Annotated in this window: 213 protein-coding genes, 1 tRNA gene, 1 other RNA gene and 49 pseudogenes (2 of these 264 only partly in view); 98 read left to right on the top strand and 166 right to left on the bottom strand. The window is 42.5% G+C overall.

All coding sequences use genetic code 11. The annotated features are described in order from the left end of the window. Window positions 1-630, bottom strand: a pseudogene (locus ACSLFW_RS08915) (glycoside hydrolase family 3 protein); its annotated part reaches 1,228 nt to the left of the window's first position; the annotation flags it as partial. Between the two features lie 352 nt (window positions 631-982). On the opposite strand from ACSLFW_RS08915, the gene ACSLFW_RS08910 reads away from it, so the two are divergent. The 3 genes from ACSLFW_RS08910 to ACSLFW_RS08900 are packed head-to-tail and all read left to right on the top strand — an operon-like array spanning window position 983 to window position 1,886. Then, window positions 983-1,258: a hypothetical protein gene (locus ACSLFW_RS08910; RefSeq protein ID WP_436555460.1), complete on the top strand. Its 276-nt coding sequence runs from the start codon at window positions 983-985 to the stop codon at window positions 1,256-1,258. Next, entirely contained in the window at window positions 1,255-1,728 is a 474-nt protein-coding gene (locus ACSLFW_RS08905) for a M28 family peptidase (RefSeq protein ID WP_436555459.1), read from the top strand. The genes ACSLFW_RS08910 and ACSLFW_RS08905 overlap by 4 nt, the downstream gene beginning before the upstream one ends. After that, a complete protein-coding gene (locus ACSLFW_RS08900; RefSeq protein ID WP_436555458.1) occupies window positions 1,725-1,886 on the top strand; it encodes a hypothetical protein in 162 nt (53 codons plus the stop codon). The genes ACSLFW_RS08905 and ACSLFW_RS08900 overlap by 4 nt, the downstream gene beginning before the upstream one ends. Here ACSLFW_RS08900 and ACSLFW_RS08895 read toward each other — a convergent pair whose 3' ends face one another. Continuing rightward, window positions 1,887-2,738, bottom strand: coding sequence for a hypothetical protein (locus ACSLFW_RS08895; protein WP_436555457.1), 852 nt, complete (start codon window positions 2,736-2,738; stop codon window positions 1,887-1,889). Between the two features lie 239 nt (window positions 2,739-2,977). Between ACSLFW_RS08895 and ACSLFW_RS08890 the strand changes: the two genes are divergently transcribed. The 8 genes from ACSLFW_RS08890 (at window position 2,978) to ACSLFW_RS08855 (ending at window position 7,426) form a co-directional block, all read left to right on the top strand. After that, entirely contained in the window at window positions 2,978-3,628 is a 651-nt protein-coding gene (locus ACSLFW_RS08890; RefSeq protein WP_436555456.1) for a class I SAM-dependent methyltransferase, read from the top strand. Then, on the top strand, window positions 3,625-3,831 hold the full coding sequence (locus ACSLFW_RS08885; protein ID WP_436555455.1) for a DUF4287 domain-containing protein: 207 nt from the start codon (window positions 3,625-3,627) through the stop codon (window positions 3,829-3,831). Before ACSLFW_RS08890 ends, ACSLFW_RS08885 begins: the two co-directional genes overlap by 4 nt. Beyond that, complete coding sequence (locus ACSLFW_RS08880; RefSeq protein WP_436555454.1) at window positions 3,821-3,943, top strand: hypothetical protein; 123 nt, start codon at window positions 3,821-3,823, stop codon at window positions 3,941-3,943. Before ACSLFW_RS08885 ends, ACSLFW_RS08880 begins: the two co-directional genes overlap by 11 nt. Before the next feature lie 161 nt (window positions 3,944-4,104). Then, window positions 4,105-4,383 carry a hypothetical protein gene (locus ACSLFW_RS08875; protein ID WP_436555453.1) on the top strand — a complete coding sequence of 93 codons (279 nt, stop codon included), beginning with the start codon at window positions 4,105-4,107 and terminating at the stop codon, window positions 4,381-4,383. Window positions 4,384-4,531: 148 nt separating this feature from the next. Continuing rightward, entirely contained in the window at window positions 4,532-4,762 is a 231-nt protein-coding gene (locus ACSLFW_RS08870) for a hypothetical protein (RefSeq protein ID WP_436555452.1), read from the top strand. 29 nt (window positions 4,763-4,791) lie between these two features. Beyond that, the gene (locus ACSLFW_RS08865) at window positions 4,792-5,583 is read left to right on the top strand and encodes a T9SS type A sorting domain-containing protein (protein ID WP_436555451.1); all 792 of its coding nucleotides are present in this window, start codon (window positions 4,792-4,794) and stop codon (window positions 5,581-5,583) included. Between the two features lie 434 nt (window positions 5,584-6,017). Continuing rightward, window positions 6,018-6,809, top strand: coding sequence for an RCC1 domain-containing protein (locus ACSLFW_RS08860; RefSeq protein ID WP_436555450.1), 792 nt, complete (start codon window positions 6,018-6,020; stop codon window positions 6,807-6,809). After that, window positions 6,773-7,426, top strand: coding sequence for a T9SS type A sorting domain-containing protein (locus ACSLFW_RS08855; protein ID WP_436555449.1), 654 nt, complete (start codon window positions 6,773-6,775; stop codon window positions 7,424-7,426). Before ACSLFW_RS08860 ends, ACSLFW_RS08855 begins: the two co-directional genes overlap by 37 nt. Window positions 7,427-7,516: 90 nt before the next feature. Here the strand turns inward: ACSLFW_RS08855 and carB are convergent. Beyond that, window positions 7,517-10,369 (bottom strand): annotated as a pseudogene (gene carB, locus ACSLFW_RS08850) (carbamoyl-phosphate synthase large subunit). Window positions 10,370-10,580: 211 nt separating this feature from the next. Next, entirely contained in the window at window positions 10,581-10,742 is a 162-nt protein-coding gene (gene rpmH / locus ACSLFW_RS08845; RefSeq protein WP_008464848.1) for a 50S ribosomal protein L34, read from the bottom strand. 318 nt (window positions 10,743-11,060) lie between these two features. Between rpmH and ACSLFW_RS08840 the strand changes: the two genes are divergently transcribed. Together ACSLFW_RS08840 and ACSLFW_RS08835 are read left to right on the top strand one after the other, a co-directional pair. Continuing rightward, window positions 11,061-11,576 (top strand): DUF2892 domain-containing protein, encoded by a 516-nt coding sequence (locus ACSLFW_RS08840; protein ID WP_436555448.1) that lies wholly within the window; start codon window positions 11,061-11,063, stop codon window positions 11,574-11,576. A gap of 156 nt (window positions 11,577-11,732) precedes the next feature. Beyond that, entirely contained in the window at window positions 11,733-12,431 is a 699-nt protein-coding gene (locus tag ACSLFW_RS08835; RefSeq protein WP_436555447.1) for a TlpA family protein disulfide reductase, read from the top strand. Here the strand turns inward: ACSLFW_RS08835 and ACSLFW_RS08830 are convergent. Further along, window positions 12,432-13,327, bottom strand: a pseudogene (locus ACSLFW_RS08830) (lytic transglycosylase domain-containing protein). Between the two features lie 13 nt (window positions 13,328-13,340). Then, window positions 13,341-14,000 carry an alpha/beta hydrolase gene (locus ACSLFW_RS08825; protein WP_436555446.1) on the bottom strand — a complete coding sequence of 220 codons (660 nt, stop codon included), beginning with the start codon at window positions 13,998-14,000 and terminating at the stop codon, window positions 13,341-13,343. A gap of 114 nt (window positions 14,001-14,114) precedes the next feature. Here ACSLFW_RS08825 and ACSLFW_RS08820 point away from each other — a divergent pair, with 114 nt between their 5' ends. The 3 genes from ACSLFW_RS08820 to ACSLFW_RS08810 all read left to right on the top strand — a co-directional run bounded on the left by ACSLFW_RS08820 (window position 14,115) and on the right by ACSLFW_RS08810 (window position 15,577). Then, window positions 14,115-14,837: a pirin family protein gene (locus ACSLFW_RS08820; protein ID WP_436555445.1), complete on the top strand. Its 723-nt coding sequence runs from the start codon at window positions 14,115-14,117 to the stop codon at window positions 14,835-14,837. Between the two features lie 12 nt (window positions 14,838-14,849). After that, complete coding sequence (locus ACSLFW_RS08815) at window positions 14,850-15,134, top strand: GNAT family N-acetyltransferase (protein WP_436555444.1); 285 nt, start codon at window positions 14,850-14,852, stop codon at window positions 15,132-15,134. Window positions 15,135-15,238: 104 nt separating this feature from the next. Then, window positions 15,239-15,577, top strand: a complete 339-nt coding sequence (locus ACSLFW_RS08810; RefSeq protein ID WP_436555443.1) for a hypothetical protein — start codon at window positions 15,239-15,241, stop codon at window positions 15,575-15,577. 112 nt (window positions 15,578-15,689) lie between these two features. On the opposite strand, the gene mtaB is transcribed toward ACSLFW_RS08810, so the two are convergent. The 3 genes and pseudogenes from mtaB to ACSLFW_RS08795 all read right to left on the bottom strand — a co-directional run bounded on the left by mtaB (window position 15,690) and on the right by ACSLFW_RS08795 (window position 18,958). Then, window positions 15,690-17,015 (bottom strand): tRNA (N(6)-L-threonylcarbamoyladenosine(37)-C(2))-methylthiotransferase MtaB, encoded by a 1,326-nt coding sequence (mtaB, locus tag ACSLFW_RS08805; protein ID WP_436555442.1) that lies wholly within the window; start codon window positions 17,013-17,015, stop codon window positions 15,690-15,692. 339 nt (window positions 17,016-17,354) lie between these two features. Further along, window positions 17,355-18,532: pseudogene (locus tag ACSLFW_RS08800) on the bottom strand (GlmU family protein). Between the two features lie 174 nt (window positions 18,533-18,706). Next, window positions 18,707-18,958 (bottom strand): type B 50S ribosomal protein L31, encoded by a 252-nt coding sequence (locus tag ACSLFW_RS08795; protein ID WP_436555441.1) that lies wholly within the window; start codon window positions 18,956-18,958, stop codon window positions 18,707-18,709. A gap of 239 nt (window positions 18,959-19,197) precedes the next feature. On the opposite strand from ACSLFW_RS08795, the gene ACSLFW_RS08790 reads away from it, so the two are divergent. The 7 genes and pseudogenes from ACSLFW_RS08790 (at window position 19,198) to ACSLFW_RS08760 (ending at window position 25,724) form a co-directional block, all read left to right on the top strand. Next, complete coding sequence (locus tag ACSLFW_RS08790; protein WP_436555440.1) at window positions 19,198-19,437, top strand: hypothetical protein; 240 nt, start codon at window positions 19,198-19,200, stop codon at window positions 19,435-19,437. Continuing rightward, the gene (locus ACSLFW_RS08785; RefSeq protein ID WP_436557411.1) at window positions 19,434-19,679 is read left to right on the top strand and encodes a DUF4199 domain-containing protein; all 246 of its coding nucleotides are present in this window, start codon (window positions 19,434-19,436) and stop codon (window positions 19,677-19,679) included. Before ACSLFW_RS08790 ends, ACSLFW_RS08785 begins: the two co-directional genes overlap by 4 nt. Window positions 19,680-19,736: 57 nt before the next feature. Then, a complete protein-coding gene (locus ACSLFW_RS08780; RefSeq protein WP_436555439.1) occupies window positions 19,737-20,702 on the top strand; it encodes a glycosyltransferase family 2 protein in 966 nt (321 codons plus the stop codon). 31 nt (window positions 20,703-20,733) lie between these two features. Beyond that, on the top strand, window positions 20,734-21,231 hold the full coding sequence (locus ACSLFW_RS08775) for an ORF6N domain-containing protein (protein WP_436555438.1): 498 nt from the start codon (window positions 20,734-20,736) through the stop codon (window positions 21,229-21,231). 58 nt (window positions 21,232-21,289) lie between these two features. Then, a pseudogene (locus ACSLFW_RS08770) lies at window positions 21,290-23,016 on the top strand (phospho-sugar mutase). Next, window positions 23,016-24,841 (top strand): annotated as a pseudogene (locus ACSLFW_RS08765) (ABC transporter ATP-binding protein). The pseudogenes ACSLFW_RS08770 and ACSLFW_RS08765 overlap by 1 nt, the downstream one beginning before the upstream one ends. Window positions 24,842-25,022: 181 nt before the next feature. Then, complete coding sequence (locus ACSLFW_RS08760; protein ID WP_436555437.1) at window positions 25,023-25,724, top strand: hypothetical protein; 702 nt, start codon at window positions 25,023-25,025, stop codon at window positions 25,722-25,724. Window positions 25,725-25,792: 68 nt separating this feature from the next. Here ACSLFW_RS08760 and ACSLFW_RS08755 read toward each other — a convergent pair whose 3' ends face one another. The 7 genes and pseudogenes from ACSLFW_RS08755 to ACSLFW_RS08725 form a co-directional block, all read right to left on the bottom strand. Continuing rightward, window positions 25,793-26,644: a TonB-dependent receptor domain-containing protein gene (locus tag ACSLFW_RS08755; RefSeq protein ID WP_436555436.1), complete on the bottom strand. Its 852-nt coding sequence runs from the start codon at window positions 26,642-26,644 to the stop codon at window positions 25,793-25,795. Continuing rightward, on the bottom strand, window positions 26,637-27,281 hold the full coding sequence (locus ACSLFW_RS08750) for a hypothetical protein (RefSeq protein WP_436555435.1): 645 nt from the start codon (window positions 27,279-27,281) through the stop codon (window positions 26,637-26,639). The genes ACSLFW_RS08755 and ACSLFW_RS08750 overlap by 8 nt, the downstream gene beginning before the upstream one ends. 26 nt (window positions 27,282-27,307) lie before the next feature. After that, window positions 27,308-28,000: a TonB-dependent receptor plug domain-containing protein gene (locus ACSLFW_RS08745; RefSeq protein ID WP_436555434.1), complete on the bottom strand. Its 693-nt coding sequence runs from the start codon at window positions 27,998-28,000 to the stop codon at window positions 27,308-27,310. Next, a complete protein-coding gene (locus tag ACSLFW_RS08740; RefSeq protein ID WP_436555433.1) occupies window positions 27,981-28,265 on the bottom strand; it encodes a hypothetical protein in 285 nt (94 codons plus the stop codon). Before ACSLFW_RS08740 ends, ACSLFW_RS08745 begins: the two co-directional genes overlap by 20 nt. Continuing rightward, a pseudogene (locus ACSLFW_RS08735) lies at window positions 28,204-29,570 on the bottom strand (HTTM domain-containing protein). Before ACSLFW_RS08735 ends, ACSLFW_RS08740 begins: the two are co-directional and overlap by 62 nt. Next, window positions 29,570-29,722 (bottom strand): hypothetical protein, encoded by a 153-nt coding sequence (locus ACSLFW_RS08730; protein WP_436555432.1) that lies wholly within the window; start codon window positions 29,720-29,722, stop codon window positions 29,570-29,572. Before ACSLFW_RS08730 ends, ACSLFW_RS08735 begins: the two are co-directional and overlap by 1 nt. Before the next feature lie 98 nt (window positions 29,723-29,820). Continuing rightward, window positions 29,821-30,438, bottom strand: a complete 618-nt coding sequence (locus ACSLFW_RS08725; RefSeq protein WP_436555431.1) for an imelysin family protein — start codon at window positions 30,436-30,438, stop codon at window positions 29,821-29,823. Window positions 30,439-30,839: 401 nt separating this feature from the next. Here ACSLFW_RS08725 and ACSLFW_RS08720 point away from each other — a divergent pair, with 401 nt between their 5' ends. From ACSLFW_RS08720 to ACSLFW_RS08700, 5 genes are all read left to right on the top strand, one after another. After that, complete coding sequence (locus ACSLFW_RS08720) at window positions 30,840-31,169, top strand: imelysin family protein (RefSeq protein ID WP_436555430.1); 330 nt, start codon at window positions 30,840-30,842, stop codon at window positions 31,167-31,169. 22 nt (window positions 31,170-31,191) lie between these two features. After that, on the top strand, window positions 31,192-31,488 hold the full coding sequence (locus ACSLFW_RS08715; RefSeq protein WP_436555429.1) for an imelysin family protein: 297 nt from the start codon (window positions 31,192-31,194) through the stop codon (window positions 31,486-31,488). A gap of 67 nt (window positions 31,489-31,555) precedes the next feature. Then, window positions 31,556-31,777 carry an imelysin family protein gene (locus ACSLFW_RS08710; protein ID WP_436555428.1) on the top strand — a complete coding sequence of 74 codons (222 nt, stop codon included), beginning with the start codon at window positions 31,556-31,558 and terminating at the stop codon, window positions 31,775-31,777. A gap of 5 nt (window positions 31,778-31,782) precedes the next feature. Continuing rightward, on the top strand, window positions 31,783-32,010 hold the full coding sequence (locus ACSLFW_RS08705; RefSeq protein ID WP_436555427.1) for a hypothetical protein: 228 nt from the start codon (window positions 31,783-31,785) through the stop codon (window positions 32,008-32,010). Between the two features lie 281 nt (window positions 32,011-32,291). Further along, on the top strand, window positions 32,292-33,476 hold the full coding sequence (locus ACSLFW_RS08700; RefSeq protein WP_436557410.1) for a di-heme oxidoredictase family protein: 1,185 nt from the start codon (window positions 32,292-32,294) through the stop codon (window positions 33,474-33,476). 102 nt (window positions 33,477-33,578) lie between these two features. On the opposite strand, the gene ACSLFW_RS08695 is transcribed toward ACSLFW_RS08700, so the two are convergent. The 4 genes and pseudogenes from ACSLFW_RS08695 to ACSLFW_RS08680 form a co-directional block, all read right to left on the bottom strand. Further along, window positions 33,579-34,319 carry a hypothetical protein gene (locus ACSLFW_RS08695; RefSeq protein ID WP_436555426.1) on the bottom strand — a complete coding sequence of 247 codons (741 nt, stop codon included), beginning with the start codon at window positions 34,317-34,319 and terminating at the stop codon, window positions 33,579-33,581. 51 nt (window positions 34,320-34,370) lie between these two features. Further along, window positions 34,371-36,837 (bottom strand): annotated as a pseudogene (locus ACSLFW_RS08690) (TonB-dependent receptor). A 15-nt stretch (window positions 36,838-36,852) separates the two neighbouring features. Further along, entirely contained in the window at window positions 36,853-38,088 is a 1,236-nt protein-coding gene (locus tag ACSLFW_RS08685) for a M23 family metallopeptidase (RefSeq protein ID WP_436555425.1), read from the bottom strand. Continuing rightward, a complete protein-coding gene (locus ACSLFW_RS08680) occupies window positions 38,078-38,548 on the bottom strand; it encodes a M23 family metallopeptidase (protein ID WP_436555424.1) in 471 nt (156 codons plus the stop codon). Before ACSLFW_RS08680 ends, ACSLFW_RS08685 begins: the two co-directional genes overlap by 11 nt. A 186-nt stretch (window positions 38,549-38,734) precedes the next feature. Between ACSLFW_RS08680 and ACSLFW_RS08675 the strand changes: the two genes are divergently transcribed. The 4 genes from ACSLFW_RS08675 (at window position 38,735) to rny (ending at window position 41,099) form a co-directional block, all read left to right on the top strand. Continuing rightward, window positions 38,735-39,025: a hypothetical protein gene (locus ACSLFW_RS08675; protein WP_436555423.1), complete on the top strand. Its 291-nt coding sequence runs from the start codon at window positions 38,735-38,737 to the stop codon at window positions 39,023-39,025. Between the two features lie 4 nt (window positions 39,026-39,029). Then, window positions 39,030-39,323 carry a cell division protein ZapA gene (locus tag ACSLFW_RS08670; protein WP_436557409.1) on the top strand — a complete coding sequence of 98 codons (294 nt, stop codon included), beginning with the start codon at window positions 39,030-39,032 and terminating at the stop codon, window positions 39,321-39,323. A 52-nt stretch (window positions 39,324-39,375) separates the two neighbouring features. Next, window positions 39,376-39,482, top strand: a non-coding RNA gene (gene ssrS, locus ACSLFW_RS08665) — 6S RNA. Between the two features lie 51 nt (window positions 39,483-39,533). After that, complete coding sequence (gene rny, locus ACSLFW_RS08660; protein ID WP_436555422.1) at window positions 39,534-41,099, top strand: ribonuclease Y; 1,566 nt, start codon at window positions 39,534-39,536, stop codon at window positions 41,097-41,099. A gap of 167 nt (window positions 41,100-41,266) precedes the next feature. Here rny and ACSLFW_RS08655 read toward each other — a convergent pair whose 3' ends face one another. Both ACSLFW_RS08655 and xerD read right to left on the bottom strand, forming a co-directional pair. After that, complete coding sequence (locus ACSLFW_RS08655) at window positions 41,267-42,784, bottom strand: PAS domain-containing sensor histidine kinase (protein ID WP_436555421.1); 1,518 nt, start codon at window positions 42,782-42,784, stop codon at window positions 41,267-41,269. An 81-nt stretch (window positions 42,785-42,865) separates the two neighbouring features. Beyond that, on the bottom strand, window positions 42,866-43,765 hold the full coding sequence (xerD, locus tag ACSLFW_RS08650; RefSeq protein ID WP_436555420.1) for a site-specific tyrosine recombinase XerD: 900 nt from the start codon (window positions 43,763-43,765) through the stop codon (window positions 42,866-42,868). A 266-nt stretch (window positions 43,766-44,031) separates the two neighbouring features. Between xerD and ACSLFW_RS08645 the strand changes: the two genes are divergently transcribed. The 6 genes and pseudogenes from ACSLFW_RS08645 to ACSLFW_RS08620 all read left to right on the top strand — a co-directional run bounded on the left by ACSLFW_RS08645 (window position 44,032) and on the right by ACSLFW_RS08620 (window position 48,554). After that, on the top strand, window positions 44,032-44,217 hold the full coding sequence (locus tag ACSLFW_RS08645; RefSeq protein ID WP_436555419.1) for a hypothetical protein: 186 nt from the start codon (window positions 44,032-44,034) through the stop codon (window positions 44,215-44,217). Window positions 44,218-44,241: 24 nt separating this feature from the next. Then, window positions 44,242-44,661 (top strand): outer membrane beta-barrel protein, encoded by a 420-nt coding sequence (locus ACSLFW_RS08640; protein ID WP_436557408.1) that lies wholly within the window; start codon window positions 44,242-44,244, stop codon window positions 44,659-44,661. Between the two features lie 231 nt (window positions 44,662-44,892). Then, window positions 44,893-45,015, top strand: a complete 123-nt coding sequence (locus tag ACSLFW_RS08635; RefSeq protein ID WP_436555418.1) for a hypothetical protein — start codon at window positions 44,893-44,895, stop codon at window positions 45,013-45,015. Next, window positions 44,996-45,442, top strand: a complete 447-nt coding sequence (locus tag ACSLFW_RS08630; RefSeq protein ID WP_436555417.1) for a porin family protein — start codon at window positions 44,996-44,998, stop codon at window positions 45,440-45,442. Before ACSLFW_RS08635 ends, ACSLFW_RS08630 begins: the two co-directional genes overlap by 20 nt. 157 nt (window positions 45,443-45,599) lie before the next feature. After that, window positions 45,600-46,022: a type II 3-dehydroquinate dehydratase gene (aroQ, locus tag ACSLFW_RS08625; protein WP_436555416.1), complete on the top strand. Its 423-nt coding sequence runs from the start codon at window positions 45,600-45,602 to the stop codon at window positions 46,020-46,022. Then, a pseudogene (locus ACSLFW_RS08620) lies at window positions 46,022-48,554 on the top strand (DUF5686 and carboxypeptidase regulatory-like domain-containing protein). The gene aroQ and the pseudogene ACSLFW_RS08620 overlap by 1 nt, the downstream one beginning before the upstream one ends. Window positions 48,555-48,689: 135 nt before the next feature. Here the strand turns inward: ACSLFW_RS08620 and murA are convergent. From murA to ACSLFW_RS08605, 3 genes and pseudogenes are all read right to left on the bottom strand, one after another. Next, window positions 48,690-50,004: pseudogene (murA, locus tag ACSLFW_RS08615) on the bottom strand (UDP-N-acetylglucosamine 1-carboxyvinyltransferase). Between the two features lie 56 nt (window positions 50,005-50,060). After that, a pseudogene (locus ACSLFW_RS08610) lies at window positions 50,061-50,776 on the bottom strand (DUF4290 domain-containing protein). A gap of 1 nt (window position 50,777) precedes the next feature. Beyond that, window positions 50,778-51,062 (bottom strand): DUF493 family protein, encoded by a 285-nt coding sequence (locus ACSLFW_RS08605; RefSeq protein WP_436555415.1) that lies wholly within the window; start codon window positions 51,060-51,062, stop codon window positions 50,778-50,780. Between the two features lie 39 nt (window positions 51,063-51,101). On the opposite strand from ACSLFW_RS08605, the gene ACSLFW_RS08600 reads away from it, so the two are divergent. The 6 genes and pseudogenes from ACSLFW_RS08600 (at window position 51,102) to ACSLFW_RS08575 (ending at window position 55,965) form a co-directional block, all read left to right on the top strand. Further along, the gene (locus ACSLFW_RS08600) at window positions 51,102-51,260 is read left to right on the top strand and encodes a hypothetical protein (RefSeq protein WP_436555414.1); all 159 of its coding nucleotides are present in this window, start codon (window positions 51,102-51,104) and stop codon (window positions 51,258-51,260) included. 114 nt (window positions 51,261-51,374) lie between these two features. Then, window positions 51,375-51,915, top strand: a pseudogene (locus ACSLFW_RS08595) (AAA family ATPase). A gap of 79 nt (window positions 51,916-51,994) precedes the next feature. Then, a pseudogene (locus ACSLFW_RS08590) lies at window positions 51,995-53,887 on the top strand (RecQ family ATP-dependent DNA helicase). Continuing rightward, window positions 53,887-54,833, top strand: a pseudogene (gene fmt, locus ACSLFW_RS08585) (methionyl-tRNA formyltransferase). The pseudogenes ACSLFW_RS08590 and fmt overlap by 1 nt, the downstream one beginning before the upstream one ends. Before the next feature lie 177 nt (window positions 54,834-55,010). After that, the gene (locus ACSLFW_RS08580) at window positions 55,011-55,283 is read left to right on the top strand and encodes an HU family DNA-binding protein (RefSeq protein ID WP_436555413.1); all 273 of its coding nucleotides are present in this window, start codon (window positions 55,011-55,013) and stop codon (window positions 55,281-55,283) included. Between the two features lie 120 nt (window positions 55,284-55,403). Continuing rightward, a pseudogene (locus ACSLFW_RS08575) lies at window positions 55,404-55,965 on the top strand (YqgE/AlgH family protein). Here ACSLFW_RS08575 and ACSLFW_RS08570 read toward each other — a convergent pair. Both ACSLFW_RS08570 and ACSLFW_RS08565 read right to left on the bottom strand, forming a co-directional pair. Beyond that, window positions 55,962-56,799, bottom strand: a pseudogene (locus tag ACSLFW_RS08570) (aminotransferase class IV). The pseudogenes ACSLFW_RS08575 and ACSLFW_RS08570 sit on opposite strands and share 4 nt — an antisense overlap. Before the next feature lie 51 nt (window positions 56,800-56,850). Next, window positions 56,851-57,241: pseudogene (locus tag ACSLFW_RS08565) on the bottom strand (START-like domain-containing protein). Between the two features lie 151 nt (window positions 57,242-57,392). Here ACSLFW_RS08565 and ACSLFW_RS08560 point away from each other — a divergent pair. Continuing rightward, window positions 57,393-57,466, top strand: a tRNA-Met gene (locus tag ACSLFW_RS08560). A 91-nt stretch (window positions 57,467-57,557) separates the two neighbouring features. On the opposite strand, the gene ACSLFW_RS08555 is transcribed toward ACSLFW_RS08560, so the two are convergent. The 18 genes from ACSLFW_RS08555 to ACSLFW_RS08470 all read right to left on the bottom strand — a co-directional run bounded on the left by ACSLFW_RS08555 (window position 57,558) and on the right by ACSLFW_RS08470 (window position 71,781). Continuing rightward, window positions 57,558-58,889, bottom strand: a complete 1,332-nt coding sequence (locus ACSLFW_RS08555; protein ID WP_436555412.1) for a hypothetical protein — start codon at window positions 58,887-58,889, stop codon at window positions 57,558-57,560. 113 nt (window positions 58,890-59,002) lie between these two features. Continuing rightward, complete coding sequence (locus ACSLFW_RS08550) at window positions 59,003-59,476, bottom strand: JAB domain-containing protein (RefSeq protein ID WP_436555411.1); 474 nt, start codon at window positions 59,474-59,476, stop codon at window positions 59,003-59,005. 2 nt (window positions 59,477-59,478) lie between these two features. Then, the gene (locus tag ACSLFW_RS08545) at window positions 59,479-60,291 is read right to left on the bottom strand and encodes a DNA adenine methylase (RefSeq protein ID WP_436555410.1); all 813 of its coding nucleotides are present in this window, start codon (window positions 60,289-60,291) and stop codon (window positions 59,479-59,481) included. A gap of 37 nt (window positions 60,292-60,328) precedes the next feature. Then, entirely contained in the window at window positions 60,329-61,240 is a 912-nt protein-coding gene (locus ACSLFW_RS08540) for a toprim domain-containing protein (protein WP_436555409.1), read from the bottom strand. Window positions 61,241-61,277: 37 nt separating this feature from the next. Further along, entirely contained in the window at window positions 61,278-61,508 is a 231-nt protein-coding gene (locus tag ACSLFW_RS08535) for a helix-turn-helix transcriptional regulator (RefSeq protein ID WP_436555408.1), read from the bottom strand. Window positions 61,509-61,779: 271 nt separating this feature from the next. Beyond that, window positions 61,780-62,469 (bottom strand): tyrosine-type recombinase/integrase, encoded by a 690-nt coding sequence (locus ACSLFW_RS08530; RefSeq protein WP_436557407.1) that lies wholly within the window; start codon window positions 62,467-62,469, stop codon window positions 61,780-61,782. A gap of 11 nt (window positions 62,470-62,480) precedes the next feature. Next, window positions 62,481-62,909 (bottom strand): tyrosine-type recombinase/integrase, encoded by a 429-nt coding sequence (locus tag ACSLFW_RS08525; RefSeq protein ID WP_436555407.1) that lies wholly within the window; start codon window positions 62,907-62,909, stop codon window positions 62,481-62,483. A gap of 282 nt (window positions 62,910-63,191) precedes the next feature. Beyond that, window positions 63,192-63,515: a hypothetical protein gene (locus tag ACSLFW_RS08520; RefSeq protein ID WP_436555406.1), complete on the bottom strand. Its 324-nt coding sequence runs from the start codon at window positions 63,513-63,515 to the stop codon at window positions 63,192-63,194. Between the two features lie 18 nt (window positions 63,516-63,533). Further along, window positions 63,534-64,259, bottom strand: a complete 726-nt coding sequence (locus ACSLFW_RS08515; protein WP_436555405.1) for a DUF6602 domain-containing protein — start codon at window positions 64,257-64,259, stop codon at window positions 63,534-63,536. Window positions 64,260-64,261: 2 nt separating this feature from the next. Continuing rightward, window positions 64,262-65,197, bottom strand: a complete 936-nt coding sequence (locus ACSLFW_RS08510; RefSeq protein WP_436555404.1) for an AAA family ATPase — start codon at window positions 65,195-65,197, stop codon at window positions 64,262-64,264. A gap of 3 nt (window positions 65,198-65,200) precedes the next feature. Continuing rightward, window positions 65,201-65,386: a hypothetical protein gene (locus ACSLFW_RS08505; RefSeq protein WP_436557406.1), complete on the bottom strand. Its 186-nt coding sequence runs from the start codon at window positions 65,384-65,386 to the stop codon at window positions 65,201-65,203. After that, a complete protein-coding gene (locus tag ACSLFW_RS08500) occupies window positions 65,370-65,714 on the bottom strand; it encodes a hypothetical protein (RefSeq protein ID WP_436555403.1) in 345 nt (114 codons plus the stop codon). Before ACSLFW_RS08500 ends, ACSLFW_RS08505 begins: the two co-directional genes overlap by 17 nt. 5 nt (window positions 65,715-65,719) lie before the next feature. Continuing rightward, a complete protein-coding gene (locus tag ACSLFW_RS08495; RefSeq protein WP_436555402.1) occupies window positions 65,720-66,685 on the bottom strand; it encodes a CBASS oligonucleotide cyclase in 966 nt (321 codons plus the stop codon). 733 nt (window positions 66,686-67,418) lie between these two features. Next, a complete protein-coding gene (locus ACSLFW_RS08490; RefSeq protein ID WP_436555401.1) occupies window positions 67,419-68,201 on the bottom strand; it encodes a hypothetical protein in 783 nt (260 codons plus the stop codon). 13 nt (window positions 68,202-68,214) lie between these two features. After that, window positions 68,215-68,787 (bottom strand): hypothetical protein, encoded by a 573-nt coding sequence (locus tag ACSLFW_RS08485; RefSeq protein WP_436555400.1) that lies wholly within the window; start codon window positions 68,785-68,787, stop codon window positions 68,215-68,217. A gap of 1 nt (window position 68,788) precedes the next feature. Then, window positions 68,789-69,322, bottom strand: a complete 534-nt coding sequence (locus ACSLFW_RS08480) for a hypothetical protein (protein WP_436555399.1) — start codon at window positions 69,320-69,322, stop codon at window positions 68,789-68,791. Next, a complete protein-coding gene (locus tag ACSLFW_RS08475) occupies window positions 69,319-71,034 on the bottom strand; it encodes a phospholipase D-like domain-containing protein (protein ID WP_436555398.1) in 1,716 nt (571 codons plus the stop codon). Before ACSLFW_RS08475 ends, ACSLFW_RS08480 begins: the two co-directional genes overlap by 4 nt. Window positions 71,035-71,088: 54 nt before the next feature. Beyond that, window positions 71,089-71,781 (bottom strand): S1/P1 nuclease, encoded by a 693-nt coding sequence (locus ACSLFW_RS08470; protein ID WP_436555397.1) that lies wholly within the window; start codon window positions 71,779-71,781, stop codon window positions 71,089-71,091. A 595-nt stretch (window positions 71,782-72,376) separates the two neighbouring features. Here ACSLFW_RS08470 and ACSLFW_RS08465 point away from each other — a divergent pair. From ACSLFW_RS08465 to ACSLFW_RS08455, 3 genes are all read left to right on the top strand, one after another. Continuing rightward, the gene (locus ACSLFW_RS08465) at window positions 72,377-73,672 is read left to right on the top strand and encodes a hypothetical protein (protein ID WP_436555396.1); all 1,296 of its coding nucleotides are present in this window, start codon (window positions 72,377-72,379) and stop codon (window positions 73,670-73,672) included. Next, window positions 73,600-74,046: a T9SS type A sorting domain-containing protein gene (locus tag ACSLFW_RS08460; protein ID WP_436555395.1), complete on the top strand. Its 447-nt coding sequence runs from the start codon at window positions 73,600-73,602 to the stop codon at window positions 74,044-74,046. Before ACSLFW_RS08465 ends, ACSLFW_RS08460 begins: the two co-directional genes overlap by 73 nt. Window positions 74,047-74,387: 341 nt before the next feature. Then, window positions 74,388-74,744 (top strand): DUF7222 domain-containing protein, encoded by a 357-nt coding sequence (locus tag ACSLFW_RS08455; RefSeq protein WP_436555394.1) that lies wholly within the window; start codon window positions 74,388-74,390, stop codon window positions 74,742-74,744. A 61-nt stretch (window positions 74,745-74,805) separates the two neighbouring features. Here ACSLFW_RS08455 and ACSLFW_RS08450 read toward each other — a convergent pair whose 3' ends face one another. The 10 genes from ACSLFW_RS08450 to ACSLFW_RS08405 form a co-directional block, all read right to left on the bottom strand. Then, a complete protein-coding gene (locus ACSLFW_RS08450) occupies window positions 74,806-75,381 on the bottom strand; it encodes a hypothetical protein (protein WP_436555393.1) in 576 nt (191 codons plus the stop codon). Then, complete coding sequence (locus tag ACSLFW_RS08445) at window positions 75,356-77,821, bottom strand: RHS repeat domain-containing protein (protein ID WP_436555392.1); 2,466 nt, start codon at window positions 77,819-77,821, stop codon at window positions 75,356-75,358. The genes ACSLFW_RS08450 and ACSLFW_RS08445 overlap by 26 nt, the downstream gene beginning before the upstream one ends. A 190-nt stretch (window positions 77,822-78,011) precedes the next feature. Next, on the bottom strand, window positions 78,012-78,932 hold the full coding sequence (locus ACSLFW_RS08440) for a DUF6443 domain-containing protein (RefSeq protein WP_436555391.1): 921 nt from the start codon (window positions 78,930-78,932) through the stop codon (window positions 78,012-78,014). Between the two features lie 9 nt (window positions 78,933-78,941). Next, entirely contained in the window at window positions 78,942-82,217 is a 3,276-nt protein-coding gene (locus ACSLFW_RS08435; RefSeq protein WP_436555390.1) for a hypothetical protein, read from the bottom strand. A gap of 155 nt (window positions 82,218-82,372) precedes the next feature. Beyond that, entirely contained in the window at window positions 82,373-82,678 is a 306-nt protein-coding gene (locus tag ACSLFW_RS08430; protein ID WP_436555389.1) for a T9SS type A sorting domain-containing protein, read from the bottom strand. A gap of 64 nt (window positions 82,679-82,742) precedes the next feature. Further along, window positions 82,743-83,534 (bottom strand): hypothetical protein, encoded by a 792-nt coding sequence (locus ACSLFW_RS08425; RefSeq protein ID WP_436555388.1) that lies wholly within the window; start codon window positions 83,532-83,534, stop codon window positions 82,743-82,745. Beyond that, on the bottom strand, window positions 83,531-84,247 hold the full coding sequence (locus ACSLFW_RS08420) for a hypothetical protein (RefSeq protein WP_436555387.1): 717 nt from the start codon (window positions 84,245-84,247) through the stop codon (window positions 83,531-83,533). Before ACSLFW_RS08420 ends, ACSLFW_RS08425 begins: the two co-directional genes overlap by 4 nt. A 359-nt stretch (window positions 84,248-84,606) precedes the next feature. Further along, a complete protein-coding gene (locus tag ACSLFW_RS08415) occupies window positions 84,607-85,110 on the bottom strand; it encodes an RCC1 domain-containing protein (protein WP_436555386.1) in 504 nt (167 codons plus the stop codon). Between the two features lie 53 nt (window positions 85,111-85,163). After that, a complete protein-coding gene (locus ACSLFW_RS08410) occupies window positions 85,164-85,616 on the bottom strand; it encodes a hypothetical protein (protein WP_436555385.1) in 453 nt (150 codons plus the stop codon). Between the two features lie 11 nt (window positions 85,617-85,627). Further along, entirely contained in the window at window positions 85,628-85,930 is a 303-nt protein-coding gene (locus tag ACSLFW_RS08405; protein WP_436555384.1) for a DUF5362 family protein, read from the bottom strand. A 147-nt stretch (window positions 85,931-86,077) separates the two neighbouring features. Between ACSLFW_RS08405 and ACSLFW_RS08400 the strand changes: the two genes are divergently transcribed. After that, on the top strand, window positions 86,078-86,317 hold the full coding sequence (locus ACSLFW_RS08400; RefSeq protein ID WP_436555383.1) for a helix-turn-helix domain-containing protein: 240 nt from the start codon (window positions 86,078-86,080) through the stop codon (window positions 86,315-86,317). A gap of 33 nt (window positions 86,318-86,350) precedes the next feature. Here ACSLFW_RS08400 and ACSLFW_RS08395 read toward each other — a convergent pair whose 3' ends face one another. From ACSLFW_RS08395 to ACSLFW_RS08360, 8 genes are all read right to left on the bottom strand, one after another. Further along, entirely contained in the window at window positions 86,351-87,073 is a 723-nt protein-coding gene (locus ACSLFW_RS08395; RefSeq protein WP_436555382.1) for a hypothetical protein, read from the bottom strand. A gap of 108 nt (window positions 87,074-87,181) precedes the next feature. Beyond that, window positions 87,182-87,598 carry a hypothetical protein gene (locus tag ACSLFW_RS08390; RefSeq protein ID WP_436555381.1) on the bottom strand — a complete coding sequence of 139 codons (417 nt, stop codon included), beginning with the start codon at window positions 87,596-87,598 and terminating at the stop codon, window positions 87,182-87,184. A 410-nt stretch (window positions 87,599-88,008) separates the two neighbouring features. Beyond that, window positions 88,009-88,365: a hypothetical protein gene (locus ACSLFW_RS08385; protein WP_436555380.1), complete on the bottom strand. Its 357-nt coding sequence runs from the start codon at window positions 88,363-88,365 to the stop codon at window positions 88,009-88,011. Continuing rightward, complete coding sequence (mobF, locus tag ACSLFW_RS08380) at window positions 88,362-91,028, bottom strand: MobF family relaxase (protein WP_436555379.1); 2,667 nt, start codon at window positions 91,026-91,028, stop codon at window positions 88,362-88,364. Before mobF ends, ACSLFW_RS08385 begins: the two co-directional genes overlap by 4 nt. A gap of 233 nt (window positions 91,029-91,261) precedes the next feature. After that, window positions 91,262-92,083, bottom strand: coding sequence for a hypothetical protein (locus ACSLFW_RS08375; RefSeq protein WP_436555378.1), 822 nt, complete (start codon window positions 92,081-92,083; stop codon window positions 91,262-91,264). 18 nt (window positions 92,084-92,101) lie between these two features. Beyond that, complete coding sequence (locus tag ACSLFW_RS08370) at window positions 92,102-93,610, bottom strand: type IV secretory system conjugative DNA transfer family protein (RefSeq protein WP_436555377.1); 1,509 nt, start codon at window positions 93,608-93,610, stop codon at window positions 92,102-92,104. A 30-nt stretch (window positions 93,611-93,640) separates the two neighbouring features. Continuing rightward, a complete protein-coding gene (locus tag ACSLFW_RS08365) occupies window positions 93,641-93,886 on the bottom strand; it encodes a hypothetical protein (protein WP_436555376.1) in 246 nt (81 codons plus the stop codon). 2 nt (window positions 93,887-93,888) lie between these two features. Beyond that, a complete protein-coding gene (locus tag ACSLFW_RS08360) occupies window positions 93,889-94,158 on the bottom strand; it encodes a helix-turn-helix domain-containing protein (RefSeq protein ID WP_436555375.1) in 270 nt (89 codons plus the stop codon). Window positions 94,159-94,797: 639 nt separating this feature from the next. On the opposite strand from ACSLFW_RS08360, the gene ACSLFW_RS08355 reads away from it, so the two are divergent. Then, window positions 94,798-95,085, top strand: a complete 288-nt coding sequence (locus ACSLFW_RS08355) for a hypothetical protein (RefSeq protein WP_436555374.1) — start codon at window positions 94,798-94,800, stop codon at window positions 95,083-95,085. A gap of 53 nt (window positions 95,086-95,138) precedes the next feature. Here ACSLFW_RS08355 and ACSLFW_RS08350 read toward each other — a convergent pair whose 3' ends face one another. Next, on the bottom strand, window positions 95,139-96,410 hold the full coding sequence (locus ACSLFW_RS08350) for a tyrosine-type recombinase/integrase (RefSeq protein ID WP_436555373.1): 1,272 nt from the start codon (window positions 96,408-96,410) through the stop codon (window positions 95,139-95,141). A gap of 516 nt (window positions 96,411-96,926) precedes the next feature. Here ACSLFW_RS08350 and ACSLFW_RS08345 point away from each other — a divergent pair. From ACSLFW_RS08345 to ACSLFW_RS08305, 9 genes and pseudogenes are all read left to right on the top strand, one after another. Next, entirely contained in the window at window positions 96,927-97,538 is a 612-nt protein-coding gene (locus tag ACSLFW_RS08345; protein ID WP_436555372.1) for a hypothetical protein, read from the top strand. Beyond that, window positions 97,492-97,945 (top strand): annotated as a pseudogene (locus ACSLFW_RS08340) (zinc-dependent metalloprotease family protein); the annotation flags it as partial. The gene ACSLFW_RS08345 and the pseudogene ACSLFW_RS08340, both read left to right, overlap by 47 nt. Window positions 97,946-97,978: 33 nt before the next feature. Continuing rightward, a complete protein-coding gene (locus tag ACSLFW_RS08335) occupies window positions 97,979-98,725 on the top strand; it encodes a reprolysin-like metallopeptidase (protein ID WP_436557405.1) in 747 nt (248 codons plus the stop codon). Next, the gene (locus ACSLFW_RS08330) at window positions 98,631-101,027 is read left to right on the top strand and encodes a cadherin-like domain-containing protein (RefSeq protein WP_436555371.1); all 2,397 of its coding nucleotides are present in this window, start codon (window positions 98,631-98,633) and stop codon (window positions 101,025-101,027) included. Before ACSLFW_RS08335 ends, ACSLFW_RS08330 begins: the two co-directional genes overlap by 95 nt. Then, window positions 100,994-102,223, top strand: a complete 1,230-nt coding sequence (locus ACSLFW_RS08325; protein ID WP_436555370.1) for a SprB repeat-containing protein — start codon at window positions 100,994-100,996, stop codon at window positions 102,221-102,223. The genes ACSLFW_RS08330 and ACSLFW_RS08325 overlap by 34 nt, the downstream gene beginning before the upstream one ends. Then, the gene (locus ACSLFW_RS08320; protein WP_436557404.1) at window positions 102,135-103,985 is read left to right on the top strand and encodes a beta strand repeat-containing protein; all 1,851 of its coding nucleotides are present in this window, start codon (window positions 102,135-102,137) and stop codon (window positions 103,983-103,985) included. Before ACSLFW_RS08325 ends, ACSLFW_RS08320 begins: the two co-directional genes overlap by 89 nt. Before the next feature lie 76 nt (window positions 103,986-104,061). Next, window positions 104,062-106,071 carry a SprB repeat-containing protein gene (locus ACSLFW_RS08315; protein ID WP_436555369.1) on the top strand — a complete coding sequence of 670 codons (2,010 nt, stop codon included), beginning with the start codon at window positions 104,062-104,064 and terminating at the stop codon, window positions 106,069-106,071. Continuing rightward, the gene (locus ACSLFW_RS08310) at window positions 106,022-106,147 is read left to right on the top strand and encodes a hypothetical protein (protein ID WP_436557403.1); all 126 of its coding nucleotides are present in this window, start codon (window positions 106,022-106,024) and stop codon (window positions 106,145-106,147) included. The genes ACSLFW_RS08315 and ACSLFW_RS08310 overlap by 50 nt, the downstream gene beginning before the upstream one ends. After that, window positions 106,122-106,352: pseudogene (locus tag ACSLFW_RS08305) on the top strand (hypothetical protein); the annotation flags it as partial. The gene ACSLFW_RS08310 and the pseudogene ACSLFW_RS08305, both read left to right, overlap by 26 nt. Window positions 106,353-106,381: 29 nt before the next feature. Here ACSLFW_RS08305 and ACSLFW_RS08300 read toward each other — a convergent pair. Continuing rightward, the gene (locus ACSLFW_RS08300; RefSeq protein ID WP_436557510.1) at window positions 106,382-106,552 is read right to left on the bottom strand and encodes a hypothetical protein; all 171 of its coding nucleotides are present in this window, start codon (window positions 106,550-106,552) and stop codon (window positions 106,382-106,384) included. A 28-nt stretch (window positions 106,553-106,580) separates the two neighbouring features. Between ACSLFW_RS08300 and ACSLFW_RS08295 the strand changes: the two genes are divergently transcribed. The 18 genes and pseudogenes from ACSLFW_RS08295 (at window position 106,581) to ACSLFW_RS08210 (ending at window position 125,278) form a co-directional block, all read left to right on the top strand. Continuing rightward, window positions 106,581-107,285 (top strand): hypothetical protein, encoded by a 705-nt coding sequence (locus ACSLFW_RS08295; RefSeq protein WP_436557509.1) that lies wholly within the window; start codon window positions 106,581-106,583, stop codon window positions 107,283-107,285. A gap of 119 nt (window positions 107,286-107,404) precedes the next feature. Then, window positions 107,405-108,235 carry a hypothetical protein gene (locus tag ACSLFW_RS08290; protein WP_436555368.1) on the top strand — a complete coding sequence of 277 codons (831 nt, stop codon included), beginning with the start codon at window positions 107,405-107,407 and terminating at the stop codon, window positions 108,233-108,235. Window positions 108,236-108,560: 325 nt separating this feature from the next. Beyond that, the gene (locus tag ACSLFW_RS08285; RefSeq protein ID WP_436555367.1) at window positions 108,561-109,484 is read left to right on the top strand and encodes a hypothetical protein; all 924 of its coding nucleotides are present in this window, start codon (window positions 108,561-108,563) and stop codon (window positions 109,482-109,484) included. 1 nt (window position 109,485) lies between these two features. Then, complete coding sequence (locus ACSLFW_RS08280; protein ID WP_436555366.1) at window positions 109,486-109,671, top strand: hypothetical protein; 186 nt, start codon at window positions 109,486-109,488, stop codon at window positions 109,669-109,671. A gap of 612 nt (window positions 109,672-110,283) precedes the next feature. Then, a complete protein-coding gene (locus ACSLFW_RS08275) occupies window positions 110,284-110,427 on the top strand; it encodes a hypothetical protein (RefSeq protein WP_436555365.1) in 144 nt (47 codons plus the stop codon). Beyond that, window positions 110,397-110,897, top strand: coding sequence for a glycine-rich domain-containing protein (locus tag ACSLFW_RS08270; RefSeq protein WP_436557402.1), 501 nt, complete (start codon window positions 110,397-110,399; stop codon window positions 110,895-110,897). Before ACSLFW_RS08275 ends, ACSLFW_RS08270 begins: the two co-directional genes overlap by 31 nt. A 116-nt stretch (window positions 110,898-111,013) precedes the next feature. Next, complete coding sequence (locus tag ACSLFW_RS08265; protein WP_436555364.1) at window positions 111,014-111,487, top strand: hypothetical protein; 474 nt, start codon at window positions 111,014-111,016, stop codon at window positions 111,485-111,487. Beyond that, window positions 111,399-111,878, top strand: coding sequence for a hypothetical protein (locus tag ACSLFW_RS08260; protein ID WP_436555363.1), 480 nt, complete (start codon window positions 111,399-111,401; stop codon window positions 111,876-111,878). The genes ACSLFW_RS08265 and ACSLFW_RS08260 overlap by 89 nt, the downstream gene beginning before the upstream one ends. Then, window positions 111,778-112,215: a hypothetical protein gene (locus tag ACSLFW_RS08255; RefSeq protein ID WP_436555362.1), complete on the top strand. Its 438-nt coding sequence runs from the start codon at window positions 111,778-111,780 to the stop codon at window positions 112,213-112,215. Before ACSLFW_RS08260 ends, ACSLFW_RS08255 begins: the two co-directional genes overlap by 101 nt. Continuing rightward, window positions 112,103-112,414, top strand: a complete 312-nt coding sequence (locus ACSLFW_RS08250) for an immunoglobulin domain-containing protein (protein ID WP_436555361.1) — start codon at window positions 112,103-112,105, stop codon at window positions 112,412-112,414. Before ACSLFW_RS08255 ends, ACSLFW_RS08250 begins: the two co-directional genes overlap by 113 nt. Beyond that, window positions 112,405-112,764: pseudogene (locus tag ACSLFW_RS08245) on the top strand (choice-of-anchor D domain-containing protein); the annotation flags it as partial. The gene ACSLFW_RS08250 and the pseudogene ACSLFW_RS08245, both read left to right, overlap by 10 nt. A gap of 7 nt (window positions 112,765-112,771) precedes the next feature. After that, window positions 112,772-114,964, top strand: coding sequence for a choice-of-anchor D domain-containing protein (locus ACSLFW_RS08240; protein WP_436555360.1), 2,193 nt, complete (start codon window positions 112,772-112,774; stop codon window positions 114,962-114,964). Then, window positions 114,889-117,099, top strand: a complete 2,211-nt coding sequence (locus tag ACSLFW_RS08235; RefSeq protein WP_436555359.1) for a LamG domain-containing protein — start codon at window positions 114,889-114,891, stop codon at window positions 117,097-117,099. Before ACSLFW_RS08240 ends, ACSLFW_RS08235 begins: the two co-directional genes overlap by 76 nt. After that, entirely contained in the window at window positions 117,050-117,343 is a 294-nt protein-coding gene (locus tag ACSLFW_RS08230; RefSeq protein ID WP_436555358.1) for a T9SS type A sorting domain-containing protein, read from the top strand. Before ACSLFW_RS08235 ends, ACSLFW_RS08230 begins: the two co-directional genes overlap by 50 nt. A gap of 382 nt (window positions 117,344-117,725) precedes the next feature. Then, entirely contained in the window at window positions 117,726-118,385 is a 660-nt protein-coding gene (locus ACSLFW_RS08225) for a glycine-rich domain-containing protein (protein WP_436555357.1), read from the top strand. Further along, the gene (locus tag ACSLFW_RS08220) at window positions 118,382-122,716 is read left to right on the top strand and encodes a choice-of-anchor D domain-containing protein (RefSeq protein ID WP_436557401.1); all 4,335 of its coding nucleotides are present in this window, start codon (window positions 118,382-118,384) and stop codon (window positions 122,714-122,716) included. Before ACSLFW_RS08225 ends, ACSLFW_RS08220 begins: the two co-directional genes overlap by 4 nt. Continuing rightward, window positions 122,670-124,253, top strand: a complete 1,584-nt coding sequence (locus ACSLFW_RS08215) for a T9SS type A sorting domain-containing protein (RefSeq protein ID WP_436555356.1) — start codon at window positions 122,670-122,672, stop codon at window positions 124,251-124,253. The genes ACSLFW_RS08220 and ACSLFW_RS08215 overlap by 47 nt, the downstream gene beginning before the upstream one ends. Before the next feature lie 227 nt (window positions 124,254-124,480). Then, window positions 124,481-125,278, top strand: coding sequence for a T9SS type A sorting domain-containing protein (locus ACSLFW_RS08210; RefSeq protein WP_436555355.1), 798 nt, complete (start codon window positions 124,481-124,483; stop codon window positions 125,276-125,278). 73 nt (window positions 125,279-125,351) lie between these two features. Here ACSLFW_RS08210 and hisS read toward each other — a convergent pair whose 3' ends face one another. Next, complete coding sequence (gene hisS / locus ACSLFW_RS08205; protein WP_436555354.1) at window positions 125,352-126,722, bottom strand: histidine--tRNA ligase; 1,371 nt, start codon at window positions 126,720-126,722, stop codon at window positions 125,352-125,354. A 115-nt stretch (window positions 126,723-126,837) separates the two neighbouring features. Here hisS and ACSLFW_RS08200 point away from each other — a divergent pair, with 115 nt between their 5' ends. Beyond that, the gene (locus tag ACSLFW_RS08200) at window positions 126,838-127,125 is read left to right on the top strand and encodes a hypothetical protein (RefSeq protein ID WP_436555353.1); all 288 of its coding nucleotides are present in this window, start codon (window positions 126,838-126,840) and stop codon (window positions 127,123-127,125) included. Here the strand turns inward: ACSLFW_RS08200 and ACSLFW_RS08195 are convergent. Continuing rightward, a complete protein-coding gene (locus ACSLFW_RS08195) occupies window positions 127,095-129,038 on the bottom strand; it encodes an MGH1-like glycoside hydrolase domain-containing protein (RefSeq protein ID WP_436555352.1) in 1,944 nt (647 codons plus the stop codon). The genes ACSLFW_RS08200 and ACSLFW_RS08195 overlap by 31 nt on opposite strands. Beyond that, window positions 128,966-129,805: a hypothetical protein gene (locus ACSLFW_RS08190; RefSeq protein ID WP_436555351.1), complete on the bottom strand. Its 840-nt coding sequence runs from the start codon at window positions 129,803-129,805 to the stop codon at window positions 128,966-128,968. Before ACSLFW_RS08190 ends, ACSLFW_RS08195 begins: the two co-directional genes overlap by 73 nt. Window positions 129,806-130,217: 412 nt before the next feature. On the opposite strand from ACSLFW_RS08190, the pseudogene ACSLFW_RS08185 reads away from it, so the two are divergent. Then, window positions 130,218-131,461: pseudogene (locus tag ACSLFW_RS08185) on the top strand (ABC transporter permease). Here the strand turns inward: ACSLFW_RS08185 and prmC are convergent. Beyond that, window positions 131,462-132,307: a peptide chain release factor N(5)-glutamine methyltransferase gene (gene prmC / locus ACSLFW_RS08180; protein ID WP_436555350.1), complete on the bottom strand. Its 846-nt coding sequence runs from the start codon at window positions 132,305-132,307 to the stop codon at window positions 131,462-131,464. It lies immediately after the preceding pseudogene. After that, entirely contained in the window at window positions 132,307-132,795 is a 489-nt protein-coding gene (locus ACSLFW_RS08175) for a GNAT family N-acetyltransferase (RefSeq protein ID WP_436555349.1), read from the bottom strand. Before ACSLFW_RS08175 ends, prmC begins: the two co-directional genes overlap by 1 nt. A gap of 28 nt (window positions 132,796-132,823) precedes the next feature. On the opposite strand from ACSLFW_RS08175, the pseudogene ribD reads away from it, so the two are divergent. The 4 genes and pseudogenes from ribD to ACSLFW_RS08155 all read left to right on the top strand — a co-directional run bounded on the left by ribD (window position 132,824) and on the right by ACSLFW_RS08155 (window position 135,082). Further along, window positions 132,824-133,863 (top strand): annotated as a pseudogene (gene ribD / locus ACSLFW_RS08170) (bifunctional diaminohydroxyphosphoribosylaminopyrimidine deaminase/5-amino-6-(5-phosphoribosylamino)uracil reductase RibD). Then, window positions 133,860-134,246 (top strand): hypothetical protein, encoded by a 387-nt coding sequence (locus ACSLFW_RS08165; protein ID WP_436555348.1) that lies wholly within the window; start codon window positions 133,860-133,862, stop codon window positions 134,244-134,246. Before ribD ends, ACSLFW_RS08165 begins: the two are co-directional and overlap by 4 nt. Beyond that, a complete protein-coding gene (locus ACSLFW_RS08160) occupies window positions 134,221-134,469 on the top strand; it encodes an HAD-IA family hydrolase (RefSeq protein WP_436555347.1) in 249 nt (82 codons plus the stop codon). Before ACSLFW_RS08165 ends, ACSLFW_RS08160 begins: the two co-directional genes overlap by 26 nt. A 1-nt stretch (window position 134,470) precedes the next feature. Next, window positions 134,471-135,082, top strand: a complete 612-nt coding sequence (locus tag ACSLFW_RS08155; protein WP_436555346.1) for an IMPACT family protein — start codon at window positions 134,471-134,473, stop codon at window positions 135,080-135,082. A gap of 15 nt (window positions 135,083-135,097) precedes the next feature. On the opposite strand, the gene ACSLFW_RS08150 is transcribed toward ACSLFW_RS08155, so the two are convergent. Then, the gene (locus ACSLFW_RS08150; protein WP_436555345.1) at window positions 135,098-135,505 is read right to left on the bottom strand and encodes an acyl-CoA thioesterase; all 408 of its coding nucleotides are present in this window, start codon (window positions 135,503-135,505) and stop codon (window positions 135,098-135,100) included. A 190-nt stretch (window positions 135,506-135,695) separates the two neighbouring features. On the opposite strand from ACSLFW_RS08150, the pseudogene dnaA reads away from it, so the two are divergent. The 3 genes and pseudogenes from dnaA to ACSLFW_RS08135 all read left to right on the top strand — a co-directional run bounded on the left by dnaA (window position 135,696) and on the right by ACSLFW_RS08135 (window position 138,306). Further along, window positions 135,696-137,124, top strand: a pseudogene (gene dnaA, locus ACSLFW_RS08145) (chromosomal replication initiator protein DnaA). A gap of 3 nt (window positions 137,125-137,127) precedes the next feature. Next, the gene (locus tag ACSLFW_RS08140; RefSeq protein ID WP_436555344.1) at window positions 137,128-137,595 is read left to right on the top strand and encodes a low molecular weight protein-tyrosine-phosphatase; all 468 of its coding nucleotides are present in this window, start codon (window positions 137,128-137,130) and stop codon (window positions 137,593-137,595) included. Continuing rightward, window positions 137,592-138,306 (top strand): annotated as a pseudogene (locus tag ACSLFW_RS08135) (SAM-dependent methyltransferase). Before ACSLFW_RS08140 ends, ACSLFW_RS08135 begins: the two are co-directional and overlap by 4 nt. Before the next feature lie 54 nt (window positions 138,307-138,360). Here the strand turns inward: ACSLFW_RS08135 and ACSLFW_RS08130 are convergent. From ACSLFW_RS08130 to dapF, 5 genes and pseudogenes are all read right to left on the bottom strand, one after another. After that, a complete protein-coding gene (locus ACSLFW_RS08130) occupies window positions 138,361-139,029 on the bottom strand; it encodes a peptidoglycan-binding protein LysM (protein WP_436557400.1) in 669 nt (222 codons plus the stop codon). 66 nt (window positions 139,030-139,095) lie between these two features. Beyond that, window positions 139,096-140,004, bottom strand: coding sequence for a DUF2279 domain-containing protein (locus tag ACSLFW_RS08125; protein WP_436555343.1), 909 nt, complete (start codon window positions 140,002-140,004; stop codon window positions 139,096-139,098). Between the two features lies 1 nt (window position 140,005). Continuing rightward, complete coding sequence (mltG, locus tag ACSLFW_RS08120) at window positions 140,006-141,046, bottom strand: endolytic transglycosylase MltG (RefSeq protein ID WP_436555342.1); 1,041 nt, start codon at window positions 141,044-141,046, stop codon at window positions 140,006-140,008. A 13-nt stretch (window positions 141,047-141,059) separates the two neighbouring features. After that, window positions 141,060-141,587 carry a GNAT family N-acetyltransferase gene (locus ACSLFW_RS08115; protein WP_436557399.1) on the bottom strand — a complete coding sequence of 176 codons (528 nt, stop codon included), beginning with the start codon at window positions 141,585-141,587 and terminating at the stop codon, window positions 141,060-141,062. Window positions 141,588-141,609: 22 nt separating this feature from the next. After that, window positions 141,610-142,400, bottom strand: a pseudogene (gene dapF, locus ACSLFW_RS08110) (diaminopimelate epimerase). 134 nt (window positions 142,401-142,534) lie between these two features. Here dapF and ACSLFW_RS08105 point away from each other — a divergent pair. The 5 genes and pseudogenes from ACSLFW_RS08105 to ACSLFW_RS08085 all read left to right on the top strand — a co-directional run bounded on the left by ACSLFW_RS08105 (window position 142,535) and on the right by ACSLFW_RS08085 (window position 147,713). Continuing rightward, window positions 142,535-143,928 (top strand): annotated as a pseudogene (locus ACSLFW_RS08105) (trypsin-like peptidase domain-containing protein). A gap of 255 nt (window positions 143,929-144,183) precedes the next feature. After that, a pseudogene (locus ACSLFW_RS08100) lies at window positions 144,184-145,631 on the top strand (glyceraldehyde-3-phosphate dehydrogenase). Between the two features lie 96 nt (window positions 145,632-145,727). Next, a complete protein-coding gene (locus ACSLFW_RS08095) occupies window positions 145,728-146,186 on the top strand; it encodes a YciI family protein (RefSeq protein WP_436555341.1) in 459 nt (152 codons plus the stop codon). Beyond that, window positions 146,186-146,644 (top strand): DinB family protein, encoded by a 459-nt coding sequence (locus ACSLFW_RS08090; RefSeq protein ID WP_436555340.1) that lies wholly within the window; start codon window positions 146,186-146,188, stop codon window positions 146,642-146,644. Before ACSLFW_RS08095 ends, ACSLFW_RS08090 begins: the two co-directional genes overlap by 1 nt. 106 nt (window positions 146,645-146,750) lie before the next feature. After that, window positions 146,751-147,713: a hypothetical protein gene (locus ACSLFW_RS08085; RefSeq protein ID WP_436555339.1), complete on the top strand. Its 963-nt coding sequence runs from the start codon at window positions 146,751-146,753 to the stop codon at window positions 147,711-147,713. A gap of 75 nt (window positions 147,714-147,788) precedes the next feature. On the opposite strand, the pseudogene ACSLFW_RS08080 reads toward ACSLFW_RS08085, so the two are convergent. Continuing rightward, window positions 147,789-150,055: pseudogene (locus tag ACSLFW_RS08080) on the bottom strand (aconitate hydratase). Between the two features lie 412 nt (window positions 150,056-150,467). Between ACSLFW_RS08080 and ACSLFW_RS08075 the strand changes: the two are divergent. After that, the gene (locus ACSLFW_RS08075) at window positions 150,468-151,577 is read left to right on the top strand and encodes a hypothetical protein (protein ID WP_436555338.1); all 1,110 of its coding nucleotides are present in this window, start codon (window positions 150,468-150,470) and stop codon (window positions 151,575-151,577) included. A gap of 53 nt (window positions 151,578-151,630) precedes the next feature. On the opposite strand, the pseudogene ACSLFW_RS08070 reads toward ACSLFW_RS08075, so the two are convergent. From ACSLFW_RS08070 to ACSLFW_RS07780, 59 genes and pseudogenes are all read right to left on the bottom strand, one after another. Beyond that, a pseudogene (locus ACSLFW_RS08070) lies at window positions 151,631-152,584 on the bottom strand (AAA family ATPase). A gap of 56 nt (window positions 152,585-152,640) precedes the next feature. Beyond that, a pseudogene (locus ACSLFW_RS08065) lies at window positions 152,641-154,067 on the bottom strand (peptidylprolyl isomerase). Then, complete coding sequence (locus tag ACSLFW_RS08060) at window positions 154,030-154,671, bottom strand: hypothetical protein (protein WP_436555337.1); 642 nt, start codon at window positions 154,669-154,671, stop codon at window positions 154,030-154,032. The pseudogene ACSLFW_RS08065 and the gene ACSLFW_RS08060 overlap by 38 nt, the downstream one beginning before the upstream one ends. Then, entirely contained in the window at window positions 154,641-154,880 is a 240-nt protein-coding gene (locus ACSLFW_RS08055) for a hypothetical protein (RefSeq protein ID WP_436555336.1), read from the bottom strand. Before ACSLFW_RS08055 ends, ACSLFW_RS08060 begins: the two co-directional genes overlap by 31 nt. Next, window positions 154,881-156,509, bottom strand: coding sequence for a peptidylprolyl isomerase (locus tag ACSLFW_RS08050; RefSeq protein WP_436555335.1), 1,629 nt, complete (start codon window positions 156,507-156,509; stop codon window positions 154,881-154,883). 122 nt (window positions 156,510-156,631) lie between these two features. Further along, window positions 156,632-156,847, bottom strand: coding sequence for a hypothetical protein (locus tag ACSLFW_RS08045; RefSeq protein WP_436555334.1), 216 nt, complete (start codon window positions 156,845-156,847; stop codon window positions 156,632-156,634). A 220-nt stretch (window positions 156,848-157,067) separates the two neighbouring features. Next, a complete protein-coding gene (locus ACSLFW_RS08040) occupies window positions 157,068-157,730 on the bottom strand; it encodes an OmpA family protein (RefSeq protein ID WP_436555333.1) in 663 nt (220 codons plus the stop codon). Window positions 157,731-157,911: 181 nt separating this feature from the next. Next, window positions 157,912-158,406: a hypothetical protein gene (locus tag ACSLFW_RS08035; protein ID WP_436555332.1), complete on the bottom strand. Its 495-nt coding sequence runs from the start codon at window positions 158,404-158,406 to the stop codon at window positions 157,912-157,914. 196 nt (window positions 158,407-158,602) lie between these two features. After that, the gene (locus tag ACSLFW_RS08030) at window positions 158,603-159,022 is read right to left on the bottom strand and encodes a tetratricopeptide repeat protein (RefSeq protein WP_436555331.1); all 420 of its coding nucleotides are present in this window, start codon (window positions 159,020-159,022) and stop codon (window positions 158,603-158,605) included. Window positions 159,023-159,180: 158 nt separating this feature from the next. Then, entirely contained in the window at window positions 159,181-159,531 is a 351-nt protein-coding gene (locus ACSLFW_RS08025) for an OmpA family protein (RefSeq protein WP_436555330.1), read from the bottom strand. Continuing rightward, on the bottom strand, window positions 159,500-159,784 hold the full coding sequence (locus tag ACSLFW_RS08020; RefSeq protein ID WP_436555329.1) for a carboxypeptidase-like regulatory domain-containing protein: 285 nt from the start codon (window positions 159,782-159,784) through the stop codon (window positions 159,500-159,502). Before ACSLFW_RS08020 ends, ACSLFW_RS08025 begins: the two co-directional genes overlap by 32 nt. Window positions 159,785-159,803: 19 nt before the next feature. Beyond that, window positions 159,804-161,099: a hypothetical protein gene (locus ACSLFW_RS08015; protein ID WP_436555328.1), complete on the bottom strand. Its 1,296-nt coding sequence runs from the start codon at window positions 161,097-161,099 to the stop codon at window positions 159,804-159,806. 12 nt (window positions 161,100-161,111) lie between these two features. After that, window positions 161,112-162,029: a PorP/SprF family type IX secretion system membrane protein gene (locus ACSLFW_RS08010; protein ID WP_436555327.1), complete on the bottom strand. Its 918-nt coding sequence runs from the start codon at window positions 162,027-162,029 to the stop codon at window positions 161,112-161,114. A 44-nt stretch (window positions 162,030-162,073) separates the two neighbouring features. Next, window positions 162,074-163,141 (bottom strand): DUF7507 domain-containing protein, encoded by a 1,068-nt coding sequence (locus ACSLFW_RS08005; protein WP_436557398.1) that lies wholly within the window; start codon window positions 163,139-163,141, stop codon window positions 162,074-162,076. Between the two features lie 76 nt (window positions 163,142-163,217). Beyond that, window positions 163,218-166,274 carry a beta strand repeat-containing protein gene (locus ACSLFW_RS08000; protein ID WP_436555326.1) on the bottom strand — a complete coding sequence of 1,019 codons (3,057 nt, stop codon included), beginning with the start codon at window positions 166,272-166,274 and terminating at the stop codon, window positions 163,218-163,220. After that, window positions 166,222-167,079, bottom strand: a complete 858-nt coding sequence (locus tag ACSLFW_RS07995; RefSeq protein ID WP_436555325.1) for a hypothetical protein — start codon at window positions 167,077-167,079, stop codon at window positions 166,222-166,224. Before ACSLFW_RS07995 ends, ACSLFW_RS08000 begins: the two co-directional genes overlap by 53 nt. 11 nt (window positions 167,080-167,090) lie before the next feature. Next, complete coding sequence (locus ACSLFW_RS07990) at window positions 167,091-169,400, bottom strand: beta strand repeat-containing protein (protein WP_436555324.1); 2,310 nt, start codon at window positions 169,398-169,400, stop codon at window positions 167,091-167,093. Beyond that, window positions 169,366-172,035 (bottom strand): beta strand repeat-containing protein, encoded by a 2,670-nt coding sequence (locus ACSLFW_RS07985; RefSeq protein WP_436555323.1) that lies wholly within the window; start codon window positions 172,033-172,035, stop codon window positions 169,366-169,368. The genes ACSLFW_RS07990 and ACSLFW_RS07985 overlap by 35 nt, the downstream gene beginning before the upstream one ends. Then, window positions 171,941-173,101 carry an Ig-like domain-containing protein gene (locus ACSLFW_RS07980; protein ID WP_436555322.1) on the bottom strand — a complete coding sequence of 387 codons (1,161 nt, stop codon included), beginning with the start codon at window positions 173,099-173,101 and terminating at the stop codon, window positions 171,941-171,943. The genes ACSLFW_RS07985 and ACSLFW_RS07980 overlap by 95 nt, the downstream gene beginning before the upstream one ends. Then, a complete protein-coding gene (locus tag ACSLFW_RS07975) occupies window positions 173,058-173,552 on the bottom strand; it encodes an Ig-like domain-containing protein (protein ID WP_436555321.1) in 495 nt (164 codons plus the stop codon). Before ACSLFW_RS07975 ends, ACSLFW_RS07980 begins: the two co-directional genes overlap by 44 nt. Before the next feature lie 40 nt (window positions 173,553-173,592). After that, window positions 173,593-173,883 (bottom strand): Ig-like domain-containing protein, encoded by a 291-nt coding sequence (locus tag ACSLFW_RS07970; RefSeq protein WP_436555320.1) that lies wholly within the window; start codon window positions 173,881-173,883, stop codon window positions 173,593-173,595. Continuing rightward, window positions 173,880-174,269, bottom strand: a complete 390-nt coding sequence (locus ACSLFW_RS07965) for an Ig-like domain-containing protein (protein WP_436555319.1) — start codon at window positions 174,267-174,269, stop codon at window positions 173,880-173,882. Before ACSLFW_RS07965 ends, ACSLFW_RS07970 begins: the two co-directional genes overlap by 4 nt. A 152-nt stretch (window positions 174,270-174,421) precedes the next feature. After that, window positions 174,422-175,789: an Ig-like domain-containing protein gene (locus ACSLFW_RS07960; protein ID WP_436555318.1), complete on the bottom strand. Its 1,368-nt coding sequence runs from the start codon at window positions 175,787-175,789 to the stop codon at window positions 174,422-174,424. 2 nt (window positions 175,790-175,791) lie between these two features. Continuing rightward, window positions 175,792-177,225 (bottom strand): Ig-like domain-containing protein, encoded by a 1,434-nt coding sequence (locus ACSLFW_RS07955; protein WP_436557397.1) that lies wholly within the window; start codon window positions 177,223-177,225, stop codon window positions 175,792-175,794. Between the two features lie 6 nt (window positions 177,226-177,231). Continuing rightward, window positions 177,232-177,639: pseudogene (locus tag ACSLFW_RS07950) on the bottom strand (Ig-like domain-containing protein); the annotation flags it as partial. Window positions 177,640-177,650: 11 nt separating this feature from the next. Continuing rightward, window positions 177,651-178,160, bottom strand: a complete 510-nt coding sequence (locus ACSLFW_RS07945) for an Ig-like domain-containing protein (protein WP_436555317.1) — start codon at window positions 178,158-178,160, stop codon at window positions 177,651-177,653. Beyond that, entirely contained in the window at window positions 178,157-178,336 is a 180-nt protein-coding gene (locus tag ACSLFW_RS07940) for an Ig-like domain-containing protein (protein ID WP_436555316.1), read from the bottom strand. The genes ACSLFW_RS07945 and ACSLFW_RS07940 overlap by 4 nt, the downstream gene beginning before the upstream one ends. Before the next feature lie 74 nt (window positions 178,337-178,410). After that, a pseudogene (locus ACSLFW_RS07935) lies at window positions 178,411-178,644 on the bottom strand (Ig-like domain-containing protein); the annotation flags it as partial. Window positions 178,645-178,733: 89 nt separating this feature from the next. Next, a pseudogene (locus tag ACSLFW_RS07930) lies at window positions 178,734-179,192 on the bottom strand (Ig-like domain-containing protein); the annotation flags it as partial. Beyond that, entirely contained in the window at window positions 179,081-179,347 is a 267-nt protein-coding gene (locus ACSLFW_RS07925) for a hypothetical protein (protein ID WP_436557396.1), read from the bottom strand. The gene ACSLFW_RS07925 and the pseudogene ACSLFW_RS07930, both read right to left, overlap by 112 nt. Window positions 179,348-179,388: 41 nt before the next feature. Beyond that, the gene (locus ACSLFW_RS07920) at window positions 179,389-179,796 is read right to left on the bottom strand and encodes an Ig-like domain-containing protein (RefSeq protein WP_436557395.1); all 408 of its coding nucleotides are present in this window, start codon (window positions 179,794-179,796) and stop codon (window positions 179,389-179,391) included. A gap of 14 nt (window positions 179,797-179,810) precedes the next feature. After that, a complete protein-coding gene (locus ACSLFW_RS07915; RefSeq protein WP_436555315.1) occupies window positions 179,811-180,107 on the bottom strand; it encodes an Ig-like domain-containing protein in 297 nt (98 codons plus the stop codon). Beyond that, window positions 179,989-180,396: a hypothetical protein gene (locus ACSLFW_RS07910; RefSeq protein WP_436555314.1), complete on the bottom strand. Its 408-nt coding sequence runs from the start codon at window positions 180,394-180,396 to the stop codon at window positions 179,989-179,991. The genes ACSLFW_RS07915 and ACSLFW_RS07910 overlap by 119 nt, the downstream gene beginning before the upstream one ends. Further along, the gene (locus ACSLFW_RS07905; protein WP_436555313.1) at window positions 180,299-180,808 is read right to left on the bottom strand and encodes a cadherin-like domain-containing protein; all 510 of its coding nucleotides are present in this window, start codon (window positions 180,806-180,808) and stop codon (window positions 180,299-180,301) included. The genes ACSLFW_RS07910 and ACSLFW_RS07905 overlap by 98 nt, the downstream gene beginning before the upstream one ends. 32 nt (window positions 180,809-180,840) lie before the next feature. After that, window positions 180,841-181,116 (bottom strand): annotated as a pseudogene (locus ACSLFW_RS07900) (Ig-like domain-containing protein); the annotation flags it as partial. Between the two features lie 74 nt (window positions 181,117-181,190). Further along, window positions 181,191-181,424, bottom strand: a pseudogene (locus ACSLFW_RS07895) (Ig-like domain-containing protein); the annotation flags it as partial. A gap of 89 nt (window positions 181,425-181,513) precedes the next feature. Beyond that, a pseudogene (locus tag ACSLFW_RS07890) lies at window positions 181,514-182,281 on the bottom strand (Ig-like domain-containing protein); the annotation flags it as partial. Continuing rightward, on the bottom strand, window positions 182,170-183,276 hold the full coding sequence (locus tag ACSLFW_RS07885) for an Ig-like domain-containing protein (RefSeq protein ID WP_436555312.1): 1,107 nt from the start codon (window positions 183,274-183,276) through the stop codon (window positions 182,170-182,172). The gene ACSLFW_RS07885 and the pseudogene ACSLFW_RS07890, both read right to left, overlap by 112 nt. 74 nt (window positions 183,277-183,350) lie before the next feature. Continuing rightward, window positions 183,351-183,584: pseudogene (locus ACSLFW_RS07880) on the bottom strand (Ig-like domain-containing protein); the annotation flags it as partial. A gap of 32 nt (window positions 183,585-183,616) precedes the next feature. Then, window positions 183,617-184,201 (bottom strand): annotated as a pseudogene (locus ACSLFW_RS07875) (Ig-like domain-containing protein); the annotation flags it as partial. 125 nt (window positions 184,202-184,326) lie between these two features. Beyond that, a pseudogene (locus ACSLFW_RS07870) lies at window positions 184,327-186,294 on the bottom strand (beta strand repeat-containing protein); the annotation flags it as partial. Beyond that, window positions 186,183-186,674 carry a cadherin-like domain-containing protein gene (locus ACSLFW_RS07865; protein ID WP_436555311.1) on the bottom strand — a complete coding sequence of 164 codons (492 nt, stop codon included), beginning with the start codon at window positions 186,672-186,674 and terminating at the stop codon, window positions 186,183-186,185. The pseudogene ACSLFW_RS07870 and the gene ACSLFW_RS07865, both read right to left, overlap by 112 nt. Then, window positions 186,622-187,221 (bottom strand): annotated as a pseudogene (locus ACSLFW_RS07860) (Ig-like domain-containing protein); the annotation flags it as partial. The pseudogene ACSLFW_RS07860 and the gene ACSLFW_RS07865, both read right to left, overlap by 53 nt. Then, complete coding sequence (locus ACSLFW_RS07855; protein ID WP_436555310.1) at window positions 187,110-188,216, bottom strand: Ig-like domain-containing protein; 1,107 nt, start codon at window positions 188,214-188,216, stop codon at window positions 187,110-187,112. The pseudogene ACSLFW_RS07860 and the gene ACSLFW_RS07855, both read right to left, overlap by 112 nt. A gap of 125 nt (window positions 188,217-188,341) precedes the next feature. Continuing rightward, window positions 188,342-189,073 (bottom strand): annotated as a pseudogene (locus tag ACSLFW_RS07850) (Ig-like domain-containing protein); the annotation flags it as partial. Further along, window positions 188,962-190,068, bottom strand: a complete 1,107-nt coding sequence (locus ACSLFW_RS07845; protein WP_436555309.1) for an Ig-like domain-containing protein — start codon at window positions 190,066-190,068, stop codon at window positions 188,962-188,964. The pseudogene ACSLFW_RS07850 and the gene ACSLFW_RS07845, both read right to left, overlap by 112 nt. A 32-nt stretch (window positions 190,069-190,100) precedes the next feature. Continuing rightward, window positions 190,101-190,589: pseudogene (locus ACSLFW_RS07840) on the bottom strand (Ig-like domain-containing protein); the annotation flags it as partial. Window positions 190,590-190,785: 196 nt separating this feature from the next. Beyond that, complete coding sequence (locus ACSLFW_RS07835) at window positions 190,786-191,187, bottom strand: hypothetical protein (RefSeq protein ID WP_436555308.1); 402 nt, start codon at window positions 191,185-191,187, stop codon at window positions 190,786-190,788. Window positions 191,188-191,277: 90 nt separating this feature from the next. Beyond that, entirely contained in the window at window positions 191,278-191,820 is a 543-nt protein-coding gene (locus ACSLFW_RS07830; protein ID WP_436555307.1) for a hypothetical protein, read from the bottom strand. Beyond that, the gene (locus tag ACSLFW_RS07825; RefSeq protein ID WP_436555306.1) at window positions 191,771-192,067 is read right to left on the bottom strand and encodes a hypothetical protein; all 297 of its coding nucleotides are present in this window, start codon (window positions 192,065-192,067) and stop codon (window positions 191,771-191,773) included. Before ACSLFW_RS07825 ends, ACSLFW_RS07830 begins: the two co-directional genes overlap by 50 nt. Continuing rightward, window positions 192,018-192,806, bottom strand: a complete 789-nt coding sequence (locus tag ACSLFW_RS07820) for a hypothetical protein (protein ID WP_436555305.1) — start codon at window positions 192,804-192,806, stop codon at window positions 192,018-192,020. Before ACSLFW_RS07820 ends, ACSLFW_RS07825 begins: the two co-directional genes overlap by 50 nt. A gap of 43 nt (window positions 192,807-192,849) precedes the next feature. Beyond that, window positions 192,850-193,299 carry a hypothetical protein gene (locus tag ACSLFW_RS07815; protein WP_436555304.1) on the bottom strand — a complete coding sequence of 150 codons (450 nt, stop codon included), beginning with the start codon at window positions 193,297-193,299 and terminating at the stop codon, window positions 192,850-192,852. Continuing rightward, on the bottom strand, window positions 193,250-193,405 hold the full coding sequence (locus tag ACSLFW_RS07810; RefSeq protein ID WP_436555303.1) for a hypothetical protein: 156 nt from the start codon (window positions 193,403-193,405) through the stop codon (window positions 193,250-193,252). Before ACSLFW_RS07810 ends, ACSLFW_RS07815 begins: the two co-directional genes overlap by 50 nt. 189 nt (window positions 193,406-193,594) lie before the next feature. Then, window positions 193,595-194,284, bottom strand: coding sequence for a hypothetical protein (locus ACSLFW_RS07805; protein WP_436555302.1), 690 nt, complete (start codon window positions 194,282-194,284; stop codon window positions 193,595-193,597). Further along, window positions 194,235-197,492 carry an Ig-like domain-containing protein gene (locus tag ACSLFW_RS07800; RefSeq protein ID WP_436555301.1) on the bottom strand — a complete coding sequence of 1,086 codons (3,258 nt, stop codon included), beginning with the start codon at window positions 197,490-197,492 and terminating at the stop codon, window positions 194,235-194,237. Before ACSLFW_RS07800 ends, ACSLFW_RS07805 begins: the two co-directional genes overlap by 50 nt. Next, on the bottom strand, window positions 197,374-198,180 hold the full coding sequence (locus tag ACSLFW_RS07795; protein WP_436555300.1) for an Ig-like domain-containing protein: 807 nt from the start codon (window positions 198,178-198,180) through the stop codon (window positions 197,374-197,376). The genes ACSLFW_RS07800 and ACSLFW_RS07795 overlap by 119 nt, the downstream gene beginning before the upstream one ends. Further along, window positions 198,177-198,632, bottom strand: a complete 456-nt coding sequence (locus ACSLFW_RS07790) for a hypothetical protein (protein WP_436555299.1) — start codon at window positions 198,630-198,632, stop codon at window positions 198,177-198,179. The genes ACSLFW_RS07795 and ACSLFW_RS07790 overlap by 4 nt, the downstream gene beginning before the upstream one ends. Before the next feature lie 229 nt (window positions 198,633-198,861). Continuing rightward, window positions 198,862-199,443 carry a hypothetical protein gene (locus tag ACSLFW_RS07785; RefSeq protein ID WP_436557508.1) on the bottom strand — a complete coding sequence of 194 codons (582 nt, stop codon included), beginning with the start codon at window positions 199,441-199,443 and terminating at the stop codon, window positions 198,862-198,864. Then, window positions 199,359-199,850 (bottom strand): Ig-like domain-containing protein, encoded by a 492-nt coding sequence (locus ACSLFW_RS07780; RefSeq protein WP_436555298.1) that lies wholly within the window; start codon window positions 199,848-199,850, stop codon window positions 199,359-199,361. Before ACSLFW_RS07780 ends, ACSLFW_RS07785 begins: the two co-directional genes overlap by 85 nt. Before the next feature lie 565 nt (window positions 199,851-200,415). On the opposite strand from ACSLFW_RS07780, the gene ACSLFW_RS07775 reads away from it, so the two are divergent. From ACSLFW_RS07775 to ACSLFW_RS07765, 3 genes are read left to right on the top strand one after another with little or no spacing between them, the layout of a single operon-like run. Next, window positions 200,416-201,318, top strand: a complete 903-nt coding sequence (locus ACSLFW_RS07775) for a two-component regulator propeller domain-containing protein (protein ID WP_436555297.1) — start codon at window positions 200,416-200,418, stop codon at window positions 201,316-201,318. A gap of 19 nt (window positions 201,319-201,337) precedes the next feature. Further along, window positions 201,338-201,808: a hypothetical protein gene (locus tag ACSLFW_RS07770; RefSeq protein ID WP_436555296.1), complete on the top strand. Its 471-nt coding sequence runs from the start codon at window positions 201,338-201,340 to the stop codon at window positions 201,806-201,808. Further along, the gene (locus tag ACSLFW_RS07765; protein ID WP_436555295.1) at window positions 201,730-203,421 is read left to right on the top strand and encodes an ATP-binding protein; all 1,692 of its coding nucleotides are present in this window, start codon (window positions 201,730-201,732) and stop codon (window positions 203,419-203,421) included. The genes ACSLFW_RS07770 and ACSLFW_RS07765 overlap by 79 nt, the downstream gene beginning before the upstream one ends. On the opposite strand, the gene ACSLFW_RS07760 is transcribed toward ACSLFW_RS07765, so the two are convergent. Further along, window positions 203,418-204,065, bottom strand: a complete 648-nt coding sequence (locus ACSLFW_RS07760) for a response regulator (RefSeq protein ID WP_436555294.1) — start codon at window positions 204,063-204,065, stop codon at window positions 203,418-203,420. The genes ACSLFW_RS07765 and ACSLFW_RS07760 overlap by 4 nt on opposite strands. A gap of 147 nt (window positions 204,066-204,212) precedes the next feature. Between ACSLFW_RS07760 and ACSLFW_RS07755 the strand changes: the two are divergent. From ACSLFW_RS07755 to ACSLFW_RS07745, 3 genes and pseudogenes are all read left to right on the top strand, one after another. Then, window positions 204,213-205,804, top strand: a pseudogene (locus ACSLFW_RS07755) (peptide chain release factor 3). Window positions 205,805-206,014: 210 nt separating this feature from the next. Continuing rightward, the gene (locus tag ACSLFW_RS07750; protein ID WP_436555293.1) at window positions 206,015-206,218 is read left to right on the top strand and encodes a hypothetical protein; all 204 of its coding nucleotides are present in this window, start codon (window positions 206,015-206,017) and stop codon (window positions 206,216-206,218) included. Window positions 206,219-206,348: 130 nt separating this feature from the next. Further along, window positions 206,349-207,014 carry a tyrosine-protein phosphatase gene (locus ACSLFW_RS07745; protein ID WP_436555292.1) on the top strand — a complete coding sequence of 222 codons (666 nt, stop codon included), beginning with the start codon at window positions 206,349-206,351 and terminating at the stop codon, window positions 207,012-207,014. A gap of 79 nt (window positions 207,015-207,093) precedes the next feature. Here ACSLFW_RS07745 and ACSLFW_RS07740 read toward each other — a convergent pair whose 3' ends face one another. The 29 genes and pseudogenes from ACSLFW_RS07740 to rfbB form a co-directional block, all read right to left on the bottom strand. Continuing rightward, window positions 207,094-207,993, bottom strand: a complete 900-nt coding sequence (locus ACSLFW_RS07740; protein WP_436555291.1) for a CpsD/CapB family tyrosine-protein kinase — start codon at window positions 207,991-207,993, stop codon at window positions 207,094-207,096. 77 nt (window positions 207,994-208,070) lie between these two features. Beyond that, window positions 208,071-209,009 carry a hypothetical protein gene (locus ACSLFW_RS07735; protein ID WP_436555290.1) on the bottom strand — a complete coding sequence of 313 codons (939 nt, stop codon included), beginning with the start codon at window positions 209,007-209,009 and terminating at the stop codon, window positions 208,071-208,073. A 242-nt stretch (window positions 209,010-209,251) separates the two neighbouring features. Beyond that, window positions 209,252-209,512 carry a Wzz/FepE/Etk N-terminal domain-containing protein gene (locus ACSLFW_RS07730; RefSeq protein WP_436555289.1) on the bottom strand — a complete coding sequence of 87 codons (261 nt, stop codon included), beginning with the start codon at window positions 209,510-209,512 and terminating at the stop codon, window positions 209,252-209,254. A 1-nt stretch (window position 209,513) separates the two neighbouring features. Beyond that, entirely contained in the window at window positions 209,514-210,278 is a 765-nt protein-coding gene (locus ACSLFW_RS07725) for a polysaccharide biosynthesis/export family protein (RefSeq protein ID WP_436555288.1), read from the bottom strand. Between the two features lie 102 nt (window positions 210,279-210,380). Next, window positions 210,381-212,300, bottom strand: coding sequence for a polysaccharide biosynthesis protein (locus tag ACSLFW_RS07720; RefSeq protein WP_436555287.1), 1,920 nt, complete (start codon window positions 212,298-212,300; stop codon window positions 210,381-210,383). A 170-nt stretch (window positions 212,301-212,470) separates the two neighbouring features. Further along, window positions 212,471-213,612: pseudogene (locus ACSLFW_RS07715) on the bottom strand (DegT/DnrJ/EryC1/StrS family aminotransferase). Window positions 213,613-213,674: 62 nt separating this feature from the next. Next, window positions 213,675-214,265: pseudogene (locus ACSLFW_RS07710) on the bottom strand (sugar transferase). 30 nt (window positions 214,266-214,295) lie between these two features. Next, the gene (locus tag ACSLFW_RS07705; protein WP_436555286.1) at window positions 214,296-214,946 is read right to left on the bottom strand and encodes a NeuD/PglB/VioB family sugar acetyltransferase; all 651 of its coding nucleotides are present in this window, start codon (window positions 214,944-214,946) and stop codon (window positions 214,296-214,298) included. Then, complete coding sequence (locus ACSLFW_RS07700) at window positions 214,924-215,106, bottom strand: SDR family oxidoreductase (protein WP_436555285.1); 183 nt, start codon at window positions 215,104-215,106, stop codon at window positions 214,924-214,926. Before ACSLFW_RS07700 ends, ACSLFW_RS07705 begins: the two co-directional genes overlap by 23 nt. An 8-nt stretch (window positions 215,107-215,114) precedes the next feature. After that, the gene (locus tag ACSLFW_RS07695) at window positions 215,115-215,654 is read right to left on the bottom strand and encodes an SDR family NAD(P)-dependent oxidoreductase (RefSeq protein WP_436555284.1); all 540 of its coding nucleotides are present in this window, start codon (window positions 215,652-215,654) and stop codon (window positions 215,115-215,117) included. Between the two features lie 24 nt (window positions 215,655-215,678). Continuing rightward, the gene (locus ACSLFW_RS07690; RefSeq protein WP_436555283.1) at window positions 215,679-216,011 is read right to left on the bottom strand and encodes a 3-oxoacyl-[acyl-carrier-protein] synthase III C-terminal domain-containing protein; all 333 of its coding nucleotides are present in this window, start codon (window positions 216,009-216,011) and stop codon (window positions 215,679-215,681) included. Then, window positions 216,008-216,397: a hypothetical protein gene (locus tag ACSLFW_RS07685; protein WP_436555282.1), complete on the bottom strand. Its 390-nt coding sequence runs from the start codon at window positions 216,395-216,397 to the stop codon at window positions 216,008-216,010. The genes ACSLFW_RS07690 and ACSLFW_RS07685 overlap by 4 nt, the downstream gene beginning before the upstream one ends. Next, window positions 216,346-216,723 carry a hypothetical protein gene (locus ACSLFW_RS07680; protein WP_436555281.1) on the bottom strand — a complete coding sequence of 126 codons (378 nt, stop codon included), beginning with the start codon at window positions 216,721-216,723 and terminating at the stop codon, window positions 216,346-216,348. The genes ACSLFW_RS07685 and ACSLFW_RS07680 overlap by 52 nt, the downstream gene beginning before the upstream one ends. A 2-nt stretch (window positions 216,724-216,725) precedes the next feature. Further along, window positions 216,726-216,956 carry an acyl carrier protein gene (locus tag ACSLFW_RS07675; protein ID WP_436555280.1) on the bottom strand — a complete coding sequence of 77 codons (231 nt, stop codon included), beginning with the start codon at window positions 216,954-216,956 and terminating at the stop codon, window positions 216,726-216,728. A gap of 11 nt (window positions 216,957-216,967) precedes the next feature. Further along, window positions 216,968-217,972: a ketoacyl-ACP synthase III gene (locus ACSLFW_RS07670; RefSeq protein WP_436555279.1), complete on the bottom strand. Its 1,005-nt coding sequence runs from the start codon at window positions 217,970-217,972 to the stop codon at window positions 216,968-216,970. Between the two features lies 1 nt (window position 217,973). Further along, entirely contained in the window at window positions 217,974-218,576 is a 603-nt protein-coding gene (locus ACSLFW_RS07665; RefSeq protein WP_436555278.1) for a sugar transferase, read from the bottom strand. After that, window positions 218,569-219,780, bottom strand: a complete 1,212-nt coding sequence (locus ACSLFW_RS07660; RefSeq protein ID WP_436555277.1) for a glycosyltransferase family 4 protein — start codon at window positions 219,778-219,780, stop codon at window positions 218,569-218,571. Before ACSLFW_RS07660 ends, ACSLFW_RS07665 begins: the two co-directional genes overlap by 8 nt. A 10-nt stretch (window positions 219,781-219,790) precedes the next feature. Continuing rightward, window positions 219,791-220,928: pseudogene (wecB, locus tag ACSLFW_RS07655) on the bottom strand (non-hydrolyzing UDP-N-acetylglucosamine 2-epimerase). Window positions 220,929-220,961: 33 nt separating this feature from the next. Then, window positions 220,962-222,081 (bottom strand): annotated as a pseudogene (locus tag ACSLFW_RS07650) (polysaccharide biosynthesis C-terminal domain-containing protein). Between the two features lie 3 nt (window positions 222,082-222,084). Next, complete coding sequence (locus ACSLFW_RS07645; protein WP_436555276.1) at window positions 222,085-222,507, bottom strand: WxcM-like domain-containing protein; 423 nt, start codon at window positions 222,505-222,507, stop codon at window positions 222,085-222,087. Next, entirely contained in the window at window positions 222,507-223,541 is a 1,035-nt protein-coding gene (locus ACSLFW_RS07640; protein ID WP_436555275.1) for a polysaccharide biosynthesis protein, read from the bottom strand. Before ACSLFW_RS07640 ends, ACSLFW_RS07645 begins: the two co-directional genes overlap by 1 nt. Further along, window positions 223,535-224,305 (bottom strand): glycosyltransferase, encoded by a 771-nt coding sequence (locus ACSLFW_RS07635; RefSeq protein ID WP_436555274.1) that lies wholly within the window; start codon window positions 224,303-224,305, stop codon window positions 223,535-223,537. The genes ACSLFW_RS07640 and ACSLFW_RS07635 overlap by 7 nt, the downstream gene beginning before the upstream one ends. Continuing rightward, window positions 224,302-224,559, bottom strand: a complete 258-nt coding sequence (locus tag ACSLFW_RS07630; RefSeq protein WP_436555273.1) for a hypothetical protein — start codon at window positions 224,557-224,559, stop codon at window positions 224,302-224,304. Before ACSLFW_RS07630 ends, ACSLFW_RS07635 begins: the two co-directional genes overlap by 4 nt. Then, window positions 224,556-225,944: a polysaccharide deacetylase family protein gene (locus ACSLFW_RS07625; RefSeq protein ID WP_436555272.1), complete on the bottom strand. Its 1,389-nt coding sequence runs from the start codon at window positions 225,942-225,944 to the stop codon at window positions 224,556-224,558. The genes ACSLFW_RS07630 and ACSLFW_RS07625 overlap by 4 nt, the downstream gene beginning before the upstream one ends. After that, window positions 225,941-226,279, bottom strand: a complete 339-nt coding sequence (locus ACSLFW_RS07620) for a GNAT family N-acetyltransferase (RefSeq protein ID WP_436555271.1) — start codon at window positions 226,277-226,279, stop codon at window positions 225,941-225,943. The genes ACSLFW_RS07625 and ACSLFW_RS07620 overlap by 4 nt, the downstream gene beginning before the upstream one ends. 4 nt (window positions 226,280-226,283) lie before the next feature. Beyond that, a complete protein-coding gene (locus ACSLFW_RS07615) occupies window positions 226,284-227,393 on the bottom strand; it encodes a hypothetical protein (RefSeq protein WP_436555270.1) in 1,110 nt (369 codons plus the stop codon). Between the two features lie 76 nt (window positions 227,394-227,469). Then, complete coding sequence (locus ACSLFW_RS07610) at window positions 227,470-228,801, bottom strand: oligosaccharide flippase family protein (RefSeq protein ID WP_436555269.1); 1,332 nt, start codon at window positions 228,799-228,801, stop codon at window positions 227,470-227,472. A gap of 69 nt (window positions 228,802-228,870) precedes the next feature. After that, a pseudogene (gene wecB / locus ACSLFW_RS07605) lies at window positions 228,871-230,008 on the bottom strand (non-hydrolyzing UDP-N-acetylglucosamine 2-epimerase). A 12-nt stretch (window positions 230,009-230,020) separates the two neighbouring features. Further along, a pseudogene (rfbB, locus tag ACSLFW_RS07600) lies at window positions 230,021-230,686 on the bottom strand (dTDP-glucose 4,6-dehydratase); it runs 378 nt beyond the window's last position.

Here is a 230,686-nt window from a genome sequence, read left to right as displayed (position 1 = left end):
GCAAAAGCGTCTCGCGGTTCATGAATGCACCTGAAGGCATTTCAAGGTCGAGTCCGCCTTTAGCCGCAGCGACGCCGTCGTAAGTTGCAGACCAATCTGACATGAGTATGCCGTCAAACTTCCAGTCGCCTTTGAGAATTTCGCTATTCAGATGGTTATTTTGCGTAGCATGAACGCCGTCAACGAGGTTGTAGCTGTTCATCACTGCGCCCACTTGTCCTTCCTGAACCGCCATTTTGAATGCCGGAAGGTAAATTTCCTGCAATGTCCTTTCGTCCATATCTGAACTCACGTTGTTGCGGTGCCCATTCCCTGGTTGTTTGCTGCGAAATGCTTGACTGTCGCAACCACTCTCTGACTTTGTACACCTTTGATGTAAGCCGACGCCATTTTTCCGGCAAGAAACGGATCTTCACCCAGATATTCAAAATTTCGGCCATTCATTGGAGCGCGGTAAATATTTACGCCAGGCGCTAATAATATGTGCACACCTCTTTCACGGGCATCTTTTCCCAATGCGGTTCCGAGTTGCATCGCCAGGTCATTATCCCAGGTTGCGGCAGTCAGGATTGATGCGGGATAAGCAGTTGTGCTACCGTAATTACGAGTTCCTACATGGCCATCGGTCATTTTGATTTCAGGAAGTCCAAATCGCTCTATTCCACGAATGTAAAAATCCTTGTAACCGCCAATGTAGTCGATTTTTTCTTCGAGCGTCATTTTTGAAAGTAAGTCTTCTGCACGTTCTTCAACCGCGGCTTTGGGGTCTTTGTAAGTTTGTGAGTAAGAAAACGTGCTGACAGAAAGCAGTGTAAGGAATATAAATTTTCGCATCCGGGTATGTTTTGATTGTTTTTCGGATTATAAATGTAAAGTAAAATTCGGCTTCATTAACAGTCCTGAATTAACATTCTGATGTGAATTTGTATTATTTTTAGATTGAAATAATCCGGTAAAATTATCGTTTTACAAAAAAACAAAGATGACAAAATTCCTATTTACTTTGCTGATTGCCTTATTTTCCTGCACAATTCAAGCCCAAAGCGATACGCTGATTATCAAAAATCATCTTACAAAAATTACCCGGCACGAAGGTTTTCGGAATTATAAAAATTTAAAAGTGCTTAATGAAGTGGCCGCCTACATTTACGACGAATTTAAAAAATACGCAGATACCGTCTACTATCAGGAATATCAGGTTGATGGCATTACATACAAAAATGTAGTATGCAATTTTGGCCCAAAAACCAGCCAGTGATTATAATCGGTGCGCATTATGATGTGTGCGGCGATCAGGAAGGCGCTGATGACAATGCAAGCGGCGTTGTTGGATTATTGGAATTGGCGAGGCAATTAAAAGGAAAGACGCTTCAAAACAATATTGAAATTGTAGCTTACACGCTGGAAGAACCTCCGTATTTTGATACTGAAAACATGGGAAGTTTCATTCATGCAAAATCATTAAAAGAAAACAATGTCAATGTTTTCGGAATGGTTTCCCTCGAAATGATCGGTTATTTCAGCGACAAAAAGAAATCACAGGAATATCCGATTGGCATACTTTCATTGATTTATGGCAATAAAGGAAATTATATTACACTTGTCAATAAATTTGGAAAAGGCAAATTCGCCAGGGAATTTTCGCGGAATTACAAAAGGGCATCGAAGGTGAAAACTAAGAAATTCACGGTCCGAAATCAGCCGGAATCGACCTTTCAGATCATATGAATTACTGGAATTTCAACTTCAGTGCCCTTATGCTGACTGATACTTCGTTCTTTCGCAACAACAATTATCACGAAAAAACCGATGTGATGGGAACGTTAGACCTCAACAGGATGGCAAAAGCAATCGATGGGGTTTATGATGCATTGCTTGCTTTTTAATCAATTTCCAAGATAAATAAATACATTCGTAACGATACTTGAAGGTACATTATTTGTGGCTGTACCGCTTCCACCACTATTTATTGTGACATTATGCGAATGCGCGCCAGCGGCAGTTACATTTAAAGTATGCGAATGAGAGCCAGCCGAACCGGTAGTTTTTGAAATTACATTAGGCTGCTGCAGCGTCACACCAAGTAAGTTCAGCAATGATTGGCCTGTCCCGGTATATCCGTCATAACTGTGTGTGTGGGCACCATCGGTTGTTGTGGTTCCGGTATGTGTATGGCTGCCGTCGGAACTTGTCGTAGCAGACATGTTAAAATTGGGCAGATTGGCTTGGGTAATGGTCACCAAATTGCTGCCGACAGTTGCGGCGAGTGTTTCTGAAGATCCTTTGCCTTTCAGGAATTTATCAGTCGCATCAGGCAGATTGGTCGCAAAACCAAGCATTGCGGCACTCGATTGCGCTGAAGCAGGAAGTGTACTGACAGCTCTTCCGTTAAGCAGGTACCAACCACTGTGGTCTGTAAGTTGCAAACCATATTTCAAATCCCCAACTTCGTGGAGACTGTTCATGGCCGTCCAATTGGCGCCGTTCCAGAAATAATAACCGGCAGGTTTGAGTTCGGAAACGCCGTCGTTATAAACAATCGTACTAATTACCAATGCGCCTCCATTCGGATTGACAATAGTTGTGGTGTCTGTAGCCGATGTAAGCGAAGTACGTACAATCAGCACTCCGTTTTGAGAAGTTTTTAATATCGAGTGCACCTTCAGGAGATGCTGGCCCGATTCGACCTGTGAGGTTGCAAAAAATGGCAACAGTAAAAGAATGGCAAGTTGTTTCATAATTCTCATGTTTTGATTAATTAGAAAGGTTATATTCAAAATTACACAATTTGAGAATATAAAATATATTTTTAGTTAATTATTTTCTTAAAAAGAAATATTTTCGTAAAAGATGTCATTTGAAATATTTAATAAACAGAATAATATTCATTTAGGCATAAAAGCGATAATTTTATCGGGAATGATACTGGAAAAATTATTGGTTTTTTTCATTAACTTCGTCTGGAAAAGAAGCAAAAATGACTAAAATACAAACTGCAGACGCTGTATTTAACGATTGCGCCGCCGATTACGAAAGGCAATATATGGATGTGTCTCTGTATGAGCATTCCTTTAATGTGTTTTGCGACCATGCTAAAGAAGATGCCGAAGTACTTGAATTGGGCTGCTGCCCGGGAATATCACTAAATATTTGCTCGAAAGGTGTTCCGGATTTCAAATTATTCGGGACTGATTTGGCGCCTAATATGATAACACTGGCCAAGCGCAATAATCCGAATGCTGATTTCGCAGTGCTTGATGCGCGTGACATCATTTCACTCAACAAAAAATTTGACGCCATTATGTGCGGGTTTTGCCTGCCTTATCTTTCAAAAGAAGCAGCTGTACAATTGATTGCAGATGCGTCGGCGTTATTGACAGAAGGCGGAATTTTGTACATCAGTACAATGGAAGATGATTACGGCAAGTCACGATTGCAGACTTCAAGCAATGGCGATTACACGCTATTTATGTATTTCCATGAAGTCGGTTATCTTTCGGAAGCATTGAAGGAACATGGTTTTGAAATCATCAGCGAAAACCATCAGTATTTTCCGGCAAAAGACGGCTCGAAAGTCACCGATCTTATACTCATTGCAAGAAAAATAACCAACAAAGTCATGAAATGAAAAAAGAATATTGGGACGTTGAAGACGCTCAGGTTATTGAAAAAACCGGAAAACCCATTGCTGATTGGATAAAAATCCTCGACGCTTATGAAGCCGCAGGCAAAAAGACAAACGATGTCGTGGCACACCTGCAATCTCAATACAATGTCCCGCGGTACTGGGCAAGAACGTTGACTACACTTTACCTTAAAAATGACAAATAAAGCATCAAATAAAGGCTTCAAATACGCCATCATCTCGTTGATATTACTGGCATTCACTTTAGTAATACTGGCCAACGCTTATGATATTATTAAAGTCTTTTTCGAAAATTAAAAAGCAATTACAGAAATTTCAAAGCTCCGGAAAAAGCAACTATTTCTTAATTAGCAAAGTAAATTACAATTTTTACCGCCTTTTATAATTTCAAAAAAGTATATTTGCGTCATAAAACCTAAAACAATAATCGTTTCACAATCTATTAATCGTTTCGTTTTATGTCGCCTTCACTTCAGATCATCCTGGCCGTTGTTGTAATAATCCTACTTTTTCTGATTTTTGGAAGAAACAGAGCCCGCGATATCAGGGCAAAACAAGCTGCAAAATCCTATTGCAGGCAGCACGACCTGCTGTTTAAAAAAGTCAAGGTTTTCCCGAAACATTACGGACTCTACTTTCGCAAAGCCGCAAAAAGCTACTATGCCAATTTCAATTTTGATGCGAAAGAAGGTATTGTCTGGAAAAGCGGTACGCCTTTGGATAAAATCAATGCGTGATTTTTCAGGAAGTCACTTTGCTACAAAATTAACGGGTTTAAAAGTCAATAATACCGCATATTCACAACAATAGATTTCCATGAAAAAACATTACGTAATCCTTTTTCTTCTTATCCTGCAACAATCATTTGCTAATACTTTCGCAAAAATGGATCCGCCGACCGTGTCGATAAGCTATCCGGCTTTGGCAACTTGTGCTGATGGCATCCCGATGATTCCAATTGTAACCGGCTCCGGTGACTTTCTAGGCGGTATTTTTTCGTCGGAATTCGGACTACAAATCAATCCGGTTACAGGTGAAATCAATCCCTCGGCAAGCGCTCCGGGAACCTACAATATCACATACACCGTTATGGCAAGTGGCGAAATCCTGCTGTAAGTGCAACAACAACGATCACGGTAGTACCAATGCCTGCCGCCTATATTGTATCAACATCCGGCGATATCTGTTTCGGAGATACCGCAACATTTTGCATATCAGGAACTCCGTTTGCAGATGTGACCTATTCAATTGACGGTGTACTGAGTACAGTGGTACTTGACCCTTCCGGCACAGCTTGTATTGTGGTAATCGCAAATTCCGGTTCAATTGTCATTGAACTTATAAGCATTACATCTTCAGGCACGCCATCATGCACCAGCATATTATCCGGTACAGCAGTGGTTAATGTGAATGCTTTGCCGCAAATACAATTAGCGTCTCAATATACTATCGGAGTTCAAAATGGAACGGTAACCAGCCCAGTCCTTTTAGACACACAGCTTTCAGAATCGACTTACACATTCCAATGGTATCTCGACGGCGAAATTATTGCAGGCGCAACTGGCGCAACTTATTTGGTAAATACTGTTTCCGATTCAGAAAATCCAAGGCAATATACTGTTTCCGTAAATGCTATCGGAACAAGCTGTCAAAGCATCGCAAGTTGTTTGGTCACTCAACCTATGTTAGGTGTCGCAGATATGAATATTTCAGATGTGAAATTCGGCCCAAATCCTTTTTCTCAAAATCTTGTTGTCAAGGCGAAAGAAGCGATACAAAATATCAGCATCAGCAATTTGCGCGGGCAAATCGTATATTCTCAAAAATATAATACTTCCGAAGTCTCAATAAACACTTCAGATTTAAGCGCCGCAACTTATTTTGTTAAAGTAACGTCGATGGGCAAACAGCAGACTTTTAAGGTGGTGAAGCAATAAGCTGAAGAAATTGACAATTATAAAAAATCCCTTCCCGTAGCCGAAAGGGATTTTTTATTTTGAATTATACTAAAGACAGGTTACGGCCTGTTCCTACTGTTCCACCTCAATACTGTAATTGCCCAAAACAGATTTTCCGATGCGCACCACTTGCCGCCTGTTGCAAAATAATTGCCGCGTTGTGTAAGATGTCTTCAATAAGATGTTTGATAGTTGTCGCGCAATGCGAGATGCTTTCTCGCATATGCAAGGTTGTTGCAGCACGATGCGAGGCCTTTGTCGTGCAATGCGAGGTCTTTGCCGTTGGATGCAAAGTGTTTTCCGGGGCGGAAAGGAATTGATGTTCAAATGAAGATCACACCCTTAATATTCTTACTTTTGTAAAGCTAATATTGCGAGAATATTACAACCAATTTTGAACTTAAAATGCATTTATGAAATCACGATTCAACTATATAAAACAAATTTTAATCCTGTTTTTAATATTGGCATCTTCGGCCTTAAAGGCACAATGCTGGAAAGAATTCTCAACTGGTATGTACCACACATTGGCCATTAAGGAAGACGGGACTTTATGGGCGTGGGGATTTAATCAATTTGGCCAGCTTGGAGACGGTACAGAAAATAATTCTGTGGTACCTGTTCAGGTGGGAACTTCAAATGATTGGAAAATGGTAAATGCCGGAGGAGCATTTTCAATGGCGATAAAGAATAATGGTACATTGTGGGGTTGGGGTTACAATTATTCCGGTCAACTCGGATTGGGCACCAGCGGTGAAGGCTCGCTTTATTATACAACCCCGCAACAGGTCGGAACACTCAACACATGGAAAACCGTTTCTGCAGATTCAGGCGGAAGTACGCTCGCTTTAAAGAACGACGGCACGCTATGGGGTTGGGGCACAACAATAGGGATAATGCCCTCTTATGGAGCCGATACCGTCGCAACTCCTACACAAATTGGGACAGATAATGACTGGAAACAAGTAGATCATTTCGGCTCAGTTAGTTTCGGGATAAAGACGAACGGCACATTGTGGGGATGGGGAACCAGCTTTGGCAACGGTGAGCTGGGCGCAGGAATGATTAACTATTATGCTGTCCCTACACAAATTGGCACCTCATCTGACTGGAAACAAATATCTTCAGGACACCGCTACAACATGGCAATACGTAATGACGGCAGTTTATGGTTACCTGGGGCTCGAATTCTGAAGGGCAATTAGGGAATGGTACACAATATAATAGTTACGATTATTTCGTACCTGCACAAGTGGGGAGTTCATTTGATTGGAAAACAGTAGAAGCCTGTTTCGATCATTCTGTTGCATTGAAAAATGACAACACCTTATGGATATGGGGAGACAATTCCTATGGCGAATTAGGCAACCCGAATGTCCCGACTGATCTAAGTATCCCTACGCAATTTGAAACTGCTGCCGATTGGAATAAAATCAGCGGTGGCAGCAGTAAATTCACCATAATTTTAAAAGAAGATGGCACGCTCTGGAGTTTCGGGCGAAATGTTGAAGGCCAACTTGGGAATCATGATATCCAGAATACCAGCGTACCGGGAATGATAAGTTGTCTCGATTTAAACATACCTGCCGCCGATGATGATTTATTTGCAGTCTACCCAAATCCAGCTAAAGAATTTTTATTCGTTCAAAATCAAAAACACGTCGAAATAAAAAGCATTACGATTATCGATATTTATGGAAAAACTATTTTGATGGCTGTTCAAACCGAAAAGATCGATACCAGTCGGTTAGCAACAGGAATTTACATCTTAAAAATTCAGACAAACAATAAAACCAAGAAGATTAAGTTTGTAAAATCGTAACTCAAAACAAAATCCCTTCCGGAAACCGAAAGGGATTTTTTATTTTTATCAGCGTAATCTGCAATCCGATCACTGACCACCGACCACCGATTACTTACTCAAATACATCTTCCTCCTGGAATACAACTCATAAAACTGATCATCCTTCAAATCATCAATAAACAAAATGCTTTCGCCTGTTGATTTCATTTCCTGGGCCAAGCGCTTTATTGACATTCTGGAATTTACTAAAAGAGAAAACCGGCTGCTTGATTGCAAATCCTTTTAACTGTGGATTGAAGGTAAAGTCTGTTACTTTATTGACGCCGAGCATCACTTTCGTCGCGTAATTTACATACGGTTCTCCATAAGCTTTCGCGATGAAAGGCACCGTTCTCGAAGCTCTTGGATTCGCTTCAATAATATAAACCGTATCGTCTTTTATTGCAAACTGGATGTTGATCAGACCAACAGTCTGTAAAGCCAGCGCGATTTTCTTCGTATGGTCTTTGATTTGCTGCATTACGAATGGCCCGAGATTGAACGGAGGCAAAGTCGCATTTGAATCACCTGAATGGATGCCGCAAGGTTCTATATGCTCCATAATGCCGATGATGTAAACGTTTTCACCGTCGCAAATCGCATCAGCTTCTGCTTCGATGGCACCATCTAAATAATGATCCAACAATAATTTATTGCCCGGAATATTCTTTAATAAATCAATAACATGCTCTTCGAGCTCCTGTTTGTTGATGACGATTTTCATGCCTTGCCCGCCCAAAACATACGATGGACGAACGAGTAACGGAAAGTCGAGAATATCCGCCAAAGCAGAAGCTTCGTCAGCGGTTTCTGCAATTCCGAATTGTGGGAATGGAATTTTTAAATCGGTTAAAAGCTCTGAAAATCTTCCGCGGTCTTCGGCTAAATCTAATGCATCGAAGCTTGTCCCGAGGATTTTGATTCCGTATTTGGATAATTTTTCTGCTAATTTTAAGGCCGTTTGCCCGCCCAATTGCACGATTACCCCCTCGGGTTTTTCGTGACGGATGATATCGTAAATATGTTCCCAGAAAACCGGTTCGAAATACAATTTGTCCGCCGTGTCAAAATCTGTAGAAACGGTTTCCGGGTTACAGTTGATCATGATGGTTTCGTAACCGCATTCTTTTGCCGCTAAAACACCGTGGACACAGGAATAATCAAATTCGATTCCTTGACCGATGCGGTTCGGACCTGAACCTAAAACGACGACTTTTTTTCTGTCGGTAACGATGCTTTCATTATCTACGAATTTTTTTCCGTCGGCAGTTTCGATTTCAGCTTCGAAAGTCGAGTAATAATAAGGTGTAAGCGCTTTGAATTCTGCCGCACATGTATCTACCAATTTATAAACGCGGTTGACTTTTTGCTCTTCGCGCAGTTTGTAAACCTGGCTTTCAAGGCATTTCATCATGTGCGCGATTTGCCTGTCGGCGAAACCTTTTTGTTTGGCTTCGAGCAATAATTCTTTTGGTAAAGTATCGATTTTGTAATTGGAAATTTCTTTTTCCAAAGCATATAACTCCTCGTATTGCCTCAAAAACCACATATCTATTTTCGTGATTTCGTGGATGCGGCTAAGCGGAATTCCCATTTGGATGGCGTCGTAAATCACGAATACACGGCCCAGCTCGCATGAGTCAGTTTTTCAATGATTTGCTCGTAATTTTTATAGCCTTTTCCGTCGGCACCCAAACCATTTCTTTTGATCTCGAGCGATTGGGTGGCTTTGTGAAGCGCTTCCTGGAATGAACGCCCTATCCCCATCACCTCGCCTACTGATTTCATCTGAAGTCCTAAAGTACGGTCGGCACCTTCAAATTTATCGAAATTCCAACGCGGGATTTTTACGATGACGTAATCTAAAGTCGGTTCGAACAACGCAGAAGTTGATTTGGTAATCTGGTTTTGTAATTCATCCAGATTATATCCTAAAGCCAGTTTCGATGCGATTTTTGCGATCGGATAACCTGTTGCTTTAGACGCCAAAGCAGAAGAACGCGACACACGCGGATTGATTTCAATGGCAACGATATCTTCTTTTCGTCGGGAGAAACAGCGAATTGCACGTTGCAACCTCCTGCGAAATTCCCGATGCTTCTCATCATCAAAATCGCCATGTCACGCAATTTCTGGAAAGTCGAATCGGATAATGTCATTGCCGGCGCGACTGTAATCGAATCTCCTGTATGAATGCCCATCGGATCCATGTTTTCGATGGAACAGATGATGACTACGTTGTCGTTTTTATCGCGTAAAAGTTCTAATTCGTATTCTTTCCAGCCAATCAAAGCTTTATCGATAAGGACTTCGTGGATTGGGGACATTTCGAGTCCGTAAGTGAGTTTTTCGTCGAATTCTTCTTTTGTATGAACGAAAGCCGCTCCGGTACCGCCCAAAGTAAATGACGGACGAATTACGAGTGGAAATCCGAATTCCTGTGCGATTTCTTTTCCTTTTAAGAAGGAAGTCGCTGTTTTTGCAGGTGCGGTCGGCACATTGATTTTTTCGAGCAATTGCTTGAACTGTTCGCGGTCTTCGGTGATGTTGATGGCGTTGATATCGACGCCAATTAATCTTACGCCGAAATCTTCCCAGATGCCTTTTTCATCAGCTTCCAGGCAAAGATTTAGTGCGGTTTGTCCGCCCATTGTTGGCAAAACGGCATCGATTTGCGGGTGTTCTTTTAAGATTTGGATGATTGACTTTGTCGTCAATGGCAGTAAATAAACGTGATCGGCCATTGAAGGATCGGTCATGATGGTTGCCGGATTCGAGTTGATCAGGATGACTTCGATGCCTTCTTCGCGGATGGAACGCGCCGATTGCGAACCTGCGTAGTCGAATTCGCAGGCCTGACCGATGACGATCTGAACCTGAACCTATAATTAAAACCGATTTGATGGAATTGTCTTTTGGCATTGTAAGTTGTTGTTGTGCAGTTAGTTCGTTGTATATTCTGGACTAGCCCCGATAGAAGTGGAAATCCTTTTTATTTTTTCTTTAAAAATAAAAAGATTGCAACGGATAGCGGGAAATAGCTTCTAAAAATTATCAATATTTATAAACAGGTTTAAAAAAAAGCCGCTACTAGTAAAAGTAACGGCTTGATATTGATTAGCAGTGCTAGTCATTATTTTTTGTGTCTTGGTTCAGAAGATACGGTCAATTTGTGTCTTCCTTTTGCTCTTCTGCGCGCAAGGACTTTTCTTCCATTAGCAGAAGCCATTCTGTCCATAAATCCGTGCTTATTTCTTCTTTTTCTTTTCGATGGTTGAAATGTTCTTTTGCTCATTGCTTCGTATCTTTAAACTTATTATATGTATCTTTCGGGTTTGTTTCGCTTATTCTGAAACCGAGTGCAAATATACAAAGTCTTTTTTTTCTGGCAAGTGGTTTTGTAAAAATATTTTTTATTTAAATCAGGTAGTTTCGATTAAGATAAAAACATATTTAATTTTCTCGCAAAGGCGCTAAGATGCAAAGAATTATAAATTATTAAATGGAAACTTTGCGGCTTTGCGAGAAAAAGCAAAAACTTATCAGACAACTGGCCCGGATAGTTATCTTCAATTGATTTTACTATCTTTGCGCACTTATAAAAACTACCGTTATGTACAATAAAAATATCAAGCTTGCCATTGCCGCACTGATTATCGGAACCGGTATCTGGCAGTTTACCGAAGGTGAAATCGGGAATGGGATTTTCCTGTTGCTGTTGTCGCTGATTTTCATCTTTTTATATTTTAAGAATGAATTTATCCTGCTGGCTTTCCTTAAATTAAGAAAACAGGATTTTCCGGGCGCACAGAAGTGGCTGGCTTACATCAAAAATCCAGAATCGGCGCTTGTAAAAAAACAACAAGGTTATTATGAATATTTGCACGGACTGATGCTTTCGCAGACGAATATCATCCAGGCGGAAAAGCATTTCAAGAAAGCGCTTACGCTGGGATTGTCGATGGATACTGACATTGCGATTGCGAAGCTGAACCTTGCCGGCGTTGCGATGTCGAGAAGAAGAAAGCTCGAGGCAACCAATCTTTTAAACGAAGCCAAGAAGCTCGACAAGCAGGGATTGCTGAAAGACCAGATCAAAATGATGAAAGACCAGCTGAAGAAAATATAAGTTACTGGTTTACAAAATCGTAAAATAAACATCAAGCCATCTTAACCGGATGGCTTTTTTTGTTATCGTAAGAATATTTTTAACAAAAAATGCAAATGTTAAAATTGCTTTTTATATATTTGATGTAGTTAAACGGATTTTATTAACCGATAAGCGATGAAAACAACTTTACTTTTGACTTTATTTCTTGCATTTTCACTTTCTGCTTTCGCGCAACAGGAAGAAAAACTGTTTCCGCAGGCAGTGAAGGAAAATCTCAGGAAATACAATTCCGAAAGCGAAAAGGCTTACCGTCAGGGCGATTTGGAGAAAGGACAGTTCCTTTTTGATACTTTGGTGAACAACCAACTTGTCGGAACAAAATTCCAGGATTACTCATTAAAGAAAATCAGCGGCGGAAGACTCAAGTTGAGTTCCATAAAAAAACCAGTCATGATCCGTACTTATGCTTCCTGGTGCGTTTTGAACAAAGGCGAGATTCCGGCTTTGAATAAATTGGCGAAAAAATACAGCAAAGACCTTAAAATCGTTGTTGTGTTCTGGGATAAAAGGCAGAATGCAAAAAACATAGCTTCTCAATTCAATGGCTACATCGAAGTTTGTTATGCGAATGAAAATAACACGCGTGACGAAGAAGTCGTTTCTACACTAAAATATTCAATCGGCTATCTTACTTCCTATTTCCTTGATGAAAACTTAAAAGTAATCGACATTAAAAAAGACCAGCCGCCGGCAGCGCCAAAGAAATCTCCGATTAAAGAAGCGATTAAAGTTAATTATGACGCTTACAATCAGGGCCTGACCGAATTGCTTTTGAAATCAGACATTAAAAAAGAAACACTCGCGACGCAATAATCAATACCCTTCCGTCGGAATTTCGATAATATATTTCTTCTTGCCGATATTCAATAACTTTTTGTCGCGCAGCCACGGGTTGTGGATTTTCAAAATCTTATAATTGATGCCTTGCGCTTTCGCGAAAGAAGCCAGATCATTGATGGTCGAGTCGATTTCGAGTTTGCGTGTTGGGATATTTTTGTACAATTCGTCAGGCGTTAGCACAAATCCGAATTTATCCGGTGCTTTCATGATTTCTTTTAAAGCCAGAATCCTGAAAACATAGCGTGACGTCTCATCATTGAGTAATAAATCGTAATAACTCGAAACGCCCTGCATGTCGATTTGCTTGTTGACGCCGCTTACACCGCCGTTGTAGGAAGCCGCAGCCAATGTCCATGAACCGAATCTTGCTTTGGCGTCGAGTAGATATTTACAGGCAGCTTCGGTTGATTTCTCCAAATGATATCTTTCATCGACAAAATCATTAACTTCCATGCCGCGTTCTTTTGCGGTTATTGGCATGAATTGCCAAACGCCGCGAGCTCCCGCAGGAGAAACTGCATTTACGAGTCCGCTTTCAATTACCGCCAGGTATTTAAAATTATCCGGAACGCCATTGCGCTGTAGAATTGGTTCAATGATTGGAAAAACGCGGTTGGCCTTTTAATGATCAATAAAGTTGTCGCGTCCAAATTCGCATTTACAAGCAATTCCCTTTCGAAGCGTTCCCTTACATCTGAAATATTTAACGGCGCACTTTCGCCTGCAAAATCAACCACTGTCGGGATATAATACTGTGAAGTGCCATGATTGATGAAATAGCTTTTACTTTCACCTGAAACGGCGTAAATGCCAAGGCTAGCCGCTAAAGCAATTGCAGTAATGATTCCGGCTTTTTTAATCGTATTCATAGATTTTTATATTTTATTGTGTAATAATTTTCGGTAGATTTTCATTCAGCCACCTGAATTTATTGAGGATCATAATATGCGTTCCTCCTTTAACAACGATACAATTGTCAGTATATTTTATCGGAAAAACCTCATCTGCATCGCCGTGAATGTGGATGACTTTTTCATCGGCTTCTGTACGTTCCCACATAATCACTTGTTCGATTGCCCAATCCAGGTAACGCCTGTCGCGAACGGCCAAAAACTTCTCGTAGAGCGCAATCCTTTGGTTGATTTTACTGCCGAATGAAAACTTCGCCAACTTTTCAATATTCAGTACCAAATCCATTGGCAGCAATTTGTATGCCTTTGTTGATTTGGCGAATTTCATGCGTTTGGGGAACTGTTGGTTGCTTCTCACACTTGAAATGATAATGACTTTTCCTGCATCGACAAATTTCGACATTTCCTGAACGAGGATTCCACCAAAAGAGACGCCAACCAAAATCGGGTTTTCATGATGGATTTTCTCCGTAATCCGTTTGGCATAATCTGGCAAAGTCTCATTATCCAAAGGGATTTCCCATTCTAACAGAATCATCTCAAACTGGTCTTCCGGCAATGCAATCCGCTCAAAAATCAACGGGCTCGCCGCCAATCCGGGCATAAAATAAACCGGTATCTTCTGGCTCATAATTGTTTTAACTATATCGTAACAGCAATGCAGGCATTTTATTACGAAATTTGTATAAAATTAATTTTTTTGAGGGAAGAAACAGCCTTTCAACCTTTAAATTATAAATAAATTATGAGGCAGCAACTTTACAAATCATCCGAGCGCGGTAAAGCAGATTTTGGCTGGCTCAAGGCAAATTTTTCTTTTTCGTTCGGGAATTATTTCAATCCCGATAAAGTACAATTCGGGATGTTGCGCGTTTTGAATGACGATACAATTGCAGCCGGAATGGGCTTTGGCACACATCCGCACGATAATATGGAAATCATCACTATTCCGCTCGAAGGCGGACTGAAACACCGCGACAGCATGGGCAATGAAGCCGTTGTAAGGTTTGGCGAAGTACAGGTGATGAGTGCCGGAACCGGAATTTTACATTCTGAAATGAATCCGAGTGGCACCGAACCTGCGAAAACACTTCAACTATGGGTTTTTCCTGAAAAGCAAAATGTCGCGCCGCGTTACGACCAGAAATCATTCGATTTAAAGAATAGCCTGAATTCATTTGTGAATGTTGTGTCGCCTTACGACAAGAACGACGGCAATGCGCTTTGGGTTTACCAACAGACGTTTTTCAATTTAGGTGTTTTCGAAGCTGGAAAAACCATCGAATACAAAATCAATATAGCCGGAAATGGCGTTTATATTTTCCTTATTGAAGGCGAAACTGCTGTTAGCGGAACTACTTTATTGCCAAGAGATGCCATCGGAATTACTGAAACCGAAACCATCGAATTAAAAATCCGGCAACAATCGAAAATATTATTGATCGAAATTCCGATGCAACAAAACTAACAAGAAGAAAAAATGGAAATCAAAGACAATGCTTTTTCAAGACAATTTGAAACTACAGTTGACGGAAAACTGATTACCGTAGAATATTCGTTCCAGGAAAAGAAGATTTTCCTGACGCGCATCAACACTCCTGAAGGCTTTTCTGACGAGGAATTTATCAACGAATTACTGCGCACGATTATGGCGAATGCTTATGAACGTAAATTGAAAGTCGTTCCGATTTTACCGAAAATCGCGGCTTTCTTTCGGAAAAATCCAACTTACAAGGATTTACTGCCGCCGGGCATTAAGATATAATTATTTTGTAAAAAGGCCGTTTTGAAAGAAGCGGCTTTTTGTTTTAAATGCCATTTTGCAATTGCTGGGTAGCATCCAATCTCAAACATTCCTATCTTTATCCAATGACTGACGAAACCAATTCTAAAATCATCGCCTTTTTCCAAGAAATTGATAAATATTACGGCAGTAAAACCGAAATTACCGAAGGTTTGTATTCGCGTACAGAAGATTTCGATGCAACGATGACGACTTGGAATTTATCGGAATTCACCTTAATCCGTTCCGCTTACCGCAAAAAAGGCGACCGTTTTATGATCGAAGGCGAAAAGATGTACTATGAAATTTCAGCCAAAATCATCATCGATTTTAAGCAGCCAGGAAGAAATACTTATGAATTTGTCGAGCAATACGGATTTAATGTTTTCCGGATTACGAAGATTAAATTCCATTATAAATATTAGATGAAAGAGCAAAGACCGCTGCGCTGCAAGAAGAAAGACTCAAACATTATCTGTTGATATTCATATCTTTCAGCGAAGCAGTATTGATTCGTTCAGCGAAGCGGTCTTTCTTCTAAACCAAAATATCAGTAAATTCAAGTCGAACAGAGCCGTCGTCGTCAATTTTCGTCAATGTAATATCGTGCAAAGTATTCACGAGTTCAGGATTCCAGGGCGTTTTTACTTTCACATAATTCTCAGTAAATCCGTGAATGTAACCTTCTTTATTTTCGCCTTCGAACAAGACAGTGCGGTTTGTGCCCAATTGACTTTCATAAAAAGCGCGGCGTTTCTTCACCGACAAACCGCGTAACATCTTACTGCGCTTTGCACGAACATTCGCCGGAACTACGCCATCCATCGCTGCAGCTTCTGTATTATCGCGTTCGGAATAAGTAAAAACGTGCAAATAAGAAATATCCAATTCGTTCAGGAAATTATAAGTTTCCAGAAATAATTCATCTGTCTCGCCAGGAAACCCAACGATCACATCAACGCCAATGCAAGCATGCGGCATCACTTCGCGGATTTTCGCCACGCGCTCCGAATACAATTCACGCATATAACGGCGCTTCATTTTCTTCAGGATCTCATTGCTGCCCGATTGCAGCGGAATGTGGAAATGCGGAACAAAAGTGCGGCTTTTTGAAACAAAATCAATCGTCTCGTTTTTGAGTAAATTAGGTTCGATTGAAGAAATCCGAAGCCTTTCGATGCCTTCAACTTTGTCCAGTTCCTGAACCAATTCTAAGAATGTATGTTCGTGTTTTTTATTGCCTAATTCGCCTTTTCCGTAATCGCCGATATTGACACCGGTCAGTACAATTTCCTTGATATTTTGCTGCGAAATTTCCTTTGCATTTTGAAGCACATTTTCCAAAGCATCGCTTCGTGAAATCCCACGTGCTAGCGGAATCGTACAATAAGTACATTTATAATCACAACCATCCTGTACTTTCAGAAACGCACGCGTGCGGTCGCCAATCGAGTAACTTCCGACATAAAAATCAGCTTCGACAATCTCGCAAGAATGCACTTCGCCCATGTCATTTTTCGACAAATCGTTGATATAATCTGTGATTTTAAATTTTTCTGTAGCACCCAAAACCAGGTCAACGCCGTCAACAGCCGCGAGTTCTTCGGGTTTCAATTGCGCATAACAACCCACCGCAGCAACAAACGCCTTATCGTTGAGTTTCATCGCCTTTTTAACAATTTGCTTGAACTGCTTGTCTGCATTTTCAGTCACCGAACACGTGTTAATGACATACATATCAGCCACTTCCTCAAATTCCACGCGCTCAAAACCCTCGTCCTGAAAACTGCGCGCAATCGTAGAAGTTTCCGAAAAATTCAGTTTGCAACCGAGTGTGTAAAATGCAACTTTTTTCTTTTCCATATATTATTTTGGGCGTTCCCCTGCGGGTCGGGCTCTCGGCTCAATCTTTTTATCGGAACTTTCCGGTCTCACCGGAACTTATATTTCAGATAAAAAGGATACCGCCTCCATCCCTAACGCTCAGTGCTAAAATTGAGGGTGCAAATTTACAAAGAAAATTGGAATAAGATAATTAGATAATTTGAAAATGAGAAAATTAGCGAATGAACGGATTGGGGATTGTGATTAAAGATTTGAATGTGCTGACTATAACCTAAAAATTTCAGTAAAATGTTTTTTACTTCCTAATAGTTTCCGGTTCAATGCATTCGCTAATTCGCTAATTTTCAAATTATTTAATTATTCCTCGCGCCGCCATTTTCTCGTTTCCTCAAATACGTGCTCAAGAATTCTGGCCTCTTTTTCATCAAAATCAATATGACGCCTTGACATCACGATCCTCGCGGTTTCAAAAGCTTTTTTGGTCATGTAAGTCGTAAACCCTGAAGCGCCGCCCCATGAAAAACTCGGCACAAAATTTCTCGGGAATCCACTGCCGAAAATATTCGCGCTTACACCGACAACCGTTCCGGTATTGAACATCGTGTTGATGCCGCATTTACTGTGGTCGCCCATCATCAGGCCGCAGAATTGCAATCCGGTCTTGGCGAAATTACCTTTTTCATAACTCCACAATTTCACTTCCTCATAATTATTTTTGAGGTTGGAATTGTTACTGTCGGCACCGATGTTGCACCATTCGCCAAGCACAGAATTCCCTAAAAATCCGTCATGCCCTTTATTCGAATAACCAAAAAGCACCGAATTGCTGACTTCGCCACCAATCCTGCAATGCCGAACCAACAGTCGTCGCGCCGTAGATTTTTGCAGATAATTTCACCAAACCTTCTTCGCCTAATGAAAACGGTCCGCGAATCACAGAACCTTCCATAATTTCCGCATTTTTGCCAATGTAAATCGGCCGGTAGACGCATTTAAAGTCACAAATTCAAGCTTTGCTCCTTCCTCCAAAAATACATTTTCAGGGGCGATGACATTCACGCTTTTCGGAATCGGCTGCGAAATCCTGTCTTCGGTAATCAATTCGAAATCTTCGCGCAAAGCGGCGTCATTCTTGGCAAAAATATCCCAGGTGTTGGCAATGAAAAGACAATCTTCGTTGTATTCGATGATTTCATATTGATCAAAATCGACTTCTTCCTGACTGTCATTCGTGTAAAATGCGATGACTTCTTCGCCTTTAAAAATGCCTGGTTGGCTTCGAGGCTTTTGACCATTTCAGATAAAACGTCATTCGGCAAAAAAGAAGCGTTGATCATAACGTTTTCTTCCATTTCAACCATCGGGAATTTTTCAGAAAGATATTCTTCCGTTAAAGTCGTCGTCGTTGAGCCAAGGTATTTTTCCCATTTCTCGCGAATGGTAAGGATTCCGATGCGGATATCGGCCACCGGGCGCGTGAAAGTGAAAGGTAATAAAGCATTTCTTACGGTGCCGTCGAAAAGTATATAGTTCATTTGGTAAGGTTCAAAGTTACAAAGTACCAAAGTTACAAAGTTTTATTTCGTTTTCGGAGCTAGTTCAATTACATAATTAACAAATAAAAACTTCGTGCCTTAGCGGCAAAGTGTTATGCATAAAAAAAGCCTCTCATCACTGAAAGGCTTCTAATAATTTGAACACTTGAACTATTATTTAACGTGTTTAGCGTATTTGGTTTTGAATTTATCGATACGTCCTGCAGTATCGATCAATTTAGATTTACCTGTGTAAAAAGGGTGAGAAGTTCTTGAAATCTCCATTTTCACAACTGGATATTCAACGCCTTCGTGAACGATTGTTTCTCTTGTATCAGCAGTAGATTTAGTGATGAACACTTCGTCATTCGACATGTCTTTGAATGCTACTAATCTGTAATTTTCCGGGTGGATACCTTTTTTCATTGTAAATTTATTTTTCTTGTTGATTATAATCCGCTTTGAAGCTTTTCAATACGAAAAGGTATAAACGACTTATAACTTTTTGTTTTTACTTTATTATTTGAGCCTGCAAATTTACATCTTTTTTTCAATAATCAAATCTTTAGCGGCTTTTTTTTCATCGATTTACCGATTGATATTTTGCCTTTGTTAAAACGGGAATTGTTATATTTGTAGATTAATTCAAACAAACCTGAAATTTTATGGAACAAACAGCAAAATCTTCAAAATCCTATCTTCAGTTCGGCGTAATTCTGGGCATTCTTCTTATCCTGTGTTTTGTGGTGATGTATGTGTTGAATATAAATGTGGCAGAAAATCGCATAGCCGGAACAATTTCATCCGGCCTTAGCAATCTCGTTTTACCTATTATTTTTATCGTTTTAGCTTGTAATGCTTACAAAAAGAAAACAACGGCTTTTTATCTTACGGAAAATCCCTGAAAGTTGGCGTTGGGACAGTCTTTTTTGCGGCTTTGATTTTTGCTGTATTTAATGTTGTTTTCAATTTTATATTTCCTGAATATGCGGAACAAATGCTGCAACAAAGTAAGGAAATCATGATCAAACAAAATCCAAACATGACTGCGGAACAATTAGAAATGGGATTGTCGATAACACGCAAATTTTCTTCGCCTTTATTTTCAATTCCTTTAATATTGATTACTTTTTCTTTTTCGGATTGATTTATTCACTGATCATCGGCGCTTTCGTAAAAAAAGACCAACCACAAAGTTTCTAGGATGAATTTATCCATCGTAATACCACTTCTCAACGAAGAAGAATCTTTAACGGAGTTGCACCAATGGATCGTCTCCGTAATGCAAGCCAACCATTATGCCTACGAAATCATTTTTATTGACGACGGTAGCACCGACCGTTCCTGGAATATCATCGAACAGCTTTCATTGGAAAACCAACACATAAAAGGCATTCGTTTCCTGAAAAATTTCGGAAAATCGCAGGCACTTCATGCAGGTTTTGCCAAAGCAGAAGGCGATGTCATCATCACGATGGATGCCGATTTACAAGACAATCCTGACGAAATTCCAGAATTGTACAAAATGATTACCGAAGACAATTTCGATCTGGTTTCAGGCTGGAAGAAGAAACGATATGATTCTGTCGTTTCGAAAAATCTGCCTTCGAAATTATTCAATTGGGCGGCAAGAAGGACTTCGGGCGTTCAGCTCAACGATTTCAACTGCGGACTCAAAGCCTACAAAAATATCGTCGTAAAAAACATTGAAGTTTCGGGCGAAATGCACCGCTATATTCCGGTTCTCGCTAAAAATGCCGGGTTTTCAAAAATCGGTGAAAAAGTCGTAAAACACCAGGCACGAAAATACGGCGAAACCAAATTCGGCATGGAACGTTTCATCAACGGATTTCTCGATTTGATTACGATTTGGTTTTTGTCACGATTTGGAAAAAGGCCGATGCACCTTTTTGGCGCGTTGGGTTCTGTGATGTTCGTGATTGGATTTATTTCGACAGGCGTCATTATTACTGTGAAACTGATTAAACTTTATTCCGGTTTACAGACGATTCTCGTGACGCAAAATCCTTTGTTTTATATCGCTTTAACTACGATGATCATTGGAACACAGTTGTTTTTGGCTGGTTTTCTAGGGGAAATTATCCTTCGGACTAAGAATAATGAGGAGCGTTATAAGATTTCGAAAGAAATTAATCTAGACAATTCCTGAATATAATCCAACCTAAATATTTTTACACGCCATGACAACACCAGAAATTATCAAAGACAAAATTTATGAAATCAGAGGCCAAAAAGTAATGCTTGACTTTGATTTAGCAGTATTGTATCAAACTGAAACGAGAATTTTAAAACAGGCAGTCCGAAGAAATATTAATAGATTTCCTTCTGATTTCATGTTTGCCTTGACTGCTGAAGAAATAGACGCTATGGTATCACAATTTGTGATACCTTCAAAACAAGCTTTAGGCGGCGCCTTTCCGTTTGCTTTCACAGAACAAGGTGTAGCAATGCTTTCGAGTGTTTTGAACAGCGAAACTGCGATAGCGATTAACATATCAATTATTAGGGCATTTGTATTGATAAGACAATTTTCGCTTACATATGAAGATTTAAAATTACGTATAGAAAATATCGAGCAACAGTTTCCTGATATTTATAAAGCATTGAACTTTCTTGTTGATAAAGAAAATAATTCTCACAATAAAACCGAAAGACAAAAAATCGGTTACAAAAAATAATAGTATATTTATGTAACGGGAAAAATCAATCTCCCAAAAGTTACCAAAATACAAGCATATGAATACCAAACAAACATTGCAAGACCGCGTAAATATCTGGCTTACGCCGACTTTCGACAACCAGACGCAGGAAACCATCAGAAAAATGATGGCCAATTCGCCAAAAGAACTCGAAGAAAGCTTTTATAAAAACCTTGAATTCGGAACCGGCGGCATGCGCGGCGTCATGGGCGTTGGCACCAACCGCATCAACAAATATACTTTAGGGAAAAATACGCAGGGACTCTCAGATTACCTGCACCAGTCTTTTCCTGACCAGAAAATAAAAGTTGTTATCGCTTATGATTGCCGCCACAACAGCCATACTTTGGCGAAAGTCGTAGCCGATGTTTTCTCTGCAAATGACATTCACGTCTATCTTTTTCAGATTTGCGCCCGACGCCGGAATTGTCTTTCGCATTAAAACACCTCGGTTGCCAGGCCGGAATCGTACTCACCGCTTCACACAATCCGCCGGAATATAACGGTTACAAAGTATATTGGGAAGATGGCGGGCAGCTTGTTCCGCCACAGGATGGTGAAATCATTAAAGTAATTGAAAGCCTTTCTTACGAACAGATAAAATTTGAAGCCAACGATGATTTAATCGAATATATCGACAAGGAAATTGATGATGCATTTGTGAAATCTTCCATAGAGAACGCCAGTTTCAATACGCCTCAGGAAGCTAAAGACAATCTTGAAATTGTTTTCACTTCATTACACGGCACTTCGATTCGCGCCGTGCCGCAAACTTTAGAAAAAGCCGGCTACAAAAACGTGCATATTGTTCCGGAACAGGCAGAGCCTAATGGCGATTTTCCGACCGTAAAATCCCCAAATCCCGAAGAACCTGAAGCACTTACAATGGCTTTGGCTTTGGCTGAAAAACTGAATGCAGATATCGTAGTCGGAACTGATCCCGATTGCGACCGACTTGGCGTTGCCGTTCGTGACAACGATAATAAAATGATTTTGCTGAATGGCAACCAGACCATGGTCTTGATGACGCATTTCCTTTTAGAGCAATGGCGCAAAGCCGGAAAAATCGACGGAAAACAATTTGTCGGCTCGACAATCGTTTCAACACCGATGATCATGGAATTGGCGACCGCTTACGGCGTCGAATGCAAAGTCGGATTAACCGGTTTCAAATGGATTGCCAAAATGATCAAGGATTTCCCTGAACTCAAATTCATCGGCGGTGGCGAAGAAAGTTTCGGATTCATGGTCGGCGATGCCGTTCGAGATAAAGATGCCGTTGCCGCAACTTTGTTGGTTTGTGAGATTGCCGCATTGGCAAAAGCCAAAGGAAGTTCAGTTTACAAAGAATTACAGCAATTGTATGTCGATTACGGATTTTACAAAGAATTCCTGGTTTCTATGACTAAAAAAGGCATCGAAGGTTTGGCAGAAATCAACCAGATGATGGTCGATATGCGCGAAAATCCGGTTTCAGAAATCAATGGGCAACGCGTGATTATGCTCGAAGATTACAAAAATTCAACAGCTAAAAATCTACTGACTGGCGAAGTCGAAACGATGAAAATCCCGAAATCAGACGTTTTGATTTATTATACCGAAGACGGCTCGAAAATCGCTGCTCGACCAAGCGGAACAGAACCAAAAATCAAATTTTACGTGAGCGTGAACGCCGAACTCGATTCCGTCGAAAATTTCGACGAAGCCGAAGCGTATCTCGATTCCAAAATCAAGAATATTTTAGCAGACCTTAAAATCAATTAATGAGTCCATTAAGACAGATTGTCCCATTTGTTAAGCCGTACAAAAAATACGCTTACCTCAACATTTTTTTCAACGTATTGTACGCGCTTTTCAGCACGCTTTCATTTGTGGCGCTGATGCCGATGCTTGATGTTTTGTTTAAGCAAAATGAAACAAAAATCACAAAACCCGTTTATACCGGAATAGGCGACATCAAAGTTTATTTACAGGATTCATTAAGCTATCAGCTTACGCTTTTCACAGAAGAGCATGGCATTGTTCAAACCTTATCGTTGTTGGTTTTCGGAATTATTTTTATTTTTTTGTTGAAAAATTTCTGCGATTATCTCGCCATGTTTTTCGTGACTTTCCTTAAAAACGGCGTCTTACGAGACATGCGGAATGCACTTTACAAAAAAACACTTGAACTGCCGATTGCCTTTTTTTCCGAAAAACGAAAAGGCGATATGATTGCGCGTATTTCAGGCGATGTGAATGAAGTCCAGAATTCAATGCTATCGATTTTGGAAATCGCCGTAAAAGAGCCACTGACGATTGTTTTTACGATTGGAACCATGTTTTTTATCAGTGTGAAACTGACGCTTTTCGTGTTCGTTTTTATTCCGGTTTCAGGTTATATCATTTCGCTGATTGGGAAGCAACTGAAGAAAACTTCGACAAAAGCGCAACAGGAACAGGGCATTTTCCTTTCTACGATTGAAGAAACTTTGGGCGGATTAAAAGTTGTAAAAGGGTATAATTCAGAAAGTTATTTCAACAATGTTTTTCAAAATTCAACGACGCGGTTTTTCAATTTGTCAAACAGGATTGGAAACAGGCAAAATATGGCTTCGCCCGTGAGTGAATTTCTCGGAATCTTAATCATCGGGATTTTGCTTTGGTACGGCGGACAAATGGTCTTGGTCGAAGGAACGCTCAAAGGCTCCGCTTTCATTACTTATATGGGATTGGCGTATAATATACTTACACCGGCAAAAGCGATTTCAAAAGCAACTTATGGCGTAAAACGCGGAAACGCAGCAGCAGAAAGGGTTTTGGAGATTTTGCAACAGCCGAATGAAATCACCAGTAAAGAAAATGCCGTACAAAAATCGACATTCGAAAACGGCATCGACATCCAAAATATCAATTTCAAATACGAAAAAGAAAACGTCCTGAAAGATTTTTCACTTCGCATAGAAAAAGGAAAAACCGTAGCACTTGTTGGACAATCCGGAAGCGGGAAAAGCACGATTGCCAATTTGCTGACGCGTTTTTACGATGTGAATGAAGGCGAAATCACCATTGACGGCACCAACATCAAAGACATGGATTTGCATTCATTACGCGGATTGATGGGATTGGTCACGCAGGACAGCATTCTTTTCAACGACACCATAAAGGCCAATATCGCTTTGGGGAAACTCGATGCGACTGACAATGAAATCATTGAGGCTTTGAAAATCGCCAATGCTTATGAATTCGTGAATGAACTTCCGAACGGCATTTATACGAATATCGGTGACAGCGGCAACAAACTTTCGGGCGGACAAAACAGCGTCTCAGCATTGCGCGCGCAGTTTTGAAAAACCCGCCGATTATGATTTTAGACGAAGCGACTTCTGCTTTGGATACTGAAAGCGAAAAATTCGTTCAGGTGGCTTTGGAAAATATGATGCAAAACCGGACGTCAATTGTAATCGCGCACCGACTTTCAACCATCCAAAAAGCAGATACTATTGTAGTGATGCAAAAAGGAAAAATCGTCGAGCAAGGCACGCACGAACAATTGTTAGCGCAAAACGGAACTTATAAAAAACTAGTCGAGATGCAAAGCCTCGAATAATTATGAAAAGAGAATATATCGGAATATTGTTCCTCGTGATTTCAGTCGGACTGATTTTTTTTGTCTGATTACATTTTTGGAGAAAAAGCCTATGAATACCTGACGCGGTTCATCGTAATCTGGCTGCTGATTGGTTTTTATGCAGGACAATATTCAATGAAATTCCCAAAAGCATTCTAAAATGTTCATCGTCAACGACAATATCAAGCTTCCCGAAGATCCTGGAACGATTGTCTGGAAATACCTTGATTTGTCGAAATTCGTCGATTTGCTTTTGTACCGAAAACTCTTCATGTCGCGGTCTGATAAGTTTGAAGACCAATATGAGGGCACTTTCAGCGAGCCTACTTTTGAGGAAATCCGGAAACTTTCGATTGACAATCCGAACTTTCTTGATTATTACAAATTCCACCGCCAGAATGTCGTCATCAGCAGCTGGCACATCAATGAATATGAATCATTTGCAATGTGGCAGATTTTTACACAGAAAAGTGAAGGTTTGGCGATTCAGTCGACTTTAGGGCGATTGCAGAAAGCACTTCATACTGAAAAAGATTACGAACAACATATCGGCGAAGTCAATTATATCGATTATAAAAAAGAATATATTCCGTTTGATAATGCGTTTTTTCCGTTCTTGTTTAAGCGAAAGAGTTTTCAATACGAACGAGAAATCCGCATTATTTCCGACATGACTTCTTACGGTATGAAAATCGACAACGGCCTTAAAATCGATGTCGATTTATCGCAATTGATTGAAAAGATTTACATCCATCCGAAGTCTGAAAACTGGTATAAAAACCTTGTGATTGAACTCGTGAAACGATTAGGTTTCGATTTTATCATTGAAAAATCAGATTTGGAAAGTGATATCCTGATTTAAAAGAATTCAACACGAATTGCACAAATTTCCACAAATCAATTCTGAAAATTCGTGCAATCTGTGTTATCTTAAAATGTAAATTCCAAAGTCGTATAAAACGTCCGCATATCCGACGGGATAATTCCCGGCCAGGGATAACCCGTCGCACGTCTGGTAAAGTAACTGTTATCCGTAAAATTATTGATTCCGGCTTCGAGTTTCCAGTTTTTCCATTTGTAAGAAGCTGAAATATCCGCGACATAGTAAGACGGAACTTCACCAAAAATTCCAAAACTGTTGTCTGCAGAATCGGTCGGTCTGTTGTTCGCATCCGTAAACTGGGAAGACAAATACGTGAACTGGAGGCTTATCATCAAATTTTTATAACCTACGCCGGTACCGGTCTTAAGGTTCAGTTTCGGCACGAATTCTACTTCATTGCCTTCAATATTCGGGTCTTCAGATTTTGTATATTCAGAATTCGTAAGCGCTACATTTGAAAACAAATGCCATGAAAAGTTTTCATTTTGCTCGAAAAACGATTTGCTGATACTCCAATCGAACATTGTTTCAAAACCATAAGTCAATGCAGTTCCAATGTTTTTTCTGATTTTTCCGGGCGTTCCGGTGCTGGTAACAACCGATACATCTCCGATTTTATCGTCGTATAAAAGTCCGTAAACGCTTGCATCAAAAGTCAGCGCCGTTCCCAATTGCCCGCGCACGCCAATGTCTGACGTAAATCCTTTTTCGTCGGTGATATTCGGGTCGATTTCCTGATTTGGCACAAATGTCCGGATATCGTTGAAAGTCACCGAACGGTAATTCTGCGAAACATTTCCGTAGAATTCAATGCGGTCTTTTGGCTTGTAGCTTAAGCCGACACCGAATAAAAAGAAATTACGGTCTTTAATCACGTTTTCCGGAACCGTTTCATCCAAGATCACATTTCCGGCCTGGTCTACATTGATTTTCCGGTAAGTTCCTTCCGCTTGGGTTTTTATTTTTTCGAATCGGAAGACCTGGTGTAATCGAGAATTTCGGACTTATTTTAAAAATATTTTCTCCGAAAACGGAATAATTCAAATTCGGATAGGCATAACCCGATTGGTTAGCGTAAGTAGGAAAATCAGCAGTTGCCAAATGAAAATCGCGATTGCTGCCTGCACTTCCCGGGCCTTGCAATGCCGTATTTCTGGATTGGTAATATTTTCCGCCAATCAAAAAGGTACTTTTATTATTTCCGAGTTTGTAGCTTTGTAAATATCTCGCTTCTGCACCCCAGTTTACAAAATCACCGATAATCAAATCGCGTATATTGCCTTCTGAATCGGGAATATCAACACGATTGGAACGAAAACCGACCGTTTTCCTGCTGGCGTCCAATCCGAATAGTTGAAGGGAAAAATCGGCGTCATTGGCAAATTTGTGTTTGAAACGAAGCGCGAATAAATTCCAGTTTACAGCAAAATAATTGCGTTTCCGATTGCTTTGCGACGGATCTTCATTGAATTGGACATCAGTTAATCCGCCAGGCTGCTGCGCTAAATAATCGAAATAGGTGTAATCGAAATGCAATGAAGTCTTTTCGGTAAACTGATAATTCAGGTTTGCAAAAAAGTTCCGGCTGTTGAAATCAGAGTTCGGTCTGAAGCTGCCCCTTGCTTATAATTAAAGAAAGAATAATAGCTGAATTTTCCTTTAGTGCCGCTTAAACTCGTAAAATTCGTATACAATCCGTAAGAACCTAATGTGTTTCGGGTTACGATTTCCAACGGCTTCTTCGCAGGCGATTTGATCTTGAAATTCACCAATCCGCCAAATTGCGTCCCGTATTGCAACGAAGCCGCGCCGCGAATAATCTGGATTTGATCGAGTGCTTCGGTTGGCGTTGCATAATAACTTTCCGGATAACCCAAAACATCTGCGCTGATATCGTAACTGTTCTGGCGTGTATTGAAATTGGAGGTTCGGTTTGGATTCAATCCGCGGCCACCAATGCTAAGCTGCAAGCCTCCATCTGAGCTTTCGTTGATGGTCAACCCGACGATTTGAGCGAAGACCTGACGTGTGTTATTTGTCGCTTTATTGGCCGTAATTTTATTTAAGGAAATAACTTCGGATTTTTTGCCGGCGTAAATCGCGGTTTCATCGATGTCTTTCATTTTGGTGACTGCCGAAAATTTGTCGCGTTGGGCGTTGATGACGACTTCCGAAAGATTGGTCATTTTTTCGAGTTCGATGACGATATTTGAATCTGAAGTCGAAACTGATTTTTCAAGTGACCTGAAATTCATCTTTATAAAAACTCAATTCGTAAGCTCCTTCGGATTTTACTTCGAATGAAAAATTTCCGTTCCCATCAGAATTCGTCCTTACGGAATTCGTCTTATTATAAATTTCAACGAAAGGAAGCTTTTCGCCCGAAGGCGTTGTTGTTTTCCCGGAAATGCGAAATTGCGCGAATCCGCTAAGCGAAGTCAGTAAAATCAATAAAAAACTAAAATCCCTGAATCGAATCGCCGAAAGGCAAAATCCAGGTTTTGTGTTGGAATGTTTCATGTTCTTTGGCCAAATTTATATTTGGGTCGATGTATATTTTGCTCAGCCTTCCATTTAAGGCGACGTAACTTTGCACGCGCACTTCGGGATCATTTACGCCTTGCTGCTGATAAAAATCGTGCAGATAATGTGCATATTCCAGAATAAAATCGGGCTGAAACGACATTTGCTTTTCCTGAAAACGTGTCAGGAATGCTTCGTTATTTATTGCTATTTTTTGCTTTGTAATAGCATCTGTAACGGTGAATTGGGTATAACCGGCCTTCTCCATCAGCATGACGCGCCATGAAAACCGAAAACCTTCCTCGGTCCAGAACAATTCGCCCGGATACAGCAAATAACGGAACGGCAAAGAAGCTGCAAAGCTATGAAAATCGACAGCAATGACAATTTTAATTTGGAAATTGGGTTGAATTGCTGGAATTTCTCTTTAGAATTTTCGAAGATTTCCAAACTGAAATTGAAGATTTTGGCGATGAAAGCAAGGCATTTTTTATGAAATCCAGCATCGAAGAAAATCAATGTTGAAATAATCATTATGTATGGAAATACGCCGATTGGGAATAAAATCCAGGTCAGCAAGTGAAAAATGACGACGAGAATGAAGGCAAAACCGCGTGTTTTTCGGTTCAGCAATAAAAAAACGATGCTCAGATCGTAAATCGTTCCGGTTCAGCTGAAAGCAAATTGTACCCATTTTTCGTGCATTAATGAACCGATAACCGGCATATCATAATGCGTAGAAAGCCAGATTTTCAGAGGCTGCGCACGCAAAAGCCAATCAGAATTTAACTTTGCTAGTCCGGCGTAGAAATACACAATTCCTAACAAAAGTTTTAAAATGTCAACATTCCATTTGGGGATTTTTTGGAAAGCACGTTTCGGATTCTTATATGCATCAACAGAAAAATAAGCATTCGCGGGCAGGAAAATCATCACGAAACTGACAATGGTCACGAAATAATAATGATTGAGGTAAGTCGTCTTGTCTAAAAATTCGATGTAAGTGAATGTCAGGAAAAAAGTTGCGATTGCGATTCTGTATTTATATCCAATTGCAACAAAAATTGAAGCAACGACGCATACTGCAAACAAAAAATAAGTAAAATTTCCGTAAGGTTTCGCCCAAGAAAATCCGTAATACGTAAAATGAAATTGCGGTTTGATGTAAAATTTATCAATCCAGCCGTAAGCCGCAAAACGCAGCAAACTCAACAGCATCATAAAGCCAAACGCCAGCCTGAAAAAGGCCAGCGTTGCAGCTTCTGTATTTTTATGAAGATAATTTTTAAGGCGGCTCATAATCAATCACCGTCGCCGTCGACATAGTCAATCGTGATGTTGAGCGCCTGCATCATATCTAATTTCGTGTAAATCAATTCCTGCTGCAAAGCCTGGTGAAGCGCCAGCATTTTTGAATTATCTGTAAAAATCTGCTGTGCATAATTATTATTCACAACATCATTCGCGGTATAAATATTCTGGAATTGTGCGTTGATGATATCGCTGAGTTTTTGTCCGTCGCGGTCTGCATTTAAGAAATCAAGAAAAGATTTCAGTCCGGGCCTGTCGTTGCGCTGTCAAAATGTTTTCCATTAAAGAAATCCTGGGCCGCTTTAACGGCAGTATTCAGTAATTCTTTGGAAACATCAGCTTTGTAATAAGCTTCGACCTTATTTGGAAAAGTTGTGCCATTCGACAAAACACCAGCCGGAATGCCGACTTTCGCCGCACGGATATCGCGCTCTAAACTCTTTACAAAAATATTTACAGTTTTGTTGACCGAACTGCTTACTGAAGTGCCGTTGTTTGCAATAAATTCATCACGGAAAGTGCCATGCCAGTCTGCCGCAACTGCCTCAGCATTGGTTTTCAATCTTGCAGTGACATCAGTTAAATATTGTTTGTAGGCAGTTGCTTTCGGGTTTGTCGTGTAAAATCCAACAATTAAAGCGTCATTTACACCCAGACCATTAATTAAATAATCTAAAGCAGGAAATCCCTGTTTGTCGAATTGTGCGAAGAGCGAGAGGTTGTAATTTCCTGTATTGATGTTCGAATCGATGCCTGAAGCACTTGCCGGATATGTGTTGCTGCTTTCCTTGAGACTGACTTCTTCGGCTTTTCCGATGTAATAAATTGCCACATATTGATAAGCTTTGTAGGCCTCCAACAGGAAGTTCTGAGCGTTTGCAGATTGGCTTCGGTTGGTGAAGCCGTGAAAGCAGCCGCATCAACAGACAAAATTTCGACTTTCGATTTGTAATTATCGTAAGAAGGAATGATGATATTATCAGCCCAATCCGTCAATAGCGATGTGCGGTCGTAACTTTCTTGTTCACTGCCGCCATCTCCGCTTGAAGAACAGGCATAAATCATCGCAACACAGCTCAAAATCAGAAAAACTTTTTTCATTCTTTTTAAAATTTCGACAAAAATACAAAAGCTCACATTCTTATCTAAATTAATTCTAAATTATTTATTCATTATTTAAAATAAATCTTAATAAAATTTGCCCGTTCAAAACAAAGTCAATATTTTTGCCTTAATTTTAATCAATCTAAATAAATACACATGAATAAGATTTCATTCAGAGCCGGATTTGCTTTGCTTTTAGGAGCGGTTTTGGCTATTTCCTGTAACAATGACGACGACAGTAATTCGTCAGGCGTAACAAAAAAACAGGTTGTTGCCAATTATGCAGACATCGTTTTGGCTAACTACCAGAAGGCTTATGATGATGCGGTAGTACTGGAAACTGCTATCAATACGTTCACTGCAACACCGACAGATGCTAATTTCACCATTGCAAAAGACAAATGGAAACTGGCAAGAGAAAGTTACGGAACTACCGAAGCTTTTCGCTTTGCAAACGGCCCGATTGATGACGCTAACCTAACCTGAAGGATTCTTAAATTCATGGCCTTTGGATGAAAATTACATCGATTATGTTGATACTGAAGCCGGTGCCGGAATCATCAATCACGTTGCTGAATTCCCATCAATCACAAAATCTGTTCTCGAAGGTTTGAACGAAGATGGTGGCGAGAAAAACATCAGCGTAGGTTACCACGCGATTGAATTTTTGCTTTGGGGACAAGATTTGACTGATCCCGCTGCTAACTTACCCGGGCAAAGACCTTACACAGATTACTTAGTGGGCGGAACTGCAAGCAACCAGGCGAGAAGGCCGATTATCTTAAAGTTTGTGCTGATTTATTGACCGATCATTTGCAATATCTGATTGACCAATGGAAAGTTGGCGGAACATACAGAACTACTTTCTTGCTATGCCCGTAAATGAAGCGCTGACAAACATTTACACCGGAATCGCTACTTTAGCCGCTGCTGAATTGGCAGTAGAAAGAATGGACGTAGCACTTGGAAATGCCAATCAGGAAGACGAGCACTCTTGCTTCAGCGACAACACACACAGAGACATTGCCTTGAATTTACAAGGTGTAATTAATGTTTACCAAGGAAAATACGGCACGATTGACGGTCGTCTTTAGAAGATTTGGTAACAAAAGCAGATGCAACTACCGCAACTGCTACAGATGCTTCAATAACAGCTGCAAAAGCGAAAGTAGCTGCAATTTTAACACCGTTTGACCTTGCGATTTCAGGTGGATTGGGTTCTGCGGAAGGGCAAAAAGTGCGTACCGCTGTATTGGAATTGAAGAACTTAGGCGCCAACCTTATCGCCGGCGCTTCAAAATTAGGACTTACAGTTAACAACGGTTAATGCTGTTTTAATTTTGAAACAATATAAAAGTGTCCCTACCTTTGGGGCACTTTTTCACGTTTATAAATGCTGATGAAAAATTTACTCAAAGCTGCCTTTTTGATTTCCTGCCTTCAGTTCGCGGCTTGCTCAGGCGACGATTACGTCGAATTGAAAGCGGAAGAAGGCGAAGAATATTCCGGTGGCACCTCAACAGTTTTTAATATTTCCGAAGAGGCTTTCGGATTTGCGTCGAATGCCATCACTTTTGAAGAAGATTCTGACTTCGGAATCGGGAATTCATTTTTCAGGCAAAGCTGGATTTCAGCACCTTCGTCAACCACTGCAAGAGACGGGCTTGGGCCTTTTACAACGCTATTTCATGTGCAGCCTGTCATTTCAAGGATGGTCGCGGCAGACCACCGGCTTTTGATGGCGAATTGGGTCACGGCCTTTTATTGCGCCTTTCGATTCCGGGAACAGATGCTAACGGATTTCCGATGCCGGATCCGGTTTATGGCGGGCAATTGCAGGACAATGCGATTTTAGGGCAAACGACGAAAGGAAAATACAAAATCACTTACGAGAATATCATTGAAACGCTTGCCGACGGAACTGTTGTTACTTTACGCAAACCAACTTATATTTTCACGGATTTAGCGTATGGAAATATGTCAGGAAACCTGATGGTTTCTCCAAGAGTTGCCAATCAGATGGTTGGCCTTGGTTTACTGGAAGCTGTGCCTGATTCTCACATTCTGAGTCTTGCAGATGCGAATGACGCCGATGGTGACGGAATTTCAGGAAAACCAAATTACGTTTACGACATCGAAAGCCATTCACAAAAATTGGGGAGATTTGGATGGAAAGCCAATCAGCCAAGTATCAAGCAACAGGTTGCGGCGGCTTTTTCGGGAGATTTGGGCATTACGTCTTATCTTTTTCCGAATGAGAATTGCCCGCCCGGCGTAGATTGCAACAGCATCCCGAATGGCGGAAGTTCGGAAATTACTGATATTGCATTCAATCGCGTGGTTTTATATTCGAGTACATTATCCGTTCCGGCAAGGCGTAACTTCGATGATAAAAACGTATTGAAAGGAAAAGAACTATTTAAATCCTTGAACTGCGTCGGTTGCCATACACCGAAAATGCAAACCGGAAATACGTATTCGATTACAGGTTTAAGAAACCAGACCATCAGGCCTTATACGGATTTGCTTTTGCATGACATGGGCACAGGATTAGCCGACAATTCTCCTGATTTTGCCGCAAGTGGTTCAGAATGGAGAACGCAGCCGTTATGGGGCATCGGACTGATTGAAACCGTAAACGGACATACGAATTTACTACACGACGGCCGCGCCAGAAATGTCGAAGAAGCAATTTTATGGCATGATGGCGAAGCGAAAACCGCAAAAGACAAATACAAGCAGTTGAATGCACAACAGCGAAGTGATTTGCTGGCGTTTATAAATTCTTTATAATTTTGCCACGAATTATCACGAATGAATTTGTGCCAATTCGTGAAATTCATGGCTAATAAAAAGCTTATCTGCTTAAAAACAACGAAAATGGCCTGAATAATTTCAAGCCCTTTTTTTATTTATCGGATCATAATTTTCAACTTTCCAGTCTTTCGAAGTTAAATCGACAAAATGATAATGAATCAAATCATCTTTATCGAATTGCCCGTTTTTATTGGTATCATCGATGCTTCTAAAGTACAATCGGTTTTTGGATTCGACTAAATTCCAGTCAATCAATTCCTGAAAATCAATCGACAACTTCGTGAATCTTTTTCCGGAAATCTCACTGATGTATAAGGATTTTATGTCACTTGAATCGAGTTTCGCGTCTTTATTTGTATCCATATCAATAACAGAATACACCATAAATTGCTGTTTGGTCTTATCGAAAATCGTATTGAGGTAACTCGCAGTTTGTATGATGACGTTTTCATTGGTAAGCGGCCTGATTTCGGTAGAATCAATGTGCTGGAATTTCAAATTCTGCAAAAAACCCGTAATTTCAAAACGGTTGTAATTCGAAATCGAAAAACTCACTTTGTCTGTATTCGAAGAACCGTAACCTGTTTTTGACCTTCCTTCATAAATGCGGTAATCGCCAATCGGATGGATCAGGTATTTTGTGCCTTCCATTTGTATCGGCAAATCGGCAATTTTAATTTGAGACGAATCTGCGGTTGCAGGTTTAGGTTGTGTTTTTGAAGCATCTTCATAAATCACTTTTGGAGTTTCCGGCTCTTTTTTACAGCTCACGATTGCAATGGATATTGAAAGCAGGATATAAGTCGATATTTTTTTCATCTTCAAAAGAATATTTTATCAAATATAGTCATTTTTGAAATCTCTTTTATGTTAAAGCTTTGCCGTCAGTTTCACATTAAAAACCCTTGTCGTAAGGTAATTCGGCACGCCATATTGATTTTTCGTATAAACGTCGCGCACCCAGGTATTCGTAATGGAATTCTGGTTGTTAAAGAGATTGAAGATTTCAAATCCGACTGATAAATCCTCAAATTTCTTGAGCCAGTGCCCGTCAGGACGTTTTGGGTTGTTTTCGGTCAAAACATAAGAAAAACCGACATCAGCCCGGCGGTAATCGCGCAAACGTGTTTGGTACAGAATAAGGATCAGCATAAGAAGGCGAACCGCCCGGCAATCCGGTATTGTAAACCAGATTGAGGTATAATTTTACACTTGGGATTTTTTCCATAAAATCCTGGAATAAGATACCAAATTTTAATCTTTGGTCTGTCGGACGTGCGATATAACCTTTATTTTCAATATTTTCTTCGGTTTTCATATAACCGAAACTAAGCCACGAATCGGTTCCGGGTACGAATTCCCCGTTCAATCTTAAATCCAGTCCTTGTGCAAAAGCTTTTGCGTTATTGGTGGCGGCGTAACGAATCCTGACGTTATCCAAAGTATAAGGATTAACGTCGGTTAATGATTTGTAATAGGCTTCAGAAACAAGCTTGAACTTCTTATCCCACATCTTGAAACTATAATCGTTACTCAAAACAATATGAATGGATTGCTGCGCCTTGACATTCGGATTCACGACACCTTCGGCATCACGCAATTCGCGGTAAAACGGCGGCTGGTGGTAAAATCCGCCTGAAAGCCTGAATACCATATCTTTTTCCCATTCGGGTTTTATGGCAAACTGGACGCGTGGACTGAATGTTGTCTGAGTTTTTGAAATAATATTGTCACCTGAAACTTTCCATTGGTGCATGCGAATGCCCGCGTTTACAGTAAAATCACTGTTTCCTAATTTAGTTTTGCGGTTCCATTGTGCATAACCTGAAAAACGGTCGATCGTTACAAAATTAGTTGCACGCACATTTTGGTATGGCACCAGCAGCCAACATAAGGATTGTATGGCTGGTCATTATGCGGCAAATCGATAATCGGCGGATTGATTTTGAAACCTGCAGAATCAATCACTTCCCACTCCACTACCCTGTCGCGGATGTCTTCGCGGGTGTATTTGAAACCCCATTCTACAGTTCCGGCGTTTTTGATAGTGTGGACACCTTTTAATTCTGTGTTGACGATAAATGCATCGAGGTCATTTCGCGCGTGGTTCAACTGCGAACCGATGCCTTCGGTAAAATCAACTTCACCAAAATCTTCAGAACCGATATTGCTGTTGACTTCGCCAGGCGGTATTGCGCAAAAATGTCGAAATATTCTTTTTCTACCGTGTGATATGCCGAAGCGATTAGCTTCAAAGTGAAATTTTCCGACACATTATAAACCGATTTGAATGCGCCGAAATAGGTTTCATAACGGTCTTTTTCCTGTCCTTCGTAAAAAATCCCCAATGCAATTGGTTCGTCGATTGTCCCGAAGTTGGTCTGGCGCGTTAATGGTTGGTAATTGTATTTGTTTTGGGCGATGTTACCAAGAAAACTCAACTGCAATCTTGTCGTCGGTTGATAAGTGAAATAAGCTTGGATATCTGCAAATGTCGGTCGGAAATTCGTCTGCGTTTCCTGGCTGTTCACCAAAAGGCTGTTATCGCGGTAACGTGCGCCGACAATTCCCGTCCATTTTTGGTTTTTGGATGCGGTTTCCAAAGTCAGGCTTCCGCCTAGAAAACTTGCTTCAGCAGTTGCACCAAATTTTGTAGGACGTCTGTATGTAATGTCCAAAACTGACGAAAGCTTATCCCCATATTTCGCCTGAAATCCACCGGCAGAAAAATCAACGTTACTGACCATATCAGAATTGGTGAAGCTCAATCCTTCCTGTTGCCCTGAACGAATAAGAAATGGACGGTAAACCTCAATTTCATTAACATACACGAGGTTTTCATCATAATTTCCACCTCTTACAGAATAAGCCGAACTCAATTCATTATTTCCTGAACCGAATAAAATCTTGATAATATTTTCGACACCCGGCATTGCTCCGGGAATTTTACGAATTGTTGCGGCTCAATTGTAGAAATACCTTCCATGCGCTTTCTTTCACGCGAATTAATAACAAGTTCAGGCAATTGCTCTTCGTTACTTTTTAAGACCGGATTCAATTCGTAATTTTCATTAATTTTCAGGTTGACTTTTACCACGACACGTTTTAAGGTGACGTGGGTAAAACTGATTTCGACATCTTCATTTGCAGGAATCGAAAGTATATAAGAGCCGGTTTTATCTGTGCGGGTTGACGTATTTTTTGATTTTACATTAACGCCTTCAACCGGATTATTGCTTTCGTCGAGAATTATGCCCTGAATCCTCGCTGTCTGTGCCCACGCACTAAAACCAATGCACAATAAAAATATTTGTAGGACTATGAATTTTGCTTTCAAATTGCTTATTTTATATTATTTCTTCCTGAAAAAATGCGTTTCAAAGATAGTAGAATTTCCAACATTATCAGAAACTACAACCTTTAAATCATTGCGCCCGTCGGCTGCGATGTTGTCGCTGAATTTGTAAACGAGCTTCTTGGTTTTGTAATCATATTCGAGTAAAATCCAATTGCCATTTAGGTAACCGTTGTATTCTTTTATGCCTGAAAGGTTGTCACTGATAGTCAGTTGCAAATCGGTCTGTTTACTGAGCCATTTGCCTTCCTTGATATTAACCGGCGTGATTCGCGGGCCGATTGTGTCTTTTGCCAAGGTAAATTTCCCGAGGTTTTTGGTGTAACTGACGAAGGTATTCCCTTTTCGTGTCGTCGGATTATAACTGAGCTTTTTGCCGTCGATAGAAGCAATGAACATTTTCTCCAATTCAGCTTCGGTTGAAGTGGTGTCTTCAAAAGTGATTGTCAAATTTGAATGCACCGGCGTATAATCGTCCTGAAGTGTCAGCACATTGTCTTTTACATCAAAATCCAGATAAAAATCTTCGTAAAAAGTATTGGCGGGAATGAAAACCGAAACATTGTCTTTCGCATAATTATTGTCGTTTTTCGATTTCAGCAGGTAATTCGTCTGCTTCGACGGCGTATTTAAAACGGTAATCGGCAACGTAGAATAATCAATCGGAATAATCACATCGACTTTATTGTTATTAAAATCCGACACTTCAATTTTGTACATCTGCGTCAGATTCGGAGCAACACTGATGATGCCGTTTTCAGGAGTTGTACGAATGATGCTCAACGGATAGGGCGTTGTCATGAACAATTCCTGCGTGCGCATTCCGGTTCTTTTGAAACGGTCGTAATCCAAAAGTGCATTCACGTATCGCGCCTCATTAAATCCGAAAGTATCGAATTGGTAGCCGAAAACCGGCGTTCCGTTTGAAAAAGCCTGTACATTATAAACGCCTGTTTTTGTGTAATTGGAATCAGACATGTCATAAGTGCTGATTCCGAAACCGATTTTTCCGGAAGCGGTGATTTTATCAGCGATGTAAGACCCGTCTTTCTGCAATGAAAGATTCAGCACCAATGGACGTTGCGACTGATTGACGTTTGAAAAAACATCCATCGGATAAGCCATAATACTGGTGATGACAGGCACTTTCGTATCGGCAACCTGTGTGTCAAATCCGAAAAACATCGGGTTGATGATTTTTTCGGTTTTTGTATCGCGGAATTCAAAATGCAAATGCGGTCAGGCCCGAACCGCCTGTATTTCCTGAAAAGGCAATCGTATCGCCTTTTTTTACGGGCAATTCATCAGGTTTCGGAAACATTTCAACTTCAAACGATTTTTGCTTGTATTGGGCGGCTTTTATGTAGGCTTCGATTTCCGGCGAAGCTTGCGAAAGATGCCCATAAACCGTCGTGTAACCGTTCGGATGGTCGATGTAAATGGCTTTTCCGTAACCATAAGACGAAATCTTGATGCGTGAAATATGGCCATCCGCGGCAGCGAAAACCGGAAAACCTGTCTTTTGCTGGGTTTTAAAATCGAGGCCGGTGTGGAAATGATTGGCTCTTAATTCCCCGAAATTTCCCGAAAGGAAAAGCGGAATGTCAAGCGGTGAACGAAAATAATCTTTCGGATACTGGTTTTGGGCCGAAAGGGCGCACGTGGCGAATAGCATAAATAAAAATTGCTTCATGGCGTAAATGGTTTTCGGCTAAGGTAAAAATAAAGCGTTGATTTTAAAAATTATGTTCGAAGTTATAACTGTGCATTTCAGCGTTTATTACGAAGCTGCGGAATAAAAATTTCAAAAATCGGCAAAAAGTATTGCAATACTAAAATAGAATACTAACTTTGTGGGATAAGTAATGAAAGTAACTTTATGAGTGAAATTGCAGAAATTATTGATACTCTGGAAGGTAGACTTGAAAAGCTTTTTTTGAAACTGGAAAGTTTGGAAAAAACCGCCGTCAACCAAAAACACGAGTTGAAACATGCTGCAGCCATCATCAACAAGCAATCTCAGGAAATTGAGGCCATGAAATCGCAAAACGATACGCTCAAGATAGCCAATTCATTGCTTGGCAGTGACGACAATAAAAGAGATACAAAGCTTAAAATAAATTCATTAATCCGGGAAATTGATTACTGCATTGCGCAGTTATCCGATTAAAAACATGGACGAAAAGCTTAAAATCAAGATATCGATTGCAGACAGGGTTTATCCGTTAACGGTTGAATTCTCTCAGGAAGAAGGTTTAAGGACCGCTTCTAAAAAAATCGATTTGATGATCAAGCAATTCGAAGAAAACTATGCTGTTCGTGACAAACAGGATGTTCTGGCCATGTGTGCCCTGCAATTCGCTTCACAACTGGAGCAAAAGCAAATCGACAAATCGACAGACAATGTCGAAACGAACGAACGATTAAAGAAAATCAACAATTTGCTGGCCGATTATCTCGACAAATAAATACGTTCTTTACATAACTAAGATACTGCCTACATTAGTTCACATTTGGTAAACTCAACACTAACAATTTAGAATGAGCAAATCATCGCTACTAAAGCAAGCTGCCTTTGAGCAGATCCTTGAACAGCGAGTTAGCTCAAAACTTGTCTTTTCGAGTTTATTCATTCACTAATGTAGGCTTTTTTTATCCCTAATTTTTTTATATACACCATGAATGACATCTTAATAATAATCATCAGCGTAATCGTGGGCACCGGAATAGGTTTCCTGATTGCGAAACAACTAGAGAAGAAAAACGTTTCCAACCTGATCAAAAATGCCAGGAAAGAAGCCGCTTCTATCCTAAAAGACGCCAATTTTGAAGCTGAAAGCGTCAAGAAAGACAAAATGCTTCAGGCGAAGGAAAAATTCATCGAGCTTAAGGCCGAACACGAACAAGTCATCCTGAACCGCGAAAAGAAAATCCAGGAAGTCGAAAAAAGAACGCGTGATAAGGAATCACTGGTTTCTAACGAATTATCAAGGGCGAAAAAAGTCAATGACGATTTCGAGGCAAAAACTTCTGAATACAACAATAAAATCGAGGTTTTAGACAGAAAGCAACAGGAAGTTGAGAAAATGCACAAAAGCCAGTTGGAGCAATTGGAAGTGATTTCAGGATTGTCAACTGAAGACGCTAAAAACCAACTGATCGAAGGCCTTAAAGCAGAAGCGAAAAGCAACGCAATGGCCTACATTCAGGACACTGTTGAAGAAGCGAAACTGACCGCGCAGCAGGAAGCCAAGAAAATCATCATCAACACCATTCAAAGAGTCGGAACAGAAGAAGCAGTTGAGAATTGCGTTTCCGTATTCAATATTGAATCTGACGATGTAAAAGGAAGAATTATTGGTCGTGAAGGAAGGAATATCCGTGCGATTGAAGCCGCAACAGGCGTTGAAATCATCGTTGACGATACTCCGGAAGCGATTATCCTTTCATGTTTCGATCCTGTAAGAAGAGAAATTGCACGTTTGTCTTTACACAAATTAGTAACTGACGGCCGTATTCACCCGGCAAGAATCGAGGAAGTTGTTGCGAAAACAACCAAACAAATCGACGAGGAAATTGCCGAAGTTGGTAAAAGAACCGTTATCGATTTAGGCATCCATGGTTTGCATCCTGAATTGATTAAAGTTGTGGGAAGAATGAAATACCGTTCTTCTTACGGGCAGAATTTATTGCAGCACTCGCGTGAAGTTTCGAAACTTTGCGGTATTATGGCTGCAGAATTAGGATTGAACGTAAAACTTGCAAAACGCGCCGGGTTACTACACGATATCGGAAAAGTGCCGGACACGGAAAGCGACTTGCCACACGCACTTTTGGGTATGCAATGGGCTGAAAAATACGGCGAAAAAGAAGAAGTCTGCAACGCCATCGGAGCACACCACGACGAGATTGAAATGAAATCATTGCTCTCTCCTATCGTTCAGGTATGTGATGCGATTTCAGGTGCAAGGCCAGGTGCAAGGCGCCAGGTTTTGGATTCTTACATCCAGCGTTTGAAAGACCTCGAAGAAATTGCTTTTGGATTTAACGGTGTGAAAAATGCTTATGCGATCCAGGCTGGGCGTGAATTGCGTGTAATCGTAGAAAGCGAAAAAGTTTCAGACGAACACGCCGCAAGTCTTTCTTTTGATATTTCTCAAAAAATCCAGACAGAAATGACCTATCCCGGCCAGGTGAAAATTACCGTAATCAGGGAAACCAGAGCAGTAAATATTGCGAAATAATTTCCTTAGAATCCATAAAAAAATCCCGTTCGATAGACGGGATTTTTTGTTTGTAAAAGTTACGCGAAGCACACAAAGAAGACACAGAGATTCACGAAGTATATTTATTACACAAAGCAAAAACTTTGAGAATCTCTCTGTTTCCTCTGTGAATCTCTGTGAAACAGCTATTCTCCAAAATAAATCCGGAAGTTCGTTCCAAGGCCGACTTCGCTGTCAACGGCAATCCGTCCGCCCATCGCTTCAATCTGGTTCTTCGACATGAATAATCCGAGGCCGCGGGAGTTCTGGTGTTTGTGGAAAGTCTTATACATTCCGAAAAGCGCTTCACCGTGTTTTGCCAAATCAATTCCCATTCCGTTATCGGAAATCGATAAAGTACCGATGCCATCCTGATGGTAAAAATCGTACTGAATTAATGGCTTTCTATCCGGATGGGAATATTTAACGGCGTTTGTAGAAAAATTCAGCAAAATGCTTTCCAGATAAGCCGGATTGAAATAAACGGTCGCATCCCCGGGAATATTGATGCGGTATTCTACTTCGTGACGCGTGAATTCCTCGCTCAGCAAACTCAGCATTTTTTGCAAATACTGTAACAAATTCAAAGGTTCTTTCGTTGGTTTTAAATTTGAATGTACTTCAACCAATTCCTTCAAATTATCGATGGTTTCCATCAAATCGTCGGAGTTGGTGCGCAGGTATTTCATGCTTTCTTCCTTGACATCAGCGTCATTTTCGCCTTCAACGATATCAAGTAATGCCTGAAAATTAGCGGCGTGCGAACGTAAATTATGAGAAACAATATGTGCAAAATTGAGCAGTTTTTTATTTTGTTCGCTTAAAATATCGAGCGTTTGCTGTAACTCCTGCTCCTTTTTTATTTGTTTTGAAATATCAGAATGCGTTCCGATTACGCGTAGTGGATTTCCTTTTTCATCGCGATCAATGATTTTCCCACGGCTTAAAACCCATTTATATTGGTTGTCATTGCTGAGTACGCGTTGCAGGTTTTTGTAAAACGGCGTCTTATTCTCAAGGTGTTCCTTGATGTCTTTTTCATATTTTTCCTTATCCTCCGGATGAATGCGGTCGTCCCATTTATCAATCGTTAAGATTGTATCTTTCTCTTCAAAATGCAGCATTTTCATCGATTGAGACGAAAAGAAAACGCGATTGGTTTTTACATCTAAATCCCAAATGCCTTCAGAAGAAGCTTCGAGAGCAAATTGGTATCGCTCTTCTGAAATTTTAAGTTTAAGCGCCTGAATTCTTGTTTCCGTGTGATCGTTGACGCGCCCGTAGAAAACGAAATTCCCGTTGGCATCTTTTTCCACAGTCGCCCTGACACGAAACCAACGCAAGCCTTTTACAGGCAATTTACAGCGGAATTCCATATGCCAGTTGTGCAGCGTATTTTTCGATTCTTCAATCGAATGCAGTAACGCTTCAAAGTCTTCCGGGATGATTTTGGTTTTTAAAACATCAATGGTGTAATAATCGATTTCTTCCTGTGTCAATTCGAAGTGATTGATGACCGATTCACTCAAATAAGGAAATTTGATGCGCCCTTCAGCCGAAATCGTCATCTGAAAAATAAGGTCGGGGATTTGTGATAAAAGCTTATTGTAAAAAATAATTTTATCGTCGAGTTGTAATGAATTCGGAATGATATCTAACTTCATTTTCTTATTTCTACAAGATTATCACAAAACCTGCCTGTATTGTTATATTTTACGAATATATGCAAATTAAAACAAAACCTGTTACTTTCTCGGATGAAAAGTATTGATAATTTGTGACAAATGTTTCCTGTCCAAATGTACGTAAATTTCTGTAGTTGTGATAGATTCGTGGCCCAACATGAGTTGAATCGAACGCAAATCGGCGCCGTTTTCCAACAAATGCGTCGCAAACGAATGCCTAAATGTGTGAGGACTAATGGCTTTACTTAAATTAATTTTTGTAGCCAAGTTCTTAATAATTGTAAAAATCATGGCTCTTGTGAGCTGGCTTCCGCGGCGATTTAAAAAAAGTGTGTCTTCGTGGCCTTTTTTTATTTTGAGCTTATTTCGATCTGTACTTGTATAAATATTGATGAATTTCTGGGTCGCGCTGCCAATCGGAACAAAGCGTTGTTTGTTGCCTTTTCCGGTGACTTTAATAAAACCTTCATCAAAGAATAAGTCTGAAATCTTCAATTCTACCAGTTCAGAAACGCGTAGTCCGCAGCCGTAAAGTGTTTCCAGCATGGCGCGATTGCGTTCTCCTTCATCAGTATCGAGACGAATCGCTCCAATTATATTATCAATGTCAGTGACAGACAAAGTATCGGGAAGTTTTCGTCCGGTCTTGGGCGTTTCGATTAGCTCGAGCGGATTGTCGTTTCTGTAATCCTCAAAAATAAGGTAACTGAAAAAACTCTTCAATCCTGAGATAATCCGTGCTTGTGACCGCGGATTGACTTCTTTTGAAACATGGTAAATGAATTGCTGGATTGTTTCTTCGGAAATTTTTATTGGAGAAATATCAATATTGTTTTCATTCAGGAAAAGGCACAATCTTTCAATATCAAACGAATAATTGGCAATCGTATTTTTCGATAACCCACGCTCGATTTTGAGATAAGATTGAAAATTTTTGATAAAACTTCTCCATTTTTCCATATACAAGTTTAAGCAAAAAAAAATTATGGGCTTCTGCGCAAAAGGTATAAAAAGCAAAAAAATCAAATTATCATTTAAACAATAAATCGTTACATAATTACATATATTTTGAATAAAATCTAATTAATTATGACATTTATAAATATTATTCTCAATAAAATCAATTTTTTACAAAAGTTAATCTTGTGTGAATTAAGATTTTTTTAAGCCGCCCCGAATACTTAATGGGGTAATTTTGGCTCAATAACCTATTAAAAAAACATGTTATGAAAACTATCAAATTTATTTCAACAGCCGCATTAATGTTGTTTATGACAACGATTAACGCACAAACGACGACGACAACTTCCACTGCTAAAACGATTAGCTTTGGTGTAAAAGGTGGTGTAAACTTCGCTAATGTAAGAGGCGATGATTTTGACGGCATAATGCAAGAACCAGCTTCCACGTAGGTGCATTGGTGGAATTTCCGTTGACTGACGCCTTTTCATTACAAACTGAGGCGCTTTATTCAGGACAGGGATTCCAATTCGATCAGGGAAGGTCCCGAAGGAAAAATTGAAGCCAAAGTTGACTACATCAGCGTACCGGTTTTAGCAAAAATTTATGTTACTGACGGATTAAGCTTTGAAGTAGGTCCACAATTCAACTTTAAAGTGAATGAGCAGCTAGACGATGAAAGCGCAGCAGGCGGAATTGATACTGACGGCGCAGAGAATTTTGAATTTGCCGTAGCTGGTGGTGTCACATTTCAAACCAGCATTGGACTTTTCGCAACAGGCCGATATACTTACGGACTAACAAACGCTTTTAAAGAAGATGCTTTTGGGCCTGGAACAGGTGATGTTGATGCTAAAAACTCTGTATTTCAAATTGGTGTTGGTTATAAATTTTAATCAACAGATATATTATGAAAAGCCTTCCAAATTTGGGAAGGCTTTTTTATTTCGTTACGCGAAAAGAAATAAAATTTCAGGTTATCAACCGACTATTAACAGGTTTTAAACACACTTGTTGACAGTTTAAAAAAAAGTTAATTCACATTTTTTTATACAACCTGTAAGTAATTAAGTATTAATTTCGGGTAAACTAAAACAATTAATTTACAATAACTAAAAACTCAAATCATGAAAAAAGTAATCTTATTAACAATGTTCCTGACTTTAGGCTCATTGTCAGTTAATGCACAGGGAATTAAATTCGGGGTTAAAGCCGACCAATTTCGCCAACGTGAAATCGGACGATTCTAATTTCGACACCAGCAATATCACAAGTTTTCACGCAGGCGCTTTTGTAGAATTGAACATTACGCCAAGCTTCTCACTCCAGCCTGAAGTTTTATACTCATCACAAGGTGCAAAAGTTGAAGGCTCTGATGATTTCAAGCTAGACTATATCAACATTCCTGTAATGGCAAGGTTTTATATCCTTCCCAACAGGTTGAGTATTGATGCCGGACCTCAATTTGGTTTCCTTATCAATGACAGCAACTATGGCGATATTGACGATGATTTCAAGTCAAAGAATTTTGATTTCGCTGTTGCCGGTGGTGTGACAGTAGATATTTTTGGAGGCTTATTCGCTTCAGGGCGTTATGTTGTCGGACTCACGGATACTACTGAAAATGCAGAGGTTAAAAACATGACAGCACAACTTTCAGTCGGATATAAATTCTAATTCAGGCCGAAAGACTATAAAACCGCAAGATTGAAATAAGCGCAGAATCAAATGATTCGGCGCTTTTTTATTGCTAAAAACTGTCACATTAATTCTTACCGCCTAAAATCTTTACACTCTTACCTTCTTTTTTTCTACATTTACGAAAAATCATACAATGAAAATCATCATCATCAACGGGCCAAACCTGAACCTGTTGGGCAAACGCGAACCGGAAGTCTACGGAAACCAGAATTTTGAGGCTTATTTTGCTTCGCTTCAGGAAAAATTCCCGCAAACTGAACTGACTTATTTCCAAAGTAATATTGAAGGCGAATTGATTGATAAAATTCAGCAATATGGTTTTTCATTCGACGGCATTATCCTCAACGCTGCGGCTTATACGCACACATCTGTCGGCATCGGCGATGCGGTAAAAGCGATTACAACTCCGGTTATCGAAGTGCATATTTCCAATACTTTTGCGCGGGAAACCTTTCGCCACCATTCCTTTATTTCGCCAAATACCAAAGGGATCATCATTGGCTTTGGCCTGCAGAGTTATGAATTGGCGCTGCTTTCGTTTTTAAAAAATGACTGATGCAACCATTTGCCGCTTTAAATCGTCTTCTCTACATAACTAACCATACATCCATGAAACAATTAATTACTTTTTTACTGCTCGCTTCGGGCTTTTCCGCATTGGCGCAAATCAAAGGAACTATAACCGACGAGCAAAATTTACCACTACCGCTTGTAAGCGTTATGATTGCGAACACTTATACGGGCACTTCTTCAAATGATTTAGGACAATATGAACTCAGCATTAAAACGCCGGGCAGCTATACGATTGTGTTCCAGTCTTTGGGATACAAGACCAAAAAAGTAACCGTGAAAATCGACAAATTCCCATTCACGCAAAATATAAAATTATCAGATGAAAACCTGGCGCTATCGGAAGTCGTCATCAATTCAAAAGTCAATCTGGCCGATGGCATTATCCGCAAGGCAATTGCAGCAAAAAAAGAAAACTCTGAACGTACCGGAAGATTTACGGCAGATTTTTATTCGCGGGGCATTTTCAAGGTGAAGGATGTTCCGAAGAAAATCATGGGCAGGAAATTGGCGATTTGGATGGAATGCTCGACTCTACCGGAACCGGAATCGTTTACCTCTCTGAAACCGTTTCGAAAATTACGTTCGAAAAACCGAATAACCTGAAGGAAAGAATTATCGCATCGAAAGTGAGCGGCGACGACAAAGGCTTCAGTTACAACACCGCAATGTCGACGACTTTTGATTTTTATGACAACACGGTGAAACTCGGCATGAACATGATTTCGCCTTTAGCCGACAATGCTTTCGGTTATTACAAATACAAACTCGAAGGGACTTTCAATGACGAAAGCAACCAGATGATCAATAAAATCAAGATTACCGCCAAACGCGATGCCGAGCCGGTTTTCGAAGGCTACATTTATATTGTAGAGGACAGCTGGGCGATTTATGCCGTCGATTTAGAGACGACCGGAAGCAGGATGCACCAGGAATTTCTGGATAAGTTGCAGTTGGTGCAGAATTTCAGTTACAATAAAGACAATAACATCTGGGCGAAAAATTTGCAGAGTATTGAATTTTCGGCAGGACTTTCGGAATTAAATTCGGCGGAAAATTCTCGTACATCTACAGCAATTACGAATTTCAGGACAAATTTCCGAAGAAGACTTTCACAAATGAAATTGTGAGTTTCGAGGAAAATTCCAATAAAAAAGACGACGCCTATTGGAACAGCAACCGTCCGATTCCGCTAACAGAAGAAGAAAGCGTTGATTATGTGCGCAAAGACAGCATCCATACGGTTCGCTCTTCAAAAACCTATCTTGATTCTGTCGACCGCAAAAACAACAAATTTAAAGTTTTGGATATCATTAAGGGTTATAATTACAGGAACAGCTTTGAGGGAACCAATTTCAATTACGACGGACTGATGAAACTTACGTCGCTGAGTTTTAACACGGTTCAGGGCTGGAACCTCGATTCGGGGTTTTCATACACCAAAATGAAAGAAGACGACAAAGGGAAATACACTTCTATCAGCACGACTTTTAATTATGGATTTGCCGAAGACAGGCTGCGCGTTTTAGGGAATTATTTCCACCGTTTCAACAACCAGAATTATGCCATGCTGAATATTACGGGTGGCAGTACGGTAAGTCAGTATAATCCTGAAAATCCGATCAGTAAAATTGTAAACAGCGTCAGTACTTTGTTTTTCAAGGACAATTATATGAAGTTGTACAACAAGGAATTTGCGCGGATTGTCTACAGCCAGAATGTAGCGAATGGCGTCAACTTAACAGGAAGAATCGAATATGTACAAAGAAAGCCTTTGGTGAATAACACCGATCAATCTATCGTAAAAGACGACGACGCTTATACGTCAAACAACCCGCAGAATTCATTTTCAGATTTACCGGCATTTGACACGCACCACATGATGAAGGCCGGACTTAACGCAAGGATAAATTTTGCCAACAAATATATTTCCAGACCTGACGGAAAAGTCAATTTCAGGAACGGCAAATATCCAACGTTGTTCTTAGCTTACGAGAATTCATTTGCCGCGAGTGAGAAGAATTACGAATTTCAGGTTGCCAGCGCACGCGTATATTATGATGTAACGATTGGCAATAAAGGAAATATTGCAGCCAATTTCAAAGGCGGGAAATTCTTCAACGGCGACAACATTTCGTTTATTGACTACAAACATTTCAACGGCAACCAGACGCATATCGGGCAAAGCGACCGTTATTTAAACGTATTCAATCTTTTGCCGTATTATGCTTACAGCACGAATGATTCTTATTTTGAATTGCATTCTGAATATGACGACAGTGGATTTATCATCAACAAAATCCCACTGCTAAATTTACTGAAATCGAATTTAATTTTAGGCTTCCACCGATTAATGACACCTGAAATCAAGCCTTACAACGAATTTACAGTAGGTCTTGACAATTTAGGTTTCGGAAAATTCAAGGTATTGCGCGTTGATTATGTGCGTTCTTATCAAAATGGTTATATCGGTGATGGCGTTGTGTTTGGGTTGAAGTTTTTGAATATTCTGGAATAATTAGCGAATGAGTTTATTAGCGAATTAGCGAATTACACTCCGATATAAAAAGAAAATCCCGTCTCTGAACAAGACGGGATTTTTATATTTAAGCTGATATCGATTCGCTAATTTTCACATTCGCTAATTCGCTAATTAATCCTCACGGCTAATCTTAGCGCCAATCGCACGCAAACGCGCTTCAATATCCTCATACCCGCGGTCAATCTGCTCAATGTTCTGGATGGTACTCGTTCCTTTTGCAGAAAGTGCCGCAATCAGAAGCGAAATCCCTGCGCGGATATCCGGTGATGACATTGTCGTAGCTTTTAACTGCGATTTGAAATCGTGCCCGATAACCACCGCACGGTGCGGGTCGCACAACATGATTTTTGCGCCCATATCAATGAGTTTATCCGTAAAGAACAAACGGCTTTCGAACATTTTCTGGTGGATTAAAACATCGCCTTTGGCCTGTGTCGCCACAACCAGAACGATACTCAATAAATCCGGCGTAAAACCAGGCCACGGCGCATCTGCAATGGTAAGGATTGAACCGTCAATATCAGTTTTCACTTCATAACCGTCAGCGTGTGCAGGAATATAAATATCGTCTCCTTTTCTTTCTAATGTAATCCCAAGTTTACGGAATGTATTCGGGATGATTCCCAAATTGTCCCAGCTTACATTTTTAATAGTGATTTCGCTTCTTGTCATCGCCGCAAGGCCAATCCATGAACCGATTTCAATCATATCAGGTAAAATCCTGTGCTCGCAGCCGCCGAGTTTTTCAACGCCCTCGATTTTCAATAAATTCGAACCTACTCCGGTGATTTTCGCACCCATCGAATTCAGCATTTTTGATAATTGCTGCAGATAAGGCTCACAAGCTGCATTGTAGATCGTTGTAGTTCCTTTTGCCAGAACCGCTGCCATGACGATATTTGCCGTTCCGGTTACAGACGCTTCGTCTAATAACATATCCGTTCCCGTTAAACCTTCAGTCGCTTCAACGCCATAAAAATGGTCTTCGCGGTTGTAGCGGAATTTCGCTCCGAGATTAATGAAACCTTCAAAGTGCGTATCCAATCTCCTTCTTCCAATCTTGTCACCGCCCGGTTTCGGAATATATCCTTTACCAAAACGCGCCAAAAGCGGCACAACAATCATGATCGAGCCTCTCAATGAACCGCCTTCTTTCTTGAAAGCTTCGGTTTCGAGATAACCGACATTCACTTCATCCGATTGAAAAGTATAAGAACCTTTGCCGATTTTCTCAATCTTAACGCCTAAATTCTTTAAAAGCGTGATGAGTTTATTGACATCAATAATGTTCCGGAATATTGTTAATCGTAATTTTCTCCGGCGTAAGCAAAACAGCACATAAAATCTGTAACGCTTCGTTTTTTGCGCCTTGCGGCGTAATTTCTCCTTTCAGCGCAACACCGCCTTCAATTTTAAAAGTTCCCATCTTTTTGATTTAAGATTTTAGATTACAGATTTTAGATTGAACAAAATCTAAATCCTTTATTGTTGTTTCCTGTTTTGATTCTTATGCTGGTTATTCTGCTTATTCTTGATGATTTTAGGCTTCTGACCACCGTTATTCGGAAGAATTTTATTCGTCATGCGTTTATTGGTACGCATCAAATCTGTCGTATTGAGCAATTCTTCCTCACTTCCCGTAAGGTTAAGTTTGCCTCCTGAAAGCTCATACAAATGTTCAAAAATCACATCGTCTTTCACCGTATCCTTGTTCCAGCTCAGGTATGATTTTTTCATGTGGTTGGCGATAACTTTCACCAAAGCACTTTTGAGCTCACCTTCCTCCCATTTGTTCGCCACATCAATCATATACTTGATATTGTTGCCATAAAATCGGTACTTCGGCATGCGCTGCGGATATTCGAGCGGATCCGGTTTCAATTGCAAAACTTCCCGCGACGGAATCGGATATGGCGAATCAGCATCGAGCCTGAAATCAGACATGATAAAAGATGGTCCCACAACTTATGTTGGAAATCCGGCACATCACGCAAATGCGGATTCAGGCTTCCCATCACCTGGATGATATATTTTGCCGCTTTATTACGCGTTTCGCGGTCTTCAATCTCAGTCGCCTGATTGATCAGTTTTTGCAAATGACGGCCGTATTCCGGAATAATCAAATGCGATCGTTCCGCATTGTATTCCAGTTGGTAAACCACGTCGTTCGCGTTCTCCTTGATATATTTTTCTGTCATTTTATAATGAGATTATGCCTTCGATGTTTGACAAGGCAATGTATTTTTCAATCACCGCTTCCGGACTTTCCATCCTCACATTCACCGAAACGCTGGTGTATTTGCCGGTTTTAGACTGGCTTGTTTTGATCACCGCGCCCAAATTATCGAAAGCGTCTTCCACTTCAATAATTTTCTGCTTGTCTGTCGGTACGATAAATTTGTATAAATATTCAGACGGCCATTCAGATGTAGTACTTAATTCCTCTTTCAGCCTGACGTAAAATTCTTCGGTCTTTTTGTCCATTCTAATCAAATAAACGCAAATATAGAGGAAAGATTTCAGATGGCAGATTTCAGATGGCAGATTTCAGGATTTTCTATAACTTTTCTTCATTATTTTATTTTTGAAGCTATTCCCGCTATCAGCTACTATCTTTTTCTTGCTAAAGAAGCAAGAAAAAGGATAGCCGTTGCTATCGGGGCTGGGACATCATCTCGTTAAACAACTTTAACACACAAACTGAGCCTGAAATCTGCGGTCTGCCGTCTGCTTTTTCGCTTTTCAGTACCAATATCTCAATTCTAACAATTATCTTTGCGCCTTTATTTTCAAAAAGTGCCAAAAGAAATCGTAGTCATCATCGGCGGTCCCGGAACCGGAAAAACCACCATCATCGACGGACTGACAGCAAAAGGTTATTGCTGCTATCCCGAAATCTCGCGCGAAGTCACAATGGAAGCCAAAAAACAGGGCATCGAGCAATTATTTCTCGAAAACCCGCTTTTGTTCAGCGAATTATTGCTTGAATGGCCGAAAGAGACAGTTTGTCAATGCGACAAGCGAACCGCATGACGTCGTATTCTTAGATCGTGGCATTCCTGATGTCCTGGCTTATATGCACTATATCGGCGACAGTTATCCGGCGCACTTCGACAACGCCTGCCGCGAAAATATTTATACAAAAATCTTCATCCTTCCACCCTGGGAAGAAATTTATACCAGCGATGATGCCCGTTACGAGAATTACGAACAGGCAAAACTCATCTACAACCATCTTACCGAAACTTACGGGAATTATGGCTATAACCTGATTCCGGTGCCCAAAGATTCGGTGGATAACAGGATTCTTTTTATATTAGACGAACTTAAGAAATGATTTCAGAGTTCAGATTTTAGATTTTAGATTGCCATCTGGAATCGAAATCTAAAATCTAAAATCTAAAATCTGCAATTGAATGTCAGAAGCACTAAGCATTCTCCAAAAATACTGGAAGCACGAGCAATTCCGTTCGCCGCAACAGGAAATCATCGATTCTGTTTTAAGCGGGCGCGATACTTTCGCTTTGATGCCAACCGGCGGCGGAAAATCAATCTGTTTTCAGGTGCCTGCGATGATGAAAGACGGGATTTGCCTTGTGATTTCTCCGTTGGTCGCTTTGATGAAAGACCAAGTGGCTAATTTGCAGAAAATTGACATTAAAGGAATTGCCTTAACCGGCGGCATCAATTCAGATGAGATCATTGAACTGCTTGACAACTGTCAATTCGGGAATTACAAATTCCTGTATTTATCGCCTGAACGATTGCAATCCGACTGGATTTTTGATCGATTAAAAACTTTACCGATCAATTTGATTGCAATAGACGAAGCGCATTGCGTGTCACAATGGGCCATGATTTTCGTCCGGCTTACCTCAAAATCGCCAATCTTAAAACTGCGTTTCCGAAAGTGCCGTTTCTGGCTTTGACTGCTTCGGCGACAAATCGTGTTCAGGAAGATATCATTGCGCAGTTAAAGCTTGAAAATACTGTTGTTTTCACAAAATCATTTGCGCGTGAAAATCTTGCCTACATGGTTTTTGAAACTGAAGACAAACTGCACAAAATCGAGCAGATTTTAAAGAAAAATCAGCAGCCATCGATTATTTATGTGCGCAACCGCAAATCCTGTTTTGATGTCGCTTCGCAATTGAATTCGCTCGGATTTTCAGCGACTTACTATCACGGCGGCTTACATTCCAAAGAAAAAGAAAAGAATATGGCACTCTGGATGCAAGAAAAGTTCAGGTCATTGTTGCCACAAACGCTTTCGGAATGGGTATCGATAAAGCCAACGTCAAAACTGTAATCCACATCCAATTGCCCGAAAACCTCGAAAATTATTATCAAGAAGCCGGTCGCGCCGGAAGAAATGGCGAGAAAGCTTTTGCGGTTTTGCTCACCAATTCGTCCGATGTGATGATGGCAGAAAGCCAGTTTATTTCAATTTTGCCGGATAAAAATTTTCTCACGAACGTTTATGTGAAACTTTGCAATTATTTTCAGATTGCTTACGGAGAAGGCATTGATGAGCAGTTTTCATTCAATCTGAATCAATTCTGCGCGCAGTACCAATTTCCGGTTTTGAAGACTTTTAATGCCATCCAGTTTTTAGACCGACAGGGAATTTTGACTTTATCACAGGAATTTTCAGAAAAAGTCACCGTTCAATTCATCATCGAATCGAAAGAAGTGATTCGTTATATCAGCCTGAATCCTGATGACGAAACGATAATCCTGGCGATTCTGCGCACTTATTCCGGGATTTACGAATCACCTTCAGCATTAAATCTTTCGCTCATCGCCAAAAAATCCGGGGCATCGGAAACAAAAGTCGCAGCGGTTTTACAGAAATTACAGGAACGCGCCATCATTGAATACAATACCAAAAGTAACGACGCTACTTTGGCTTTCAACGAAGTACGCGAAGACGAACGCACCATCAACCGCGTTTCCAAATATCTGGAGAAACAAAACGATTTGAAAAAATCGCAGCTTCGATCGGTTTTACATTATATCGAAGACAAAAAAACGTGTAAAAGCAAACTCATTCTGGCTTATTTCGGGAAAGTCAAAAAGAAAATTGCGGGATATGTTCTTATTGTATTACATTAAATAAAGCGGCTTCCGACAAAAAAACAATTGCTTTTGATATTTTACAATTATTGAAAACCGGCAATTATAATTCGCGGCAGATACAAAATATTACGCGGCATACGTCGGATGATGTTATCTTTGCGCTCAAACAATTGCTCGAAGACGACGCGGTTTTCGTCAAACCTAATAACCAATACAGCATCAAATCTTAATGGAAAAATTACGCATAGTTTTTATGGGAACGCCTGAATTTGCAGTCGGAATCCTTAATACGATCATCAAAAATAATTACGAAGTCGTTGGCGTCATTACGGCAGCGGACAAACCTGCGGGTCGCGGCCAAAAAATCAAATATTCTGCAGTGAAGGAATATGCATTAGAAAACAATCTGAAATTATTGCAGCCGACGAATTTAAAAGACGAAGGATTTTTATCTGAGTTGAAAGCGTTGAATGCCAATTTGCAAGTCGTAGTTGCATTCCGAATGTTGCCGAAAGCGGTTTGGGAAATGCCCAAATTCGGAACTTTTAATCTTCACGCTTCATTGTTGCCGAATTATCGCGGCGCGGCACCAATCAACTGGGCGATTATTAACGGTGAAACCAAAACCGGCGTGACGACTTTTTTATTGATGATAAAATCGATACGGGCGCGATGATTTTGAGTGCGGAAATTCCGGTTTCGGAAGATGAAAATGCAGGCGGATTACACGACAGGTTGATGGAATTGGGCAGCAAAACCGTGGTTGAAACGCTGGATCTGATTGCAAACGGAAATGTCGATACGACAATTCAGAAAGATTCAGCCGACATCAAAACCGCTTACAAACTTAACCGCGACAATTGCAAAATCGACTGGACAAAACCGGGAAAGGAGATACACAATTTAATTCGCGGGCTTTCACCTTATCCTGCGGCCTGGTGCTTTTTCAATGATAATGGGCAGGAATGGAATGTGAAGATTTATGAGGCAAAATTCACTTCAGAAAATCAGGATGAAACTCCAGGAAAAATGATCACCACTAAAAAGGAAATGAAAATTGCTGTGAAAGACGGATTCATGCAAATCCTTTCGCTTCAATTTCCGGGAAAGAAAAAAATGACAACTGCCGAATTGCTGAACGGAATTCAATTTTCTGAAGGCGCTAATGTTTCTTAACCCTGCGTCATTACTGATTTGAGCGCAAATTCATAAAATCCAACTTACTTTATCAACAAATAATTCAAGTTATCAACAAAAAATACAAAAAGCGTCGAAAACGCTTGCGCAGTAAGGAATTCCTCCTAAATTTGTTATATTAACGTAATGTTTAACCAACAATTAATAACTATTATTATGAACAAATCAGAATTAATCGATGCTATTGCTGCAGATTCAGGAATTTCAAAAGCGGCTGCAAAACTAGCTTTAGAGTCATTTTTAAACAATGTAGGTGCTACTTTGAAAAAAGGAGGAAGAGTATCTTTGGTAGGTTTCGGATCTTGGTCTGTATCTGACAGAGCTGCAAGAGACGGAAGAAATCCACAGACTGGTGCTACAATTAAAATTGCTGCTAAAAAAGTAGTTAAATTTAAAGCTGGAGCTGAATTAGAAGGCGGAATGAACTAATTTATTTAGCTGATATAAAATCAAAGTCTCCCTAGCCGGAGACTTTTTTTTTGCCTAAAACGACACAAAATGTTAGGTCGTTAAAATTTATTTCGTTAAATTTATTAAAATTTCAGGAAAATGATAACAGACAAACTTAAAAAAGGCAACCTGTTAATAGCAGAACCTTCGATAATTGGCGACCTTTCATTCAACCGGTCTGTGATTTTATTAGCCGACCACAACGAAGAAGGCTCTGTAGGATTTATCATTAACAAACCATTGAAGTATACTATCAACGACCTGATTCCTGAAATTTCCGCTCGATTTAAAATCTACAATGGCTGGGCCTGTTGAGCAGGACAATCTTTATTTCATCCACAATATTCCTGAACTGATTCCTGACAGCATTGAAATTTCCAACGGCATTTATTGGGGCGGTGATTTTGAATCGACTAAAGATCTGATCAATCAGGGCGAAATCGGAAAAAACAATATCCGTTTCTTTTTAGGCTATACCGGTTGGGCGGCGGAACAGCTTGAAAATGAGATGAACTCCAATTCCTGGATCATCACTAAAAATTCTTATGAAAACCGGATCATCGGAAAATCGACAACCCATTTCTGGAAAGAAAAAATTATGGAATTGGGTGGTGATTATGTGATTTGGTCGAATGCGCCGGAGAATCCGATTCTGAATTAACCCAATCTTACCAAAGTATTTAACTTTTGCAGTAATTCTTCAGACAATTTCGTGCCGAATTCTTTTTTGCGGTATTTCGTGATTGGCTGTATTCCTTTGATGACATTGGTAATAAACAACTCGTCAGCTTTTTGAAGGTCGAATGGCGAAATGATTTCTTCAACTACCTCAAAGCCTTTCTAACTTTCGCGCAAGCGTTAGCATTTGCTTTCTCATGATGCCGTTGAGACAACCTTCACTTAGCGGTGGCGTTATGAGCTTATTTCCAATTAACATGAATAAATTGCCATTCAGGGCTTCGATGACGTTTTTGCTGTCGTTGATCAGAAGGCAATTTTGCAGATCATTTTCTTTTGCGAAAATACTTCCGGTGATGTTGATGATTTTGTTGGTTGATTTTATTGAGGACAATAATTGTCTGGTTACATAGAAATCTTTGTACAAATCGACTTCGTAATTTCCGGTTTCGAAGTGGTACAGTTGATCGGGTAATTCAGCTATATTAATAAGGTAGGAAATTTTGTTGGTTTCGGGAAGATAGAATCCGCCGTCGTTTCTGTAAACTGTAAAACGGATACGCGAAGAAGCGGTAAGATTGACAGATTTAGCAAGTGACAGGATTTGTTCTTCGAGGAATTCCATCGTAAAGGTCATAGGGATTTCCATCCTGACAATCCGCATCGACGACATCAACCGGAAATAGTGATCTTCGAAAAAGAGGATTTTGCCATCGACTATTTTTAAGGTTTCGAAAACGCCGTCGCCATAAAGGAAAGCGCGGTTGTTTGTCAATATATTTTCGTCTGCCGAAATCGTTCCGTTAAAATTGATCATAAAAAAAAGCCCTGTTGAATTCAGGGCAAATATAAGTCGAATAAATAAATTTTATACGGAACCGATGACATGTTTCAGGTCGGAAATCTGGTTTTCCCAAAGCTGTGCGGCTTCGTCGAGTTCGTCTTCGGCGCATAATCGATTACCATTAAAGAAACATCTTTTGTGATTTCGTCTTCGAGGATTCTGAGTTCGAAAAAATAGTCGGTATCGGCATTATTGAAGTCGATCCAGCGGAATTTAATCTTCTCGCCGGTTTTTTTAGAAGCGACACGTGCTTTTTCTTCGGAATCATTCCAGATGAAAGTAAAATATTCGCCCCGTGAATTGACATTATCTGCAAACCATTCAGAAAGACCTGAAGGCGTTGATATATACTGATATAAGAGTTGGGGGAAGAATTTATCGGAAATTCTAATTCATATTTTACTTTAACTTCCATTGCGATTTGGTTAATTTTTTGGAAATATATAGAATAATATTCAATAAAAAAGCATTTTGAAAAATAAAATTTTTTCTCAGGATTAATTTGCAGCCTATGAATTTAGTTTTATATTTGCACCCGCGTTCAAGAACGCATATAACCGAAATTTGGCGAGGTAGCTCAGTCGGTTAGAGCGCAGGATTCATAACCCTGAGGTCACGGGTTCAACTCCCGTCCTCGCTACAAGTAAAAATAAAGGCTTTCAGAGATATTCTGAGAGCCTTTTTTGATTGGGTACAACATAGGTACAACATTAAAGCTACGATGAAAAATACTACTTAGATTTTTCAAAAACATTAAATGGAATCGCCGCTGAAACTTTGACAACAAATTTATTCCAAGCATTTTCACTATACTTTGCATTTTCAAAACCGCCATTAATTGTAAACGTAGCGGCACTAAAGAGTTTGTCTTTTGCTAGGCGAATAATCGGGCCAAATAGTATTGAGTAATTTCTTTCAAAATTATATTCATTATCGCCATAGGCAGTTGTAAAGTTTATCTTAGTATTGAGCCCGAATTTTTGATCAAAAGCAAAAAGATCAGCAAAATATAGGCCATAGTCAACTGTAAGTACCGGTGCATGAATATCAGAATACTTAGCAAAGTGTTTAACCGCGCTATTTTCAGTATAGTATAACGAATAGTTGTTCTCTCCAGGTATAGTTGAAACTTTTATCTTTTTATCAACTAAATCAACATTATCAAGAATACTCATACGATTAAATCGTCCGTAAATCTGGAGAATAGAAAAGTTTTTTAAGCGACCTTTAAAAATAATACCCTTTAAATGCCAATTCCAGTTAACATCTATTGAACCTTTGGAAACAGAACTATATTTTTTATGGATGTCATCTAACATTATTGAATCATTTAAAATCGCAAATGAACTATTGTTATAACTTAAAGCTAAGTTCAACCACTGAATATTATATCCATGATATGCTCTCGCCGGATCGTCGGTCTTGCCATAGCCGCTTTTAATTTTTGTTAAAAGTTGAAAGACATTGCTAAGTTCGTCGTTTAAAGCCTTTAATTGTGTTTCGTCCAATGTTACGCCACTATCCTCATTTAATAATTGTTTATATTTCTCATACTCTTTTTTAAAATATTCAGCTCGTAACTTATTAGCTTCCGAAGCATTTTCATTATCCCAATATCCCTTCTTAGCAGTTATTCTTAAAGCCACACCTGCTTTTAAAGTTATATCATTCGACCATTTCCCTTTCTGGTAGTATGTGTAATTATTATCTTTACTTTTTAAACTTACTCCACCGTCAAATAATGTATTTTCATTGATTAAAGCTGTACCATTAATACTAAAAATCCCTTTGTTATTATCTTGCGAATAAGAAAACGCAGATCCATTTGCTATTGCATCCGTCTTCCCTAATACAACCGTACTAAAAACTCTTTTGAAAACTTCTGCAAAAGATGCATTATCGTTAGGCTTTTGAAAGCCCGGGCTATACGGATCACGCTGATTAATTTCAGCTTGCAAAATAGATTTAAGGATATTTAACCTAGATCGTATCTCTTCCTGGGTTTGAGCAACTGTAATTTTAGGGAACGCAAAAATAACGGCCAATATTATTATTTTTTTCATGATGTATAAGTTTAAGGTTCAGTCAAATATAAAAACTTTTATCTGCCGTCCATAGAGTATAAATACCTGATTTATGGTCTGCGAAAATTCGCAGACCATAAATTAGCGTTGTCTTAACTTGGCATCAACCCCTCATCAGCCAGTGATGCATGTCGACTATTTGTTATAAGAATGTGGTCAAGGATTTTAATGTCAAGAATCTTACCAGCTTCTGCAAACTTTCGTGTCAACCATTTATCGTTGTCACTGAATGTCGTATTTCCTGAAGGATGATTATGCGCCAGTATCATACTTGTCGCCCGGGCTTTCAATGCGGCAGCGAAAGCTAAACGCAAATCAACCATACACGAATTAATGCTGCCTGTTGCTATTGTAGAAACACATAGGCAAGTATTCGCATTATCCAAGAGCATGATGCTGAATTGCTCCTGCATCTCTATTTTATTCATATCCCAGCTTTCATAGAAAATCTCGTAGGCATCGATTGAAGATTTGATTTTTGGTCGATCCGTAAGCTGTAAATCGCTTTTGTAAACCAATTCCACTTCTGCAACTTTTTTTGTGAAGTCCATATTGTGTGACACCATTTTTACTTTCCTTTGATTTTGGGTTTCAGGTTGGAGGAGAGATTGTGGATGATAACTTCGTTTGCCTTTGCGTTGCCATTTCTTGCGACGGTATAAGTCGTCTTTACCTTTTCGATGGCAAAGTCCTTGAAGATTTCATGGACAGGTTTGACATCGTTTAATGAGAGAATGAATTTACCCTCAATTCCTCTAAGAATTGCTGCAAGACGGTCAAAGTCTGCCTTGTCAAACATATTCTTGCCGTAGTCGTTTTCATGCCCATAGTAGGGCGGGTCTAAGTAGAACAATGTATATTTCTTGTCATACTTTTCGATGAAATCGGCATAATGCAGACATTCAATTGAAACCCCTGTAAGTCTTTCGTGCAGTTCGGCAAGCGTTGCGCGTAGTTTTACGATGTTGAATCTTGCAGACGCAGAGCTGTCGACACCAAAACTACGACCCATACCGCCGAAGCTTGCTTTTAGGATGTACAGAAACCTCGCCGCGCGTTCAATGTCGGTAAGCAGTTTAGGATTGGTATTTGTTAACCGCTGAAATTCAGCACGACTTGTCAATTGCCATTGAAACATATCGAGAAGACAATTGATGTGCTTTTGCAGTATGCGGAAAAGGTTAATAACATCTTGATTGTAATCGTTGATAACTTCAGCCTTGGATTTGTTCGATCTTCGTAGAAAGATTCCGCCCATGCCTACAAAAGGCTCTGCGTAACATTTATGGTCAATTTCGTCGATGATGGACAAAATCGTTGGCGCAAGCCTGCTTTTGCCACCCAACCAGGGCGCGGGTGGTTTCACCGGCTTCACTTCCATTTTTTTAAATTGCATGCTTTTACCTTTCTGTTTTGCGTTATTCCGATTTCGGGTCTAGTTTTAGTTTGTGCATGTGCCAGGCATTGACATCTTTGTGAGGAGCATAGGTCTTGTTCTTGCGCTGAAAGGCAAGGTTGCATTCCTGGGCAATGCTTTTGAGTCGTTCCTCTGCCTTTTTCCCTGCCGTATCATTATCCATCCATGAGTTCAATTTTTTATAAGGATTGGTTTTGATGTAGGTGATGGCTTGCTCCAGACGATTGACGGTATTGAGGATAATGGCATCGCCTTTGAGCTCTTTGTCCTTCGCATTCTCGACGGCAGACAAGAAATCAAATGCTCCTTCGAAGACGTGTATTTCAGTTGCCGGGTTTTTTGCGGCGCGAAAGAATGAGAGGCTTTTTGAGCCGATACAGCCCTTGAAAGCCGCATTGCGCAATTCGTGTCCCTCATCAACATTTTCAAGGCTTAAAGCGTAAAATGTCTTTCCTGTATTGCCGTTGAATATCCGTGCTTCCTTCAGGTACCGCTTGGCGATTTCCATTGAAATTCCCCGCGAGGTCAAATAATGCTCAAGCCCCTTGCTGTGAATCTCTGAGACTTTTTTCAAGGTAAAGCCTTTTGACGGATCGCTTGGTTCTTCGATTCTGACATGGCTTGGTGCAAATCCCATATTTTCACACCAGCGAAGTCCGTCTTTGGGCTTATCGTCTTCACCGGTATGTTTCAGCCAAGCGAGTACAAAGTCGAAAGCTTTGCCGCCTCGCTTTGCCGTTTCTCCGTGGTCATACCAAACATTTCTGAAAGTGTTCACTTTGAAGCTGGCAGTCTTTTCCTGACGAAACGGTGATTTGTATGCAAGTTCGCTACCCTTTTGCTCTTCCGGCACAAATCCAAGTTTTTGCAAGATTTCAGGCATAGGTATGGCGTTGGCTTGTTCTATGTTCATAGGACACCTTCATTTTGGGTTTAATTTTTTTTAAGCTTTAGGGAGTCAATTGTTCTGAGAGCCAGGCATCCAGTACGGATTGCCAATAATAGACACGACCGCCGATCTTCACAGGCTTGAAGTCATATTTCTTGGTACAGTCCCAGACGGACATAGAGCCGCTGGAAACGCCAATATATCTGGCGGCAAGCTTTCGATTCATGAGCCGGTCATTCTTTTTAGTCTGGAGGGGAGATTGCTCAAGGATATCACTTGAAGTGTCAGGCATCTATACATGGTTCTCCTTATCAACTTTTGATTGCATTGTCACAGCATCGCGACGGAGATTTATATAGCTCGGAATTTAAAAATCCAATGATTTCTTGTTTTTCATTAACGAATTTTAATGACTGTAAAATTTTGTAATCAACTGTTAGTTGAATGGATAAAGAAATGACTATTTGTATTCAAAAAAGCGCATTAACTGCGCTTTTTCTTTTCTTCGACTAACACTCTATCCAAATAATCAGCCCATTCCTGCATCATTTCCTGACGCTTCTTTAAAAACTGGGAACGGTCATAAGCTGCACCCAGCGGCCTGCCGGTTTATGGGCTAATTGCATCTCAATCACATCGGGCGCGTAATCCAGTTTCTCCCTGATAGTCGTTCGGGCAAGGGCGCGGAAACCGTGCGCGGTCATTCTCCCCTGAAACCCCAACTTTACAAGCGCAACACAGACAGTGTTTTCGCTCATAGGTCTTGACTGGTTATTTTGGCCTGGAAATACATAGCCAGATTTAAAATGACCTGTTTCTTCTTTCTGTTCTTTCAAGACATTTATTGATTGTTTAGAAAGAGGAACGATATGAGCCTTTCTGGATTTCATCCGTTCAGCCGGTATCAGCCATTCCTTATTTTCCAAATCGAATTCGTCCCAGACGGCTTGACGGATTTCACCTGGCCGGACAAAGGTCAGCATCGATAATTTTATGGCCCGGCGTGTCAGGGCAAACAGACGGGCATCGTTCTTATCCAATGCCATCAATAAATCGGGGATTTCGCTTGGTTCCAAAGCCGCAAAATGCTTTCGCTTGCGGGCAGTCAACGCTCCTTGTAAATCCCTTGCAGGATTATATTCGCATTTGCCTGCATTCACTCCATATTGGAATACCTGACTGCATAAATTCCTAATGCGCCTTGCAATATCATAAGCACCCCGATTTTCTATTTTGGTCAGCACCTCTAAAATGTCAGGTGCCTTCAGTTTGGATATGGGTCGAGTTCCGATAAAGGGAAATACGTCTTTTCCAAATTATGCAATACTTCGGCATGATAGCGCTCACTAAGGCGTCCTTTTTGCTTTGCGTGCCATTCAAGCGCCATGGGGATGAAACTATTGGCAGCATCACGTTCGGCCTGCTTACGCCCGTCACGACGTGCATCGGAAGGGTCGATATTCTGTTTGAGCTTTATCTTTGCGGCATCGCGCCCGTTTCGGGCTTCTGCCAAAGTCGTCAATGGGTAAGCGCCAAGGGATAAGCGTTTTTCTTTTTTCAGGTAGCGGTACTTGACCCGCCACAGCTTTGAGCCATTTGGCATAATTTCAAGATAAAGACCACCGGAGTCGGCAAGCTTGTATGGCTTCTCTTTTGGTTTTGCGCTTTTACAGGTCGTGTCAGACAGGCTCATTCAATGCCCCCATGTTCAGGTTGTTGCCCCCATAATCGCCCCCAAAAACGGTGAATTTAAGTTTTTTAAGACGAATGGGCGTAAATGAATAAAACCCGAAAAAGCCTGATTTTGCAAGTTTTTTCGGGTTTTATTAATGATTGAGAATGCTTATCAAGGGAATTGTGGCGGAGACGGTGGCGGTCATTTCATCTACTTAAGTAATTGAATTAAAATATAATTTAAATTCTTAGAATTGTTAGTGCCCCCAAATTTGCCCCCAGAAACATACTCCTTAAGCAACTAAAATATCCCGTTATAATTAATTAAATGTAATAAATTATCCCTTACAGAACCATCATGGTTTGTTCTAAGATACTTTGGCGTATCATTTACTACATGAATTTCAGATCCTGGAATCCATCCTGTCCCAGAATAATTCCAAACTAAGGTTTTTACGTTATTTAATTCATTTGACACAAGCGAAAATGTATTAGCTTTGGAAGTCTTTTTCGCCTCCCAAAATGAGTATCCACCCCCATTATTTAGTCTTGCTTCATGAACAGCATAATCAGTCACTACACCGTGTGTATCAGTCCAAAAACCTGATATAAAAAAATAATTCATTTGTTTTACTTTTGTTATTTAAGAAATTTGATTTAACCATTTTGAATATGCCAAAACATCGATCATCGGAACCGTACCTCTAAACTGCAATTCAGAAATGAGTTTAAAAAGAAACGACGTAGCAGGTTTACCTCCTGAAGCAAATTGATATGAATTTGTTGGCATGGATTCCTGATAAAAAAAACCATGTGCCGCCACGCATCCCATATTTATGTTTGTTGCAGCGCTAAGAGCGGTTTTTAATGGATTGCCAAATGCCGGTTTCCAATCGCACTCAAATGTTAAGATGCCACCTATAATATGATGTGGTGCTTTTGCAGGAAATGTTCCCCCTGCGTGTGGAATCGGCAGACTTGTACGAACTAATGACGATACTGAAGCTACTTTATCGCTGGCATACTTAATATACTCTGCAGTCAATGTTTGCTTTGCTTCAAAGACCGCATATACACTTTCAGCAGGAACAATTTTCTCATTTTTATAATTGAAAATGAAAGGAGAATATTGCCTGTCAAAAATAATCACATCCATCTGTTGGCTAAAGTTTCCTTGGCTGTCAACCACAAAACCATTACATACTTGATACCTTTTCGGCAAGTACGATTCAAAAAGTTGTAGCCAGATAGTTTCACTAACGTCTCCTTTTGTTCCAGGATGCGAGAATGATTTTCGCGCTATTTCTAATTGCTGATGAATCTCATCATGGAGACTCTCTAATAAAGTTGATAATGACCAGTCTGACATAATTAGTTTTCGTTAAATGGTGGTGTTGGAACAAGTGACTTAGCTATATTGACAGCACTTTCGTCTGTGACTGCCTTTTCAGGGAAAGCATCCAGTACAATCGACGGTATTAGACGCTGCATTAAATCCGAATATGTTGCACCATATTTTCGTCCATCTTTTGCCCCTGTGAGATCGACTATTGTAGCAATTGACTCCTCGTTAAGACCTAACTCTTTTAGTGGTTGATTTAGAACTGCTGCTCTCTGCTCTACATTTGGTCGTTCGAAAATAAATATCTCAGCAGCACGTCTTTTAATTGCAGGGTCAAGGGAATCTGGACGATTTGTGCACATAATCACCGCAGCGGGAAATTTCCCATTAGCGAGGCTGTCAATACCTCTTATAAAAGCATTGACGCCGGCTTTATCCTCATGGTGCATTTGACTATTTTCTCTGGACTGCGCTAGGGCATCAGCTTCATCAACCAAAAGAATAACAGCGCCATTAGACTTTGCATCATCGTTCTTTAATTTTTTTGCTTTTTCAACCGTATAATCAAAAGCCGCTGAAACTAATTGCGTCATTTCGCCAACCATCCCCTTACCGCGGGTTGATAAACTTAGCGGCAATAGCTCAATGGCAATTTTTTCTTGTCGCGCAACGGCATCACCAATTGTATATGCCAATTCAGACTTACCAGCACCAACATCACCTGCTAAAATAATAAGCGGCGGCCTGCGCAGTACAGCATTAAATACATTGTTTGCGTCAGGATGATATTTCTGCGTCCAAGTCTTTATGGCAGCTGAATTTATTAGCAAGCCTAGTATTTTTGCAAGCCTGACTTTTTTATTGTCAAGGCCAACTAACAGGTCATAACGACTTTTATAATCGACATCAGGATATGTAATCGTTTGTTCGAATAATTCTGAGAATGAAGGTTTATGATTTTCCATGTCTTAATAAGATTTTACGATTGCACGCTCTAAAGCCCTGCCTCCTGATGAATATGTTTTGTCTGTACTCATGTAACCCGTAACACCAGGCTCAGTTCCAGTTCCCCTTTGGAATGGAAGCGTCCTTTTGAATTTGTCTTTTTCATCTTGTGAAACATTAGAATATTTACTGCTATGGGTTAAAAAGATGTAAATGATGCACCGGAAATGTTTGCGCCTGCTTTAATACGTCCTGGTCGTCATCTGCTCCATACATGTTTTGCAGGTCTCTTGCAGTATATTGTAAAGAAGGCTCAATCCATTTGCCATCTTTTTGAAAGCCGTAAGTAACTTTCTCAAGATAGCCATTTTTAAGGTATTCGATTAATTCTCCTTCGTAATCTGAAATACTGGAATCGGATGGGTAGCCGTAGAACCTTTGAATTCTTTTTAAATCTGTTGCCACTTTCGACGCTAAGTGTCTCGCATGCGTCACTGTGAAAGTCTGTGTATTCGAATTTGTAAAACTTGAACTCATGATAATTATATTTGAAATGTTGTACCAAAAACCTTTTGCCAGTAGTAAACCGTTTTCTCCTTATTAGTCGCAGCGAGCGCTGCATCAATCGCATCGCCCGCATCAAGGGCAGCGTCTGCAATCATTGCCGCTTGTGCCGAAGTGTACAATTTAGCCGCATTATTGTTCGGATTGACCGGATCAATAACTTTTACCGGTTCGCTAAACGTCGGCAATTTTGACTTTGAATAATAATCTTCAAAGTAAATAAGCTCTCGCAAATCAGATTGTGCGAGATAAGAAAAGAAGTGCTGCAAGCCCTCCGGATAATCCCGGAAATCCTTCCCTTCATCAATCAGTTTACACATCACCAGTTCCACCATAAAAGACTTGAAGCGGAAACCGCTACGTTCAGATTTCATGTGCCTTACCCAATATTTAGCGAGCCTGATTACTTGGGCAAAATGCGTATCTTGTAGCTTTTTACGGTTCCGGATAAATTCTAAATGCCTAGGAATACATGTCTCTAAAAACGAACCGTCTTCCTGGCTTACTAAATTTCCATACCAATCAGGATCACCACTATATAATATCGGAACGATATCCACATCCAATCCTGATCCTTTAAAGTTAACCGTCACACAATAGGTTTTCGGCTGAACCTGATCGGGTGTAAAATTCGGAAAAGCCTTTCTTAGTTTTTCGGCCAGATAATCTATTAATGCGCTAATGTCCTTTGGGACATCTGAGCCACTTATATAGCATGCTACATCAATATCATTAAGCGATTTTAGTGCAGTTCCTTTTGCTAAACTTCCTGAAAGTAGCATTTTTTTCAAGGTAAAGTCAGGATGCTCTGCGAGATATCCGGTTAATTTCTCTCTTAATCTACCTGCTTGGGCACGGTATTCGTCAGCCTTGTCTTTCGGAAGGTTGACTCGGTCTTTTGCAAACTGGGCAATCTCGTTATGCCCTACATGTTCTCTTGCCATTTAAATGAATTTTGTCAAACAATGGTAACCATTGAATGGAATTAATAATAAATAATTTGATACAGTTTAAAGCGCACAGAGTACGCATTAAACTACAATCCAAATGAAGAAATAATATTTCCTCAGAAAAAAAATGTGGAATAATTAGGTAATAAGAAGAATTCTTATACTTTTGCAGAAGGAATCTTAAGGGGCTCAACCATTAATTCCTTCTGACCGGAGCTTCAATTCCATTAGCTTCGGTTTTTTTATTTTTGTAATAAACATTTTAACAATTACACTTTTCAACAAAGTGGATTCTTCAATCAGTCCTATGAAGTCTTAGGTGGGACTGGTAAAATTATAGGTTTAAATTCTTACAATATAATTTATTCTTGTAAGTTATAAACAATTTAATTAACAATTTTGCGCAATTGCTTTAACCTATCTATAATTCTACTTTTTAGATTACATTCTTTGGCGTATTTAATATCCCTAACTAAAAAAAGCTGTCCCTAGGAACAGCTTAAATAAGATGCTTTTTTATATTTTATAATAACGCTATTGTTACGCTTAAGTTTAGACTAATCGTTTTTGTTAGCCTCTTTAGCAAATTTTTCTCTAATTAACTTTAATAAATCTATCGCATAACCTTTGGCTTTCTGTAGGAAAGTTCTTCTTGCACCTTCTCGTTCTTAACCATCTCTTTAATCGTTAAACGAGATTCGCAAGATGTTTTGAATTGCCATGGTGATTAAGGGCTGATATGAAACCTCATTCCTTGACGCTCATGGATTGGCACTAAGAAATCTTGAATCCATGGCATTATATCTTGAGATGGATGTTTAAATCCGTTGTTTAGTCCATAATTAACAAATAAGACATTGTAAGGACGTTGGACAAGGTTAAAAAATTCCTCGCCAGAGTTATGGCGTGATCCGTGATGCGGAATTTGCGTCAACCAATTTTTCCCTAGGAAATTTTGATACTTAAGTCGAAAAACTGAAACATCAGTTGGATTCAACAAAGCTATGTCTGACGTCAATAACACATTTGGAAATCCAAAATAATCTAAATCACCATGATAACCGCTATATCTATAGCCTTTCCACGAATGACTTACAAGAGTATTAGCGTGTGACTTAAAATGATATATGTTATCGACTCTACACATAAACCAAGAGTCTGGGTGACCACTCATTCGGCACAGCGCGGGTTTGTTTAAGTGCAATAAGCAAAGTGCCGTGATATTTAAATTATCTACAACAATATTACGCGATAGGTATTTAGATTTGGCTTTATTAAATATTTCACGTATAGGAGGGGCATTTCTGATCCCACGTATGCAAGTCAAGATTTCATCTAATGTACTTTTCTCGCTTAGTCCATATTTCTTAAGGAACAGCTTGGTAACTTCTTTATAAAAAGCATCTTCATCCGGTTTGGCCGCTAATGACTTTTTGTAAAACAAGAAGTCCATTAAGTAATCATGACTTTGAATCGTCTTTCCTTTACTACTATCTTTAACTTTAAACAATGATGCTGCAGTTTTACTTAGTCGTAAGTTTGATAAATCCTGTCGGTTCCAATATTAATTTTCCGTCGTATTCGAAATCGATTCTTTCTTTATCTTTATTAAAATCCGATCTTTCAAAATCGCCCTCTTCGCTGGGCAATATTGGATCGGGATCATCTTGAACAAAAAATACTTCTGAATCCCCATCAAGATATTCGTTTAAAGTTTCTATAGGGTCAATCATTAACCGCAAAGTAAAATCAAGTGACGGTCTGTAACCTCGACTTACAAGTAAAGTACGCGCGATTAAATAAAGCCTTTGTTCAAAAGTCAGAAAGGGCATAACTAGACGACGAACGGTGACGCCTTGTAATAGTTCATCTATTCCGCTCACATGATCATTATCAAAATGAGAAATGACCAACAAATCTAAGCCGTAAGTAACAATTTCACGTTCTGACCTAAATCTTTCGATTTCCCTGCTTAAATCACTGGGATTTTTACTACCGCAATCGAAGACCATATCAAATCGGCTGCCCCGTAGCTCTAGGAAACCGGAATAAAACAAACCTTGTCCAATCGGATGAATTGTAAACTGCTGTAGCATGTTAATCTTCTTTAGGATTCTTTTCCTTTAATTGTGCTTTAGCAAAAAGGACAGAGATCAATTCTTCAATCTTCTGCATAACCTGATGCGTTCCGACACCGACGAGAAAACCGACGGCTATGAGCGTATAATAAGATTTTAAATTGTCGCCCGTTAGCTTCTGCCCACTCATCAAATCGCTTTTGACTAAGCAAAGCGTAATCAATGCGAGGACACCGCTTTGCAATGGTCGAAAAAGATACCAGAAGAACCACGTCATGATATCAAATCTTACAGTTGGTTCTGGCTTTGCAGCGTCTGCTAAATGTTGGTAAATACCACGCAGGCAATAAAAACTTCCGCCAAGAGCACCTGCAAAAAACATTGTATAAGTAACCTTCTCATTTACCTGTAATTCAGTCAAATCGACTAATGTACTTTTAAGGCTTGGGAAAGAACCTGTAAAAATCCAAAGACTTGAAAAAATAAATAAAGTCAAATTATAAACAATTACTACACCCAGCAGCAATTGTTCGTTACGCGTTAGCTTATTCATTTACAAAACAATTTTCTATCTTTAATCCGTTGCGATTCGTTATAATCCTTGTACCACCAACTTTGTTCGGCCGTCGGTGCGGCAGGCTTCAGGTAAAGTTTACCCTCTCCTCTATCTAACGCTTTTTGCCGACTGTCGCGCCATTCATAATGATCAAACATTGTAACGGCCTGAATCATATACGACACGGCAATTTTTCGGTCACGGAAAACCCATAAATTTTCTGCATTATCGCGGTCTGCCGCATTTGAAAAGTTGTACGAACCTGTATATACACGCGCATCTTCCGTATCAAAATCAATTACCACAAATTTATGGTGCATCCTGATACCGCCACCTCCTGAAACTTCCTTTTTAAATGGTTGAGGCACATTTTTCAATAAGGTTGCGGGATAGGCGACGGGCGCATTTGCGTCTGGTTTCTTAATATCAAGTCCGTCTACACCTTTGTCAGAGATACCATAGACAAATCGATCATTTTGAGACGTTATATTAACGATTGACTTTTTTATTGGCCTTTCGGTTTGATAAAGGAAAGCCAAAGAGAACATCAGACTTGATTTAGTTTTTAAAATATCTTCAGCAATTAAATCTAAGCAGGCATTTGTGGCATTATGAGGAGAGAATGTAACTTTCCCATCAATACCTTGAATATCTAACGATTTCCAATCCGCACTGTCAGTCGCAGAAAAAGCATTTTTATCATCAGGTGAATTCCAAAGATCATCAAACGCCTTGAAGAAAATATCTACCGGTGCGGCTCCGTTGACTATTATAGCATTATTGTTCTGCACAAAAAAACCACGCCACGAAAAATTTGTAGAACCACCGAGCACTACATTTTTAACCCCCTTAACTGCGATAAATTTACTATGCTGTAATCCGCCTGCTTTCTGACGCTGCACATGAGCTCCTGAAGTGACGAGCCGGGCTGCCGCATGACTCTCGGCTGAAGTCGGTTTCCCATGCTTATCAGAGGTATCTATTATAATTTTTAATCTTGAGCCAAATTGCTCGAGTACATTCACCATTTCAGGTAAATCCAAATCATATGCAGCCACTCGCACTTCGGCGTGAGTATCATTCAACGCCTCTTGCAGCATCTCGTTGATTACTTGACGGGCTTCATAGCCCATCCACTCCAACGCGTCTTTTTGCAAAAGGTTCGGCGATATATATTTTAGAGGGTCTTTACCTCTTGTAGGCAGTATATTTCCTGATTTCCCATCTTTATTAAATCGGTCTGCAAAGGCCTGTGATGCTACAAAACCTCTGGTAAAAGCAATGTTTAATAGACCTGAATAAGTTTCATCGCCAAGCGCAATTTGTGCAAGCTGTGATTCTCCGTAACCTAACACACCGTGATCATCCATGTAGACGTCGGTTACCCGATAAGTATACAAACCTACTTTTTCAGGGTGATAAGGGAAATGCGCCCATCGGAATTTTTGAATCGGCGATTGTTTTGATGAGTAGATGTTTGGATTGACTGAACCATCATTTGCCAAAAAGGACAGCCGATTTTTTAGAGGATAAAAAACTGAACTTCCTGGCTCACAATATTCAATGGCAAAGCCAACAAAATTCAATGGTGGCGTGGTAGCATTCCAATTCATTGCAAGGAGAACCATATTTTCTCCTCTATAAAGCTTAAGCTTAAAAGGCGCCGCGGCATTAGTTCCATATGCCTCGAAATTATTTGCGATGCTCATAAAGTCAGTTTTAATATAAAGTCATGTTAATTTGAAAACGACATTATAATTATACTAATTCGAAAAGTATAATTTAAGAATCGCAGCAAGTCGTAAGCCTCCCTTTAATACCTGTTTTTCAACCAGCGGGGCAGCTTTGTCTATGTATGCCTGATTAATGTTGGCTTCTGTTCCTTTAAGTTTGTAGTCATAGACAATTGCATCTAAGTTTTTTCTTGAATCATTAGCCCAGGCTACAACATCAATTTTTTGAATATCTGAAACTTCATTCGGACTATATGTGTTTCCGCTTAAAATTGCATCGAGTCTTATTCCCTTTTTTGATATAATTTCCGAGTCCCATACTGCATGTAGATTAGTTTTCTTTCCGAAAAAGTCTGCTTTTATGTCGTTTCCACCATGGTCACCGCTATATCCTACATGTAGGGGTTGGTGTAAATCTCCTATTAAATGAAAGAGCATCATTAACTCTATTTTAATATTTTCTTTGGTCATTCTCTCTTTGTGTTCAAAATCTTTAAGTATAGTCTTTAAGATTTTGATAATGTTTTTTTCATTCGTTTCGGAGGCTGGAGTTCCTTTAGCAAAATCTGCATAATGATAGGGCTTCATGTAATCATATGTGTGATTGCTTTTAATCTTGTCCATCCAATTAGCTGCATCTTCAATCGAAACATCTCCAAGGTATTCTAAAACGTTTTTCTTAGTAGTTTCATCTAAATAATTGAATGCGACTTCGGCGACCATACCGTGACCTTTTGGTTCCCGAAGGCTGAGCTTTTGAAGTTGAATTTAAGTTCGGTAATAGCATCAGTAAAATAATTGCGTACTTCATGACATAAGGTTTTAGGGTTAGTAGAATATAGTCGTCGTGAAAATATTTCACATTTAACTAATTCAAAATTAATCAACTAGAACAATATTTAAGCACGTAGAAATACCTGTTTTTCAATTTTAGCGAATATTTATTTTTTAAATCTCATTTTATAAATCAGATTAGTGAATTTAAAAATTACATAGTCTGAAATTGTTATTATTTTTTTATATTAAAATCCAATTATTCATTAGTCTCCGTTTATACCTAGTCGCTTCTAGTTATTTAAAAAAATCACATTAAATTTTAAAATTCTTATAAATTAATTCGTTTTTTGGTACATCATTTGATACTGATAAACAGAATATAACGATATATTTTCTGTTTTAAACGCATATCTTAAAAAGTTTGTCTGCACTTAAATACAGTACATCACGGATAGTCTGGCATTAGCATTTATTTAGTCTTTTTTATATATTAAACAACATTACCAAACGAGAATTTTTTTAACCCTTAATAATTACTATCATGAAAAAAATTACTTTAATTTTATTTATTGCATTTTGCGTGAATTGTTTCTCGCAAGACCAACAATGGTTATGGGCCAAACCCATCCTTGGCAGCGAAGGTAACGAAACTGACAAAGCTATGGCTGTCGCTACCGACGCGAACAACAACATATTTGTTGTAGGTCAATTTACCAGCAACACACTGACTTTTCCCGGATATGATTACGATTTGACCAATACTTTTCCAATAAACACTTTTGAAAGTTTTGTCGCGAAATACGACACTTCGGGAAACATAATCTGGGCAAAGAAGATTTCTGGATCAGGCGCCGAAAAGGCAAGCTGCATCGCAGTTGATTCTGTTGGAAACTTTTATGTCGCAGGCATTTTCGACAGCATTTCTTTGACAATCGGCAGCAATGTACTTACCAACGCAGGTGGTAACGATATCTTTATTGTCAAATACGACACGAATGGAAATGTAATATGGGCTAAAAGTGATGGAGGCACTGGCGACGAATATTGCAATGGTATCGCGGTGGATATCAACGGCAACATCATAATCGCGGGCGGCTATAAGAGCCCGACCTTAACGATTGGAAGCATAACGCTTAACAATGGTGCAAATTCTAACGACGACTCAGATATACTCATCGCCAAATACGACAATGCCGGAAATTCAATTTGGGCGAAATCGTGGAATGGCACAGCCGAAGATATGGCCAATGATGTTGCTGTCGATGCTTCAGGCAATATCATTTTTACGGGATATTTCCACAGCCCCTCTATCGGAGACGGCTCAAGTGGACTGACGGCAGATACAAACACCGAAAGCTCAATATTCCTTATTAAATGTAATCCTTCAGGCGAACTGTTTTGGCAAAGGAAATGGTCAGGCAGTCTTGCCAATGTTGGAAGAGACCTTACAGTTGATAGTGAAGGCGGCATATATTTTATCGCACAATATCAAGGAGGCTACATTACTTTTGAAACGACAACACTTTATTCTGATGTTAACGGTGCATCGACGGTAGTCAAATATAATCCTAACGGCTCCGTTGCATGGGCAAAGATTTGCGCGAGTAGCCGAGTGTTGGCAAAATCTGTAGCGGTTGATTCCAATAAAAATCTGTATGTTGCCGGAGATATGCTGAATGGTTTTTCGTTTGGTGAAAGCCTTACTTATCAATTTGAACTAGGGGATATTGCAATTCTGAAATATAACAATGATGGCTCGGAAGCATGGGCGCATTTGCAGGTGAAGACCAGGGCGAGTATGTATTTAAAATCGCGACCGACACCGAAAATAACGTGATTGCGCCTGGATTATATGTCAGTGCGGCAGTTCATTTCGGCGACCACACAATTAATCAGGGTGCAGGTGTATATGATATATTTCTTGCGAAATTGGGCACTGGAGTACTAGGTGTAAGTCAAGTACCCCAATCTAATAGTTTTATTATTTATCCTAACCCAATGGGCTCTGAAACAAATATTTATCTTGATGAGCCTTCTGTCTCTTCGGCGACAGTAATTATAACTGACGCTCTTGGAAGAAAAATCAAAACTTATGATTTTAAAGGACAATTATTGACTATCAAACGAGATAATCTGGAAGCCGGAAATTATTTCATAAAAGTAATCGATGATAAGGGAAATGTCGAAATCAAAAAATTACTTGTGCAATAAGAATTATTAAATTTTTTATTTAACAGCCTTTGCAATTGCAGAGGTTGTTTTGCTTTACACCTATTGTTCTTATCTCTCAAAGCAATGGTAATTAGACAGCTCTGGAATTATAGCGTTTATCATATTTGTTTTTTTTAGACTCATTTCCATTTATTAAAACTGCTTATTTAATCCTTAATGAGAAAGTTAAAACAGCCCCGTGTCAGTCAACCTGCCAACACGGTTTCCGCGAGCGGACATCCTCCGAGTTTCGGTTGACTAATGCGCTGCGCCACTTAAAGGCCGTTTTGTTGTTCCTCATACGGACTGCAATAAAGCAGCCATTAAAAAGGTAAATTCACATGAGCACAAAACAAAAATTCCTCAAAAAACAGCTTAACAAAATCATCAAAGCCAATCCAAATTCAATCCGCGCCGAAGTTGCTATCGAGGCATTGAGTTATAGGGGCGATATTGAAACTTTCTTTTCCAATCTTCTCAGCTATGGCTGCCAGTCGGGTATGATTAGCAAATTGATTTATTACTGCGACACTCACAGTTTCTTTAACACTCATTACAACGAGATTGATGCTTTGCGTGAAGAACTAGAAGACGATTTAGGCGCACCGCTTCAGCCAAAAGGCGATCTTAAAAACTGGTACGCCTGGATGGCGTTTGAAGAGACTGCGCGTTATATTGCAGAAGAACTGGGGCTTTGACCCCAGTTTTTTTTATCCAAACGATTGAGAGTTACAAATTCAAAATTTCTGAATTTAAAAGTCACTTAATTACATCATCAATTTTAGATTTATCGTTTTTGTTTTCTCTATAAAAACTTCCCATCGATTCGTCCTTTTCTAAAACAGAATAAAGGCTGTCGGATTTCATCTCATTTTTCTCCAAACCATATCCATTTCTATATATAGCCTCTAATGCACATTGACATGAGATGTCGTCAACTTTTGCACCTTGCTTTAGATAATGAATTGCAAATTGGCGATTTGCTTCATCCAGATTGTTTAGATATTTCAATTTAAAAACATCATTGTTATAAAGCTCGATTGTACTTGCAAAAATCTGATAATAAGAAAGCGGCGTCTTATATTTATGGTTCACAAGTAACGAAACGGAAAGTTTTTCAAATGGATATTTGTTATGTTCAGCATATTCCAAATATGTCCCATAATCGTAGTCGTTACCTGTTGCCAACGCCTTTTTCTTATATTTTTCCATTAATATAATTTCTTTATTCACTTCGGTTTTTTGTTGCTCCTTGCATGAAATAAAAAACACAGTAAGCAAAAACAAATAACTTAATTTAGCCATACGTCTATTTCTTTTTAAAATTTCCTTCACCAATTTTAGTATTATTTTTATAAATATTGAAAACACCAGGTTGGTTAAATTGATCGTTTAAAATATGTGTTCTCCCACCCGTTTCAACTGGAGGCCATGTTATATAGGCTGTTGGAGCCCAAAACGTCATTTCCTTACGTAAATTTGATAAATTCTGAGCTAGTCCTCCCAAAATTCCTGTATCACAAGCAAATAATTTTACTGTGATTGGAGTGTGATTTTTGACGGCATTTTTATACATCTCGCTGTGTTCTTGTAAAAATTTATCAAACTTTGTTAAAGTTAATTGCCCACACGCTCCGTTAAAACTTCCATGGCTAATCCATATAACAGTATTATCTTCAAATTCGAAATCATCAAATCTATCAGCAGCAGAATGTTCGGGATCAATACTCATCAAGATTTCCGAATTATCACCAGTACGCTTCATGAAATTTTTTTCCCTTTCTTTTCCCTGCGCTTTTTCTTTCTTTTTTTGTGGATCGATATCCGATTTTTTCTGAGGGTCTCCTTTAGTTTTTGGGTCACTTTCTGCCTCGCCTTCATCCGCCCATTGCTGTGACATAGCATTCATACTCTCCGTAGTGATCTGCCCCCTTTCATTTGGAGGAATGTACTTGCCATTTTCATCCCTTTTAACCCTGCCCGCATAGTCAAGTTCGGTCATTCCATCATAAGTAGCCGCACCGGTCGGATCAGCGAGCCTCACAGGATTGTTATCAAATGCCACGTAAGGCGAATATTGATGATGAATGATTGGATCCTGCACGACCCATCTTGCAATCGCTGGGTCATATTGACGCATATCCATCGCATACATATTCAGTCCCAATTCATCCTGAAATTCCTTCCCATTCAATTTGTATTTATAATCGTTCTGCTCCACAGGCGTCAGAACTACCAAAACGCCATCATCCTCTTTTATATAATCAAACTTCTGCGCATTGTAATTCATGTGCTTGAGCCCGAACGGGTAATAATGGTTTTCCTCTATTATCTTCAGATTTCCTTCCGAATCCTTGCCATAGCTCAGACGAATATTCCCAAGATGGTCGAGATAATTATAAACATAGTGATAAGAACCTTTCTCGCCATCTACATAACCTTCGGAAGTCTGAAAAAATGCCAGGTCATTCCCGTTGTACTGAAACCCATCGGAATAATAGGTTGTGGTTAAGGCGCCGTTGTCATTGACCTTTTTTTCAACTTTCTTACCCGTCGCGTCGTAAAGGTAATCAATTTCCGAATTGGTTCCGATTTCTATTTTCACCGGTAGATGCAGATGGTTATAAGTAATCAGGCTGATTTTTTTGTTCTTGTCGGAAACCATATCGCCATTAACATCATAATTATAATCGGCATCCGTATTCGTGCCATCCCTGAAGCCGTCATAGCTATTAGTGCTATCAGTAACTTTTAAAAGAACATTCGTATCCGGCACATAATCATAAGTTAGCTGATCAATCGCATAATACTCACTTACCGAGTCCGAATCTAGAAAGCCATTTCGTTTCAGCGACATGATATTGCCATTGTTGTCGTAGCTTACTGCTTCATCATAGGAGTTCAGTTCGGGCGCAATCAATTCAGTGTCTGAAAGCAGTTTTTTGTAGGTCGCACGCTCGAAACGATTCAGGTCGTCATATTGATAACCATACATCCTGATTTTATTGTCTGAATCCGTTCGCCAATAGGCCTCTGAAATATTCCCATCAAACAGTGCCACGACACCATTTACCTCCTGCCGTGGCCTGTTGTATTCCAGATTTAATGAGAACAGATCTACAGGATTGTCATTGTTATGCCCAAAGACATCATTTATTGATGTTAGCCACCCGCGCGCGTTATAGGCATAATCGATTTTCTGATAATAGGTATTGCCTGAGACGTCTTGCCCGCCGGTCTTTTTTGAAATGGCACGCCCCAGCTTATCATAACCGTTCAGCGACATCAGTTCTGACGTGCCATTCACGCCGATTTGGTGCAGGTGCTTCGATAATCGCTGCTGGGCATCATAATAAAAGCTGTCCTTTGTATACATCGTGTCATAGGCTGGTGTCCTTTTATGCTTTGTGATTAAAGTAACCGGCATACCCGTAAAACTAAGTGCGGTTTCCGTTTGGGTGTAACCACCCAGATAGTTTCCTATATAATTCTTTATCGGTCTCAGCTTTTTATCGTATAAAATATAATGTGTTTCGGCGGAAATTGTGTTTGGTTCCGATAAGACTCTTACCCATGAGCCGGTCTGCAATCCTTTCACATTTGTAGTCGCAGGCTCATCGATTACCGTTACAGGGAATGTTGGCGCTCCGGCAAAACTATAGTCATCGTAGTAATTGACGGTAAGCAGCTTGTATCCCGATGCAGGCACAATATTGCTCGTGTAAAGTGTATTAAATCCGTCTATCGTTCCAGAGACAGTGCGCGATTCATACATTGACGTATTGTCAAAAATAAGATCGGTGAGCGATACGCGCCTTTGTGCGTAATCATTTTCTTCCTGTAGCCATCCGGTATATGCAATCCTGCCAAACTTATCGTATTTGGTTATCAGCCATCCCGTTTTGTCTTCACCAAAAGGTGAATTTGCGGGCCTGAAGCAGCAATCCTGTCAAGCTTGTCGTAGACTATAAACTGCCAAGTCGCACCAGGTTCTTTTTTGCGGCGAGCCTGTTGCGGTTGTCGTATTTGTATTGGTAGCAATATCCTTCCATCTGGTTGACAGGGTCTGTCGCCATCGGCGGCACGACATAGGCAAGATTGCCAAATTGATCATAGACGCTATAGGTATCTACTGGTAATTGGTTGATGTATTTTCGGAGCAGGATTAATTTGCCTTCCTTATTTGTAAATTCAATCGTGCTTCCTTCTTTTTCCACCGCAGCAACAGAGGCATTCTCGTCATATGTGACTGTTTTATATAGCTCTCCTTCATCGTAATAGCCATCATCAACAAAGGAGATATCGAATATCTTGTCAGTATTGTTCCAAGTGGCAGTCGCGCTGTAGAAATGAATATTATCAGCAGACGTATTGTTAAGGTATTCCAATCTCTTTGTATGTTCGCCCGACATCGTCCAATCATTGCCAGGCGAGGCAATCTTTAAAGTCCTTTCCAACGGAGATTCATCGAATTGCTTTTGAACATAAGGATTCAAGGTATTCTCAAACTCCACCTGATTATAAAAGCTGTGCGTATCGATCTTTGCAGTCGTTATAAAATTCAGGGTAGCAGTGGCATCGGTATAAGGGAGGTACTGGTATGTTTCCCTTCCAAAATCATCATACTCCATATGGAGGACAAGATCCTTTCCGTTTCCGGCCTGCCTGTGTGCGATTTTTTGTATCGGTCTACCTAAACCGTCGAAATACGTGACGGTTACGGTAGTATCGCTCGCTGTAAGGCTTCCGCCTCCAGACTGATTGATGGTCATTCCGTTTAGGGTTGGCTTTTTATATATTAGATTTTTGATGTAATTCTGGTTCTGGCTTTGTGCAAACGCGAGAACTGGCAATATCGTCGCAAAAAATAATTGTAGCTTTCTCATCCTTCCTAATTATTTATAGTGATATTCATTCTCCGACAGACGATTACCGTCATTGTCTTCGACATATTTGAGCCTGCCGAAATTGTCGTAGTAATATCTGGTTTTTAAGCCTCTGGCATCGATGATAACGCTTACGCCAACCAAAGGCTTATAGGCATACCCTGCAAACATGGCATCATTAAGTGCCGAAGATGTTCGGAGACTTTCCAAAGCGGCAAGAAGCTGGCTTTCCGTTCCAGTATTAGACAGGGTTTTAAGAGAGGAGATTGCCGTTGTCGAGATACTGTCGTAAGCTATATTCTCAATCTTGGCGATTGGCCTTGTTCCGTTATATCCCCAGATGATTGACACGGGTACACCGTTTTCAAGAGTATATTGCAGTATATTGCCCTTATCATCGTATTTATCGTAAGTAAGCCTTTTTTCGCTATCCACATCAGGAACAGCACCTTTTTGGCTATAAGCAAATTTGGGCATAATATGCTGTGCCGTACTGGCATCTTTTTCAAAAATGATGTCGCTAATCGAGGTAACAGTGTAATCTTTTTTAGTGACGGTTTGAACAGGGGCATTCGTTATATGTGCTGATTCCATTTGTTGTTCTATCGGAAGGAAGTCGTTATGCTCCTTCGGGTAAAAATACATGGTCGTATAGGTATGATCATTAGTCGTATTGGTATTGTCATTTGAACCGGAGGTTACGACAGTGGATTTTTCTCCTTTTGCATTATAGGTGTAGCTTTCGTTGGTTGAAACATTCCCGTTAGCAAAATATTCTGTGGAGGCCACGTTTTCCAAGACGTAGGCATAAGATGCCATCGGGTAAACCCCATATGTCCATTTATATTGAAATGGCGCTATCTGGAGTGGGTCTCCTGGCGATGGCCCGCTACCGCTTCCTACTAGATCGGTATTTCCAAAGGAATGATTTGCCGAGATGATTCCGAAAAAAATATTGTTCGTCATGATATTGACGTAATTGTAGCTTTTTTCAGCCACTTTATTCAATTGCTTATCATAAGTTTTTTCGTTAGCAATGAAGCCGTTTTTAGGAAAAGGGTCGTTAGGAAAACCCTTGCGCCCTCCGTTTATTTCGTTGTGATAGGTGAATACTTTTTTTCCAATATTATCTACATCGTTGGCGGCAAGTTCGATTTCTTCGACCCTGCCATAGCCTACAGGCATACCTCCGCTCGATCCGAAATCATTGCCCGAAATGGTAAACCTATAATAGTATCCAACATTCCAACTAATGGTACCTGGCGTTTGACTACGGTTTGCATACATCGCAGTTGTTTTTTCTATCGGCTCAAAGTTGTTCAAGAGCTTGCCTTCGAAATAATTGATATGCTTGTGCGAGCTGATAATATTGGAACCTGTATAACTCCTTATATCTTTTATCCTTAAACCGCATTGGTGGCTTGTTGACTTATCGATGTTCGTATCGTTATAAAAATCGACACTACAATATGCTTGTGCCATGTTATCGTATGGATATGGGTATGTAAAATTAGGAAAGTTAGCAACTATCTCATATGTAGCATCTGGCTCATATATCATACGCATCTCTTCATATTTATCGATACTGCCATTAGAATTAAATTCTTGCATTGTTTTATAAAGGGATGGCGTCCATGTTTTTACAGCTATATGGTTTTTCCGAAGCACGATACTTGCACCGTTGTAAATAGCACTTGTAATCGAGGTATCAAGCGCTCCACCCGACATAGGTGATCCGTGAGAGAACGCAATCGCAATTCTTAAAGTACAATCATCGCCAATGTCGAGGAGTTGGATTGACTGACTCTCAGGAACAGGTAATCGCCCTTTGCTGACTGATTTATGCCGTGTGGCTTCAAAAAGTTCAGCAGCATTGGGGATAAACTGATTGTTAAAAGAATTGGGTTCATACTCAAAAGTTGTATATCCGCCTGTAGGATAATTAATCCTGTTTAAAATACACGCACTTACCTTAGTATTATCAGTATATCTATAAGCCTTCAAATCCTGACGATATTCAAATAGGACATGCCCGAAATTCATGTAGGCAGGAAGATATGGATATTCGAAATAATCAAGGTCAGGAATGAGTGTCGTATTGCCATTAAGACCGTTGTAATAACCCCAAAAATCTACATCACAGGAATTTTTTGCGGGTAAGTTAATGGAAGTATCATATCCAAAAGAATAAGGAGGCTTGCTGTTATCCGTGGTCTCAACCCCGGAATAGGGATCATAGCCGATTTCTTTGACTGAATTAAGCTTAAGCCTTTTTCTCAGGTAATTGTCTTGCGCATTGAAATACTCATATCCAAACAGAAATGATTTTACTTTTTTATTTGTGAGCGTTGATTTGATATCTATGGACGCAAGCCTTGAGGAATTTGAATAATATAAATCACTTCTGCCTTCACGATTGAAGATGACCTGAGTATCATCGGTCGTAATGCTTTCGAGTACTTGTCTGGTACCAGAGCTGAAACCATTTGCATTGCCTTGCATTGCGAATGGCCCACCATCATCGTTAAGTATAAGATTAGATTGTTTTATGATTGAACCAAAATTTTCGTCGTGATATCCAAAGTTTATTATCTTTCCGTTTGAGAGTTCAATTTTTGTCAGTTTATAGGTCTTGCCGGACAGAAGGCCATTAAAATTATTAACCTCTACAATATTGAAAGAATATTTAGTGCCGTTCGGTGTCAAAGCATAAGTACCCTGTTGTCCAGTGTTATAAAAAGAAATATTGGATTTAGTGCCCATCAGGACAATCTCCTGCGTTAAGGGATTTTTATAGAATTTACCGCTATACCCGCCAAAATTATAAGTAAAAACGTCCGGTTGCCCATGCCCGTGGCTCAAACTATTAATAATTATGCTTGCATCCCAAGCCAGCGTTCCACACCTATATCCTGCCCACTCAGCTCCGGTTTGTGGTTCAGGCATCTTTGTACAATCCCCTTGCTGAAATCCGTCATGGTAAAATGCAGTTCCGCCCACACTATTCATAAAAGATGCATATTGATATTGGTCACCACCCAGATAATTACTCCAGTTATCTTCCAAATCTTCCTTACCGCGTACTTCCTGTATGATCGTGCCTTCCGGCTCCAGGCTCCAACCCAGCCCGACCCATGTCGCTTCGTCGGCAACCTTTATGCCGGAACTTTGGTATCTCAAGGTGATTGGAATTTCCTCACCATCCACCTGAACCTTGTAAAGCGGAATTGAGATATCTGCCGTGCCGGTATAATAGCCCACAGGAATATCACCGAATCTGTCCAACAGCGCAGCTTCTGGCGAAGATGGGATATAGGTATTGGTTGGTTTAAAATCATTCGTTGTCTGAGAAAAACTTTTTAAATAAATTAGTAGTAGAAAAAATGTAAAACCTGCATTACCCTTTTTTAAAACTTTAAAATCCATAGTTGAAACTGATTTTATTTTGAAATGCTTTTAATGATCTTCATACTGGCGTCGCCCTTATCGGTAGCCACCTTGATGATATAAATACCTTCCGGATATTTGTTGAGGTCAACCGGAATCGTCCTATCGGTCGCCTTGAAATCCTGTAATTGCCTGCCGGAAATATCGTAAACAGAAACATTTCCTTTGGTATAATCGAAGCCGACAATGACATTGGTGTATTGCTGTGCAGGATTTGGAAAGGCTTCAATAGTTCTTTCTTCCTTTATCTTTTTATCCTTGTCCTTCAGCTTCACGACCCAAAAGTCGTTATTGCCCAAGTTGGTCTTTTTATCCTTTGAAGCTTTCGCGCCAGGCTTCGGCCGCTTTGCGACATCGCATCGCCTACACCATCAAGCAGGTTGCCGTCTGCGCCTTTTTCGCATCTAATGGATTCGATATATCGCCGGCACTCATTTTCAATGGGCTATCATTTTTCGTCTTTTCATTAAAGCCGTCGGTCAGTTTTTGTGTCTTTTCATTCACGAAGCCATTGGCTTTATCTTTCGCCTCCTTGACATTACCGCCGACTGTATCGTTGAGTTTATCGGCAGCGGCAATATTGCCATTTTGAATATTGTTTTTTACGATTCCTTTTTTGGATGATTTTTTACTCTTATTCTCGCTTTCGGGATTGGACGTTCCCGCCATCAGGTAACCGCCGTCACGGGTTTCGATGACCTTTCTTAAGACATCGTCACCTTTACTGCCAACCGTCCTGTCCCAAAGCTTTTCGCCTTTCTCTGAAATCTTCATGGCTATGTAATCGCCGTCACCGCTGTCGGTATCGGCATAACCGCCCACAAGAAAACTGTGGCCATGATTTTCAACGAGCGAGGTTAGCACATCCACTTTCCCGAAATCATAGGTTTCCTGCCAATCAATCTGTCCATCTTCAGATAGCTTGATGACCCAGATATCCGTACCATTCCTGTTGGTCTTGCTTTTATTGCCGGTCGTGCTTGAGGCAGAATTTCCACCAATGATGTAGCCTTTGTCGTAGGTCTGCTTTAAGGCAAAAAGTTGGTCGTCTTTATCGCCGCCGAATGACTTATCCCATTCAACCTCACCCTTGCCATTAAGTTTGATGATCCAAAAATCATTGCCGACACCATAATTTTCAGAGGATTTATTCACCGATCCTGCGAATTGGAAGTGCCACCTAAAATATAACCGCCGCCGATCGTCGGGATAAGGGTTTTGAGTATATCGGCATATTTGCCGCCGAAAGACTTTTGCCATTCCTCCTTACCCTGGCTGTCAAGCTTTATGATCCAGTAGTCCAAATTGCCGCGGCTTTTGTTTTTCTTGTCGCCGGTATTCTCGGATGCAGAACTGCCGCCCACAATATAACCGCCGTCCCGCGTCGGGCTGATACTCACGAGGTCGTCCTGTCCGCTGCCGCCGAATGTCTTTTGCCATTCTTCTGTGCCTTTGGCATTCAACTTAATAATCCAGAAATCATTGCCTCCTCGACAGGCTTCACCTTTACTGAAATCTTTGGGCGAATTAGAAATACCGCCCAAAATGAAACCTCCGTCATTGGTGTTCTTGATGCTGACGAGCAAATCGGAACCGCTGCCGCCAAAACTTTTCTGCCAGTCCTCATTGCCATTCTCATCCATTTTCCAAACCCAGAAATCGAGGTCGCCATTGGCGACTTCAGTCTTGTTACCTGATTTTTTGGAGAGTGAACTGCCTGCAAGTATAAAGCCGTAATCAGCCGTAGGCTGTACGTCGAAAAGATATTCGGCTTGTCGGCCACCATAGGATTTCTCCCATTGAATGTCTTGTGCAAATGCTGAATAGCTAACAAGACACAGAATTAGAAATATTTTTTTTAGCATCATTAGTATTTTTATCGGTTGGAAATATATTAATATTTTTTGGACTATAACTACGTAGAAATACCTGTTTTTAAGATTTTTTTAACAAGAAAAAATAGACTTTGTTTGGTTAAAAAAATAAGCCGCCTAACAAGGCGGCTCTTTACAAGGTCACAAATAAAATGCCCTACATTTATTCAATGACTTGTTGCATCATTGCCATCCCAACGGGGCAGGCGAATAGGTTTCATAAGGATTATCGGCAGGATAACCATCAGGATATCCCAAATAAACGTATAGGCCCCAACCATACAAATCCCCATTCTGCTTGATGCCAAAAGAAGCATAACCGGCAGCAATGGATTTCCAATCTGTCGCTGTTTCTATCTGCGCCGGAAATGATGTAACGCTCGTACCTGTACCATTGCCAAGATTTCCGCCAACATTATCGCCCAGGCCCACAAGCTTCCATCCGTTTTCAAAGCCAATCCAAAAAACATCGCGCTGGCTTTTACCTCTTTCCAGTCATGGTCTGTGCCTACTTGGGTTGGAATAGCGTAATCCGTATTATTGCCAAGCCCGAGATTGCCGAATCCGTTATAACCCCAAGCCCATAAACTACCGTCAGTTTTGATGGCAAAACTGTAATTCCCGCCTGCTGATATGGATTTCCAGTCATGGCCAGAACCGATTTGCTGCGGCACAAAGGCGGCAAGATTGCTTCCGTTTCCGATTTGGCCGTCGCTATTGCTGCCCCAAGCCCATAATGTGCCGTCTGCCCGCAGGCCAAGAATATGCCCCGTCTGTACAGAAATGTCAGCCCACACATGGCTATTGTCAATCAGGATGGGCGAAAGCACATAAAGAATGTCAGGATCGACGCCCAAGCCAAGCCATGTATAATCGCCCCAGCCCCACAGGCTTCCGTCGTTTTTGATGGCTAATGTAAATCCCTGTCCCGTATCGATCTTTTCCAGTCAGTCGCGCTGCCGACCTGATGGGGAGCAAGCGCATCCTCCATTGTGCCTATGCCCAATTGGCCACCATTATTCACGCCCCATGCCCATAGCGTACCGTCAAATTTGATAGCAAAAGAATTATATTCTCCGGCATGAACCGATTTCCAGGAGCCGTCCATGATTTGCGCCGGGGCAATAGTGGTGTCCGTTCCGGCCGATCCATTGCCAAGCAGACCGAACGCATCCGTGCCCCAGCTCCAAAGCGTGCCGTCTGCCTTAATGGCGATTGTCTGAAGCGTGTTCGATGAAATATCGTTGAACTTTTCAGCGGTAACATTAGAATTGTTGTTAGATGAATTGTCATCATTACTGCTGCACCCTGCCAGAAACAGTAGAGTTGCTGATAGATAGCTTAAAAAATATTGCTTTCTCATGATTTGCGGATTTAGGCTAACGAGCCGTTACTTAACTCTGCCAGTCTTTTTTGATAGGCCTCTTCTAAGTTCGCTTTGAACTTTTTGTTTTGGCGAAGAGAATAAATGCCGAGGATAATCATCGGAATGCCGAAGATGGCACCTAATACCGTAATTGTCATGAAGATGCCGCCAATGATAAGCCCCCATGCAAAGAATTTTCTGAATCCGCCAGAATTTTCCAGCCCGGACTTCATGGTGTATACTGTGTCGGCATTGTCTGCCTGTTTTAACGCGCCGTAGATAGCGCGACTGTCTTTAAAAATTTGAAACATAATTTGGATTTTAGTCGTTAATGATTTCTCCCAAAGGTGCTTGCAAGCCTATAGTAGATTTTAATTTTACAGCTAAAATAATAAATTGCGGTTTTAAGACCGCAATAATTTTACGTTTTTTTTCATTTTGTTGATGACTTTTGTTCGATGCAACAAAAGCTAGACGAATTAAAGGCAGAATTGACGCAACGGGTTCACACGCTTTTCATAGAAAAGTTCGATGGAAAGCAGCGCGAATTTGCACGGGCTGTGGGTTGTGATGAGAAGATTGTACGTAAGCTTTTTCGTGGTGAGCAGGGAATGACCGTGAATCTTCTGTTTAAAATGGCGGCCGCTTTGAAAGTAAAGCCAGTTGATTTACTTGAGGGGCTCAGTCTAGGTGAATAAAATTTAGAACTAAAGTAATAAGAAAAGTAAATTTTAGTGCAATATATATCTCAAATTAATATTTAAAATATCTGTGTACGGAATTACTAAATAACCATCTAAATCTTTTATTTCATTTTTTACTTTTGATTTAATTTCAAAATTTCTATTTTCCTTTTTAGGTTCTGCTAAAACAATAAAATCCACTGAATTATCATTGTTTAGTTGATAACCTGCTATACGTCCAGAGTATAGGATACTTTCGTCAGATTTTACTAATACATCGGCAAATTGATAACTTACATCTTCGGAAGTAATAGTGCCCTCATTATAAGATTTAATGTCTAGAACTTCACCAGAGAATAAATAATACCAAGTATTGTCGTATTGATAAAATTTGTTCTTGCGATCAATTTTCTTGGATCGTATATAATTCCTGATAATAAAACTAATTATCGCAGAAAAAAGAGTTAGTAGTATAAAATATAATGAAATTTGCCCAACATTATTACTTATATCAGAGTAATCTTTTATATCTCCTGGATTTAGCAATAATTTTAATGTGATTACAAAGTCAATTTTAAATCCAAAAATTCCAACACAAAGAATCCATGTAGAATGAATTATAAATGACAAAAAAATAGCACTAAATATTTCTTGAAGAGTATTTCTAGAAATATGATTTTTGGATAATTCTTTGGTATAGTACACCCTTCTTGCGATAATCGCAGGGCTTACTAAAATAAAAATAATTAAACTACTAATAGCTAAATTCACTTACTCTTAAATTTTCTAAAAGTATATGTTTTGTCGCCATTTTCAGATTTAATAGTAAACACATCTTTATTTTTAGATTCTTGATAAAATTGATTCGAAAGATACTTATCAGTAAAAACTTCTGCCGGGCCAGCATGACAACTTAGTCTCCGTATCTCCTGTTAAGATTTTATATAAGCTACTTTCCTTCCAAGTCTTTTTGTTTTTTAAATTCACTTGAGATTCTCTTCCTGCTTTAGCTTTTACTATTCTAATATGACGTTTTAGTCTGACCATATCTTCGGATTTTGTCGATCGAAAATTTCTATTTCTTGAAATAAAGGCTGCAGTCTCTAAAGCTAGGTATGACACGATTGGGATGTAATTTGCTGCCAAAACAAAGTCATAATTCAATCTGTGAATCTTTTTATTTACAGACCTAATTACTTTCCGATAAATCGGAGACTCTTGTTTCGGCATAGCTCCAACAGCTACCAAAGAAGAACGTTTCTCATCATTTAACATAACAAAATTATTACGCCACATAGCTTTTAGCGGCAAAACTTCATTGTAAAGTTAATACTCATTTCGACACAAAACAAATTTTTTTGTTACAATTTACGATTTTAAACAAATTTTTAAGATTTTATTAAGAGTTTGATAGTTTTAAATAATCGCATTTAGAGATTTATATTGAAAAAATAAATTTCATTTAATTCTTTAAAAAATTCATTAAATGACTTGAATCATCAATGTAAATAAGCAATTAGAAAGTTTTATATTATAATATAAATATTATAAATCTTTGTAAATTTTAACATTTTATTTAGAAACGTTTAATTAAAAATTTTCGGAGATTATCCTTAAATATTTCTAAATAATCAAATATCATATTAATATATTTCAATCAAAACTTTCAAATCAATTAAATTGATACCTAAAACATATTACATAGATCAACTTCTTACAAATTCAAAAGTAATAATGACTGCTTCATCACAAGGAAGAGTTTTCACATATCTTTCTTCCGTCACAGTGATAATCTTCACCATATCAAAAGTCAGGCTGTTAGACAGTTTTTCCAGACGCAATCCACGCAAATAAATCGTACCTGTCGTAAAAGTCAGCCGAATGCAGTTTTCCGCCGGATTATACTCGCCATCCATTAGATGCGCGTAGTTGAAGAAGTGTCGCGATCCGTCAGCCATGTTGATAATGAGCTTTCGCACATGCCCGCTACGGTCATGCTCGACAAAGGAATTGCCGCCGTCACCTTCTGCCTTGTCGCCGTATAGTCTGTCATAGTTATTCATCGCTCCAGTTCTCTTTCATTTTCTAAATGGCGGTATTGTTCAATTTCCGATGCAATCACAAAATCCAGATGCATCCGGTTCCTGCCGACCAGTTCCAAAGCGCCCTGCCTGTCGCCGAGCTTCATGGCATGCTCCAGCAGTTCTTCGCGGTCGTCGGTATAAACCGTCACGCCCTGCTTTGCTCGGGACACAGACACATAGAACTGCTTGGCATTGGTCGCCCCAAATGTCGAGCCAGGCTGATAGATGAACACCTTATCGACCGTCTTGCCTTGCGATGCGTGGGAGGTCATGCAATGCGCATAAGCAAGCAACCCGCAATCCTGCCGGACTTCGTAATTATTGCCGCTGACCTTGTTTTGCAGGAATATCTTTCCCTCCGCAACCTTGACGACCTCGGCAATGGTGCCGTTGTTCAGCCTCTTGCCGTTCAGGTCAAAGCTGTTATCGGTGAAGCGCATCTTATCGCCCTTTGAAAGGCCGATATCCTGCGCCAGATAGACGCCGAACTTACCGGCCTTGGCAAGCGGCAGAATGCCGGTTTCGCCATCACGGTTTTGGAGCCGGACAATGTCTTCTCCAGCGGCAACAATCTCCCACTGGCTGCCGCGCCTGAAGCCTTTGGCATTCTGGTTGAACTTCACAAAATCGCCTTCGGTGTAATTCCGCGCGTCCTGCCGTTCGGCTTCTGTCATGTTAAGATTACGCAATTGACGGGTCATGGTTTCCCGTTTTCCGAGCAAGCCTTCTTCCCGCAGCCGCTCCCTGATTTTCGCCGTGACCTCGTCGCCTTGGGCATGCGTCGGCGAAATCAACAATGCCTCTTCGCCGTTTTTTACACTGGCAATATAATCATCCACCAAATCCTTCGTCGGGTCTTTGGGATCGGTCATTTTAATCGCCTCCATCTGGTCGAGCTTCTCAAAAGCCGTCGCGACATTGCCCCGCGCCAGTTCCGCAACCGCTTCCTTGTGAACGAGGTTTTGCTGTCGATAAATCTTGTTGACTTCTGCCGCCTTGATGCCGGCAACCGTGTTCAGGACGCGCAGGGCATCGCCGCGCACCACAGCGGCATGCTGGCGCGTGTCGCCGCCAAGAATAACTTGCGCATTACTTTCCTGCGCCACGCGCAAGATCTTCAGCATGTCCTGCGTGCCCAATTGCCCTGCCTCGTCAATCCAAAGCACTTGGTTCTTTAGTTGCTCCTGCTTTGACGGGTCGGAGAGCAGACGCGCCACCGTCATTGCGTTTCCGAAACCGGCTTTGGGGAGGGTATTATTCGCCGTATCGGTGCCAGGCGCCGCAACAATGACTTGCTTTCCCGCCGCATTCATTTTCTCGACCGCTTCGACCATAAGCGTGGTTTTGCCCGTTCCCGCCACACCGCGAATAATCGAAACCCTGTCTGCCGTGGTCAGGACATGGGCAACCGCCGCGGCTTGCTTGCCAGTCACGCCCAATTGCGGCGCTTCGGCATAAAGGGGCTTTATCGCGCCTTTGCCTTTTCGTGCCAATTCGACCATTTGCTTTTCTTCGAGCAAGACCTCCTTTGTCGTGCATTTCATCTGCCCGCCATCAAGGACGCGAATAACGCTTTTATCACTTGCTAGAACATCGTCGATTTCCTTGCTCGACAAACCCGTGCCGATGGCCTGGCTGTATGCTTTTGCCAGAAGGCGGCGCTCGGCAATGACCGAAGCCCGCTCAAAGCTATGGTGCTTGGCTTGATCGATGCAGTCCTTGCCCTCGTAAGGGGTTAAGACCTTCGCTTCCGTGCCGCGCAGCTCCTGCCTCGCTTCCTTCCCGACCTCCAAATCCTGAATTTGCTCCCGCCAAGCCTCGCAAAGCGCTTCCATCGTGCTTCCGGCTTGCTTCTTCGCACGGCTATGCGCGCCTATGGCATCCTTGCCTTTGGCGCTTGTAATGCCCATTTCCTCGGCAATGCGGCCTATCTCATCGGTACGCTTGGAGAAATGGCCGATAACGGCTTCTGGCACGCCATCAAGCTCAAAGGAAAGTCCGGTTTTGCGGATGCCGTAGCCTAGTTCGGCCAGCTTATCCGAGAAGTTCTTATGAAAATGCGCCTGATAATAGGGCATGTCCCGCTTGATGTCCTGAAACTTCGCCGCCTTGATGCGTCCTTCGGTCTCGTCATAGGTAGCGTTGAAGACAAAGCAATGGCTGTGCAAATGCGGGTCAGGAGACATGCCGTTAACTGGTCGCGCAGTCTGGTGGGTAAAGTGCGCCCAGGCGAGTTCATGTGCCTGGCGGTCTTCATATCGCCCCTGAAGCCGCACCCGCGTCTGGGTATCGGCCTCAATCAGATGCATGGTCTTGGTCACGCTTTGCTGAAAAGCATTCAGGATATGGTTATCGCCGCTGAAGGCGTGGAAGATGGAAACGGATTTCGGGCAATGGAAATTAATGTCATAACCGACCGTGCGGTTTTCATCGGTGCGCGGAGTCAGGTTCTTGCCTGTATGCGGATTAAGGTTGTCGCAGAGGGCATCAAACGCCTTTTGCATCGATACGCCGTCAAGATTCAGCCGTTCAGCCAATCTGCCCTGCCAGAACCCGGGCAGTTCCTGATTGCCCAGAAAGTAATCGGACTTGGAAAGGGCTTCCTTGAAATACTGTTTTGCCGCCGAGCGGCTTTGAATCATCCTGATCATGTCGTGGAAGATAAAATGACTTTTTAAAATTGACGGTCGCTTTCGCAGACCGTCAACTACAAATAATGATTTTTAACCTAAAAGCTGTGTTGAGAAGTGTTCAAGGCTGTGCTGAAAAAAGCGCGGAGCTGTGCTGGCAAATCGCCAAAGCTATGCTCACAAACCCCCACCCGGCGCCCCAGGAATTTCTACAGACATCTTCCCTTAGCACAGCTAAGGGGATATCAGCTCACAGCTAAGACCGGCGTGACATTGGCCACGAACGGTAAAAGTTGTCTTCTTTCATCTTCAGAGTCAGGAACGATGCCCCGATACTTCACCCTGCCAGCCATACCTTTGACGAAGACCTTCTCCATATCTTCATTCAAGATAATTTGATCAATTTGGCTGAGCAAATCATGCTTGGAAGCTTCGTAGGCGGCAATGTAGCTGACGCAATATACGATACTGCTTAACATCAGAAACCACCCGAAATATTGACCAATCAGGGCAAGGAAAAAGCCGCAGATAAAGAACGGCGCAGGCTCGAAATAGCATTCAATATTTTTTGTATTGGTTTCAATAAAGGAAAACTTTTGCTCCCTGAAAATCGGGTGGATATCACCGTCATATTGGCTGTATTTGGTGAAATCAAACAGCGATTTTGTAGGTCGCTGCGCCTTCTTATGCTTCCAACTATACTTTAAGAACAAAGCTATAAAGGCATACCATGATATATATGCCCACCATTTAACCTTAAATTCCTGCGGCTCGACCATTCCTCCAAGACCGCCATAGACACGCATGGTATTTATATGGATGCCATATTGAATGTAAGTAAAGGCGACAGGAAGCATCGCCAGAAAAATCGCGACGGTGAGCGCACTGGCGAGATTGAAATAACGCTCGCCAAAGTTCTTGCGGGTAAAAACTTCAATCATAAGGCGGTGATAGCTGGCAAAGCCGGTCAGCATGCCAAAGATATTGTATTTAAGAAGGTTGACTCTGCCGCCGTTCGTTCTGCGGATGTTGAGCTTTTGCAAATGGGAATTGTCTTGTGTTTTCATGATTGTAAAATTTAAAAGTTATAAAGTGAAATTTTGATTAAAGGGAATTAAGGCATAATTAAAGGGCGGAGCGATTGGTTTGCCGAGTACGTGCATGATGGCCTCAGTAACCCCATTATTGCCGCGGCCGCCATTTTTAAGAGACATGAACCGCTCCGGCCTTTCCAGCTTATCGATGCGAAACGAGCGGGTCTGGCCTAAATTGAAACTGCCGCCGATTGAGGAATTGGACGATTTTTCTTCATATCCGGCGTCGCCGATGAGATCGGAAGCATAGCGGTTGGTCTGGATGTCCGCATTTGCATGGAAGAGCTTCGTATTAAGCGTACCCAAAAAACTATGGACTTTATCTTCTGATTTCGCACTCCCCATATTGGCAAGGTAGTTAGGCAGATTTTGCGAGATATAGACCGTTGCGATATTCTTGCTTCTGGCGGTTGCCTGAAAATCCGGATCGTGTTCATGAATGAAATTCTGCGCTTCGTCTGCCCACAAGAAAACCGGCCTTTCGAAATTGACGCTTTTCTCCATTGCCCGTTGCCAGATGAACTTAAACATGACCTGGCTATCACGGCCAATTTTATGATACTTCTTGACGGGCAGGTTAAGCAGGATGATTTTTCCATCCCGGGAGCTTTCAGGCGTAAAATTCGACTTGTTACGGCAGAATAATCGATAAACAGGGTCTTGCAAAAGCCGAAACAAGAAATTGGAAAAAGAGAAGTCAATAATCGACCGCGTTTTTTCAGCAAGGCTCACATAGCTTTCAAGAAAGAACTGGTCGATATGATCAAAAAGTCGGACTTCGGGATGGGCATCATGAAGCGCCATATCGCAAGCCTCAGTGCCTTCGGCTTGCAGGCGCATCATTTCCGATGTCGGGAGCTTTTCCTGCCATTCACGAGTCAACTGGCGTGCCTTTGCCGCTGCCGCGTCCAACGCGAGCATATAAGGCGTTTTTCTCTTGCTATCGGCTTCTTTCGCATGTCCATATTGGTTGCCCTGCTTGGGGATGGTCTGCACAATATCATACATGCGTTGCACGGACACTTCACCATAAGCCAAGCGGCAGAGGTCAATGACATGGTGGACAAGCAAATCGAGGGAATTCTCCCAAAACGGGTCTGCTTTGCTGCCGCTGGATTTCTCCTCACTTGCCCTGATAACGGTCTTGAGATATTCGACGATATTTCCCGTCATCGTTTCGCCCTGGCTCTCGAAATCCAAGAGGTTATAGAAGTTATTGCCTTTGGGATCGACGATGATGAGGTCATTCATGCGTCCGGCTTCGATGCAGTACTTTTCCCAAAGTTCCTTTTCGTCTGTCTTGACGGTCAGGACAAGCCCGCCGAAGCCTGCCTGAAGGTATTTGAGCGCCAGCGTCCGCCCGGAACCGGAGGTCTTGCCGGAGCCTATGCCGCCGAAGATTTGGACGCCTTCAACGGCATCCCCAATTGTCCAGTTTCGGCCGTGGACATCCTTGCCGCTCAAATTCAGGAGCGGCCTATCTAAATCAAATGGATTCATAAAAATAGGTGTTGGTGAAAGAAAAAGAATCTAACGGTCTGGTGCTATATCGCGGTCGATTTCTCGCGATGGCGGCGGCAGTCCATAATCCTTTTCCTGCATCCAATGAGGCTGCAAATCGCGGAGTTTTTCAAGCAGAAATTGCCTGTGTCCATCTTTGAAACCCTCGATGCGGGGAAGTTGGCTCCGAATGCCTGATAATTTTTCGGCAAGGGCGGGATGGTGCAGGGCTACGAGATAGCCCTCATTGAACCCTTTCAGGTAAAGTGTTTCCATTTTTAAAAGGTGTTTTTGCTGTGTTTTTCAAGATATTCATTCAGGCTGTCGCAATCATACAGAATGATTTTCTTTTGCGGTTGCGAGAAGCGGATTTTCCCCTCATCGCGGAGTTTTTGCATCGTGGTCTTGGACTTTGTATTGAGCATGCGCATTGCATCAATATCATTAACCCATTTCCAACTTTCTTCGTTGGTGTCGCCCCTAATTCTATGGACGACTTCTTCGATCAGGGCATAGAAAGCCTGGTCTTGGAGGCAGATGACTTCCATGATTTTTAAAGATATTGGTTAGTGGAAAATGTAAAGAACGTGTGCTTTAAAAGCGAGATTAAAAAGGGAGAATGCGAAAAGATTTTTTCGCAATAGTTTGAGAAGAAATTGTAAAACAAAAATGATGTATATGGTCTACAATTTTGAGTGCAAAAATTAAGGAGATATATTTAAATTTAGTTTCCATGTTTTGGAATTTGATATGATAAAATTACCTAAAATATTCCGTTCATAAAGTATGCAATCATACGAAAGTTGCGGTCAATCGATATGCTGTAAAATTAACTCGTCTAAATGCACCAAAATGAAAGAAATTTAACAATAAAAATTGAAATTTCTTACAATTATTTTGAACCATTTGAATGCAAAAAGCCAGTTATTGTCTATTTATTGAATAACATTTACTAAAAAATTTAGCCTTTTAATTTGATGGTATACTCGGATATGAATGTTAGGAGAAGAAAAACTGCCACACCGTGAAATACTTGAATTCCTAAATAATACTTAAAATATCGTAGTTGGGCGAATTTAAAGCTATTTACATCGGACTTATTAGTTAAAATATTAAAAAGTCAATAATTCATTAATTTAATGGCATAAAAATTGAAAATTATATAAACGTAACAAAAAATTTTTATCATGAAAACATTAATGACTACAGCAGCTTTTATGCTGACTATGCTTGCAAATGCTCAACAATCAAATCAAAGAGAGCAAGTTGCAAATCAAATTGCTACTAAAGATATTAATAACGCTGGTTGGACAACAGCAGGTGAGCGAGAGCGTATCATAAGAGACGCAAAAATTGAGTCTATGCATGAAGCACCTGAAAGACCAGAGCACGAGTCTCATGAAAAATCCGATCATGAAGCTCCTGAAAAACCCGAGCATGATCGACCAGATCATGAACCAGGTGGCAATAGATAAATTTAAAGGCAATCAGTTGATTGCCTTTTTTTGTATTTTAATGTCATGAATAATTACAAACCTATCACAGCTTCCAAAGCATCGTCTGCGTCTTTATAAACGAAGTTGGCTTGATAGCCTATCGTCGTTTTTATATCGCTATGCCGGTATAATTTTTGAAGCATTTGTACAGGAATTTTATCTCCTGCTAAAGTCGCGAAGGTATGCCGCGAAATGTGCATCGTGACCTTTCCCTCTATTCCAGCCGCCGGGATAATTAAACTATGAAACATTTTATTGTAACGGTTGACGGTTTGCGCTATTTTGCGTTTGACCTCAAAATCATCATTTAAATCCGACACCACTTTGAGGTCATGGAAGATTAAATCGTCTTTTCTCTTTTTTGAGTCGATATACTTATTCAAAATTGCAAGTGCTTTTTCAGGTGCTTTCAATGAACCTGACTTTTGATTTTTCCCCATTGTGTAATGCAGGCGCATCTCTTTGAAGTCTGACCATCGCAAGCGCAAAACATCCGAAATACGCATTCCAGCAAAATAATAAGAGACAAGCCAAAGATTCCTGGCATGGTCATGAATGGGATTATCCAAGATAACAGCTTCCAACCTGGCAACATCTTCCGAAGAAATACCAACCTTTGTGCTTTCAGGAAATTCAATTGACGCTTTGCCCTTTCCAAATGGATAATATTTTTCTTCAGTCACACCGTCCTTGATAGCCTGACTAAATACTGAGCGAATGACCATTAGATAATTGGCAATCGTTCTATCACTGGATTTACGTTTTGCTTTTAATTCAATTCCAAATCTATTGAGCAATCCTACCGTGATGTCCGAAAAGGCAATGTCGCTAAGGCCTGCTTCTTTAACATCTTTGATTCCGGTCGGCTTCTCTTTGGTTATATCTTTACCACAGATAAACTTTTGAAAGATTTTTACGCGAGATTTCTCAGCGATATAACAGTTATAATTTCCAGTCGCCTGAAGATTTTTTAAGTATAACTCAGCCTGCGAAAAGAATAGACTTCCACCCTGCGGTTTAATTTTCTGTTTAATAGCGCGTGTCGATACTTCACCTTTTTGAGTTTCGGCCTCAATAGACTTGTCGCTTGCCTCCGCTTTCTTAGCAAGTATAAGGTTATTTAGTCGCTTCGAATTTGGATGCGAAGATTTTACCCGCTGTTCTGCCTCAATCCATTCATCTTCTTTAAGATGATAGCCTAAGTGAATGAATGATGTTTTTCTGTCTTTCGTTATGCGTATTGCAAGAGGGTAAGTGCCGTCTTTATTGGCTTTCTTACGCAATACTACTTTAATTGTTGCCATGGCGTATAAGTTTTAATGTATTGTAAAGATACAAAATTTAGGTACAACATAGGTACAACAAATGGCGTTTTTTTGTGTTTTTTGATGGATTCATATTTTGTATTTTCCCAGTAAAATAAGGCATTTTAATTCATATCGGTACATATAAAACCAATAAATAAGGATTCATAACCCTGAGGTCACGGGTTCAACTCCCGTCCTCGCTACAAAAGGCTGTCAGAAATGACGGCCTTTTTATTTTATTACTTTTCTTACCTCTTTTTATTATACGGATAATGGTTTAGGATTACAGTAACTCATTATTTCATTTTAGGTTTTACCTTCCAAAATTTTTGTTAACCTCCTCATTAGTTTTTTAAGGTGCATTTCACACTTAAAAAATTCTCAAAAAGTCATAATTTTTTATTTTAACATATTTTAATGCACTTAATCGATAAAATAATGCATTTAATCGATAAAAAGTTTGGTGGTTGAATTTTCATTTTATATGTTTGACACGTTAAAATCTAAAAGTTCATGAAAAAAATTACTTTTTTACCATTTCTGATGGTATTGATTTGGGGTCAGCTTGCTTTTTCACAAACTACAAATCCATGGTCAAATAAAGGCCTGACGGAAAAAAATTCAAGAGTAAAACCAGAGCGTAAAACAATACCTAATAAGTACAAGGTTTTTACTTTGGACATTCAGGCGCTGAAATCAAAATTAGCTTTGGCTGAAAAAAGAGATGCAAATAACAATCTTTCAAAGACTTTACTGCTGGATTTTCCGTTTGACGACGGGAACACTGAAACTTTCAGCATTGAAAGAGTAAGCGTCCTTGCGCCTTCGCTCGAATTAAAATATCCCGAAATCAGGTCGTACTATGGTGTCAGTCGCAAAAATCCATTGAACAAAATTTACATCAGTATGGATCCGGGTGGATTTACCGGATTGATTACCGGTGACAAGACCATTTACATCGACCCATATAATTTCCGTAACAACGGTAACGATTATATCGTTTATGACAGAAGCGACTGCGTAAGGAATCCGGGTGATACTTTCGTATGTAATGCTGACGTCGACACGAAAATCATAGATGCAGCTACACATTCAAATGTTGCGGCCAAATGTCACCGACAGTAAATTGCGTACTTACGAGCTTGCGGTTGCCTGTACCTCTGAATACTCTTATTACTATGGAAACACGCTTGCAGGTGTACTTGCAGCGATTAATACAACGATCACCCGCGTGAACAGTGTTTACAGAAGGGATTTTGCTGTGGTTTTCCAACTTGTTCCGGCTGAAGACAGGCTGATTTACATCAATAACGTCAATAAAGATACGCCAACTCCGGATCCTGATCCGTATGATAATTTTGACGGAAGCGGCATGCTCAGCATCAACACGGCAAACATCAGCGGGTTGATTACATCAGCAGCATATGATATCGGGCACGTTTTTAGTACAGGCGGCGGCGGTATTGCCGGCACCGGCAGCATGTGCCAGTACAAAAGGGCAAGGTGTTACCGGAATCGTAACGCCGCAATTCGACCCTTTCGATATTGATTATGTATGTCATGAAATGGGACACCAATTTGGTGCCGGCCATACACAAAATAACAATTGCCAAAGAGCGACCACCTCTGCCATGGAGCCTGGTAGCGCCTCGACTATTATGGGGTATGCAGGAATTTGTGCGCCGAATGTACAAGGAAATAGTGATGCCTATTTTCATGCAATCAGTATCCAACAAATGAGTAGCGCGATTTCAGGGCATACCTGCGAGACCGAGACAACTATAGCTAATACCGCTCCGGTTGCAACTGGTCCGGGTAATTTTACCATCCCAAAATCAACACCATTTACGCTCACCGGTAGTGCAACAGATGCAAATAATGATGCACTGACCTACGACTGGGAACAAATGAACAATGAGACAACTGGTACGATGCCTCCGGTTGCCACCAATACAGGCAGCCCGAACTTCAGGTCGTTCTTTTTCACTTCGAGTCCGTCGCGTACTTTCCCGAATATGGCTGCGATTGTAGCCAACACCACTCCGACCTGGGAAGTTTTGCCTAGTGTGGCGAGAACTTTGAATTTTAGAATGACCGTTCGCGACAACAATGCGCTTGGCGGGCAAACCAATCAGGCCAATAGTGTCGTTACCGTTAATGCCAGCGCCTGGACCGTTTTTGGTAACGGCTCCGAACGCAGGAACAGAAATTTGGTATGTGGGCGAAACTACGAGAACCGTAACCTGGAATGTTGCGAATACAACTGCCTCGCCGGTTTCAACCGCGAATGTAAAAATCTCGCTTTCTACTGATGGCGGATTTACTTATCCGGTGGTGCTTTTGGCCAGTACGCCTAATGACGGAAGTGAAGTGATCACGGTTCCGAATAATATCGGTAAAACGATGAGAGTAAAAGTTGAGGCAGTCAATAATATCTATTTTGATATTTCGAATGCTAATTTTGAAATCAAAGCCAATACTTTTGAACTTACAACAACACAGGCAACCGTTTCTACCTGTAAGCCTGCAAGTGCTGCGTTTACAGTTAATTATACTCCGGCGCCAACATTTTCGGGTACTACAACTTTTACAGTGACTGGTCTTCCTTCCGGAGTGACGGCAGCTTTTTCCAATCCGACGCTGAGTGCTTCAGGAAGTACTGTTATGACCGTAAATGGAGTTGGAAGCGTGAATGCCGGGACTTATAGCCTTACTTTTACAGCAACTTCCGGCGCGACAATTATTACATTGCCGCTTACGCTGAAAGTTTTCGACAATAATATTGCAACTGTTACACTTACGAGTCCGACCAATGGTGCGGGCAACCAGCAGACTTCATGCTTATTGCAGTGGAGTGATTTGCCGAGTGCTTCTTCCTATCTGGTACAAATTTCAACAGATCCGACATTTGCTACGATTACAGAAACCACTACAGTTGTCAATGCGACTTCTTACCAGACAACTTCACTTGCGCAAGGGACGATCAATTACTGGAGAATTAAGCCAATTAATCCTTGTCTTCAAGGTGCTTTTTCGGAAGTGTATTCTTTCCAGATTGCTAATGATTTGTGCAAAACATACAATTCTGTTTATTACGATAATATCGATGCGAGCAGCAATAACGTTTGGGAAACCAACTCGAATAACGCGGTTGCAGCGAAGATTAATGTAACGGATAATATTCAGATTAGCGATGTCAATTTCACGATGGTGGCGACACACGCTAATATGAATGAAATCAAGATGCAATTCAGCAACCCGACTGGAATATTCGCCGAGATTTACAACAGGGATTGTTCGGGTGCGAATGCCAACGTGACTTTCGATGACAGCGGAACTGCGATCCCTGTGCCGTGTACGGGTGGTCTTACGGGAACAAAACAATCAAGCCAGTTGCTTTCTAAATTCAACGGCTCTTCGTCTCTTGGTGTATGGACATTACTGGCAACCGACAGGGTTTCTAACACAAATGGCGGGACATTTACAAGTTTAAGCATCCAGATTTGCGGCAAATTGCAGATCGTCAATAATGTTACTGCCACCATCAATGATATTTCAAGCATACAGCAAGGCGCTACGGTTGCCATTCCGCAGACAAAATTACTCGCGGCGCAGCCATCGGCCACTACTGCTCAACTTATATATGTGCTTACACAACTTCCTGCAAAAGGTGCGCTGAAATTAAGCGGTACGACTTTAGTACTTGGAAGTACTTTCACGCAGGCAGATATCAATAATAATTTGCTGACTTATGTGCACAACGCTGCCTTGCCAACTTATACTGATAAAATTAAATTTTCGGTAAAAGGAAATAACACCGCGCTTTTGGGTGGGCAGACACTTAACTTTAATTTCTGTTCTATTACGAGTACGACTTCACAAACCAATGTGAATTGTTATGGCACAGCTACAGGAACGGCTACTGTCGTACCAACGAGCGGAACTGCTCCATATACTTACAACTGGGCACCGGGAACGCCTCCCGGCGATGGAACAGCGAACGCGACAGGTTTGACTGCGGGTGACTGGACTTGTAACATTAAAGATGCCGGAGGATGTATTTCTATTCAGAATTTCACGATTACACAGCCGACGTCTGCGTTGAGTGTTGTTGCGAATGCTTCTGCGAATGTGAATTGTTTTGGAGGAAATACAGGTAGTGCTTCAGTTACTGTTACAGGCGGGCACGCTCCTTACACTTATGACTGGACGGGAACTCCTGCAGGTGATGCGACTGCTTCGATTACCGGAATTACTGCCGGAACCTGGGTTTGTTCTGTCGTGGATTCGAAAGGATGTACGGGCTCGTTCAGCTTTACAATTACCCAACCTGCGGCTGCTTTATCCGTAGTTGCGAATACTTCTTCTAATGTTTCCTGCTTTGGCGGAAATACAGGTAGTGCTTCCGTGACCGTAACAGGCGGACTGCTCCTTATACTTATGACTGGACGGGAACGCCTACCGGCGATGCGACTGCTTCTGCTTCCGGACTTACTGCCGGGACCTGGGTTTGCTCTGTCGTGGATTCGAAGGGTTGTACCGGTTCGTTCAGCTTTAGCATTACACAGCCGACGTCTGCGTTGGGTGTTGTTGCGAATGCTTCTACGAATGTGAATTGTTTTGGAGGAAATACAGGTAGTGCATCGGTAACCGTTACCGGTGGAACTGCTCCTTATACTTATGACTGGACGGGAACGCCTACCGGCGATGCAACCGCTTCTGCTTCGGGGCTTACTGCCGGGACCTGGGTTTGTTCTGTTGTGGATTCGAAAGGGTGTACGGGTTCGTTCAGCTTTACAATTACACAGCCTGCGGCTGCGCTTTCTGTAGTTGCCAATGCTTCGACTAATGTTTCCTGCTTTGGCGGAAATACAGGTAGTGCTTCTGTGACCGTTACCGGCGGAACCGCTCCTTATACTTATGACTGGACGGGAACGCCTACCGGTGATGCGACTGCTTCGATTACCGGAATTACTGCCGGAACCTGGGTTTGCTCTGTCGTGGATTCGAAGGGTTGTACCGGTTCGTTCAGCTTTACCATTTCACAGCCTGCGGCTGCACTTTCTGTCGTTGCCAATGCTTCGACTAATGTTTCCTGCTTCGGTGGGAATACAGGATCCGCTTCTGTTACTGTTACAGGCGGAACCGCTCCTTATACTTATGACTGGACGGGAACGCCTACCGGTGATGCGACTGCTTCAATTACCGGAATTACTGCCGGAACCTGGGTTTGCTCTGTCGTGGATTCGAAGGGTTGTACCGGTTCGTTCAGCTTTACAATTACGCAACCTGCAGCTGCACTTTCTGTCGTTGCCAATGCTTCTACGAATGTAAACTGCTTTGGCGGAAATACAGGTGGTGCTTCCGTGACCGTAACTGGTGGGCCGGCTCCTTATACCTATGACTGGACGGGAACTCCTATAGGTGATGCGACTGCTTCGGCTTCCGGGCTTACCGCCGGGACCTGGGTTTGTTCTGTCGTGGATTCGAAAGGGTGTACGGGTTCGTTCAGCTTTACCATTTCACAGCCTGCGGCTGCGCTTTCTGTCGTTGCCAATGCTTCGACTAATGTTTCCTGCTTCGGTGGGAATACAGGATCCGCTTCTGTTACTGTTACAGGCGGAACCGCTCCTTATACTTATGACTGGACGGGAACTCCTATAGGTGATGCGACTGCTTCGGCTTCCGGGCTTACCGCCGGGCACCTGGGTTTGTTCTGTCGTGGATTCGAAAGGGTGTACGGGTTCGTTCAGCTTTACCATTTCACAGCCTGCGGCTGCACTTTCTGTCGTTGCCAATGCTTCGACTAATGTTTCCTGCTTCGGTGGGAATACAGGATCCGCTTCTGTTACTGTTACAGGCGGAACCGCTCCTTATACTTATGACTGGACGGGAACGCCTACCGGTGATGCGACTGCTTCAATTACCGGAATTACTGCCGGAACCTGGGTTTGCTCTGTCGTGGATTCGAAGGGTTGTACCGGTTCGTTCAGCTTTACAATTACGCAACCTGCAGCTGCACTTTCTGTCGTTGCCAATGCTTCTACGAATGTAAACTGCTTTGGCGGAAATACAGGTGGTGCTTCCGTGACCGTAACTGGTGGGCCAGCTCCTTATACCTATGACTGGACGGGAACTCCTATAGGTGATGCGACTGCTTCGGCTTCCGGGCTTACCGCCGGGACCTGGGTTTGTTCTGTCGTGGATTCGAAAGGGTGTACGGGTTCGTTCAGCTTTACCATTACACAGCCTGCTTCTGCCCTTTCAGCTTCTGTGAATTCTTCAACAAACGTTTCATGTTTTGGTGGGAATACGGGTGCTGCTTCTGTAACCGTTACCGGCGGAACTGCCCCTTATACTTATGATTGGACACCAGGTACTCCAACTGGTGATGGAACTGCATCAGTCACTGGATTAACTCAGGGCACTTATGTTTGTAACATCACAGATGCTAAAGGATGTACGACAACAAGATCTTTCACTATCACCCAGCCTGCCGCTGCGCTTTCTGTGATTGCTAATGCTTCTTCTAATGTTTCCTGCTTTGGCGGAAATACAGGTAGTGCTTCCGTGACCGTTACCGGCGGAACTGCCCCTTATACTTATGACTGGACGGGAACGCCTATAGGCGATGCGACTGCGACTGCTTCCGGCCTTACTGCCGGGACCTGGGTTTGTTCTGTTGTGGATTCGAAAGGGTGTACGGGTTCGTTCAGCTTTACCATTACACAGCCTGCTTCTGCCCTTTCAGCTTCTGTGAATTCTTCAACAAACGTTTCATGTTTTGGTGGGAATACGGGTGCTGCTTCTGTAACCGTTACCGGCGGAACTGCCCCTTATACTTATGATTGGACACCAGGTACTCCAACTGGTGATGGAACTGCATCAGTCACTGGATTAACTCAGGGCACTTATATTTGTAATATCACGGATGCTAAAGGATGTACGACATCAAGATCTTTCACTATCACCCAGCCTGCCGCTGCGCTTTCTGTGATTGCCAATACTTCAACGAATGTAAACTGCTTTGGCGGAAATACAGGTAGTGCGTCGGTAACCGTTACCGGTGGGACTGCACCTTATACTTATGACTGGACGGGACTCCTAACGGCGATGCGACTGCTTCCTGCTTCCGGCCTTACTGCCGGAACCTGGGTTTGTTCTGTCGTGGATTCGAAGGGTTGTACGGGTTCGTTCAGCTTTACCATTACACAGCCTGCGGCTGCACTTTCTGTCGTCGCTAGTACTTCTTCTAATGTTTCCTGCTTCGGTGGGAATACAGGTAGTGCATCCGTGACCGTAACAGGCGGGACTGCCCCTTATACTTATGACTGGACGGGAACACCGACCGGCGATGCGACTGCATCTGCTTCCGGCCTTACTGCCGGAACCTGGGTTTGTTCTGTCGTGGATTCGAAGGGTTGTACGGGTTCGTTCAGCTTTACCATTTCACAGCCTGCGGCTGCGCTTTCTGTCGTTGCCAATACTTCTTCTAATGTTTCCTGCTTTGGCGGAAATACAGGTAGTGCTTCTGTGACCGTTACAGGCGGGACCGGCACCTTATACTTATGACTGGACGGGAACTCCTACAGGCGATGCGACTGCATCTGCTTCCGGGCTTACCGCCGGGACCTGGGTTTGTTCTGTCGTGGATTCGAAGGGTTGTACCGGTTCGTTCAGCTTTACCATTACACAGCCTGCGGCTGCGCTTTCTGTAGTTGCCAATACTTCAACTAATGTTTCCTGCTTTGGCGGAAATACAGGTGCGGCTTCTGTGACCGTTACCGGTGGAACTGCCCCTTATACTTATGACTGGACAGGAACGCCTACAGGCGATGCGACCGCTTCAGCTTCCGGGCTTACTGCCGGAACCTGGGTTTGTTCTGTCGTGGATGCTAAAGGGTGTACGGGTTCGTTCAGCTTTACAATTACCCAGCCTGCGGCTGCGCTTTCTGTAGTTGCCAATACTTCAACTAATGTTTCCTGCTTTGGCGGAAATACAGGTGCGGCTTCTGTGACCGTTACCGGTGGAACTGCCCCTTATACTTATGACTGGACAGGAACGCCTACAGGCGATGCGACCGCTTCTGCTTCCGGCCTTACTGCCGGGACCTGGGTTTGTTCTGTTGTGGATTCGAAAGGATGTACGGGTTCGTTCAGCTTTACCATTACACAGCCTGCTGCTGCGCTTTCTGTCGTTGCGAATACTTCTACGAATGTGAGTTGTTTTGGAGGAAATACAGGTAGTGCTTCTGTTACTGTTACAGGCGGAACTGCCCCTTATACTTACGACTGGACGGGAACGCCTATAGGCGATGCGACTGCTTCTGCTTCCGGGCTTACCGCCGGGACTTGGGTTTGTTCTGTCGTGGATGCTAAAGGGTGTACGGGTTCGTTCAGCTTTACAATTACCCAACCTGCGGCTGCGCTTTCTGTAGTTGCTAGTACTTCGACTAATGTTTCCTGCTTTGGCGGAAATACAGGTGCGGCTTCTGTGACCGTTACAGGCGGGACTGCCCCTTATACTTATGACTGGACCGGAACGCCTACAGGCGATGCGACTGCTTCTGCTTCCGGCCTTACTGCCGGAACCTGGGTTTGTTCTGTCGTGGATTCGAAGGGTTGTACCGGTTCGTTCAGCTTTACCATTACACAGCCTGCGGCTGCGCTTTCTGTAGTTGCCAATGCTTCGACTAATGTTTCCTGCTTTGGCGGAAATACAGGTAGTGCTTCCGTGACCGTTACCGGCGGAACTGCCCCTTATACTTATGACTGGACGGGAACGCCTATAGGCGATGCGACTGCTTCTGCTTCCGGCCTTACTGCCGGGACCTGGGTTTGTTCTGTCGTGGATGCTAAAGGTTGTACCGGTTCGTTCAGCTTTACAATTACACAGCCTGCGGCTGCGCTTTCTGTAGTTGCCAATACTTATTCTAATGTTTCCTGCTTCGGTGGGAATACAGGTAGTGCTTCCGTGACCGTTACCGGTGGGACCGCTCCTTATACTTATGACTGGACGGGAACGCCTACCGGCGATGCAACCGCTTCTGCTTCGGGGCTTACTGCCGGGCACTGGGTTTGTTCTGTCGTGGATTCGAAAGGGTGTACGGGTTCGTTCAGCTTTACAATTACACAGCCTGCGGCTGCGCTTTCTGTAGTTGCCAATGCTTCGACTAATGTTTCCTGCTTTGGCGGAAATACAGGTAGTGCTTCTGTGACCGTTACCGGCGGAACTGCCCCTTATACTTATGACTGGACAGGAACGCCTACCGGCGATGCGACTGCTTCTGCTTCCGGCCTTACTGCCGGAACCTGGGTTTGTTCTGTCGTGGATTCGAAGGGTTGTACGGGTTCGTTCAGCTTTACCATTACACAGCCTGCGGCCGCTTTATCCGTAGTTGCCAATGCTTTGACTAATGTTTCCTGCTTTGGTGGAAATACAGGTAGTGCTTCCGTGACCGTAACTGGTGGGACCGCTCCTTATACTTATGACTGGACGGGAACTCCTACAGGCGATGCGACTGCTTCTGCTTCCGGCCTTACTGCCGGGAACCTGGGTTTGTTCTGTCGTGGATTCGAAAGGTTGTACCGGTTCGTTCAGCTTTACCATTACACAGCCTGCGGCTGCTTTATCCGTAGTTGCCAATACTTCAACTAACGTAAACTGCTTTGGTGGGAATACTGGTGCGGCTTCTGTGACCGTTACTGGTGGCGACTGCACCTTATACTTATGACTGGACGGGGACTCCTGCAGGCGATGCGACTGCTTCTGCTTCCGGCCTTACCGCCGGAACCTGGGTTTGTTCTGTCGTGGATTCGAAGGGTTGTACGGGTTCGTTCAGCTTTACCATTACACAGCCTGCTGCTGCGCTTTCTGTAGTTGCCAATACTTCTTCTAATGTTTCCTGTTTCGGCGGAAATACAGGTGCGGCTTCTGTGACCGTTACCGGCGGAACTGCCCCTTATACTTATGACTGGACGGGAACGCCTATAGGCGATGCGACTGCTTCTGCTTCTGGCCTTACCGCCGGAACCTGGGTTTGTTCTGTCGTGGATTCGAAAGGGTGTACGGGTTCGTTCAGCTTTACCATTACACAGCCTGCTACTCCAATAGTAGCCAGCGTAAGTATCAGCGCCACGGCCACGACGATCTGTTCGGGAACAAGCGTGACCTTTACCGCCACGCCTACCAACGGCGGAACGCCGAGCTACCAATGGAAGATCGGCGGGGTCAACGTTCCGGGTCAGACCGCTGCGACATTCACGACCTCGACCCTGGCCAACGGCAATTCGGTCACCGTGGAGATGACATCCAGCGCAACGCCTTGCCTTACGGGCTCCCCTGCGACATCAAATGCCATCGGCATCACCGTCAACAGCTGCTCATCGGTGGTGAACGTGAAGGTGTTCGTGGAAGGGTACTACACCGGCTCTGGCACGATGGCTTCGGTGAAGAACAACCAGGACTTCGTATCACCGCTCAACCAGGTGGAGGAGCTTACCGTGGAACTGCACAATGCGACCACCCATGCCCTTGTCGCCACCACGACCGCCACGCTGCATACCGACGGGACGATGGGCTGCACCTTTGCCGGCGCGCCAAGCGGATCGTTCTACATCGCCGTGAAGGGCTCCAACCTTGTGGAGACCTGGAGCGCCACGCCACAGACGGTAGGCGCCGCGCCGCTGACCTATGATTTCACCACATCTGCGGCGAAGGCCTACACCGACGGAAGCCAGCCAAGCGTGATCGAGGTTGAGCCGGGCGTATGGGCGATGTATTCCGGGGACGTGACCAGGATGGCGTGGTCGATGGTTCCGATGCCGTTACCGTATCCAACGACGCTGAGAATTCCCTTTTCGGGGTCATAGCGACCGACCTCAGCGGGGATGGCGCCGTGGACGGATCCGATGCCGTACTGGTCAGCAACAATTCCGATGCATCGGTATACTCACAACGCCCTTAATTAATAAAATAAACTATATTGAATATGAAAACCACCAATCACTATCACCTGAAGAACTTACTGCTGCTGTGCACGCTGATGCTGTCCTATTTCGGATCCGCACAGGTTGACGGCGCCAGTTTCACCTACACCATCGCCAATGCGACAAACCCGACCCCCACTACACTGGAGTTCGATGTCAACCTGGTCGTGAACCATACCTCCACGGCACTCAGCGACGGGGGCATCGAAGATCTCGCAGATACAGTTCGGGATCAACTTCAACAAGGACATCCTCAACGGGGGTACGCCTTCCACTACACAGAACCAGAGTTTCACCATCCTTGCCGGTACCCAGCCGATATTCGCGGGAACGGTATTTACAGGAGTGAGCGGACAGGGCAACTACAGGGGCGCCACATTCCAGGCGACATCGGCAGACCCTATGACATACGGGATGCTGCGTGTGGTCGGGACACTCAGCAACTCCACCGCGCCATTGGTTCCCAACGGGCCTACAGGATAGGAAGATACAGATTCACCAACACCACCACCTGGGCCGTAAGCAGCAATGCGCAGCTCTGGGTGAACACAGGAAATTTTGGCGGCTCCACCAACGCCATCGTATCAGGACTCAAGAACGGCACCAGCACACCTGCCTACGCCTATACACCTACAGCACCGGCTGCCACTCCGGGCGTGACACTGGGTTATACGCAGGCGGCGCCATTGTCATTGCTGCTGAACCCTGCGCCATGCAGCCTCACCACGACATGGAACGGGAACGCATGGGCGCCATTTGCGCCTATCGCCACGCAGGCGGCCGTCATCGACGGGAACTACTCCTCGACAGGGCCCTGTCTGCCTGTTCATTGACAGTGACCTCGGGGCCAGTAGTGGTCAATCCCGGGCATGATTTCAACATCACCGGTGCTGTGGCCGTCAACGGGGGCTCATTGACATTCGAGAACAACGCCAACCTTGTACAGGTGAACGATGTGGACAATACGGGACTCATCACGGTTAAGAGGAATGCAACGATGAGGAGACTGGATTACGTCTACTGGGGTTCCCCGGTGGCGGGCAGGACCTGAAACTGTTCTCCCCATACACCGTATCGCTTACCAATGCACCGGGATTCCCGACACCGACAGGTACTTCGCGCTTCTATACGCTCAACGAGCCTACCAACGCATTCGTCGTGATCGCAGAGCCTCTCGGGGTAAGCTTTACAGAGGCGAAGGGTTATATGCTGCGCGCACCGAACAACTTCCCGTCCAATGGGACGCAGGCCACCTTCAACGGTGTGTTCACCGGGGTGCCTAATAATGGTAATTCATCGCTTCCGATCACCAATACCGGTGCTGGGAAGGGATTCAATATGCTGGGTAACCCTTATCCGTCGACCATCAGTGCCGACCTTTTCCTTGCACAGAACCCGGGTGAGTTGTACTTCTGGACGCACACCAACCAGGATGCGCCATCAGGGGCTAACTATGCCACCTACAGCACTTTCGGTACGGCATCCGCGGCAGGCGGCGCGGTTCCGAACGGTACGATTGCCGTTGGACAGGGATTCCTGTTGAAGACGCCTTCGCCTTCTGCAACCGCGACGTTCATGAACTCGATGCGTACGGGCAACAACTCGGCGACATTCTTCAGGAATGCCAATATTGATAAGCACAGGATATGGCTGAACCTCAGCAATTCAGTAGGATTGCAGAACCAGATCCTTGTAGGTTACATGGATGGGGCTACCAATGGTGTCGACGTATCGGTCGATGCCAAACAGATCGAGGGCGGCATCAACAACATCGCGACGCTTATCGGCGATGAGAAATTCAACATCCAGGCCCTTGCAGCGCCATTCGCAGATACAGATGAGATCCCGATGAGCTTCAATGCGCTTGCCCGGGCGATTTCACCATCAGCCTTGACCATACCGACGGGCTGTTCGCCGGAGAACAGGATGTCTTCATCAAGGACAACCTCACAGGACCATCCACAGCGTGAAGCAGAGGCGCTACGGATTCGCAGCGGAAGCGGGAACGACGGCAGACCGTTTCAGCATCGTATTCAAAAACACGAACCTTCATGTCGGGAATCCGGCATTCACAGCCAATGACGTGATCGTCTTCAACAATGCCAGCGTACTGAACATCAATTCGGGCAGCATCGCCATGAAATCAGTGAAGGTGTTCGATATGCGCGGAAGGTTCATCTATGAGAAGAACGACATCAACGCAACAGCAACAGCACTTAAGGATTTAAGGGCGGAACAGAGAGGTGCTTTTAGTTCAGATCACTTCTGAAAATGGTGAAGTGGTTACTAAGAAAGTAGTTTATTAATTTTAAAATCGTCAGATAATAGAGAAAATTTAGGATTTTTTGGAAGTTTTTATCCAATCAGAATCTTTTACAACTTAAAAAAAGATAATTTTTTTGATTGGACTTGAAAAATATTTCAAAAAAAGACAGAGGTGATGATAAAAAAGATCTCTTTTTCTTCTTAAAAACATAAAAATTTAAAGCCAAAAAGTAGGCTGGATTTTCACAAGTCAGATGAGTTGAAACGCAAATTTCGATTTGTCTGGCTTTTTTATGTCAAAAATCTATTGATAACTTCTGTAAAAAAATCTAAAACACACCTTTTCAACTATTAAAATATGTTAAAATTTGAGAAAAATCAACTTTTTTCGCCTTACTAAAAAAACCTTAAAAACCCATTGTTTTATGCACTTTAGCGACGATTATAAACCGTTCATCGATGATTTTGTTAAAATTTCTTTCAAAATAATTTTTTTTATTCGAAATTAAGTGTAGTTTTATCACGTTGAATATTTGTTCAGCGTTTTATCGAAACCAGTAATATCTAAACCCCAAAGGATATGAAAAAAAACTACCTACTAAAAGGTAGACTATTGTTGACAATAGTCTGCCTTGCTTTCACGGCTCTTGGCTTTGCCCAATCCCAAACTTTTACTACAACAGGAACTTTTACCGTTCCCGCAGGTGTTACCAGCATTCAGGTTGAAGCCTGGGTGCAGGTGGTGCAGGTGGTGGTGTAACGGGAAATATCGCCGGTGGCGGTGGTGGCGCAGGAGGTGGTTATGTGAAAAATACCGCATTAGCAGTCATTCCGGGCACAACATATACAGTGACAATCGGAACCGGAGCAACCGGAACAACCGGAGCCGGAGCCAATGGCGGCAATACATGGTTCAATACTACAGGTACTTTACTCGCGATAGGCGGAAGAGGCGGTAACGCAGGAACTGCAGCTGCAACATCTGCTGCCGGAGCAACTGCCCTTACTACAGGAAACGTTGGCTATTCAGGAGCGTTCAACTATTATGGAGGCGCAGGAGGTACCGGAACATTAGCAGGACTTTCTGGCGGCGGCGGTGGAGGAACTGCCGGAACAGGATCCAACGGAGGTAATGCTTTCGGATTAACCGGAGGAGCCGCAGTTGCTGGTGGTTACGCAGGCCAAATGGTTCTACTGCATCCGCAGATGGAGCCGACGCTACAAATATAGGCGCAGGAGGTGCTGGTGCACGTACAAGTAACAATACCGATCGCTCAGGCGGGAATGGCGGAAACGGGCAAATGATCATTACTTGGACATGTCCAACTTACAGCCTGACTTCAACCGTGGCAGGGACAAGCTGCCAGGGCGCTGCGACAACTATAACTTTGACTGGTTCAGCCGCAGGTTTACCAAAAGGAAATTATACTGTAACTTATAACTTAACCGGCGTTAACAGCGGAACCGGAATTACAACAGGTTTTACCGTAAGCACTGCAGGAACTGCAACATTCAACACCAATACACTTGCAACTGCGGGCGCTACTAACATTCAGATTACAAATTTGTCAAGCGGAAGCACGCCTTGCAGCTCAAATATTTCAGCAGGGCATACAGCATCATTTACAGTTCTTCCTATTCCGGCTCAACCGGGTACAATTACAGGAAGTGCAACACCTTGCGTGGGCTCTTCACAAACTTATTCTGTAACGAATACAGCAGGTATAAATTATGCATGGTCATTCCCAACAGGCTGGACACAAACTGCCGGAGGAACAACCAGACAGCATCACAGTTACAGTTGGCAGCGGTTCAGGTAACATCACAGTTACGCCTTCTAATGGTTGCGGCACAGGAACTGCACGTACATTGGCCGTTACTCCTACAGCGTTGGCTACACAGCCATCGGCCGTTTCAGGAGCAACCGGGCCATGTATCGGAGCATCAGTTATTTACTCTGTTACGAATGTTGCCGGAATGACTTATAACTGGACATTGCCTTCAGGGTGGATAAAAACTGCCGGAGGAACAACAAATTCCATTACAGTTACGGTTGGCTCGACATCAGGTACAATCAGCGTTACAGCTACAAATAGCTGCAACACTTCTAGTGCACAGACCCTATCGGTATCGCCGCTTGCACGGACCAGCACAACCAAGTACCATTACAGGAAACACATCTGTATGCCAGGGAACTTCGCAAAGCTATAGTGTAACCGACGTACCGGGCGTAACGTACACATGGGCATTCCCTTCAGGATGGACGCAAACAGCAGGAACTACAACAAGTTCGATAATAGTTACTGTGGGAAGCGGTTCAGGAAACATTACAGTAACGCCGTCAATTTCCTGCGGAAGCGGTACGGCCAGAACTTTGGCAGTAACGTCTAACGTTACACCTTCTGTATTGACAACAACGCCGGGATCAAGAACAGGTGCAGGTCCAGGTTGTATTGGGCGCTACAGCCTCTTCAGGAACAATCTCCTGGTATGCTGCCGCGACAGGCGGTGTGGCATTAGGAACAGGAACATCTTTTACTACTCCTGACATCACCACTTCTACAACATTTTATATCGATGTGGCTAATGGGCCATGTACCACGTCTCCGAGAACAGGAATCCTTGCTACAGTTAACGCACCTGAAATTGCAGTATCTGGTAACGGTTTCAACATTTCTGATGAGGACACAACTCCGATACAGCGGATTATACCAATCTTGGAACATCTAACGTTTCAATTCCGTTAACAAGAACTTATACCATCCAGAATATCGGCACTTTGCCGCTTACAATTGGTGCCTTCACCATTGCAGGCGCAAATGCATCTGAATTCGTGGTAGCGACTTTGCCTTCAGGAACCCTGGCTGCAGGCGCTTCAACAACATTCTCAATAAAGTTTACACCAACAGCCGTCGGTGTTAGAAATGCTACTTTGTCATTCGTGACGAACGACTCGGATGAGAATCCGTTTAATTTCTATATCAGGGGAACCGGCGGAACTGGTGTAACACCTGAAATTAACGTACGTGGAAACGGCGTGACCATTATTGATGGCGATTCAGGCCAGAGTACTGCTGACAATACAGATTTTCAAACAACCCCGGTTGGAACTCCAAAAGACATCACCTTTACAATTCAAAATACCGGAACGGGCACGACTTTCACTTACCGGGACACCAAGAGTTGTAATCACAGGAAGCAGTTTCTTTACAGTATTAACACAACCATCAAGCAGCACAATTGCCGCCGGCGCCAGCCTTACCTTTGTAGTAAGATTTAATCCGACGGCTACAGGTAGTGCAGTAGCGATTGTTAGCATCAATAACAATGATGATGATGAAAGCATCTATGACTTTACGATTCAGGGAAGTGGTGTTGTATCGGGAAGAGACATCGGTATATTAGGCAACGAAGTAACTATTGCTGATGGCGCGACGACTACCAATATCAACGACCAGACTGATTTTGGCATTACCGATCTTACCACGCCAATTTCAATTCCGTTTAACATCTATTCATACGGAAGCCAAACCTTATCCATAAACTCGACATCAATTACTGCCGGACAGGGATTTACCATCACTGCGCTTTCTGGTAACGTAACTTCGACCGTTCCTACTTCATTTGTGGTAACATTTACACCATCGGTAATTGGCGTTAAAACCGCAACGGTTACCGTGAACAGCGATGCAAATAATCCGTCAAGTAAATCGACATACACTTTTACAGTGAAAGCAGAAGTGCAAAACTTTCCAGCACTTACAAATGCTCCGGGTGGTGTGACTTCAAATCTGGAATTTTGGTTGAAAGCCAATAGCGAGATAGGCAGTGTTTCAGATGGCGACACCGTAAATACCTGGGAAGACAATACTACTGGAAGCACTAAAAATGCGGTGGCAAAATTCGCAAAAGAGCCTAAATTTCAAAATAACGCGACAAGCAATATCAACTTTAATCCGGTAATCAACTTTAATGGCTCTAACACTATGTCAGGAAGCCAGGGATTCAATAACCAGGACATGTTTATCGTAATTCGCCCGAAGAACGTTATCACCTATGCTTCAAGTCCACAGGACATTTACTGCGGAGATGATATCACCCAAAATAAAAACAGCCAGGACGTAACCGGTTTCGAAATGGGAAATACGTCAGTAAGATACGGGACTACTGCAGCAGACGTTGTTGCTTATAACCAGGGAGCGCAAACTTCATACGGAGTTGCTGAAATCAACTCAACAAAATCATACTCAGGTGTGAATATCTTTAATCCAAGAAGAAGTCCGGCGCCAAACAACAGGATGATGTTATTGTGTAACGGAAACGTGCTTACAACAACAGAATTCCTTACTAATCCGACACCTCCGAACACTTATTATCCTTATAAAAATATCGTAAATTCAAGATACTGGTTAGGTCGAAGTGAATTTTTCGATGCAAGTTATGAAGGCGATGTTTTAGAAATCATCAATTACAGCGCTAAAAATTCAGATGCTGACATGAGCAAAATCCAATCTTACCTTGCCATTAAATACGGAATTACATTAGGTGTAAACGGCGTAAGTCAGGACTATGTTGATTCTGACGGAAATACGATCTACCCATCCTCAAACGGTTTCAACTACAATATTGCCGGAATCGGAAGAGACGACAAATCGCAATTGAACCAGAAACAATCCAAAACAGAAAATACGTCTAACGATATTACTATGGGATTGACCACTATTGAAACAAGGAATTCTGATAACACAAGTGCTTTCGACAACGATAAAAACTTCCTTATCTGGGGAAGTAACAATGGAACTTTAGGTGCACAGGCTCCGATTTTGGTGAACATGAGTGCAGGAATCCCCGGACTTTCAACCGAAGTTGATTTCGTTTCAATCGGAAGAACATGGAAAGTTATTGAAAATGGCGGCGATGTGAAAACTGTAACGATTTCTGTACCTTCTACCCTATTGACTTCTACAATCACGCCTCCGGGAGACTTCCTGATGTTCATTTCGAACAGCCCGATCTTCAGCCCGACAGCAGAATACAGGATCATGAAAGCGAATGGTTCAAAATTGGAAACGACTTATGATTTCGACGGCACAACCTACATCACTTTCGGTTATGCACCTGAAAGGACTTTCGAAAGATCTATCTCTTTTGACGGAACTGACGATTACCTAGATGCCGGAAACGTACTGAACCTCAACAACACCAACTTCACCGTTTCTGCGTGGGTAAAAGGACTGCTACAAACCGCACCATCCTTTCTAAAAGAAATGCGGCTTTCACGACCGGTTACGATTTAAGCATCAATGCAGGCGGTTATGCCGAAATGAGCTGGATGAATGGTACCAAACAAACCATCACTTCAAGTGTGGTTATCCCTGCTGACAAATGGCACAACATCGCCGTTAGTTATGATGGTTCGAATGCAAGAATGTATATCGATGGTATTTTGGACGTAACAACTCCGCTTTCAGCGATATTGACCAATACACAATCATTCCTTATTGCAGCAGCAGATGGCACCAGTACAACTTCTTTCTTCACAGGAACAATAGACGAAGTAAGAGTTTGGGGCGCGGCGCTTACTGTTGACCAGTTGCGTTATGTGATGAATCAGGAATTAGTGAAACACACCGACAATTCTGTAAACGGAAAAATCGTTCCGCAAACTGTAACGCTAAATGAGGTGAAAAGCATTCCGTGGTCAACATTGAAGGCTTATTATCCAATGTCAACTTATACTTATACGAACGCAAAAGACAAATCAGACAATGATTATACTGCTGCATTGAAAAACCTGATTACGGTGAATTACCAAACCGCACCGGTGCCTTATAAAACGAATGCCGACGGTCCGTGGTATACTCCTGCAACATGGAAAAACAATGATGTTCAGGACCTTCCGTATGCGTTGTCAATTGTTGACGGTACAAGCAGGGTTGCATGGAATATCGTTCAGATCAACCACAACGTACAATCAACAGGTAACAAAGTTGTATTGAGTATGGAATTGGCGGCGAACAAAGAACTTACTGCCGACAACGATACCAAAATTGAGATTTCCCACTATCTTGACTTAAACGGAAAAATCGACCTTGAAGGAAAATCACAATTGGTTCAGACTTTAGGCAGCGACCTCGACCCTACGAGTGCAGGTTCTATCGAAAGAGACCAGCAAGGCACAAAAAACATTTACAATTACAACTATTGGTCTTCGCCGGTAAGTAGCATAAGCGCAACATCTAACAATCTTGGGTTTACAGTTTCAGATGTTTTTAAAGACGGAACCGATTCTGACAACATCAAGGATATCAATTGGATCGACGGTTACGACAGTGCTCCCGGAGACCCAATCAGCCTTGCACAATATTGGATTTTCAAATTCCAGAACGTAGGAAATGACTATGCCAACTGGTCGCAAATGGGTGCATCAGGCACTTTGCTTCCGGGCGAAGCGTTCACACTGAAAGGCAGCGGCACCGCTAACGATACTCAGAATTACACATTTGTCGGAAAACCGAATAATGCACAAATAACATTGCCAATCGGAGGCGGTTTCCTGAACTTAACAGGAAATCCATATCCATCTGCATTGGATGCTAATAAATTCTTATTGGACAATGCCTCATCACTTGACGGAACCATCTATTTCTGGGAACATTACAGCACCAATGCCAGTCATAACCTTGCAGATTATCAGGGAGGTTACGCAGCTTACAACCTTACAGGAGGAACACCTCCGGTAAGTCCAGCAAACATCAGCGGATTGGGTTCAAGTACCCGTACACCGAAAAGATATATACCGGTTGGACAAGGGTTCTTTGTTACCGGAAGTACTTCTGGTGGAACCATCAAATTTGACAACAGCCAGAGAGGTTTCTTCAAAGAAAATAATACGTCATCTTACGGAATGTTCAGGAATGCAAGTCCGACTACAGATGCCGATGCTACCGGAAACAGCAACAATGAAGACGATCAGGAAATAAGCAGTAATTTCATGAAAGTGCGTTTAGGATTTAACTCTGTAAACAACTGGCACAGGCAAATTCTGATAGGCTTTATGAATAATCTGGCCACAAGCGCTATAGATCCCGGATTTGACGCGGTTCTTTTTGATGATTTCCCGAGCGATATGTACTTCATTAACGGCGAAACACCACTTGTTATTCAGGGAGAAGGCTATTTCAATGCTGAGAACAGTTACAAGCTTGGCGTAAAATCTGCTGAAGATGGAAACATCCAGTTTGTACTTGACGACATTCAAAATTTCGATGACAACCAACAGGTTTATATCTACGATGCCGAAACGGACAGCTTACCACAACATCAAAGACAGTATTTTCGAAATCAATGTGCCGGCAGGATTATATACGGAACGTTTCTCATTGAGATTCAATGCCGGTACGCTTGGCACAGGCAATACACCTGTCAATAATGACCTGCAAGTGGTTTTTGCCAACAGCAATAACACACTGACCATTAAAAATGAAAGCCTTAAAGCGACTGTCGAGTCAGTTGCATTATTCAATATCCTTGGGCAAAACGTTCAAAACTGGGATATCGAAAACCAAACACAGGAAATGATCCAGATACCTGTTAAAAACATCAGTGCCGGAACCTACATTGTGAAGTTAAAAACCACAACCGGAACGATGACTAAAAAAATCGTGATCAAATAAATTTGCCCTTTTCCCCAATCAAAAGACTGTCTTACGGCAGTCTTTTTTGTTTTTAGAAATATGCAATTTTTACTGATTTATTTGTAAATATTTTTGTGCATTTTGATGCTAATTTTAGCATTGATTGATGATTTTCGGCTTAGGAACTTTTCTTACAAAAGGAATTCATTTTCAGCGCATTAAAAAAATTGAAAAATTCCGAATCCAATACTGTTTTAAAATCGTATGTCTTTAAAAATTAGGAGAATAAACACCTCGCCAATACCAGAAAAATGTGCACTTTATCGACGAAATGCACCTGTTAACGAAAAAGTTTTAAATGTTAAATTTTTCAAGGTATTTTCGCCCGAGATTTTAATCCCAAATCAAAATCTGACCAATCATGAAAAAAACTACATTTCACACAAAAATAACGCTGCTTTTTCTAAGCTTATTTTTATATTGCCAGTACTCTTTCGGGCAGACAACAGTCACTTACACAACGACCGGTTCAGGATCATTTACCGTTCCTGCAGGTGTGACCAGCATCACCATCGAAGCCTGGGGCGGCGGCGGTAAAGGTGGTACCAGGACCAGCAATGGCCCTGCAGGTGGCGGAGCGGGTGGTGCTTACTCAAAACACACGATGACAGTCACTCCGGGAACAAATTACAGCCTGAATGTCGGCGTCGGAAGTTCAAGTACTACTACCGGAAGTTCCAGCGACAGCTGGTTCAGCTCAACATCGACAATGATTGCTAAAGGGGGCGCGAGTGCTCTAACGACAATGGAAACGGTGCTAACGGAACTGCCACAGGATCTATCGGAAATGTCGTCACCCGTGCGGGAGGAAATGGTTCAAGCGGTCAATCCAATACTTATGGCGGCGGCGGCGGTTCTTCTGGTAACGCAACAACTGCAGGTGTTTCAGCCTCTAATACTGCAACAGGTGCTACAGCTCCTACCGGTGGTGGAAATGGTGGAAATGGTTTTTCAAGCACAACAACTTCAGGAAGCGGTTCAGCAGGAACAACGCCAGGTGGCGGTGGTGGCGGTGCGATAAGATATAGCAATTCAGGGACTTCCAATGGTGCCAATGGTTCCAATGGTAAAATAACTGTTACTTACGGAATTGCCGAAATTAATGTTTTCAGCGCTTACGGAATCAATCTCGCCGACAACGATGCCTCTCCTGCTACTGACAAGGGAACACTTTTTGGGTCAGTCAACACAGGCGGTTTCCTTACGAGTGAATTTATCATCATGAATACCGGTAACGTTGCACTTACATTGGGAACACCAACTTTCTCAGGCGCAAATGCTTCAGAATTTACAGTACTTACTTCACCGGGAACATCAATCGCGGCAGGAAGTACAGCTACTTTAGTGATTAAATTTCTTCCATTGGGTACAGGATCGCGCACGGCAGACATCAATTTTTCGACAAATGACGCAGACGAAAATCCTTTTGGTTTTTCATTACAGGGCACAGGAACAGCTCCGACAATGTCAGTAACCGGAAGGCCTCCAACGCCTGTAAGCATTCCAAATAATGATACTACACCGACAGTAACTGACGGTACGGATTTTGGAACGCAGGTAACAGCAGGATCGGTTACAAAAACATTTACAATTACCAACACAGGAACAGGCTTAATGACTATTACGGGTTTAACCATCACCGGATCACACGCCGCTGATTTTTCGATTGTAAAAAGTCCTTCGGCAACACTTGCTGTTGGTGCTTCAACGACTTTTTCGATTAAGTTTGACCCATCTTCCGGGGCTGTCAGAAAAGCAACGACAACCATTTCTTATGATTCCAGTACATTTAAATTTGATATTCAGGGCACAAACAATACCTCTACTGCCGCAGATATCAGCATATATAATGCTACTGCTACTGAAGTTCCCATGTTTGCTGCGGCCAGCTCAACCTACAGTACAGACTTTGGATCAATCAATACGCTTGACACTCCGGTTAGTGCTACGTTTACAATTAAAAATGATTCATCTACGCTACTGCCTTTGCCGCAATCTTTAACCGGCGTTTCCGTTACCGTAACTGCCGGTCTGGGTTTTACTGTTACCTCAACTGTGGCGCTTGGAACAATCTTACCAAGTGGTTCCGGAACATTTACCATTCAATTTGACCCCAGCACTGTAGGTACAGTTACTGCTGTTGTAACAGTGGCATCATCCGACAGCAATGAAGGCAGTTATAGCTTTTATGTTACAGGAACCGGAACAAATCCGGAATTTGATTTGTATGGAGGAAATCCTTCTACAATGATGGTAGACAATGGTGCAGTGGGAACTTACGGAACTACTTACGGAACAAATTTCGGGACACAAAACAACAGTATTGGTTATCTGAGCAGAACATTCAAGCTTTATAACACCGGAAACGTTCCGTTGTCCATCAGCAGCGTAGTAAACAGCAATACCACAGATTATACTGTTTCATCAATAACTTCTCCAATTCCGGCTGGTGGATCAACGACATTTACAATTACATTTGACCCGGTAACAACAGGAACTAAAACTGCCCTGATTACAATTAACAATAATGACACCAATGAAGGTGCTTTTAAGATAAACCTTACGGGATCATCAGTAAATACAAGTGCCGGAGAAATAAGCATAAAAGGAGGTTCGCCATTGACCGAAATCAATATGTATGACCCTGCCAATACGTCTAAAGGCACAGATTTCGGGGGAATGTATGTCATCAGCGGTACTGTAGCGAAAACCTTTACAATTTATAATACGGGAGCTTCGTCGCTTTCTGTTTCAACTCCTGTAATCAGCGGAACCGGATCAGCAGACTTTACCATAACGGCAAATCCAAGCAGTCCTGTTGCTGCCACTTCGGGCTCAACCAATTTCACAATTACTTTCAATCCAAGCGCTACCGGAACACGTTCTGCTATGGTTAGCATCACAAATGGCGATCCGAATGAAAGCCCTTTCACATTTTATATTGAAGGAAACGGAACGACTTACGCCGATTCTGATTTTGATGGTATTACTGATGATGCAGATATTGACGATGATAATGATGGAATCCTGGATACTTTTGAGCAGTCAGCATGTGCTTCATTGACAACATCGACAACTTCATCAAAAGTATTCCTTAATGAGACTTTCGGATCAGGGACTTCAAGGTCACAAATCAACGCCAATAACCCTGATGCTGCAACGACATACAGTTATGGCAGTTCAAGTTTAAATGATGGCTACTATACGGTATTCAACAGCGCACAAATTACGACATGGGCAGATGAGTATTGGTACAGAGGTACTGACCATACAGGTGATACAAACGGCAAAATGGCACTGTTTAATGCCAACTATACGCCTGAAAAATTCTATACAAATACGATTTCAGGGGTTACGCCTAACGTTGAAGTTACCTTTAGTTTTTATGCCATTAACCTTGACAGAACTGATGCCACAGACGCCGCAAACCGTATTCGTCCGAACATTCGTATTGAAGTTAGAAAAGTAAGCGACAATACTTTAATCAGTTCGTTATCAACAGGTAATATCGGTCTTAGCCCGTCGGGTACGGCAACAGCTTCCGACTGGATAAACTATGCACTTACTTTTACAACTTCAGAAACTACTTTCAAAGTAATATTTATCAACAACGCACCGGGAGGAACCGGAAATGATATCGCCATCGACGACATTACCGTTTCACAAAAATATTGCGATATCAACCATGATAACGATGCAGACGTTGTTGACCTTGATGACGACAACGATGGTATTTCGGACATTGTTGAAGCAGGCTTCAAAAGCCTTAGCAATAACAAGAGTAGAATGGACATTTCTGACAGTACAGTGTGGAAAGATGTAAATGAAAATGGATTTAACGATACTTTAGAACCTTATGTTACACCAACAGACACTGATGGTGACGGCATATTTGATTTTATGGATCTTGACAGTGACAACGACAGTATATTTGATATCGACGAAGCGCAGGTTGACAGCTATTATGTGAACAACTCTTATGCTTCTTATAATGGTGACGGTGATGTTGACGGTGATGGAAAAGGTGACAGTGTCGATACCGATGGCGATGGTATTCTTGACCTGAATGACGATTCAAGTGCATACGGTTCTTCTTTTAAGGCTTATCCGGCAGACAGCGACACCGATGGTATTCCAAATTATCAGGATTTGACTTCGAACGGTTCAACAAAAGATATCGCAGGTACACTTTATGCAAATCTTGACGCGAACAATGATGGAAAAATAGACGGCACAGCAGATGTTGACAAAGACGGTATTATGGACACTTTTGACAGCATCAACCTGGTCGACCCTTTACAACGCAATAAATCAGTTGGATCTCCAAGAGACATTACCAATAAAAACTACCTTATAGATTTTGACGGACGTAATGATTATGCCGAAAGCGATTATTTATTCAGTAATTCTTCCACAACTGACAAGGCAACTATGATGGGTTGGTTTAAGCTTGACGCGAATTTTCCTGCTACTGATGGTGTCCTGTTCGGACAAGACAAATTTTACATTACCGTTTCCGGAAGTCCCACCAGAAAAATTACAGTAACCGCTGGCACTTACACCGCAACCTATGCAACAACGCTCGATGTAAGCAGATGGTATCACGTTGCCGCGAGCTTTGACAGCAGCGGATTAAAACTATACATCAATGGTACGCTGGTAACGACAACCCCCGTATCTTTAAGCATACCTGCCAACACTGCAAAATTCACGATTGCAAAAACACCAGGCGCAACAGCGGGATTAGTAGCCAGTAAGCATTTTAGAGGGTTTATCGACGAAGTACGTGTTTTCAGCACCTCCCTTACTGCCGATCAGATTCAGAAAATGGTTTATCAGAAAATCTCTCAAAATGGCACAGCGATCAGAGGTGCTACTATTCCAAGAGACATCGAGTCTTCAAGCTGGAGCAGCCTTAAAGCTTACTATAAATTGGATGATTATAAAGGCAATGTTGCCGATGACTATATAATTGCAGGTACCGATAACTCTACATTTGTTGCGACAAATACAAATTATTGCAGGATTTACAACGTCAAATACATCAAAACCGAAACTGCGCCGATGCCATTTGTAACAAAACAGGCAGGTGTATTAGATGCTGCGGCAATTACTAATACCACGACTTTCATCAATTGCCCGGACGTAACCGCCAATAATTTTTCAATCGTACAGGTAAAGCACGATGTAACTCTGGGTAATGACCTGACAAATCTGGGTTTAATTGTTGACCCAGGGAAAACACTTTCTGTAAACAACGACAACAAAATCGAGAACACATGGTATCTGGAACTGAACGGAAAAATTGATCTCGTCGGAAAATCACAGTCTGGTCCAGGGTTCCAACAGTAACCTTGCATTAGGTACGTTTGCATCACTCGAAAGAGATCAACAAGGTACCGGCAACAAATACAATTACAATTATTGGAGTTCTCCTGTTAGCACAACAGGATCCTGCCGAACAGGTGTTTATACAGTAGCCGGGGTTATGAAAGACGGCACCAACCCTTCAAACATCCTGAATCTTAACTGGTCAACTACAAACGATGGCGCTCCGGGATCTACAGGCGTTGCCATTACGCTGAGCAATCAATGGATATATAAATTCCAAACCGGAACTGAATATGCCAACTGGACAGAAATTGGTCAAAACGGATCACTGTCAGCAGGTTTGGGCTATACACTTAAAGGATGTGCAAGCGTAGGAAGTGCCGCGCAAAATTATACTTTTGTAGGGAAACCTAATAATGGGACAATTAATATTCCAATTCTTGCAGGTAATCTTGTATTGATTGGCAATCCGTATCCATCAGCAATCGACGCAAACGAATTTATCAAAGATAATAAAGCAGGAGGCACGGGAACTAATAAAACTATTGACGGTACCGTATATTTCTGGCAACACAATGTAAGCAATAACACCCATAACCTGTCAGGATATATTGGCGGTTATGCAGCGAGAAATGAAACGGATGCTGTAGGTATCGTCTCACCTACTCAGGTCGGCGGTGCTGGAGATACAACAACATATCCGGCTCCGGGACAATATATTCCGGTTGGACAAGGTTTCTTTGTCGTCGGAACCAATTCAGGAAATGTAAGCTTCAAAAACAGCTACAGGATTTTCAAGAAAGAAAATAATTCTGAGTCTAATTATATGCTTCGTTCTTCTAACGCCAATGAAAATCAATCATCGGATGAAGAAGAGCACTTTATCAAAATACGTCTTGGTTTTAATACCAATGACCAATTCCACAGGCAAATCGTATTAGGTTTCATGAACGAAAATGCTACCGATGCTATTGATCCTGGTTATGACGCTGAAATTTTTGATGATTATCCTGAAGATATGGCCTTCAGGACTGAAGGAAAAAACCTGCTCATACAAGGTGTAGGATCATTTTCGACTGCAGCGGTTTATCCATTATTCGTAAAAACAGCTACTACCGGAAATGTACAGTTTACGCTTGACGAAACAAAATATTTTGACGGATATGATGCGCTTATTTACGATGCTGTAACAAATGAATACCACAATATTTCTGAAAGCCCTTATGAAATGGCACTTGAAGCAGGCACATACACCGACCGTTTTTCATTAAGGTTCCAGGATAGTACCTTAGGCGTAGAAAATCCAGTTGCACAAAACGTTAAAGTGGTTTATGCATCGAAGACAAGCATCCTTACTATTGAAAATAATGTTACTGGCACTACTGTTGAATCTGCCGGTCTTTTTAATATGATCGGGCAACAAATCAATAACTGGGATTTAACAAATGAAAACCAGCAAAGGATCGAAATTCCGATAAACGGAATCAGCGCCGGAACGTACATTTTCAGAATTAAAACAAACAACGGAAACATCGCCAAAAAGGTTGTGATTAAATAACCGTTACTTTACACTTTATAGATAAAAAGCATCCTTTCATCGAGGATGCTTTTTTATCGAGCAATTTGCAACTTATAGTGAATCAGGTATTTATACGTGGTTTTTAACAAAAACCTGCATTATAACGTTAATCTGTGCAGGTCAACGAAAAGAATTTTAGTAACGAAATATTCACTATACTTTTACATCAGAAATATATCCCCATATATCTTTAAACATAACCTATCATGAAAAAACTATTATCTTTAAGCAGTTTACTATTCTGTTTTATACTACTCTTTAACACCGCAAATGCATTCGCTCAGGATGATGAAGGTGATGATGAAACTGCAGTTGATACCCATGCAAAAATTCGTTTAGGATTTTATTCTCATGCCAATTCATATCGTCAGATCCTTTTAGGATTTGAAAATGAAAATGCTACTGAAGGCATTGATTACGGTTATGATGCTGTAAACACACTTAACCTTCCAAATGATATGTATTTTTGGACTGCCAATACTGAATTATTCATTCAGGGTGTTGGTTACTGGAGTGCAGAAGCTATTTATCCGATTGGTGTAAGATCAAACGGCACCGGTAGCATCATCATAAAAATTGACGCCCTCGAAAACATGAATCCAAGCCAGCCTATATATATATACGACGCTCAAAACGATTCTTATTTCGACCTTAAAAATGGTAATTTTACAGCAACTGTAGCCGATGGCGTTTTTAATGACCGTTTTTCATTGCGATTTGCACAAACAACACTTGGTGTTAACAATCCGTCCTTAAATACCGGAATTAAAGTTGCCTATACAAATGGTGACAGCGTATTGAACATTCAAAATAATCTTTCAGGAACAACGGCAAAAACCGTAAACCTATACAGTATCACAGGACAGCAAGTTGGTGTTTGGAATATCGAAAACCAAAACCAATCAGCAATCGCGGTTCCTGTTACCGGTTTCAGCAAAGGCGTTTATATTGTAAATGTAAACACTACTTCTGGTATTATTACGAAAAAAATAATCATTAATTGATTATATATCAATCCCTGATATAGAAAGAAAAAGCTTCCGATTACGGAAGCTTTTTTATTTGTAAGCGTTTCGATTAACTCAATTTCTCTTTTAATTCTTCAAAGTCAACCAAAAGCTGTTCTCCCGTGACAAGATTCTTAAGCGAATATTTTTTTGATTGAATTTCTGTTGCACCAACAATAACTGCAAACGGGATACCGCGTTTATCAGCATGTTGGAATTGCTTGCCAACCTTTGCGTTTTCCGGATACATTTCGACTTTGATGCTTGATTTTCTTAACTCGGTTATGGCTTTCATAGCATAAAAAGCTTCCTCATTGCCGTAATTAATGAACAAGGCTGCAGAAGTTGCGGTCACCGTTTCTGGAAATAAATTCAATTCTTCGAGTACAAGGTAAATCCTGTCCAATCCAAACGAGATACCAACACCACTCATATTCCTCAATCCGAAAATTCCTGTAAGGTCATCATATCTTCCACCCCCGCCAATCGAGCCCAGCGCTACTTTTTCAGGTGCCGAAACTTCAAAAATGGCACCTGTATAGTAATTTAATCCACGCGCCAAAGTCACATCTAAATCCAAAGTTGCGGCTGACAAACCAAGCTTAAGAACATTATCACAGATAAAACTCAATTCCTCAATGCCTTTTTTCCCCTCATCAGATGAAGCCAGCAAAACCGATAATTTTTGAAGCTTTTCCGTAATTGTTCCGCTAAAGTTGAACAGCGGTTGTACTTTTTCAAGCGCCGCAGCAGAAATGCCTTTTTCAGTCATTTCCTTTTTAACGCCCTCCTCGCCTATTTTGTCGAGTTTGTCTAATGCTACAGTAAAATCTATGAGCTTGTCAGATGCACCGATTACCTCAGCAATTCCCGACAATATTTTGCGGTTATTGATTTTAATAGTCACGCCTTCGAGTCTTAATTCTGAAAAAACCGAATCATATAATTGCACCAATTCCACTTCCTGCCACAAAGACGTCGATCCAACAACGTCTGCGTCACATTGATAAAACTCGCGGAAACGTCCTTTTTGCGGGCGATCAGCGCGCCAAACCGGCTGAATCTGGTATCTTTTGAATGGAAATTCTATTTCGTTCTGGTGCTGCACGACGTAACGTGCAAATGGAACTGTAAGGTCATAGCGAAGCGCTTTTTCGGAAATGGTAGCAGTTAGTTTTTGGCTGTCTTTTGCAGATAATACAACTTCATTTGCTTTCGCCAGATAGTCCCCGGAATTCAATATCTTAAAAATCAGCCTATCCCCTTCTTCACCATATTTACCCATCAGGGTTTCAGAATTTTCAAACGAAGGCGTTTCGATTGGCTGGTAGCCGAATTTTTCGAAATTCGTTTTCATAATCTGGATGATATACTGCCTTTTCGCCACTTCTGCCGGTGAAAAATCGCGGGTTCCTTTTGGTATAGATGGTTTTTGTGCCATTGGGTCTGATTATTTAAGGTGCAAATATCTTATTTTTTAAGGGAAGTTCAAGCACAACCGTGATATTTGCTGTATAGCGTAATCGGCTGTTGATGACTTTGGGCATCTCAATTAATTGGCTGATGGCGTTGCCGAACTAACTGATGGCGTTTTTAACGTGGTTAAGGGCATCCTGAACGTCGTATTTGGCGTTCCCGGCGTGGCTGATGGCATCCCGGATGTCATTTTTGGCGGTATCAACGTCATATTTGGCGTTCCCGGCGTGGCTGATGGCATCCCGGACGTCATTCTTGGCGTTGTCAACGTCATATTTGGCGTTCCCGGCGTGGCTGATGGCATCCAGGGCGTTATTTTTGGCGTTCTAGACGTTCCTTACATAATTAATGCATCAGCAAGCCATTGATAATTTAAAATTATGCTAATCAATCTTGGTGAGCCTAAAATAATCGAGCATCGCCTGGTTAACGGCCCGTTCATATTTTCATTAGCTGTATCCAACGTTAAAGCCAGAGTATGCTGTCCTTTTTCAAGATATACTTTCACGCTGTTACTGAAACCCCAATTGCTCCACTCCTGTACACCGCGCTGTGGAAAAACAAAAGCACCTAAAAACTTATTGGTTTCTCTGAGACTTCGAATGGCGCATTTGTTCTCGGTATTGGTTTGCCCATTACCGTTGGCATAACGAAAATCAACTGCATACATTCCGGAAACACTAACATTTACAGGGAAATTAATCGTCACATTCACCGTTTTTGAAGTTTCGACGAATCCTTTTCCTGAATAGCCACTGTAAGATTGTGTGCTTTTTGGAAGAAAATTTTCAACTTCAAAAACTGTGGTATTTTTTGCCGCACCGACAATCAAAGGCTCGCTGGCGAAAGATTCCATAAAATTATAATCAACAGCGATTACCTGATATTCGCCATAACTACTTGTGTCAACTGTGTATTGGCTTTTCATGGTTTTATCGAGTAATTCACCATTTTTAAAGATTTCATAAGCGACCGCATTTTCAACTTTAGCCCATGAAATTTCATTCCCTTTCAACGTAACCGAAGGCGTTTCAGGTGCGAAAAGATTTGGCATTTTATTAATCGGTTCCGGCAAAGGAAGATTGTTCAAAACCATTTTGACGGAATGCTTTCCTTTCAAAGTCGCAGGAATTTCAGCTGCCGAAGGTTTTCCATCCAACAAAAAAGTCTTGATTTCATTGCCAAATCCTTCAACTGTGATATCGAGAACTGCATCGCGATACTTAAAATTGCTGAGCGTTCTGACATCTTTTAACTGATAAGGCACGAACGGGTGGAAAGCCAATCTGTGTTTCAAAAACGTCGCCCCGAAAAGTACTTTGTTCAAGAGTCCTATACTGCCTGATAAACTCCACAGCATATTGCTTGAATTGATTTGCGTTCCGGCGAAATCGCCATTACCAGCAACAAAATTTTCTTTATTGGTAAGGAATAAAGCAGCAGGACGCGCAATTGCTGCGAGCGATTCCATAACCGAAGTTTCGTTTCCTGCTTTTGCAGATGCGAGTGCCCAAAAAGATTGTACAAACGGCCAGACCGCATCATTATGGTAAGGCGGAATTCCCGAAATCTGTGGGTAGATGCAAGAAATTCCATAAGCAGTCACAGGCGTTTTTGACACGATTGACGCAGCTTGTTCTGCATCAGCAATATCGAAAATAACGCACAAAGCTTCTCCTAAAGCTTCTGACTTTGGCGATTGAATCTTGAAATTCCTTCCGTATAAATACTGTGCATAATAGCCTTTTTCCGGCATCCAAAGGTATTTGTTGATGCCGTTTTTGATTTTTTCTGCGATTGATTTGTGTTTTTCGGCGACATCATTGTGATTTAAGAGCATTGCCATTTCCGATAAAACGATATTGGCCTGAAAATGCACGGCATTGGTTCCGAGATTTTCAGATTCGAAGATATCTGCGGGCTGCATCCATTTCGGATAGGTTTGCTCGCGCCAGTCTAAGAATGAAGATTCGCCGCGTACCATTCCGGTTTCATTATCGTAGGCATTTACCATATCATCTTCAATGGAATTTTTGATAATGGTGTACGATTGCTCCAGCCAGCTTTGATTACCGGTTACCTTGTAAACTTCCCACGCGGCGACCGCCCAGATCATCCTGTCGGTCGAAGCCGGATAAGCACCGCCGGTTCCCGTATCCTGAATAATTCGTTTATTGCCGTTGACTTTTCGCATCAGGCTGTTCATCGCTACTTTCGGTTGCATATAAGCCATTGAAAGAATGATGCTGTAGCTGATGTCACGGTCCAGACGCCTGCCCATTCTTTTCCGGTGCGGAACGTGCTGTCGGGCTCAACGGCTTTTTCCATTTCCTCGAGTGACATATTATATAAGGCATTTGAAAGCGTATAAGCCGATTTATACTGCGGAAAAGCGGTGATATTTTTGGTCAGTTTCCAGTTCGTATCTGTTTGCTTTTTGTCTTTTTTGGAATTGAAGACAAGGGTCGTTTCATAAATCCCATCGCCGTCGGGGTCTTTCATTTCGAGTTCAGGTTTTTGGTGCAGGTTGTCGAAATCCCATGAAAGTGGTGCGGTGGCTCCGGCTACATAGACTTTTTTAAAATCCTGTTTGAAGATTTTATCACCATTGAAAGTGGTGTAAAAGCCTTTGGTTTTGATCTGGTTCAGCACTTCTCTTAAATCGAGCCTGATTTTGAGCGGACTGTCAGGCAAAACTGCGGTTTCTTTATCTGTGCTTTTTTCCTTTAATGGTGTGCCGAAAGGAATTAGCGGCGTTTCTGTGACGCCGGAAACTAAATTGAAAGAATGGTTCACATTGGGTTTCATTTCGTTGTCTTTCCCGTTAATACTGAATTTGAAAATTAGTTTCGAGGAGATGAATTCGTTTTGCGGACTCACATAATCTGACTGTAATTCAGTATCAGATAAGGCAGTTGCTGAAAATTTGCCCTGTTTTATGCCATTGGAAGTCATTTCGTAATCTGGTGTTTTCCAGATTGTGGTTTGGGCGCTTGCGGTAATGGAAATGAGGATTAGTAGTACAATTTTATAAATTGATAGTTTCATTTGAGAAAATTTTATTTTAAAAAGCCCCTCGACTGCGCTCGGGGTGACAACATATAGAATCACAATTTCATTTACACTGTCATCCCGAGCGCAGTCGATGGACTTTACAGCACAAAATTTGATTTCATAACTACAATATTACCGCTTTTTAACTAAACTGCCGATGGTGTGCACGAATTTCAAGTGCATCAATGCGCCAAAACGTTGTTGTTAGCCCTGATGGAGGCGGTATCCTTTTTATACTTCATGGAACTTTCCGGTGACTAAACCAGTTCCGTATAAAAAGATTGAGCCGAGAGCAGGCTTATGGTTCCGGAAGCAGCCAATGCCGGTGCTCCTGAAAAATCCAAAATTAACCTGGCGCAGGGTTAAACTTGTAACAAAAATTGTAATTTCGTGTCAAATTACCACTATGTTTAAACTTTTCAGGGAGAATGTCCGGATTGCACTTGGTTCTGTGAAAACGCAGAAGCTCAGGACGACACTGACAGTGCTGATTATCGCCATCGGGATTACGGCTTTGGTGGGAATTTTGACGGTGGTTTCGGCGATTGAAAACCGGCTTTCGACCAATTTTGCCTCGATGGGCGCCAATACTTTTAACATCAACCAATATGAACTTGAGATCAGGCGGCATGGCGGTGGCGAACGCGAGGTTATCAATCCGATTATTTCGTATCCTGAGGCGAAGGAGTTTATCGACAAATATACTTATCCTTTAACGACATCATCTTTATCTTTTACAGCGACTTCTACTGCGGAGGTGAAATTTGAATCTGAAAAAACCGATCCGGATATTACGGTAATCGGTGCTGATGAAAATTACCTGCCCAATTCGGGCATGGAGACTACGAAAGGGCGCAATTTTACTCGTTTTGATGTTCAGAATAACGCTTATGTGTGCCTTGTGGGTTCTGATTTTGAGAAAGGATTACTGAAAGATTTGAATCCGATTGACAAGGTGATTTCAATTCGCGGGGCGAAATTCCGCGTGATTGGCGTATTGAAGGAAAAAGGGTCGACATTTGGCAGCAGCCAGGATTTGCAGGTGATTATCCCGATTCAGGTGGCGCGTTCGATTTTTACGGCGCCGAGCATTAATTACGGCCTCAGCGTGATGACGGCACGAAAAGATATGCTTAATGATGCAGTTGATAACGCCAAACTTACCATGAGAAGGGTGCGAAAACTGAGTCCGGTTCAGGATGATAATTTCGGGATTTCACGAAGCGACGATTTGATCAATAAAATCATGTCGATTACCGGATACCTTGATATTGCTGCGATTGTGATTAGCGTGATTACGATTTTGGGCTCGTCGATCGCTTTGATGAACATTATGATCGTTTCGGTAACAGAACGTACGAGAGAGATTGGTGTCCGGAAAGCTTTGGGTGCTAAAAAATCTACGATTGCCTTTCAGTTTTTTATTGAAACGATGGTAATCGGGCAGATGGGTGGATTTGTCGGGACGCTTTTTGGGTTATTGATTGGCTGGGCATTTTCCTCGTTGGTTTTTGAATTTGAGTTTGTCGTGCCCTGGGCGCCATTATTGCGGCTTTTGTCGTAAGTTTTATTGTAGCACTTGTTTCCGGATTATATCCTGCGGTGAAGGCGGCAAAACTTGACCCGATCGAGGCGCTTCGTTACGAATAATCAGAGAGTGGCTTTTGTCATGCGGTCGTTGCCGTAAATGTCTTTTCGCAATTCGGCGTTTTTGAAACCTATATTACCAAGCAATTCCAGCATTTCTTTTCCTAAATATTGATTGATTTCGAAATAGAGAATTCCTTCAGGAGTGAAATTCTTTTGTGCCAGTTCAGCGATTTTTCGATAAAAAACCAACGCATCGTTATCCTCAACGAATAAAGCCAAATGCGGCTCATTATCGATGACATTTTGCTTCATTTCTTCTTTCTCGAGATATCTTACATATGGCGGATTGGAGACGATTATATTGAATTTTTCATTTAAATCATCTGCTTCAAGAATATTTTTTTGGATGAAATTTATATTTACATTATTTAGTTTTGAGTTCTTTTTTGCAGTTTCTAATGCCTTTTCAGAAATATCAATGGCATAAACTTCGGAAGAAGGTAAGTTTTTGGCGAGTGCAATCGCGATACAGCCGCTTCCTGTACCGATATCGAGGATTTTCAAATCAGGTTTGAATTCGTTGTCTTTGATAATCCAATCGACGAGTTCTTCGGTTTCCGGGCGTGGAATCAGGACGTTTTCGTTTACTATGAAATCGAGTCCGAAGAAATGAGATTTACCTAAAATATATTGTATTGGAATTTGTAGTTTGAGTTTTTCGATGATTTCGCTCCATGCTGAAATTTCTGCTTCAGAAAATTCCAGTTCAGGCTTCAATGCTAAATCAATTCGTTTGAGCTGCTTTTTTTCTTCTAAAATCAAATAGAAAAAACTTTCCGCTTCCATTGCATCATATAATGGCGTCAGATTTTCAATGAAAAAACTCCTGTAATCTTTGATTTTCATTATCGTAAATCTTTAAGCATCCAGACCGGACAGGCGTTATGACCTGTGTTACCCATCGGCGAGCAAACATTTTCAAACCCGGATTTTTTATATAATTTTTGGGCAGCTGACATATTCGGCATGGTTTCGAGATAACATTTTTCGTAACCAAAAGCTTTTGCCGCTTCAAGACAATATTGCATCATTCTGGCACCGATGCCTTTTCCGCGTGCTCTTTCGAGGAAATACATTTTTTGCAGTTCGCATATATTTTCAGTGGAATTTTCAAGTAGTGCGATTCCGGCACAACCGACGATTTCGCTATTTATTTCGGCTATAAAATAAGCGGATTTCGGAGCCGAATAGGTTTCCGTCATGCAATCCAACTGCGGATCAGCATAGGCACTTCCTACTTTCGGAACATCAAATTCGATTAGAACCTGCCGGATCAATGCAGCGACAGCTTTGTCGTCATTGGCCTGAATTTCCCTGATTATTATGCCGTCCATTCTGAAAGTAATGTAGTATTTTTGTGCTGTGAAGGTACATGAAAAATACATGAAACGCTGCATCGAACTTGCCAAAAATGGCTTGGGAACGACTTACCCTAATCCGTTGGTGGGAAGCGTGATTGTATATGAAGATGAAATTATCGGTGAAGGCTGGCATAGAAAAGCCGGAGGGCCACATGCTGAAGTCAATGCGATAAATTCCGTAAAAGACAAATCATTGCTTTCAAAATCAACAATTTATGTCAGTCTGGAACCCTGTAGCCATTTCGGAAAACACCGCCGTGTTGTGATTTGATTATCCATCATAAAATCCCAGATGTCGTTGTCGGGACAATCGATTCTTTTTCAGAAGTTTCAGGAAATGGAGTCAAAAAACTGAAAGAAGCCGGAAAAAAGGTAACCGTTGGTATTTTGGAAGAAGAATGCCGCGAGTTGAATAAGCGATTTTTCACATTTCATGAAAAAAAACGACCATACGTCATCCTGAAATGGGCCGAAAGTACTGACGGATTCATCGCTCCCGAATCAAAAGAGGAACAAAACCCGGTTTGGATCACCAATGAGTTTTCACGTCAATTAGTACACAAATGGCGCACTGAAGAACTGGCAATTTTAGTTGGGACACAAACCGTAATCGACGATAATCCAATGTTAAATGCCCGTGACTGGCAAGGTGAAAATCCTGTAAGAATTGTATTGGATAATTGTAACCGACTGCCAAAAGAAAGCCATATCTTTGATGGTAAACAGCGAACAATAGTAGTTTCAGGAACGAGATCAGGAATTGAAAATGAAAATTTATCTTATGAAAAGATGGATTTCAGCAGCAATTTTACCTCCGGAATTATGGAAATCCTGCATAAAAACAACATACAGTCAGTCATCATTGAAGGCGGCAGAAAAACGCTCCAATCTTTTATTGACGATGGCATTTGGGATGAAGCGAGGGTTTTTCGCGGAAATGTGACATTAAATAACGGAACAAAGGCGCCGGACTTAAGCTCCAGTTTTTACGAAAAACACCCTATTAAAGGTGACGAATTATTAATATTCAGGAACTCATGATCAATACGATAATTTTTGACTTTGGCGATATTTTTATCAATCTGAACCAGCGCGCCGTTGAGGAAGCGTTTACGAATTTGGGGATGAAAGAATGGGGCGACGATTTAAAATTGCTCAATATTCAGTTTGAAACCGCGAAGATTTCTGAAGAAGAATTTCTGAACGGACTCCGCAATCACGCGCCATCAGCGACAATTGACGAAGTTCGGAATGCATGGAACAGTATGCTTGGCGAATTTCCGTTGTATCGGTTGGAGTTTTTGCAATTGCTTTCGCAGAAATACCGATTGTTTTTGATGAGCAATACCGATGCAATTCACCTTGATCATTTCGAAAACATGGTCCTGACCGTCATTTATGAGCGATTTCTACCAATGTTTTGAAAAAGCCTATTTTTCATTTGAACTCGGACTGAGAAAACCTGACGAAGAAGTATTCAACTACATTATCAATAAACACGAATTGTCTCCGAAACGCACTTTATTCGTTGATGACAGAAAAGACAATACCGACGCCGCAGCAAAATTAGGCTTACAAGTCTGGAACCTGCAGGTTGGCGAAGAAGATGTGGTCGATTTATTTGACAAGAAAATCATAGAATTGTAATTTGGAAATCCGCGATACTTATAAAACGCTGGCATTTCCGTCGGAAGAAATATTGTTTAAGGAAAAAAGCAGCAAATTTTTCGGTTATGCTTTTCCGGTTTCAACCGAAACTGAAATCAAAGAAAATTTGGAGCTTTTAAGGAAATTACACTCTGCTGCGCGGCATTTTTGTTACGCATGGCAAATCGGTACTGAAAAAATTAAATTTCGAGCCAATGATGACGGCGAACCCAGCAACAGTGCAGGAATGCCGATTTACGGGCAAATACAATCTTTTGAAATTACGAATGTGCTGATTGTCGTTGTCCGGTATTTCGGTGGCGTGAAATTAGGCGTCGGCGGATTGATTTCCGCTTATCGAACCGCAGCCCAAATAGCTTTAGAGGTTTCTGAGATTATCGAAAAAACAATCGACATTCATTATTTGGTCACTTTCGATTACAAGAACATGAACAAAGTGATGCGCGTCATCAAGGAAAAAAACCTAAATATCGTCGGTCAGAAAATGGAAGAAAATTGCGAAATCGAGATTTCCATCCGTAAAAAAAATGCTGAGCCGATTTTCGAAATCTTTAATTCGATGTTCGAAATCGGAATAAAAATTAAGGAATAATCAGCCGATTTTTATTTAGCTGTCGATATGCAAAAGTTTCTCATGGATATAATCCGGAAGGGCCGTCGGACGACCTGTTTTCATATCGACAAAAACGAGCATTGAATCACCAATTGTTAATAACTCACCTTTTTCGTTGCGAATTTCATAATCGAATTCTATCTTAACGGACGTCTGCGATTTAAAAATAGTTTTAACAATTAAAAGGTCATCGTAACGCGCTGGTTTTTTGTAATTTAAACTGAGCGAAACCACCGGAAGCATGATGCCGTTTTCTTCCATCCATTTATACGAAATCCCAAGGTTTCTGAGCCATTCAACGCGGCCCATTTCAAAATATTGCGCATAATTTCCGTGGTAAACGACACCCATTTGGTCTGTTTCTGAGTATCTTACGCGGACTTCATACTGGTGCTCTCTCATTTTCTGTTTATTTATTTTAACATTTCGAAAATCCCTATAGACTTACGATATTTTTTTTACAAAATCAACCCCGATTTATTTTTTTTTAAAGAAATTTGTTCACATATTTGTTCTCCCGAATAATAGTAGAAGTTTCACTTCCATTTTTGTAAGATAACCTTTTAACAAACAAAATAATTTAGACGAATATATGAACAAAACTGCGCAATCAGTATGGGAAAACTGTCTCTTATTTATAAAAGATAATATCCATGAACTAAGCGTACAAAACTTGGTTTGAACCGATTAAGTCAGTTGAGTTAACCGATAACGCATTGTATATTCAGGTTCCTAGTAAATTCTTCTACGAATGGCTCGAAGAACACTACGTCAAATTGTTAAAAGTCGCACTTACCAAAGAACTCGGAAAAAACGCAAAGTTACTCTATAAAATCAAAATGGAGAACACTTATGGCAACAAACAGCCGTTTACGGAACAATTGCCGAGTGCACACCGCGCGCCGATGAAAACCCAGGAAGTTGATGCACCTTTCAAAAACCTCAACCCTGAATTAAAAAATCCGTTCGTTATTCCGGGCATCCGAAACCTTAAGATTGAATCGCAACTTAACGCGAATTACAGTTTTGACAATTTCCTTGAAGGAGATTCGAATAGACTGGCACGTTCTGCAGGTATGGCTGTCGCGAATAAGCCAGGCGGCACTTCATTCAACCCGCTGTTGATTTTCGGCGGTGTCGGTTTGGGAAAAACACACTTGGCGCACGCAATCGGCGTTGAAATCAAAGACAAATATCCCGAGAAAACCGTTTTATATATTTCTGCTGAAATCTTCACGCAGCAATACATCGATTCTGTAAAGAAAAATAATCGCAACGATTTCATTCACTTCTATCAGCTGATTGATGTTTTGATTATCGATGACGTTCAGTTCCTTTCAGGAAAAACCGGAACGCAGGATGTATTCTTCCATATTTTCAATTACTTGCACCAAAACGGCAAGCAGGTAATTTTAACTTCTGACAAAGCGCCTGTTGACATGCAGGACATTGAACAGCGTTTGTTGTCAAGATTCAAATGGGGACTTTCAGCCGAATTGCACCAACCGGACTATGAAACAAGGATTTCTATCTTAAAGAATATATTGTACCGTGACGGTGTTGATATGCCGGAAGAAATCATCGAATATGTGGCTAGAAATATCAAGTCGAATGTTCGTGAACTTGAAGGCGCTATCATATCGTTAATCGCCCAATCTTCTTTCAATAAAAAAGAAGTAACTCTGGATTTGGCGAAAGCAGTTGTTGAGAAATTCGTGAAGAACGTAAAACGCGAAATTTCTATCGATTACATCCAAAAAGTCGTTTCAGATTATTTCCAGCTTGACATTGATACTTTGCAATCCAAAACCAGAAAACGCCACGTCGTTCAGGCAAGACAACTGGCGATGTTTTTTGCGAAGAAATTCACGAAAGCGTCATTGGCCAACATCGGTTCACAAATTGGCGATCGCGACCACGCAACGGTTTTACACGCCTGCAAAACGGTTGACAATTTAGTGTCGACGGACAAGCAATTCAAAAAATTCGTGGACGACATCCACAAGAAATTATCACTCTAAAAAATGCCAGTCAGGATCCTAATGGTTTGTCTGGGCAATATCTGCCGCTCGCCGTTAGCCGAGGGGATTTTAGCCTCCAAACTTCCAAAAAATAAATTCCGCATCGATTCTGCAGGAACTGGTGATTTTCATGTCGGTAAGCAACCTGATCACCGTTCGATTTCCATTGCTAAAAAAAATGGACTCGATATTTCCATTCAAAGGGCGCGTCATTTCAGCAAAGATGATTTTGCAATTTATGACCATATTTATGTAATGGACGGTTCAAATTATCGTGACGTCATTCGTCATGCACCAAATGAAACCGCAAAAGGAAAAGTCAAATTGATCCTCGACGAATTATTTCCCGGAGAAAATGTCGACGTTCCGGATCCTTACTTCGGATTGGACAATGGATTCGTGACCGTTTACCAGATGCTCGATGAAGCCTGCACTTTGATTGCCGAGAAATTACTCAAAGAAACCGAATGACGCCAAAAGGAAAACTATATTTAATTCCGACCACATTGGGAGAATCCAATCCTATGGATGTTTTGCCTGAAACGGTCAGGAGAACCATTGATCTCATTGACGATTATATCGTAGAAAATGAGAAAACGGCGCGAAAATTCATTAAAAGCATCGCGCCTGAAAAAGTACAATCTACTCTTCGCATCAGCACGTTAAACAAGCACACCGAAATTTCCGAGCACCAGCAAATGATCAAACCTTGCCTTGAAGGCAAAAATATCGGATTGATGAGCGAAGCTGGTTGTCCCGGAGTTGCCGATCCCGGTGCTGCGATTGCGAAAATTGCGCATGAAAAAGGGATTCAGGTCGTGCCTTTGGTTCCGGCTGTCTTCTATATTATTGGCAATTATGGCTTCGGGAATGAATGGGCAAAGTTTTGCTTTCAACGGTTATCTGCCGATTGATAAATCTGATAAAAAGTCGGCATTGAAAAGCCTGGAGAATCTTTCTGCAACTAAAAATCAATCACAATTGTTTATCGAAACGCCTTATCGGAATAACAAAATGCTTGAAGACATTTTAGCTGCATTGCAGCCTTCAACTTATTTGTGTGTGGCTGCAGATATTACGCTTCCGACAGAATATATCAAAACAATGCGCGTTTCCGACTGGAAAAAAACAAAAGTAGATCTGCACAACAGGCCTGCGATTTTCATCATTCACAAAATGTAAGACATAAAAAAACTGCTCCGAAAAGCAGTTTTGTTTTTTTATAAATTATACCGATTAGTGAATCACAGTCGGCGCATCATTTGCTACGATAAAAGAGGTGTCGTAACCTCCGAAAGCCCTCATATAACTTCTGATGGAAGTCCCAAAATCATCTTTGATAAATCTTGTGCCGTTGCTTTTGAAGAATTTTTTTACAGAACCTGCACCGCCTAAATGGGCTGCGGCTAAAATTCCGGATTCAGTTACTTTTACGCCACCGATGATTTTGCCTTCGTAACGTAAAATTTCATCTTTTAATTCCCATTTGTTTTTTTCAAGAAGGGCTTTAAAAGCCTTTTCCTGTAATAACGGATTGTTTAAAAATGCCGGTAAATTGGCAATTCCGATAGCTTTCAATGCGCTTACACCAAATTGGTATTTGCCCATATAACCTAACGAATTGATTAATTTGTACTGACCTTGTGATTCTTTGAATGCGATGGCTTCTTTGAAGCCTGTATAAGATTTTCCTGTATAAAGTAAGTTGCCAACAGGATAATCTGAAACTTTTGCTGAAGGAAACATTTGTGGCGTTTCGTTGTCTTCAGAAAGATAAAACCAGGATTGGTTTTCGTGTTGATTTGGTTTAAAACCTGAGCTTATAAAAGCTACTACTAATGCGATGCTTGTGTAATATATCCATTTTTTAATCATACTTGGGTTTTCTTCCGGGTCTGTCACCACCAAAATTTCTACGTTGCAAATATACGATTTAAAATAGAAATCTGAAAATCAGCACGTTAATGTTTTCTAAAAGTACAAAGCATGGAATTTTGCTTTCCCTAAGCTGTTGATTTCAAAGGTGGGAGCGGGAATCTTGATGGTATTGAAAACCGAGAAAACGGACTTTAAAAGATTAGATTTTGTATTAATTTTCGTCAAATCGACGTCAAAGCTCAAATAAAACTGCCTGATTCTTTCCTTTTCAGGAAGAAAAATCGTGTTAATCAGACCTTCTTTTCCCGTTACCATTCCTTCCGCTCCATAGCCGACTGCAAAATTCAGCCAACCTGGAATTTTTGACTCTTTGAAAAACGAATGAATATTTGCGGAAAGCCAATAAGTCTGCCCATTATAATCTTTCAGGATTTGCTCTTGCAATGAACTTCCGAGCACATTTGGCCGTGCCGATGCATAGACGGTTTTATGGAATGAAAATTTCGGAGTGATGCGTTGTTCTTTCCAAATTAATTCTTGTGAAACATATAAAACGGTTCCTGTTGCATTTGCTGCAACATCACCCCAGGAAGCGCCCCATTCAGAAGAATAACCGTCCATTACCTCAACAACCGAAAGAAAAGCGAAACCAATCGTACTGCCGTAAATCAGCTGTGATTTTTTATTCGCGCCGCTCCATTGCAACAATTCAGCACCGAATCGTCCCATGTGGTAAGACGAAAACACGTGTCCCGCCTTATCCATTTGCAGCCATTCGGCGTTGTCATTAATAAAATGGAAATCAGATTTCGGGTAGCCGTTGTACCAAAGTGCGCTTAATCCGACGATTGCGCCAGTTGCGACAACAGCTTCGGTTCCGACGACAAAATTTCTTCTTTGGAAACTTAAAGAATCGGCAGGTTTTAAAAATTGATTGATTTTACCTTGCGCATTTCCAAGAAATGAAGCAGCAAAAATCAATATGGATAAAGGGAATTTCAACTTAACGCTTTACGCCCTGCGCACTAATCCAGGCACTATATTTTCTGGCATTTACAGCATGTTGAGCAGCCGTAACCGCAAATTCATGGTAACCAAAATTGGTCATGCTCGCGCAGAAGTAAATATAATTGTGCTTTTCCGGGTTAAGTACAGCATCGATGGCCGTGATATCGGGCATGGCAATTGGTCCGGGTGGCAAACCTTCATACATATAAGTATTGTATGGGGAATTCGTCGCCAAATCTTTATTCAATACACGTTTGATGACTTGTGTAAAATCATTTGAATTTTTCTTTACTGCGTAAATCACGGTTGGATCGGCTTCGAGCTTCATTCCGGTATTGAGGCGGTTCAAATAAACTCCGGCGACTTTAGGGCGTTCGTCTTTTTTTACGGTTTCTTTGTGTACGATGGAAGCGAGAATCGTTGCCTGAATTGGTGTCAACCCTTGTGCTTTGGCTTTAGCAACACGCTCGTCATTCCAGAATTTGCGATATTCTTTAATCATCCGGTCGCGAAATTTCGTCGCATTGATGTTCCAGAAAAATTCATAGGAATTCGGCACGAACATGCATAAAACATTGTCTTCAGTAAAACCATTTTCCTTTAAAAATTCCGGATCACGGAAGGCGTTTAATAGCGAAAGACTGTCGGCTTCGATTTGGCTTCCAATCCTTCCTGCAAAATCTTCAAGCCTTTCCTGATTGTTGAAAGCCAATTGCACCGGAACATTTTGGCGCATCGAATTGATGATTTCGTTGCTGTTCATTCCGTTTTTCAACAGGAATTTTCCAGATTTTACGTTGGTTGGATAGGATTTCTTTTCGGCTACCATTTTAAAGCGTTCAATATCCTTCACGTAAGGTTTTACGATACTGACAACCTGATCAAAATTAGCGTCGGTCGGAACATAGATGTAAATTTCTTCTTTATCAAAATTGGTGTTTGGCGCGAATATATTCCTGTAAATCATATAACCGTAAACCGAAGCGGCGACTACGATGACGAGCGAAAGGATGATGGCGATTTTCTTAAATTTCATAACTGATTTATAACTAATGATTGATTAATTGGAACATCGCTTCGTCTTTGTATTGGCCGCGAACGAGATTCCATTGTTTTTTTATACCGATTTTTTCGAATTCAAAATTAGTAAAAAGCCTGACACTTGCTTCATTTTCAGGATCGATATTCGCAAAAATTTGCTTCAGGTTGAGTTTTGTAAAGCAATAATTGATGAGCAGATCGAGCGCTTCCGTCCCGATTCCGGAGTTTCTGTCACTGCTGCTTTTGATTAAAATCCCGATTCCGGCACGGTGATTTTTGGGGTCGAATTCGAACAAATCAATTAAACCGACGGGTGTGAATTGCTTGTTGTAACAAATCGCCAGCCGCAGTTGCTTCGCCTCATAAATATCCTGCTGTGCATTCTGCAGATACTGTTTGATGAGAAATTTGCTGTAGGGTGTTTGCGTGTTGCTGACTTCCCAAATTGATTCATCATTTTCAACTGCGTAGACAAAATCGAGGTCTTCAGGTTCGAGTGCGCGCAGGTGAATGTTTTGTCCGTGGAGGGTTATCATCAAAAAATTAGAATTTGAAATTTCAGGGTTTCGAATTTATATCAATTTCTCCTTTGAATACAAAAGTCGCCGAACCTTTGAGGAAAACATTGGTGTATCTTCCTTCAATCGGCGTAAACGAAACTTCGAGTTTTCCGCCTTCTACATTTAATTGTATAGTATTGGATTGCGTTTTTCCTAATGCTTTCATTGCGATGGCAACAGCTGTTACGCCAGTTCCGCAGGATAGAGTTTCATCTTCAACGCCGCGTTCGTAGGTACGTACCGAGAAAGTATCCTCTGATTTTTGCTTTACAAAATTGACATTGCTGCCTTTTTCACCGTACAATTCCGAATAACGGATTTTTGCCCCTTCAATTTTGATATCCACTTTTTTTAAATCGTCAGTCATTAAAACATGATGTGGCGAACCGGTGTCGAGGAAAACGTAACCTTCGGCAATTTTAATATTATCGACATCTTTCATCTGCAATGAGACAATGTCTTCTGAAATTGTGGCATAATGCAATCCGTCAGTAGCGATAAAAGTAGTTTCATTGTTGATAACGCCGAGGCTTTCCGCGAAAGCGACTAAACATCTTCCGCCGTTACCGCACATCGAGCTTTCGTTACCGTCGGAGTTGTAGTAAACCATTCGGAAATCATTCGTTACATCATTTTCCAGTAAAATCAAGCCGTCAGCGCCAATCCCAAATCTCCTGTCGCACAATTTTTCGACAAGTTTGGTATCATTTTTGGGAAAATTCCATCGCGATTATCAATCATTACGAAGTCGTTTCCGGTGCCTTGGTATTTAAAAAACTGGAGTTTCATTACAAAGAAATTACTGTCGTAAAGGTACAAATATTAATGAAAAGTTAATCACCGTTAATCGTGTGTTAAACTGTTTTTATGAATATGCAAAATGTATAATTTTGACGTTAAATAACTAAATTATTATTATCAAAATGAAAAGATTTTCGAGCTTATTTTTAGTCTCTTTGTTAAGCGGCGCCACAACGCTCGGCGCTTACAAGTTATTATTTGATGATGGCGGATTGATGGCAAAAAGGCATCCTGTTGTTACTGTTGCACCAGAAAATTATTCGAAAACCGTTGGATTTTCAGGTGAAACTGTTGATTTTACTGAAGCTGCTGATAAGGCTGTGCATTCGGTCGTTCACGTAAAGAACGTTTCATATCGAACGGTTTATAACCCGATTGATTACTATTTTGGTTACCGTGGCGGACAACAGCAGGAACAAGTTGGTACAGGCTCAGGCGTAATCATTTCTGAAGATGGTTATATTGTTACCAACAACCACGTCGTAAAGGATGCTTCAGATTTGGAAATTACTTTAAATAATAAAAAAGTTTATAAAGCGAAACTCATCGGAACCGATTCAAAAATGGATATTGCGCTTTTGAAAATCGATACGGATGAAAAACTGCCTTACTCTACTTTTGCAGATTCTGATAATGTAAAAGTTGGTGAATGGGTGTTGGCGGTTGGAAATCCATATAATTTGACTTCTACGGTTACGGCCGGAATTGTTTCGGCAAAGCGAGGAATTTAGACACTGCCGGAATCCAGTCATTTATCCAGACGGATGCTGCTGTAAATCCGGGAAATAGCGGCGGCGCGCTTGTCAATACACGTGGTGAATTAGTTGGAATTAACACGATGATTTCTTCGCAAACCGGTTCTTATGTAGGTTATTCCTTTGCCATTCCGTCGAATGTTACCCGAAAAATTATCGAAGATATTATGGAATTCGGCAATGTGCAACGCGGCATTTTAGGCGTAAGAGGTGCAGAATCGAATGGGCCAACTTCACAAGAACTTGGCATTCCTGAAACCGAAGGCTTTTACGTAAACGGTGTAGAAAGAAATTCAGGAGCGCAAAAAGCCGGCTTGACAAAAGGCGACATCATTGTAAAACTCGATAATGCCAACATTTCTTCTTTCGCCGACATCAATGCTTATATCAGTACGAAACGCCCGAACGATAAGGTTCAGGTAACTTTTATTCGCGATGAAAAACGAATGACGGTTCCCGTAACGCTTACCAAAAATGAATTGTCAAATACTTCTTTCAAAGGATTGCAGCTTGATGATTTGTCTGCAGTTGAGAAGAAAAAATTCCGAATTCCTTTTGGCGTAAAAATTACCGATGTCGACAATGACCGTTTGCGCGCTTATGCCAATGATTTGAAAGGCGGCATCATCCTTCACATCAATAATGATGATGCGACAGATTTGACAACAGTATCGAAATTGTTATCAAATGTCGGTGATGATGAAGGCGTTCAGATTGATATGATTACGGCTGGCGGTCAGCGGGTACGTTTCATTTTATAAAATCAGAAAATAAATTTATATCAATCAACCTGCTCAAGTGGGCAGGTTTTTTTCGCCACGAATTGCACGAATTTTCACGAATTACATTTGTGGAAATTCGTGCAATTCGTGGCTTTAAATTTTTATATCAAATATTACTTAAAATATTTTACGAAAACGTTATAGTTGTTTACTTTTGCACCACCCGAGGCCAAAGGCCGAACTGAACGGAGTTAAAATTAAAAATAAACAACTAACTACTTTATCTTCAAACGAATGAACAATACCGCTTTGTACGAAAGAGAATTGTCTTTTCAGGCTGACAGAAGGCGCGCCGGCGTTGAATTTATTAAAATCGTAAGCGATTTATGGTATGAAAAATCCATCGAAATGGTGCTTTTCCGGAACCAATTGATTGACCGCAATGTAAGCGACATCATCAACCTGCACGAATATGCGGGTGAATTTGTCGGAAAACCGATTTCTGTATTTGATTCAGTTGAGATTGCCAAAGCGATTCTTTCTTTGGATTTGCCACCTTCAAAGCTCGATATCGGGAAGCTTACTTATGAATTTCACCTTGAGGACGACCGTTACCACGACGCGAAATCATTCGTCGTTGATAAATTAAAAAATGCGAAAGACACCAAAGGAATACAATCAAAAGACGTTGTGTTATACGGTTTTGGAAGGATCGGAAGGTTACTCGCCAGAGAATTAATGTCGAAAATGGGCAAAGGCAATCAACTGCGTTTGAGAGCAATTGTCACAAGAGATAAAAACGACGCATCAAGCCTTGAAAAAAGAGCTTCATTGCTTCGTTATGACTCTATCCACGGTGATTTTCAGGGTTCTGTGATTGCTGATCCCGAAAATAACGCTTTGATTATCAACGGAACGACCGTTCACATCATCACTGCAAATGCTCCCGAAGACATTGATTATACCAAATACGGAATCGACGATGCATTGGTAATTGACAACACTGGCGCTTTTACGACAAAAGAAGCTTTAGAAAGGCATTTGGTTTCAAAAGGTGTTGAAAAAGTACTTTTGACCGCACCAGGAAAAGGAATTCCGAATATCGTTCACGGCGTAAACCAGAAAGATTTCAATCCGGACGAAGTGACTATTTTTTCAGCCGCTTCCTGCACTACGAATGCCATTACGCCTATTTTAAAGGCTGTTGAAGATACTTTGGGTGTTGTAAAAGGACATTTGGAAACCATCCACGCCTATACTAACGACCAGAATCTCGTTGATAACATGCACAAAAATACCGCCGCGGAAGAGCCGCTGCACTTAACATGGTCATTACCGAAACCGGTGCCGGAAGCGCCGTCGCAAAAGCATTGCCAAGCCTTGCCGGAAAACTGACATCGAATGCAATTCGTGTTCCTGTTCCTAACGGTTCATTGGTCGTCTTAAATCTTGAAGTATCAAAACCAACTTCAATCGAGGAAGTCAATGCCATCATGAAAAAATATGCATTGGAAGGCGAATTGGTTGAGCAAATTAAATATTCACTGAGCAATGAGCTTGTTTCATCTGATATCGTGGGTACTTCTGCCCCGTCGATTTATGACAGCAATGCCACAATAGTTTCTGCAGACGGGAAGAACATCGTACTTTATGTTTGGTATGATAATGAATTCGGCTACAGCCATCAGGTGATTCGTTTGGCGAAATATATCGCAAAAGTAAGAAGATATACTTATTACTAGGATTCAGATTTTAGATTTTGAAAAATCCGTTTCGTTAATTCGGGACGGATTTTTTATATAATTTATGTAAATTTGAGGTAACACATTAAATATTGCATGAAAAAATTATTATATATCAGTCTGTTACTGTTGGTTTTTTCAGGTGTAAAAGCACAAACTGATAATCCAAAATACGACAAGGCATTAGCAGAATCGCTTGGCGCCGATGAATATGGGATGAAAGCCTATGTCCTCGTCATTTTAAAAACCGGAAGCAATACTACGCAAGACAAGGAAAAGCGCAACACATTATTCCGCGGCCACATGGACAATATTGGTCGACTTGCAACTGAAGGGAAATTAGTTGTGGCCTGCCCTTTAGGTAAAAACGACAAAACCTATCGCGGGATTTTTATTCTCAATGTAAAAACAACCGAAGAAGCAGAAGCGCTACTGCAAACAGATCCGGCCATAAAAGCAAAAATTCTTGATGTAGAAATGTATACCTGGTACGGCTCGGCAGCACTGCCAGAATACCTGAAAGTGCATGAAAAAATCGAAAAACAAAAACACTGATGAAAGAACCGAAACGCATACTGACACTTTTTGAAAACCTTTTCGATGGTGACCCGTGGCTGGATGTCACGCTGATCGGAACGCTCGAAAATATCACCGCAGAAAAAGCTGCTGAAAAGAAAGTCGTTAACCGGAATTCGATTTGGGAAATCACCAATCACATTATCGAATGGCGTAAAAACGTACTGCAACGCGTTCACGGAAAGACGTTGAAAACGCCTGAACACAATTATTTTCTTCCTGTTGAAGATACATCGGCGACAGCCTGGAAAAATACAATCGAGCGTTTAAAGGTTTCAGAAACGGAATGGGAAACTTTTCTGAACCAGATGAAAAACGACCAGTTAGAAACCGTACATCCTATGAACGGACACACCCATTACGAACACATCCACGGTATCATCCAGCATGATGCTTATCATTTAGGGCAGATTGTATTGTTGGCGAAGCATCCATAACCACTTCCTAACAAACCCATTTCTTTCATAATATAATAGTAACACCAGGGAAACCTGCAGCTCAAATATGTTACGGAATTTTGGAAAACCAAATTCCTAACCTATTATGAAAAAAATATCTATTACTGCAGCGGCCTTGCTTTTATTAGCAATTTCCTGCCAAACCAACGATGACAGCAATGAACAAAATCTAAAATCTGCATCAAAAATCGCTGGAGCAACAGTTTTATCAGCACCTGTTGCCGAAGCCAAGCTCTATAAACTTTTACCGGGTTACGACAGCGACGACGATTTCGAGGCAAGCGGCGTTTATTATCTTGACGGCTACTTCTACATTCCGTGTGACAATTTGTATAAGATTGCGAAAATCAAAAGCACGTTTCCGCAAAACAGTTCTCAGAATAGCATGCTCAGTTCGGGTTCTGGCACTTCAAACTTTGAAGGTATCGCTTACGACAGCAATGGTACGCCAAATTTCTTCGTAGTTGAAGAATCGGTCAGCAAAGGAAGCGGTGTTTACCAGCCACGCATCCGCGAATATAATTCATCAATGACTTACCAGAACAATATGTGGGCGGATTATAATTTCACTTCTTCCAACAGCAATAAGGCTTTTGAAGGCATCAGTTGGGTTTTTCGCGGTGGCGAAGATTATCTTTTGGGATTAGTTGAAGGCACAGGAAAAATTCCCGTGCTGAAGAAAACCAGCAGTAAATGGGAATTGGTTGCTGAAATTACATTGCCGTCTTCTGTGACTTTCAATGATTATTCAGACATTGCGGTTTACGGAAATAAAGTCGCCATCACTTCGCAGGAAGATTCCCAAATCTGGATTGGCACATTAAGCAGCACTTCCTGGACAATCACAGGCGGAACGGCTTATGAATTACCAAAAGGCAGCAGCAGCGGTGTGGTTGGTGCCGGAAGCAATGTACTTTACGGCAATATTGAAGGTATTTCGTTTATATCTGCAACGCAAATCGTCGTAGTTTCAGACAAGGCAAAATCTGACCAGCCTTCTTATCAGGATTACAAAGACCAGTCGGTGCATATCTTCAATCTTCCTTGATTTTTATTTGATTATTGTTATAAACAAAAACGCCTTATTTTCATAAGGCGTTTTTATTGATTTGAATATTAAATTTTATGCATTTCCTGCGGCTGCAATCAGGTTGAGTGCTGATCCAGCTTTAAACCAGCCAATCTGGCCTTCGTTATAAGTATGATTCGCCAAAATCACATCGACGCTTCCGTCAGTGTGTGCGAATTCCAATGTCAATGGAACGCCCGGAGCAAAATCAACAAGATTCGTGAAATTGATGGTGTCATTTTCCTGGATTTTATCGTAATCGGCCTCATTGGCAAATGTAAGCGCCAACATTCCCTGTTTTTCAAATTCGTTTCGTGGATACGGGCGAAAGATTTCACCAAAACCGCTTTCACACCAAGAAAACGTGGCTCCATAGCAGCATGCTCACGCGAAGAACCTTCACCGTAATTATGGTCACCTACAACAATCGACGGAATTCCCGCAGCTTTGTAAGAACGCTGAACAGCAGGAACCGTGTCATATTCGCCTGTTAATTGGCTTTTCACTGAATTGGCTTTTTGGTTGAATGCGTTGATAGCACCAATCAGCATATTATTCGAAATATTATCGAGGTGTCCACGGAAACGCAACCACGGACCTGCCATCGAAATATGGTCAGTTGTACATTTTCCCAAGCCTTGATGAGTAATTTAGCGCCTGTGATATTTTTGCCATCCCACGGTAAGAATGGCGCAAGTAACTGCAGTCTTTCCGAAGTCGGGCTCACCACAACCTGAACACCTGAGCCGTCAACAGCCGGTGCCCTGGAAACCTGCGTCTTCAACGTCGAAACCTTTTGGCGGCAATTCATCTCCGGTTGGTTCGTCGAGTTTTACTTCTTCTCCATCTTCGTTGATTAGCGTATCAGTCAGTGGGTTGAAAGATAAATCTCCGGCGATTGCCAAGGCAGTAACCAATTCTGGCGAACCTACGAAGGCAAGTGTATTTGGGTTACCGTCGGCTCTTTTAGAAAAGTTACGATTGAAAGAATGCACAATTGTGTTGCGCTCTTCTTTTTCAGCACCTTCCCTGTCCCACATACCGATACACGGTTCCGCAGGCATTGGCAAAAACAGTCGCGCCGATTTTATCAAAAGTATCGATAAATCCGTCACGTTCTATTGTATAACGCACGAGTTCAGAACCTGGTGTAATCGTAAATTTAGATTTGGTAACAAGATTTTTATCGGCCACTTGTTTGGCAAGCGAAGCAGCACGGGAAATATCCTCGTAAGATGAATTCGTACAAGAACCAATCAAACCGACGTCAATTTTCAAAGGCCAGTTGTTTTTGATGGCTTCTTCTTTCATTTTAGAAATCGGCGTAGCCAAGTCCGGGGTAAAGGACCATTCAAATATGGCTCCAATTCTGATAGATTAATTTCAATTACCTGATCGAAATATTGCTTCGGATTTGCATAAACTTCCGGATCTGCAGTAAGGTAATCTTTAATTTTATTGGCTTCATCTGCTACATCGGCGCGGTCAGTTGAACGAAGGTAACAGTTAATTGATTCGTCGTATCCGAAAGTTGAAGTCGTTGCGCCGATTTCAGCTCCCATATTACAAATCGTTCCTTTTCCGGTACATGACATTGCTGTGGCGCCTTCTCCGAAATATTCAACAATAGCTCCTGTTCCTCCTTTTACAGTCAGGATTCCGGCAACTTTAAGGATGACGTCTTTTGGCGCTGTCCAACCTGATAATTTTCCGGTCAATTTTACACCTATTAATTTCGGAAATTTCAATTCCCAAGCCATACCCGACATTACGTCAACGGCATCAGCACCACCAACTCCGATGGCGATCATTCCAAGTCCGCCTGCATTTACAGTGTGCGAATCGGTTCCAATCATCATTCCGCCCGGAAAAGCATAATTTTCCAAAACCACCTGGTGTATTATTCCTGCACCCGGTTTCCAGAAGCCGATTCCGTATTTATTAGATACTGAGGAAAGAAAATCAAAAACTTCGTTGCTTTGTGTTTTAGCACGTGCCAAATCAGTGACAGCATCAACTTTTGCCTGAATTAGGTGGTCACAATGAACGGTTGTCGGCACTGCCACTTTTGGTTTTCCGGCGTGCATGAATTGCAATAAAGCCATTTGTGCGGTCGCATCCTGGCAGGCAACACGGTCGGGAGCGAAATCTACGTAATCTTTACCGCGGGTGAATGCTTGCGAAGGTGTTTGCTCCCATAAATGGTTGTATAAAATCTTTTCTGTGAGTGTAAGTGGTCGACCGACAATTTCGCGTGCGATGTCGACACGAGTAGTCATATTCCCATACACTTTTTTAATCATTTCAATATCAAAAGCCATATTCTAATATATTGTTTGTTTGCAGTGCAAATTTAAGCATTTCCCTGCATAGTTGAACTATTTTTAATAAAAGACACGTTTCAAAAGATTATTATTGTCAAAAATTGAATTTTAGTGATTATTATTAAATAAATTTTTGATTTAAATTAAAATATTAGGTAATTGTTAATTTAAAGTATTTTTTTTATCAAATTCGGAATTTGGGAAATGTTTCTGGTGGTTTAAAATAAAAAGAACCTTTCTAAATTAGGTTTACGCTGTCATTTTTACCGCAAAGGCGCGATTTTTTTCGTGAAGTTCGCAAAAAAGAGCTTTAAATCTTTGCTTTGTAAGTTCCGGATTTTTAGTTTGGATTTTTTCAACAGAAAACAATATTGTAAGTTTGTTCAGAATGGCACGTAAAAAGAAGATATTGAAATTTTTTGCATTCGGAATATTGCTACTGGTGCTTATCAGCTGTATCGTATATTCCCAACTTACAAACCGCCATAAAGCCATTATCAAAACCACATTCCTATATAAAACCGGGTTGGTCGACAGCGAATGGAATGTGACTGATACTTTCGGAAAATATGCGATGGTTTCGCCGACATTTCTTATCGATGGCATTTACAAATCGATGGAGGGACCAAAATCTTCGAATTATGTGCAATTGTCAAAAGATTCAACTCTATTGTGGATGACCGGTTTTAATGTTGAAGCGCTGGATGCGAAAACCGGAGAGAAACTCTCCAATGATTTTATCTGCCATACTAATATTGATTTTAACGATGTAAAATATTACAGTAATTTCAATCTGAATGCACGCATAGGTTCCCAATATCCTCGGCTTACTTCGTTATCTAATGGCATGGAAAATTTCGAGTTCCCGAAAGGTTTCGGTGTTCCGATGAGAGGAAATGATTTGCTTTTCGTTACGACGGAATCACTGAACCATAACATCAAAGATATTACCAAATGGATAAAACATGAAGTAACCATCAGTTATTCATCCCAAACAGAAAAGCCGTTGATGAGCCGAACTGTTTTTATCATGCTGCCTTTTGACAAGGAAGATCCATACAAAGATCCGCTTGATCCGGGCAGCAATTCGTGCATTCCGGTAGAAACCAAGAACCATACTTATGAAGATGGCAAGGGCAATAAATTATCAGGTCATTGGGTAATTCCGGTTGGAAAAAACACTTACAGAAGTTCCGCCAACGGGCAGTTACAAATTAAAGACAGCCTTCGTTTACATGCTGCTGCTATTCATGTGCATCCTTTTGCGACGGCTATTCGTTTATTTGACAAGACGGCCAACAAAGCTGTTTTTACAAGTAATATTAAAAATTACACCACTAAAATTGGTTTGGAAAGTGTGCCTCAATTCAGTTCAGAAAAAGGTATTTGGCTATACGGAAATCACGATTATGAGTTAATTCTCGATGTCAACAATACAACAAATGAAAACCAGGACATGATGGGCAGTATGTTTTTATTCTTTTACGACGCTGAACTTGACGCAAAATTAAATCATTAAAAAAGTCCGTTAAGACAATTCTCAACAGACTTTTTTATAGTAATTTTTAAAGCTTAGTATAAAGAAGCGATGATTTTTTCAATCGTAATGCCTTCTGCATCTGCCTTGTAGTTTTTCACGACACGATGTCTCAAAATTCCGGTTGCTACTGCTTTTACATCTTCAATGTTCGGAGAAAATTTCCCGTTGAAGGCAGCGTGGGCTTTTGCCGCAAGAATTAAATTTTGTGATGCCCTTGGCCTGCGCCCCAATCGATGTAATTTTTGATGAAATCATTGGACAATGCATTATCCGGACGGGTTTTGCTTACCAATGTAACGGCATATTCGATTACGTTATCAGCCACGGGAACACGACGGATCAAATGCTGAAAATCGATGATTTCCTGTGCTGAAAACAGCGGATTAACCTCAACTTTCGTATCAGAAGTGGTGCTTTTCACAACCTGGACTTCTTCCTGAAAAGAAGGATAATCCAATTTTATCGAGAACATGAAACGGTCCAATTGTGCTTCCGGCAACGGATAAGTTCCCTCCTGCTCTATCGGATTCTGGGTCGCCAAAACGAAGTAAGGCAAATCGAGTTTGTAATTGTGGCCTGCGATTGTCACAGCTCTTTCCTGCATCGCTTCAAGCAAAGCAGCCTGCGTTTTTGGCGGCGTCCTGTTGATTTCATCGGCAAGGATAATGTTGGAGAAAATAGGTCACTTTTATGAATTTGAACTGACGGCTTTCATCTAAAATTTCACTTCCCAAAATATCAGAAGGCATCAAATCAGGTGTAAACTGGATGCGCTTGAAATTCAATCCCAAAGCTTGCGCAATCGTATTGACCATCAATGTTTTCGCCAATCCGGGAACACCAACCAAAAGCGCGTGCCCACCTGAAAATATACTTAAAAGTATCTGGTCTACGACTTCTTCCTGGCCTACGATTATTTTGGAGATTTCTCTTTTGAGTTCGTTTCTTTTCTGAACTAAATTTTCTATTGCTGCAACGTCAGACATATTGTATGAGTATGAATTGTGAATTATAAGTTACTGCTAACTGATAAATGTAAGTATTATTTTTTCAACCAATTGCTTGTGAATACGCAATCGCGGTATTCGCCATTGATTTTGATGTAAGTTTCCTTGATTTTTTCGTTGGTTCACTTACCGATTTCTTCGATTTGTTTTGATTTCAGCGCCAAATCTTTAATCCTGAGATAATCTTTGGCATAATCTGCGGTATGCGACGGAATCCTGTTCGTTACTGTTATGATCTTATATACTTTTTGATTGGTTTCATCTTCATCCATAAAAGGCTGCGAAATTTCTCCGGTTTGCAAGTTGGAAACCTGTCCGTAAAGGCTTGGATCCATTTTTGTCAGCTCGAATTTCGTATCAAGCGTCCTCGGATTGATCAAAGCACCACCATTGGTTTTGGTTTCTTTTTCGTCAGAAGCACTTCTGGCAGCATCAGCAAAAGAGATTTCGCCACCAACAATTTTATTGCGCACATTGATGATCGCTTCTTTTGCTTCTTTTAATGACTCATCAGAAATTTTAGGAACTAAAAGAATATGGCGAAGGTCGATTTCCTGTCCGCGGATTTTTTCAACATAAATGATATGCCAGCCATATATCGTCTTGAATGGTGCAGAAATTTCACCTTCCGCAAGACTGAATGCCACATCTTTAAATTCTTTGATAAATGGCGTTTTTCTATTCATCTTATAAAATCCTCCGTTGGATTTTGAGCCCGGATCCTGCGAATACAAAACGGCTTTACTGAAGAAACTCGCACCTTCCTGGACTTCTTTCTTGAATTGGTTGAGTTTATCAATTACTTTTTGTTCTTCTTCCTGCGTTACTTTCGGTTTGATAACGATCTGCGAAACTTCGAGTTCGTCACCAAAAACTGGTAAATCTTCCTGTGGAATTTTCTTAAAATAATTGCGTACTTCTTCAGGCGTGATTTCGACTTTGTCGACAATTTTCTTTCTCATATCTGAAGAAAGCTTATTCATCCTTAAGATTTCGAAGAAAAAAGAGCGAAACTCCTCTTCCGTGTTTTTATGATAAAACGCAATAAGATCACTCATGTTCTTGTTGCTCTGCTCGAGCATGCTGCTGATTTTCTCATCCATCATGCTGTTGATTTCTGCATCAGAAACCACGATACTGTCCTGAACTGCCTGATGCGCATAGAGCCTGTCTTCTAGGATGCTTCCTAAAATCTGGCACCTGTCGATATCTTTACCGAATTTCCTTGCGCGGAAATTTCAAGCAATGCTTTGTCAACATCTGAATCGAGAATCAGGTAATCTCCAACAGTGGCGACGATTCCGTCTACTTTTTGCTTTTTCTGCTGCACGTTTGTCTTGGTCTCAGCAACTGCGTCTTTAATGACTTCCTGCGCGTTGGCGGTAAAAATCGCCAACGTAGAAAACAGAAAAAGTAAGGTCGTCTTATTTATAAATTTCATATTTATTGTCTTTGATTGCATCATCAGTAATCTCTTTTTCAAATTTTTTAATTAATTCTAATTTTCGCCGGTTTAAAATCACCTGTTGCAAAGTCGGTTTTAAATAAGCATACGGGCTCACCTGATTTTTGTCTATAACATCAATAATGCGCACCAGATAAATGTCGTTCCCTTCCGGTTTCTGGAAAGATGCGCCGGCCGACATGTAGGCTTCGCGATTTTCAGGCGTTATAAAAGGCAATTTCCTGTATATTTCGTTCATCGCTACCCAGACTGAATCATTGAGTGCTGAATTTTTAAATTGTAATTGATAAGTCGCCCAGAATTTGCGGTCTGATTTCCTGAAATCAAAAAATTTGCTTCTTATCGTTGAAAACTTCGGGTGGTCTTTTGGAAGGTTAATGTAGCGAAGCCGCACCAGCATTCCGTTTGTCCTGAAATTCTCCTTATTCTCGTCGTAATATTTTTTTAATTCCTGTTCCGGAATCAAAGTATCAACTGATTGTTTTACGATTTCTTCGATGTAAGCTTTCGTATACAAATCGATTTTATACTGTTTTATGAGCGTATTGAACTCGGCTTTCATAGCTTCGCTCAGGTTGATTTCAGCTTTATTGATGAGCAATTTTTGCGATGCCCAGCGGTCGATAAAATTCTTGACGATGACAACGCTGTCTTCTTTTTGGTTCCGGCCGGAATTAAATCAGCAATGTCTGTTTTGTATAAATAGGAATCTCCAACTCTCGCAATGGCTTCGGGTTTTGCTTCAGGCTTGAAGTAACTGCATGAAGCAACGGATATGAAAATTATCAGTATATATACTTTGCGGATCATTTAGGATTTAATGGTTGCCTTTACCCTTTCAAAAACATCTTTGTTGACGTTGATTTTGAATTCTTTTTTCAGGTCAGAAACCCAGTTTTGCTCAAGATATTGCTGATAATCGTTGATGGCTTTTCCTTTGCATTCCTCCAATGTTTTTGTACTTTCAGGAATGACTTTGTTCACTTTGGCTACAAAAAAGTAATCGCCTTTCTTGATTGGTTCTGTTACGCCTGTTGCCGCTTTTACGTTGGTCGGCAATACTTCGGCGCCTTCTTCAAAAACACCTTCATTGATCATGACTTCAACTTTGTCTTTGGTGTTGAGTTTTGCTTTAATTTCGGCAGGTGTTTTGCCTTGTTTCAGCATTTTTTCTGTCTTTTTGATAATATCTTCTTTTGTTGAAGAAGCGACTATTGCATCAACCCTGTTTTTCCATTTATAGTTTTTCAGGTTGGCTTTGTAGAAATTATCAAGACCAAGCGTGTCGGTTTTAGACTTTTCCCAGATTTCTTTTTCCATCAAATCAAATAGTAGAAGTCCGTCTCTGTATTCTTCCATCACGTCGGCAAATTCCGGAAATTCTCCTTCAAGATTATCGTTGTAATAAGCCGTTAATTGATCATCTATGAAAGTTTGGTAATATTTATCGACCAATTTATTAATTGGTTTGATTTCGCTTTCGGCACCTTTTTGCCTTGTACTCAGGTATTTAAGAAAATCAGTTCCGGTAACGGCTTTATCATTTACTTTGAATAATGGCGCATCATAAGGTTTTGTATCTGTTGGAACATTCCATTTACCGGTATAAAAATCGTTAGTAACTGCTTTTGAAGTCGCGGCAAACAATTTATCATTTGTTTTTATGGCGAATTTCTTGCGCAATTTTTCGTTCATTGAATTCGTAATCAATCGCGAACGGTCGTCTTTCCTGATTTTCGCATCCAAATCAGATTCCATTTCATCGTAAGTTTTTAGCGGATATTTATCCGTTAATTTCACAATATGCCACCCGAACTGGCTTTCGAACGGCTTAGAAATCGGATTTTCTTTCGTAAGTGAAAAAGCAACATCTTCAAATTCTTCAGAACTCAAGTCACCCGACCCAAATCGGCCAAGCGAACCTCCTTTTGATGAAGATGATTTGTCTTCAGAATATTGCTGCGCGAGGCTTTCGAAATTTTCGCCTTGCTGCACTTTTTTGTAGATATCATCAATTGTTGATTTAGCTTTAGTGCCTTGAGTAGCATCAGAAGGTTTAGTGATCATGATGTGCTCTACGCTAACTTCCCCTCTGTTGTCACGAACGTCTTCAACTTTGATTAAATGGTAGCCAAAACGCGTTCTTATCGGGTTTGAAATTTCGCCTTTCTTGGTTTTAAAAGCACCTGATTCAAAAGCATACACCATTCTGAATGCGGAAAACCAGCCCAATTCGCCTTTGTTGTCTTTCGCTGAAGGATCTTGCGAATATAGTGCTGCCAATTTTCCAAAATCTTCACCGGCAATTGCTTTCTTGCGGATATCCTGAATTTGCCTGTAAGCTTTTAAAGTGTCTTCCGGAGTAGCATTTTCGTCAACCATTAATAAAATGTGCGAAGCCTTAATTTCCTTTTTGTAGCGTTGGTAAGCTTCTTCCATTAATTCCTTGGTGACTTTTGAATCGGTAAGGTAATTTTTGGCAAGCTGGGTTCTGTAGGATTTTAATTCCGTCTGGTATTTCGGATTGTTCTGAAGCCCGAGTTTATTGGCTTTGTTGATTTTTAATTTGTAACCAATGAAAAGTTCAAGATATTGGTTGAGATCTTTTGGGATTCGTCTTTAACAAGATCAATATTTTTTTTGTAAACCCTTGCAAATTCGTCTGTGTAATACGGTTTGTCATCGATTGAGAAAAGGACTTCTTTTTTTATGCTTTGCGCGTGGGCTGCAACATTCAGGCCTAACAACAGACCGAAGAACAAATGTTTCATTTTCATTATTACAATATTTTCAAATAAAGTTAAAGCGTATTATTAATATTTACAGGGAAATCAACATCGGGAAACCGATAATAATTGATTTATTTTTAGTCAATAACGCCAACAAAATTAACAATTCAAATACATTATGCAAGTATGTTGTATACTATTAACAAAAAATTAAATGAGATATTAAGAAAACGCTGAAACCTTTGAAAATAAAAGCTTTCGCAAAAGTTTACTTTTTATATTTTTCGCCGATTTCTGTGATGATAAATTCGCTTCTTCTGTTTTGCTGGTGCTCTTCTTCAGTACAATCGACACCATCGGCACATTTGTTAACGAGCTGTGATTCGCCATATCCTTTTGCTGTAAGCCTGTCGGCAGAAATTCCTGTCCCGATCAGCCATCTCATTGTTGATTTAGCTCTTGCATCAGAAAGTTTCCTGTTGTATTTAGCGGTTTGGCGGCTGTCTGTATGCGACCTGATATCGATTTTCATACTTGGATAAAGTTGCATGAGGTTGGAAATTTTTTGCAATTCTACTGCAGCTTCCGGTCGGATATCTGACTTATCCAAATCGAAATAAATCATTTTTATACCGAGTTTCGGTGCGACATCATCACCTTTTTTAAATGGAATCAAAGTTCTTGATAACGGCAAGTTTAGTGTAGTTGAACCTGTTTCGCCCGGCACATCAATGCTGAGTTCATTGCCTTCATATTTTGGTTTGGCCGCACGCACATGGTATTTGGCGCTGCAAGGCACTTTAAAACTGTAATAGCCTTGTTCGCTGGCATACATTTCATCAATCGGGTTCATTTTCGCATCGAAGAGCGTAACTTGTGCATTACCCAAAAGCTCACCCGTTTCCTTGTCGATGACATTTCCGGCAATCATTTGCTCACAAGCAAGTTTTCTGGTTTCGGTAAATCTGTAGATATCATCAGAGCCTTTTCCTTCCGGTCTGTTGGAACTGAAAAAACCATTGCGGCTTTGTGTATCAATCAGGAATGCAAAATCGTCAAATCTTGAATTTATTGGCTCACCGACATTTTCAATTTCACAGGACTTCCGGTATTTACATCAATTTTAGAAACAAAAACATCAAGTCCGCCCAATCCCGGATGACCATCCGAAGCGAAATACAGATCATATTCATTTGAGACAAACGGAAAAGTTTCCTTGCCTTCTGTATTGATTCCAGGCCTAAATTTACAGGTTTTCCAAAACTACCATCTGTATAAACCGCAACTTTATACAAGTCAGATTGACCAAAAGTGCCGGGCATGTCTGAAGCGAAATATAAAGTCCGCTCGTCCGAACTTAAAGCCGGATGTGCCGTACTGTACTGGTCGCTGTTAAAAGGTAATTCTTCGGCATCGCTCCAGTAAGCACCATCAAAAGTTGATTTGTAGAGTTTCAGCAAAATGGCATTTTTGTCGTCTTTGCCCTTCTTGCCATTGTTATAATTATTGCGTGTAAAATACATCGTTTTACCGTCGGCCGTAAAAATTGCAGACGACTCGTTGAATTTTGAATTCAGGTTTTTGGTAAATTTTTCCGGCGGCGCCATAGTTCCATCAACTTTTACTTCTGAAGTGTATAAATTGGAAAAGGCCTGATTGGTTAGATTTTAATTTTCTGCTGATGACGCCTCCGGTATCGCGTGCTGTAGTAAAAACCAGTTGGCTTCCGAAAAAAGCAGTTCCGTAATCAGATAAAGTAGAATTGATACCTGCATCAATTACGTTGAAACGCCCGGAATTGCGTCAGATTTTTTCAAGATAATCAGTATTATTAGTGAAAATTTTCCCACGGACATCATTAGCAGATTTTTCAGCAAAAATCTTCATATATTCATCTGCCTTTTCATAAGCGCCGCTTGTTTTAAGCGATTGCGCGTAGCGATAGTAATATTCCGGTTCGATTTCCTGATGCAAATCCATTAATTCTGCATACCATAAAACCGCTTTCCTGAATTCTGAATTGAAATAGTAAGCATTTCCCAATCTTTCAAAAAGATCAACAGATTTATAACCTTGCCTTGCCACTTTTTCATAAATAGCGATTGCGTCGATATAAGAATAATCGTCATACTTTTTGTTGGCGCGATCTACTTCGCCTTTTTGCGAAAAAGCGTTCCCTGAAAAAATCACAAGTGCGATAACGAATATTATTTTATTTTTCATAACGTTCCGTAAATTTTAGGAATGCAAAAATCAATAATCACATTCATTTTAAAAGTCAAATTCTGATTTTTAACAGTTGTTGACCATTAAAAATCAGAATCTTAACCATGTCAGTTGCGTTGATTAAAATTCAACGACGATAAACTGGCTTCGTCTGTTCATCTGGTGTTCCGCTTCGGTACAAGGTACACCATCGGCACATTTGTTGACCAGTTGCGATTCGCCATAACCACGGCCTGTAAGCCTGCTCGGGTCGATTCCGTTTTGACAAGCCAAGCAATCGTAGATTTCGCCCTTCTGTCAGAAAGCGCCTGATTGTATTTATGTGTCTGGCGGCTGTCTGTATGCGAACGAACATCGATTTTCATGGTCGGGTACTGGTTCATTACAGCCAATACTTTTTCGAGTTCGAAGGCTGCATCCTTACGGATAAATGATTTATCAAGGTTGAAGTAGATTGTTGGAATATCAAGCACATCAGGACGGGCCAGAATCTGTTCCTTCTTCAATCTTAACAATACGCTTTTTCAGCATGAGTGGTAAATAGGTGTTTCCGGTAGTCTTCGGAACCGTATATGGCAACTCATTAGTCTCATAATCGGTTTTATCAGCGCGGATGCGGTATTTGGTATCGCAATCTACAGTACCTAAATTATAGTGCCCTTCACTGTCAGTATCAACAGTCCTGAGTTTTTCCATATCGTTATCATACAAAACGACTTGTGCTCCGGCGATCGGCAAGTTGCTTTCAGAATCTGTCACAACACCTTCAAGTGTTTGTTCACAGTTTAGTTTTCGTAACTCTGTGAATTTGTAGATATCGTCGAAGCCTTTTCCACCATCGCGATTGGATGTGAAATATCCAGTCACTTGTTTTTGTATCAATAAGAAAAGCAAAATCATCTTTACGCGAATTGAGCGGCTGCCCTAAATTCTGTATATTGCTAAAAAAGCCATCCTTTTTGATTTTCGTTACAAAAACATCCAATCCACCCAAACCAGGGTGGCCATCAGAGGCAAAATACAGTTCATTTTCATCTGTTACATAAGGAAAAGTTTCCTTCCCGGGCGTGTTGATTGTTGTGCCAAGATTGGTTGGGGCTCCGAATGAGCCGTCATCATTAATTTCCACTTTATACAAATCTGAATCACCATAAGAACCGGGCATATCAGAGGCAAAGTACATTGTTTTTTCATCGGCACTTAAAGTTGGGTGCGCGGTGTTGTATTCGTCACTGTCGAAAGGAAGTTCGGTAATATTCGTCCATTTTCCGTCTTCGAGAGTCGCTTTGAAAATCTTAAGCCTGATGACCATGTAGCGATCATGTCTTTCTTTTCCTTTATTGTAATTGTTGCGCGTAAAATACATGGTCTTGCCGTCTTTTGTAAAAACCGGGGTTGACTCATGGAATTTGGTATTGAGCGTTGAAGAGAATTTTTTTGGCTTCCCTAAAGCGGCATCAAAATCCTGTTGCACTTCTGCACCGTAAAGGTTTGTAAAAGCTTTGTTGTTCCATTTGTGGCGTCTTTTGGCGAAATTTCCTGTATCACGTGCTGTAGCGAAAATAAGCTGGTTGCCTATCATCGAACTTCCGTAATCTGAATATTCTGAGTTGATTCCAGCATCCTCGATATAAAAACGTTTTGAGTTGGTTTTGATTACATCGAGATAATTTCGGTTATCAACAAAAAGTATGGCTCTTTTGTCAGTACCTGCTTTTTCATTGAATTTGGTCATCATCGCGTCGGCTTCTGTATATTTTCCAACCGACTTTAGCGATTGCGCATAACGAAAGATGTATTCCTGATTCTGGTTCGGATTCATGTTGAATAGCTCGGTGTAAGCCGCTTCTGCTTTATCAAACTCAGAGTTAAAATAATACGAATTGCCTAATTTCTGGAACATTTTTTCGTCCTTATATCCTTTCGCGGCAATGGTTTCATATATCTTGATTGCGTCTATATAAGCATAATTATCATACTTCTTCCCAGCTTTTTTCAGCGATCCTGATTGTGAATAGGCGTTTATCATGCCCAAATTCACCAATACCAGAATAAATAATACTTGTTTTCTCATGATAGTAGGATGTTAGAAGAATCTTGGAGATATAACTTTTGTATAGTTTTTGAACAATTCGTATCTCAGGAATATTTCGTGCGATCCAGAATTGTAGTTGGCCAGCTTAGTAGTTTCAAGATCATAGCCGTAACCAATGTACCATGAATCACTAACCTGGAATCCTGCCAAAGCGCTGAACGCCGCACTCCATCTGTAAGCCAAACCAACTGTGAATTTCTCGTTGATAAGGAAATTACCTGAAACATCAACCTGAAGTGGCGCACCTTTAACGAGTTTGGTCAATAATGCTGGTTTAAATTTTACGCTTTCACTCAAATCGAAAACGCGTCCGGCGATGAAATAAAAGTGCATTTTTTCGCTTGCCACTGAACTTGTATTGTCTTCATAATGCCTGGTTTCCAAAAAATTAGGAACTGACAACCCGAAATACATCTTGTCAGAATGATAATAAATACCGGCACCGATATTGGGTGTAAAACGATTATCGATATTGTCCTGCTGGCTGATAGCATAATCACCCGGATTTCTAAGCGTCAATCTGCTAAAGTCAACACTTAGCAAACTCGCAGTTGCTTTAAACCCGAAGGAAAGTTTCCAGTCTTCTGAAGTTTTGATAGAATAAGAGATGTCGGCAGAAATATTATTTTCATCCGAAATACCAATCCTGTCATTGATTATCGAAAGCCCTAACCCGATTTTACTGTTTTCTATAGGCGTATGAATTGAGAAAGTGTTCGTAACCGGCGCGCCGTCAAGCCCTACCCATTGCGTGCGATGCAGCAAAAATGCACTCATCACTCCTCTTGAACCTGCATATGCGGGGTTGACGTTAATGGTATTGTACATATATTGTGTAAACTGTGCGTCTTGCTGAGCATAAACGCCACTCATCAACATCAAGGCAAAAAATACAAATTTTGTTCTCATATTATAGTTTTTAATCCGGGAAGTTTGCGCTTCCGGAATTAATTTTATCGGGTTAAATGTAAGAATCCTGCTTTCTCTTTCGTATCGTTATCCGATTTGTACCTGATTACCCAGTAATAAGTACCTTCTGGCAATGCGGAAGATTTGTCTATCGTTACTCTTCCTTCGGAGAATCCTTTGAAAGAATTATTCTCGTTATCGTATCCTTTGGTTTCATAAACCAGTACACCCCAACGGTTGTAGATTTCAACCGTATTGTCAGGGTAACATGAGATTCCCTGAATGTATAACGAATCGTAATAGCCATCTCCGTTTGGCGATACTAAGTTATAAACTTTTATCGTACATCCATCAACCAAGTCTACAACTGTAGGGTTGTCGAGCAACGGATCAAGGTTATCGGAAGCATCCTCTGCAGCCAATTGTCCGCTGGAAGTATAACCTCTTACAGAAGCCTGGTTGGTTACAGAGCCCGCATCGATATCTGCCTGAGTGATGTGGTAGATACCGTAGAAGTGACCATCCGGAGCAAATTCACCAGCAGCCAATGTTATCGGCTCACCAAACACCTCAACGCCGTCGATGTACGTATCTTCAACAGTCACATCAAATAATGTTGTATGACCAGTGTTGTGAACAGTAAAGTCGAACCTTATCGTTTCACCTGGTGAGGCAAAACCGTCATGGTTGTTATCCTCAAAGTAACCGGTTTTCAGGATGGTGATTGAACTGGCATTCAAGTACACAACTGTAGGATCATCATTACCCGGCAACAATGGGTCGTCACTATCTGATACATCTTTAATCGGCGGTGTAGTCGTTGTCGGATCGTTGTCAGGATCAGCTGATACGGTAGCGGTATTGATTACCATTCCTGCTTCGTAATCTGCAGCAGTGACAGGATAAGTTAATGATAACACTCCGATTGCCAGTTGGCCAGGAGCCAATACCAGGTTTGCAGGATTAGTAACTGCAACATCAGTACCATTTGTAATCAATGGGTCATTGATACTCAGGTTATACAATGTAATGTTACCAGTATTCCTTACATCAAAGGTATATGTGATGATACCTGTAGCTGCATTCAGCACACCATGCTTAATCAACTCAATCGACGGATTCTGCGTAAGCGGCGTAATCGTCGGATCGTCGTTGCCTGGCTGATTGCTGTTGTTATCCGAAGTATCACTAACGCTTGTACCTCCAGGTTAGTGTACCACTGATTGTCGCAATATTGATAACAAAGCCAGTATTGATGTTGGCTTGAGTTATTGTGTAAGAAGCCGGTACTGTAACAGTTATGCCCGGGTTGAGAGTCGTTGGCACAACATTATACGTTGATGGTATAAGCATTGGGTCATTAATCACTAGATTACTTACCGGAACCGTTCCAGTGTTAGTAACAGTGAATGTGTAATTGATAGTATCACCTGCATCAACAATTCCATTTCCGTTGAAGTCAAAATAGACACCAGCTTTTACGAGACCGATTTGTGGTGCCAAAGTTGAACAAGGAAGCGCCGTAACCGTTGGATCACTGCTGTTCAGCTCGTAACTGTCGTTATCGGAGATGTCACTAATGCTAGGCGTAGTGGTATCACCAGGACCGAATGCAGTTGCAGATGCAGTATTAACCACCTGGCAATTTGTAATATTCACCTGAGTGATTGCATAGTGCATTACGTCGCTTGTAGCAATTGCACCAGGAGCCAATGTTGTGACATCAAGCGTAATAGTGCCTAATCCTAACATTGGGTCAGTCACAATGATATTAGATACAGTTGTGTTACCTGTATTTTTGACAGTGAAAGTATAATCAACACTGTCGCCAAGATCAAGTACCCCGTTATTGTTGGCGTCAACATATACACCGGTTTTCACAAGTCCGATTTGTTTTTTGATAATAAGCGGCGTAATCGTCACGTCATCATTACCCGGAAGCGGACTATTATCGTCAGATGTATCGCTTACAGTGATGTTACCAGGAGCAGTTCCTTCGATAGTTGCTGTATTGATAGCTTGACCGGAGTTGATTTGCGCCTGGGTCAAATCCCATGATGCAATGGTGGTAACGGTTTCGCCCGGAGCAACTGAAGTAACTATTACGTTGGCACTATTAACGAACTGAATTTCTGAAGAAGAATCAATACCGATTAATGGATCCGAAAGCGATAAGTTCGACAAAGTAACCCCGCCAGTATTTGTTACAGCAAAGGTATACGATACCGTATCTCCCAAATCAACCACTCCATTTAGATTATTATCGACATAAACCCCTGTTTTAACCAAACCGATTTGCGGTGCACTAACAACTATCACAGTTATCAAGGCCGTATCACAGTTTGTCGGGTTCAATACCTGACAGATGGTATAAGGGAATGTGTAGGTTCCTACAGGAGTTCCAGGTGCAACATTTACTGCTCCGGTCGCTGCGTTAATGGTGATACCAGTTGGAAGCGTTCCGTAAGTAAGGTTCACAAGTCCAGGCGTTGTTGCTAACGAAGCGTTGTTTAACGTATCATTTGCATAAAGGTTAGCAACAGCTGTTCCTCCAGTTAATGTATAAACAACAGCTGTATTGGCAGTAGTCGGAACCGTATCATCGACAGCATCGATAACTGGAGCTGTAATAGTTACGGTAACAATAGCTGTATCACAGTTTGTCGGGCTTGCAATTTCACAGATTGAATAAGTGAGCGTGTAAACTCCGGCTGGTGTTCCAGCGGTAACATCTACTGTTCCGTTAGGGTTTAGTGTGATGTATCCACCGGCATTAGGCGTAACCACTGTCAGAATTACATCTGAAGGATCAACCGGAAGACTATTAAGCGTATCGTTTGTAAATACATTCAATACTCCCGTCATCACTAAACTACTGCTTACAAAAGGCCCTGCGTTATCATCAACCGCAACGATTGGAGCGATTACTGTTACGGTAACCAAAGCAGTATCACAGTTCGTAGGATTTGCCACTTCACAGATTGAATAAGTGATTGTATAAGCACCTGTTGGTGCATTCGGAGCCAAGTCAACCGTTCCATCAGGATTCAATGTTATGTATCCATCAGGATCCGGTGTTACAACAGTCAGTATTACAGCTGCAGGGTTAACCGGAAGGTCATTAAGCGTATCATTCGTGAATACATTCAATACCGCAGGCATTTCTACAGGGCTACTTGTGAAAGTTCCGGCTGTATCATTAACAGCTACGATTGGAGCTATAACAGTAAACGTTATGGTAGCACTGTCACAGTTCGTCGGATGAGCAACCTCACAGATTGTGTAAGGAATGCTGTACGGACAGGCAGCTGTTCCAGGGGCAACGTTCACAGCGCCAGTAGCAGCATCGATGGTAATACCGGTCGGAAGCGCTCCGTAAGTAAGGTTCACGAGTGCAGGTGTAGTAGCCAATGAAGTGCCGTTCAATGAATCATTTCCGTAGATATTTGCAATAGCAACTCCTCCAACGTTATTGAAGATTGGAGTTGGATTGTTATCGTTAACAGCATCAATCGTATGTGTATCCTCAACAATAACAGTAATCATTGCAGTATCACAATTCAACGGATTAGCCACCTCACAGATTGTATAAGGGAATGTGTAAACACCTATCGGGGTATTCGGAGCAACATTCACAGCACCTGTAGCGGCATTAATTGAAATACCTGTTGGAAGTGTTCCGTAAGTTAGATTTACAAGTGACGGTGTAGTTGAGAACGAAACACCGTTAAGTGTATCATTTGCATAAATATTGTCAATTGCTACCCCACCGTTGAATGTGCTCACAACTTGTGTGCCCGATGTAGTTGGCGTTATATCGTCAACAGCATCTATCGGTGCGAATACCGTAAATGTTATCGTAGCCGAATCACAGTTAGTTGGTATAGCCACTTCACAGATTGTGTAAGGAATACTGTATGAACCTGAAGCTGTTCCAGGAGCGACATTCACAGCGCCTGTAGCGGCATCAATTGTGATACCTGCAGGAAGTGTTCCGTAGGTAAGGTTCACGAGTGCCGGTGTAGCAGCCAGTGAAGAACCGTTTAATGTGTCATTTGCGTAGATGTTCGCTATCGCAACACCTCCGGCAACACTGCTTATCGGTGTTGGATTATTATCAACGATAGCATCAATCGGCGCCATTACAGTAAACGTTATGATTGCACCGTCACAGTTAGTCGGATGGACAACCTCACAGATGGTGTAAGGAATGCTGTACAGGACAAGCCGCTGTTCCAGGGGCAACGTTCACAGCACCAGTAGCAGCATCGATGGTAATACCTGTCGGAAGCGCTCCGTAAGTAAGGTTCACCAGTGCCGGTGTAGTAGCCAATGAAGTGCCGTTCAATGAATCATTCCCATAGATGTTTGCAATAGCAACTCCTCCAACGTTATTGAAGATTGGGGTTGTGTTTGCATCATCTTCAGCCACAATAGTGTGTGTATCTTCCACAGTAAGCGTGATAATTGCGTTGTCACAATTAGACGGGCTGGCCACTTCACAAATTGTGTAAGGGAATGTGTAAACACCTACAGGAGTATTCGGAGCAACATTCACAGCACCTGTAGCGGCATCAATCGAAATACCTGTTGGAAGAGCTCCGTAAGTAAGGTTTACAAGTGATGGTGTAGTTCCTAACGAAACTCCATTCAGCGTATCGTTCGTGTAGATGTTGGCAATTGCAGTTCCACCATTAAATGTGCTAACAGGGAATGGCGCCGTATCATTAGACGCAACGATTTGTGCGAATACCGTAAATGTTATCGTAGCCGAATCACAGTTAGTTGGTATAGCAACCTCACAGATTGTGTAAGGAATACTGTATGAACCTGAAGCTGCTCCAGGAGCGACATTCACAGCGCCTGTAGCGGCATCGATTGTGATACCCGCAGGAAGTGTTCCGTAGGTAAGGTTCACGAGTGCCGGTGTAGCTGCCAGTGAAGAACCGTTTAATGTATCATTTGCGTAGATGTTCGCTATCGCAACACCTCCGGCAACACTGCTTATCGGTGTTGGATTATTATCAACGATAGCATCAATAGGCGCCATTACAGTAAACGTTATGATTGCACCGTCACAGTTAGTCGGATGGGCAACCTCACAGATAGTGTAAGGAATACTGTACGGACAGGCAGCTGTTCAGGGGCAACATTCACAGCACCAGTAGCAGCATCGATAGTTATACCTGTCGGAAGCGCTCCGTAAGTAAGGTTCACGAGTGCAGGTGTAGTAGCCAATGAAGTGCCGTTCAATGTATCATTTCCATAGATATTTGCAATAGCAACTCCTCCAACGTTATTGAAGATTGGGGTTGTGTTTGCATCATCTTCAGCATTGATTGGTGAAATTACAGTTACACTTACCAAAGCCGTATCACAGTTACCCGGATTAGCTATCTCACAGATTGAGTATGTAAGATTATACGTACCTGCCGGCGTATTGGCAGCCAAATCAACTGTTCCATCAGGGTTCAAAGTAATTGAATTGGCTGGATCTGCTGTAACAAGTGTCAATGTGACATCGGTTGGGTTCACGAACGCCGCGTTAAGCGTATCATTAGTGAATACATTTAATATCGCAGTTGTCACTGAGCCACTGCTTACTATTGGCTGCCCAGTAATATCATCATCTACAGCATCAATTGGCGAAATTATCGTCAATGTAATTGTCGCTGTGTCACAGTTGCCTGGGTGCGCCACCTCACAAATTGTATAAGGGAAACTGTATGTTTCAGGAACAGTACCCGGTGCAACATTCACAGCACCAGTTGCAGGGTTAATTGTAATACCCGCAACCGGAGATGTGTAGGTGAGATTGACTGTAGCCGGTGTAAATGGTGCAAGGTTCAGCGTATCATTTCCATAAATATTCGTAATTGCTGTTCCGCCAGTATTGCTTATAATTGTAGCCGGAGCAGCATCATCAACCGCGTTTATTGTTGAAGCACCGTTAACTAATACAGTTATAAATGCTGTATCACAATTCGTCGGATTTACAACCTCACAAATAGTGTATAGGAATGTGTAAGACCCAGCCGGAGTATCCGGTTCAACTACTACCGCTCCGGTAGCCGGATTGATACTGATTCCTGCAGGCATTCCGATTGTTGTAAGGTTGACTGCCGATGGAATTACTTGTGCCCCATTCAGAGTATCATTTGCGAAAATATTTGCAATCGCCACTCCACCATTGAATGTATTTACGGCAGAAGCACTGATATCGTTTACAGCATCGATAATTGGAGCCGTAATGACAATATTGATCGTATTTGTAGAACAGTTCGTTGGGTTGATCACTTCACAAATCGTGTAAGTTACAGGATATGTTCCTGCCGGAGTACCCGGAGCTATACTAACTACACCTGTATTAGTATTTACAGTGATGCCCGGTGGAAGTGTTCCTGTGGTAATGGTTACCTGTGATGGCGTCACCGGATTTCCGTTGAGCGTATCGTTATCCAATACATTAATCAGTGCAGGATTACCATCAGCCCCATTTACAGGAGCAGGATTGTCAACATTTGCGACAATCGCAGGTGGGTTAATCACTATATTGATTGTACTTGTTGAACAGTTCGTCGGATTGATAACCTCACAGATTGTGTAGGTCACTGGGTATGTTCCGGCTGGAGTACCCGGAGCAACACCGACAACACCTGTAGCCGTATCGACAGTGATTCCTGGAGGAAGCGTTCCTGTCGTAATGGTCACCTGTGATGGTGTCACCGGATTTCCGTTGAGTGTATCATTATCCAACACATTGATCAGTGCAGGATTACCATCAGCCCCATTTACAGGAGCAGGATTGTCAACATTAGCGATAATCGCAGGTGCGGTAACTACAACATTGATCGTATTTGTAGAACAGTTCGTTGGGTTGATCACTTCACAAATCGTGTAAGTTACAGGATATGTTCCTGCCGGTGTACCCGGAGCTACACTAACTACACCGGTATTGGTATTTACAGTGATGCCCGGTGGAAGTGTTCCTGTGGTAATGATTACCTGTGATGGCGTCACCGGATTTCCGTTGAGCGTATCGTTATTCAATACATTAATCAGTGTAGGATTACCATCAGCCCCATTTACAGGAGCAGGGTTGTCAACATTTGCGACAATCGCAGGTGCGGTAACTACAACATTGATCGTATTTGTAGAACAGTTCGTTGGGTTGATCACTTCACAAATCGTGTAGGTTACAGGATATGTTCCTGCCGGAGTACCCGGAGCAACACCGACAACACCTGTAGCCGTATCGACAGTGATTCCCGGAGGAAGTGTTCCTGTGGTAATGGTCACCTGTGATGGTGTCACCGGATTTCCGTTGAGCGTATCATTATCCAACACATTGATCAGTGCCAGGATTACCATCAGCACCATTTACAGGAGCAGGGTTGTCAACATTAGCGATAATCGCAGGTGGTGTAACCACAACAGTTACAGTTCCAGTATCGCAATTAGTAGGGTTCAATACCTCACAGATCGAGTAATCGAATGTATAGGTTCCCACAGGTGTGTTAGGCTGTACGGTAACGATTCCTGTTGCAGTATCGAATGTGATGCCCGCAGGTACTGGTGTCGTAGCCGTAATGGTCACCTGTGATGGAGTTACAGCAACTCCATTCAATGTATCGTTGTCAAGAACGTTAACTGCAGTGCCTCCCGTTGCACCATTGACCGGAGCCGGGGTATCGTTGTTGGCGATGATAGCCGGAGCATTCACCACAACAGTTACAGTTCCAGTATCGCAATTAGTAGGGTTCAATACCTCACAGATCGAGTAATCGAATGTATAGGTTCCCGCCGGTGTGTTAGGCTGAACGGTAACGATTCCTGTCGCAGTATCGAATGTGATGCCCGCAGGTACTGGCGTCGTAGCCGTAATGGTCACCTGTGATGGTGCCACCGCAACGCCATTCAATGTATCGTTGTCAAGGACATTCACAGCTGTACCACCTGTCAATCCGTTGACCGGCGCAGGCGTATCGTTGTTGGCGATAATCGCAGGTGGGGTAACTACTACCGTAACAGTTCCAGTATCACAGTTAGTAGGGTTCAATACCTCACAGATCGAGTAATCGAATGTATAGGTTCCCGCCGGTGTGTTAGGCTGTACGGTAACGACTCCTGTTGCAGTATCGAATGTGATGCCCGCTGGTACTGGCGTCGTAGCCGTAATGGTCACCTGTGATGGTGCCACTGGAACGCCATTCAATGTATCGTTGTCAAGGACGTTCACCGCAGTGCCTCCCGTTGCACCGTTGACCGGAGCTGGGGTATCGTTGTTGGCGATGATAGCCGGAGCGTTAACCACAACAGTTACAGTTCCGGTATCACAATTAGTAGGGTTCAATACCTCACAGATCGAGTAATCGAATATATAGCTTCCTGCCGGTGTGTTAGGCTGTACGGTAACGATTCCTGTTGCAGTATCGAATGTGATGCCCGCAGGTACTGGCGTCGTAGCCGTAATGGTCACCTGTGATGGTGCAACTGGAACGCCATTCAATGTATCGTTGTCAAGGACGTTCACCGCAGTGCCTCCCGTTGCACCGTTGACCGGAGCTGGGGTATCGTTGTTGGCGATGATAGCCGGAGCGCTAACCACAACAGTTACAGTTCCGGTATCACAGTTAGTAGGGTTCAATACCTCACATATCGAGTAATCGAATGTATAGGTTCCCGCCGGTGTGTTAGGCTGAACGGTAACGACTCCTGTTGCAGTATCGAATGTGATGCCCGCTGGTACTGGCGTCGTAGCCGTAATGGTCACCTGTGATGGAGTTACAGCAACGCCATTTAATGTATCGTTGTCAAGAACGTTCACCGCAGTGCCTCCCGTTGCACCGTTGACCGGAGCTGGGGTATCATTGTTAGCGATGATTGTATTAGCAGCTTGTACAGTTATAGTAACTGTTGCAGGATCACAATTTGTCGGATTAGATACTTCACAAATTGAATATGTGAAAGTATAAACACCCGCCGGAGTTCCCGGAGCAACTCCAACAACACCTGTAGCAGTACTGAATGAAATTCCAGTTGGCAGTACGCTTGTCAAGCTGATGTTAACTTGTGAAGCAAGAACAGCAACACCATTAATGGTATCATTACTCAATACGTTGAAGGCATTTGTATTTCCAATGTTACTGATGATTGTTGTTGGGTTTACATCATCTGCAGCAACAATTGCATTTTGACCAGTTACAGTAATAAATACTGTCGCTGTTGATGTATCTCCATTAGCATCAATAATGATATAAGTGAAACTGTCATTGCCAAAATATCCAGTCGTTGGTGTATATGTAATCGTATCATCTGTAGGATTCGTTGGCGTACCGTTTGTATTTAATGTAGCAATTCCGTTAGATGGTTGTGAAGCAACGATGATAGAACCAAAGTTTGGCCAGTCTCCACCGAAGGTATCATTCGCCAAAACAGCAATTACTGTATTAGTATTCATCGGCAATGAAACAGTATCATTAGCCGCCAATGGTACATCATTAACAGGATTAATCACAATCGTTACAGTAGCAGTCGAAGTATCTCCGTTACTATCAGTGATCGTATAAGTGAAACTGTCATTTCCGTTGTAATTTGCAGCAGGTGTATACGTAATCGTATTATCTGGATTGACCACAACCGCACCATGCAACGGAGCCGTTCCTATTGTTACAGGATCTGTCGCTGCAGGACCATCTCCACCAAAAGTGTCATTACCCATTACCGTGATTGTAACCGGAATGTCTTCATTTGTAAATGTCGAGTCATTTGCCGCAAGCGGAAGGTCATTTACAGGGGTTACTGTAATTGTTACTACAGCTGTTGATGTATCTCCGTTGCTGTCTGTAATGGTATAAGAGAAAGTATCTGTACCATTAAAGTCAGCATTAGGAACATAAGTGATTGTATCGTCAGCTTGTGATGGCGTACCGTTTGTATTTACAGTCGCAGTTCCGTTGGCTGCCTGAACAGCAATTGACACAGGAACAGTTGTTGAAGTGCTCATCGCCATTGAAGTTATCATTAGCCAGAACCGCAATTGTAACGCCTGCAGAATCTTCCGCAATAACAGTATTCGGATCATCAACAGCTACCGGCAAATCATTTATAGGATTTACAGTAATCGTTACTGTAGCTGTAGATGTTTGTCCGTCAGCATCTGTGATGGTATAAGTAAAACTGTCATTACCAAAATAATTCGGATTCGGTGTATACAGAATCGTATCATCGGCCGGGTTATTCGGTGTACCATTGTTGTTAAGTACAGCTGTACCGTTAGCTGGCTGTGTTGCTACAATGATTGCACCTGTACTATGGCCGTCTCCGCCAAAATCATCGTTCGTCAATACATCGATAGAAATCGCAACATCTTCGTCTGTTGTTCTGGTATCATTTACAGCAGAAGGAACATCACCAGTTGGGTCAGAAATCACTGTTACGGTTACTGTAGCGGTTGAAGTCTGTCCATCTGAATCAGCGATTGTATACGTAAATACATCCGTTCCGTGGAAATTCAGGTTCGGTGTATAAGTGAACGTATCGTCAACCGGATAGTTCGGAGTTCCGCCATCATTTAAAGTAACAACACCATTTGCAGGCTGCGTTGCTACAACAATAGCTGTTGCCGAAGGGCCATCGCCTCCAAATAAATCATTTACTAATACCGGAATCAACACAGGAGTATCCTCAAGTGTGCTTGCCACATCATTATTCGCTGTAGGCGTATCAAATATTGGATTATCCGGGGTTACAGTAATTGTAACCGTTGCCGTAGCAGGTTGTCCGTCAGCATCAAGTATTGTGTAAGTGAAGCTGTCAGTACCATGGAAATCATGGTTTGGCGTATAAACGATTGTATCATCAAGCGGGTTGTTTGGCGTACCGCCGTTATTTACCAGTGCAGTACCATTAGATGGTGAAGTTGCAACGAAGATCGGACAGGGAATCGACCAGTCTCCACCGAATAAATCATTTATTAATACTGGCACTGTTACTGAAGAATCTTCCTGTACTGTCGCAGTATCGTCATTAGCTGTAGGTTCCGTCAGCAATATCCGGATCTGCAACAACATTTACGAGTACAGTCGCAGTTGACGTTTGTCCGTCAGCATCGGCGATGGTATAAGTAAAGATATCATTACCGTGGAAATTCGGGAACGGTGTATAGGTAATCGTATCGTCAGTCGGATTATTCGGCGTGCCGTTGTCATTTACAACTGCAGTACCATTTGATGGAGCTGAAGCGATTACAATAGCGCTATTTGATGGGCCGTCTCCACCGAATAAATCATTTACCAATACCGGAATGACAATAGCTACGTCTTCATGTGCAGTAACGAAATCGTTCGCAGCAGTTGGTGTATTGATACCTGGGTCATTCGGATTAACAGTAATGTTTACAGTAGCTGTTGAAGTTTGTCCGTCAGCATCTGTAATGGTATATGTGAAAGAATCTGGAACCGTTATAGTCGGTAGTTGGCGTATACAAGATTGTATCGTCAGTCGGATTGTTCGGAGTTCCATGCGTATCAACAACTGCAGTTCCATGTAAAGTGACCTGTAGTCACTGAGATTGCACCTGTTGAAGGTGCCCGTCTCCACCGAAAGTATCGTTAATCAATACAGGAATATTGATCGCAATATCCTCTATAGTAGTTGCAGTATCGTTCTGAGCAGTCGGTGTATCAACAAAATCAGGATCCGCAGTAATGATAATACTTACTGAAGCTGTAGCGGTTTGCCCGTCAGAGTCAGCAATCGTATAATTGAATGTATCATTACCATGGTAGTTCGGACTTGGTGTATACGTAATCGTATCATCTGTCGGATCATTAGGCGTACCATTTGTATTCACAGTAGCCGTACCATGTACAGGTTGTGAAGCAACAGTGATCGCACCTGTTGAAGCTGCCCGTCAAGTCCAAAATTATCATTAACCAGTACATTGATGATAACAGCAACGTCTTCAGGAGTCGTTTCACTATCATTAAGCGCTAATGGCGTGTTGATACCAGGATCGTTCGGGTTCACTAAGATAAATACTGTGGCCGTAGCGGTCTGTCCGTCAGCATCTTCGATAGTATACGTGAAGCTGTCATTACCGTGATAACCCGGGTTAGGGATATAAGTAATGAAATCATCTGTAGGATCGTTCGGTGTACCGTTAAGGTTTACTGTAGCAATTCCGTTTGTCGGAGTCGTTGCTACGAAAATTGCACCATTTGAATAGACCGTCGCCACCGAAATTATCATTCGCCAGCACTTGAATATTCACGTTGTTGCCTTCAGTGATAGTGACACTGTCATCATTCGCAGTCGGCGTATCTTCGATTGGATCGCCAGGGATAACGGCAATATTTACTGTAGCCGTTGAAGTCTGACCATCTAAATCACTAATTGTATAAGTGAAAGTATCTGGAACCGTGGTAGTTCGCAGCCGGAGTATACGTAATTGTATCATCCGTTGGATCATTAGGTGTACCGTTAGTATTCACTACAGCAACACCATGTGCCGGATTAGTAGCAATGATGATTGCCCCTACTTCAGGTCCGTCTCCACCGAAAGTATCGTTGTTCAATACAGTAAGTATTATCGGATTGTCCTCTAAAGTCGAGTAAGTATCGCTATTGGCGATCGGCATATCTTTAATCGGATCATCCGCACCAACGGTTACAGTTACAGTAGCTGTCGAAGTCTGTCCGTCTGCATCTGTAATCGTATACGTGAATGTATCAGTACCGTGATAGTCAGCGTTCGGAATGTAAGTAATTGTATCGTCTGTCGGATCATTGAGCGTTCCGTGGTTCAATACTACCGCCACACCATGAGCTGGTTGTGTTGCAGTAATTGTTCCCGAGTTTGGCCAGTCTCCACCGAAATCATCATTTGCAAGTACAGGGATATCAACCGAAACATCTTCCGGAGTAGATGCATTGTCATTCACGGCTAAAGGCGGATCGTTAATCGGATTATCGGCGTCAATTACTATTGTCACAATTGCAGTCGAAGTTTGTCCGTCTGAATCTGCAATCGTATAACTGAAAGTATCAGTTCCGTGATAGTTCGCATTCGGTGTATAAGTTACCGTATCGTCTGAAGGATTATTTGGTGTACCGTTAGTATTAACAGTTACATTTCCATGAATCGGATTCGACGCAATTACAATAGCACCTGTAGAAGGTCCGTCGCCACCAAAAGTATCATTCACAAGTACATTGATAGTTTTCGGAGTATCCTCACCTGTTATAGCCGAATCGTTATTGGCAATTGGGAAATCCTCTCCCGGATCACCAGGGGCTACAATAACTGTTACTGTTGCAGTTGACGTTTGTCCATCAGAATCAGCAATGGTATAAGTAAACGTATCTGTACCGTGGAAATTTGGATTTGGCGTATAGATTATTGTATCATCTATAGGATTATTCGGAGTTCCGTTGTTATTAACTGTTACCGAGCCATTTGCTGGCTGTGTTGCAGTAATCGAGCAGGTCCCCGCTCCGTCGCCACCGAAGTCGTCATTACCAAGAACAGGAATTGTGATTGCAATGTCTTCTGTTCCGTTAGCGGTATCATCAACAGCGTGTGGCATGTCAATACCCGGATCATCCGCACTTACAGTCACCGTTACGGTAGCTGTAGAGGTTTGTCCGTCGGAATCAGAAATAGTATACGTAAATGTATCTGTGCCGTGGAAATCCGTATTAGGCATATAAGTTACTGTATCGTCTGTCGGATCGTTCGGAGTGCCTCCGTTATTCACGACTACACTTCCGTTAGCGGGTTGTGTAACCGTAATTGGCTAGCACCAGGTCCATCTCCACCGAAGTTGTCATTTGCAAGTACGTTGATTACTTTAGGGTTATTTTCCAATACTCCCGTAGCATCGTTATTCGCAACAGGCATATCAACAATAACATCATCTGGATCTACTGTTACAGTAACCGTAGCCGTTGAAGTCTGCCCATCAGAATCTGCGATAGTATAAGTAAATGTATCCGTACCGTGGAAATTAGGATTAGGCGTATAAAGTACTGTATCGTCTGTCGGATCGAATGGTGTACCGTTGTTATTGACTACAACAGTTCCATTAGCCGGTTGTGTGACTTGGATAGTACCCACAGACGGGCCATCTCCACCGAAGAGGTCATTGTTAAGTACAAGTACAACTAACGGCGTATCTTCAAGTGTGAAAACCGCATCATCAACTGCCGATGGCATATCAATACCGTTATTATCAGGTGTTACTGTTATCGTAACCAAAGCTGTCGACGTTTGTCCGTCAGCATCAGCAATGGTATAAGTAAAACTATCAATACCATGATAATTAGGGTTTGGCGTATAAGTTATCGTATCGTCCGTCGGATCATTTGGCGTACCATTGGTGTTCAACGTTGCTACACCATGTGCTGGTTGTGATGCGATAACGATAGGTGTCGAAGAAGTTCCGTCTCCACCGAAATTATCGTTCAATGTTACAGCGATTGTTATAGAAGAATCTTCTTGTACCGCTGCAATATCTGCCGATGCAGTTGGCGTATCAAATATTGGATTATCAGGAATAATCGTTATGCTTACTGTTGCAGTAGAAGTTTGACCGTCACTGTCAGCGATTGTATAAGTGAAGGTATCATTGCCATGATAATTTGCATTTGGCGTGTATGTAACAGTGTCGTCTTTTGGATCGAAAGGAGTTCCATTCGTATTTACCGTAACGGTACCGTGAGCACCTTGTGTCACAGTAATTGGTCCGATACCACGACCGTCTCCGCCGAAATCATCATTTACAAGCACAGTGATTACAACTGCTACATCTTCATTCGTAGTTTCCGAATCATCAACTGCAAATGGTGGATCATTAGACGGATTATCCGGAGTTACTGTAACTGTAACTGTCGCAGTTGAAGTTTGTCCGTTTGCGTCAGTAATTGTGTATGTAAATGTATCTGTACCATTGAAATTAGGGTTTGGCGTATACGTAATTGTATCATCTGTCGGATCGTTAGGCGTTCCGTTGTTGTTGACTGTAGTCGCACCATTGGCTGCAGGCAGAACGGTAATTCGTCCATTTGACGAACCGTTGCCACCAAACGTATCGTTATTCAATACACTCACAATAATTGGGAAACCTTCGCCCGTTAAGGTCGTATCGTTAACCGCAATTGGGAAATCGCCCGTGATATCAGGGTTGATCGTCACGTTCACCGTAGCGGTGGCCGTATCCCCGGAGGCATCGGTGATGGTATAGGTGAAGCTGTCCGATCCGAAGAAGTTCGCATTCGGGGTATAGGTAACCGTATCGTCCGTAGGGTCGTTAGGCGTACCGTTGTCGTTGACCGTAACGGTGCCGTTTGCGCCCTGGGTAACAGAGATAGTGCCCACACCCGGGCAGTCCCCGCCGAAGCTGTCGTTCACAAGCACATTAACGGTGACAGGCGTATCCTCAAGGGTCGTGGCAAGGTCGTTCACCGCAGCCGGTACATCGGTAGTATCAGGGTTGATCGTCACGTTCACCGTAGCGGTGGCCGTATCCCCGGAGGCATCGGTGATGGTATAGGTGAAGCTGTCCGATCCGAAGAAGTTCGCATTCGGGGTATAGGTAACCGTTATCGTCCGTAGGGTCGTTAGGCGTACCGTTGTCGTTGACCGTAACGGTGCCGTTTGCGCCCTGGGTAACGAGAGATAGTGCCCACACCCGGGCCGTCCCCGCCGAAGCTGTCGTTCACAAGCACATTAACGGTGACAGGCGTATCCTCAAGGGTCGTGGCAAGGTCGTTCACCGCAGCCGGTACATCGGTAGTATCAGGGTTGATCGTCACGTTCACCGTAGCGGTGGCCGTATCCCCGGAGGCATCGGTGATGGTATAGGTGAAGCTGTCCGATCCGAAGAAGTTCGCATTCGGGGTATAGGTAACCGTTATCGTCCGTAGGGTCGTTAGGCGTACCGTTGTCGTTGACCGTAACGGTGCCGTTTGCGCCCTGGGTAACAGAGATGGTGCCCACACCCGGCCGTCCCCGCCGAAGCTGTCGTTCACAAGCACATTGACGGTGACAGGCGTATCCTCAAGGGTCGTGGCAAGGTCATTCACCGCAGCCGGTACATCGGTAGTATCAGGGTTGATCGTCACGTTCACCGTAGCGGTGGCCGTATCCCGGAGGCATCGGTGATGGTATAGGTGAAGCTGTCCGATCCGAAGAAGTTCGCATTCGGGGTATAGGTAACCGTATCGTCCGTAGGGTCGTTAGGCGTACCGTTGTCGTTGACCGTAACGGTGCCGTTCGCGCCCTGGGTAACAGAGATAGTGCCCACACCCGGCCGTCCCCGCCGAAGCTGTCGTTCACAAGCACATTGACGGTGACAGGCGTATCCTCAAGGGTCGTGGCAAGGTCATTCACCGCAGCCGGTACATCGGTAGTATCAGGGTTGATCGTCACGTTCACCGTAGCGGTGGCCGTATCCCCGGAGGCATCGGTGATGGTATAGGTGAAGCTGTCCGATCCGAAGAAGTTCGCATTCGGGGTATAGGTAACCGTATCGTCCGTAGGGTCGTTAGGCGTACCGTTGTCGTTAACGGTAACAGTGCCGTTTGCGCCCTGGGTAACAGAGATGGTGCCCACACCAGGCCGTCCCCGCCGAAGCTGTCGTTCACAAGCACATTAACGGTGACAGGCGTATCCTCAAGGGTCGTGGCAAGGTCATTCACCGCAGCCGGTACATCGGTAGTATCAGGGTTGATCGTCACGTTCACCGTAGCGGTGGCCGTATCCCCGGAGGCATCGGTGATGGTATAGGTGAAGCTGTCCGATCCGAAGAAGTTCGCATTCGGGGTATAGGTAACCGTATCGTCCGTAGGGTCGTTAGGCGTACCGTTGTCGTTGACCGTAACGGTGCCGTTTGCGCCCTGGGTAACAGAGATAGTGCCCACACCCGGGCCGTCCCCGCCGAAGCTGTCGTTCACAAGCACATTAACGGTGACAGGCGTATCCTCAAGGGTCGTGGCAAGGTCATTCACCGCAGCCGGTACATCGGTAGTATCAGGGTTGATCGTCACGTTCACCGTAGCGGTGGCCGTATCCCCGGAGGCATCGGTGATGGTATAGGTAAAGCTGTCCGATCCGAAGAAGTTCGCATTCGGGGTATAGGTAACCGTATCGTCCGTAGGGTCGTTAGGCGTACCGTTGTCGTTAACGGTAACGGTGCCGTTCGCGCCCTGGGTAACAGAGATAGTGCCCACACCCGGCCGTCCCCGCCGAAGCTGTCGTTCACAAGCACATTAACGGTGACAGGCGTATCCTCAAGGGTCGTGGCAAGGTCATTCACCGCAGCCGGTACATCGGTAGTATCAGGGTTGATCGTCACGTTCACCGTAGCGGTGGCCGTATCCCGGAGGCATCGGTGATGGTATAGGTGAAGCTGTCCGATCCGAAGAAGTTCGCATTCGGGGTATAGGTAACCGTATCGTCCGTAGGGTCGTTAGGCGTACCGTTGTCGTTGACCGTAACGGTGCCGTTCGCGCCCTGGGTAACAGAGATGGTGCCCACACCCGGGCCGTCCCCGCCGAAGCTGTCGTTCACAAGCACATTGACGGTGACAGGCGTATCCTCAAGGGTCGTGGCAAGGTCGTTCACCGCAGCCGGTACATCGGTAGTATCAGGGTTGATCGTCACGTTCACCGTAGCGGTGGCCGTATCCCCGGAGGCATCGGTGATGGTATAGGTGAAGCTGTCCGATCCGAAGAAGTTCGCATTCGGGGTATAGGTAACCGTTATCGTCCGTAGGGTCGTTAGGCGTACCGTTGTCGTTGACCGTAACGGTGCCGTTTGCGCCCTGGGTAACAGAGATGGTGCCCAGCACCCAGGCCGTCCCCGCCGAAGCTGTCGTTCACAAGCACATTGACGGTGACAGGCGTATCCTCAAGGGTCGTGGCAAGGTCGTTCACCGCAGCCGGTACATCGGTAGTATCAGGGTTGATCGTCACGTTCACCGTAGCGGTGGCCGTATCCCCGGAGGCATCGGTGATGGTATAGGTGAAGCTGTCCGATCCGAAGAAGTTCGCATTCGGGTATAGGTGACCGTTCATCGTCCGTAGGGTCGTTCAGGCGTACCGTTGTCGTTGACCGTAACGGTGCCGTTCGCGCCCTGGGTAACAGAGATAGTGCCCACACCCGGCCATCCCCGCCGAAGCTGTCGTTCACAAGCACATTAACGGTGACAGGCGTATCCTCAAGGGTCGTGGCAAGGTCATTCACCGCAGCCGGTACATCGGTAGTATCAGGGTTGATCGTCACGTTCACCGTAGCGGTGGCCGTATCCCCGGAGGCATCGGTGATGGTATAGGTAAAGCTTGTCCGATCCGAAGAAGTTCGCATTCGGGGTATAGGTAACCGTTCTCGTCCGTAGGGTCGTTAGGCGTACCGTTGTCGTTGACCGTAACGGTGCCGTTTGCGCCCTGGGTAACAGAGATGGTGCCCACACCCGGCCGTCCCCGCCGAAGCTGTCGTTCACAAGCACATTGACGGTGACAGGCGTATCCTCAAGGGTCGTGGCAAGGTCGTTCACCGCAGCCGGTACATCGGTAGTATCAGGGTTGATCGTCACGTTCACCGTAGCGGTGGCCGTATCCCCGGAGGCATCGGTGATGGTATAGGTGAAGCTGTCCGATCCGAAGAAGTTCGCATTCGGGGTATAGGTAACCGTATCGTCCGTAGGGTCGTTAGGCGTACCGTTGTCGTTGACCGTAACGGTGCCGTTCGCGCCCTGGGTAACAGAGATGGTGCCCACACCCGGCCGTCCCCGCCGAAGCTGTCGTTCACAAGCACATTGACGGTGACAGGCGTATCCTCAAGGGTTGTGGCAAGGTCATTCACCGCAGCCGGTACATCGGTAGTATCAGGGTTGATCGTCACGTTCACCGTAGCGGTGGCCGTATCCCCGGAGGCATCGGTGATGGTATAGGTGAAGCTGTCCGATCCGAAGAAGTTCGCATTCGGGGTATAGGTAACCGTATCGTCCGTAGGGTCGTTAGGCGTACCGTTGTCGTTAACGGTAACAGTGCCGTTTGCGCCCTGGGTAACAGAGATAGTGCCCACATCCGGCCGTCCCCGCCGAAGCTGTCGTTCACAAGCACATTAACGGTGACAGGCGTATCCTCAAGGGTCGTGGCAAGGTCGTTCACCGCAGCCGGTACATCGGTAGTATCAGGGTTGATCGTCACGTTCACCGTAGCGGTGGCCGTATCCCCGGAGGCATCGGTGATGGTATAGGTGAAGCTGTCCGATCCGAAGAAGTTCGCATTCGGGGTATAGGTAACCGTATCGTCCGTAGGGTCGTTAGGCGTACCGTTGTCGTTGACCGTAACGGTGCCGTTCGCGCCCTGGGTAACAGAGATAGTGCCCACACCCGGCCGTCCCCGCCGAAGCTGTCGTTCACAAGCACATTAACGGTGACAGGCGTATCCTCAAGGGTCGTGGCAAGGTCGTTCACCGCAGCCGGTACATCGGTAATATCAGGGTTGATCGTCACGTTCACCGTAGCGGTGGCCGTATCCCCGGAGGCATCGGTGATGGTATAGGTGAAGCTGTCCGATCCGAAGAAGTTCGCATTCGGGGTATAGGTAACCGTATCGTCCGTAGGGTCGTTAGGCGTACCGTTGTCGTTGACCGTAACGGTGCCGTTCGCGCCCTGGGTAACAGAGATGGTGCCCACACCCTGGCCGTCCCCGCCGAAGCTGTCGTTCACAAGCACATTGACGGTGACAGGCGTATCCTCAAGGGTCGTGGCAAGGTCATTCACCGCAGCCGGTACATCGGTAGTATCAGGGTTGATCGTCACGTTCACCGTAGCGGTGGCCGTATCCCCGGAGGCATCGGTGATGGTATAGGTGAAGCTGTCCGATCCGAAGAAGTTCGCATTCGGGGTATAGGTAACCGTATCGTCCGTAGGGTCGTTAGGCGTACCGTTGTCGTTGACCGTAACGGTGCCGTTTGCGCCCTGGGTAACAGAGACGGTGCCCACACCCTGGCCGTCCCCGCCGAAGCTGTCGTTCACAAGCACATTGACGGTGACAGGCGTATCCTCAAGGGTCGTGGCAAGGTCATTCACCGCAGCCGGTACATCGGTAGTATCAGGGTTGATCGTCACGTTCACCGTAGCGGTGGCCGTATCCCCGGAGGCATCGGTGATGGTATAGGTAAAGCTGTCCGATCCGAAGAAGTTCGCATTCGGGGTATAGGTAACCGTATCGTCCGTAGGGTCGTTAGGCGTACCGTTGTCGTTGACCGTAACGGTGCCGTTTGCGCCCTGGGTAACAGAGACAGTGCCCACACCCGGCCGTCCCCGCCGAAGCTGTCGTTCACAAGCACATTAACGGTGACAGGCGTATCCTCAAGGGTCGTGGCAAGGTCATTCACCGCAGCCGGTACATCGGTAGTATCAGGGTTGATCGTCACGTTCACCGTAGCGGTGGCCGTATCCCCGGAGGCATCGGTGATGGTATAGGTGAAGCTGTCCGATCCGAAGAAGTTCGCATTCGGGGTATAGGTAACCGTACTCGTCCGTAGGGTCGTTAGGCGTACCGTTGTCGTTGACCGTAACGGTGCCGTTTGCGCCCTGGGTAGACGAGACAGTGCCCACACCCGGCCGTCCCCGCCGAAGCTGTCGTTCACAAGCACATTAACGGTGACAGGCGTATCCTCAAGGGTCGTGGCAAGGTCATTCACCGCAGCCGGTACATCGGTAGTATCAGGGTTGATCGTCACGTTCACCGTAGCGGTGGCCGTATCCCCGGAGGCATCGGTGATGGTATAGGTGAAGCTGTCCGATCCGAAGAAGTTCGCATTCGGGGTATAGGTAACCGTATCGTCCGTAGGGTCGTTAGGCGTACCGTTGTCGTTGACCGTAACGGTGCCGTTTGCGCCCTGGGTAACAGAGACGGTGCCCACACCCGGGCCGTCCCCGCCGAAGCTGTCGTTCACAAGCACATTGACGGTGACAGGCGTATCCTCAAGGGTCGTGGCAAGGTCATTCACCGCAGCCGGTACATCGGTAGTATCAGGGTTGATCGTCACGTTCACCGTAGCGGTGGCCGTATCCCCGGAGGCATCGGTGATGGTATAGGTAAAGCTGTCCGATCCGAAGAAGTTCGCATTCGGGGTATAGGTAACCGTATCGTCCGTAGGGTCGTTAGGCGTACCGTTGTCGTTGACCGTAACGGTGCCGTTTGCGCCCTGGGTAACAGAGACGGTGCCCACACCCGGCCGTCCCCGCCGAAGCTGTCGTTCACAAGCACATTGACGGTGACAGGCGTATCCTCAAGGGTCGTGGCAAGGTCATTCACCGCAGCCGGTACATCGGTAGTATCAGGGTTGATCGTCACGTTCACCGTAGCGGTGGCCGTATCCCCGGAGGCATCGGTGATGGTATAGGTAAAGCTGTCCGATCCGAAGAAGTTCGCATTCGGGGTATAGGTAACCGTATCGTCCGTAGGGTCGTTAGGCGTACCGTTGTCGTTGACCGTAACGGTGCCGTTTGCGCCCTGGGTAACAGAGATAGTGCCCACACCCGGCCGTCCCCGCCGAAGCTGTCGTTCACAAGCACATTAACGGTGACAGGCGTATCCTCAAGGGTCGTGGCAAGGTCATTCACCGCAGCCGGTACATCGGTAGTATCAGGGTTGATCGTCACGTTCACCGTAGCGGTGGCCGTATCCCCGGAGGCATCGGTGATGGTATAGGTGAAGCTGTCCGATCCGAAGAAGTTCGCATTCGGGGTATAGGTAACCGTATCGTCCGTAGGGTCGTTAGGCGTACCGTTGTCGTTGACCGTAACGGTGCCGTTTGCGCCCTGGGTAACAGAGATAGTGCCCACACCCGGGCCGTCCCCGCCGAAGCTGTCGTTCACAAGCACATTGACGGTGACAGGCGTATCCTCAAGGGTCGTGGCAAGGTCATTCACCGCAGCCGGTACATCGGTAGTATCAGGGTTGATCGTCACGTTCACCGTAGCGGTGGCCGTATCCCCGGAGGCATCGGTGATGGTATAGGTGAAGCTGTCCGATCCGAAGAAGTTCGCATTCGGGGTATAGGTAACCGTATCGTCCGTAGGGTCGTTAGGCGTACCGTTGTCGTTGACCGTAACGGTGCCGTTCGCGCCCTGGGTAACAGAGATGGTGCCCACACCCGGGCCGTCCCGCCGAAGCTGTCGTTCACAAGCACATTAACGGTGACAGGCGTATCCTCAAGGGTCGTGGCAAGGTCATTCACCGCAGCCGGTACATCGGTAGTATCAGGGTTGATCGTCACGTTCACCGTAGCGGTGGCCGTATCCCCGGAGGCATCGGTGATGGTATAGGTGAAGCTGTCCGATCCGAAGAAGTTCGCATTCGGGGTATAGGTAACCGTATCGTCCGTAGGGTCGTTAGGCGTACCGTTGTCGTTGACCGTAACAGTGCCGTTTGCGCCCTGGGTAACAGAGATGGTGCCCACACCCGGGCCGTCCCCGCCGAAGCTGTCGTTCACAAGCACATTAACGGTGACAGGCGTATCCTCAAGGGTCGTGGCAAGGTCATTCACCGCAGCCGGTACATCGGTAGTATCAGGGTTGATCGTCACGTTCACCGTAGCGGTGGCCGTATCCCCGGAGGCATCGGTGATGGTATAGGTGAAGCTGTCCGATCCGAAGAAGTTCGCATTCGGGGTATAGGTAACCGTACTCGTCCGTAGGGTCGTTAGGCGTACCGTTGTCGTTGACCGTAACGGTGCCGTTTGCGCCCTGGGTAACAGAGATAGTGCCCACACCCGGCCATCCCCGCCGAAGCTGTCGTTCACAAGCACATTAACGGTGACAGGCGTATCCTCAAGGGTCGTGGCAAGGTCATTCACCGCAGCCGGTACATCGGTAGTATCAGGGTTGATCGTCACGTTCACCGTAGCGGTGGCCGTATCCCCGGAGGCATCGGTGATGGTATAGGTAAAGCTGTCCGATCCGAAGAAGTTCGCATTCGGGGTATAGGTGACCGTATCGTCCGTAGGGTCGTTAGGCGTACCGTTGTCGTTAACGGTAACGGTGCCGTTCGCGCCCTGGGTAACAGAGATAGTGCCCACACCCGGGCCGTCCCCGCCGAAGCTGTCGTTCACAAGCACATTAACGGTGACAGGCGTATCCTCAAGGGTCGTGGCAAGGTCATTCACCGCAGCCGGTACATCGGTAGTATCAGGGTTGATCGTCACGTTCACCGTAGCGGTGGCCGTATCCCCGGAGGCATCGGTGATGGTATAGGTGAAGCTGTCCGATCCGAAGAAGTTCGCATTCGGGGTATAGGTAACCGTATCGTCCGTAGGGTCGTTAGGCGTACCGTTGTCGTTGACCGTAACGGTGCCGTTCGCGCCCTGGGTAACAGAGATGGTGCCCACACCCGGGCCGTCCCCGCCGAAGCTGTCGTTCACAAGCACATTGACGGTGACAGGCGTATCCTCAAGGGTCGTGGCAAGGTCGTTCACCGCAGCCGGTACATCGGTAGTATCAGGGTTGATCGTCACGTTCACCGTAGCGGTGGCCGTATCCCCGGAGGCATCGGTGATGGTATAGGTGAAGCTGTCCGATCCGAAGAAGTTCGCATTCGGGGTATAGGTAACCGTATCGTCCGTAGGGTCGTTAGGCGTACCGTTGTCGTTGACCGTAACGGTGCCGTTTGCGCCCTGGGTAACAGAGATGGTGCCCACACCCGGGCCGTCCCCGCCGAAGCTGTCGTTCACAAGCACATTAACGGTGACAGGCGTATCCTCAAGGGTTGTGGCAAGGTCATTCACCGCAGCCGGTACATCGGTAGTATCAGGGTTGATCGTCACGTTCACCGTAGCGGTGGCCGTATCCCCGGAGGCATCGGTGATGGTATAGGTGAAGCTGTCCGATCCGAAGAAGTTCGCATTCGGGGTATAGGTAACCGTATCGTCCGTAGGGTCGTTAGGCGTACCGTTGTCGTTGACCGTAACGGTGCCGTTTGCGCCCTGGGTAACAGAGACAGTGCCCACACCCGGGCCGTCCCCGCCGAAGCTGTCGTTCACAAGCACATTGACGGTGACAGGCGTATCCTCAAGGGTCGTGGCAAGGTCATTCACCGCAGCCGGTACATCGGTAGTATCAGGGTTGATCGTCACGTTCACCGTAGCGGTGGCCGTATCCCCGGAGGCATCGGTGATGGTATAGGTGAAGCTGTCCGATCCGAAGAAGTTCGCATTCGGGGTATAGGTAACCGTATCGTCCGTAGGGTCGTTAGGCGTACCGTTGTCGTTGACCGTAACGGTGCCGTTTGCGCCCTGGGTAACAGAGATGGTGCCCACACCCGGCCGTCCCCGCCGAAGCTGTCGTTCACAAGCACATTGACGGTGACAGGCGTATCCTCAAGGGTCGTGGCAAGGTCATTCACCGCAGCCGGTACATCGGTAGTATCAGGGTTGATCGTCACGTTCACCGTAGCGGTGGCCGTATCCCCGGAGGCATCGGTGATGGTATAGGTGAAGCTGTCCGATCCGAAGAAGTTCGCATTCGGGGTATAGGTAACCGTACTCGTCCGTAGGGTCGTTAGGCGTACCGTTGTCGTTGACCGTAACGGTGCCGTTCGCGCCCTGGGTAACAGAGATAGTGCCCACACCCTGGCCGTCCCCGCCGAAGCTGTCGTTCACAAGCACATTGACGGTGACAGGCGTATCCTCAAGGGTCGTGGCAAGGTCATTCACCGCAGCCGGTACATCGGTAGTATCAGGGTTGATCGTCACGTTCACCGTAGCGGTGGCCGTATCCCCGGAGGCATCGGTGATGGTATAGGTGAAGCTGTCCGATCCGAAGAAGTTCGCATTCGGGGTATAGGTAACCGTATCGTCCGTAGGGTCGTTAGGCGTACCGTTGTCGTTAACGGTAACAGTGCCGTTTGCGCCCTGGGTAACAGAGATGGTGCCCACACCCGGGCAGTCCCCGCCGAAGCTGTCGTTCACAAGCACATTAACGGTGACAGGCGTATCCTCAAGGGTCGTGGCAAGGTCATTCACCGCAGCCGGTACATCGGTAGTATCAGGGTTGATCGTCACGTTCACCGTAGCGGTGGCCGTATCCCCGGAGGCATCGGTGATGGTATAGGTGAAGCTGTCCGATCCGAAGAAGTTCGCATTCGGGGTATAGGTAACCGTATCGTCCGTAGGGTCGTTAGGCGTACCGTTGTCGTTGACCGTAACGGTGCCGTTTGCGCCCTGGGTAACAGAGACAGTGCCCACACCCGGCCGTCCCCGCCGAAGCTGTCGTTCACAAGCACATTAACGGTGACAGGCGTATCCTCAAGGGTCGTGGCAAGGTCATTCACCGCAGCCGGTACATCGGTAGTATCAGGGTTGATCGTCACGTTCACCGTAGCGGTGGCCGTATCCCCGGAGGCATCGGTGATGGTATAGGTAAAGCTGTCCGATCCGAAGAAGTTCGCATTCGGGGTATAGGTAACCGTATCGTCCGTAGGGTCGTTAGGCGTACCGTTGTCGTTAACGGTAACGGTGCCGTTCGCGCCCTGGGTAACAGACAGAGTGCCCACACCCTGGCCGTCCCCGCCGAAGCTGTCGTTCACAAGCACATTAACGGTGACAGGCGTATCCTCAAGGGTCGTGGCAAGGTCATTCACCGCAGCCGGTACATCGGTAGTATCAGGGTTGATCGTCACGTTCACCGTAGCGGTGGCCGTATCCCCGGAGGCATCGGTGATGGTATAGGTGAAGCTGTCCGATCCGAAGAAGTTCGCATTCGGGGTATAGGTAACCGTATCGTCCGTAGGGTCGTTAGGCGTACCGTTGTCGTTGACCGTAACGGTGCCGTTCGCGCCCTGGGTAACAGAGATGGTGCCCACACCCTGGCCGTCCCCGCCGAAGCTGTCGTTCACAAGCACATTGACGGTGACAGGCGTATCCTCAAGGGTCGTGGCAAGGTCGTTCACCGCAGCCGGTACATCGGTAGTATCAGGGTTGATCGTCACGTTCACCGTAGCGGTGGCCGTATCCCCGGAGGCATCGGTGATGGTATAGGTGAAGCTGTCCGATCCGAAGAAGTTCGCATTCGGGGTATAGGTAACCGTATCGTCCGTAGGGTCGTTAGGCGTACCGTTGTCGTTGACCGTAACGGTGCCGTTTGCGCCCTGGGTAATAGAGATGGTGCCCACACCCGGCCGTCCCCGCCGAAGCTGTCGTTCACAAGCACATTGACGGTGACAGGCGTATCCTCAAGGGTCGTGGCAAGGTCGTTCACCGCAGCCGGTACATCGGTAGTATCAGGGTTGATCGTCACGTTCACCGTAGCGGTGGCCGTATCCCCGGAGGCATCGGTGATGGTATAGGTGAAGCTGTCCGATCCGAAGAAGTTCGCATTCGGGGTATAGGTAACCGTATCGTCCGTAGGGTCGTTAGGCGTACCGTTGTCGTTGACCGTAACGGTGCCGTTCGCGCCCTGGGTAACAGAGACAGTGCCCACACCCGGGCCGTCCCCGCCGAAGCTGTCGTTCACAAGCACATTAACGGTGACAGGCGTATCCTCAAGGGTCGTGGCAAGGTCATTCACCGCAGCCGGTACATCGGTAGTATCAGGGTTGATCGTCACGTTCACCGTAGCGGTGGCCGTATCCCCGGAGGCATCGGTGATGGTATAGGTAAAGCTGTCCGATCCGAAGAAGTTCGCATTCGGGGTATAGGTAACCGTATCGTCCGTAGGGTCGTTAGGCGTACCGTTGTCGTTGACCGTAACGGTGCCGTTTGCGCCCTGGGTAACAGAGACGGTGCCCACACCCGGGCCGTCCCCGCCGAAGCTGTCGTTCACAAGCACATTGACGGTGACAGGCGTATCCTCAAGGGTCGTGGCAAGGTCGTTCACCGCAGCCGGTACATCGGTAGTATCAGGGTTGATCGTCACGTTCACCGTAGCGGTGGCCGTATCCCCGGAGGCATCGGTGATGGTATAGGTGAAGCTGTCCGATCCGAAGAAGTTCGCATTCGGGGTATAGGTAACCGTATCGTCCGTAGGGTCGTTAGGCGTACCGTTGTCGTTGACCGTAACGGTGCCGTTCGCGCCCTGGGTAACAGAGACGGTGCCCACACCCGGCCGTCCCCGCCGAAGCTGTCGTTCACAAGCACATTGACGGTGACAGGCGTATCCTCAAGGGTTGTGGCAAGGTCATTCACCGCAGCCGGTACATCGGTAGTATCAGGGTTGATCGTCACGTTCACCGTAGCGGTGGCCGTATCCCCGGAGGCATCGGTGATGGTATAGGTGAAGCTGTCCGATCCGAAGAAGTTCGCATTCGGGGTATAGGTAACCGTATCGTCCGTAGGGTCGTTAGGCGTACCGTTGTCGTTGACCGTAACGGTGCCGTTTGCGCCCTGGGTAACAGAGATGGTGCCCACACCCGGGCCGTCCCCGCCGAAGCTGTCGTTCACAAGCACATTAACGGTGACAGGCGTATCCTCAAGGGTTGTGGCAAGGTCATTCACCGCAGCCGGTACATCGGTAGTATCAGGGTTGATCGTCACGTTCACCGTAGCGGTGGCCGTATCCCCGGAGGCATCGGTGATGGTATAGGTGAAGCTGTCCGATCCGAAGAAGTTCGCATTCGGGGTATAGGTAACCGTATCGTCCGTAGGGTCGTTAGGCGTACCGTTGTCGTTGACCGTAACGGTGCCGTTTGCGCCCTGGGTAACAGAGATAGTGCCCACACCCGGGCCGTCCCCGCCGAAGCTGTCGTTCACAAGCACATTGACGGTGACAGGCGTATCCTCAAGGGTCGTGGCAAGGTCATTCACCGCAGCCGGTACATCGGTAGTATCAGGGTTGATCGTCACGTTCACCGTAGCGGTGGCCGTATCCCCGGAGGCATCGGTGATGGTATAGGTGAAGCTGTCCGATCCGAAGAAGTTCGCATTCGGGGTATAGGTAACCGTATCGTCCGTAGGGTCGTTAGGCGTACCGTTGTCGTTGACCGTAACGGTGCCGTTTGCGCCCTGGGTAACAGAGATGGTGCCCACACCCGGCCGTCCCCGCCGAAGCTGTCGTTCACAAGCACATTGACGGTGACAGGCGTATCCTCAAGGGTCGTGGCAAGGTCATTCACCGCAGCCGGTAGGTCTGATGGATCGGATATTACATTAATCGTAACTGTCGCGGTAGAAATGCCTCCATTAGAATCAGTAATAGTATAAGTAAAACTATCAGGTCCGAAGTAATTTGGATTTGGAATATAAGTTATTGTATCGTCAGTAGGATCATTTGGTGTGCCATTATTATTAAGCAATGCACTACCGTTGGCAGGCTGGGTTTCCACAATAATCGAACCTACACTAGGGCCATATCCCCCAAAACTATCTCCATCAAGAACATTAATGATCACTTGAGTATCTTCATTTGTAGAAGCATTATCATTATCAGCTAATGGACTACAAAAGCTTAAAGTCGGTGCCGCGTTGACAGAGATATTAGTTACCGAAGAGACACACGTATTATCCGCGGTGCTCCTTGTGCGGAAAGCATGCGATGCACCAGCTGACAAGCCCGAGAATACGGTCGATGCCTGATAGGTGCCTCCGTCTACATTATATTCGAATCCTGCACCAAGCGGTGCGGTGATCGTTACGTGCCCAGTAGGAACGGCGCATGTAGGCTGCGTGGTAACAGAACCCGAAGGTGATGAAGGTGCAGTCGGTGCCGCGTTGACAGAGATATTAGTTACCGAAGAGACACACGTATTATCCGTGGTGCTCCTTGTGCGGAAGGCATGCGATGCACCAGCTGACAAGCCCGAGAATACGGTCGATGCCCTGGTAGGTGCCTCCGTCTACATTATATTCGAATCCTGCCCCAAGCGGTGCGGTGATAGTTACCGTTCCAGTAGGAACGGCGCATGTAGGCTGCGTGGTAACAGAACCCGAAGGTGCTGAAGGTGCGGTCGGTGCCGCGTTGACAGAGATATTAGTTACCGAAGAGACACACGTATTATCCGTGGTGCTCCTTGTGCGGAAGGCATGTGATGCACCAGCTGACAAGCCCGAGAATACGGTCGATGCCTGGTAGGTGCCTCCGTCTACATTATATTCGAATCCAGCACCCAGCGGTGCGGTGATCGTTACGGTCCCGTAGGAACGGCGCATGTAGGCTGCGTGGTAACAGAACCCGAAGGTGCTGAAGGTGCGGTCGGTGCCGCGTTGACAGAGATATTAGTTACCGAAGAGACACACGTATTATCCGCGGTGCTCCTTGTGCGGAAGGCATGCGATGCACCAGCTGACAAGCCCGAGAATACGGTCGATGCCCTGGTAGGTGCCTCCGTCTACATTATATTCGAATCCAGCACCCAGCGGTGCGGTGATCGTTACGGTTCCCGTAGGAACGGCGCATGTAGGCTGCGTGGTAACAGAACCCGAAGGTGCTGAAGGTGCGGTCGGTGCCGCGTTGACAGAGATATTAGTTACCGAAGAGACACACGTATTATCCGTGGTGCTCCTTGTGCGGAAGGCATGCGATGCACCAGCTGACAAGCCCGAGAATACGGTCGATGCCTGGTAGGTGCCTCCGTCTACATTATATTCGAATCCTGCACCAAGCGGTGCGGTGATCGTTACGTGCCCAGTAGGAACGGCGCATGTAGGCTGCGTGGTAACAGAACCCGAAGGTGCTGAAGGTGCAGTCGGTGCCGCGTTGACAGAGATATTAGTTACCGAGGAGACACACGTATTATCCGCGGTGCTCCTTGTGCGGAAGGCATGCGATGCACCAGCTGACAAGCCCGAGAATACGGTCGATGCCCTGGTAGGTGCCTCCGTCTACATTATATTCGAATCCTGCACCAAGCGGTGCGGTGATCGTTACGGTCCCCGTAGGGACGGCGCATGTAGGCTGCGTGGTAACAGAACCCGAAGGTGCTGAAGGTGCGGTCGGTGCCGCGTTGACAGAGATATTAGTTACCGAAGAGACACACGTATTATCCGCGGTGCTCCTTGTGCGGAAAGCATGCGATGCACCGGCTGACAAGCCCGAGAATACGGTCGATGCCCTGGTAGGTGCCTCCGTCTACATTATATTCGAATCCTGCACCAAGCGGTGCGGTGATCGTTACGGTCCCCGTAGGTACGGCGCATGTAGGCTGCGTGGTAACAGAACCCGAAGGTGCTGAAGGTGCGGTCGGTGCCGCGTTGACAGAGATATTAGTTACCGAGGAGACACACGTATTATCCGTGGTGCTCCTTGTGCGGAAGGCATGCGATGCACCAGCTGACAAGCCCGAGAATACGGTCGATGCCTGGTAGGCACCTCCGTCTACATTATATTCAAATCCAGCACCCAGCGGTGCGGTGATCGTTACTGGCCCCGTAGGAACGGCGCATGTAGGCTGCGTGGTAACAGAACCCGAAGGTGCTGAAGGTGCGGTCGGTGCCGCGTTGACAGAGATATTAGTTACCGAGGAGACACACGTATTATCCGCGGTGCTCCTTGTGCGGAAGGCATGCGATGCACCAGCTGACAAGCCCGAGAATACGGTCGATGCCTGATAGGTGCCTCCGTCTACATTATATTCGAATCCAGCACCCAGCGGTGCGGTGATCGTTACGGTTCCCGTAGGAACGGCGCATGTAGGCTGCGTGGTAACAGAACCCGAAGGTGCTGAAGGTGCGGTCGGTGCCGCGTTGACAGAGATATTAGTTACCGAAGAGACACATGTATTATCCGTGGTGCTCCTTGTGCGGAAGGCATGTGATGCACCGGCTGACAAGCCCGAGAATACGGTCGATGCCTGGTAGGTGCCTCCGTCTACATTATATTCGAATCCAGCACCCAGCGGTGCGGTGATCGTTACGGTTCACCGTAGGAACGGCGCATGTAGGCTGCGTGGTAACAGAACCCGAAGGTGCTGAAGGTGCGGTCGGTGCCGCGTTGACAGAGATATTAGTTACCGAAGAGACACACGTATTATCCGTGGTGCTCCTTGTGCGGAAGGCATGCGATGCACCGGCTGACAAGCCCGAGAATACGGTCGATGCCTGGTAGGTGCCTCCGTCTACATTATATTCGAATCCTGCACCAAGCGGTGCGGTGATCGTTACCGTTCCAGTAGGAACGGCGCATGTAGGCTGCGTGGTAACAGAACCCGAAGGTGCTGAAGGTGCGGTCGGTGCCGCGTTGACAGAGATATTAGTTACCGAAGAGACACACGTATTATCCGTGGTGCTCCTTGTGCGGAAGGCATGCGATGCACCGGCTGACAAGCCCGAGAATACGGTCGATGCCCTGGTAGGTGCCTCCGTCTACATTATATTCGAATCCTGCACCAAGCGGTGCGGTGATCGTTACGGCCCCGTAGGTACGGCGCATGTAGGCTGCGTGGTAACAGAACCCGAAGGTGCTGAAGGTGCGGTCGGTGCCGCGTTGACAGAGATATTAGTTACCGAGGAGACACACGTATTATCCGTGGTGCTCCTTGTGCGGAAGGCATGCGATGCACCAGCTGACAAGCCCGAGAATACGGTCGATGCCTGGTAGGTGCCTCCGTCTACATTATATTCAAATCCAGCACCCAGCGGTGCGGTGATCGTTACGGTGCACCGTAGGAACGGCGCATGTAGGCTGCGTGGTAACAGAACCCGAAGGTGCTGAAGGTGCGGTCGGTGCCGCGTTGACAGAGATATTAGTTACCGAGGAGACACACGTATTATCCGCGGTGCTCCTTGTGCGGAAAGCATGCGATGCACCGGCTGACAAGCCCGAGAATACGGTCGATGCCTGGTAGGTGCCTCCGTCTACATTATATTCGAATCCTGCCCCAAGCGGTGCGGTGATAGTTACCGTTCCAGTAGGAACGGCGCATGTAGGCTGCGTGGTAACAGAACCCGAAGGTGCTGAAGGTGCGGTCGGTGCCGCGTTGACAGAGATATTAGTTACCGAGGAGACACACGTATTATCCGCGGTGCTCCTTGTGCGGAAAGCATGCGATGCACCAGCTGACAAGCCCGAGAATACGGTCGATGCCTGATAGGTGCCTCCGTCTACATTATATTCGAATCCAGCACCCAGCGGTGCGGTGATCGTTACGGTCCCCGTAGGAACGGCGCATGTAGGCTGCGTGGTAACAGAACCCGAAGGTGCTGAAGGTGCGGTCGGTGCCGCGTTGACAGAGATATTAGTTACCGAGGAGACGCACGTATTATCCGCGGTGCTCCTTGTGCGGAAGGCATGCGATGCACCGGCTGACAAGCCCGAGAATACGGTCGATGCCCTGGTAGGTGCCTCCGTCTACATTATATTCGAATCCAGCACCCAGCGGTGCGGTGATCGTTACGGGCCCCGTAGGTACGGCGCATGTAGGCTGCGTGGTAACAGAACCCGAAGGTGCTGAAGGTGCAGCAGGCGTAGTCAAATTGACTGTAGCACCCTGAGTCGTACAAGTATTATCGGTGGCATTTCTTACTCTTAAAATATAAGACCCCCCACTTAGTCCACTAAATGTATTGGATGCCTGGTAGCTCGTACCATTATTAATACTATACTCTACTCCTGCTTGTGTATTAAAAACAATCGAACCCCCGGTTGGTGCTCCACAAGTAGGCTGTGTAACGCTGGAAGTAGTAGGAGTTGCTGGAGCAGCAGGAGTAACTAAAGTTACTGTACTTGCTGCCGGAGTAGAACAAGTTGTATCAATTGTACTTCTTACTCTCAAATTATAAGTACCTCCGCTCAATCCACTGAATGTTGGAGATGCCTGATAACTTGTACCACCATTGATACTATACTGTACATTTGATTGTGTATTGAAAACAATAGAACCACCCGATGGGGCAGCACATGTAGGTTGTGTAACGCTTGAAGTAGTTGGTACTGCCGGTGTGGCAAGTGTCAAAGTTACTGTACTAGCAGCTTGTGTAGTACAAGTGTTATCGCTTGTTCTTCTTACTCTTAAAGTATATGTTCCGGCACTAAGACCATTGAATGTGTTTGATGCCTGATATGTAGAGCCATTATTAATACTGTACTCTACTCCTGCTTGTGTATTGAACACAATCGAACCGCTATTCGGAGCAGCACAAGTAGGATTTGTTGTACTTGATGTAGTTGGAGTGGCTGGCGGTGTCGGCGCAGCATTTACAGATATACTCGTCGGCGATGAAACGCTGGTATTATCTGATACTCTTCTTACCCTGAAAGCATGGCTTCCCGGAGTTAAGTTTGTAAAGGTTGCCGATGCCTGATAAGTTCCGCCATCAACGTTATATTGAAAACCAGTTCCTTCAGCCGGTGACGAAATCACAACAGTGCCAGTTGGAACTGCACAAGTTGGCTGAACAGTAACACTACCCGTCGGTGCAACCGGAAGCGGTGCCGGAGTTGTAATAACGGTATTATTAGTAGTAACCGGATCGATTTCATTTCCTGAAATAGTTGCAGTATTAGCTTTACTACCTGTCTCTAAAATTGTAACGGTCATGCTGAGTGTAGCACTTGATCCGTTGTTCAGATTACCAATCGTCCAGACTCCCGTACCTGAATTATAAGAACCCGCAGATGGTGTCGCCGAAACAAAAGTATATCCTGCTGGCAACAAATCATTTACGACAACACCGGTAGCATTAGCAGCTCCAAGGTTAGTTGCCGTTAATGTGAATACTATATTAGACCCGGCAACCGGGGTCATATTTGGTGTCGTTTTGGTAATTCTGAGATCAGTATTTTTTACGATGCCGTAATTTTTAGAACATTGTGCTGCTCCTGCTCCTGTAAAGCTAACAGGATAAAGAACAGGCGTAGAAGTCTGCACATAACCGTTTGCTAAAGGTGTAGTCAGTCTAACTATGTAACTGGCCGGGGCATAAGTATTATAAGCTATTTGTATATTATCCAAAACATACACACCTGTATTAGATGCATTTGGAATAAGGAAACGAATCGCCATATTGGCTGTCCAATAGGTATTAGGAAGAACAATATTGCCTGTTCCTGTTGAATTGGCTGGGCCTATCGTTCCAACTGTCGTCCAGGTGGCACCATCCGGTGCAGCCTGTACATTCAATATATCTGTGGCAGCAGTACCGCCGGTTTTAGTAAAGTCGTAGGTCAGAGTAGCAGAAATGGCGCCTGTAAGATTTGCAGACCTTTGTATGCTTCGCACAGAAGCTCCGGAAATTCTCAATGCATTTCCTGTTACTGTAATGTTTCCAGCTGTAGCATTTGTCGCCTCGCCTGTTTCTGTCCAGTTCGATGCCCAGTTTACTGTACCATTATTAAGATTATAAGCAGCAGAACTGAATTGGTCACGCACTGTATTTGCAGTTTGTGGCGGCGTGATATTGAATTGGTATGTTCCTCCGGAAACAGTTGAAGTAGTTTGTACTACCGCATCTGCTCCGTTGATTAAACCATCACCGTTTGCATCACTCAATAAGTCAACAGAAACACTTTGTATTCCCGCTTCACCAGGATTACGGGTTCCATTATTATTGGTATCATTGTAAACAAAGCCAACTACAGTATTTTGTCCAGGTATTGAAGTACAGGCAACGTTGAGCGTAACAGTGGCAGGCGAACATACGGTAGGATCGTCTTTACTACATACAGTATATTGGAATGAATCTGCACCGTTATAACCTGTATTTGGCGTATAAGTAATTGTTCCGTCAGGATTAACCACTACGCTGCCATTTGTCGGCGCAGATGTAATCGTTACCGTTGCCGGATCAGGAATACCCACAACATCATTTGTCAAAACAGATAAAGTTTGCGGAACATCCGTGATGATGTTATAAGAATCATTTGAAGCAGTCAAATGAGCAATTACACCCATATACAAGTTTTTCACACAAGTACCAAATCCGGTAACCGTTGCTGTACGGGTATTTAATGACGAGGTCGTGAATCTTCCGCCAGTTGCCGAAACATCTTCTCTTACAATATAACAAGCAGTCGATTGCGTATAGCTGACTTTAACATCGTCAATATTAACAGTATTTGTATTACTGAAGTTACCATTATTGACAAATGCGATAATATTATTGCCATTTGCATTAAATACACCAGAAGGAATAGTGATAATTACAGAAGTATAAGTCGTTTCAGCAACCGTTAATATCCTTGTAATCGTATATACAGTAGTACCATTTACTGTTACTGCCAATGCATCATTGGCATCTAAAACCCCTCTTTTAAATCTGAACGATAACGTTGCATCTGTTGCATTACTGAACAGTACCCCTCTCGAAGCCGATTTATTGGCACCATTCATTATAAGGACAAAGTTTCCACCATCACTGGCAATAGTTACCGGTGAGGTATTGAAATCATTGGTTCCTGACTCAATCCAGTTGGAACTGAAGTTTTGCGTACCGGTATTTCCGCCAACAGCGCCAGCAGAAGGAAATCCATCTAATGCATAAAATCCGGGAATTACGCTGAATTCGTAATTTCCGAACAAGATCTGACACTACAGATTCCTGAATAAACTCGGTTCCATTAACTGTTCCGCTGCAATCTGCATCCCTGTAAAGGTTGACCGTTACACCTCCGGTTAATTTTTCACCTGGATTATAGACGCCGTCATCAGGTAAAGACTCCACGAAAATTTTACCTGAAATCAGGTTTTCATTAGCCTTTGCGTTACAATTGGTAATCGTGATGGTAACTTTCGCATCATCACAAGTAGTCACATACTCTTTCGCACAAACTTGGTAGTTGAAAGTATCTGTTCCCAGATATCCAGTATTTGGCGTATAGGTAACAGTACCATCATTATTAACCTGAACCGTACCGTGAGTCGGCTGGCTGGTAATAATCACAGAAGCCGGATTTACAGTTGCAAGGAAACCGGAATCATTTGAAAGTATGCTTACTATAATAGGTGTATTGGGTTCGGTAACCTCCATGTCGTCATTGGCCAAAATAAGATTGGTCAAACATTTTGGCTGCATAACGGTTCCAACGTCAATCGCAGGAGATCCTGTCGAAGCACCGTTAGCATCTTCACCATAAACAGCAGCGAATGGAACTCCGCAACTGAAAATGGCAATACCACTTTGGTCACCAGTAGTAGCATTTCGTATACGCTGTTCCTGTAAAGCCGTTAATGTATAAGATACATCATAGGGAACATTACATGGACTCATAAATCGGCCAATGCAGTAAGGTTACCATCAAATTTTACATAGATGGTTGCATTGGCTGTTGGCGTAACCCAAATCGGGTTATAGTTGTTGCCCGTACCATTATTTATCGAGCCGGGTGCCCATGCAATACTTGTAAAATCTGTGAGACGTTCAGAAGCAAGAAGTGTTATCGCCCAGTCATAAGTAGATCCGGCAGCGTCATCATCCATAATCTGAATAGCCGTATATGCCTCGCCTCCCGCACTCTGAAATTTCCATCCGGAAACTGTCGTTAATGATATGGAATTACTTCCTGATGCCGGAACAACCAAACTTCCCGTAGTTGCAGTATTGGTCCAATTGATTGTAATAGGATTTGGCAGCGGATTGTAGAAATATACTTTTGTAGGCGCCGGATTGGCACCAGTCCAGGTTTGAGATACCGGAGTATAATAGGTACTTCCATAAAACAAAGATTGGAATATGTTAATATTCCTAGTTCCATAATTATCCAATGCACCAAATAATACGTCGACACCGACAGGCTTGTCTGCCGTAACAGTTGCCCCTGCCTTAATATCGACTGCAGTATTAATACCGGCATTTTTCTGGGCATCGGTAGCGCCCGCGACAGCAACCTCGTTACCGTCATAAAACCAGACTTCACCTTCATTAAGGACTTTTGTAGCATCGACAGTACCGTTACCGTCGTAGTCGAGATTTACATTTGTTCCATTTTGCGAGCCTTACCAAAAGAGACGCATAACGAAAAACAGGATTCGCTGCTGCTAAATCCTCTCCAAAACCTACAACGAATAAATTTCCAAAACGACTCGTATCATAAACGTCAGACTTAGCTAATTGGAGCGCAAACTGCCCCGTATCACCAGTTACTTTGGATACCGCAATATCATTGGTACTATATAATTTATCTTTACCATCATATTGTATATCGGTAATAGGAGCTACATCGCCCCTAAGATCACCATAGCCAAAAGTATTATCCAATACGATACTGGCACCAGCCGGCAAGAGATCTGTCGGATAACCGGGAGCAACACCATTTGTCAAATCACCATCACCCCAAATCAAAGTAGTTGATTGTGTAGGGTTTGTAATATCAGCTTCATATCCATCTTCCCAGTGATCGTAGGTCATTACAGCTCCGGGATACGGACTCTTGATACTTGTAATATTTCTTACAGAATAAGCCAGTGCATTGGCTCCAGTAGCATTCGCAGCACGACGCAAAGCCGTCCATAAATTATACTCCGGGAAGGGCATGTAGAAAGTCTTAGCCCTTGTAGCTTCTGAACAAGGATTAACAAAAGTCTGCGTAACTTCAATGTGAACCGTGGCCTGGACACATACAGGCGTTGGGGTCGTATAGTCACAACCTGGTAAACAATTTCATCAAGACCGATGTAGTTACCGTTTGGCAGATAAGTTATCGTTCCATTCAGACCCTGCTGGATTGTTCCCGCCACTGGCAGGTTGATAATCGTAACAGAGCCGGGATTGTAGTTCCCGGTATCATTTGTAAGCACGTTGAAAGTAGCAGGTTTTCCCTGAATCGTACTTACGTTATCATCAACCGCTACAACCTGTGCTTTCGCATTATTAGAATGCAAAAAGACCGTCGCAGCAAATAATAATAAATAAACTTTTCTGAAGTGTAATAATTCTCGCATATGTGTCTATGTAAATTATATAAATCTCTTAATAAAAATGGGGCGCAGCCAATTATGGCTTTCAGCGCACAAAAATATGTTAAAACCTGCCCTTTAACAGCAGGCGTACTTCTAAAACTTCAATGTTTTCGATATGTTGTGAAATAACATCGATGAAATACACCTGCGTTTTTTCACATTTTCACCGATTACATCATCTGTTAAAATTCTGGTCTTTAAGGAAAATTTAACTTCGCGTTTGATATATACGCAAAACATCCAAATCAGGATCTCCCCTAAAACCGTTAAATTGTTACGCTGTATATCTAAATGTTTTCAACAATTTTTTGTTAACAAAGATGAAAAGAAAATAAAAATTTTCCAAATTTAAACCTGTAGAAATTTAACTACCACTACGTGTTTAGCGAATAAAGTAGAATTAATACTACAAAATAAAAATCTGCCGAAAAAGAATAATCTGTAAATTCAACCACTCCCCTCACGCTACAAAATTAAATTTCAAAGGTTAAAAAATCATTAACTTTTGTTTAAACTATTTTTATTTTCACTGAACAAAATTACAATAATGACTACACATAAAAAAAGGATTACAGCTTTTAAATTGCTGCTGCTTTTCTCAACATTTTTAGTACAATCGCAAAGTCGGGTCAGCTGGGCTACCGACAGCGATGATTTACCACAAAACAGCATCAAATCTATTGCGCCAGACAAGTACGGATTTATTTGGATGAGTACTGAAAACGGGCTCGTACGTTACGATGGTAAGGATTTTGAAATTTTCAATAGCCAGAATATCGGCATAAAAAACAACCGCTTGTTTTATATCATCGGCAACGCGAAAAAAGACAGCCTTTATATCAATACCGATGTTGAAGATGATTACATCCTCATTAACCGCCATACTGCTAAAAAAATTGATCCGGCAAAATTCCCAAAAGCCCGGCAATATGTGCGTGGCATAACCAATATCCCTTTTACGGCAAATGGCATTCCAAGTGTTCTTTTCGGACTGCCAAAGATGCCTTATAAAATTCCGCTTCCGTCAGAATATTATTATGTCATTGCAAATGATACCATCAGTTTTTACAATCCGGAAGGAAAAATAATGGTTTCTCAACATTTCGAATACGAATCGAATGCCCGTTTTTTTTCATTCGGCGAAACGCTTTTTTACCTGAAAGATAATGGTGATTATGCGCGCATCGATAGCAATGGCGTTTTATGGAAGCATCTCGATATTTCAATCGGAGCAGAAGGCAGATTGATCTGGAATATCATCTCACAGCAAGTCTTCATTTATTCAAAAAACAATGTTTATACGATTTCAGCAAAAAATGACGCCTTGCAAAAATCTTTATTAATCACCGGCGAAAATCTCATTGCAGATAATGTTGGTCCAGATTTATCACGATATAAAAAACGGCATAGTTTATTTTGGAAGTCAGACAAAAGGACTTGGAATATATAAAATATTGCCGTTTAAAAGCTTGCACGCACAGGAAAAAACATCCGAAAAAGATGAAGTTTATTATGCAATTCACGGCATTTCAGGCAACAGAATAATTACTTCCAACGGAACCGTATTCGATAAAAATGGCGCAAAGGAAAGGCACAATTTTTCAAGCGACGGCTATGCAATTGTCATTGACAAAAACGAAGATGCCTGGACCAAATCGGGTGAAAATATCTATCGCTACAAAAATCATCCGGATATCAAAAGAAGAAACCTGGAAAATCGGCAATATCATTTCAACGTTTTGCCAGGCCCGACGGAAAAATCTGGTTCAGCACCGAAGACCTCTTATACAAATCCAAAGGACTCTATTATTTTTTACCGGAAGAAAATCCGGTTTTTCACAAATTTTCAGACAACAATCTTATGGTTACCTGCCTGCAGCAAAGCCGGAATGATGTTTTATGGCTGGGAACCAGAGCCGGCGTTTACAAACTCGATTTAAAAACCCGGAAATATTCTCAAATTCCGGGCAGCGAAGATCTGAAAGTTCGCTATGTCTTCCTATCCGGAAATGACATTTGGGTAACGACTTATGAAAAAGGTTTTTTTCTTTTCAGGAATGGAAAAAAATATACTTTCCCGACAGACAAGAACAAATACCTGCTCTCCTCGCATTGTATTATCGAAGACAAAAATGGTTTTTTCTGGATTTCAACCAACAAAGGCTTGTTCCAGATGTGCAAAAAAAGCCTGCTTGATTATGCCGAAAAGAAAATAAAAGCTGTTTATTATCATTACTATAACAAAGATTCCGAATTTACAACAAACGAATTCAATGGCGGCTGTCAGCCTTGCGGCGTATTCAACGGCGAGAATATTTTCCTGCCTTCGATTAACGGAATTGTGACTTTTAATCCTGATAATATCCATCCGATTTTATCCTATAACGCCATTTTTATCGACAAGGCAGAAATTGACGGTAAAGAACTTCAAGTTACTGACACATTAAAACTCGACAGGAATTTTGGGCGCATTACATTTTTTTGCAGCAGCCCCTATTACGGAAATGCCAACAACCAAAATCTCGAGGTAAAACTTGACGGCCAGGATGCTTTAGACTGGACGGAAATTTCGCCTGACAATAAAATCTCATTCACCAATCTTTATCCGGGCGTTTATGAACTGACGATCCGGAAACTTTCAGGTTTCAACAATATTTACATTTATAAAAAAATGGCAATTGTCATTGCGCCGGCATTCTGGCAAACCGTCTGTTTCCGGATTTTGATTTTGATACTGGTTGTATTTTTTATTTTATTGCTCTACAAACTCCGTACGAAATACATCAGGCGCCGCAACATTTTGCTCGAACGTTCGGTAAACGAAAAAACCTCCGATTTGCGCAACACCATCAGTACACTTCGGAAAACTAAAGATACGCTGAACCTGCAAATAGAAAACAACACCAAAATCATCCAGATCATTACGCATGACATTAAAAGTCCGCTCAAATTTATGTCGATGGCCAGCAAATACATGTATGACACTTTTGAAGAAGATACCGAAGACCTCAAAGATAACATTCATGCCATTTACAGCTCGTCTTCGCAGATGTATAATTTTGTCGAAAACCTGCTTGAATATTCCAAAGTAAATTTTGAAGATGATGAATTATCTGCGAGACCATTTGTACTGCATGATGTAATCAATGAAAAAATCTCGTTGTTTGAAGGCATCGCCGGTTCAAAAAAGACCATTATAAAAAATATGGTTCCTGATCAGGTAATGCTGAAAAAGAACAAGCAATTATTCCGGATTGTATTGCACAACCTGCTTGACAATGCCGTAAAGAACACAACGAATGGCATTATCACTTTCTCTTCTGAGACAAGTGAAAATAGTACACTCATCAAAATAACAGACACCGGAAAAGGCATAAATGCCATTTTGCTGCATTATTACCAATCGCTGTCGGATAATTTTGATTTAAAACGAAGCAAAAATAAAGACAGGGTTGGCCTGCATATCGTACTCGAGTTGTTAATGATCCTCAACGGAAAAATGCAGATTGACAGCAAAGAAGATTATGGCACGACAGTAACGCTTATCTTTTAGTTGAAAGCAGCTTCGTCATGCGACCGGAACAACAAAGCCAATGCAACGGTATTACTGACTTCAAGTTTTTCAAAGATCCGGTTTTTGTAAGTACTTACTGTGCTGTTTTGCAAATAAAGCTTGTTGGCAATTTCAAGATTACCTTCGCCTTTGATCAAAAGCCTTGCAATTTCCATTTCTCTTGCAGAAAGTACACCCAACGGATTAGCAGCATGTTTGTTCAGTAGGTTTTCCTCCATTTTTTGCTTTATTGATTCACTGATGTAAGTTCCGCCATCCAGAATGGAAGAGAATGCCAGCTTGAATTCGGCTTCACTGCACAATTTATTCAAATAACCGTCAGCGCCGGATTTTAAATAGCGTACCGCATACAAATCTTCGTCGTAAGCTGAAAAAATAAGAATTTTAATATTGGGGCGGACCGCCTTAATCAGGCTTATCATCTGTATGCCTTTACCTTCGGGAATTGCAATGTCAAGAACAATAAAATCGAAAGCTTCCTGTTCGATTTTCGTCATTATTTTTCCGAAATCTTCCGCGTGAGAAATCGCCAGGTTTTTGTAATCTTCTTTGAGTATAAGATAGACTCCCTGCCGGACAACGCTGTGGTCGTCAGCCAGAAGGACTTTAATATCAGTAATCATTTTTTAATTGGTTGGTAGTTATTCCAAATGTATTACAATTTTCGACTTTTCCAAGTTTCGGCAATAAATTTTACGAACATTTTGAAACAAATCCACTGTTGAAATTTTAATTATTAAGCGTACTTTTGCAGCTGATTTATCAGGATTATGGGTTTTACAGAAGAAATTAAAAGACGACGCACATTTGGCATCATTTCGCATCCCGATGCGGGAAAAACTACGCTTACGGAAAAACTTCTCCTTTTCGGAGGTGCGATTCAGGAAGCCGGTGCCGTAAAAAATAACAAAATCAAAAAGGCGCGACTTCCGATTTTATGGAAATCGAGCGCCAAAGAGGAATTTCGGTATCAACATCGGTGCTGGCGTTCAATTACAAAGACAAAAAAATCAATATTCTTGATACGCCCGGCCACAAGGATTTCGCCGAAGATACGTTTCGAACTTTAACAGCAGTCGACAGCGTAATCGTTGTTATCGACGTTGCAAAAGGTGTCGAGGAACAAACTGAAAAACTGGTTGCAGTTTGCCGCATGCGCAAAATCCCGATCATCGTTTTTATAAATAAACTTGACCGTGAAGGAAAAGATGCTTTCGATTTGATGGATGAAGTGGAACAGAAACTCGGATTGACCGTTACACCATTGAGTTTCCCGATCGGAATGGGTTATGACTTTCAGGGAATTTATAATCTTTGGGAAGAAAACATCAATCTTTTCAGTGGTGACAGCCGTAAAAATATCGAAGAAACAATTGCTTTTTCAGACGTACAGAACAATCCGGAGCTGGAGAAAATCATCGGGCAAAAACCTGCCGAAAGACTGCGCGAAGAACTCGAACTGATCGATGAAGTTTATCCGAAATTTGACCGTCAGGATTACCTCGACGGAAGATTACAACCAGTGTTTTTCGGTTCTGCATTGAATAATTTTGGCGTGAGGGAATTGCTCGACTGTTTTGTTGAAATTGCACCTTCTCCCCGACCAAAAGAATCAGAAACCAGGCTTGTTGATCCGGCCGAAGATAAAATGTCGGGTTTTGTTTTTAAAATCCATGCCAATATGGATCCGAAACACCGCGACCGTCTGGCATTTGTGAAAATTGTTTCGGGCACTTTTGAAAGGAATAAACCTTATTTGCACGTACGCCAAAATAAAAACCTGAAATTCTCAAGTCCGAATGCATTTTTTGCCGAGAAAAAAGAAATTGTCGATATTTCCTACCCTGGTGATATCGTCGGATTGCACGATACCGGGAATTTTAAAATTGGCGACACTCTGACCGAAGGTGAATTGATGAGCTTTAAAGGAATTCCGAGTTTTTCACCGGAACATTTCAGGTACATCAACAACGCCGATCCGTTAAAAGCCAAACAACTTGATAAAGGAATTGACCAGTTGATGGACGAAGGCGTGGCGCAATTATTTACACTCGAAATGAACAACAGGAAAGTTATCGGGACAGTTGGCGCGCTGCAATATGAAGTCATTCAATACCGGCTTGAGCATGAATATGGTGCTAAATGTACCTATGAAAATTTTCCCGTTCACAAGGCCTGCTGGGTAAAGCCTGATGATGCAAAAAGCGAGGAATTTAAAGAGTTCAAACGCATCAAGCAGAAGTTTTTGGCGAAAGATAAATATGACCAATTAGTGTTTCTGGCTGACTCGGATTTTACGATTCAGATGACGCAAAGCAAGTACCCGAATGTGAAGTTATTTTTCACTTCAGAATACGATTAAAACTAGTTAAGAAAAGTATTACAAGAAAAAAATATTGCGTTTTTTTTAATAAAAATTAGAATATTCAACAAAAAGCATTAAATTTGTAGTCTCGTTAACATTTTTTAACACGAATACGTGGGATTTAAAGCAAAAAAAACGTTTTGTTAATTTGATTTATTAAAATAAATGTTACATTTACAAAAAGTTTAAAATCTAAATTATATTATTATGAAATTTAATTACTCAAAATTCTTGCTATCAATTGTGATGCTGACAGTAAGCTTTGCAACGTTTGCACAAGCGCCGGATCCGGATGAAGAAGTTGGAGGTGGTGACCCGCCTGCACCAATAAATACAAAATTGATTTACCTTGCTATCGTTGGTATCGCATTTGCTTACTACCAGTTCAGAGCGCAAAGAAAAACTGCATAAATCAATTTTTCCTGCATAAAAAACGCACCAAATTTACACTTGGTGCTTTTTTTGTTTCTATTAATTAAACCAATTGTTTTTGTCGGATAAACGCGTCAATCACATCTAAATATTCACAGTATAAGCAGCGATGTTATTCTTCAAAAAGCCAAAAATATTTCTTCGTGATCTGCTTACAGATTATATTGATATTCACTCCCACCTGCTTTTTGGCATCGACGACGGCGCAAAAACTTTCGAAGACACCTTATTCCTGACCAATTCATTAATGGAATTTGGCACTAATGCATTTATTACTACGCCGCATACGATCAATCATGTTTGGGACAATACGCGTGAAGGCATCCTTGCAAAACATGATGAAACAACTAAATTGCTGAGCGGCAACAACGTCAATATCCCTTTTCGTTCGGCTTCGGAATATCTTATGGATGTTGATTTCGTGACCCAATTCAACAGAGAGCCCTTGCTTACCCTAAAAGACAATTATGTATTGGTTGAGATGTCTTATATGAATGCCCCAATCCAATTGTATGACATCCTATTTGATTTACAGAATGCAGATTATATTCCTGTTTTAGCGCACCCTGAAAGATATGTCTTTTACCACAACAACATCGCTGAATACAAGCGCTTAAAGAAGGCTGGCTGTCATTTTCAACTCAACTTGCTGTCTTCTGTCGGTTATTATGGAGAAGCCGTTTTTCAGACCGCTAAAGAGCTGCTATCATTGGGAATGATAGATTATGTTGGCTCGGATGCGCACCACAAAAACCATATCCAGGCGTTTCAATAACAAGTTAGAAATTAAAGACTTGTCTCCGCTCAAAACTGCAATTGCAAACAATAATTTCTTCAGATAAAAAAAGGAAGTCTTACGACTTCCTTCTCAACTTATTCATCAGGTTAACATGCCATGGCACTTTCTTGACTTCAACGCCATAGCCGTAGCCATATCCATAACCATAGCCGTAACCATAGCCATACCCATAACCGTAGCCATAACCATAACCTTTAGTAGCATCGGTATCATTAAGGAGGATAGACATGTGCGGTAGTTTTTTCTGTTCGTATAAAGTTTGCGGAATCCTCAGCATTCGCTTATCAAGGAAGTTGGCCCTTACCACATAAATAAATGAATCGGCATGTTTTGCAATCAATAATGTATCGGTTACAAGACTTACTGGTGCCGTATCCACAATAAGATAGTCAAACTCTTTCTTCAGGGTTTCAAACATTGCATCAACTTTGCTGCTTAATAATAATTCGGCCGGATTTGGTGGAATGATACCTGCCGGCAATACATAAAAATCTTCGTAACCGTCAAGCTTTACAATAAGATCTTTGATATTCGCAGTTTTGGAAGAAAGATAAGTCGTAACCCCTCTGTTGGGTAAATTCATATACTCATCCAGCTTTGGATTACGAATATCAAGACCAACAAGCAGTACTTTTTTACCCGAAAGCGCAAATGTTCCCGCAAGGTTCACAGATATAAACGTCTTTCCTTCTTTAGGGAAAGTTGATGTCATGAAAATCGTTTTTGCCTGTCCTTCCGGTACTTGGTTGAGGATAAAATCAAGATTCGTTCTTACAATCCTCATCGCCTCAGCTGAACTCGAACGGCTGTTAACTTTGATAAGTTCATCGTGCGTTTCAGATTTTGGCACGTCACCAATAAATGGAATTGTAACGCGGCTTTCAACGTCAAATCTGTTGTTGATTTTATTGTCAAGCAATTCTCTGATGTAAATTATTGAGAACGGAATTACCAATCCAAGTATTAACCCAATCAGGTAGATAATTTGCTTTTTTGGCGAAACCGGTATCGGATTAGAATAACCTGAGTCAATTATCTTCGAATTCGGGCCGTAACTGCAAGCGTAATGGCATTTTCTTCACGCTTTTGCAACAAATACAAATAAATCGTCTGCTTGATGTCGCGGTTCCTTACAATACCTGTAAATTCTTTCTCCTGACCCGGGACAGCGCTTATTTTGCCATTCACAATCCTGCCTTGCCCTTCAATCTCTTTCTGTTTGATCAATAATGAAGACTTCAGCGTTGACAGGCTTTTAATAATACTGGAACGCAAATCAGTCAATTGCCTTTGGTTATTTAGCACCGTACTGTTCAGGTCTGTTGCGCTTTGCCTTACTTTCGCAGTTCGTGTAACCAGGTCATTATAAGTGGCAATGAGTCCGACTGCATCGCTTTGTTCCGGAATTACGTTAGTAGGAATAATATCAGCAATCGTACTTTTTGAAATGTAATCAACCATTGACTCAACCACTTCAATTTGTGTTGCGATTGCTGCAATATTCTTTTGATAATCACTGGCAGTTTGAAGAAAAACATTAGCTTCCGAAGTAATATCCATCAGCTTGTTAGTCGTTTTAAAACTTACCATACCGCTCTCAACACTGTCCAGTTCACGGGCGATGTTTTTGAGCCTGGCATTAATAAATATTTCAGTCTTCGCCGCTACCTGATTCTTGTCTTTAACAGCGTCTTCATTGTATTTTTTAATAAGCGTGTTCAGAAAATCAACACCAATTTCTTTTATAGGATCGACAATTGAAAGCGTCAGAACGCTGCTTGATAATTTGTTCACCGGCTCAACGTTCAGACGGTTTTGGTAGGTGTTAACAGCACTCTCAATTTTGGTAAGCTTTACTGTAACGGTGCTGGCAAGTGTCGTACCTGGTTTCGGAATATTCTTAGTAATAATAAGACTTCCAAGTTTACTTTTAACAGTCTCCCCTAGATAATGCGTGCCGATTTTTGACAACTTAGAATCCAGTAATTCATACTTATTGCCCGAAATAAGGTGCACCGTAAATGTGGTATCAGTCTTATCAAAATCAACAGCCTTTTCAATAAAACTTACATGGATTGGCGTATTTGAATAGGTACGCGAAGTTTTAAGACGGCCTTCCGTATAATAAGCGACCTGCAGGTTAAGACTATCGACCGCAGCTCTTACAAGCCTTCTTGATTTTAAGACTTCAATTTCGTTATCAACATTACTTTTTACCGGGCCGAGAAGATCAGAAAAAGCTGATAATTCAGATGTAATCCCTCCTTTTTATCATCCTTGATAAGGATTGTGGCTTCCATTTTATATTCCGGAGTAGCATAACGCAGGTAAAAATAGGTTCCGAAAAGACAGATAATAGCAGAAAGCACAAACCATTTCCAGTGATAAATGTATTTTGCAATCTGGTCTTTGAGATTTATCTGACGATCGGAAGAATCTTCAGTTTGTTCAATGGACTTAAAATTATTTTCCATATTATCTTATTAATAAAGCGATTACGGTAATGACAAGCGAAATAGCAGTCAGACCGGCAGTAATATTTGGCCCAATTACAGAAGAATTAATTTTGGTCTTATTCGGCTGCACGTAAATCTGGTCATTCTGATCAAGATAATAATAAGGCGAGTTGATAAAATCTGCCGAAGTAATATCGATAAAATTATGCGTTTGCACACCGTTAATTTCACGGATAACGAGCACCTGCTTACGGTCGCCGTAAATCGTTAAATCGCCCGCTTTACTTAAAGCTTCCGGAAGTGTTATCCTTTCAGTTTCAATAGGATATGTTCCCGGACGCGCCACTTCACCCATAACAGAAATCTTGTAATTCATGATACGGAGATTAACAATCGGGGATTTAATGTATTTTTTTAATTCTGATTTAATCTTATCAATCGCCTCAGTTTTAGTAAGGCCGCCCAGTTTCATACTGCCAATAACGGGAAATTCGATGTTGCCGTTAGCATCAATGAGGTAAGTCTGGTAGTGAAGAGACGTATTGGAACGATCAGCTTCAGTAGTAGAATAACTGATAAGGTTATACGGAATTGCCGCTTCAGGATCAGGCGCTGAGATAATGATTAATAACAAATCATCCGCCTGAAGCTGTGGCTCATATTGTGTTTTGGCGTCTCCAGATTTAGCGTTTTGTATGCCCTGAAAATAAATCAGTTTCTCTTTTGGGGCACATGCTGAAAGAATTATAAATAGAGAAAAAAATGGTAATATCCTTTTTATCATATCATTTTTGGTTATAAAAAAGCCGGATTTGTTGAATTTCCGGTTTATTTAAGAGCACTGCAAATATAATTATTTCTGTCAAACAAACGCCGAATACAAGCGTTATTGCTCGATAATTTGACTTTTTGGCGAATTATCGAGCACCTGAAAATCAGAATTCATACTCACGAATTCAGGTACAATCGCTTTCATTTTCGAAACAATGGCGTGGTTTGAATAGGCATTTGCAGTCGTAATCAATTCATTCACAGCCGTAAAGACGCGTTCTGAATCTTCGCCAGCCTCTTGTGCAATCATTATTTTTTCATGGTGCGTCGGCAATGTCTTGGCAGAATCATTAAGAAGTTCTTCATACAATTTTTCACCGGGACGCAATCCGACAATTTCTATTTTGATTTCCTTACCAGGCGTAAAACCTGCAAGCCTGATCATTTTATTCGCCAAATCGATAATTTTAACCGGCTTGCCCATGTCGAAAATGTAAATTTCGCCACCTTTTCCCATCGCTCCAGCTTCAAGTACCAATTGACAGGCTTCAGGAATCGTCATAAAATAGCGGATGATTTCTGGATGTGTAATTGTTACCGGACCGCCTTTGGCAATTTGTTCGGTAAATAATGGCACCACAGAGCCGTTTGAACCCAATACATTTCCAAATCTTGTTGTAATAAACTTAGTATTGCACTGGTGGTTTTCGACATTAAACTGATGGTGAAGTGCCTGCACATATTTTTCGGCAATTCTCTTACTTGCCCCCATTACATTACTTGGATTTACCGCTTTATCTGTAGAAACCATCACAAAACTTTCGACATTGTAAGTACAGGACAAATCAGCGATATTTTTCGTTCCGGCTACATTTACAAAAATTGCCTGCGCCGGATTTTCCTCCATCAACGGTACGTGCTTATAGGCTGCGGCATGAAAAACGACATTCGGACGGTATTTTTTAAACACTTCCTCTACCGATTCCTTATTCCTGATATCGGCAATCACAGAAACCATATTGATCCCCGCTTCAAGCAGGTTCATTTCAAGCGTCAGGTGGTGTAGCGGCGTTTCTGCCTGATCGAGTATGATAACTTTCCCGGGACTGAAACTAATCACCTGGCGAACAATTTCACTTCCGATGGAACCGGCAGCACCTGTAATCAATACGGTTTTATCCTGAAGCTGCGATGAAATCGATTGGTCGTCGAGTACAATTGGTTTTCTTTCCAATAAATCCTGGATTTGAAAATTCTTTACTTTTTGGGAAATTTCATTGCGGTCTTCCCAGTCAGAAATCAACGGCACCGTGTAGACTTTGTAATTGAATTCGAGGCATTCATCCACGATAATCAATTGCTCTTCTTTAGAAAGGCTTTTATCGGCGATAATTAATGCCTCCGCTTCAACAGAACGCATCAAAACCGGAATTTTTTTCTTCAGGTTGAGGATTGGAAGGTTTAAAATCCTTTTTGACGAATTCTGATTTTCTTTATCAACAAAACCAACAATCCGGAAGCGCGATGGTTTTTCAGATTTAAGCGCATTGGCAACAGAAATAGCATTCGCATCCGAACCATAAATCAGCGCCCTTATCAATTCATTGTTCTGGCTTTCGGAAAAATAAATCTCAAAACTCTGTTTGACCACAATTCGATAGATGAACAGCGCACAAAATGTAAAAATGAAATTAATGAAAAGCCCGGCATTCATGAAGAGTTTCCTGTCGTAAAAAATATAGCTGGTGTAATTGATCAGCACCAGGAAAATCAACGTGAGAAAGAGCGCAATGAATATTTTTACGGCATCAATGTAGGAAGAATGCCTGATGATTCCGGAATACGTCCTGAACAACCAGAAAAAGAAAAGGTTCAGGAAAATAAATGCGGGAATGATGAAATAAAGGAAACCGCCGTGCACATAATTACGGCCCATTTCGTCAAGCATTTTATAAGTGATGAGCGCGCAGAACGAAACAATCATCATATCGATTGACAGGATGACCCACCTTGGCAGATAGCTTATGTTTCTCATATTCCCGATGGCTTTAAGCCTGTCGAAACTTTGGGAAAAAGAAGGAACAAAATTTGTTTTTTTATCGTTGCTCAACTTAACTGAATTTATTCTTTAATCGTTGTAAAAGTAATCCAAAAACATCCTATACTACAAAAAAAACCAATGAAATTAACCGCTTAAGGTTTTATTTATAATGAAAAAAAAGAGGCAAAAGCCGATTTCAATCTCAATTTTTCATTTTCGGTCAGGTTAGAACCTGAAGGCAGGCACAAGCCGTTCTCGAATAATTTTTCTGAAACCGTTCCGCCATAAAACGGATATTTTTCAAAAACCGGCTGCAAATGCATCGGTTTCCATAACGGGCGGCTTTCAATATTGAACTGCTCTAAAAACAAGCGCAAATCTTCACGTGTTTTGCCGTTTGTTTTAATCGGATCAACTAAGATTGCACTTAGCCAATAGTTCGAATAATAATCATTGTCAGGTGCCGAAAATACTGAAACTCCTTCAACTCCTGAAAGGATTTCAATATAAAATTCATGCATCTTTCTTCTTAATTCGACATGCGCCTGCAGCACTTCCATTTGTCCTCTTCCGATTCCTGCGCAGATGTTACTCATCCTGTAATTATAACCGATTTCGCTGTGCTGGTAATGCGGTGCATTGTCACGAGATTGCGTCGAAAAGAACACGGCACGGTCTTTTAAAGCCTTTGTTGGCGTTACAATAGCGCCTCCGCCTGAAGTCGTGATAATTTTATTTCCGTTGAAAGATAAAACGCCAATATCGCCGAAAGTACCGCACATTTGTCCTTTATAACGACTCCCCAACGCTTCTGCACTGTCTTCCATGACCGGAATTTCGTAGGCTTTTGCAATCGCGTGAATTTCTTCGATTTTATAAGGCGTTCCATACAAATGCACCGGAATGATTGCTTTTGGCTTTTTACCTTTTGCAATGCGGTCTTTTATGGCTTCTTCGAGCGCTTTCGGACACATATTCCATGTATCAGGTTCGCTATCAATAAAAACCGGCGTTGCGCCCTGGTACATAATCGGATTGGCAGAAGCCGAAAAAGTCATGCTTTGGCAAATCACTTCATCACCAGCTTTTACTCCGAGTAAGATCAAACCCAAATGCAATGCGGCCGTTCCTGAACTCAATGCACCCACAAATACCTCTTTTTCAAGATATTTTTCAAGATCTTGTTCCAATCCTGTAACATTTGGCCCAGCGGTGCGACCCAGTTCGAATCAAATGCTTCCTGAACATACTTTTGTTCGTTTCCACCCATGTGCGGCGATGAGAGCCAGATTTTGTCGTTATTCATGTTGCTTTTAATTACGTGAAATTAAGAATTACGGATTTTGACACAATAAGGCATATGCCCTATTAACTTTCAAAATCGGCGTCCATTTTTTTGCCAAAAATAGTGTAAATAATTATTTTAATATCCAGCCAAAGCGACTGTTTTTGTTGGTATAATAAGTTGATCCTGATTTTATCGGGAAAGATAATTTTGTCGTTGTATTGCTGCGGGTTTTCCTGTTCGGATAAAAGCTGCTCCTCGTTGGCATATTTCAGGCTTGCCGACAGGCTGATTCCGGGTTTTAATTCTAAAATTTTCCGGTCATCGCCTTCGAGCAAATCATAATATCCGGGAATATCAGGGCGTGGTCATACCATACTCATATCGCCTGTAAAAACATTTAAAAGCTGCGGCATTTCATCGATTTTTGATTTTCTTAAAAAATTGCCGAAAGCAGAAATAACTGCATTCTTTCCTGCTTCTTCCCGCATTGTTCTCAATTTATAAATCCTGAAACGTTTTCCGAATTGGCCGATTCTTTCTTGCATGAAAAGTCCGCCGGAACGCGTATCAATGGCCGCAAGAATCAGAAAAAAAAGAATAATTGGTAAAAAAAACAACAAGCCAATTCCGGACATTACAATATCGAATATGCGCTTACTGGCTTTTTTCATTGGATGGAATTATTGATTGGTGCGCATCCGTTAGAAGATTTTATTGGCGGGATTTCCAAAATAAGTTCCCGGTTTTTTGATTGTCCTGAGCACGACAGCTCCGGCACCAATCCTGGTATTATCCGGAATTTTAACGCCCGGTAAAACAACAGCATTTGAACCTATGAAAACATTATTACCGATGACAGCGCCACCACCAATATCAACATTGGCCATAATGCTGGTAAAATTTCCCACAATCACATCGTGACCGATTTGCGATCCGGAATTGACAGTCACGCAATCACCAAGCGTCACATTACAGGAAACCACTACAAACGGGCACAATACATATCCAATTCCTAAATGGCTGTTGTTGCCGATAACAGAAAACTCATGCACCATTGATAGCAAAACAGTATCATTCTGACGTATTAAATCCAATGCTTTTTGCTTGATTTCTGGAGATGCAATGGCAAGCAGGAGGTTTTTTCCTTTCCAGTCACCATCATTGAAAAATCGACCGATTATATTGAAATCGTTCTTAATTCCTTTAAGCGCTTCGGCATCATCGTCTAAATAGCCTTTCAGGGCATATTCGGAAGACAAATTTGATTTCTGCATCCAGGATTCCAATTCGCGCGACAATCCGCCTGCGCCAATCATATACAGGTCTTTTTTATTGAACGGAGTATCCACCATCGATTTTGATATTTTGGCCGGTAATCCAGCGGCTTCCGTCAGACAATAAAAAGGCGATTAGCGGGACTACATCTGTCGTTTCACCAATGCCCAACGGATGCATATTTTTGATTCTTTCGATATTTTCGGCATCGATTTGCGAAAATAATTTTTGTGTCATCGGTGTATTTACGACCCGGGAGCAATTGAATTGACACGGAATTTTCTTTTCGCCAATTCGAGTGAAGAAGCTTTGACAACACCTATAATCGCAGCTTTCGTAGCACAATAACCTACTTTCCCGGCCTGTCCTAATTCTCCCATCACAGAAGAAAGAAAAACCACAGAAGCGCCGTCGTTTGAATATTTTTTCTTTGAAAAATAACGAAGCAATTCAATTCCTGAAAACACATTGATATCGAAAATTTTCTCCATTGCAGCATGCGTGGAAAGTGTCAACGGAAGTGTTTCTTCGATGCCGGCGCAATGCACGAAGCCATCGAATTTTTCAGAATCATCATTTTCAAAAATTGTTTCATAAGTATCAAAATCGGTCAGCTCAATACCCAGGAACCTGAAGTTTTGATGGCTGATTCCGGCTTCTTTTATTTTGGATTCATCCCTGCCGATGGCAACGACTTTGCAGTTATTTTGTATGAGATATTCGCACAAGGCCAAACCCAAACCGGAAGTAGCGCCTGTGACCAGAATTTTTTTGTCGTGAATCATGAAATTGCATTTTCCTGACGCGAATCAGATTTCGCGCATTGGTACTATTTTTATTCCTTGTGTATTGATGATGGCATTGCCCCAGTTGAGTTCGGAGCCGTATCCGCTTAATATAATTTTTTGTGCCGAATCGAATTTTTCGCTGTAGGAAGCCATCACTAACGGAATCGAAACGCCGCTCGTATTTCCAAAATCGGCAATATTCACCAGCATTTTATCTGCAGCGACACCTAACTGTGCAGCAATCTGCCTGATGATAAAATGATTCGACTGGTGCAGTAAAAAGTAATCAATCGTGTCTTTATTCACGCTGGATTTCTCGAGCAGTTTTTCAATTCCGGATGAGATTTCCCTCAATGTAAAATCAAAACTTTCGGGCCATCCATTTCAAGATTGGTGCGGTTTTTTACATTGCCGTTTTCATCTTCATTGAAGATCAGGCTTTCAGCGGTAGCGGCATTTCTGTAACCACCATCCTGAATTCTTATTGCATCGGCATTGGCGCCATCTGAAAAGAAATTAAAGAATGATGGCTGTGCATTTTCATCTTTATCGATCAAAACCGCGGCAGCACCATCTCCAAACAACATTGTCGTGGCACGGTCTTTCGGCGATAAAATCTTTGAAAGCGTTTCTGCGACGATAAAAAGTACTTTGCCTTTGGTTGTCTTTGCAATTGAAAAAGCAATGCTCAATCCTTGTATAAATCCGGCGCAACCGGCGTTGATATCAAGGCAGAGCATTTCTCTTTCAAGCCCAATCTGGCCTGAAGAATATTAGATGTAAACGGAATTTTATAATCTGGGGTCTGGCTCAGGAATATTAAGCAGTCGATGTCATCCCGTTCAACGATCGATTCGTCAAACAGACTCAAAGCGGCTTCATATCCCAAATCGGAAGCGGTAACATTGTCTGCAGCCCAGCGCCTTTCCAGAATCGAAACAGTTTTTTCAAAAATCCGCAACTCTTTCGGGCTGAGCAGTTCATTGAAAAAATCGTTGCCGACTTTGTTTTTCGGAACGCAGGTCGCCAGTGCTTTTATCGCTACACCATCAAATTCCTGATACATATTTAGTCGAATTTATCAGCGCCGATTCTTTCGATTAATGAATCAACTGTGGTCACATTTTTTAAGTCGGCATCAGTCAAGGTCACGCCAAATTCATTCGAAACGTATCCGATTAGTACCATTGCAGCCATAGAATCCCACTCATCTAAATCTTTCAGATTAGTGCCGTTTTCCAATTGCGCATCGAACTCAAGTTCTTCCTGTAATCCTGCTATAAAGTCCTGTTGTGTCATGATATTCGTATTTATAATTTGTTTTTTATTGTGATGAGACCGCCTGACCATGAAAGGCCGACGCCGAAACCAACAAGCATGATTTTCTGCGCTTCATTAATGTTTTGGCTGTAATCCTTGAGTGCAATCGGAATCGTGCAGGAAACCGTATTGCCGCCTTCTTTCAAATCGATATAGAAATTTTCAGGTGCGATTTTGAGTGATTTTCGCATGAAATTGAGCATGAATGCATTCGCCTGATGGAAAATGAATTGCTGTACGTCTTCATTTGCAATTCCGTTTTTTACTAATAATTCCCGTGTAAATGCCGGAATTACGGTATTGGTGAAATTGAAAACATCCGGACCATTCATGTACAGATTGTTATCTGTGTAAGTGTTGTTGGTGCCGTAAGTGATTTCTTCCGCCTTTGGATCGAATGGAAACCTGCTCGCGCCGTTTTTTACTATTAATTTATCGTAACCGGCGCCGTCAGTCCCGAAAAGAAAATCACCAAAATGTTCTTCTTCCGAAAATGAAACCAGTGAAGCCGTTGCCGCATCGCCAAAAATCGCACGGTTGGAGCGATCGCCGGGATGCATGTATTTGGAATAAGTTTCGGCAGTTACCAACAGTATATTTTTCGCCTGTCCGGAATTGATAAGTCCTTTGGCCAGACTCAATCCGTAAGTGTAACCCGAACAACCCAAATTGTAATCGAAAGCGCCTGCGGTTTTCGGGAGTCCAAGTTCGTTTTGCAGCATACAAGCGGTTGTCGGAAGGAAATATTCCGGACTTTGCGTACAATAAATCAAATAATCAACCGTGTCTTTGTCGTGGTTTTGCAGCAATTTTTCACAGGCTTTTTTGGCGAGGTCGAAAGCGGTTTCGTTCTCCCCTACCCAATAACGGCTGAAAATACCAACTTTAGATTCGAACTGGGCGAAATCATAATCGGGAAAAATCTTGCCAAGATCTTCGTTGGTGACCTTGTTTTCCGGATAAACGTATTCAATTGCTTTTATGGTAACACCCATATTAATTTCCTTTAAAAGCTTCGGTCGTTGCTGAATCTGCAGCATTAATGCCTTCTGATTTGAACACCTTACTTATTGTCAAAAATACTATTTTTAAGTCTAATAAAACACTAACATGTTCAATATAATAAACATCGTATTCGAATTTTTGCTGCCAGCTGATGGCATTTCTTCCGTTCACTTGCGCCCAACCTGTAATTCCGGGTCTCATTTCGTGGCGTTTTTTCTGGGTTTCGCTGTATAACGGCAGGTATTGCGGCAATAACGGACGCGGTCCGATCAGGCTCATATCGCCTTTCAAAACGTTGATGAGTTGCGGAATTTCATCCAGCGAAGTTTTCCTGACAAAAGCACCTACAGCTGTAAGCCTTTCGGAATCGTGAAGTAAATTTCCGTCTGAATCTTTCCGGTCGTTCATCGTTTTGAACTTGACGATTTTGAAGATCTTTTCGCCTTTTCCCGGTCGCAACTGGAAGAAAAACGGCTTTCCCTGATTGGCAACAAACAATAAAATAGTGACAATGATAAAAATCGGCGACAGTACAATTAACGCTACGAGCGCAATCAGGAAATCAAATAAACGTTTAAAAACCTGTTTATACATGGGTCACTTTTTTTTGAATTAAACCATAAGATTTTTCAACGGTATAATTGTTCTGAAGCAATTTTAATGCATTTTCGCGCATTCTATTAAAGGTATCTTCATCTGACATCAACTTTTGGATTGCAGTGAGCATTGCATTTGTATCGCCTGAAATGATACGAAATCCGCAACCTGCATCTTCAATTATATTTCCGATGTCTGTGTTAGGATCAGTGGCGGCAATTACGGGCATTTTGCAATTAAGATACGACAAAAGCCGCGAAGGAAAATTCGGGATTGTAAAATCTTTACTCAGGAAAATCAAGCCGACATCACAGGCCATCAACAATTGGTCGTATTCATTTTTGGGAAGTCCGGCCAATAACATTGCATTTTTAGGATTATTCTGATTGAACCAGCTTTGTATGCGGTTGAACTCTGTTCCGGTGCCGATTATGATAAAGAAAACATCCGGGATATTTTTTGCGGCCGTAATGGTTTCGAGTAAAAAATCCAGGCCTTGCGGAATGCCCAAATTGCCTCCGTAAATAAACACTTTTGAAGTTTCCGGAATATTGAATTTCGCATGCATTTCTGCTTTTCCTTGCGCAGATTCCTCGAAAACGATTGGCTCAATTGTATTCGGATTGATTTCAATTTTCTCCGAATTTATTTCCGGATTATGCTGTAAAAGAAATTGCTTGTTGGCTTCTGACATACAGCCAATAGCATCTGAAACCTCGTAAAGCTTACGCTCTTTTTTAAGGAAAAGCTTGTGGATTGCACTGCCTTTTTTGATCATTTTCATATCAACGGCATTTTGCGGAAATATATCTTTGAGCAGTAAATACGAAAATGCACCATCCCGTTTTTTGATATACGAAATGACTTTTGAAAATGTAATTGGCGGCGTAGAATACAAAACCAAATCAAATTTCACATCTGAAAAATATTGCCTGATTGCCGATAAATATTGGTATTCTATGGCCAGTGTACCAATTCCTTTCTCGATGACATTGGTTTTCTGGAGATTAAAAGTCTTCACATTCAAAATGGTCACGCCATCCACTTTATTGACCGCAGTTTTCTTTTTCTCCCTTCTTTCGGAAGGCCTGACAACAAAAACTTCGTTTCCTTCATCGCGGAATTTCCGCAGCAAATCTGTATAAAGATTGCGCTCGGCGACCGAATCGATTTTCACCATCGTCAGGAAAAGTAACTTCATAATAACGGTTTTATTCGCTCCAGACCACGCGTTTTATATAATCGGTATAGCTTATGATGATGCGCACCATTTTTTCAGAAACATTCGGCATTGAATAATCGGCAACCGGCCTGAAATTACGTTCGGTACCGCGTTTTTGATATTGCAATTGCGTCAGTCCCTGCATGATTCTTTCGGGGTTTAATCCGACCATCATTACCGACGCTTCTTCCATCGCCTCGGGTCTTTCGTGTGCATCGCGGATATTGAGTGCCGGAAAATTCAGCGTTGATGATTCTTCAGAAATCGTACCGCTGTCAGACAAAACGGCGAAAGATTTCATCTGTAATGCATTGTAATCGTTGAAACCCATCGGTTTTAAAAACTGTACTTCAGGACGCATTTGAACATTTTTGGAATCAATCATTTTTCGCGTGCGCGGATGCGTGCTGACGATGATTGGATAGCTCGTATTTTTCTGCGACAAGATTCAGCGATTCCATCAAACCGTTGAAATTCTTTTCGCTGTTGATGTTTTCTTCGCGGTGTGCCGAAACGACGAAATATTTATTTTCTTCGAGATTCAGTTTATTCAGGATATCTGAAGCGTTGATTTCCGGCAGATAATGATTCAACACTTCAAACATCGGCGAACCGGTTTTGATAATCCTGTCAGCTGGCAATCCTTCGCGAAGCAAATATTCACGGGCGATATCACTGTAAGTTAAGTTGATATCAGAAACGTGGTCGACGATTTTGCGGTTGGTTTCTTCAGGAACGCGCTGGTCAAAACACCTGTTCCCGGCTTCCATGTGGAAAATCGGAATGTGTCTTTTCTTGGCCGGAATCGCACAAAGACAGCTGTTCGTATCGCCTAAAACTAAAAACGCATCCGGTTTTTCAGTTTCCAGAAGCGGGTCGATTTTGATTAAAATCATACCAACGGTTTCTGTAGCTGTTGCGCCCGCAGCATTGAGAAAATGGTCGGGTTTGCGGATGCCCAGATCTTCAAAGAAAATCTGATTCAGCTCATAATCGTAGTTTTGTCCGGTGTGAACGATGATGTGTTCAATCGCGTCGGAAGCATCCAAAGCGGCCATAACCCTTGATAATCTTATGATTTCGGGTCTTGTGCCGACCACTGTCATTACTTTCAGTTTTGCTTTCATTGTTGTGTATTATCCAAATCCTGTCGGATTGCATTAAACATTTTCAAAATAAGTATCGGGGTCATTCGGATCGTAAAATTCGTTGATCCAGAAAATGGTGTACAATTCTTCTTCGCCGATATTTTTGATATTGTGCGTATACCAGACCGGCATGTCAACATAGGCTGGTTCGTCTCCGGAAAGATAAAAATCCATCACTTCATCTGTGCCGATCAATCGCAATTGAATCAATGCCTTTCCTTTTATGACAGCGAATCTTTCGATTTTTCTGGTGTGAAAATGATTGCCGCGCGTGATTCCGGGAACGGTGGTTGAGAACGAAACCTGTCCGCCCACATTTAAACGAATTACTTCTACAAAAGCGCCTCTCGGATCCGTATGCTGTGTGAATTTCACCGGGAAATGATTGGCGATGTCCATATAGCAGCGGAACGTATTGAAGAGATTGACTTCAAATTTCGAATTCAGTTCAGGAATAATTCCAGATTTCCTGGTATTGGCTTTTGTAATTTTGGAGTAATGCGAGAATCTGCGACACTTTTGATTCAGAAGTATGCGGAACATACACTTCTGATTTGCTGTCGCCATTTCTAATTTCAGCGATAATTGCATTGACGAGTTCAGTGACATAAATTAATTTCAGGTCGCCATCGACATCAATTTTCGGCGTTTCTCCATGTGATAATTTGTGGCAGAAAGTGGCAACGACAGAATTATAATTCGGCAATCCGAATGGCCCGAAAACATTCGGGATAATCATTCCGGTAAAATTTCCGCCGGATTGTTTTGCCCATTCCGCCATCAGTTCGCGGCCTTCTTTTTTGGATTTTCCGTAAAGATTGTCGCGTTCTTCCTGCGTTGACGACGAAAATAGAACATGCGCTTTGCTTTTCGTTCTAATTAATGAATCGACAAGTTTTTGCGCCAGATTTACATTCGTATCATAAATGACCTGCGGATCAGGATGGCGGTTCATCGCAGCCAAATGCACGATCACATCACATTGAGAAACAAACCCATCGAGCTGGTTTTTATCACTGAAAAATTCCTTTTGAAAATCAATTCGCTGAAATTCTTCAGGAAACAACCCAAGTGTATTGTACAAATGTTTTCCGACAAATCCGGCTTGTCCCGTAACGCCAATTTTTAACATACTTTAAATTTTATTTTCAAAAAAAGCCGCGTCGTAGCGGTATTCGTCTTTAATTTCACCTGAAAGATAATCTGCCATTACGAGCAGTTTTGAACCAGTCTCAAGTGCCTGTATTGAACTTATGTAGCCTTTTGGAACATGTAAAATATTCATTTTTTTTTCGTCGAGCGTAAATTCGTAAGGCCGTAAATTTGTAGACGGACTTTCCCAATCATCAACTTCAATAAGCTTGATTTCAAAACTCCCTTTTAAAGCCGAAAACCAGCGCTGTTCGATTTTATGTCCTTGCCACGCCCTTATAAATTGAGTGTTTGCATTTTCAATCACATAAAACCGTTTGATTACTGTGGCGTCGAAATCATTGTTAAAAAACAGTGTTCCGCGGTGGTCTGTATGCGAATTGCCTGCAAAAACTTCCGGTTTCATTATTCTGTATATTGTGCGACGTCTTCGCCAAAAACTTCTTTCCTTATCAAAGGCAATTTCGACAATAAAACCTTCATGCCTTCAACGCCTTGTTGTTCTGTGTTGTGCGAATGGTAATCTTCTATGGCTGAAACGTCTTTTTCGCCTTCTGAAAAATACTGGGCATAATTCAGGTCGCGGTTGTCAGACGGAATCCTGTAAAAATCGCCCATATCTTCAGCCTTGATCATTTCTTCGCGCGTGCAAAGGGTTTCGTATAATTTTTCGCCGTGGCGTGTGCCGATGATTTTGATTTCGTTGTCAGAATTGCACATTTCTTTCAATGCCTGCGCCAGATCACGAATCGTTCCTGCAGGTGCTTTATTCACAAATAAATCGCCTGCATTGCCATGTTCAAAAGCGAATAATACCAATTCTACAGCTTCTTCCAATGACATCAAAAAACGCGTCATGTTCGGATCTGTAATCGTAATTGGCTGACCGTTTTTGATTTGCTTCAAAAACAGTGGAATTGCCAAACCTCTTGACGCCATCACGTTGCCGTAACGCGTTAAACAAACGGTTGTATCATTGAGATTTCTTGAAGCGGCAATCGCCACTTTTTCCATCAATGCTTTTGAGATTCCCATGGCATTGATTGGATAGGCGGCTTTGTCTGTACTGAGGCAAATCACTTTCTGGACTTTATTCCTTCCGGCAGCGTCGATGACATTCTGCGTTCCGAAAACATTGGTTTTAGTAGCTTCTAAGGGAAAGAATTCACAGGAAGGCACTTGCTTGAGCGCTGCCGCATGAAATACATAATCAACACCGCGCATGGCCTGCTCAATACTGTTGTAATCCCTTACATCGCCGATATAAAATTTGAGTTTATCGCTTTTGAGATGATTACGCATATCGTCTTGCTTTTTTTCGTCGCGGGAAAAAATGCGGATTTCCTTAAAATGATCGGTATGCAGGAAACGGTTAAGCACGGCATTTCCGAAGGAGCCAGTTCCGCCCGTAATCAATAAAGTTTTATTCTGTATTAACATGTACCTGTTTTTAGTATTGCTATTAATTTGTCGATTTCGTTAAAAACTTTTTGCTCTGTAGCGGCGTCTTCGTTGTTAATGGCTTTTTCAAACGCCTCTGTAATACTTTTTTCGTCGAGCGGATTAAAAGTAATCGATGGCTTGCAGACTGCATTCGTATAAGGCAAATCGGCGCCGATAATTTTACATCCGCTTTCTACGGCTTCAATAATGCCCAAGCCGAAACTTTCTGACAATGAAGGGTAAATGCAATACTCTGAACTGCTGTAAATTGCAGCGAGCGCTTCACGTTCCATAAATCCGTAATTGACGATTGGATAACCTTTTCGCTGCAAATCCTGAACTTCCATCAGCAAATCCAAATAATCTTCGCTTACCGTCAACCGCAGTTCGCCTGTCTTATGCAAATTATAAAAATCGACAAAAGCGGTTAAAAGTCGTTTGTGATTTTTATGCGGACTTCCGCTGCTGATATATACAAAACTATGTTTTTTTCTGTCAATTTTGCCCGTAATTGTTGAATTTATTTGCGGATAAAAAGGCAAAAGCAGAATATTTTCCGGTTTCAACACATTTATTTTTGCTGAAAAATCATCCTTTACAACCTGGGTTTGAACCATCAGGTAATCTGTATTTTTCAATAAAAATTTAAAAATCAGGCTTTTTATCTGAAATGTCAATTTTTGTTTAAAGGAAAATGTTTTCGGGATTTCGAGAAATAATTTCTGATGGAAATAGGTATAGACAACTGCATTGGTTTTCACGGCAGGCCTAAATTCCCGAAGCATAAGATGGTCGAAAAATCGTTTTTATGCTTTTTGTAAAATTTGTATCTGGCAGTAATTCCTGCTTTCAGGTAAATTATTTTATTTTTTGAAATTGCCGGATGGTTATCGCGCACTCTTTCATCGAGCAGATAAGTCGTTTCAATTGCTGATGCTTCAACGGCTTCCATCAGGTAATCGAGCAAAACCTTTCCGCCGCTGTTGTTTATGTATAAAGCATCAATTAATATCATGGTTTTTTATTTACGGAAAGAAAATAATTGACGTGCGATTTTGGCCAAAATGGCTCGATATGCCTGCGGTTGATAATGGCTTCGTTGGCAGAAAAATAGTGCTTATAATTCGTTCCGCTAAAAATATAAGGGTGAAATTGCTGTGCTATTTTTAGTGCACTTTCCGGGAAATGCTGCATCTGACCGTACGTCCACGCAAAGTATTCGCAGTTATAATTGAGTTTTTCTTCAAGGATTTTTTTATTGGCATCCAGTTGAGAAAATTGCTCTTCTTCGCTGATCGCTGCCAAATTCATATGATCAAGCGTATGCGAACCGATGACATGCCCACGATCGTGCAAACTTTTGATTTGCTGCCAGTTCATTGGTCGTTTGGTGAAGACATTGACGCGTTCATTATAATTTTTTTGGTAATCTTCGTCAGATTGCACATAATTGGCGTTGATAAAAAAAGCAGCGTTGGTTTTGTGTTTTTCCAGAATTGGCGCTATGACATCGAAACATTCTGCAAAACCGTCGTCGAATGTAAAGGCCACAAGTGCTTCTTTTTGGTCGAATTGTTTTTCGGCCACCAGACGTGTTGCTTCCTGAATGGTAATCAATTTAGCATTTTTGCTGATGTGCTGCAGGAATTTATCAAATACCTTAGCGTCATTTTCATCGACGAAATTCGGCGTTACATAATGCGCATTGATGATATGAATACCGGGTTTCGGCGCTTTGAAAGTACCAAATAATGACAGAAAACTATTCCGGATAAATGCTCTCATCAATAAGTATGATAGTTTATGGCTGACAATTCCAGTTTGCTGAAATCGATTTGCGTTTCCGAATTCCAGGATTTTGTAGGTGACACTTGCTTTATTGGGCACTTTCAGAAATAAATTCGGTAGTAATTGGCGTGTCAGCGAATGGTTTTTTGAAATCGGAAGACTTATGATGTCAAAATCAGTAATTTTTCTATATGATTTAATCAGCAATTTTAGTCTGAATTCCGCTGATTTAGGTAAAATAAATAAAACTTGTACTTCGGTAAGCACGCCTCTTTTCCCTATTCTTGCGATTGAAATGGCCTGTTTGTCATCGATAACTTTATATTCGGTGACAGGAAAACCAAAGAACCTCCATTTCAAATAATCTGGATTGATTACCGAACTGAAATCTGTGTCCGAAAATTGCTGCGAAACATCCGACTCAGGCATTTTTAAACCGGATAAATTAGACCGATTGCCCTTAAACGGACTTCTCATATCTTTAAAATGCTTTATCGTCTTGAATAAATGATTGATTTTTATCCAATATTCAGCAATGTCAAGCTGTGCCCAGCCTGTTCGCAAAAATCCCGGAAGGCTGTTGGAGTTAGGAAAATTGAGCAGGAATTTCACGCCGCGATTGCGGCATTCTGTTCTGCAACGGTTATCAGTTTCTTAAAAAGCCCCTTCCCTTGTTGGTTGGGATGTACGAATGTTTCAAATGAAATCGCGCCTTTTAGCAACTTGCTTTCGTAATTAAAATCAAGCATCCCCATCGCCACACAACCAACGATAATGCCGTTTTCTTTGGCGCATGCCAGCACTGATTCGCCAAAAGGATTATCGCGGAATTTCCAGAAAAACCAGTCGTTGCTTTTTTTATCTTCACCGTGCGATAGCGCTGCAGTTTCGAGAAATGAATCTACAAAACCGGCATCCTTTGCATAATCAAAAATAAATATTTCCATAGCTTTAGGCGAGATCATCGCTGACTTTTGGTTTGCTGTTTAAGATATTCGATTTGGATACGCACCAGCCCAGGCAAACCAAATAAACCATACCTGATTTGAACGAAAATATAATCGTTGAAGTCACCGGCCAGAATATAAATGGCGTAATGATCAACAGGTATTTTTTATTGAGCGACCGCATGTGCCTGACGTAAAATAAAATTAAAGCTACGAGTCCGAAGACGCCGAAAGTAGAAATCATAAACCCGATTTCTGCGTCAAAACCAAGGTTATATTTTTGCGGCATCCGGTATATCGAGGTGATGATATCATAATCTGAAGTAAAATTTCCAAAAGCCAAATGGTTCCATTTGTCGTATTTCATCGCCTGGCTGAAATAGAAAAAAAGCGCTTCGTTTTTATAATCAAGACTTCCTGTATCGTTGAGCTGCGTGCTTCGGATATTATTGAATTCGAGCGTCGGGATAATTACCAGACCAACGGCAACGACCAAAAAAGTAAGGAAAAAGTTGCGTTTAAGGAAGAAAATATGAATGGCAAAAAATGCCAAGGCAGTGATAAGACCCGTTCGGCTTCCGGTAAGCACTACCGAAACCATAAGTGTCGAAATGATAATCCATTTGAATTTACCCTGAAGCGACACAAAAGTAAGTCCCATCAGCATTGTAGCATATTTACAGGCCTGATTCGGGTTGAAATAGATTCCACCATTCCTGTTTTCAGTGATGAAGAAATTGAATTCCTGTTCTGCATCTGCGCGTTTGTAAATACTTTCGAGCAAATCTGTAAAATAGGTGATTTCGTAGATGTAAACCAGCTGTGAAAAAATAATAAATCCCGCTATAAAGAACAGTACTTTGTGGCCTACAGTGTAATCGCGCGTCTTGAAATAGGGAAATAGAAAGAACAGCAGCAATATGTTAAGGGCAACCAGGAAATCACTCTCGGGATTTATTTCGGTAGAAATATTGAATACATAGGAAATCACAATGGCGCCCAACAGCAATAACTTGCTGTTCATGTTGGCGAGAAAGTTGATTTTAAACGAAGAAATGCAATAAATCAGCAATAAATAATTGAGGATATATGCGAAATTGGAATTGCAGGTCAAATATTACAATTAAAAAAACATTGAATATCTGTTGTTGTGTAGACGTTGCTTTTTTAATTTTTTCCATCAAATGATTTTATTTTTTTATTTTCCTGTACAACACCATTAATGGGTTAAATTGAAATACGAATGCACTTATGGAAAGATAAATCAGTGCAAATATCGTCGTTTTGATGATTAAATCCAAAATTATGTTGCCTCCGAGGCTTATAAAATCTGCTACAACGAGTCCGGCAATCATGCTTACAATTGGAGGGTATATCGTTTTAATGATGGGCATCGGATGGTAGTTGTATTTTCGTTTGAGTTGTATTACAGCCGAGGCAAACATCAGCAATTGTGCAAACGAAAAGAATATCACAAGATATAAAAATCCAAATAGCGATGACAAGAGTATCAATCCAATAGAAAATAAGCGGCTGTAAAACACAGTGTTGGAGTAAGCTTTTGAATCGCCCATCACTTTAAAAACGTCGATGCACAGAAAATAAGGCGCATAAAATATCATCCCGAAAATAATGATTTTCATCAGCAATACCGAGCCTTCCCACTCGCTTCCCATCAATTTGACTATAAGGTAATTCGAATTGATAAATAAAACCGCTACCAGAAAAACCAAAATATAATTGACGAATTTCAAAACCTGCTGCAACAGTGTAAAGGTCGTTTGCAGGTCGTTGCCGGCCTTTGAAGCAGAAGGCAGGAACAAACGCCTGCTCGAAGCCGAAACCAATTGAACAGCCCAGTCGACAAGTCTTTTCGACTGAAAGAAAATCCCTGCACTATAACCGCCGAATAATTTATTGATCAAAACCGGAAATCCGTTGTTGTAAACCGCTTCAACGGTACTCGACACAAGCAGGTTTTTCCCGAAATGCAAATGCGGCTTTAATGCGTTGAAATCAAATTTCATGACCCTGAATCTCGGCGTGAAAATCAGGTAAAGCAGGTTTTTCATAAAAGTAGCACTGATACTGAACAGCACCACCGCAAAAATGCCATAACCCAGCGTCAGCATATAAATGCAGACTGCACCGGCAGCAACCATTGATGAGATATTGATAAAACTTTCCTTTCTGAATTGCATATTTTGCTCCATACGCGCATATCTTACAAATGCGAGGGAGTTCAGCATCAGAATTATTGAAGAATAATTGAGGTAGGTTCCCAAATCTGGAATATCGAAATAATTTTCAATAAATGGTGAAGACACCAATGTAAGGATTGTGAACAGGATGCTTAACGCAAAATTGAATGTAAATATCGCCGAAACTTCTTTATCAGTAATGTCTTTATTCCTGATGATCGAAATGGTCATGCCACTGTCCATAAAAATATTAAGCAGGTACACATAACCGTTGATGATGGCTACAGTTCCATATTTTTCGGACCAGATAACGCGCGACAATAATCGCTATAATAAAATTCAGCGCCTGAAAAATAATTTTATCGAATGAACTCCAAAACGCGGCTTTTATCATTGTCGTTTATTTACGTCTTCATGTCGGTTTATGAAATCAACTATACGCGCACAGGCATTTCCATCGCCGTATGGGTTGTGCAGACCGCTCATGGCTGCATAACGCTTGCTGTCATTAAGCAACTGATTGCATTCTGAGACGATCAGATTTTGATTTGTGCCGACTAAAATCACCGTTCCGGCAGCTACAGCTTCGGGACGTTCGGTGTTATCCCGCATTACCAATACCGGTTTCCCAGGCTTGGCGCTTCTTCCTGAATGCCGCCGCTGTCAGTGATAATCAGATAGCTTTGGTTCATCAGCCATACAAATGCAGGATAAGCTAATGGCGCAATGAGTTTAATGTTCACAACATCACCGAGAATTTCGTATACCGGGCCTTTCACATTTGGATTCAGGTGTACCGGATAAATGATCTGCACGTTGTCATTTGACAGCGCGATTTCCTTAAGTGCCGCACAGATATTGACAAAGCCATCACCGTGGTTTTCGCGTCTGTGACCGGTTACAAGGATTATTTTTTTTGAAGGATCGATATGTGATTGGAGTGATCGGATTTCCTCATTTTCGATTTCTTCCACTTTTTTCGAACTGAATAACAGCGCATCAATGACGGTATTTCCCGTAACTACGATTTGATTTTGCAGTACATTTTCTTTTAAAAGATTGTCTCTTGAAGCCATAGTAGGCGCAAAATGGAAGCTGGCAATCCGTCCGGTAACCTGCCGGTTCATTTCTTCCGGAAATGGCGATTGCAGGTTATTGGTTCTCAAGCCTGCTTCTACGTGGCAAACTTTCGCACCGGCATAAAACGCCGCCATTGCACTGGCCATTGATGTTGTGGTATCGCCTTGCACGTAAACAAAATCGGGTTGAAATTCCTCAAGTATAGGTTTCATTCCCGAAACAATATCGCTCGTCAGCGAATAAAGATCCTGTTGGGTTTCATTAAATTTAAGTCGTAATCTGGAACAATTTCAAAAAAAGACAGCACCTGGTCAAGCATTTCGCGATGCTGCGCCGTTACGCAGACTTTCGTTTCAAAAGCTGTCGTGTTTTTTTGAAATTCCTTCACCAGCGGTGCCATTTTTATAGCTTCTGGCCTGGTTCCGAAAACAATTAAATTTTTTTTCATTTTTTAAAGCCGTTACGCTTTTATTTTATTGTTTTCCAGATAGGTTCCGGAGGTGATATTTGCAGCCATTCTGAATTGTTCAGGTACCAGTTTACCGTCTTTTCGAGTCCTTCTTCAAAAGTAACTGACGGCTTCCAGCCCAATTCTCCATTGATTTTTGTAGCATCGATGGCGTAGCGCAAATCGTGACCTGGGCCTGTCTGTCACGTAAGTAATCAATTGTGCCGAAGTACCTTTTTCCCTACCCAGTTTTTCATCCATAATACCGCAGAGTAATTTTACAAGGTCGATGTTTTTCCATTCATTGAAACCGCCGATGTTGTAGGTTTCATGATTTTCACCTTTATGGAAGACCAGGTCGATTGCCGCCGCATGGTCTTCTACAAAAAGCCAGTCACGCGTATAATTGCCGTCTCCGTAAACCGGAAGCGATTTGTTATTGATGATATTGTTGATGAAAAGCGGAATCAGTTTCTCCGGAAAATGATTCGGCCCGTAATTATTAGAGCAATTCGTAATCACATAAGGCAATTTGTAAGTCTCGCCGTAAGCGCGCACGAAATGATCAGAGCTTGCTTTTGAAGCAGAATATGGCGAATTCGGGTCGTAAGAAGTGGTTTCCGTAAAAAGGCCTTCCGCACCAAGCGAACCGTAAACCTCATCGGTACTGATATGGTA

The organism is Flavobacterium sp. 3HN19-14, from assembly GCF_051373205.1.
GTDB lineage: Bacteria > Bacteroidota > Bacteroidia > Flavobacteriales > Flavobacteriaceae > Flavobacterium.
This window is presented reverse-complemented; position numbering and strand designations above follow the sequence as displayed.

What these genes read in the sequence shown, in the direction of transcription:
- ACSLFW_RS07780 (WP_436555298.1), bottom strand. Translation starts at nt 199,850, where the DNA reads ATGCGAGAATTATTACACTTCAGAAAAGTTTATTTATTATTATTTGCT.
- ACSLFW_RS08710 (WP_436555428.1), top strand. Translation starts at nt 31,556, where the DNA reads ATGCCCGTAAATGAAGCGCTGACAAACATTTACACCGGAATCGCTACT.
- ACSLFW_RS08335 (WP_436557405.1), top strand. Translation starts at nt 97,979, where the DNA reads ATGGGACACCAATTTGGTGCCGGCCATACACAAAATAACAATTGCCAA.
- ACSLFW_RS07645 (WP_436555276.1), bottom strand. Translation starts at nt 222,507, where the DNA reads ATGAAACCGGAAGTTTTTGCAGGCAATTCGCATACAGACCACCGCGGA.
- ACSLFW_RS08010 (WP_436555327.1), bottom strand. Translation starts at nt 162,029, where the DNA reads ATGAGAACAAAATTTGTATTTTTTGCCTTGATGTTGATGAGTGGCGTT.
- ACSLFW_RS07705 (WP_436555286.1), bottom strand. Translation starts at nt 214,946, where the DNA reads ATGGTGGATACTCCGTTCAATAAAAAAGACCTGTATATGATTGGCGCA.
- ACSLFW_RS08520 (WP_436555406.1), bottom strand. Translation starts at nt 63,515, where the DNA reads ATGAATTATTTTTTTATATCAGGTTTTTGGACTGATACACACGGTGTA.
- ACSLFW_RS07995 (WP_436555325.1), bottom strand. Translation starts at nt 167,079, where the DNA reads ATGGCGCCTATTGATGCTATCGTTGATAATAATCCAACACCGATAAGC.
- ACSLFW_RS08460 (WP_436555395.1), top strand. Translation starts at nt 73,600, where the DNA reads ATGGGCGCATTTGCAGGTGAAGACCAGGGCGAGTATGTATTTAAAATC.
- ACSLFW_RS07665 (WP_436555278.1), bottom strand. Translation starts at nt 218,576, where the DNA reads ATGTATAAACAGGTTTTTAAACGTTTATTTGATTTCCTGATTGCGCTC.
- ACSLFW_RS08165 (WP_436555348.1), top strand. Translation starts at nt 133,860, where the DNA reads ATGATCAATACGATAATTTTTGACTTTGGCGATATTTTTATCAATCTG.
- ACSLFW_RS08390 (WP_436555381.1), bottom strand. Translation starts at nt 87,598, where the DNA reads ATGTGGCGTAATAATTTTGTTATGTTAAATGATGAGAAACGTTCTTCT.
- mtaB (WP_436555442.1), bottom strand. Translation starts at nt 17,015, where the DNA reads ATGGAAAAGAAAAAAGTTGCATTTTACACACTCGGTTGCAAACTGAAT.
- ACSLFW_RS08820 (WP_436555445.1), top strand. Translation starts at nt 14,115, where the DNA reads ATGAGGCAGCAACTTTACAAATCATCCGAGCGCGGTAAAGCAGATTTT.
- ACSLFW_RS08375 (WP_436555378.1), bottom strand. Translation starts at nt 92,083, where the DNA reads ATGAAAACACAAGACAATTCCCATTTGCAAAAGCTCAACATCCGCAGA.
- ACSLFW_RS08580 (WP_436555413.1), top strand. Translation starts at nt 55,011, where the DNA reads ATGAACAAATCAGAATTAATCGATGCTATTGCTGCAGATTCAGGAATT.
- ACSLFW_RS08085 (WP_436555339.1), top strand. Translation starts at nt 146,751, where the DNA reads ATGAAAAAAATATCTATTACTGCAGCGGCCTTGCTTTTATTAGCAATT.
- ACSLFW_RS08900 (WP_436555458.1), top strand. Translation starts at nt 1,725, where the DNA reads ATGAATTACTGGAATTTCAACTTCAGTGCCCTTATGCTGACTGATACT.
- ACSLFW_RS08385 (WP_436555380.1), bottom strand. Translation starts at nt 88,365, where the DNA reads ATGAATAACTATGACAGACTATACGGCGACAAGGCAGAAGGTGACGGC.
- ACSLFW_RS07985 (WP_436555323.1), bottom strand. Translation starts at nt 172,035, where the DNA reads ATGAGCACTTCAACAACTGTTCCTGTGTCAATTGCTGTTCAGGCAGCC.
- ACSLFW_RS08835 (WP_436555447.1), top strand. Translation starts at nt 11,733, where the DNA reads ATGAAAACAACTTTACTTTTGACTTTATTTCTTGCATTTTCACTTTCT.
- ACSLFW_RS08840 (WP_436555448.1), top strand. Translation starts at nt 11,061, where the DNA reads ATGTACAATAAAAATATCAAGCTTGCCATTGCCGCACTGATTATCGGA.
- ACSLFW_RS08420 (WP_436555387.1), bottom strand. Translation starts at nt 84,247, where the DNA reads ATGATGCTAAAAAAAATATTTCTAATTCTGTGTCTTGTTAGCTATTCA.
- ACSLFW_RS08810 (WP_436555443.1), top strand. Translation starts at nt 15,239, where the DNA reads ATGACTGACGAAACCAATTCTAAAATCATCGCCTTTTTCCAAGAAATT.
- ACSLFW_RS08175 (WP_436555349.1), bottom strand. Translation starts at nt 132,795, where the DNA reads ATGGACGGCATAATAATCAGGGAAATTCAGGCCAATGACGACAAAGCT.
- ACSLFW_RS07700 (WP_436555285.1), bottom strand. Translation starts at nt 215,106, where the DNA reads ATGACACAAAAATTATTTTCGCAAATCGATGCCGAAAATATCGAAAGA.
- ACSLFW_RS08500 (WP_436555403.1), bottom strand. Translation starts at nt 65,714, where the DNA reads ATGAGTTCAAGTTTTACAAATTCGAATACACAGACTTTCACAGTGACG.
- ACSLFW_RS08875 (WP_436555453.1), top strand. Translation starts at nt 4,105, where the DNA reads ATGTCGCCTTCACTTCAGATCATCCTGGCCGTTGTTGTAATAATCCTA.
- ACSLFW_RS08345 (WP_436555372.1), top strand. Translation starts at nt 96,927, where the DNA reads ATGAAAAAAATTACTTTTTTACCATTTCTGATGGTATTGATTTGGGGT.
- ACSLFW_RS08485 (WP_436555400.1), bottom strand. Translation starts at nt 68,787, where the DNA reads ATGCTACAGCAGTTTACAATTCATCCGATTGGACAAGGTTTGTTTTAT.
- ACSLFW_RS08225 (WP_436555357.1), top strand. Translation starts at nt 117,726, where the DNA reads ATGAAAAAAACTACATTTCACACAAAAATAACGCTGCTTTTTCTAAGC.
- ACSLFW_RS08540 (WP_436555409.1), bottom strand. Translation starts at nt 61,240, where the DNA reads ATGAACATAGAACAAGCCAACGCCATACCTATGCCTGAAATCTTGCAA.
- ACSLFW_RS08260 (WP_436555363.1), top strand. Translation starts at nt 111,399, where the DNA reads ATGCATGGTCATTCCCAACAGGCTGGACACAAACTGCCGGAGGAACAA.
- ACSLFW_RS08365 (WP_436555376.1), bottom strand. Translation starts at nt 93,886, where the DNA reads ATGGAAACACTTTACCTGAAAGGGTTCAATGAGGGCTATCTCGTAGCC.
- ACSLFW_RS08370 (WP_436555377.1), bottom strand. Translation starts at nt 93,610, where the DNA reads ATGAATCCATTTGATTTAGATAGGCCGCTCCTGAATTTGAGCGGCAAG.
- ACSLFW_RS08055 (WP_436555336.1), bottom strand. Translation starts at nt 154,880, where the DNA reads ATGATCCGCAAAGTATATATACTGATAATTTTCATATCCGTTGCTTCA.
- ACSLFW_RS08555 (WP_436555412.1), bottom strand. Translation starts at nt 58,889, where the DNA reads ATGAAAAAAATAATAATATTGGCCGTTATTTTTGCGTTCCCTAAAATT.
- ACSLFW_RS08040 (WP_436555333.1), bottom strand. Translation starts at nt 157,730, where the DNA reads ATGATTGCCGGAAATGTCATCGACAAGGAAACGGGTGAGCTTTTGGGT.
- ACSLFW_RS08510 (WP_436555404.1), bottom strand. Translation starts at nt 65,197, where the DNA reads ATGGAAAATCATAAACCTTCATTCTCAGAATTATTCGAACAAACGATT.
- aroQ (WP_436555416.1), top strand. Translation starts at nt 45,600, where the DNA reads ATGAAAATCATCATCATCAACGGGCCAAACCTGAACCTGTTGGGCAAA.
- ACSLFW_RS08410 (WP_436555385.1), bottom strand. Translation starts at nt 85,616, where the DNA reads ATGAGAAAGCAATATTTTTTAAGCTATCTATCAGCAACTCTACTGTTT.
- ACSLFW_RS07630 (WP_436555273.1), bottom strand. Translation starts at nt 224,559, where the DNA reads ATGATATTAATTGATGCTTTATACATAAACAACAGCGGCGGAAAGGTT.
- ACSLFW_RS08740 (WP_436555433.1), bottom strand. Translation starts at nt 28,265, where the DNA reads ATGAAACATTCCAACACAAAACCTGGATTTTGCCTTTCGGCGATTCGA.
- ACSLFW_RS07695 (WP_436555284.1), bottom strand. Translation starts at nt 215,654, where the DNA reads ATGATTCACGACAAAAAAATTCTGGTCACAGGCGCTACTTCCGGTTTG.
- ACSLFW_RS08760 (WP_436555437.1), top strand. Translation starts at nt 25,023, where the DNA reads ATGTTCATCGTCAACGACAATATCAAGCTTCCCGAAGATCCTGGAACG.
- ACSLFW_RS08880 (WP_436555454.1), top strand. Translation starts at nt 3,821, where the DNA reads ATGACAAATAAAGCATCAAATAAAGGCTTCAAATACGCCATCATCTCG.
- ACSLFW_RS08050 (WP_436555335.1), bottom strand. Translation starts at nt 156,509, where the DNA reads ATGGAAGAAGCTTACCAACGCTACAAAAAGGAAATTAAGGCTTCGCAC.
- ACSLFW_RS07760 (WP_436555294.1), bottom strand. Translation starts at nt 204,065, where the DNA reads ATGATTACTGATATTAAAGTCCTTCTGGCTGACGACCACAGCGTTGTC.
- hisS (WP_436555354.1), bottom strand. Translation starts at nt 126,722, where the DNA reads ATGGCACAAAAACCATCTATACCAAAAGGAACCCGCGATTTTTCACCG.
- ACSLFW_RS07660 (WP_436555277.1), bottom strand. Translation starts at nt 219,780, where the DNA reads ATGAAGTTACTTTTCCTGACGATGGTGAAAATCGATTCGGTCGCCGAG.
- ACSLFW_RS07915 (WP_436555315.1), bottom strand. Translation starts at nt 180,107, where the DNA reads ATGAACGGTCACCTATACCCGAATGCGAACTTCTTCGGATCGGACAGC.
- ACSLFW_RS07685 (WP_436555282.1), bottom strand. Translation starts at nt 216,397, where the DNA reads ATGCTCTGCCTTGATATCAACGCCGGTTGCGCCGGATTTATACAAGGA.
- ACSLFW_RS08645 (WP_436555419.1), top strand. Translation starts at nt 44,032, where the DNA reads ATGAAAACTATCAAATTTATTTCAACAGCCGCATTAATGTTGTTTATG.
- ACSLFW_RS07750 (WP_436555293.1), top strand. Translation starts at nt 206,015, where the DNA reads ATGAAATTTAATTACTCAAAATTCTTGCTATCAATTGTGATGCTGACA.
- ACSLFW_RS07795 (WP_436555300.1), bottom strand. Translation starts at nt 198,180, where the DNA reads ATGAGTCCATGTAATGTTCCCTATGATGTATCTTATACATTAACGGCT.
- ACSLFW_RS07980 (WP_436555322.1), bottom strand. Translation starts at nt 173,101, where the DNA reads ATGTTGTTGCAGATCCGGATATTGCTGACGGAACCTACAGCTAATGAC.
- ACSLFW_RS08035 (WP_436555332.1), bottom strand. Translation starts at nt 158,406, where the DNA reads ATGGCGCCGCCGGAAAAATTTACCAAAAACCTGAATTCAAAATTCAAC.
- ACSLFW_RS08015 (WP_436555328.1), bottom strand. Translation starts at nt 161,099, where the DNA reads ATGAGAAAACAAGTATTATTTATTCTGGTATTGGTGAATTTGGGCATG.
- ACSLFW_RS08860 (WP_436555450.1), top strand. Translation starts at nt 6,018, where the DNA reads ATGAAATCACGATTCAACTATATAAAACAAATTTTAATCCTGTTTTTA.
- ACSLFW_RS07990 (WP_436555324.1), bottom strand. Translation starts at nt 169,400, where the DNA reads ATGGTAATCCTGGCACTGATCAATGTGTTGGATAATGATACGCTCAAC.
- ACSLFW_RS08545 (WP_436555410.1), bottom strand. Translation starts at nt 60,291, where the DNA reads ATGGAAGTGAAGCCGGTGAAACCACCCGCGCCCTGGTTGGGTGGCAAA.
- mltG (WP_436555342.1), bottom strand. Translation starts at nt 141,046, where the DNA reads ATGAAATTTAAGAAAATCGCCATCATCCTTTCGCTCGTCATCGTAGTC.
- ACSLFW_RS08525 (WP_436555407.1), bottom strand. Translation starts at nt 62,909, where the DNA reads ATGAGCCTGTCTGACACGACCTGTAAAAGCGCAAAACCAAAAGAGAAG.
- ACSLFW_RS08695 (WP_436555426.1), bottom strand. Translation starts at nt 34,319, where the DNA reads ATGAAAAAAATATCGACTTATATCCTGCTTTCAATATCCATTGCAATC.
- ACSLFW_RS08910 (WP_436555460.1), top strand. Translation starts at nt 983, where the DNA reads ATGACAAAATTCCTATTTACTTTGCTGATTGCCTTATTTTCCTGCACA.
- ACSLFW_RS08470 (WP_436555397.1), bottom strand. Translation starts at nt 71,781, where the DNA reads ATGGTCGCCGAAGTCGCATTCAATTATTTAGATGAAACTACTAAGAAA.
- ACSLFW_RS08360 (WP_436555375.1), bottom strand. Translation starts at nt 94,158, where the DNA reads ATGGAAGTCATCTGCCTCCAAGACCAGGCTTTCTATGCCCTGATCGAA.
- ACSLFW_RS08865 (WP_436555451.1), top strand. Translation starts at nt 4,792, where the DNA reads ATGCCTGCCGCCTATATTGTATCAACATCCGGCGATATCTGTTTCGGA.
- ACSLFW_RS08605 (WP_436555415.1), bottom strand. Translation starts at nt 51,062, where the DNA reads ATGGACAAAAAGACCGAAGAATTTTACGTCAGGCTGAAAGAGGAATTA.
- ACSLFW_RS07675 (WP_436555280.1), bottom strand. Translation starts at nt 216,956, where the DNA reads ATGACACAACAGGACTTTATAGCAGGATTACAGGAAGAACTTGAGTTC.
- ACSLFW_RS07680 (WP_436555281.1), bottom strand. Translation starts at nt 216,723, where the DNA reads ATGTATCAGGAATTTGATGGTGTAGCGATAAAAGCACTGGCGACCTGC.
- ACSLFW_RS08790 (WP_436555440.1), top strand. Translation starts at nt 19,198, where the DNA reads ATGGAACAAACAGCAAAATCTTCAAAATCCTATCTTCAGTTCGGCGTA.
- ACSLFW_RS08635 (WP_436555418.1), top strand. Translation starts at nt 44,893, where the DNA reads ATGAAAAAAGTAATCTTATTAACAATGTTCCTGACTTTAGGCTCATTG.
- xerD (WP_436555420.1), bottom strand. Translation starts at nt 43,765, where the DNA reads ATGGAAAAATGGAGAAGTTTTATCAAAAATTTTCAATCTTATCTCAAA.
- ACSLFW_RS08445 (WP_436555392.1), bottom strand. Translation starts at nt 77,821, where the DNA reads ATGTATGAATCGCGCACTGTCTCTGGAACGATAGACGGATTTAATACA.
- ACSLFW_RS08030 (WP_436555331.1), bottom strand. Translation starts at nt 159,022, where the DNA reads ATGAAAAATAAAATAATATTCGTTATCGCACTTGTGATTTTTTCAGGG.
- ACSLFW_RS08355 (WP_436555374.1), top strand. Translation starts at nt 94,798, where the DNA reads ATGAAAACATTAATGACTACAGCAGCTTTTATGCTGACTATGCTTGCA.
- ACSLFW_RS08400 (WP_436555383.1), top strand. Translation starts at nt 86,078, where the DNA reads ATGCAACAAAAGCTAGACGAATTAAAGGCAGAATTGACGCAACGGGTT.
- ACSLFW_RS08045 (WP_436555334.1), bottom strand. Translation starts at nt 156,847, where the DNA reads ATGAAAATGAAACATTTGTTCTTCGGTCTGTTGTTAGGCCTGAATGTT.
- ACSLFW_RS07765 (WP_436555295.1), top strand. Translation starts at nt 201,730, where the DNA reads ATGGTTACCTGCCTGCAGCAAAGCCGGAATGATGTTTTATGGCTGGGA.
- ACSLFW_RS07720 (WP_436555287.1), bottom strand. Translation starts at nt 212,300, where the DNA reads ATGAGAAACATAAGCTATCTGCCAAGGTGGGTCATCCTGTCAATCGAT.
- ACSLFW_RS08855 (WP_436555449.1), top strand. Translation starts at nt 6,773, where the DNA reads ATGGTTACCTGGGGCTCGAATTCTGAAGGGCAATTAGGGAATGGTACA.
- ACSLFW_RS08895 (WP_436555457.1), bottom strand. Translation starts at nt 2,738, where the DNA reads ATGAAACAACTTGCCATTCTTTTACTGTTGCCATTTTTTGCAACCTCA.
- ACSLFW_RS08745 (WP_436555434.1), bottom strand. Translation starts at nt 28,000, where the DNA reads ATGAATTTCAGGTCACTTGAAAAATCAGTTTCGACTTCAGATTCAAAT.
- ACSLFW_RS08190 (WP_436555351.1), bottom strand. Translation starts at nt 129,805, where the DNA reads ATGAAACTATCAATTTATAAAATTGTACTACTAATCCTCATTTCCATT.
- ACSLFW_RS07835 (WP_436555308.1), bottom strand. Translation starts at nt 191,187, where the DNA reads ATGCGCCGTTCCTACGGGACCGTAACGATCACCGCACCGCTGGGTGCT.
- ACSLFW_RS08795 (WP_436555441.1), bottom strand. Translation starts at nt 18,958, where the DNA reads ATGAAAAAAGGTATCCACCCGGAAAATTACAGATTAGTAGCATTCAAA.
- ACSLFW_RS08655 (WP_436555421.1), bottom strand. Translation starts at nt 42,784, where the DNA reads ATGAAGTTAGATATCATTCCGAATTCATTACAACTCGACGATAAAATT.
- mobF (WP_436555379.1), bottom strand. Translation starts at nt 91,028, where the DNA reads ATGATTCAAAGCCGCTCGGCGGCAAAACAGTATTTCAAGGAAGCCCTT.
- ACSLFW_RS08720 (WP_436555430.1), top strand. Translation starts at nt 30,840, where the DNA reads ATGAATAAGATTTCATTCAGAGCCGGATTTGCTTTGCTTTTAGGAGCG.
- ACSLFW_RS07670 (WP_436555279.1), bottom strand. Translation starts at nt 217,972, where the DNA reads ATGGGTGTTACCATAAAAGCAATTGAATACGTTTATCCGGAAAACAAG.
- ACSLFW_RS08675 (WP_436555423.1), top strand. Translation starts at nt 38,735, where the DNA reads ATGAGTGAAATTGCAGAAATTATTGATACTCTGGAAGGTAGACTTGAA.
- ACSLFW_RS07975 (WP_436555321.1), bottom strand. Translation starts at nt 173,552, where the DNA reads ATGGAACTCCGAACAATCCGACTGACGATACAATCTTGTATACGCCAA.
- ACSLFW_RS08780 (WP_436555439.1), top strand. Translation starts at nt 19,737, where the DNA reads ATGAATTTATCCATCGTAATACCACTTCTCAACGAAGAAGAATCTTTA.
- rpmH (WP_008464848.1), bottom strand. Translation starts at nt 10,742, where the DNA reads ATGAGCAAAAGAACATTTCAACCATCGAAAAGAAAAAGAAGAAATAAG.
- ACSLFW_RS08350 (WP_436555373.1), bottom strand. Translation starts at nt 96,410, where the DNA reads ATGGCAACAATTAAAGTAGTATTGCGTAAGAAAGCCAATAAAGACGGC.
- ACSLFW_RS07640 (WP_436555275.1), bottom strand. Translation starts at nt 223,541, where the DNA reads ATGTTAATACAGAATAAAACTTTATTGATTACGGGCGGAACTGGCTCC.
- ACSLFW_RS08600 (WP_436555414.1), top strand. Translation starts at nt 51,102, where the DNA reads ATGGCAGATTTCAGATGGCAGATTTCAGGATTTTCTATAACTTTTCTT.
- ACSLFW_RS08140 (WP_436555344.1), top strand. Translation starts at nt 137,128, where the DNA reads ATGCCAGTCAGGATCCTAATGGTTTGTCTGGGCAATATCTGCCGCTCG.
- ACSLFW_RS08495 (WP_436555402.1), bottom strand. Translation starts at nt 66,685, where the DNA reads ATGGCAAGAGAACATGTAGGGCATAACGAGATTGCCCAGTTTGCAAAA.
- ACSLFW_RS08870 (WP_436555452.1), top strand. Translation starts at nt 4,532, where the DNA reads ATGGATCCGCCGACCGTGTCGATAAGCTATCCGGCTTTGGCAACTTGT.
- ACSLFW_RS08550 (WP_436555411.1), bottom strand. Translation starts at nt 59,476, where the DNA reads ATGGTGTCACACAATATGGACTTCACAAAAAAAGTTGCAGAAGTGGAA.
- ACSLFW_RS08210 (WP_436555355.1), top strand. Translation starts at nt 124,481, where the DNA reads ATGAAAAAACTATTATCTTTAAGCAGTTTACTATTCTGTTTTATACTA.
- ACSLFW_RS07810 (WP_436555303.1), bottom strand. Translation starts at nt 193,405, where the DNA reads ATGCGCCGTACCTACGGGGCCGTAACGATCACCGCACCGCTTGGTGCA.
- ACSLFW_RS07730 (WP_436555289.1), bottom strand. Translation starts at nt 209,512, where the DNA reads ATGGAAAATAATTTTAAGTCCATTGAACAAACTGAAGATTCTTCCGAT.
- ACSLFW_RS08475 (WP_436555398.1), bottom strand. Translation starts at nt 71,034, where the DNA reads ATGAGCATCGCAAATAATTTCGAGGCATATGGAACTAATGCCGCGGCG.
- ACSLFW_RS08150 (WP_436555345.1), bottom strand. Translation starts at nt 135,505, where the DNA reads ATGAGAGAGCACCAGTATGAAGTCCGCGTAAGATACTCAGAAACAGAC.
- ACSLFW_RS08405 (WP_436555384.1), bottom strand. Translation starts at nt 85,930, where the DNA reads ATGTTTCAAATTTTTAAAGACAGTCGCGCTATCTACGGCGCGTTAAAA.
- rny (WP_436555422.1), top strand. Translation starts at nt 39,534, where the DNA reads ATGAATGACATCTTAATAATAATCATCAGCGTAATCGTGGGCACCGGA.
- ACSLFW_RS07775 (WP_436555297.1), top strand. Translation starts at nt 200,416, where the DNA reads ATGACTACACATAAAAAAAGGATTACAGCTTTTAAATTGCTGCTGCTT.
- ACSLFW_RS08885 (WP_436555455.1), top strand. Translation starts at nt 3,625, where the DNA reads ATGAAAAAAGAATATTGGGACGTTGAAGACGCTCAGGTTATTGAAAAA.
- prmC (WP_436555350.1), bottom strand. Translation starts at nt 132,307, where the DNA reads ATGAAAATCAAAGATTACAGGAGTTTTTTCATTGAAAATCTGACGCCA.
- ACSLFW_RS08680 (WP_436555424.1), bottom strand. Translation starts at nt 38,548, where the DNA reads ATGAAGCAATTTTTATTTATGCTATTCGCCACGTGCGCCCTTTCGGCC.
- ACSLFW_RS07910 (WP_436555314.1), bottom strand. Translation starts at nt 180,396, where the DNA reads ATGCGAACTTCTTCGGATCGGACAAGCTTTACCTATACCATCACCGAT.
- ACSLFW_RS08815 (WP_436555444.1), top strand. Translation starts at nt 14,850, where the DNA reads ATGGAAATCAAAGACAATGCTTTTTCAAGACAATTTGAAACTACAGTT.
- ACSLFW_RS08455 (WP_436555394.1), top strand. Translation starts at nt 74,388, where the DNA reads ATGAGCACAAAACAAAAATTCCTCAAAAAACAGCTTAACAAAATCATC.
- ACSLFW_RS08535 (WP_436555408.1), bottom strand. Translation starts at nt 61,508, where the DNA reads ATGCCTGACACTTCAAGTGATATCCTTGAGCAATCTCCCCTCCAGACT.
- ACSLFW_RS08095 (WP_436555341.1), top strand. Translation starts at nt 145,728, where the DNA reads ATGAAAAAATTATTATATATCAGTCTGTTACTGTTGGTTTTTTCAGGT.
- ACSLFW_RS07620 (WP_436555271.1), bottom strand. Translation starts at nt 226,279, where the DNA reads ATGGAAATATTTATTTTTGATTATGCAAAGGATGCCGGTTTTGTAGAT.
- ACSLFW_RS08670 (WP_436557409.1), top strand. Translation starts at nt 39,030, where the DNA reads ATGGACGAAAAGCTTAAAATCAAGATATCGATTGCAGACAGGGTTTAT.
- ACSLFW_RS07725 (WP_436555288.1), bottom strand. Translation starts at nt 210,278, where the DNA reads ATGATAAAAAGGATATTACCATTTTTTTCTCTATTTATAATTCTTTCA.
- ACSLFW_RS08115 (WP_436557399.1), bottom strand. Translation starts at nt 141,587, where the DNA reads ATGATAACCCTCCACGGACAAAACATTCACCTGCGCGCACTCGAACCT.
- ACSLFW_RS08290 (WP_436555368.1), top strand. Translation starts at nt 107,405, where the DNA reads ATGAAAACCACCAATCACTATCACCTGAAGAACTTACTGCTGCTGTGC.
- ACSLFW_RS08160 (WP_436555347.1), top strand. Translation starts at nt 134,221, where the DNA reads ATGAGCGATTTCTACCAATGTTTTGAAAAAGCCTATTTTTCATTTGAA.
- ACSLFW_RS08775 (WP_436555438.1), top strand. Translation starts at nt 20,734, where the DNA reads ATGACAACACCAGAAATTATCAAAGACAAAATTTATGAAATCAGAGGC.
- ACSLFW_RS08195 (WP_436555352.1), bottom strand. Translation starts at nt 129,038, where the DNA reads ATGGGCAGGCGTCTGGACCGTGACATCAGCTACAGCATCATTCTTTCA.
- ACSLFW_RS08480 (WP_436555399.1), bottom strand. Translation starts at nt 69,322, where the DNA reads ATGAATAAGCTAACGCGTAACGAACAATTGCTGCTGGGTGTAGTAATT.
- ACSLFW_RS08090 (WP_436555340.1), top strand. Translation starts at nt 146,186, where the DNA reads ATGAAAGAACCGAAACGCATACTGACACTTTTTGAAAACCTTTTCGAT.
- ACSLFW_RS07785 (WP_436557508.1), bottom strand. Translation starts at nt 199,443, where the DNA reads ATGCCCTTCCCGGAGTATAATTTATGGACGGCTTTGCGTCGTGCTGCG.
- ACSLFW_RS08515 (WP_436555405.1), bottom strand. Translation starts at nt 64,259, where the DNA reads ATGTCAGACTGGTCATTATCAACTTTATTAGAGAGTCTCCATGATGAG.
- ACSLFW_RS08465 (WP_436555396.1), top strand. Translation starts at nt 72,377, where the DNA reads ATGAAAAAAATTACTTTAATTTTATTTATTGCATTTTGCGTGAATTGT.
- ACSLFW_RS08890 (WP_436555456.1), top strand. Translation starts at nt 2,978, where the DNA reads ATGACTAAAATACAAACTGCAGACGCTGTATTTAACGATTGCGCCGCC.
- ACSLFW_RS08440 (WP_436555391.1), bottom strand. Translation starts at nt 78,932, where the DNA reads ATGAGAAAGCTACAATTATTTTTTGCGACGATATTGCCAGTTCTCGCG.
- ACSLFW_RS08825 (WP_436555446.1), bottom strand. Translation starts at nt 14,000, where the DNA reads ATGAGCCAGAAGATACCGGTTTATTTTATGCCCGGATTGGCGGCGAGC.
- ACSLFW_RS07745 (WP_436555292.1), top strand. Translation starts at nt 206,349, where the DNA reads ATGTTATTCTTCAAAAAGCCAAAAATATTTCTTCGTGATCTGCTTACA.